The organism is Pseudoalteromonas sp. AWM4_233, assembly GCF_056158285.1.
The window spans coordinates 747,982-978,667 of record NZ_JBSWSZ010000001.1; the positions used below are offsets into that span (position 1 = coordinate 747,982).

Here is a 230,686-nt window from a genome sequence, read left to right on the forward strand (position 1 = left end):
AGTTTCACCAACGTAGTTACGGAAGTCTTCTTCACGACCAGTTGAGTTTTGGTTGTCATCAATTAGGTACGTTGCAGTTAGCTTAAGAGATAAGCTACCGTTGAATACGTCTGTACGGTAAGCTGACTCGAAGTCCATACCTTTCTTAGTGATTTGTGCAGCATTGATTGGACGAGTGTAGAAGTGAGTGATATTGCCCGTCTTCTCGTCACGCTCAAAGTTACCACAGAATGGGTTATCTAAAGAAGATGACTCATAACATAGTGCAACACTGTTACGACCGAAGTATTCAATTGCGCCATCAACTTCAAATGACCAGTAGTCCACTGTGAAGTCTAAACCATCTACGAATGAAGGCGTGTAAATTACACCTATTGTGTAGTCGTTTGATACTTCATTCTCAAGGTTTTGGTTACCTTGAATGTAACCAGGCAGGCTACCGCCACCGATCCACTCATCAGTTGGCATCCAACCAGAAGCTAGGCCATCTGCTTGACAATTCTTGATAACATTGTCTTTGTACTTGCTACCTGAACTTGCAATTGAGTCAGCACGACATACGTCCGCACGACCTGAGCTAAACGTTTTTGAGTTCGGTGTGAATAAATCACCTAGGTTTGGCGCACGTACTGATTTAGAACGGTTTAAACGAACACGTAGATCGTCTGTAACACCCCAGTTAAGCGCTAGTTTCCACGCGTTATCAGAACCAGTTACAGAGTAATCCATGTAACGGAACGCAGTTTCTAGTGTTAGATCTGTCGCTAGGAAAGCATCTTCAAGAAGTGGGATTGAGATTTCAGCTGATAGTTCGTCAACTTCAATTTCACCGTCCATAGGAAGGCTAGAGTTACCAAAGATTAAGCCTTTTTCCATGTTTTCAGATGGAGCCGTTGTTGCTGATTCACGACGGTGTTCTGCTGTGAATGCTGCAGCTACATAACCTGCCGGTAGTTCATATAAAGAACCATCAACAGTTAATGCAAATACAACTTGGTCGTGCTTAGCAAAACGAGTTGCCGTCGTTGCGATGTAATCTTGCTGAGCTGCTGTTGCAGATGTAGCGCCCATTGGGTTGAAAGGTGTACAACCTTCAATTGCACCAACCACATTGCCTTCGGCATCGCGATCAGCACATACGATTTGACCGTTATACTCTACAGCGTCAATCGCGTTTGCAAGGTTTTGTGTTAATACTTCACCTGTCCAAAGCGTATCTTGTTCGATACGTCCATATTGAACGTATGTGCTGTAACCCCAGTCATCAGTTAAGTAACCTTCAGCGCCAAAAGATGTACGGAATACTTCACGCTCTTGGTTGTACATACGGTCACCCCAAAGGTGCTCGTTTGCTTGACGAAGCGTTACAGAAGTAAGCTCATTGTCGTCCATTAGTTTCGCCATATCATCTTTGATGAATGCGTTGTCGCGACGAATCGTGTGACGGAAGAAAGCAGGTGAGCTTTCAGTTGTTGCATCTGTGTTTGAGTAAGTGAAGTCAAACGTTAATGCATGCTCGTCATCTAGCTGGTAAGTACCGTAAGCTGATGCAATTACACGCTCAAGCGGAGTTTGGAAGTAAGACTTATAACCATCGCTAAAGATACCATCACCCATGTTGTTTGCATCAGTGAAGTAACGGTTTGCATCACGGCCAACACCCGGATTTGGGATCATACCTAGGCCGTTGTCGAATGCACGGATGTTACCGTTCTCATCAAACGTGTAATGGTGGTTTAAGTAACCATCTGTAGAGAAGGCATTTTTAGTGAAGAAATCACCACCTTCAGAGTAATACGCAAGCGCAGTTGGCTGACCAAGAATAACGCGACCAGGAACATTGTCGTCACCGCTTGCATTTGCTGGGTTGCCGTATGAGTTTACTGGGTTTGCGAAGAAATCACGGCTAAGCTTTGTGTAGCTTTCGTTTTCTGTGTAGTTTACAGATGCGATGAAAGATAACTTATCAGCTTCCATACCACCAGTGATTGAGAAGTAGTTTGACTCACCACCGCTTTGCTCTGGACGAACTGTTGAAACGTCAACTTCGATACCGTCCATAGACTTTTTAGTAATGATGTTTACAACACCTGCAACAGCATCTGCACCATAAACAGCAGCAGCACCACCTGTTGCGATTTCAATACGCTCAATCATTGACGTAGGGATGTTGTTTAAGTCAACTGCAGTGTCACCTACAGAGCCTGGTACGAAACGACGACCATTAACAAGCACTAAAGTACGCTCTGAACCTAAACCACGAAGGTCAGTTGTATTCAGGCCTGAAGCATAAATGTAGTTAGTCGTTGTTTCAGGAGAAAGGCCAACTGTCGCTTGAGGCATTTCTTCAAGTAGGTCGTTTACGTTAGTAATACCTTGGTTTTCTAGTTCAACACCACCGATCACAGTAACCGGAGTTGGAGACGTTAGGTTAAAACGCTTAATTTTAGAACCAGTAACCTGAATGCGCTCTACTTTTTGCGCTTCAGTATCTGTATTTGCTACCGCAACAGTACCTGCTGCAGTACCTGCTAGTACAGCAGCCTGAATGCTTGCTGTTAATAGGTTTAACTTCTTCAACATATAACCTTTCTCTATTTGTTTTGAATCTCACATGCGTTGCATGTGCCATAGGTCAGGTACTGTTTTTAGCATAAGTAATTGTTACTTAATTCCTTGACTTGTTTGTGTTAAATGTTCTCTTTTTGTGAATTGTGTTTTTATTTTGGGTTTTAATTGTTTTTATTCTTCAATTACAGTGGGTTGAAGTTGTTTTTTTTGTAATCTTAAATTTACAGGGTGGTCTTGTTTAAGTGGTTGTTAATGTTTGTTTTAACTCTTTGTTAGTGTGTGCAAACTTTCGTTAAAGCTATTGCTTTTTTAGTGTTCTAAAATGTAACTTTGTTGTTCTTGTTAATGTTAATTGGACTGTTTTAATAATGAGCGCTTAAGAATGAAAATAAAAAATGGCGGGAACTTTAGAGGAGTTGAATAATAAAACACCTCTAAATGTATGTAAAAAGAGCGAGCTGTTAACTGAGTGTTTTTTCTATTGCAGCAATTCGAGCTGTTTGTAATCCAAGTTTAATCGCTGCACCTTGATATCCTAATGCGATGACCTGTTGTGCAGTAACCGCTTGAGATGCCATGGCACAATTTTGTAGCGTTTGTGTAATATACTGCTGACACTGTGTATATTTTAGTATCTCTAGTAACAAGTTAAAGCGTTCAGGGCGACGCCAAAGATCTATGAGGTTAAAGAACTCTAAAATATTTTCAGGGCTAAAGTTTTTTTCATTTAAAAAGTTATTTAATAACTTAAAGTCTCTCAAGCTGTTTGCATAGATACTGGGGAGCTTTAACGTTTGTTCTATATGTTTAAGGTCATCTGGTGTGCAAGCTTCTAGACATAAACAAAAGTGACAAACTTGCAGTGTGTCAGGTTCAATTGCTACTTCTTGTGTGGTCACACATTGATTAGCTCTTGTTATTTTTTGGGTTTCTAATTTGGACCAGCTAGGTAAAATAGGAAGGACATCAGCTAAAGCATTAATGTCATTTATTACCTCTAAGAATAAATGAAGAGTGTTGGTTTTTAGACATTTTTCTATCTCTAACCAGATCCGTTCTTTGGTTAATGTTTTAAGCTCACCACTGGCAACCATATCTTTCATAAGCAAAAGCGTTTCAGGCGCAATGGTAAAGCCTAAATGATGGTAGCGCGCAGCAAATCGCGCAACGCGTAAAATGCGGAGTGGGTCTTCACTAAAGGCTGGGCCAATATGCCTAAGTGAGCGGCTTTTTATATCTGCTTGGCCCTGGTATGGGTCAATCAGCTGTCCATTTTCATCTTGTGCAATGGCGTTGATAGTTAAATCACGGCGATACAAGTCTTCTTCTAACGTGACTGTCGGGTCGAAGTCACATATAAAGCCGGTATAACCTTGTCCGTTTTTACGTTCTTTACGAGCGAGGGCGTATTCGTCTTTACTTTTCGGATGTAAAAAAACAGGGAAGTCTTTCCCAACTTGTTTGTAGCCTAAAGACTGCATTTCATCAGGGGTGCTACCGACGACGACATAATCATGTTCTACAACTGGGTAATTTAAAAGCGCGTCACGAACAGCGCCTCCAACTAAATAAACTTTCATGTGTATTCCAATGTTTCAACGGGTGCACTTGGTTTCAAGGTTTTATCTTGCGCACTTTTTTGCCATTATAGGGCCTATCATAACAATAAAGAGTTTTATCGTGTATTTAAGCTATTTTGGGTTGAAAGAGAAGCCGTTCTCAATTGCGCCTAATCCTGAGTATTTATATATGAGTGAGCGCCACAAAGAGGCGCTGTTACACTTAAATTATGGATTGGGGGACACAGGTGGGTTTGTATTACTGACGGGTGAAGTTGGAACTGGTAAAACCACTATTACGCGTTCAATGCTGAAATCATTGCCTGAGAATACCGAAGTAGCTTTTGTATTAAACCCTGCGCTTTCTGAACTAGAACTACTAGCAAGTATCTGTGATGAGTTAACAATATCGTATGATCCAGAAACCGCGACTCTTAAAAGCTTAACTGACGCCTTAAAAACGCGATTTACAGAGAATTATAAAGCGGGCGGTCACACTTTACTTGTGATTGATGAAGCACAGCATTTATCACCGAGTGTGCTTGAGCAACTGCGTTTATTGACCAACCTTGAAACAGACGATAAAAAGTTGGTGCAAATAGCGCTGATTGGTCAACCAGAATTGCAAACCCTACTACAGCGTAATGAGCTTAGGCAATTAGCTCAGCGTATTACTTCTCGATATCATTTATTGGCACTGACAGAATCTCAAGTGTTTGCGTATATTCAGCATCGCCTGCAAACCGCGGGCTGTGATACTGCTTTATTTAGCCATGAAGCTGTATCGCATATTTATAAACGTACTCAGGGGATACCGCGTTTAATCAATCTGCTGGCAGACAGATGTTTGCTTGGTGCTTTTTCTGCGCAGAAAAGAGTCATAGATAAAGCGGTTGTTGAACAGGCTGCAAAAGAAGCCCTACCTATGGTCAGCGTAAATAGTGAACCAGCTTCTGAAAGTAAGCTGAAGAAGTTTGCGCCTGTCTTGTCTCTTATTGTAGCAAGCTATATTGTTGGTTTTGCTGCTGCTTATATTTTTTAAGAAGTTCAATTATGTCTATTATTGATGCCGCATTTAAACAATCACAAACCGCAAACAATACTGAGCAAGCGCACTTAGCTTATCAACAAACAAAACAATTGGCTTTTTATAGAAAGCTATCGATTGGTCTTGCGGGTGTTGGTTTGAGTGTCACTTTTGCATTGGCTGGTTTTTACAGCGGCCAATACCTTCAGAGTCAATCTCAATCAATTGCCACCTTACAAAACCAGCAAGAGCAAGTTGAAGAGGTAACTGAAACATTAGCGCAGCAAGACAATGTATCGCGCTTGCAGCCAACTCAGGCTAAACCGACTTCAGAAACTTCTAATAATCAAGGGGCTGTACAATCCGGTGAGCAATATCAATGGATGTCAGTGCAAGTTGGGGTAAACGAGCAAGGGGTACCTATTTTTAAACAGCAATTGGTACCGCTGTCGGCTGTTGCTCAGGTCAATACTGTGCCAGCCGAGTCTTCTGTTGTCAGCAATACCGCTTTACCAGAACAACCTGAAGAAGACTTAAGCCAATATCGTGTATTAGGGAAGCCACTGGATGATACGCAGTTGAATAGCCAAGTAGGTACTTCTTTACAAACGACACCATCGCAAGAAGATCTAAGCCAGTATCGCGTATTAGGAAAGCCACTAGAGTCCGAGCCTGAGATACAAACAGAGTTGTTAAATAACTATGACTCTCAGAGCAATACAGAGAATCAAATACCAAAAAACGCAGTTGAAGAAGCAACTGATGAGGCTGCGGAAAGGTTAAAAGCTGCGTTTGAGCTTGCGGTTGCAGAAACTGCAGATAAAGATTTTACTGAAGCAGAGCCAGCTGAGACTTCGGCAGAAAAAGAGCGCTTATCTATTGAATTTCTACCTGCAAAAACACAGGCTGCAATAGGAAAGTTGACGTATCAAGCTCATATTTATGCCACCTCAGAGCACAAACGTTGGATAAAAATCAATGGCGTTGAACTGTACGAGGGTGACAAAATTAATGGTATGAGGTTACTGGAAATTGCGCCAGAGGCGAGTATTTTTAGATTCCAAGGGTATGATTTTGCAGTGAAAGCCATGCAAGATTGGCAGCCTTATTAATAACCCTTGATCGTAATTTAGATATAAATTAAAGCCTAAATCACTTATGTTGTTTAGGCTTTTTTATGTCAGCGCCTATTAAGGCATGCGGAGGCGAATTTAATGAAAGCACCTTATGGTAAAACTGAGTGCTTGAAAAACTTAATCAGATCTAAACCAAACTCTTCAGGTTTTATTGCCGCTTCTAATTCATCCGTACAGCGTTTTTCTGCCAAATCTATGTCTTCGACAGCGATGTGATACATTGATTTTGCACTGTAAAATACTTTAACAATAGGCTTTAAGGGCTGCTCTGGATTTGAGCTTGCAACCATGCCTATTCTTTGAGATTTCAACTTTACCAAAGAGCCAACAGGGTACACCCCAATACAGTTGATGAATTCATTAAGGAGCTTTTCGTCAAAGTGGTGTGGACTGCTTTCTCTGAGCATTTTAAAAGCTTGAATGGGTGTAAGCGCTTTTTTATAGACCCGTTCAGCCGTTAATGCATCAAATACATCAACAATAGAGGCCATTCTGACATAATCTGATATTTCACCATTACTTAAGCCTTGCGGGTAACCTGAACCGTCAAGTCTTTCATGGTGGAACCCTGCTACTTCACAACTTATTTTAGATAAGCCTGCTTCAGTGACAATCTCATAACTGAATTGGGCATGTTGTTTCATTTGCTCGAATTCGCTGTCACTGAGTTTACCTGGCTTGTTGAGGACCGCATCATCGACTTTTATTTTACCGATATCATGGAGTAAAGCGCCGGTAGCTAGCTGTTCGATAATCTCTCTATCTAAACGTAAATGTTTAGCAAAAATAGTGATGAGTGTGGCAACATTTATAGAGTGTTCGAGTAGATAAGCGTCTTTTTGTTTGATCATGGCAATGCAAGATAGGGCATCTTGATTGCGAAAAATTGAATCTATAAAGCTCGTTGCTACCTCTTTAAAAGCGTCGACATCAATGGGGTTACCCGCTTTTAAATCTGCAAAGGCTTTGGCTTGAAGTGACTTGGCTTCTTCAACAAGTTTCATGGCCTGATTTATTTCGGCGCTAATGGCAGTAGATTTATGCCAAGGGTCTTTTTCTTGCTCAGACGCATTTTGAATATCAGAGTCAGGCGCAGTAATACCATGTTTGTTATTGCTCAAGTCGAGCATTTTATCAGGGTCAACTTCAACTCTTAAAATACCCGCAGAAGCGAGTTTGTCGATACTCGTTTGTGTCTTAACCCAGCCTTGTGTCTTGACTTGCACACTGCCAGTTTGTTCTAACACGCTTACAACAAACATGCCGGGTTGTAACTCTTCGATGCTTATGCTCTTCACAGTACTTTCTTTTTTAGTGCCAGTCATTTAAGCCTAGCAAAAGATACCTAAAAAAACAGTTGAGGGAGATCATGAAAATTAAAAAAGCCTGTACTTAATTAAAAGTACAGGCTTTTTAAAGTCAAAGAGTAAAATAGATTATTCGTCGTCTTCAACTAATGTCATTAGTGACGTGTTACCACCAGATGCCGTAGTGTCGATACTAATGGTCTTTTCTGTTACTAGACGGTTAAGCAGCGTGTCGTAGTACTCAGCACTGATCACAGGCAAGATAGCGCCCTTACGTGCAGCTAGTTGCGTACTGAAATAGCCTTTACGTGCACAACCGCTACCAACTACTGCCGCAGCAAGGTGATCATGAGCCAATACCGCAGGAAGTTGATTAAGCTTAGCAACCTGCATAACGCCTTCAGCTACGCCGCAGCTGATTAACTTATCTCTGAAAGCTAATGCTTCTTCGTGGAATAAATCAGAAACCACAGTGATCACTGTATTACCAGCAGCTAGAGAAGTAATGATAGACATTACCCAGAAGTTGAATGAGGTGTCTTTATCAGCAAAACATACAACACAGCCACGCGGCTCGTAACGAATCGTATTTGACTCACCTGTAGGACCAGGCAACTGTACAACCTTGCTTAAGCGCTTTTCAACACGAATGATCTGCTCACGAGCATCAGCTAAGGTGTGCGCTAGGTCATCAGCAAGTTGATCCATAATCTCAACATTAGCAAGTTTCGCTAATAACTGACGTACCACAGATACGCGGTTATTTAGCGGCATTGCACGCCATGCTTTTTCATCACGCATTGAGTTTTGCATTAGCTGGCTAACTTGCTCTTGCGCACCTTGGAATGCCTGAAGCGCTTCAGTATCAACTGCAACGTTAGTAGATTGACGGTTATCTGGTGTCTTATTCTCTTTTACTAGGCGAGATAAGTAGTTAGGGCCACCTGCTTTAGGGCCAGTACCAGAAAGACCACGACCACCGAACGGCTGAACACCAACAACGGCACCGATCATGTTACGGTTGATGTAAATGTTACCTGCGCGTGATTGCTTAGCTAGGTAGTTTGCACGCTCTTCAATACGCGAGTGAATACCCATAGTTAAGCCAAAGCCTGTGCTATTTACTTGGTCGATTACTTTATCGATTTCAGTGCCTTTGAAGCGGATCACGTGTACACATGGGCCGAATACTTCTTTCTTCAGAACAGATAGGTCTTTGATCTCATATAAACGAGGCGCAAAGAAGAAATGACCTGTGTCACCCATATCAGGTAATGGACATTCAAAATGCAGTGTTGCATTGCCTTTTAAGTACTCTACGTGCTCAGTAAGAGCGCTATGGGCTTTTTGGTCGATTACCGGGCCAACATCCGTTGAAAGGTAAGCAGGATCACCAACGTGTAGCTCTTTCATTGCACCTTTGATCATGCTGATCACTTTGTCTGCAATTTCTTCTTGTACAAAAAGAACACGAAGAGCAGAACAGCGTTGACCTGCTGACTGGAAGCCAGAAGAGATCACATCGTCAACAACTTGCTCAGGCAGCGCTGTTGAATCAACGATCATACAGTTTTGACCACCGGTTTCAGCAATCAGAGGTACTTGGTCGCCACCTCGCTCAGCAAGGGTTTGTGAAATGCGTGTACCCGTTTCAGTAGAACCTGTGAACATAACGGCTTGAATACGCTCGTCAGGTACAATCACCTGACCAACTTTGCTACCGCGTGCGATAACAGGCTGAACTACGTTTTCAGGTAAACCAACTTGCTTCATTAGGTCAATAGTGCGAAGTGCAACCAGTGATGTCTGCTCAGCAGGCTTTGCAATAACTGTGTTACCTGTCACGATTGCCGCTGCAACTTGGCCTAAGAAAATCGCCAGTGGGAAGTTCCAAGGGCTGATACATAAAATCACACCACGTGGAGAGAAACGCTCATCTAGCGCAAGTTCTTCAGCTTTTGCTGCGTAGTAACGACAGAAATCAACCGCTTCACGTACTTCATCGATTCCATCTTGGGCAACTTTACCTGCTTCTTTAATACATAGAGCGATTAGTTCATCAGTATGTTCTTCAAGAATATCACCTGTACGACGAAGAATGTCAGCGCGCTCGTTGATTGGCACTTTTGACCAAGCTTCGAATGCTTGTTCTGCGTTCGTCACTAGCTGCTTCATTTCAGCTTCGTCTTGGTGACGAATTGAACCAAGTACTTCATCGTGGTTTGCTGGGTTAATTACCGCTTCATGACCTTCAGGTACATCGTTGTGCGTAATTAAGTTTTTCTCTACCCAAGCATTCAAATTGTCACGCATTGGCGTGATGTGATTAATATTGGTTAAGTCTAAACCTTTAGAGTTATTACGCTCAGCACCGAACATGTCGATAGGCATGGTGATTTGCGTATTACGCTTGTTGCGTAAGCGCTGAATCTTTTCTACAGGATCTTCTAATAGGCTTTCAACCGGCTTACTCTCATCAACAATCGCGTTAACGAATGAAGAGTTTGCGCCGTTTTCTAATAGGCGACGAACTAGGTAAGCTAGTAGGTCTTCGTGCTGTCCAACTGGCGCGTATACACGACACTGAACTTTGTCTTCAGTTACAACTTGGTTGTATAGCGAATCACCCATGCCATGTAGACACTGGAATTCGAAGTTGTTGTATTCGCCGTTTGCTAGCTCAAGAATTGTCGCAGCAGAGTAGGCGTTGTGCGTTGCGAACTGAGGGAAGATCACATCACGTGCGTTCATTAGTTTAATCGCACAGGCTTTGTAAGATACGTCAGTGCTTGCTTTTCGTGTGAATACAGGGAAGCCTTCAAGGCCATCAGCTTGAGTTAGTTTTACTTCAGTATCCCAGTAAGCGCCTTTAACAAGACGAACCATCATCTTACGACCTACGCGACGACATAGGGCTTCTAACCAGTCAACAACCCAGATAGCGCGTTTTTGGTATGCTTGCATTGCAAGACCGAAACCGTTCCAGTCACCTAACGCTTCATCAGAGAATACCGCTTCGATGATGTCTAAAGAAATATCTAAACGGTCTGCTTCTTCTGCATCCACAGTGAAGTTGATGTCATATTGTTTCGCTGCAAGTGCAAGTTCTTTTAGTTTAGGAACTAGCTCTTCCATTACGCGCTCACGGTGTGTGAATTCATAACGAGGGTGAATTGCAGAAAGCTTTACAGAAATACCAGGGCTCTTGATTGGACCACGGCCATTTGCTGCTTTACCAATGACATGAATTGCTGTCATATAGCTGTTGAAGTAACGCTCTGCGTCGGCCATGGTGCGCGCACCTTCACCTAGCATGTCGTAAGAATAGGCATAACCTTGTGCTTCTTTTTCTTTTGCACGTTCAAGAGCGGCTTCAATGGTGGTGCCCATTACGAACTGCTGACCCATAATCTTCATTGCATATTGCACAGATTTGCGGATAGCTGGCTCGCCAATGCGACCCATAGTACGTTTTAGTAGACCAAACTGTTCTTCTTTTGATTTGTCTGCATAGTCAACCATCTTGCCAGTTAGCAATAAGCCCCAGCTTGATGCATTAACAAATAGAGAGTCACTGTTACCTAAGTGAGAGCTCCAGTCACCTTGACTTAGCTTGTCACGAATTAGTTCGTCTTGTGTTTCTTTGTCTGGCACACGAAGCAAAGCTTCAGCTAAACACATTAACACCACGCCTTCTTCAGAAGATAAAGAATATTCTTCTAATAGCGCATCAACACCGCCTTTACCTTTTTGGTCTTGACGAATGTTTAATACCATTTGACGCGCGCGCTCCCAAGCACGGCTTCGAGCAGAAACACCAACTTCTGCTAAAGGCAAAATCTGATCGATGACTTGTTCTTCGTCGATGCGATAAAAGTCTCTGATCTTTTGACGGATCGGACACTGGGTCGTTAAGTCGCCTTTAAATAGCATAATGTGAACCCTCTAAAATTATTAGGTGATAGAATTTTTGTGCATTGTATACAAATCGCAGCAGAATATGCTGGTTTAATTTGGCGATTTACGGTAATTTACGGCTCAAATTCTAAATAATTCAGCATAAAATTCTGTATGACAACTTCAATCAAAACACGTGTGCTTGATCGCATTGATTTAGCTATTTTAGACGCTTTACACAAAAACGGCAGAATTTCGAATGTAAATCTCGCTAAGGCAGTAAACTTAAGCCCTAGCCCGTGTTTAGATAGGGTAAAAAAGCTTGAAAGTGAAGGGTATATAGAAGGGTATAGTGCCCGATTAAACCCTGAAAAATTAGGGCAGCATTTGGTGGCCCACGTAGAAATACGTCTAAAAAGTTCTACTGAATCGGTTTTTGAAACCTTCAAACAGCATATTATTCGGATCCCTCATGTAGTGAGCTGTGACATGGTTGCCGGTGGCTTTGATTATTTAGTGAAAATTCGAGTACCTGATATGACGGTTTATCGTGAAGTGCTAGGGCAAATTGTAGAGATTCCAGGCGTTGGTACAAATCATACTTATATGGTGATTGAGCATGTAAAACCAGATTTAGGGGTAGGCGTGCTGTAAGGGAAGGAGTGTCTTTACTAGGTTTAATTTATTAAAAGCTTGTAATACATTCATGTACTTATAAGCTTTTACTCGTTTACTCGTTTACTCGTTTACTCGTTTACTCGTTTACTCGTTTACTCGTTTACTCGTTTACTCGTTTACTCGTTTACTCGTTTACTCGTTTACTCGTTTACTCGTTTACTCGTTTACTCGTTTACTCGTTTACTCGCTTACTCGACAAATAAAAAAGCCGTGCATAGCACGGCTTTAAGTTCAGTTTACTTTATAAATTAAGAACCACCAGTACCAGTTACTGGTACTGTGTTAACTTCACACTCTACAGGCAGGTTAACAACTTGTTCTGTTGTGCTTGCAGCAAACTCAGCTGAGTCTACTAGAGCATTTGTATTTGGATCTAATGCTCTAACAGTATAGTTACCAGCAGCAACATTTGTGAATGTTGTTGTACCGTCATTGTTAGTATAACGACGGCCTTGGTAAACGTTATCTGAATTGTATAGGTATACAAACGTAGATGTTGGAACTGGTGCAGGAGCTACGTCAAAGTCATCTGTATTGCTACATACAAACTGTGTCTTAACAGGTTGATCTACTGGCGGCTCTGGTGCATCAATAGTTAGTACTACAGTTTTACCATTCAATTCACATAGGTCATCAAGTTTAAGACGAGAAGCTTGCTCATCAACAGGGTTGTCAGTGAAAACTTTATCAGTAGAGTTATCTGTGTTTAATACACCGTCAACAATGTTCGCTTTGTTTTGAAGAAGCTGCATGAATACAGAGAATGCAGGCGGGTAGTAAATGCGAGATTCATTGAAGAATGTGCTCTCATAACCACGTTTTAGTTTACGGTAACCACCAGACTGTGATTCAACTAGAAGGTCAAACGCAGAAACGTTGTCAGTTGTGCCGTCAGCATAAACGATGTCAAAGCGTACGTTGTTTGAAGTGCCGCAGTTACCATTGTTAGCTTGACGCCAGTTGAAGAAATCAAGGTTCCAGTAAGATAAGTGAGTTACATTTACAACTACGTCGAATACATCAGCGTTGCTTTCATTTACTTGTGCAACACCATAGCTCTCGAATGACCACTCAGCTACGTCAGCATCATAGCTCCATACTGGAACAATATCACCAGCCTTAATTGTACGAGACTCGATTGCTGTTCCATCAGGAGAAATACATGCACCTTTACGGAAGTAAGCGCCATCAGTTTGCTTCGCTGAATCAGTAGCAAAACCTTCAACATCTTTTTGCTTCAATAAAGCAGCAATTTGTTCGTCAGTTAGGTCATCAGCTAAAACTGGTGTATAGCTCATAGGACAGGTGTTTGCAGTTTTAACATCTACCTGCATTTTCACTTCGATGCTGTTTTTGATAGGGTTACCATCTTCATCAACTTCACCAGAGTCACCAAATTCTTTAACTTTGTTGCCTTCTTCGTCAGTAAGCTCGATAGCAACAAAACCAGCTGTTGTGAATGAACCGTTTTGTGCTGTTTCTTCAGCATTATCAGTATCAGCAGCAGGTACTGAAACAGCTAGGTCTAAACCACCAGGGAAGAAGTCAAGAGAAGAAGAGTCACGAGTTTGCTCTTCAGCAGTAGCATCATCAGCGTTAGCTGCAGCAGTTGTACTTGCTTCGTTGTTGAAGTAAGCAACAGCTAGTTTAGGCTTGCTTGTTAATGGAACTAACTCACCAGCTTCGTTTTTAGTAAGCATTTTAGAGCCGCTAGGGATAGTGATTGTTGCACCACCTTTGTCATCTTCTTCAGTAGCGTCTTCTTTCGTTACTTCTTGAGTTAAAGTAATTGGCTCATCACTAGTTAGCGTACCGTCTTCAGCCATGGTAACAGTATCACCAAGCTCAACTTCTTCCGCTGCAATTGCAACACCTTCAACTTCAGCACGAGGTGTTAAGATTACAGTTGATGCTGCTTCAGTAATTTCACTAGAAAGTGTAACCACAGTACTGTTGTTGAAGTAACCGTCTGCACTGAAGTTTACAGTGATGTTAGTACCTTCTTCAGTAACTTCACTAATTGACGCAGTAAACAAACCAAGTCCATTATTTAAGGTTAATTCAGAAGATGTAAGAGCTTCACCTTTAGGTGATACAACGTTATCACCATTTTTTGTAATGCGAACAGTTACAGGAGCCTCTGCTGTACCAAGGTTTTCACCTGCAACGTTTTTAACCGCGATAGTAAAAAAGCCTGCTTGCTTTTCAGTAGCTGTACCATCTGGGATCTCACCAACATCAACAGTATCAGGAACTTCTGGTACTGGTGGTTTAATATCAATGTTGTTGTCATTGTCACTGAAACAGCCTGCTAGGCCTAGAGTAACACCCATTGCAAGGGCAAGTTTGGTTAAATTAAACTTTTTGTTTCCCATGATTTTTACCTTTTCCTTTAATTTCAAGTAAACTGAGAGTGCACTAATTATGTTGCAGATATAAGATCACCTTGCCCCGCAATGCAAATTAGTAACTAGAGAATAATAGCTCATTATTTATTCGTCAAGCTGCTGAATGATACTTTATTAAAAGTTCATATACAAATTTAGACGCTTAATTTTTTTATTAAAATCAGTCCCTTTTTTTAGGGCTAGCATAAAGCAGTATAACAATTAATTTACGAAGTAAATTTGACGTTTTTAACAGTTTTTCAGCAAGCAAAACTGTCGACAAAGTCGTCTAAGGCATCAATGTCTACAGGCTTTAATCCATCAGGGGTTCTGATTATCAGACCTTTATCGACTAATTCGGTTACAACACGGCGATAAGCGCGCTCTGTGGTAGCGAATCGTTCTGCTTCAGCGTTTACTGTGCTGTAAGCTCTTAAAAGGGTTGGGTTGCTGTTTTCTGCACGCATTAAGCAGTCTTTAGCAATGTTGTAGCTAAGCGGAAGTAACAGCTTATCTAAGTTCACTTTTTGGTTTTCAATGAACTTTGCCGCGATGGTTTGTGCGGTGTATAAGCTGAGCTCTGGTTGGTCGAGTAATAGTTGTCGCCAATGTTTAAGCTCAATAAGGTTGTATTGTACTTCATTTAAGCAGGTAACCGTGTATGTACAAGGGTGATTGTTGAGCGCTTCAATTTCGCCAATTAAGGTATTATTACAGTCAAGCTGACCGAGTAATAATCGTCTACCATTACCTACATCGTAACTAAAAGACACTGTGCCGCTTCTGACCAGAATTAATTTGCTTAATGGTTCATCTTGGTGAATCAGTACATCTTTCTTTGTGTGTACAAAAGTATTACCCGCAAATTGCAGTAATTGTTCAACGAGATTGGCAGAAAAGTGGTATTGGAACATCTAAAAGGCTCTTAGGACAATTGTCCTAGTTAATCACATGTTGCGAAGATAGCATGACTTATGCCTTATGCTAAGTGGTTATTGAGTTTTTACCTTAATTTTTGCAGCCGAGGCATTTCAATAAAATTTTGATGTGGCACTTTTTGATTAAGAATGAAATTTGTTGGAGTGAACGATGAGTTGGGAATATTTAGGGTATTTGGCGTCGGTTTTTTTAGTTTTATCTTTAATGATGACTAACGTAACTAAATTACGTTGGTTAAATTTAACTGGGTGTATTTGCTTCACCATTTATGGCGTGATGATCCAAGCCTGGCCTGTGGCATTTACGAATGCTTTATTAGCGATAGTGAATATTTATCACTTAATTAAGTTAGTAAAAGAGCGCAAGCAATAAACCCTATTACAAAGCTGAGAGGCCTTAGTATCAATAAAGTATGCTAAGGCCATTAGTAAGATTATAAAAATACAGCGCTAATTACTTTTCTCAAAACGCTTTTCACCTGCTATCCAAGTCTGCTCTACGCCAATCTTGAATATTTCATTTTCAGGCACTTTAAAATAATCTCTGTCGATTAAAATAAAGTCTGCCCATTTGCCTTTTTCTAAACTACCTAGCTTATATTCTTGAAATGCAGCATATGCAGCATCCAGTGTGAACGAAGTTAATGCTTGCTCTCGTGAGAGTTTTTCAACATTGCGCCAGCCATTTTCAGGTGTTTGTTGCTTCGACATCCGCGTTACAGCGGAATAAAGTCCGTCGAACGGGTTTGCAAGTTCAACAGGGAAGTCAGAACCTGAGGCAACTTTACTACCTTGCTTGAGGAAAGTTTGCCACGCGTAAGCACCTTGTAATTGCTCGGAGCTTAGGCGCTTTTCTGCCATATGCATATCAGAGGTGGCATGCACAGGCTGCATAGATGGAATAATATCGAGTTGCTTAAAGCGAGGAATATCATCAGGGTGTACAATTTGTGCATGCTCAATACGGTTACGTAGCAACTTACCGCCGACAGTCTTAAACTGGCTTTCATAGCTGTCTAAAACAATGCGGTTTGCTCTGTCACCAATGGCATGGGTGTGCGCGCTATAACCATGTTTAAAGGTTTTGCTCATTAAGGCTTCGAGTGCAGGTTTATTTTCAAGCATAAGGCCTTTGTGGTTTTTTCTGTCTCTATAATCTTTGATGAGTGCGGCACCGCGGCTTCCAAGTGCGCCATCGGCATAAATTTTTACGCTGCGAATACTTAAAAAATCATTTTGTTTTTTGATGACTCCGGCATCTAGCATGTCATCAAGTTTTGGGCTGCTTGCCGACAACATGGCATAAATACGAAATGGTAGTTTGTTTTGCTCTGCTAAATCTTGATACAAGCGCCAAGTATCGTAGTCAATGCCTGCGTCGTGTGCTGAGGTAATACCTAAACTAACTAGATGCTTTGATGCGGCAAATAAGGCGCGTTGCTTTTGTTCAATCGATTGTTTTGGAATATGTTTTAAAACTAAGCTTTCTGCTTTATCGATGAAGATACCTGAAGGCTTACCTGCAACTTGAATTATTTCACCGCCATCAGGTGATTGCGTTGCTTGGGAAATCCCAGCTAGTTGCATGGCTTTACTATTGACCCAAATAGCGTGGCCGTCAACGCGAGTGAGCACAACCGGTCTGTCGCTAACATACTTATCCAAATCGGCAGCTGTTGGAAAGGTTTTGTTATCCCACAAGGTTTGATCCCAGCCTCGGCCAACTAACCACTTATCTGGATTGCTTTTAGCATAGGTTTGCAGCTTTTTTCCTGCAGCTTCTGCAGAAGGAATACCCCTTAAATCGAGCCTTTGAAGATTGTTACCCAGACCTATTATGTGTCCATGAGCGTCAATCAATCCTGGCAGTAAGGTTTTACCTTCTCCATCAATAGCCTTAGCTTGAGGAAATTGTTTGATTGTATCTTTGTCACCATATTTAACGACTTTACCGTCTTTAAATACGAGGGTAGAAAAGCGTTCAATTTTACCATCAAGTGTCGGTGTGTAGCCGTTAACGTTATGAATTAAGGTTGTGTGTGCTGTGCTGACAGCACTAAAGCACATACCTATGATGAGCGTGAGAGGTTTTATCATTATCTTCTTCTTATATGTTGATTTTAGTTTTTGAGTAATAGCGAAGAATATTTAATTCCATCGTGTTCGTTATATCAAGCGTATTAAAGTCTTACGTCATTATTGCGGTGAGCGGTTTCTCTTGTCACTATAATTATATATACATAGTTTTTAAGGAACGTAATGCATCTATTTATGGTTTATTTGGGTGGCCGAATAGCGGGCTGTCATATTGAAATGCACGATATACGCTTTGTGATAGGTGAAAATATAGAAGCGTGTTTTGATAAGTTAAAAGCACAGTGGGTGGGTGATAAAAGCAAAGTGCATATGGACAGCTATGTGACAGTAAAATATGTCGATGGCCATGAAATCACCCTCAGTGAAACGCCGTCATTACAAAGAGAAAAGTTATTCTTTGTGAATATGGGCGCGTATCGAGCAGATAGTTTAGCCGAGCAACATGAGTTTATGCTGTGTGTGGCTGTAAGTCCTGAAGAGGCAAAACAAAAAGCGAAATCTAAACTATTACAGGGCATGTCGCACCGACATAAAGATGACTTGTACGATGTTGATGATTGCTTTGCTGTTGACTTATTCGATACGGGTTACAACATTCATCTTACCCCAAGCGAGAAAACCCAACAGCTCTCACCTGATTGGTTTGGTTATCACGTTTTATAAATAATCTCGTAGAGCAAGCAATTCCAAGTTAGTCGTCTTGCTCTTTTTCTTCTGCTTTAAAAGCCATTCTGATGGCTATGATCACAACCGCAAACATCACAAATGGCAGTGCCGCTAAACTATATTCAATGACATGGCTATCTTGATAGTTGGGTTGCAAAATAAAATGACCGCCAACACAAAGCAAAATGCTGATAAAAAGCAGTGGTAGCATCATTAGTTCTTTTTTCTTTGAATGTTTCTTCATATCTACTCTTTTCACTTGAATTCAATCGCTTTGCACTGTTTGGCTATTGTGCAAGTACTTAAAAAAGTCGCTTTGATCTTAAACATAAAGGTTAAATAAAAAGCGGTAATTACCAGCAGTTTTTAATACCAATACTCAATAATACTTAATCATTTTGAGGGACTAAAACTGACGTTAGCTTCGTTGTAAATTTCTTATTTAGAACAACTAAATAGCGATGTTTTCGCCTCGCTTCCGACAAGTTTTCCTCGCCTCAAAATAGAACACTTAATTAAGAGGATTGGTATAAGCTATGCGCATATTAGCATTGACTGTGAAATGAATAAATTTAACTTGTGCAAAAAACTGGCTCTGATATAACCAAAGAGGTATTCATTGGGGGAGTTATGAACAAAAAATTGGTTGTGGTAAAGCTGGGAACAAGTGTGTTGACAGCAGGCAAGTTACATTTAAATAAACCAAGAATGGTTGATATTGTGCGACAGTGTATTGAGCTAAGAGAAAACGGCTATAAAGTGGTTATAGTATCGAGCGGTGCTGTTGCCGCTGGGCGCAGCCAACTTCCCACACCCATAGGCAGCTCAGTCAGTGAAAAGCAAATGCTCGCTGCAATTGGTCAAGGTCAACTTATTAATCAGTGGCAGTCGCTGTTTGCTCTATATGATGTGCCCGTTGCACAAATGCTATTAACGCGTGCCGATGTTGAACACAGAGAACGATACCTGACCGCGAAAGATACCTTAACGCAGATTTTAAAGCATGCTGTCGTTCCTATTTTTAATGAGAACGATGCAGTGGCAACGGCAGAAATAAAAGTTGGAGATAACGATAATTTATCAGCGTTGGTGGCCATATTAGCCAACGCCGACAAGCTTATTTTACTCACCGACCAAGTTGGGTTATTTACCGCAGATCCACGCTCTAACCCAGATGCCGAGTTGATCACACAAATCAGTGAAATTGACGATAACGTAAAATCTTTAGCGGGAGACTCTGGTACCTCACTCGGTACTGGCGGTATGGCGACAAAATTACAAGCCGCGCAAATTGCGCAGCGTGCCGGCATTGAGACCATAATTGCAAAAGGCTCAGAGGCGAATATCTTAGTCGATGTGTTAAATGGCGAAGCGCCCAGCACGCGAGTATTAAAGTTTGATGCACCACTTGAAGGTCGCAAAAAATGGCTACTCAGTGGTCCAAAGTCCACAGGTACGATTATTTGTGATTTAGGGGCGGTAGAGGCATTAACGTGCCAAGGGGCAAGTTTATTAGCCAAGGGAATTACCTCAATAAAAGGTGATTTTACTCGAGGTGATTTAGTCTCTTTAAGCGATGACCATGGCAACGTGTTTGCAAAAGGGTTATGTGCGTTCGATAACCAAGAGCTTGAGAAGATTAAAGGGCTGCACAGTCAAGATATTGCAGAGCAATTGGGTTTTGCACTGTCTAATGTTGTGATCCACAGAGATGATCTAGTGATTTTATAAATTTTTTGGGTGTTTCTAGCTAGGCAATCTACACTCTAAAAAAGCACCCAAATTCAATATTTCATGCAAACATCAAACTGTGGCTACGGATTAGTAAAACAACTGGTCTCTCAAAAAAAAGAATCGGACTTAAAGCTTTGCTTTAGTCTGATCTTACAAGAGCTGCTTAGTGATAGATTTGATGCTTATTTTTTTAGTAAAAAGTGTTGTCACGTTAAGGCGCAGATTGAATTTCAGTTTACCGTCCATGCGTCAGGTGTGATCCGTCAGGAAGAGTGCAATACACTATTAAATTTATTTAAGAGTGCGCTGCAAGATTTACCCGAACATATCAAGTTATTAAAGCAGCCTTCAAGAACTTTCTTCTTCGCGAAAACTGACATTCAACCTTTGGGTGGGTTGATTGTCACCAATAAAGTCAATAACCTCGGTAGTGTTATTCTCTCTGATAAAGAGGAAGGGTTGATACTCCATTTATTGGATGTGTACTTTTTGCAACTGAAGTTGCTTCATAATAGTGCGATAGATCCATTATCTCAATTACTTAATAGGCAGAGCTTTGAACAACAACTTACTGATATTATGCACAGTGAGAACTGTATGCAAACCAAGAAAACTGACCCTGAGAATAGTTGGTTTTTAGCCATGTTAGATATTGACCACTTTAAAAAGGTCAATGACACCTATGGGCATGTAATTGGAGATGAAGTGATTGTGTTGGTATCGCAATTACTCAAATCGCATTTTCGGTTTGATGATCTACTTTTCCGTTATGGCGGCGAAGAGTTTGCAATTTTATTTTCAACAGAACATGCTGAGTTAGCATGGAAAGTTCTAGATAGAGCAAGAGAGCTAGTGGCAAATACTCGCTTTCCACAAGTGAGCCATGTCTCTATGAGTGTTGGTTTTATTCAGGTAGGGGATGATTTTCAGTTATCTGAATTAGTGAATAAGGCCGACAAAGCACTTTATTATTCAAAAGAAAATGGTCGAAACCAAGTAACTAACTATCAACAGCTCAACTTGGAACCACAAGTGATCACTGACTGCGATATTGAATTGTTTTAATTTGTGATACACTCCGCGGGATTTTTAAGCGTTGGAGTTATTATGAAATTTGTTCGTTGGTTTTTAGGCCGTATCATTCTTCTTTTAAACTTTGTTTTCACGCCTAGAAGTAAAAAACGTGAAACACAGGCGCAGCAACAGCTTGATGCAAAAACACAGAACTTTAAGCTTTATCAATTTGAAGCATGTCCATTTTGCGTAAAAGTACGCCGTGCTATCAAACGCGAAGGTTTAAAAGTCGAAACTCGCGATGCAAAAAATAATGAAAATTATCGTCAAGAGCTTGCTGAGCAGGGCGGTAAAGTTAAAGTGCCATGTTTGCGTATAGAAGAGCAAGGAAAGGTGACTTGGATGTATGAATCAAGTGACATAGTTGCGTTTTTGCAAGGCTTAGATAAAGCCGCTTAAAAAACTCAAAATACTAGGTAATTTTTTGTCGAATAATGGCGGGTGTGCTAGCATACCCGCCATTATTTTATTGTCTGATCAATTAAGAGAAATCACATGACTATCCGTACTCGTGTAGCTCCATCACCAACAGGTGATCCGCACTTAGGCACAGCTTATATTGCCCTTTTCAATTACTGTTTTGCTAAGCAACAAGGCGGTGAGTTTGTTCTTCGTATTGAAGATACAGACCAAGTGCGTAGCACGCCTGAATCAGAGCAAGCGATCATGGATAGCCTGCGTTGGTTAGGCCTTAACTGGGAGCATGGTCCTGATGTGGGCGGTGAGTTCGGTCCATACCGCCAGTCAGAGCGCAGCGATTTATACAAGCAATTTGCGCAGCTGCTAGTTGATGAAGGTAAAGCGTTTTATTGTTTCGCAACAGCCGAAGAGCTAGATGAAATGCGTGAACAACAAATGGCTGAAGGTCTTCGTCCTAAGTACGACGGTCGTGGTCTGTTGTTAAGCGAAGACGAAATCAAAGCAAACCTTGAAGCGGGTAAACCTTACGTTATTCGTATGAAAATCCCAACTGAAGGTAGCTTCAAATTTAATGATTACCTACGTGGTGAGATTGAGATCCCGTGGGAAAACGTAGACATGCAAGTGCTTTTAAAAGCAGATGGTTTCCCAACGTATTTCTTAGCAAACGTTGTTGATGATCATCACATGCAGATCAGTCATATCTTCCGTGGTGAAGAGTGGATCAACTCAGCACCTAAGCTATTAAAGCTATATGAAGATTTTGGTTGGGAAGCGCCTGTACTTGGTCACCTACCACTGCTTCGTAACCCAGATAAATCTAAGCTGTCTAAGCGTAAGAACCCGACGTCGATTAACTACTACAAAGAAATGGGCTTCTTACCAGAAGCACTGCTTAATTATTTAGGTCGTATGGGCTGGTCAATGCCTGATGAACGTGAAAAGTTCACCCTTGCTGAAATGATCGAAAACTTCGACATGAAGCGTGTATCGCTTGGTGGTCCAATTTTCGATATCGACAAACTAAACTGGTTAAACGGTCTTTGGATCCGCGAAAACCTATCTGACGAAGAGCTTATTCAGCGCTTTGTTGATTGGAAGTTCAACGGTGAGACGTTATCTCGCATCTTACCTCAAGCTAAAACGCGTATTAACAAGCTGTCAGACTTAGTTGACCTAGCAGGTCACTTTGTGGGTGGTATTCCTGAATATGACCCTGCGCTATTAACCGCGGGCAAAGCGGAAGAGGACGTTGTACGTCAGGCACTTCAATTCTTTATTTGGGAACTAGAAACGCTTCGTAGCTGGACAAAAGATGAGATCTTCGCGATTGCAAAAGCAGTAGCAACGCATCACGAATTAAAAATCAAAGATTTCTTAGAGCCAATCTTTGTTGCCATCACAGGCAAAACGTCTTCAACGTCGGTTGTAGATGCAATGGAAATCTTAGGGTCAGACTTATCTCGCGCACGTTTACGTGTGGCACTAGAGCACATTGGTGTGTCTAAGAAGCAAGCTAAAAAATTAGAAAAAGCATATCGCGACTACCCAAAAGCTTAAACTAAAACTTTGATTCATATCGACTTAAAGGCCACTTTATTTCAAAGTGGCTTTTTTATTGGTGCATTTTTGCCAATTTCACAACAGATACGACCTCTCTAACAATTTATTCTGCTACTATAGCCCGTCCTTAAAGTTGTGGAACTAGATGTATGTTAACGCCTTACTACCAACAAGATGCTGAGTTTGTCACGATCACACGTGAGCAGGGTAGCCAATTCGCTAAAAAAGTAGCAGATGACTTTAACCCATTGCATGATGCTGATGCGAAGAAGTTTTGTGTGCCAGGTGATTTATTATTTTCACTGGTATTATCGCGCTATGGTGTAAGTGAAAACATGTACTTCAAATTTGAAGGCATGGTTGACGAAACTTCACAACTTCAGTTTCCTGAAGCGGCAGATGAGTTTGCTGTAACATCAAACGATAAGGTAATGTTATCGGTGAAGCGAGATGGCGAAATAAGCCAATGCCCAACTTTAATTGAGAGCTTAACAAAGAATTACGTGGCTTTCTCAGGCACAACTTTCCCGCATATGATAGTGCCAGTAATGGGTGAAAAAGAGGTGATGATCAACCCTGCACGCCCTATGGTTATTTACGAATCAATGGCTATTCACTTTGATGATATCAATGTAAAGTCGGTGGAACTAGAAACAGATACACCTGAGTTCGAATACGAAGGTAAACGCGGCAAAATCATTCTTAAATTTAACTTCATCAGTGAAGGTAAAAAAGTCGGTCGTGGTGAAAAGCATATGCTAGTGTCTGGTATTAAAGCCTATGACCAACAGGCAATCGACGACTTGATTGCTTATTACAATGAGCGCAAAGCAACTCTTTAAGATTATAATAAACAATATCACCATAAAGCGCGCCTCAGGCGCGTTTTTGTTATACTGCACACAGTTTATTTATTCGCAGTGATACTTATGTCTTTCTCCTCCTTTTCTTTGGCACCGGCCATTCATTCTGCTCTTGAAACACTCGGGTTCGAAGCCCCAACTGATATTCAATCGCAGACTATACCACTTGCACTTACTGGCAAAGACATCATCGCGACTGCGCAGACTGGTACAGGAAAAACGGCGGCATTTATGTTACCGATCCTGAATAACCTATTAAGTGATGAAACAAAACAGGGACAAGTTAGGGTGCTAGTGCTTGCACCAACGCGCGAGCTTGCGCAACAAGTCGCTGAGAATACCCAGCAATATGCAGCCAATACTGATTTAAAAGTGGTGTGTCTGTATGGTGGTGCAAATATTGGCCCTCAAGAGAAACGATTGAAGGCAGGCGTTGATATTGTTGTTGCAACGCCTGGGCGTTTACTCGACCATTTAATTAAAGGCACTTTGTCACTCAGCCAACTTGAACATTTGGTTTTTGATGAAGCCGATAGAATGCTAGATATGGGCTTTATTGGTGAGATAAAACGCATTATGCGTCATGTGCCAGACTCACGACAAACCATGCTCTTTTCTGCAACCTTAGATGAAAGTGTTGAGAAGCTGGCTAGCCGTTGGTTATCCGATCCTAAGCGTGTTGGCATAGAGCAACAAAACACCACTGTTGAGGCGATTGAACAAACCTTTTATGCAATAGACGAAGAGAAGAAAGCTGCTGTCATTGCTTATTTAATTGGTAAGAATAACTGGCAGCAAGTACTAGTATTTACACGCACTAAAGCGCAGGCTGATAGCCTTGTGAAAGAGCTTATCAAAGATGGTTTGCCGAGCAGTGCAATTCATGGCGATAAATCACAAGGCGCTCGAGATAAAGGGTTAACTCAGTTTAAAGAAGGCAAGGTACGTGTGCTTGTTGCCACTGACGTTGCGGCGCGTGGTATCGACATCAGCACATTAGATTACGTGATTAATGCACAGCTACCTTATGTGGCAGAAGATTATATTCACCGAATTGGTCGCACCGGTCGAGCAGGGCGCTCGGGTAAGGCTATTAGCTTAGTCAGCCAAGATGAACAGTGGCTACTTGAAGAACTTGAAGTGTTATTAGATGAGCGATTGACACCACAATGGCTAAGTGGTTTTGAACCTGACTTGACCCGAGAGGTCAAAGATAACCGTAAGAATACGAATAAAGCACGCAAAGACAGAGATAAAAAACGAGTGCTGGGTCAGCGTCAACGTAGAAGAAGGTAGCCTAGTGTGCTAGCTAAGTAAAACAGGAGTTTTTATGAATGTACTGATTATAATTGGCAGTTTAGTTATCAGCTTATTGATTTTGATCCCACTGTTAGAGCGTTATCAGGAGAGTTTGGGGCTACACAAGATGCAAAAATATAGTAAGTATATTTTACCTTTAGTGATGGTGTCTTTGGTGATCAAATTGCTTTATATGCTTTGGCATGGTAATTAACCTGAGCTTTGGATAATAAATCTATCTCCAGCGGCTACTTTCAGCGCTCACAGCGTTGAATTTACTTACAATAGGCCAGCTATTGATGCGTAAATTCGCCTTGTTATCGCTAAAAGTCTCCGGCTGCAGACTTGAAAAAGTACTTATCATTTCAATATCAATACTTTAGTAAATCTCTTAACCAAAGCTCAGGTTAATTAACCTAAATTTTGCTCAGTTAAAGCTAATCACAATAAAACAGCCACAAAAAAGCCCGCAGTTTAAAACTAGCGGGCTTTTTTATATCTGACGGCTTACTCTGATCGTTGCTTGATGAAGTCTTGCATGAACATCATCGCATCGGTGTAGTAATCGTCTAATCTATCTCTGAAACTAATTAGCTCATCAATGTTTAATTCGCGGTCTTTACATGCCTGCTCGAATTGAATCGCGATTTCAGCCACTTGCATAGCCCCCACGGTCTTTGAAATTGATTTGAGCTGGTGGCAGTCTGAGATGATCTTGTCTTGTTCGCGCGTCATGACATTGGCAAAAATATCACGGATCAACTCACTACTTTGTTCAAGGTACATTCTGAAGAAGCGTAGTTTTTTTGCTTCATCATGATTGACGTATTTATCAAACATATCAATATCAACCACAGAGAGCGTTGAGATATCGACTTGCGGCTCTTCAATACTTTCTTCAGTAAGTAAATCATCTTCGGTAGTAGCCTCAACCACAGTCTCAACTTCGCTAGATTCTGGCTCTATAGCTTTTACTTCATTAGGTGTATCAACTTCTATCGTATCTTCAACTAGCACTTTAATTCCAGGCACCGCAGGCTCTTGAGTGCTTGCAGGGTTAAGTGCATCTTGCGAAGTCCCTTCCGGCGCCAAACCAAAGCTTGGTGTTGGAATAGTATTATCTGGAGCCTGAGCTGCAGGAGTTGCTTCCCAAGTAGACTCTAAAGAAATAGCACTTAGAGAGCCGGTTAAAGCGCTTGCCTGAGAAGGAATTGCAGAACCAACCTGTTCAGTTTCTTCAGTTTCTTCAGTTTCTTCAGTTTCTTCAGTTTCTTCAGTTAAAGTATCTGTTATCGCAGTTTCTGTTTTATCTTCAGAAGAGGCTGAAGCAGTTTCATCAATATCATTGAGGTTTTGCCAATCAATATTGTCTTGGTTGTCTACTTCAATATTATCGATATTGATCTCATGCTCAAACTCATCAACTTGTGCGTTGCTGGCATCATCTTTCCACTCTAAATCACTGTCACTCTCAGCAAATTGGCTCAGGTCTAAAGTCTCTTCAGAAGGAGAGTGTGAAGAAGGTGTAGATGATGTTTCTTCTTGCCATGCTAGATCATCAACTTCATGAGACTGAATAGATAAATCGAGATCATAATTATCTTCATGAGCGTTTGAAGATTTTGTCTCTTCAGTCTCAGGCTCTTGCCATGCTAAATGAGCGTTGTCTGTTTCGGTTAAAGCATCAATATCTATAGTATGAACATCATCTTCTATCGTGTTTTGTGGTTGTTGAGGCGTTTCTCCAGTCCAATTTAGGTCTGAGTCAAAATCTGTGTTTTCATCAGATACTTCTGTCTTTGGCTCATCAAGGTGTGTGTCTGATATGTCTTCAAATTGCTCACTCTCATCCTGCTTTTGTTGAGTCTGAGAAATAGGATGCGTGTCCGATATTTCTTCATTGTCAACAGGTAGAGTAGGCTGCTCTTTTGTACTTTCTTGCGAAGCTGACATTTGAATATGTTTTTCAGGCTGCCATTTTGCAAGTGTCGCTTCTAGTACATTTAATTCAATCGGTTTGGTAATGTAGTCATTCATACCCGTTGCAATACAACGCTCTTTCTCACCTTTCAAAGCGTTGGCAGTTACCGCAATAATATATGGTTGAGCTTTAATATCATGGCTCTTTTCTGCTTCATCACGAATGGCTTTAACCATGTCATAACCTGACATCTTCGGCATATGTAAATCGGTAAGAATGATCGGATAGTGGTTTTTCTTCCACATTGCTAACCCTTCTTCCCCATTTTCAGCGACTTCAACGCCATAGCCAAGTAAGTGAAGTTGGTCAGTCAATACTTGTTGGTTTAACACATTATCTTCAGCTAATAGTACAAGCTTATTCTCAGCGCGAGCTTTATCGACATTTAAGAAGTTATTAAAAGAGGTCGCTTTCTTTAATTGCTTCGGCTTATGTAAACCAGCAGCAACCATTACAGATGTCATAAAGCTGCTCTTACATAATGGTGCTGCATTCAAGTAGAAAATATTGGCATGATTTAGTGCAGACTCGTCCATGGTGCTTAATACAATAACTTGCTGCTTATTTTGCTCTAGAGAATAAAGCAGAGAGCGTAACTGGTCATTCACTGGTGCCATGCCGTCTAAGCCATCAAGCACCCAAATTAAATTTGGTGTGTGCTGGAATTCTTCAGCTTCATCAATTGAGTCAATGGCGTAAGTATTCGCGCCCATAAACGAAAGGTAACGACACAAAATTGCTTTACGAGCGGGGTTATCAGTGAGTACAACAACAGGTTTTTGCGCTAGCACGGCTTTATTAGCATATTCAACTTTGCCGTCGGTACTAAATGGTAATTCGACCACGAATTCACTGCCCATCCCCAAATCACTGGTGACATTAATTGAGCCCAGCATGAGCTCAATTAGGCTTTTACAAATGGAAAGGCCTAATCCGGTACCACCATATTCACGGGTGATCGAGTTTTCAGCTTGAATAAACGGATTAAAAATCTCACGCAACTGCAGTTGCGTCATGCCCTTACCGTTATCTGTCACAGAGAACCTTAACGTGTAATGCTCAGAGGTATTTTGTGCAACTTCTACTGCGACTTTTACAAAACCTTGTCGGTTTTCGTCTGTGGTTGTGAACTTTATGGCATTACTACACAGGTTATATAAAACCTGACGAACACGAATATTGTCGCCAATTAGGTTTTTAGGAATATCTGGGGCGATTGCCAGTTGTAAGTCGAGTTTACGTTTTTTAGCCACAGAAGATAAAACGCGTGCCACTTCTTCAATGGTATCGGTAACAGAAAAAGCGGTGTTATCTATTTGTAGCTTACCGGCTTCAATTTTTGAGAAGTCCAGAATATCGTCCAAAATACCCAGCAAAGAGAAAGCTGAATCACGAATGATGGTACTGAGGCGGTGTTGCGCGCCATCTAAATCTGTTTGGCGTAACAAATCAATTGTACCAATAACACCATTCATCGGTGTTCTGATCTCATGACTCATAGTCGCTAAGAAGGTCGTTTTGGCTTCGTTAGCTCGTTCGGCGTTCATAGTCGCCTTTTCAAGTGCCAGTGTTCTAGCTTGTACTTCTGTTTCTAAGCTAGTTTGAAGCTGCTTGAGCTCTTTTTCAGAAGTTTGATTATTGTCTATCGAAGTCTGCACTTGTTGTAGTACATCATTAATAGATTGAGCTACTTCGTCAAAACCAAATCCTAAGTTGCTATCAATGAATCTTTTATAATCTTGCTCTTCTGATACTTTTTTAAGCTCTGATTTCAGCTTTTGCTTGTCAGTCGCAAGTTGTTGAGCGAGGCGGCGCTGTGCAAAAAGTGCAAAACCGAACGCTAGTAATAAGGCCAGTGCAAATAAACCATATGCGATATTGCTTGTGTTGCTGCTGGTTTTTACTTTGTGCTGGATAACCAATTCGCCAACATACTGCCCATCAAGCTTTAAAGGTTGATGAACAGTTAGCGTGTTGCCAACTTTAAATTGCTTCACTTGTGAAATTGGTGCAATTGCAGTTTCGTTACTTTGGAAGATGAGAGCGGGCTCTGCCATACCCGTCATACTATATAAATAATATTGGGTATTAGGATCAGCCTCTGAAATACCAGCCAGTAACTTCTTAACCTGACTGAACCCTTGTTTCATCATAGTATTTGCAAGTGGTTCAGAAAGCTGTTGTGCTTGATTGGCAAAATCAATTTGTGGTGCTTGTTGTGATTTAGGAAGAAAGTACGCGGCTGCAGCACAAATAGCGCCAACAGTTAATATACTAGTTAGCACCAGAGGTAAAAAGCCTGATAGTTTTATATTCTCAGAGTTTGGCATTGATAAGGTCCGATTTAACTGCTCTAGAATTTGATTATTATTGGTTTATTAAGTACCCAATCGTAACATTGTCTTGTTATTAAAGCTCGCCGTTTTTAAGCATTTTCCATTCACTCTTTAAGCATGGTTATCTCTTTTTAGTGACGTACTTTTGAGCAATTAAGGCACTGTTTGTACAAACTTTGCTATTGGTGGTTGAAAACTAAGCAAGCAAATATTGCTTTTAAAAAAAGGGTTGACTTGAAGGGGCAAAACTCGTTTAATACGCCGCACGCCCAGACGGTTACCAAGTTTAATCGTTTAGGTGATGTGTTTGCCCAGATAGCTCAGTCGGTAGAGCAGAGGATTGAAAATCCTCGTGTCGGTGGTTCGATTCCGCCTCTGGGCACCACTTATTTTCGGTGTTGCCGACTTAGCTCAGTTGGTAGAGCAACTGACTTGTAATCAGTAGGTCATCCGTTCGACTCGGATAGTCGGCACCATTTCTTATGCTAGGAATTAAAACTAAGCAAATTGCCCAGATAGCTCAGTCGGTAGAGCAGAGGATTGAAAATCCTCGTGTCGGTGGTTCGATTCCGCCTCTGGGCACCACTTATTTTCTGTGTTGCCGACTTAGCTCAGTTGGTAGAGCAACTGACTTGTAATCAGTAGGTCATCCGTTCGACTCGGATAGTCGGCACCATTTCTTATGCTAGGAATTAAAACTAAGCAAATTGCCCAGATAGCTCAGTCGGTAGAGCAGAGGATTGAAAATCCTCGTGTCGGTGGTTCGATTCCGCCTCTGGGCACCACTTATTTTCGGTGTTGCCGACTTAGCTCAGTTGGTAGAGCAACTGACTTGTAATCAGTAGGTCATCCGTTCGACTCGGATAGTCGGCACCATTTTCTCGCTAAGAAGTAAAACTAGCAAATATTTAGCCCAGATAGCTCAGTCGGTAGAGCAGAGGATTGAAAATCCTCGTGTCGGTGGTTCGATTCCGCCTCTGGGCACCACTTATTTTCGGTGTTGCCGACTTAGCTCAGTTGGTAGAGCAACTGACTTGTAATCAGTAGGTCATCCGTTCGACTCGGATAGTCGGCACCATTTTCTCGCTAAGAAGTAAAACTAGCAAATATTTAGCCCAGATAGCTCAGTCGGTAGAGCAGAGGATTGAAAATCCTCGTGTCGGTGGTTCGATTCCGCCTCTGGGCACCATCATTGAAAAGCCTCGCAGTAGCGAGGCTTTTTCATTTCTAGCAAAATAAACCTCAGTCAACTCAAAACCATAGAAAGATGTTTTCTTTTTAGGCACTTGCAATGTGGCGCTGATCTGAATCAAATGGCATTCTTATTAAAATAAAATTTCTATTTTTTTGCTTGTGAAATCCAATTTTGCCCTCAATACTGTAGTTGAGGTAAACAAAAAAAGGATACCCTATGAAAATAAATCTTTCTGGTCATCACGTAGATGTAACCGACGCAGTAAAACAGCATGTCCAAGAAAAGTTTGCCAAAATCGCAACGCATTTTCCTTCATTGATAGCCTTAGACATCATCATTAGCAAAGAGCACAACCAGTTTTATACTGAAATTAGCACTAACTATGAAGGCGCACGCGTAGCGGTAAAAGGAGAAGGTGAAGTTATGTATCCGGCAATTGCAAATGCCGCGAAAAAACTAGATGCAGCCCTAAAGCATAGAAAAGGTCAATTAAAAGCAGATAGGCATGAAAAACCAGTGAGTACCACACCACCTATCGCCCACGAAATTATTCAAGAGATGAATTTAAGCCAATAAGTTTATTGCAAGTACTACGAAACAAGCCCGATTTATCGGGCTTGTTTCGTTTATAAGTAAAATCAGTTTTTTGTATTTGATTAATATTGTTAGTTACGAATATCGACTGGTGTTTTGGCGGCTTAACTTCGGCTATATTGTGAAAAAAATAATGGTCTTTATTTAGTGCTTGATTATCAAACTTTATTAGAAAATACATGCCTGTATGTTGAGCCATTCTCTCACCAGGGGGAAGTCGCGACCTATATTCCTGCGCTTGCCGAGCAAAAGAAAGGTCAGTTTGCAATTGCGTTGCAAACCACTGATGGAAAAGTATATTCGGCAGGAGGTGTCAGTAATAAATTTACTGTGCAATCAGTGTCAAAGGCGCTCACTTTAACTATGGCATTACAGCGTTATGGGGATGAGTTGTGGCAGCGTGTTGGTAAAGAACCATCTGGAACTGCTTTTAACTCACTAACTCAGCTTGAGTTCGAACAAGGTAAACCAAGAAACCCTTTTATTAATGCTGGCGCTATTGTCACTGCCGACGCACTTTATTCTCGTTTGAGCGCACCTATTCATGCTGTACTAGAGAAGTTTAGAGCTCAGTCAGGTAACAGTAATGTTGTGATCAATCGTACTGTGGCTAACTCTGAATATCAGCATAGGTATCGCAATGCCGCTATGGCTTATTTAATGAAGTCTTTCGGGAACTTTGATAATGACGTCGAAAAAGTGCTTTGGAGTTACTTTAATTACTGTGCCATTGAAGTGAATGTGATTGAGCTTGCTAAGACGTTTTCTTATTTAAGCAATAAAGGACTTTGCTTACAAAGTGGCGAGCAAGTGTTATCGGCAAAGCAAACGAAACAACTCAATTCTTTATTATTTACCAGTGGTCTTTATGACGCAGCCGGCGACTTTGCTTATCGTGTTGGTATGCCGGGGAAATCAGGCGTGTCAGGCACTATTATTGCCGTGTTACCGGGGCAGTTTACAGCTGCTGTATGGTCTCCAGGTTTAGACAGTTATGGTAATTCGGTCGCGGGAATAGCTGCATTAGAATATCTTGCTGAACATATAAACCATTAAAACTTACTTAATCATAAATACAATAAAGCCGACTGATTAGTCGGCTTTATAAGTTTAATTTGTTTTAGTACAAATCAGCTTATTGTTCCCAATACGCTTGTTCTAATGAATCTTCACGTTCTGGTAATCCTCTTGATAAACGAGGAGAGTGCTGTACTAAAACTTCATAGCTTGCACGATTTGCATACTTACTGATCTGAGCTAATGATGAGTAAGTAATGGCAGTGTGCTCGTGCTTTGCTGAATTTGGCACATTCATTTTATGGTATTCGTTGGCTGATAAGTCATGCAATACCGCAGCTAACGCACAATCGCCCGCACCATTGGTATTTTTAATTGAATCAGGACCCCCCATATAAGGCGCTGTATGTGCGTAAACTTTAATCGGGTTAACACATGCATCTTTGCGCATAGATCGCGAAAATTCATATTGGTTGAATTCAGCGATTGCACCAGGCAGTAGCGGGTATTCTGTTTCACGTTTGAATTCATCATCAACGTAACCTGCCATAACGAGGCCTTTCGGACCAGCAGTACAAATAACAAGGTCAACCCAATCGAGCGCTTTGTCAGCAGCCAATAGCGGATCGCTGAAGCCTGTGATTGCTTCACCTTCTTCTTCGTTCATCGCTAAGATGTCGACATGCTTTTCAACAAACTCAGCCCACCATTTAGGGTCTTGTTCGATTAAAAATTTGGTGCCGAGTGATAAAACAACCGGAACGTTGGCTTCATTGGCGTATTTAACCGCTTGAATTGTTGCCTGTGTCATCGTCTCATCACCAGATGTGCGCATTAGGTAGGCACTAATCACCAGTGCTGAAGCATTTGCAATAAGTTGCTCTGGAATTGACTCTGGCTTTAAGTGATTCATTAAGCCTGGGCTGATAGCAAAAGTACGCTCACCTGTGTCGTCAATTAATGTGAAGCAGCGACCAATAGGGCCGTCAACTGGTTGCAAATAATCCAGATCGACTCGGCTAGAGGTATTGCATAAAAACTTGTATGCGTAGCTACCAATTTTTATGTTTTCACTCATTACACCAAGCAATACTGAGCGATCGTCGGCTAACACCGAGTAATTGTGCATGGTATTACCTATGGTGCCACCTGCAAATTCATAATCGATCATATTTTCGCGTTTAAGACGGTCATATAACGCGTTCGTCACCTCACTTTCGATGACTTGTGACATACCTCGTTGCAGGCCAAATTCATCAAGAAATGCTTGATCAACTTTGGCTTCGATATCGACAACTATTTGGTCTATGCCGCAAATGTAACTGCGTTTTAACCTATCTTCACTACTGATTTGATCTAGTAGTGGGTCTTTATCTTCCACAGGAAAATAATGTTTATGCCTGCGGCGTCCCGGAAATTTCATGTGTTACCCGTGTGTGTTGTAGCTCAAGAAATAAAAAAAGCGGCGAATTATAGCCTAAATGCGGGAGCTTGAGCCATGCCAAATCGACAAATATTGCAATTAAATGTGGTATATTTGCGCTTAAACTTCCTAAATAGTAGCAGTAACAGACACTAATGACAGAAATCGAGCAAGATCAATACTGGATGCAAAAGGCACTAGAGTATGCAGATAAAGCTGAGCAACAGAATGAAATTCCTGTTGGGGCCGTGTTAGTGAAAGATGGTGAGCTTGTAGGCGCGGGTTGGAATCAGTCTATTTGTAACCATGATCCATCAGCCCATGCTGAGATGATGGCAGTGCGAGAAGCCGGTAAGAAAATCGAGAATTATCGCCTGATTGATTGCACTTTATATGTCACCCTGGAGCCTTGTCCTATGTGCGCTGGTTTGCTTGTTCATAGTCGTATTAAGCGCTTAGTGTATGGTGCAGCTGATGCAAAAACAGGTTCTGCGGGGTCCATAATGAATATCGTTAGAGAGCCTAAGTTAAACCATCAGTTAGAGGTGACTTCGGGTGTGATGGCTGATCAGTGTGCAGAAAAATTATCGGCGTTTTTTCGTCGCCGCAGAAAAGAAATTAAAGAAGCGAAAAGGTTGGCAAAACAAGCAGCTCAAGAAGGCTGAGCTGCTGATTCATTTTTTTCTGCCATTTCATCCATTTGCATGATGGCGAACGCTTTTCTTCGATTTAGCACCTTCTTGTGCGAACTTTTAGTCAAAACACGTCTACGATTTGGTGACGTATGAGAAGTGTTTCGTTTAAATTGGTGAGTACGACGTCTGTTAAGCATCGACACCTCCTAATTGTGAGAGATTAAACCATACCAATATCTTTGGTACATATATCAAACAACATAACTCATTACTTAAGAAAATTGATTGATACTACGATTGGCAGAATTACAGGGAATGATTGCAAATATGTGACAACGCGACCGAAAGCGTCACTTTTGTCCGTTTTCTGAATTGAGCGCACCGTTTTCGTCTAACCAAACCAGCGCATCATAATATCGGCGGATGTTATCAACGTATTGAACTGCCACATCCCCACGTGCATATCCATATCGTGTTTTTCGATAGTAGCGCTTTTTAACCAACAGTGGTAGTCGTTTTTTCACATCGGCCCAGCGGCTTGGATCGCCACCTTGTTGCTCTGTAATTTTACGTGCGTCATTCACATGTCCCCAGCCCACATTGTAAGCCGCCATCGCAAACCAAACGTTGTCAGGGTGTTGTACGGACTTGGGAACACGTTTGATCAGTTTACTTAAGTAAATAGCTCCCCCTCTAATATTTTGCTCGGGTTTAAGACGGTTTTTTACACCGACTTGTTTTGCCGTTGGTTGCGTGAGCATCATGATGCCACGTACCCCTGTGGGTGATTTTGCACGCGGTTTCCACATGGACTCCTGATAGCTCAATGCGGCTAGTAATCGCCAGTCTAATTTGTTTTGCTCAGAGTATTTTTCAAACCATGCTTGGTACTTGGGGAGTACTTCTTTCGTGGCCTCTACAAAGGCGAGGGTGTTTACATAGTTAAATGTTTCTACATGGCCAAAGTACTTTTCTTCAAGCTCTGCTAGCTTTCCGTTTTGACTTACTTTGTCAAAAAAAGGCATCAGTAATGCGTAAAGTGAATCATCGGAGTCTTTACGCATTATCCAACTGATAGAGTCTTGCTGTGTGACCGAAAAAGCAATACTGACTTCTGGGTGGTAGCGGCGGAAAAGGGCAAGAGAGTGCGAGTCAGCAATCGTGTAACTAATTTTTTCGTCAATGATGTTTTGTAGTAGCTCTTCTTCATCCACATCATCTACAACGTGTATTTCAATATTGGGATATGTTTTTTTCGCTTCTTGTAAGCTAATTAAGTGATTTGAGCCTGCTAACACAGTAATAGGGGCATCGACTTCTTCAAAGTTTCTTGGTCGTCTAGGCCCCTGTTTATAAACTAGCTTTTGGCTAATGGCTCGGTAACTTGGCCCAAAGCGATAATGCTCGCCACGTTGTGGGTGGTAACTGAGTCCGGCGGCAATCAAATCTAAATCACCATTGTCTAAGCGTTGAAAAAGTTCAGGTAGGCTGTAAAACGGCACGATGTTGAGTTTGACGTTAAGAGAGTCTGCAAACGCTTGTGTTAACTCATATTCAAACCCTTGCTCGCCTTGCTGCGCTTGATAAAAATTAGCTGGCCCCGCCAGAGTACCCACTTTTAATTCGCGCTTTTGCTGCATGTGCTCAAGCTGTGTCATAGGCGGTTTATCACATCCGACTAAAACCCACATAAAAATGATGAGTGTGAGCAATGGTTTTAATTGCATAAAGACAAAGCGAGAAGTTATTAATAAAACTAAACTATCAAAGTTATGAGTAGATGCAAAATGAGAAATCTAACACCATGAAGTAAAAGTGTTTTTTTACTCGAATAAAGAACCTAATACGATTTTTGGCAGTTTTATAATTTTACAGTTAAAACTAGCCATGAATTCGACTATAATAGCGGCCCTAAATATCGTTCAATCCTTAACCCCCGGATGAAATTACCTATGTTGATTTTACGTGGTGCGCCAGCACTTTCTGATTTCAAAGTACAAAAAATCCTTAAAACTTGCGCTGATGCGAATTTACCAGTAACTGGTATTTACGCTGAGTTTATGCACTTTGCAGATGTCACTGCAGAGCTAAGCGACTCTGAATTAGACAAGCTAAACAAACTGCTTAAGTACGGCCCAACTATTGCCGAACACGAGCCTCAAGGTGCACTTATTCTAGTGACACCGCGTATTGGTACCATTTCTCCGTGGGCATCAAAAGCAACTGATATCGCTAACAACTGTGGCCTAGACAAGGTTCACCGTGTTGAGCGTGGTATCGCTTACTATGTTGAGGGTGAGTTAAGCGCAGAGCAACTAAATGACGTTGCTAAGCTAGTACATGATCGCATGACAGAGTCTGTTCACAATAGCCTAGAAGATGCAGGTCAGTTATTCCGCGTTGAAGAGCCGCGCCCAATGTCATCAGTAGACATTCTAGGTGGTGGCCGCGAAGCGCTTGCAACAGCAAACGTTGAGCAAGGTTTCGCACTAGCGGATGACGAAATTGACTACCTAGTAGAAAACTTCACTAAACTAGGTCGTAATCCGAACGACATCGAGCTATTCATGTTCGCACAGGCGAACTCTGAGCACTGTCGTCACAAAATTTTCAACGCCGATTGGACAATCGACGGTGAAGAGCAGCCTAAGTCGCTGTTCAAAATGATCAAAAACACATTTGAAACGCATCCTGACAACGTACTGTCTGCTTATAAAGATAACGCAGCGGTAATGAAGGGTTCTAAAGCGGGTCGTTTCTTCCCAAATAAAGAAGGCGAATACAGCTACAATCAAGAAAACATTGAAATCTTGATGAAGGTTGAAACCCACAACCACCCAACAGCGATTGCGCCATTCTCAGGTGCATCAACAGGTTCAGGTGGTGAAATTCGTGACGAAGGTGCAACAGGCCGTGGTTCTAAGCCAAAAGCAGGTCTAGTTGGTTTTACTGTATCTAACCTTCGTATTCCAGGTTTTGAGCAGCCGTGGGAAACAAACTTCGGCAAGCCAGGTCGTATCGTTGATGCACTAGACATCATGATCGATGGCCCACTAGGTGGCGCGGCGTTCAACAACGAATTTGGTCGTCCTAACCTACTTGGTTATTTCCGTACTTACGAAGAAAAAGTTAACAGCCATAACGGTGAAGAGGTACGTGGTTACCACAAGCCAATCATGCTTGCTGGTGGTCTAGGTAACATCCGTACTGAGCATGTTCAAAAAGGTGAAATTCCAGTAGGTGCTAAGCTAGTAGCACTAGGTGGCCCTGCGATGAACATTGGTCTTGGCGGTGGTGCTGCATCATCAATGGCATCTGGTCAGTCAAACGAAGACTTAGACTTTGCATCTGTACAGCGTGAAAATCCAGAGATGGAGCGTCGTTGTCAGGAAGTTATCGATAAGTGTTGGCAGCTAGGTGACGAAAACCCAATCGCATTTATCCACGATGTGGGCGCGGGTGGTCTTTCAAACGCATTCCCTGAGCTAGTAGACGACGGTGGCCGTGGTGGTAAATTCCAACTACGCAATATCCCGAACGATGAGCCGGGTATGGCACCTCACGAAATTTGGTGTAACGAATCACAAGAGCGTTACGTACTTGCAGTAGCGGCAGAAGACTTCGCACGTTTTGAAGAGATCTGTAGGCGTGAGCGCGCACAATACGCAGTAATTGGTGAAGCGACAGAAGAGCGTCACCTAACCGTTGCAGATAGCCACTTTGATAACAACCCAGTAGATCTTCCACTTGAAGTACTACTAGGTAAAGCACCTAAGATGCACCGTGACGTTGAGTCAAAAAAGGTATCTGGTGAAGCACTTAAAACAGATAGCATCAACGTAGAAGAAGCGGCTAAGCGTTTACTTCGTCTACCGACTATTGCTGAGAAAACATTCCTTATCACCATTGGTGACCGTACGGTAACAGGTTTAGTTGCACGTGACCAAATGGTTGGCCCATGGCAGGTACCAGTAGCAAACTGTGCTGTAACAGCAGCTGCGTTTGACACTTACCACGGTGAAGCCATGTCAATGGGTGAGCGTACACCTGCGGCACTTCTAAACTACGGAGCATCTGCCCGTTTAGCAGTCGCAGAAGCGTTAACGAACATTGCTGGCGCAAACATTGGTGGCCTTGAGAACATTAAGCTATCTGCAAACTGGATGGCAGCAGCAGGTCACCCAGGTGAAGACGCAGGTCTTTACGAAGCGGTAAAAGCTGTTGGTGAAGAGTTATGTCCAGCACTTGGTCTTACTATCCCAGTTGGTAAAGACTCAATGTCGATGAAGACAACATGGCAAGACGATGGTGAAGACAAAGCGGTTACAGCACCACTTTCTCTAGTAATCACTGCATTTGGCCGTGTAGAAGACATTCGTAAAACAGTAACACCTCAGCTTCGCACTGATAAAGGTGACTCAAGCCTTATCTTAGTTGATTTAGGTGCAGGTCAAAACCGACTGGGTGCATCAAGCCTTGCACAGGTTTACAAGCAGCTTGGTGACAAGACGCCAGACGTTGATAGCCCAGAGCTATTAAAAGGTTTCTACAACGCGATGCAAGCACTTGTGGCTGACGAGAAGCTACTTGCTTACCATGACCGTTCAGACGGTGGTTTATTCACAACTGTCGCTGAAATGGCATTCGCAGGTCGCACAGGTGTCACTGTAAACCTTGATAGCCTAACAGGCTCTGACATCGAAGCACTTTATAACGAAGAGCTAGGTGCGGTAATTCAGGTTCGCAACGACGACCTTGCAGCAGTTGAAGCTGTGTTAGCTGATAATGGTCTTGCAGCAATCAGCCACACTATCGGTGCGCTAAACACGGAAGACAAAGTTATCTTCAACCGTGGCGGCGAAGCAGTTCTTGCAAATACACGTACTGAGCTACGTACTATTTGGGCTGAAACAACTTACAAGATGCAAGCACTTCGTGATAACCCTGAGTGTGCTAAGCAAGAGTTTGATGCGAAATTTGACGAAAAAGATCCAGGTCTTAACGTAAAACTAAGCTTTGACCTAAACGAAGACGTAGCAGCACCTTATATCGCAACTGGCGCTAAGCCTAAGATGGCTATCTTACGTGAGCAAGGTGTTAACTCACACGTTGAAATGGCAGCGGCATTTAACCGTGCAGGTTTTGCAGCAGTAGACGTACACATGAGTGACATCCTTGAAGGTCGCCTAACGCTAGAAGAGTTCAAAGGCCTTGTAGCATGTGGTGGTTTCTCTTACGGTGACGTACTAGGTGCTGGTGAAGGTTGGGCGAAGTCAATTCTATTCAATGACATGGCACGCGATCAGTTCCAAACATTCTTTGAGCGTCAAGACACGTTCAGCTTAGGTGTGTGTAACGGCTGTCAGATGCTATCAACTCTGAAAGAGCTTATCCCAGGTACTGAGCACTGGCCACGTTTTGTAACTAACAAGTCAGAGCGTTTTGAAGCACGTTTCAGCCTTGTAGAAGTACAAGAAAGCCCGTCAGTATTCTTCCAAGGCATGGCTGGTTCTCGTATGCCAATCGCAGTATCTCACGGTGAAGGTCATGCTGAGTTTGCAAATGACGCAGCAGTGAAAGCAGCACTTGAATCTGGCACTGTAGCAGTTCAGTACGTTGATAACTTTGGTAAGCCAACGACGCAATACCCGAACAACCCGAACGGTTCACCGGAAGGTATCACAGGTATTACATCAACAGACGGCCGCGCAACAGTTATGATGCCACACCCAGAGCGTGTATTCCGTGCAGTAGCTAACTCTTGGCACCCAGATGAGTGGAAAGAAGATAGCCCGTGGATGCGCATGTTCCGTAACGCACGTAAAAACGTGGGGTAAAACACGACCGAAACGAAGTTTCGCAGCGTGTTTTACGCGAGTCATGGATGACGAGCTGGGCCGCAGCTTCAGGACGAATTAGTCTGCACAGCCTCAATTTGATTTAATTGAAAGGTCACTTCGGTGGCCTTTTTTGTATCTGTAAGTTGAGACCGACAAAAATATCGGGAATATTTTTGAACAGCGAAGCTGGCCCGAAGGGTGAAAGGCAGGATGCCTGAAGTTATCGAAGTTTCGCAGCGTGTTTTGCGTAAGTCTACGATGACGATTACTGCGTAACGCACCGGGTCGCAGCTTCAGGACGAATTAGTCTGCACTGCCTCAATTTGATTTAATTGAAAGGTCACTTCGGTGGCCTTTTTTTGTTGCCTAAAAATGAATGAAATAATATAAGCGAGAAATTTTTTATAACGCCTACATCTGATTACATTTTTGCTGATACAAACATCACAAAAGTAGGTAAAATAGCGGCGTTTAATTCTTATTAGTTAGGGTGCTATGTTTAAAAAGGGATTGCTTTGGGTAAGTGTATTTTTATTCACAGCCCTAATTTGTCTTTATGGATTTAGAAATACATTGGTTGCCAAAATAGCTTCGCCTTATTTGGTTGATGCCAATGTAGAGCTCAGTTGTATAGATTGGTCGCTCACCGGATTGCGCTCTATCAGGGTTGAAAGGGTGTGCATTGAACATTCTGCTGCGTCTATTGAATTAATAAAAGCAGACATTAACCCGTCAAATATTGTTTTAGCAGAGTTGAATATTGCGCTAAAGCCAGCAAAAGAGACAAGCGCTGGAACACCTCAATTTAAACCTCTTAATCTTGTATTACCTGACGAGCGTCCACTGCTAAATGTCAAAAAAATTAGTCTGTCAGGCACTCCATTGATAGAGCCTGTATCAATGAGCCTTAATGAACCAAGCCTCAATCGCTTTAAAATTAATGGTGATCTCATTGGCCAAGTTAACATATCTAAAAATAAGCTAACGCTAAACCAAGTTTCATTAGCAAGTAACGCAATACAAGCCTTTAAGCCTGAGCAAGTCAAGCTCTTAGAAGGTTCGATGAATGCAGCATTTGACGGTCAACAGTTGAAATTTGATGGTGATATTGAAGTGCTGGCTGAGCATCATTTACCTGAGTGCGCGGTGTCAGCAAATTCATTCGGTAATATTAGCGGTGAAGTCGATTTGTTAAATCGAGCGGCAGTTGCTGATTTGAGCCAGCTTACCAACACGGTAAAGGCCTTAGCATGCATTGAGGTATTGCAAACACACTTGCCACAGGGTGTTCAAGCTGCTGACTTAATGGCCGAGCAGGTTACTTTGCAATTACCTAGCGTGTTATCTTTACGTAATAATGTCTTGTCGACAGATCAAGTCATACTTTCAAATGGTGCGCTAACCCAGATTCAATTAGATAATGTAGATGCTGAATTGCTTACCCAGGATTTTAAGTCTCAGTTTAGTTTAAAGCATCAAACAGCATTAATTGGCACATTACAGCTAGATGGGCCTATTGGTATCAGTGGTGAAGCGTTTCAAAGCCAAATATCTGTTAGTTTAATTCAACCTAACACGCCTGCATTTTTTATCGATAACTCACCTATAGAACAAGCGAATATCAAGTTTGATTCAAAGCTTGATGTGAAAGGTAGGCTTGGCGGCGACATATCATTTAAAACAAGTAACCAGCTTGAGCTTCTAAAAATAGAATTTATCGACGGGCAAGGACAAGCACTTAAACTGCCCAAGTTAACACTTAATCTTGATGTAGAGGGTGACCTTTCAGAGCATATAAATGCGATAGCGGATGGGGAGCTGTCACTTTTATCGTTCAGTCATCCTTTGGTTCAGGGGCGAGATCTTAAAGCAAGGTGGCAGTCAAAGCTCATCGATGACGCGATTCAATTTGACGCTGACTGGCAGTTAAAAGGCATTAAGCAAGCAGATAACCAAGTTCAAGGCATAGAACAAAGTTTGAACTTAAAAGGCAGTATACAAGATTTTATGAATACCAGTGTGCTTGCGGTGACAACACACCTTGATGCGATTGTAACTCCTGAACTGCTCGTAGAAGATATGAATATCACTTCTCAAGCTAATTTTAGTGAAGGTATACGCTTTGAGCATGATATTGATGTGTTCGACATGAACCTATCGTTACGCCATGAATTAGTAAATAAAGCGCAGCCTTTTCAGCTTGTCATGATTGAGCAAGACCTTATCGGTTTACAGCCAGTTTTGGAGCAAATAGCGCCTAAATTAAAAATAGAAAAAGGTAGTACTAGTGTTGTGGCAAGTGGGGATTTGGTGTCACAGAATGTTGAGTTTGATGTGCAATTTAACGCGTCAGCCTTGTTTGATACGCATTATATAAGTAATGCATCAGGCAAAATCACCGGGCAGGTCAATTCAGGTGTGATTAATATTCCAAAAACTACAGTGACAATTGACGAGTTTCGTTCAGGTGCTGTGCTAACAAACATTACCGCAGACCTTCAGGCTCAAGATAATCAGGCGTGGTTGAGTGCTATTACGGCAGAGGCGTTTGATGGCTTACTTACAGCGAATAAGGTTCGACTCACACAAGCGCCACAACGCTTTGAAGCAAAAGCTGAAAACTTAGACTTGGCAATTTTAGCTAAAGCGGGTCGCGAAGCGGGCATAACGCTTACTGGGCGAGTGTCGGGTGAGTTGCCTATTGAAGTGCGCGATGGCAAAGTGAGTATCACAGAAGGTAAGCTCTACAATTTAGGAGCGGGCTTGTTGAGTGTGTCAGAAAATGCATCAGTAAATGCACTCAAGGCTCAACAGCCGCAATTGAAGACGGTGATTGGTTTACTGGATAATTTAGATATAGATACGCTGCATAGTGATGTGGCATTAACAGAAGACGGCTGGTTAACATTGGGTGTGAATATTAAAGGCGAAAACAAAAGCCAAGCACAGCCTGTGAATTTTAATTACACGCATCATGAAAACATTTACACCTTATTTAAGGCGTTACGATTAAATGATGAAATTAGTCAACAAGTAGAGAAAGCTTTAACTCAATAGGGGAACACCATGAAGTGGATAGCGGCTTTATTCAGTGCCTTAGTGCTTATGGGATGTACGCACAAGGTACAAGTAGAAACCAAAGAACCAATCACCATTAATTTGAATGTAAAAGTAGATCATGAGATCCGAGTAAAAGTAGATAAAGAGCTAGATGACCTATTTAGCGATGACAGTGAGTTATTCTAAGGAGAACGTTATGAAAAAGAGTGTATTTTTATTGCCAATTTTAGCTTTGAGCTTTGCCTTTTCAGCTTTCGCATTAGATTTAACTGCGGCTAAATCTCAAGGGCTGGTAGGTGAAACTGCATCAGGTTATTTAGCTACAGTTAAAAACAGTGCTGATGCAAAAAGCCTAGTTGATTCAATCAATGCAAAGCGTAAAGCAAAGTATGAACAGTTAGCGAAAAAACACGGTATTACCTTAGCGCAGGTCGAACAACAAGCTGGCAAAAAAGCATTGCAAAAAACAGCCAAAGGCCACTTTGTAAAAGTAAATGGCAAGTGGGTTAAGAAGTAATAGTCTGAAAGCTAGAAGCTAGAAGCTAGAAGCTAGAAGCTAGAAGCTAGAAGCTAAAAGCACAGTGAGCAAATAAAATACTCGCCCTGTGCTTTTTTATTGCTTAAATTTTATTTATTCAAACTATTTTCAAAACCGCCGCGACTAACCTTTCAAACACTGATTAACAATGACATCAACAGGAAAGGTGACTGCCATGAAAATTCAAGCCCTCATATCCGTATTAAGCAGCGCAGCTTTAACAGCATGTGTTGCTGCCAATGCTGCACCTGAGAAACAAGCAGACTCAGATTACCGCATCCAAGTATTTAAAGACTGTGAAAAAGTAAAAGATATGCCTATGTCTGAATCACAGATTTCTGCCTATAAGGCACTGCAAAACATCGAAGATACAATGACAGGGCTTGAAAAGCCCGTACGCGATATGGATGAAGAGCTAGAAGTGTATCAAGAGCAGTTAGAAAAGCTAGCTGATGCTGTCACTTATGAAGATGACAATGTGCTAAAAATCGATAAGCAGAAGTTACGAGAGCAAAAGCAGCTAGCACGTAAAATAGAGCAAATAGTGAGACATCATGAAGCCGATATTCGTGCAATCGAAAAAGAAGCGAGAAGAATTGAAGCGGCGTCAATGCGTTTTGAGCGAGCAATAAAACCCAGTCTCGAAGGCTTAGAACACGATCAAGTACAAATTATTAATCGCAAGACAGCAAAGCCTTATAGATGTTACCAACATGGTTAAATAAAAGTTATTTGTACAATAAGAAAAGGCCTTAAACATTAAATTAAGGCCTTTTACAGTTAGAGTAGGGAGTCTAGCTGCTAGTTTTAAAGTTTATGTTTTCAAACCATTGTTTATTAATTTCTAGGATTAATTGTCAGCGGTGTTAAGGTGATTCTTGCGTTATTGCTGGCGCCCATATGATTGCTGTAGGTTTGACCCTCAAATAGTGTGTAGAACACATCTAGGTAATCATCATCATTACTAAACCAGTGACTTGGCATGGCTTTAATTAACTGGTTAGTTAATTGCGGAATAATTGCATAGCCTTGTACATTCGGGTCTGGTATTGCGCGCATCACCTGAGTAACAATATCTAAAAATGTCGTCGCCAAGTCTTGATAGTTAGTATTGTCATCTTGCTCCATCAACAAGACATCGGCAGCCTGCCATCGGTAGCGCTCCCAATGGATCAGAATTTGGTTTGGCGTATAGTCAGTGCCATCATGATCTAGGTATGGCATATCGACGATGTCTAAGATTGGCTCATTACGAGATGGACTTACGCCAGTCACCACCGCATAGACTTCTGCTTTACCAGAGATCCAAGGCTCTTCATCATCATTCAAGCGAATTCTATCGAGCTTTGATGTAGAGATAGATGACGCTTGCATTGTTTGCTGTGCCATAAATTCCGCTGCAGGCTGATTGCGTGCTTGCTCAAAAATAGACTGCATAACAGCAAGGCCTTCTTTTTTAACTTGCTGACCGTCTAATTCTAAGATCAGAACAGGTTGAGAGGGCATAGTATGCGCATCTAGCAGATGTACATTGCCCTCAGCGTCAAATGCTTCAATGTATATCCAATCTTTGTCATCGCCTTTAGGTGCAAATGCAATAAGGGGTTGTTGGCCGTCTTGCCATTGCTCAAGCATCTTTTCAGAGGCAAGTCTAAGTTGGTAAAGGTTAGTGCTTTCTTGTTCCAAGCCTTTTAGAGAACGCGTACGAGCGTTGGCGCTTTGCATCAACTGCTGATTATTTTGGGTTAAATGCAGTTTGCTTAACTTAGCAGTGTGGTTTTTATTAAGCATGTTTAACCAATGCTTATTTTGTGATTTTAAGTCTCTCGCGACATTGCTCGCCAGTACGCGCTTGATGTCAGTGACCTGCATTGCGCTGTGGTTGAACTGGTCAATTATGTCGAGCTCAGGGTGTGGAGAGAGCGCATTTGTGGTTTTAATTAGGTCTGCTGAAAAGCTGGAAAAGCTTGCTAATAATGAGCCCATTAAGGCTGTTTTAATTAAGTGATTCATAAGATTTCCTTGAAATAATCCGTGTCTATGTTGTTCACAACACCCATCGAGGTGTAACGATAAAATAGAGTAACAACTTTACATCGTCAATTTATTTATAACATTTATTTTACATTGTGCTGTTTTAGGAATAAGGGGTTAGATGGAGTTCTTAATAAGAGTAGGGTTTTTATGTCGATTTCTGAGTTAGGAAAATAAATTTTAAATGTAACAAAATTGTTGTATTTTTATTTTGGGTTTTTTAAGGATAATCAATATGACAACACCAAAGACACTTCTGTTACACAGTGTAAGCCTCATTGTGACTTATGCGTTAAGTTCGACCAACCTTATGGCGAATGACTTTGCCGCTTTAGATGAAGCATTGCCCGCTTCGTACGTTATCAATGGTACAGAACCTATCTTCGATTTTGATGGTGATGGTTGCTTGCCGAGCGCAGGTATAAGCCGTGCAGGGCAGCAAAATGCCGGGTTGAAAACATCAGGCAGTTTAGGCGGAAACTGTCGAGACACTTGGTTTCTTAATACCTCTAATACCGTACACCGTTATGCGTGCAAAGATACCCCAAGTGGGCAGTATTGCGCACATTTCTATGCACTTTATTTTAAAAAAGATCAGGTATTTTCATACTTTGGCGGAGGGCATCGTCATGATTGGGAATATGCAGCTGTATGGACCAAAGACGGATTAGTGACGCACGGCAGTTATAGTGCGCATGGAGACTTGTTTACTAAGCCTTTATCTGAGCTACCTATGGAAAATGGCCATTTAAAAGTTGTTTATCACAAAGATGGTATTCTGACTCATGCGCTTCGATTTGCCAAAAGCAATGAAGTTGCTGAAACAGCATACAATCGCTTTGTAACTCCCCCAATTATTAGTTGGTACGAAATGCAGGGGGATGGGATTGATAATCAGGGACTTCGAGATAAGCTGAATCAGTATGACTATGGTTCAGCAACTTTGCCTGTAAAAGACAGCCGTTTTTTATATAACTTAAACCGTTTTAAACCTGAAGGTTACCCTATATTTACAGAACAAGATGCGCAGAATTCTAAATAAAAATTCTTCAGAGTTACAAAGAGGGAAGCCACTGGCTTCCCTTACTACTTAGTAATTAGGCAAGCAGATCTTATCTATTGCAGAATAACAGTTATTCCCAGTTGGGCAACCCAAGAATGCTGCTGTATCACAACCTACAGAGTAACAAGCACCTTGTGTTGCAGTACCACCTGCAACTTGAGGGGTTTGGTTGTGCGCGATTGTTTTTGCATCTTTACTTAGCTGTTTTATGGTTTTCTTTTGTAGCTTAATTTTCATCTTAGTCTCCTTGTATTAATCAAGCTTCTTTACTATGTCACTTGAGTATAAAAATGTAAATAAAGAGTTGCTTTTTGGTTTTTTACTCTCCTAATGTGTGTGAAGAATATGCATTATTGAGCGTGAATATTTGCTTTGAGTTGCTACCTTTCACTGTTGTGGTGATGGTTAACTTTTCATTTTGAGTTAAGTTATTTAACAGTGATGTATGTAAAGAAACGCCATTCTTAAAAGAGGTCAAGAACTTACCAATCACAACAATTTGCTCAATTTGATTGTTATTCACACTATGACTTCGCTGAGGGGCTAACATCACACCGCTTAAAAACGTTTTTTGGTTATTACCCTTTATATATACTGAGTCTGTAATGTATTGAATCATTGCTTTTTGCTGAGACTTAATTTCTTTAAAGGTAAGTGCTTTGTCACCGTTCTTATCAAAGTGAGTGAAAGCTGATACAGGCAAAGACAAAACTAAATACCCTCCAGATGGCTCGAAATTTAACGTGCCTTTGTTAGGTGCCATCAAATGAGCTTGCGTGTTATTACTAAAAGCGCCCAGTAAAATTCCAATGAGTGCAAAGCACAATCTGAGTTTCATAGTCATATTTAGCCTCTTTTATAGTTCGCCTTTTACGCAGCGCTGAAAATACGGGTAGGTATCTGTGGCGTAGTAATGATAAATGCCTTCAGGGAATTCAGGCGTTACACCAAAGCGGCCATTACATTCGTCTAGGTCTCCTGAGCCTGCTACATATTGCCAATCTTCGGCAAAGGTGCCTAAAGGGTATACTTCAACAGGAGGGCGACTGGCGCTGATATTCTCAATCAACTGAAAGCTGCCTGTGATTACTTTTATTGGCGAATTAGCATTGCCAGCTTCGCTAAAGCCATATCGTGCGTATATAGGAAAGCCGTCAGCCGCCCAGCCAATTAAAGTCATGGTTGTGTTATTACCACCTCTTAGCGTTATAAATCCTTCAGGCATCCCATGGTAATGATAGGCACCACCAGGTTGCACATGGGCGTTATTGTCGTCAGTGCCGAAGTTGAAACTGGTTTGTCCCAGCGCTTCGATATGCCAACTCCCCTCATTGCCAATTAGACTACAGTTATTACCAGAATCATCACAGGTGCCAGCAGTATTGGCGTCAATTTTTACGCCATTTAAAACATAGCCAGTTGCACCGCGAGGGCCACCTAAAGTACTTGCTGTTGTGCTTTCACTGGGGGTCAGAGTGTAAGCGATTGAGACGTTTTGCTCACTGATTTCATTGGGGTTATTGGCATTGGGGAATTGCCCCGTAGCGTGGTCTGGTAGACCATTGGCAGTTAGTGTTCGATTACTGCCATCACATGACCACTGCGCGTTGCTGGTGGCTTGGACAGAAGCTGAATCATTGTATTCATTGTAATAATAATCACATAGCACCCCGTCAGTAGAACCATTTATAGACGCAGTACCATTGTCTGTTTCGTTATTGGAAGAAGTGCTGTTGTCAGAGTCTGTAGAGCTATTAGAATCACTACTCGTGTCGTCACTAGCTGATGAGGTGTCAGCTATGATTTCATTATTGCTGTCAGAACTACCGCAACCAAATAGTGTAAAAGTGGTTGCTAATAGAAGGAGATACTTAGGTGTTATGAGATTGGTCAGTTTCATCATAATCACTCCTATAGGTAAAGCTTCAATTAGATTATGAATCAACTGTAGGTATCAATTGTGCAGCAAATGTGCACAAAGTGTCAGTCTTTTGCAAAGCCATAGACTGACACAAAAATTTATATGCTAACCGAGTTTATCTTTTAACTGTGCATATTGATAATACCCCCATTGCCCAAATCGTCTGAGACTAGGAAATGGTAAATAAGGTAAGGGTGTTCGATACAAAGGCAAGTTTGGCACTGTGACTCCCGCGATTTGTTGCGCTAGTCGGTATGCGGCCTGTGCACTAAAAGAGACGCCTGCACCGCAATACCCAAGCGTATAGCCAATATTGCCTTGCACAGTGACATGAGGCATATCATCAAGGGCAGCTGCAATATAGCCATGCCAATAATAGTCGTGATTGATGTTGCTTAGAGTCGGGAAGCAATCAGCCAGGCCTTTCTTTAGATTATTTAAATAGGTTGGCTTATTTTGATCTTTGGCAAAAATTGCACCACGGCCGCCAAATAACAAGCGATTATCGGGCAATAAACGGTAATAGTATTTTAAGGTGCGCGTATCCATCGTCACTTGGTGGGTTTTTAGCCCTGAGCTTTGAAGTTGGTCTTGAGTAAGTGGTTTTGTCACCATTATGCTACTGAGAATAGGCAGATAGCGGTTATTAATAACTGGCGAAGTTACCTTACTGTTATAGGCGTTCCCGGAGATCACCAACTTTTTGGCTTGGATATTAAAGCCATTGGCTTTAAGGGTAATATCGCTACCTGTGTCATTAATATCGCTTGCCAGTGTATGCTCATATATTTTAACGCCAGCCTCCATGGCCATTTTTTTATAACCCAGTACAAGCCTAAGCGGGTGAATACCAAAGCCATCGGGTAAACGCATCGCACCATAGGCTTGTTTGTTGTGCATATAGTTAGCTTCTAATTCATCAGTAGACAAAAATTCAGCATCACTCGAAAGGTGTTTTTGTAAGAATTCAGCTTGTGCTTTAAGACCTGCAAAGGCCTGCTGGTTATGCGCTATTTTTAGATAGCCTTTTGGTTGCGGGTCACACTCGATCTGTTGGCTTTGAATGAGATCTTCAACCCGTTGTACCGCTTCTGTAAATTCGCCATAAATGCCTTGGCAAACATCCATGCCCCATTGATTTGCCATTTGCGGATAACTTAAACGGCCCGAGCCTTTTAGTACAAAACCTGCATTTCGAGCACTGGCACCAAAACCGACTTGATTCGCTTCAAGCACTATACACTCTTGTTGATGCTCAGTTGCTAAGTAATAGGCGGTGAGTAAACCGCTAAAACCGCCACCAATGATAACGACATCGCAATTTGTGTCAGACGCGATAGCTGGCAGTAATTCTGGCAATGCTTGGGTACGGGCCCAATAACTTGGGGCGAAGGCTTGGTTTTGGCAGTGTTGTGCGCTGATAGGATCGTAATATTTACTCATGATTTATTGTTGTTTGAAGAATAAAAGCACTGAGCAGTGTATTACTTGAAAGGAGAGAAGTAAAAGGCCACGAATGTGGCCTTTATTAGATGCTTAGTCTAGTGCTGCACCTAAATCTATATATACGTAATTACTGAATTTATCTTTTGCAATGTGATTACCTTGAAGCCTTTCCTCCAATAAAGCATCAACACTTTTCTTATCTGTAGGGTTGCCAGCATAGCCTGATAAAAAGATATCAAGCTGCTCAAGAGTCGCGTTGCCTGCAGGTTCAGGGAATACAGAGCCAAATGATAAGTCTGGTACTTTACCACTGATATAGCCGCTAATATTCATATCAAATCGTGTCTCTGCTGCATCATCAACTAAGAAGCTGAAATCAATTTCAACATTTGTTAGGCGATCATCAACAGAGCTAAAGTCGTAGCTCAAGTCGCTGGCACTAGCAAAGGCTATAATATCGGCGCTAAGATCTGGTGATATGACAGGTAGCTCAGTAAGATCAAATGTGCCATCATTATTTACTCTACTACGAGCTTGACTTGCCATACGAACGCTCACTTCACCTACAGAACTTCGCTCGTTAAAGTATTGTCTGTAAAAGTTATGCTCTGTTAGTGTAGGGAAAATAAACGTAGGAGTGAGTTGGTCAACAGTTCTAAATTGGTAGAATCTAAAACTCTCAATTGTTTCAAAATATCCAGACGTTGTTATAGTTTCAGTACCAGCACTGACTTGGTGGTCAACTGCAATGCCTTGATGGGTAAAGTCAGCATCAGTGAGCTTGATTGTTTTTGTATTAGTTGGAACAGCGGTTATTGTTGCTTTTGCTTCATTTAGGTCATTTGCAACAACAGAAAAGTAGATGTTTTCATCTCCACATACACTAACCGTGTCAGTAACAGGAAAATAATAGCCACCATAGAGAGAGTAGCCAGATTGTGTATATGAAAGCTCACTGGTGTCTAAAGTGTAGTCTTCACAGCTGCAATCAGATTTATATCGGGTGAAATAGAACGCTCCTAAATCACTTCTGTTTTCGATATCTAAAACGGTGCGAATTTTCTTATACTCACCATCATCCAACTCAACTTCATCACCTAATACTGAAACGTGTTTAGTGTCTTTTGGTACTTCACCTGAAAAAACACCTTCAGCATTGGTTTTAGCTGTGCCTACAGGTTTACCTGCTTCGTTATGAAAAACGATGTCGGTTGCATATGGCGTTTCTGTTTGGCAAGAGTATGTGTAGGCCTCTAATGATATTTTTTGAAGTGGTTCAGTAACACCACCACTACCTGTGCCTTGAGATGGTTTATCATCACCAGATGAACCGCCACCACACGCCGTTAAAGTAAGTGCTAATGCTGCTGCAAGAGGAGTGAGTAGATATTTTTTCATTATTTGTCTTTTATTTTGTTTTTATTGAATAAATTATCTCACTTTCGAATGTTGGGTGAAAGAACGTAGATAATTTGGAATGTGATGAAATGTAAACAAAGAATGAAAAGGCAAGGTGTTATGGAGGCTGATGTGGATTAGAAAAATAAGGTGCAGAGTATAGACCTAGGCATACTGCACCTTATTGGATCGACACTTAAAAGTGTTACTTGGATCAAAAGAGGTTAACCAAGCTTAAGCAGGTAACTGCGTTTGCTTATTTGGTTGCGACCGTATCTAACCAAGCATGAAAGTCAGCGTCCATGCTGGTACCCCAATTTTTTACGATTTTTTGATAGCGCGGGTAATCGCCGCGACGCACATGAAATAGCATCTCTTCAACTTTATCGCGTTGTTTTTCCATCATGTAACGCACAGCTAAATAACCCCAGCGATAGATGCGGTTGGTATTCCAGTTTGCGCTGTTGTTATAAAACAATTCGCTCAGTTGATAGGTCTTTTCGCCGGCCAATGCTAGTGCTCGCGGGTTATTGTTCATGTGTGCAACATATTCACCTAGCCCTTCGCCCCACCAAATCAAATAAGGTGGCTCAGCAGCGGGTTCTGGACAGTATTCCGGACCATAATGGTTATCATGAGGCGGCGCGCAGTAATCACCATAAGTATTAAAACGACCATCTAAATAGTGCACGAACTCATGGTTTAAGTTCCATACGGTGCCTTTTTTCAAGTACGCCACGTACTCGGCGCTGTTGTCTGCTAAATGCGGTAATCCTTCGAGGTACATGCCGCCATTGTTAGAGGGGACGTCAAAATGATCGGTGACATACTTTACATAGTCTTCACGGCTGGCGTAAATATTGGCGCGCAATACATCATTGTTGTCATGAAGCAGGGGCTTACCACGCGTATTGAATAGAGTGTGAAAACGCTTTTCTGTTTCTAGCAGTAATTTACAAGAATCTTCGATATTTTGCTGCGACATGGCTTGGAAGCGTAAAACCAAGTTGTCGGCGCAGTAATGCTGATTTGCAAGCACTTGGTTGATTTTCGCTTCATTGCGTTTCCAAGCTGGAATATAGACTTCACCTTCTTTAACGACATTGCCATATGCCAGCTTTACTTTACTGTAATCTTCGACAGCGGCTGGTTGCTCTGTAGTTTGACAGCCTGCAAGCACGGCAAGCGATAGGACCGCGGTTATTATTTTTGCTTTCATTGCTTCAAGTATCCAAATGCTTAATGTGAATTTTGTATACATTATACTTATTTTAATTTTGAATACAGCAAAGAAAGTCGATTATTTAGTTTTTTATACCAATTCTCTTAATTAAGTGATCTATTTTGAGGCGAGGAAAACTTGTCGATAGCAAGGTAAAAATTTTGCTATTTAGTTGTTCTAAATAAGAAATATTTAACGAAGCAAGCGGCAGTTTTAGTCCCTAAAAATGATTAAGTATTAGTGAGGATTGGTATTACATATTTTGAAGCACAAAAAAGCCAACCTAAAAGGTTGGCTTGAGTTTCATAATGCAAGTATGACAACGTGTTATGAATTTTTTGAAACTACCTGAACCTTAAATTTTTTCGAGAAAGCTCAGAAATAGACTTACACCCCATTAGGCGCATATCTCGAATGAGCTCTTCTTGCATAAGTCCGAGTGCGCGTTCGACACCAGGTTGACCAGCAGCGGCAAGCGGGTATAAATACATACGACCAATGCCCACGGCTTTTGCACCCAGTGAAAGCGCTTTTAAAACATGAGTACCGCGTTGAATACCGCTGTCGAAAAGTACATCAATTTTATCGCCGACGGCATCGACGATTTCAGCTAATTGATCGAATGAGCTGCGAGCGCCATCGAGTTGGCGACCGCCATGGTTGGAGATCACAATCCCCGTGCAGCCAATATCAACTGCGCGTTTGGCATCTTCAACGGTCATAATGCCTTTCAGGCAAAACTGGCCATCCCAAAACTTCACCATTTCAGCTACGTCGTCCCAGTTCATGGTTGGGTCGAGCATATTTGTGAAGTAGTCACCAATAGAGCTGGTGCTGCTACCCATTTTTATGTGGGCATCAAGTTGCGGCAGACTGAATTTTTCGTGGAATACGTAGTTCAACCCCCACATTGGTTTAATGGCGAACTGGATCAAGCCTGCCAGTGTTAAACGAAACGGAATTGAAAACCCTGTGCGCAAATCGCGTTCACGGTTGCCACCTGTGATTGAATCAACAGTTAGCATCATCACTTCGACTCCTGCCGCTTTGGCACGCTCCATCATGGCGCGGTTTAGCCCTCGGTCTTTGTGAAAATAGAATTGATAAACTTGAGGCGTCGAGGTTTGCTGGGCAATCTCTTCTAAACTGACGGTGCCAAGTGAAGACACGCCAAACATGGTACCGTATTTTTCAGCGGCTCCCGCAGTTGCGCGCTCACCTTGATGATGAAACAGTCTTTGTAGCGCGGTGGGTGAGCAATACACTGGCATCTCGAGCTTTTGGCCCATGACAGTGACAGATAAATCAATATCTTCGACCCCAGTTAGTACGCTTGGTAGTAAATCACAGCCTTCGAACGCCTCAGTATTGCGACGATAAGTAGTCTCGTCGTCAGCGCCACCATCGATGTAATTAAAGATTGGTCCGGGCAAGCGTTGCTTTGCCAGTTTTCTAAAGTCTTGAAAGTTGTAGCATTGATTAAGGCGCATAACAGGTGTCCTAAGTGTTATCAGAAGTATGAGCACTGCTGTGTTTTGCGAAGTGTATGGCTGAAAACCGCCAAGCGTTAATAGCAATAATAGAAAAGCATTTTTGCCAAATTGGCAACCTAACCATGTTAAATGGTTTAACAAACAGCTGAACAGAACTCATGACGCTAACTTAATCTTCGATAAAGACTCGGTTTAATGTTAATGATTTGCTCAACCAACTCATCAGGAGATTTCTCTATTTTGTTCTTTTTGGAAAAAGTCTTTGGCTTTATGTCCATTTATCGAAAGGTTAGCTGCCCGTAAATTTTCTCCCGACAACAAACATATAACAATAAACCTAAACTGAGGAGTGCGTGGTGAAACATTTATCAAGTAAAGTCGTTTTAGGGTTAGGTGCATGTGCACTGAGCCTAACATCACAAGCGCAAGCTGTAGAAATACTGAACGTTAAACAGGGTGAAAAACAAACTAAGGTGTCAATTGGCGGTTACGGTAAGGTCGATATTCGTCATGTCTCTGGTGATGTGGCTTATCAAGATTATTGGTTAGCAAACTTTCCTGGAGGTGCTGCACAAGATACCTCGCATACGGCATTTAATGTTAAAGAGTCTCGAGTGAATTTAACTGTGCAGCATGGCGACATTAGAGGCTTTGTTGAGATGGATTTCTATGGTGGCGGTGGTAACGAAGTAGTAAGTAATTCATCAAACCCACGCTTAAGGCATTTATATATTCAGTATAAAAACTGGATGGCAGGTCAAAACTGGACCACCTTTATGCCATTGCATGCACTGCCAGAATCACTTGATTTCGGTGGCCCACATGCCGGTGAGGTTTTTATTCGTCAAACTCAACTGAGATACACCCATGGAGCTTGGCAGTTTGCCATTGAAAACCCAGAGACCAATGGTGACGGAGATGTCGGCAGTAGTGTCAGTGGTGTGGGCGTGACGGGTGCTCAGGCAGATAAAGATGAATCGCTACCAGATTTTATTGCCCGTTATAACCATAAAGCGGATTGGGGCATGGTATCTGTGGCTGGCCTGTTACGCCAAGTTGATCAAGGCGGTTTAGATAAAACGGCGACTGCATTTAATATCGCGGCCAAAATTAACACTGTTGGCAAAGATGATCTACGTTTTCAGGTAACCAGTGGAGACGCTGGGCGCTATGTTGCAGCGGGCATTACCCCTGACATAGTCACCGCAGAGGGTAAGCAAGCAGCCGAAGTCGAAAGTACGGTGGCCTATGCGATTGCATATAGGCACTTTTGGACGCCAAAGTTACGTTCATCGGTGTTTTACGGCAGTGCCTCAACAGATGTGCTTGAGCGCAAACGCAGTCATTTTGGCGTGAACTTGATCACCAGCTACAACGAATACTTAGATTTAGGAGTTGAGCTAGGTAACTTTAGTGTTGACGACGAAGGCATGCAGAGTATTGACTCAAATTACTTACAATTCAGTGCCAAGCTAAAGTTCTAACTAAAGGTTTTAATTAAAAGTTCTAAGCGTAATTTATAAGCGCGCTTTTTAAGCAAAAAGTTCTATAAGTTAGTTTAAAGTAAAAAGAGTATCTTCATTTAATAAAGATACTCTTTTTTTGCTAAATACGCGTCACGCAGATGCTCTACGAGCAGGTTAAGCTTTTTGTCTGGCTGGCGCGATTTTGGATAGACCGCATACACGCCAAGCTCTTTTGCCGTGTAATCGGCTAGCAAAGAAACCAACCTGCCTGACATTAAATCATCATGAACCAGTGCACGAGGTAAATAAGCAATACCAAAATTAGTTGCGGCAGCATCGCGAATGGCCGCAAGACTATTGGTATAAAAGCGACCTTGTACTTGCACGTTTGCCTCTACACCTTCTTGTTGGAAGAGCCAGTTGTCAGGGCCAACGCCTTCATATTTGTAAATCAAACATTCATGATCTAGTAGGTCATTGGGTTTATGAGGAATACCATGCTGATTTAAGTAGCTTGGGCTGGCACATACAATCCACTGTGAATCAATAAGTCTTCTTGCCACCAAAGAAGAGTCTTCAAGAAAAGCGGTTCTGATTGCTAAATCAAAGCCTTCATCAAGAATATTGACCAATCGATTGCTGACATGAAGTTCAACCTCAACATCAGGGTAGAGTTGGCAAAACTCAGCAATGGCTTTACTCAGTAATAGATTGGCAGAGACAGATGGCACAGTCACGCGAATTTTACCGCGTACAGCATCACCATAGCCTGTCACTGTATCTTGTGCATCTTGCAATGCTTGTTTGGCTAAGCGCGCTTTACCGTAGAGGGCTTGTCCTGCATCAGTTAAGCTGAGTTTGCGCGTTGTACGATACAATAATTGTACATTTAAGGCTTTTTCTAAACGGCTGATCCGTTTGCTTACCACAGAATTGGTCATCTCAAGTTTTTCAGCGAGTTTAGAAAACGAGCCTTCATCAACGACTTGAACAAACAAGAAAATATCATCAGATTTAACCATAAATACACCTAACAGCCTCTTTCAACAATGTTGATTATGTCAAAAAAGGAAAAAAACATTCTCTTTAATGAATATATATTAATAGTTAACAGAGTTGTACATTTCTATAAATTTTGTTTACTCGATGCTTAATTAACCTGAGCTTTGGTTAAGTACAAATAATTATATAAATCACAAATAAGCACGTTGTGGGTAAGTAAAACAATAAAAACTAGACAACAAGAGAAAGTAATATGAACGAATTAACACTAGGTGCATTGGCTTTATTGCCAATTGCATTAGCAGCTCTGCTGCTGGTGGGCCTGAGTTGGCCTGCGAAAAAAGCCATGCCTGTGGTGCTAGCAACGACTGCCGCACTGGCGCTCTTTGTATGGGATATGTCAACTAATCGCGTGTTAGCGTCAATTCTACAAGGCTTAGGGATCACCTTCTCTATCTTGTGGATAGTTTTTGGCGCAATTTTTTTATTGAATATGCTAAAGCATACGGGGGCCATTGGCGTCATCCGTGAAGGTTTTATGCACGTCTCGCCCGATAGACGTGTTCAAGCAATTGTGATTGCATGGTGCTTCGGCACGTTTATAGAAGGCGCCTCTGGCTTTGGTACGCCAGCGGCAATTGCCGCGCCATTATTGGTTGCAATCGGCTTTCCAGCTTTAGCAGCGGTGTTAATGGGCATGATGATCCAAAGTACGCCGGTCTCTTTTGGTGCTGTGGGCACACCTATTATCATCGGTGTAAATAAAGGGTTAGATACCACAGCAATTTCTGAACAGCTTGCGACTCAAGGCTGGACGTGGGAGCAATATCTGCAGCTCATTACCACCAATGTTTCAATTATTCATGCCATTGTGGGCACTGTGATGCCACTATTTATGGTGATGATGCTGACACGTTTTTTTGGACAAAACAAAAGCTGGAAAGAAGGTCTTGAGGTGTTACCGTTTGCTATTTTTGCAGGTTTTGCCTTCACCGTTCCTTATGCATTAACTGGTGTTTTTCTCGGTCCTGAATTTCCATCGCTCCTTGGCGGTTTAGTGAGTATTGCCATTGTTGTTACCGCCGCGAAAAAAGGGCTTTTAGTGCCGAAAACACAATGGGATTTTGCGAATAAAGAGACTTGGCCTAAACAGTGGTTAGGCAACCTAGAGATTAAAGCTGAAAACATCAGCGGTAGTCGTTCAATGTCTATCGTCGTGGCTTGGGTGCCTTACTTAATCGTTGCGGCTTTATTAGTTTGTTCTCGTGTATTTACAGAATTTAAAGGGCTTTTAACTGGTTTGAGTATCAGCTTCAGTAATATTCTCGGTGAAACTGGGGTAAGCGCTTCTTTTGCCCCTTTATATTTGCCAGGTGGATTAATGGTGATTGCTGCTTTGGTGGCGCTCATTTTACAAGGTCAGTCGGGTCAAAAAGGTCAAATCGTGCGAAATGCATTTGGTGAATCGACTAAAACCGTGATCAGTGCTGGCTTTGTTTTAATGTTTACTGTGCCCATGGTTCGCCTATTTATTAATTCAGGTGTGAACCTATCCGATTTACCTAGTATGCCAATGGCCAGTGCCCAGATGTTTGCCACTTGGTTTGGTGAGGCTTTTCCCCTTGTAAGCCCAACCATTGGTGCACTAGGTGCCTTTATTGCTGGCTCTAATACCGTATCAAATATGATGTTTAGCCAATTTCAGTTTGAAGCGGCAATGAGTTTAGGGTTATCGCCAGCATTAATTATCGCAGCGCAAGCAGTGGGGGCTGCGGCAGGTAACATGATTGCCATTCATAATGTGGTCGCGGCAAGTGCAACAGTTGGCTTATTGGGTCAAGAAGGGGCCACACTCAGACGCACAATCGTGCCAACCTTATATTATGTTTTGGCGTCAGGCGCCTTAGTGATGACTGCCTTATATGTTTTGAATATTGCAGGACCGTTAAGTCATTAAAATGGAGAAGAATATGAACAACCAGCAGCTATTGGCCGCTTTGAGCAAAGTGTTAGGCAGCGAGAATATACAAACTCAAGCAAATAAAACCGAGCACTATAGAACGGGCTGGCGCTCGGGTGGCGGTAGTGCGCTGGCTGTTCTATTTCCGCAAAATTTATTAGCATTTTGGCATGCGCTAGAACTCTGTGTCGAAGCTGACTGCATAATGATAATGCAAGCGGCGAATACCGGTTTAACCGAAGGGTCAACGCCTTCGAGTGACGGCTATGATAGAGACATCGTGATCTTTAACACTTTGGCAATGGATGACTTAGTGGTGCTAGAGCAGGGTAAACAAGTGTTGAGCTTTCCCGGCACTACGTTACATAAGTTAGAAAAAACCTTGAAGCCTTTGGCAAGAGCGCCACACTCGGTGATTGGCTCTTCCTGTTTAGGGGCATCGATTGTTGGCGGGGTGGCAAACAACTCAGGTGGCGCATTGGTAAAGCGTGGGCCAGCTTATACTGAGTTGTCACTCTTTGCCCGTGTAGATGAAAAAGGCCAATTGCATTTAGTGAATCACTTAGGCATTGAATTGGGTGAAACGCCAGAAGAGATCTTAAAGAACCTGATGTCGGGTAACTTCGCTCACAACAACCTGGTTACCGATAAATCAGCCAGTGCGACCGATTATGAAGGCTTATTACGCGATGTAGACGCTGATACGCCGAGCCGATTTAATGCCGATACCTCAAAACTTTATGAGGCCAGTGGTTGTGCAGGAAAAATAGCTGTATTTGCAGTGCGCCTAGATACCTTTGAAGTACCGAATCAGGAACAGACATTCTATATTGGTACTAATGACCCTAAAACTTTAAGCGATTTACGACGTCACATATTATCTGAATTTCAAAATTTGCCAGAAGTGGGAGAATACCTGCACTGCGAAATCTTCGATATTGCAGAAAAGTATGGCAAAGATACTTTTTTAAGCATTCAGCACTTAGGCACCGATAGATTACCTAAGTTGTTTGCCTTAAAAGGGCGGTTAGATGCGACTTTTAAAAAGTGGCGCTTTATGCCAAGCAATTTCACCGACAAGGTGATGCAGTTGACAAGCTACTTATTCCCACAGCATTTACCCAAGCGCATGCTCGAATTTAGAGACAATTATGAGCATCACTTAATCTTAAAAATGAGTGATGGTGGTATTGCCGAAGCCAAACAATTTCTAAAGTCATACTTTACTCAAAACCCGCAAGCGGGCGGGTATTTTGAATGTACGCCCGATGAAGCCAGTAAGGCATATTTACAACGTTTTGCAGCGGCAGGTGCTGCTATTCGCTATCAAGCATTACATGAAGATAAAGTTGGAGACATTTTAGCGCTCGATATTGCCCTACGTAGAAATGACTTTGATTGGGTTGAGCAGTTGCCAGAAGACATTGCTAGTCAGGTCGATAAGCGCCTTTATTATGGGCATTTCTTCTGCCATGTATTTCATCAAGACTATGTGCTGAAAAAAGGTGCGGATGCTAAGAAAGTGAAAGCGCAAATGTTGGCACTACTTGATTCTCGAGGTGCTAAGTACCCGGCTGAGCACAATGTCGGTCATCTTTATGAAGCCGAAGAAGATGTAAAAGCTTTTTATCGAACGCTCGACCCGACCAACCGCTTTAACCCAGGGGTGGGTAAGATGGAAAAGCATAAACGAAATTGTTCATGTTGCTGAACCTTTGAAACACATTATAGGCATATAAGTTTTACAAGTTTTCCTCAATACAATACCAATTCTATTAATGAGTCCCTCAAAATGATTAAGTATTAATAAGGATTGGTATCAAGGCAGTCTATCGCACTAGGCTGCCTTTTTTCTTGCTTGGCATTATCTGATAGTGGGTTGTCACTTTTCGCTAGTGTGTGGCGCGTTATGATTGCCTAAACTAACCCTATCAACAAAGCACATAGATTTGGTAGGAGAAATAAAATGGCAAATATGCATAACACGGCACTAATTACAGGGGCTTCTAGTGGTATTGGATTGGAGCTAGCAAAGCTTCACGCTGAAAAAGGCGGTGATCTTGTTTTAGTGGCACGATCGGCTGATAAACTTGAACAACTGGCCGAACAATTACGCAATGAACATAAAGTGCAGGTTACAGTCTTACCAACGGATTTGTCTGAGCAAAATGCGGCAGAGCATGTTTTCAACCAAACTCAGCAGTTAGGCATTGAGGTTGATATACTGATTAATAATGCTGGTTTTGGCGGTCATGGTAAATTTGCAGAACGTGCATTGCATGCTGATCAAGCAATGATGCAAGTGAATATGAATGCATTGGTAGAACTTACTCACTATTTCACTCAAGGTATGATCCGCCGAAAGCAAGGTAAAATCTTGAATGTGTCGTCTACAGCTTCATTTATTCCAGGTCCGTTGCAAGCGATATATTATGCAACTAAAGCATTCGTGACATCTTTCTCACAGGCGATTTCGCAAGAGTTAGCTGAGCATAACATTACAGTGACAGCACTTTGCCCTGGACCTGTGGCGACTGAATTTGCATCGACAGGTGATTTAAATGGTGTTGAAGTATTTAATAACGCAAGATCGGCACGTTCAGTTGCTGAATGTGGCTATAATGCGATGCATCGCGGCGACTTACTGGCTTTTAATGAGGCTGGATTGAAGTTTTTATTAAATTGGGTGATCCCGTTTTTACCTCGAAAATTGGTATTAAAGTTATCTCGTCAATCCATGGAAAAAACAGCATAAAGAGGCTTGTATGAAGCGGGCAAAGCAATTTACTATTTCTCCTACTTGGCAAGTTTTATTCAAAGACATGCAGCTCGAACCGAGCATGGTGTTGGCTTTGGCTAAATTGCCCGCGGATCTATTTACCCGCCCAAATGCAACCTTGTCCGTTGAAGGGTATTTTAGTCTATGGCACGGTATTGAGCTGGCGGTAGGAGAGAGAAGTCTGCCGTTATTACTGGCTGAACATTTATCGGTTGAAGCTTTTGATGCGCCTCTTTTTGCAGCGGTTTGCAGCCCTAATCTGAATACTGCTCTAAAGCGTTTACAGCAGTACAAGCCTCTCATTGGCCCAATGATGATGGATATTAAAGAGACAGCAAAATGGACTGAATTGACGGTAAGTTGTTATGGCTATCCAAGTTCATTACCTAAAAGCGTCGGTTTATTAGAATTGGTATTTTTTACTCAACTTGCACGCTTGACAACTCGCCACTTCATAGAGCCTTTGTTTGTTCAATTGCCTGAGTTACCTGAGAACTTAGCTGAATACCAAGCTTACTTTGGGTGTCAGTTAACTCATGGCCCATCAGTGCAAATACATTTTAGTCATGAGGATACAAATAGACCCTTTTTAACTGCTAATGCGCCGATGTGGGCATTTTTTGCTGATGAGCTGCAACAAAAATTAAATGAGTTAGATGCGACAGCGACTATGGCTGAACGAGTCACCGCAGTATTGTTAGAGGCATTACCAGCAGGGCACAGTGCAATTGAATATGTTGCTGAAAAGCTAGCCATGAGCAAACGCACACTGCAACGTAAATTAAGCGCTGAGAAAAGTAATTTTAATGACCTTTTACAATCAATTCGAGCAGAGTTGGCGAGCCATTACCTACACGAATCTAAATTATCTTTAGGCGAAATAGCTTTTTTATTGGGGTATCAAGAGACTAACTCATTTATCAGAGCGTTTACCCAGTGGTTTGGTCAACCACCGGGTAGTTATAGGCAAGGTTAAACTCTAATTTAGAACTATTGAGTACCTTTAACAAGTGGAATGCCATTTGTGCCAACAGGAATATAAACGGTTGAATGATTTGGTGATTCAGCCATTTTTAACTGTGCGTTTATAGCTTCTAATTGTAGGTAATTAGGCGTTAAAGTTGCGTTAATTATTTTTTGTGCTTCAGCAATACCTTTTGCTTCTTCAATTCTAATTTCAGCATCTTTTTGCGCTATTGCTTTTTGGGTTTCTTTCTCGGCCAATAACTGTTGTGCTGCTAACTTTTTCTCAACGGCATTGGCAACAATCTCAGGGTAATTAATATTGCCAATAACTACTTGTTTCACGTCAAATGGGGTGTTATCCAAATATGCTTTTAATTTAGATGTCACTCGTTGCGCTATTTGTTCGCGTTTAGCCTTAAGCTCTCTGCTGTCGTATTGTTGCACAGCATCGCGTACAAAAGTTCTGAAAGTTTCTTTGACATACCTTTCATACCAATTGTCACTTCCAAAACTTTCTACAACATCTTTAACTGCGCCTGATTTTATTGAAATAACAACATGAAAGTCGAAGCTAATATTAAGGTCATCATTTGTCAAAATATTAAAGCGTTCAGTGTATGTATTTGGCCTCATATCGACATTCAGTACTTTATTTCTCAGCAAAGAAAAGCCGTAGTTACTGGGTCCAATCAAGCTGCCTTGATATCCGCCAGAACCAAAAAATCTTGGTTGCTCGTATACATAACCTTCATGGCCCGCGGGTGTACTTGGATTTGTACACGAGGTTGCGGCAAACAATAGAAAAACTCCTAAAGCTATAATAGAGCCAATGGTACTACCTACTTTTGACTTTTTTTGCATCATGCGTGTGTTTCCTTTTTTTAAACTAGGTAGATATGTTAAATAATTGATTCTATTAAAACAAATCTATTCTTTATACATTTGTATTACAAGTTCGTCGTCATTCTAAAAGTTTATATTTGATATAACTATCTTTTGAGGTTTCATTGAGTTCCATGAAGCCGGCAAAGGTGCCGCGCATCGTCATTTCTGCATTTATAGGTAGTACTTGCCCCGACACTTCGGTAAAGGTTAAAACCATCTTAAATTTTTCTATGTTTGTCATGGCCATAGGGCTGAACTCAGCTAAATTCGTGATGGTAATTTGCTTAAGTAATTGATTTTTTGGCGAGACGACTAATGTGCCTTTTAGCTTACCAATGGCGTCATCACCGAGTTTTGGGATATTGACATCAAAACTTGCCGTGAGTGCCTCGTTTGCTGAATCGAGTAATTGTAATGAATCTAAAGTAATGAGCTGCTCAAGTTTAATGCTGAAGGTTTCCTTGTCTTTATTTCGTTGTTTTATAAAAACGCGTTTTTGTTTGTCGGTCGCAGGCTTTTTATCTTTCGTGAGCAGTTGCCACTTTTGACCTTCGGGAAGTGCACCATTAAATGCAGCTGTATAGTCTGTGATTTCTCCTTCTTCGTTCTCAAAGCTGTGTAGCTCAAACGCCCACTTTTTTTTGTCGACGTCTTTAATTCTCTGGATCGCATTCTGAACGACAGACTTTAAGTGTGACGCTTCAAATTGTGCTGCATTGGTTTGATTGCTTAAAAATAACAACCAAATAAGTAGTAAAAGTTGAAAGATAGTTCGCATGGTTTTGCTCCTTAATTTTACTTGATGGTCGCAGGTCAGGTGTGAAATCAATGTGAAAGCAAAATAAGACTAAACTTAATGGCAGTGTAAGACGTAAAAATAAGTGATGAATGCAATAAGGTCGGCATATGAAGAATAATTTAGAGTCAAAGCATATTTTGCGTGTATATGAGCATATTCAACAACATGGTGAGCCATACGAACAAGGCAAGCATTTAGAGGGGATCACGGCATTCTCTGATATTGATGGTTACACCATATACTTGCAGGGTAACGGGGTGTTGCTCCGTTTTGGGTTTCATAACAAATACGACCTTGAATACGAGCACAGTAAATTAAAAGAAGAATTTTTGAAAAAGCTAGATGTGATTGCTAAGCAGTTTCAGTAAAACTAAAAAAGGAACATTAAATTGATGAAACATTTTTTACTCATATTTGTATTAGTTCTATTAACTGGGTGTGCAGCCCAATACCCAAACCAAGATGTCACAGGAAAAGCTTTTCCTAGTGTTTCAGGTGGAAACCTAGAAAAGGAGCGTATTAACCTACCTGATTTTGTTAAAGGTGAAGTTGCGCTATTTTTAGTTGGTTATAAGCAAGACAGTCAGTTCGACATTGACCGCTGGTTGATTGGTCTGGATATGAAAGATGCTGATATTAAAGCGTATGAGTTACCAACCATTGCTGGCATGTTCCCGAGAATGTTTAGCACACAAATCGATGAGGGCATGCGTCGTGGAATTCCTAAAGAGCTATGGGGTGGGGTGATCACCATTTATGAAGACGGTGAAAAAATCCAAGCGTTTACAGGTAATGAAAACCCGAATAACGCCAGAGTGATGCTACTCGATAAAAACGGCAAAATTATCTACTTCTATGACAGAGGGTTTTCTGTTTCGGCATTGAATGAAGTGCTAGCACTGGCTAAAGGACAGTAAAAAGAAGTGAAAAAATAGCAGCCTGAACTTTACTAAATGTTCAGGCTGATTATAGATATGATTAATGTAATTTCATCTTAGGGCGCACAATGCGCAGTAACTTTTCTGATAACCACAAAGCCGTGGTTTTAATTGGGCCGTGAATGGCGTTTTGATGCATACGATAAAGCGATAAATACATCACTCTCGCTAGATTACCTTCGATAAACATGGTGTTGTTTGTCAGGTTACCCATTAAGCTTCCTACTGCACTGAAGCGAGAAAGGTTCACCAGTGAACCGTGATCTTTATAAACAAAAGGTTTTGGCGCTTTGCCTGTGAATTTGGCTAAAATATTGTGCGCGACATTACTTGCCATCTGGTGTGCAGCTTGAGCGCGAGGTGGTACGAAAGTGCCATCTTCTTGCTCACAGGCACAAGCATCACCCAATACATGGATATGTGAAGTGCCTTTCGCTTGTAAATATTCGTCTACTTTAATTTGATTGCTGCGAGTGAATTCAAAGCAATCGAGGTTTTTAATAAAGTCAGCCACTTTTACGCCCGCCACCCAAAGCATTAAATCAGCTTGGATCAAGGTATTGTCATCGGTGATAAAGCCCTCAGAAGTTGCTTTACTCACTTTAGTGCCTTCTAAGATATTTACACCTAAATGACGCAACTCGTCTCGCGCAGAGTTACTTATTCTGCTGGGTAGGGCGGGTAGTATAGTTGGCCCGGCTTCGATTAAATGAATGGTGAGCTTGGTGCTGGTAAACGCACTCATACCATAGTGCTTTAGAAGTTGAGCGACATGAACAAGTTCGGCGCTGAGTTCAACACCGGTTGCCCCACCACCAACAATGGCGATTGAAAGACAGTTTTGTTCTTCAGGTAATTGGCTAGCAGCTTGGTGTACACGTGTAAAGCAGTTAAGGAGCGCATGTTGAAAGCGCTCGGCTTGCTGGTGAGAGTCTAAGAAATAGCAATGTTTACTAACACCAGGCGTATTAAAGTCATTACTGACACTACCAATGGCGATGATTAACTCATCATAATGAACGGTGCGTTGTGGCAAGATCAATTCACCGTCTGAATCGTATTGCTCTTTTAGGTATATCGCTTGTTTTTCTGCGTCTAAGTTAATGAATTCACCGAGAATAAACTGAAATCCATGCCTAGCTGCATGAGCAGAGTAAACGACACCGTCTAGGCTAGTGTCGAGCGAGCCTGTCGCCACTTCATGTAGGAGCGGCTTCCAAATATGGGTACGGTTTTTATCGATTAAAGTAATATTTGCGCGACGAGACTTCCCAAGTTTGTTCCCTAATTTACTTGCCAGTTCTAGGCCGCCAGCGCCGCCGCCGATGATGACAATATTGGGATGCGTGTTAATCATAGTTGTGCCCTTTAAAAAGTTATAAAGAGCTGAGCACAATCCTTTGTAAATATCAGATTTACTTACATGGTGTTCAGGTCGTTATAACCTTGCACAACTTGAGGTTATTGTACGCCTAACTGGCTGCTAGCAATATGGAAAAAGTATTTCTAAATGTTTCAAATTGGGTATGAAAAAGGCTGCAAAAGCAGCCCTTTAATTTTGTAAATTATTAAGCCAAATTTGGCAAGTAACGCTCATCGGGTAAATAGGTTTGCTCTAAAGCCGTAGATGAAGCACTACCCTCAGTTAGAGAGAAAAACTCGACCGTTTGGTTCATCATTTGCGCTTGCTCAGCCATAGCTTCACCAGCGGCGGCCGCTTCTTCAACCAATGCTGCATTTTGCTGGGTCATCTGATCCATCTGAGTAATCGCAGTATTAATCTGCATAATGCTTTCTGATTGATGCCTTGCTGATTGGGCAATCTCTGCCATCATGACGCGTACCTTGCTGGTGGCTTCAACGATTTCACTTAAGGTATCGCCAGAGCGGTTTACTAGGTCGGTGCCTTCTTCCACTTTAGATTGACTGTCTCTGATCAGGTCTTTGATTTCTTTTGCTGCATTTGATGAGCGCTGGGCTAGGTTACGTACTTCACCGGCAACCACAGCAAATCCTCGACCTTGTTCACCTGCACGGGCAGCCTCTACTGCCGCATTCAAGGCAAGTAAGTTAGTTTGGAATGCAATATCATCAATTACACTGATAATCTCAGTGATCTGTTTGCTCGACTGATTGATTTCGCGCATTGCGCTTACAGCCAATTTCACGACCTCACCGCCATGACTGGCTTTATCTTCAGCCGTCATTGAAAGGGCATTCGCATCTTCGGCTTTTTCAGAGCTTTGACGGACAATCTCGGTAACTTCATCCATACTTGCTGAGGTTTCCTCTAGGCTACTGGCTTGCTCTTCAGTACGCTGGCTTAAATCTGCATTACCTTGAGCGATTTCATTCGCTCCTTGTGAAATACTGCCAGAGGCATGGGTGATGTTTTCAATGACTTCGGTCAGTTTATCAGCTGTGCTATTGGTATCTTGTTTTAGTTGACCAAAAGAGCCCTCGTAATCGTTGGTAATTCGTTTACTCAAATCGCCCTGAGCCAATGCACTCAGCACTTTTGTGACGTCATCGAGTGCAATTTCCACGGTAGACACTAGATCATTTAAACCTGTACTGAGTTTTTCAAAGAAGCCTGTTTTACCTTGTAATGATAGCTTCTGACTTAAGTCACCTTGTGCGGCAGATTGCACCAAGTTGTCTATTTCTTTTTCAATATTTACTTCTGCGGTTCTGTCGGTCCACTCGAGTACAGTACCAATACGTTCGTTATTTACGAAAATAGGGTTAGAAGTCACAGAGAAGACGCGTTCACCAATGTATTCAGTACTGTTGTGAGCATGAGACAAGTTATTAAACAAAACACGTTGTTGTTCAGGTTCTAAATAGAATTGATCAACAGGGAAGCCAATTAGGTTGCTGGCATCGAACTGGCCTATGTGGGCTTGAATATCGCGCTCAGCACTTTCTATGGTGCTTTTAAGCGCTTGGTTTGCATAAATGATATTAAGGTTTTTGTCTGCAATCATGACATTGCCCGAGACGCTATCAAGGGCATATCTCACTCTGGCATTTTCGGCAGCGATACGTGTCTTTTCACGTTCTTGAGCTAACCAGTCTGTTCTATCTTGCCACTCTAATACAGTACCAACACGTTCACCCTCTACACTGACCGGGCTCACGATTACAGTGAAGGTTCTACCAGAAATCACAAACTCAGTTTCAATGCTTGCTGTTTGAGTTTTGAATTCTTCTACTTTATTGCTGAAATGCTCAAAAAATGCATCAACTTGATTACCAATAATGGCTTCTTGATTAAAGTGTGGAATGGCTTGTTTAATATCTTGGCTGGCAACTGTAAACATGTGATGAATGGCGTTATTCATGTAAATTACATTTAGGTCTTTATCTGCAATCATCACCTGACCAGAAGAGCCATCTAAAGCATATTTTACCCGTGCGTTTTCAGAGGCTATACGTGCTTTCTCTTGTGCTGCGGCAAGCTCTTCGGTTCTATCTTGCCACTCGAATACCGTACCAACGCGTTGCGCTTCAACAATGACTGGGCTTGCAACTAATTTAAAAGTTCTGCCTGCAATAACAAATTGCTCTTCAAGGCTGGTGGTTAGGCTGTCAATCTGTGCGAGGTGTTGCTCAAAGTAAGGCATTAAACCATTGATTTGCGCATTTAAAATATGATGAGCACTAAAGTTAGGCAACTCAGCCTGTAGCTGTGTTTCAACCCCTTCAAACATGTGTTGAATTGAACGATTTAGATAAATGACTTGATGATCAGTATTGGTGATCATGACATTAGAATTGGCGTTATCTAATGCACTTTTAATACGGGCATTAACCCTTGCCACGCGACGCTCTTGCTCTTCTTTTTCACGGATGAGTTTTAAGCTTTCTCGCATTTCTAACATAGATTTGAAGACGCCTTGCGGTGCTCGTTCATCATATTCTTGGTCTAAGTTACCTTCAGATATGGCGGTTGCAATATTGTCTAGCTCACTTGGATCTTTACCAAGTTGTTTCATCACCATTCTAAGTAAGAAAAATATAATAGCTGCACTAATTACAAGCGCTGTCATAAACATAATAAAAATTTGTGATACGGCCTGTTCGTTAGCAGATTTTAATTGAGGGCCAAGAATATCTTGGTCTGATTTAACCGACGTGCTTAAATCTCTGACTAAAGCAGCAAAACGCGGACCTATGACATCTAATACATTGGTTACTTTGTCATTTCTATCAACAATAAGGTTTTGAACTTGATTAAAGGCGTTTGTGTAATCAAGGAACATGCTATTGATGTTGTTTAGCCTAGCTTGATTTTCTGTACTCAAACTAAAAGTGCTCATATTAATGAGTTGGTCTTCGAAGCTAGAGAACTCTTGATTGACTCGTTCAGACGCTGATAGTTGATTACTTTCTAGGTATTTAACAACATATAAGCGGCCAAGCAATAAGTTGCGCATTGCTTCACCTGCAACATAAGCCAATTGCGTATTATTTGATTGGGCGGCACTTTGCATGACTTGCGTTAGCTCACGTTCCATTCTAGGACCAATAACATCTAATTGGTTTAACACCAACTCATTGCGCTCAACCCGATACGCTTTAATAACTTCGAACGTCGCATTGTATTGCTCAATTTCTTGAATGAGTTTAGTCACCATCTGTGCTCGTTCGGGCTTATTAATTTCTTGTTTGGCGTCGAGAATGAGCTTATCAACTTGCTCAAAGTACTGGTTGTATTCGCGAAGGTCTTTCTCACTACCTGTGAGAAGAAAGTCTTTTACATTCATGCGCACCATTAACATGTTCGATTGTAAGGTGCTCGCAAGGTTAGAGTCTCTTGCTAGCTCTCGATAGCTTTTGAATCCTTCATCTGCTGATGTCAATGCCAAATACGCGGTCAATCCGATTGCCGCAAGAATACACAATATTAAAGTAAAGGCAGAAATGAGTTTTGCTTTGAGTGTGCTGAAAATGCCAAAAGAGGGGGTTGCTGTGTCCATGCTTAGCTTCCTAAAATGTACCAATAAAAGATGCAATACTAAGTGATAGCCTAGTATTTATACAAAATCAAAGTGTAAAACTTTCTTTATATAACCAAAATACATAGATTGTTCCGGTTTTGGAAATGAACTATTTCAATAATGTGGCGATTATATTTAATATTTCTTAAACCTGTCCTGCTTTAATTTTTAAATTCCTTCCTGTTAACAGTATCTAAATCAAAAATATTTATTATTTTTTAAAAATGTAACTGTCCCCTTTATTGCAATATATGTCTTGTTTTGTAAGCTTTTTAAGCGTTTTATTTGGTGGTTTTTTTAAGTGGCTAAATTTATAAATTTATAAGGTGTTGATTTAATTTGTTTTGTTTGTTTTTTGTTGTGATTTATTTGTGTGCATTTTCTGCAATAATAATATTTTAATTAAGTGTTTGCTTGTTTTTTGTGGTCTTGACTGTGCATATTTATATGCATATTTTTATGCTTGTTAACAGGTTTGTATCGCTTCTGTTAATCCTTCTCTTCCTCAGGGGTGGGTGTATGCGTTTTATAAAAACTATAAGTTAAGATGGATGAAATAATGCAAAATAATAAAGTAGCTAAAGCAGTAAAATATGCGATCGCTTGCTCAGTGATCTCTACAGGACTGTCTACCGGTGTTGCTATCGCAAATGAAGACACTGAAGGTAAAGATGTTGAAAGAATTGAAGTAACAGGCTCTCGTATTCAACGAGCTGAGTTTGAATCGGCAAGTCCAGTTGCAAGTTTCGATGCAGAGGATATTGCTAAATCAGGTGTGACAAGTGTTGATGAATTCTTAAAGTTCATTCCTGCGACATCTGGTTTCCAACTTGGTGCGACAACTAACAATGGTAACGATGGTGCAAAGAAAATTGACCTTCGTGGTATGGGCTTTAACCGTACTCTTATTCTTATCAATGGTAAGCGTTCAATCGGCGACGTAAACTCTGACGGCGCAGTAGATTTAAACCAAGTGCCTATGTCAATGGTTAAGCGTATTGACGTTTTAAAAGATGGCGCTTCAACTATCTATGGTACTGATGCTATTGCAGGTGTTGTAAATATTATTCTGCAAGATGATTTCGAAGGTTTACGCGTTTCGGGCAGTGCTGGTGCAGGTACATCTGAATGGGATGCAAAGCAAAAAACCTTCTCTGTCTTAATGGGTACAGCCAGTGATAAAGGCTCAATCACTGTTGCATTAGAATACAACTCTCAAGAAGAATTAAAACAAGAAGCGCGTGATTGGGCACATGATGCGCTTTACCCTGAAGCTATTCGAGATGATGCAGGAAATGTGACCGGCTTTAAAGCAGTAGCAAGTGGTAGTTCGAACTCAAGAACAATTCGCTTAACCGGTGACCAAAGAGCTGCAATCGTAGCAGCAGGAGGTCCAGATGCGGCAAGCTGGATTGTTGATGCTGGTACAGGTGAGATCAGGCCATTTAAAGCTTCAACAGATGTCTATAACTATGCACCGGTCAATGCGTTAATCACCCCAAATGACCGTTTTCAAATTGCCTTAAATGGTAAATACGAAGTGGCTGATGGCACCAATGCGTATGTTGACGCATTTTATACGCAACGTGAATCTCTGCAACGTCTAGCGCCTGATGCTTCATTTGGTCGTGGACAATTACAGTATGTGTGGGATAACCCGAATAACCCATTTGGTGCTGCAGATCGTAACCCTTGGGGTGTAGACTTCTCAGCATCTGACTTAACTGAAGCGCAAACAGATCCTATGAAAGGTATTCATATTAACCGCCGTTTTACAGAGTCTGGTGGTCGTATCTTTACCCAAAAAGCGCATACCTACAGAATTTTAGCGGGTCTTGAAGGTGAGATCGGTGATGGTATGTTCTACGATGTGTCTTTCACTCATGGTTATAATGAGCAACTTGATAATACCAAAAACTATCACCGTTTTGATCGTTGGCAGAATATAACTAATGCAGCATCATGTACTGGAACTTGTGCTGATGCTGGTGTTTTAGACCCGTTTGCTGATTTTGGTGCTATCACGCCTGAGCAAATGGCATACCTAAGTGCGAATTCACTGAAAGATTTCAGCTATGGTGAGCTTCGTCACATCATCGCGACTTTATCTGGTGAAATTGAAACAGATTTTGGTGGTGGTTTTATAGGCTGGGCTGCAGGCTTTGAAAACCGCAAAGAAAAAGGCGAATCAATTCCAGATGAATTCTCATCAGAAGGTTTAACAACCAGTGGTGCGAGTGATCCTCAACTAGGTAGTTTTACAGCTGACGAAATTTATCTTGAGACTTTCATCCCTGTTGCTGATTCACTATCGATTGAAGCAGCAATCCGTTATTCTGACTATGAGAATAATAAAGGCGCAACTTTCGATTCAACAAACTTTAAGGTGTCAGTTGATTGGCGTCCACTAGATTCACTTAAAGTACGTGGTGGTATTTCAACAGGCTTTAGAGCACCAAATATTTCTGAGATGAACCAAAATCAGTCTACTGGTTTCCCAACAGTTGACTTTATTTGTGAGTTTGAAGATATCCGTAATGATATCACCGATCAACAAAGAACTAATTGTAAAGCAGATGCTGATACAGGTGAGCTAGGTTTTGCATGGCAACCAGCTTATACAACAGAAGCACCAGAGAAAAGCCTGATCCCTGAAGAATCTGTTACCACAAACATAGGCTTTGTATACACAGTGCCAATGGACGATAACTTAGTATTCAGTGTTGATTATTGGAGAATCAGTATTGAAGACTTAATTGGCTCTACGCCATATCAGTTACTGTTCAATAGTTGTATGGATTCAAAAGATTACTCAGCGTCTTCATGTTCGGCTTTCCCTAAAGATGATAACGGTAGAGCGATGCCAATCGCATCTTTTGGTCTTCCTAATGATGCAACGTTTGCATTCGGTAACGTTGGTGAGCTAGACACGTCTGGTATCGACTTTGAATTAGACTACTCGACAGAAGCTGACTTAGGTTTCACTGATCGCATTGGTGTACGTGTAAGTGGTACGTATAACATCGAGCGTGTTGAAACATGGGTAGAGTTAGGCCTTGAGCGTGACATGGTAGGTAATGCTTACCCGTTCGAAATCTACCCAGAGCTTAAGTTCACAACCTCGTTCATCTTTGGTGGTGATAACTGGGATGCGAACTATGACCTTCGCTATATCAGTGAAACGACTGATGCTTTACGTCCAGGTTCGATTACTGATGATAATATCGCAGATGCGGTACTTTATCACGACGTAAGCGCAAGCTATAGCATGGATAATGCTCGCTTTAGTGTGGGTATTAGTAACTTGTTAGATAAAGATGCACCGCGTTATCACAGTGGCTTTAACGCAAATACGGCACCAGGTACATACGACACAATCGGTCGTCGTCTATTTGCAAGCTTCAAGCTTGATTTCTAATCAGACCTAGTCTGACTAGAGCATCAAATGGGCTTCCCTGGCCCACTTTATTTTAGCGCCCAATTTGGGCGCTTTTTTGTGTTAACAAACTTACCTTTACTCACTCTTATTTTGTTATATATTACTGATGTAAATATTAAAATATAAACACCAAGACCACTAGCTTATGAAACCTAAACTCTTATTGTATCCAAATATTCAGGTTGAAAATGTATTTGCAAAAGAAACGGAAGTCTTAGGTCAATTGCAAAGAGGGGAGTTAAATGAAGCTTTGATTTTGTGGCAACCAGATAAGCCAACATTGGTTTTGCCGTCAGGTAATAAATGGCAAAGCTCAGAGGGGCTGCATCTACAGCTTATGCAAATGGGGTGGCAGCTGTTTAGTCGCAAAACAGGTGGCGCACCTGTACCACAAGTACCTGGAGTGATTAATGTTTCTCATATGTATGTGTGGGATGAGCAAACACCTTATTCGATACCAAGAGCCTATCAAGATTTTTGTGACAAACTATCTCGATTTTTTGCCCTATATAACGTGAAAGTAGATGTGCATGCCACTGAGTTTTCTTATTGTGATGGAGACTACAATCTTAATACCGCAGGCAAAAAAGTGGTGGGAACAGCGCAGCGAGTGGTACTTAAAAATGGTGGTGGTAAGGTGGTACTTGCTCAGGCTTGTATCTTAATCGATACGGACATTAGCACCATCATAAACCCAGTAAACACCTGCTACGAATACCATCAACAAGCTGAACGTATACGTTCAGAGGTTCATACCTGTTTAGTTCAACATACGAAGCAACAAGACTCTGTTGAAGGTTACTTTCAAAGTTTAATAAAGGCCTTTTCATAGCTATTATCATTTTTTGGTAATTCACTCAAATTGCTGACGAAATGGGATGTCATTGAAGTGCATATAAATACATATGCCTCTACCTTCAATACTTTGTAATTCAATATGGCCACATAGGCGCTGGGTGACTAAGTTATACACTATGCTTAGGCCTAGGCCAGTTCCGCCTTCACCTCGTTTTGTCGTCACGAAGGGTTCAAACACCTTTTCAAGTAGCTCTTCTTTTATACCTGCACCGTCATCGCTAAACCTGAAGTGGATAGCGCCGCTAACAAATTTGCACGAAATTTCAATGTTGAGCTTTTTATGTGCAACTTGACCATGGCGTAGGCTGTTTACGATAAAAATAGTAAATATTTGCCCAAAAGCCCCAAGATAGCTTTTTATGATCATCCCTTTTGGAATATCGAGAGAGATACATGCATCATGTTTATCAATTTCGTGTCTTAAGCTGATGACAAGATTGTCTAAAAACTCATGTATATCAAACTCGACGAGCTCATCATATTCTTGATGTGAGGCAACTTGCTTAAAACTGCTTATGAGCTCTGCAGAGCGAGTTAAATTGCTTTCTATTAAATTAAGCGAGTCATCAAATTCTTGTAGCAAAACTTGTAGATTTGCTTTAGATATCTTGCCTTGTTTGAAGTCATCTTTAAGCTTGCTTACCTTCTCCCTAAGGAAAGATTCACTGGTTATTGCTACGCCTAATGGTGTGTTTAATTCGTGTGCAAAACCTTTTACAAGACCGCCTAAGCTGGCCATTTTTGCGTCTTCGATAAGCCTATTTTGGGCTAGTGAGAGTCTCTCGATAAGTGTTTCAATATGGCTTAATAATATGCCTAGATCATCGCTAAATTGAGATAGCTCGTCATTACCACCAAGTTCTAATCGCTCACTAAAATCATCACTGTTAGACAGTTTTCTGATAAATGTGGTGACAGCAATCAGTGAAAAAGTCACTCTGCGGTTAATCACAAATGAAACGGAAAGACTGATAATGGTGGTTGCTAAAATAAGTAAAAAAATCTTTCTAAGGTAATTTTGCGACGTTGCAGCTTGTTGCTCATTGAGGTGCTGGTATAGCGTATCAAAACGTTCCCCCAGCTCTACTGACAGAGCGTTATTTTTACCTTTTAATCCTTGCGAAGCGTGCTGCCCCTGGGTTTCTAAATGATAAATATATTGATTAAAACCTTGAATATATTCATTGAGCCTTAAATTTAAATCAGCGCTTTTTTCGGGGTAACGGGTATTAATTAACTGCTGTGTCTGTGCAATCAGTTGAGTGTGTAGTTTGAGATATTTAGGGTCCCAACGAAGTAGATAATCTTTTTCTCTGCGTCTCAGTTCTAAAATTAGAATTTCAAACTCGGCATTTTCTAACTTTCCAGTAATGGCCTGTAGCTCATGGACAGCATGACGAAAAAAACCTCTTAATCCTCTGTCTTCATTGAACCCTAAACGCCTTTGAAGTTTGATTTGTTCAAGTAAGTTTTTTTCAAACTCACCAACCCCCACCTGAATTTGGTTAAGTAGTAGTAGGGCAGTGCTGTCATCTTCAATGTGCTGTTTGAGTGACATTGTGGCTAATGCATAATCGTTTTTATGTTTTTTTAAGTCGCTTTCAATGTCTTTCGAGCGATACAGGCTAAATGCGGGTTGTAGGTAAAGAAAGCGGGTGAATGCATTTTTATATTGGAGAAGGTGTTGATCTATTTGTTTATTAAGCTGTGACTGTTGATACAAAAAAAGCCCACCAACGAGGGTCACAATTAGACTGATGATAATACTAGCTTGGGAAATGATAAATCCGGTCTTTAACTTCATAGTACCCTTAAAGAGATTTCCACAGTATTTAATGGCAGTTAGATATGCTTTAAGTGTAGAACATGGCAGTAAATGTGTGAAAAACTCAACAGTGTACGACGCACTTTTATTATTCGACTAAGATTTCGAAGCGAGTTTATGAAAAGCCTATATTAGTTTCATAACATCGTAGAAGCTATAAAAAATCTAAAGTGATTGTATTTAAAGGTTAAATAACGAGAGAAAATTTTTTAGAAAAATAATAAGACTAAAAACAGTTTGCTCACTATTGTTTGCTCAACAACAAAACAGGTGTAAACGGAGCACACAATGGTTAAAAAGATCCTTTCAATAGTCGTTGCTTTGAGTTGTACTCAAGCATTCGCAAAACCCCAGTCAGTGACATATTTCGAACCCCCTACAGCCAGTATTCCTGCGGGTAGCTTTATGGCAAAAGACCATGACGGGGAAGATCGATATAAAGTGTCTATGCAGCCATTTCAAATGGCAAAGTATGAGCTCACGGTGGCAGAGTTTAGAAAATTCATTGAAGATACAGGTTATAAAGCACCAACAAATTGTATGCACGAAATTGGCCCAGGATGGTTTGGTGCGGGTGAACGAGATGGCTCGTGGGATAACAATTTTTTTAATCTTTCTGAATATCATCCAGTGGTATGTATTGGGACAAAGGGCGCGGAAGAGTATGCCAAATGGCTTTCTGATAAAACGGGTAAGCAGTATCGACTTATGTCAGAAGCGCAGTGGTTATATGTGATGCGTACCGGGGGGTATGACGAGTATATTTCTGAAAATGGTAAAAAGCGTCATCAAGTATGTGAAATAGCTAACTTAGCTGATCAACACGCAAATGCGATGACAGGCAAAGTGTATCAAGCCCCATATTCATCTGCTTATACCATTGAGGATTGTAACGACAAAGAAATACTTTCTTCTACCGTAGGCTTATATAAAGCGGATAAATATGGTGTGCATGACCTGCTTGGTAACATTCAAGAGGTGGTTGCTGATTGTTATGTTGATGGTAAACAACGATTCCCTCAAGGGGGAGGACCTGTTACCCAAGCTAACTGTACTTCACGTATTGCTAAAGGCAGTAGTTGGCATTGGGAGGTACCAGATCTAGACCGAAGAGGTGAAATGGCTGATGATTTTATCGCGGCAATAGAAGGTTTTCGTTTGGTACTTGATACAAACGGTAAAGCCTTACCTGCTCAGACCGGTAGTGATCAATTTGTGACCGGGTTAGCGAAAGCACAAAAGCAAGCCAAAATAGTGCATGCGCAAATAGCGGATTATCCAAGTAAAGTATCTAAGCTTTCTTTGAAAGACAAAGGCCGAGAAGTGGCTTTATCCTGGCAACATCAACAAGATATTACTGGTACAACTTATAAAGTGACTCGCTTAGATTTAGTCTCAAATAAAGAACAAGTGATTGCAGAAGGCGTCTCAGGACTAAAATATGTCGATACTAAGCCAAGCAAGAATAAAGCTCGTTATAAAGTGACGCCTCAGATTGGAGAGCGAGAGGGACTCGCTTCAAATACAGCGGATTCAAATGCCGTTTATACACATACCTTACCAGCTCGTATTCAAGCGGAAGCATTCAGTCAAGGTGCTGAAGTGAACGTTCGAAACTCTTCTCAAGAGCCAAAACACGATTTGGTGTTTGCGAATATGCGTAATACCAGCGCTGATTACCAAGTAAAGGTAACCAAAGCGGGTAAGTACACACTAGAACCAAGAGTATTTCACAGTGGCGACAAACAGACATTTTCAGTGTTATTAAATGGCAAGTTGTTGAAAGACATCACCACAACAGGTGAAAACGGTTGGCAAACGGCCAGAGCAGTGCCTGTGACTTTACCTAAAGGGACGCATATACTCACAATTCAACCTGTTGGCGAGCGAACACGTCTTTCAATTAATTGGTTAGATGTGAAAAAACTCTAGTTGAGAACACCTTATATTGAATTCGGCCCTGATTGTCGTACACTGAGCGGGGCCGTGTTTTCGACACTGACAAAATAAAAATACCAATCCGCAATAACACTTAATCATTTTGAGGGATTAAACCTGATGATAGCGGTGTTAAAGGTTTCTCATTTAGAATAACTAAATAAGAAATCTTTTCCTTGCTACCAACAAAGTTTCTTTGCCTCAAAATAGACCACTTAGTTAAGCGGGTTGCTATAAAAGCAAAGGTTGCGTGCAGTATGATCCAGTTTCTAGATTTTGAGTTTGATGAGAGTCAGTCTGTCTTATATAAAGCTGGAGAGGTTATTCCGCTCAATAGTACTCAATCTAATTTACTGGCCTTGTTTATTTCTAACCCTCAAAAAATATTCAGTAAAGAAGATATCCTCACAGCAATCTGGCATTCAAAGGTGGTGTCTGAACAAGTTGTTTTCCAGAATATCAGCCAATTGCGCGCAATTTTAGGCGAAGATGCAATCAAAACCTTTCCAAAAAAAGGCTATCAATGGCAGCTAGAGTTAATTGTAATTGATGCCTCATCAGAGAAACGGCAAACGCCTAATCATTCTCAAAGAGCAAATACCAGTCAGCAAGTAGAGCAAAAATTAGAAGAGAAAAAGTCACCCCTTGAAGGTATTGTCGAGCCAACAAGCTTAAAGAAAACATTCGACAGGCGTATTGTTATGGCCTGTTTGATGGTTGTTTTTCTGATTTCGGGTATAGCTTACTATCATGAAGAGCATGGCACTTTTCGCAGTAAACTCGGCCTACAAGTACAAGAACAAAATGCTAAAAGTGGGGCTCAAGCCGTTCACATTTACTTGCAGTTTATTCCTTTCACAGCCGATAGCCCGAGACACTTTGAAGATGAATTAGCAAGCCTACATGCTCAACTTGATTTTGCGCTTGAGAACAAAGCGCTAGATACCAGAGATTTCATAAACTCACCATTTATGCAGTATCAAAAATTAAGCGTTAATAACGCACTGGTATTTACGGGGATCTTAAAAAATAATGGCGACTCAGCCACGCGTAAGCAGGCACCTTATTTACTTGAGTTACTAGTACAAGGTCCTGAGCGTAGTTGGAGCAGTTACTTGTATGGTCGGTCTATGTCTGATCTTGCGACGCAGACCAATACACTTTTAAGTAAGATAGCCAAGAGTGATTACTTTATTTTGAAAAGTGAGTCATTACTTTCGGCTGAGCTCTCTTTAATGAATGATTCCATGGAGGAGTCATTGCATGCTTTACCATTGTTAGCACATCAACTTATTCAAGCGGATAAATTTGATTCTGCTAGCGGCTATATCGAACTCTTATTGGCCGAGAGTGAGTTAAAACATCCGCTTTATTATGCCTATGGTAAGTGGCTAAAGGGGCAGCTTTATCAAGGTAAGCGAGACCCAATTAGCGCACAAACATTCTATGAACAAGCTGAGCTATTACTCTCTGATGCGCATATTTATGACTTGCAGGCAGAAGTAAATAAATCGATGGCTGAACTTGCGCATTCAATTGCGCACACTAAAGAAGATTATGATGCGATACACCGTTATTTATACAAGGCTGCAAGCTTGGCAAGGCTGGGCAAAAAGCCGGTCGCTGAAATTCGCGCTTATACCTTGCTTTCTATCAAGGCCAGTAAATTTGGTATGAAAAAAGAACGCATGGATTATCTTATTCAAGCGAAAACCTTACTGGCTGAATACCAGTTAGATGGCTCTCATTATATGCTGCCTATGTATCACTTTGCTTTATTTGCCCAAACCGAGGAAGAACGCATTAAGTTTTACCATGAGGTGTTAGATAAGCCAGTGACACCGGAAAACTATTGGGTGTTTTTCTCTTCTGCAGATCAGTTATCAAAGCTATATTTAAAATTAGACAAACCTGAAGCAGCGCTTGAAGTGGTAGAAAAAATAACAGAGCCTGCGCGTTCTGCGTTATTACATGCGCAATATTATCGCGCACTGGATGATATCGATAATGCCATCACTTATGCTAAACGTTCATTCAATATTGGCCGTGGTCAGCATTTGAATTGGCTTAGCTTAAACAGTGCCTTATTACTGCTAGAGCTAAAGCAAAGCCAAGGCGAGAGTCATGAGTTAGCCGAATACCGAGAATTTATCGCCAATCACGCTTCATATTGGTGGTTAAATTGGCGAAAAGAGCGATTAGCTAAAGTAGGCATTGATGCCGAAGCACAAATGGCGGGTTTGTAGGTAAACAACCAGGAAAGTAATGTCATTAACCTCTAGGTATTTTTATCATAAAACAGGCGCCGCCCAACTGCTTAGCGGTTTCTATGGTGATTTGGCCACCTAGCCAACTGACAATTCGCTCGACCAATGCCAAGCCTACACCGTAGCCGCTAGTATCGTCATTAGCTTGTTTGACTAATCTTACAAAGGGTTTAAATACCTTTTCTTTGTCAGCATCAGGAATACCTTCGCCGTCATCGCTCACTGTGATGGTTGTGAAGTTCTTGTCTTGGGTGCTTTGAATTTCAATGTGTTGTCGAGCATGTTTTAAGGCATTATTGAGCAGGTTGCTCATTAACAAATTGAGATAGTGCTTATCTCCTTGGATAAAACATGGGCTTTGCTCCATGATTAATTGGCAGCGCGGATCATAAGCTTTTTCAAGTTGTTGCTTTAATACTAAATTTAAATCAACTTCAGTTTTAGCTGTGTTATCAAGCGTGTTTTGCAACCTGGCAAAGTGCAGTAGGGCATGAATAAGTGCTTCCATATCATCTAGATTTTGATTAATACGGGTTTCGAAGTTTGCTTTTTGCTCTGGGTTATCAGTTTCACAAAGTGTATCTAAGCCCATTCTCACACGCGCTAGGGGAGTTCTAAGTTCATGAGATAATCCGCCAGATAGCAATTTAATGTCTTGCATTAAACTGCCTAGTTTTTCGGCCATTTGATTAAATGCCATTTCAATATCTTTCAAATACCATAAAGAGCCGACCTTGAGTCGTTGACCTAACTGACCATTACCAATGGCGATGGCTGCAGTGCGTAACTTATATAAACGAAGTAAAAATGGTGCCAAAAATAGTAAGATTAAAACCAGCAGAGTGGAGTAAAAAATCAGTGTGAATAGCCAAGCTGTTTGTAGATCTTCAAGTTCAATATTGGTTTGAGTTACCAGCAATACTTGCTCTTTTGTGAGAATTGAATAGGCCGTTAAGCCTTCGTTTGATTCTAAAAATACCGCACCATCGCCTTGTATTTTTTCGAGTAAGCTGCTGGGCAGCGGGTAGTCTTTTAGCGATTGTAGCTTGTAACTAAACCCTTCATTTTTAGAGTTAAGTTCAAGCCACTGCTTGAACGCGTGTGCTTTCATCCCTGAATCGAATGCAGAGCGAATAAGCTTTACTTGCGCAAGTAAGCTTTGTTGCTCTTGGCTAAATTGATGTGCTTTATACTGTGTTTGATTTTGTTCAAGTAAGGTATTAAATACCTGACCCAGCATGATGTTACCTGCAAGCACCACCATGATCAGTGCAATTGCAAAGCGCCACATTATTGCCACACCTCAGCGGCAAGAAGGTAACCTTTGCCCCAAATCGTTTTTACTTTGTACGGTTCGCTGGCATCGTCAAAGAGTTTTCTTCTAAGTCTTGAAATGCGTAAATCGATAGTGCGGTCGAAACCATCGTATTCAAAGCCTCGAAGCTGTTGGCTAAGCGATTCTCGGCTGACGACTTGACCTGCTTGCTGGGCTAGAATCCACAACACATCAAATTCATTACTTGAGAGTTTAAGTGCTGTGCCATTGAGTGTGACTGCGCGAGTGGGCTTGCAGATCACTAAATTGCCTAAGGTAACGGTGTCTTGTTCAACAGGAGGTGTCGTTTTGGGTGTTGTTCGACGTAACAAAGATTTAATGCGGGTTTCGAGAAGTCGCCCTCGAACTGGCTTAGTGAGGTAGTCATCAGCCCCCATTTCAAGCCCTAAAATTTCATCAATTTCTTCATCGCGTGCGGTGAGCATTATAATGGGCACATCTGATTTTAATCGCAGTAATTTACACACTTCTAAGCCATCCATTGAGGGCAGCATACCATCTAAAATAATCAAATCAGGGGTTTTGACTGAGAGCGCTTGGTATGCGGTCAGGCCATCGTGATAGACCTCAACCGCATAATGTTTAGCGTTCAAATAGTCGCTGATCCACTCAGCCAGTTCTTTATCATCTTCAACAAGTGCGATTGAAATCATAAGATTAAAACATGCGCCAACGCATGGCCTTACTGTTATTCTTTTTATGAACCCAAGCATAGCGGATTGTTTGTGTGTGCAATACTTGTTTGTTCACGGTTTGTAGAGTGAGCACTAAATCGTTTCGCATGGTGATTTGCTTTTTTAACTCACCTTGCTTTTTGTTGTGCCAACATTGCAGTTTGTTTGCATTAGCAAACAAGCAGGTACTTTTTTCAGTACTGGTTCGCCATGCGACTTCTAGGTCTAGATAACAGGTCTCACCTTGTTTTAGTGTGGTGCATTGCTTTGGTGAGACTGTTAAAGCCTCATGTTGAACGCCATTATTTTGCTCAGCTAAAGTCACTTTTGAACAAATTATTGCTGATAGTAGTAGAGAAGTGCGAAGTATCAAGTTCATCATCTTCTCCTAAAATACGTAATGTAAAGACACGCTAATTCGACTGCCTTTATCACTGCGCCCTTCATTGAATTTCAGAATATTTTGTGAATAAGGACTATCGACAATGCTATCAGCGTAATCGGTGTAACTTAAAAAACCTTCGACTAGCCAATTTTCGGAAATGGGTTTTTTTACTCCCATTTTATATATAAAGTTGAAGCCTCCATCAGCATTAAAGGTTGGATGATATTTGGCTGACTCTGGAACACCATAATAATAATCAAGTATTTCGTCATTACGGTACTGTAGCCCTACAGAGCTGAAAAAGTGCCAGTTTTGAACATTCCAACTTTTAGCAAGCCAAGCTGCCGCGTAATGCCCCCCGCTGAAATCACTTTTATTAGTATTAATGCCATAAATGAACATAGCATCTAGCCCAGCAATGGTACCCATGGCTCTTAAACCTATGTATGGGGTACTGTTTTTGTTAAAGCTGTCTTCACGATAATTGTAATTGAGCTCGCCATGGGCTGTAGAGAAGATGCTATCAAACTCCCAGTCGCCAACATTAGCGAGGTTATAACCTACAGCAAAGTTGCTCTCGAATTTATCTGAAAAGCCCGGTAACTCAAGGAAAAGGCCATTTTCGAAATAGTAGGCACCTCGCAGACTAAGTCTGCTTTCAAAACCTTCTGATTTATAAAGTCCTTGTTGGTGTTCTAATACAAGGCCAGTTGAAAAGTAACCGCCGGGATCGCGCTTATTACTAAAAGCATCACTCAAATTGGTTGTGCTTGTTTGAACGTTTGCATAGCTAAAAGCACTACATACAACTAAGGGTATGATAAATAACGTTTTCATTGCAATTTCTTATGTTTGTTAATTTGCATTCATGTTAAATCGTGGGAGCGGGATAATCCGTATCAGTTTATCCCAAAATGTATCAACTTGTATCAAAAATACGAACGGCAAGCGAAGGAGGGGATTTTTAATAGCCGTTGATACACTTTGCTACAAATCACTTCATGTCGTTACAGCTCGAAGGTTTTTGTTTGCTTAGTCTAACTGCAATCTTAATTTAGACAGGATAAAACAATGAAAACTAAATCGTATTTTTTTAACTTCACCTGTGTCTCTGCGGCGCTTCTATTAACCGCATGTGGCTCAAGTAATAAAGCCGCTGAAAGTAATGTTCAACCAATAAAACCAGCAGAGCAAAGGTTTGATTATCAAGCTTTGCTCGATAAGGCTGTTGAAGGTGAGATACCTGGAGTCGTACTGTATATTGACTCGCCAACGCTTAAATTTCATGGTGCTGCCGGTGTTGCTGATATTAATGAGCAAACGCCTATGCAACTTGATGCACGGATCCCAAATGGCAGTGCAGGTAAGAAATTGACCGCATTATTGGCGTCCATGTTAGTTAACGACCAATTGTTAGATTTAGACAAACCTATTACCACTTACTTACCGACGGATATCACTTCACGCGTCGCTAATGCAGAAGCAATCACGACTAGGCAAATGCTGCAACATACCGCGGGGTTATTTGATTATTTAAATGAATCTGATGGTGCATTTTATGATGCCGTGCTGAAAGATCCTGACGCATTAAAAACCGATGCATTTGCTATGAGTTTTGTTTATGGCCAAGAGGCGAACTTTAAAGCCGGTAGTGATTGGGCTTATTCTAATACTGGTTATATTTTAACAGGGCTTATCTTTGATGAGTTATTGGCAGAGCACCACTCCAAAGCAATGCGACAGCAAATTTTCGAACCATTTGGTCTTAATAGCATGAGTTATGGTGGGGTTGAGAAAGAGTATGCAAACATCAACTCAGGATACTTTTTAAATGATGGTGAGCTAATAGATACCAAACCTTATTACGAAAATATTGGTGTTGCTGATGCACCAGTTGTTGGCACTGCAAAAGATATGGCAGATCTACTGAGCATAATTGTGAGCGGTGAGCATCTAAATTCGGCATCTTATGATTTGATGCTGGCGGAAAGCAGTTTCATAAATACTCATTTAGATGGTTTGCAGTACAGTTATGGCCTATTTAAAGAAATAATTAATGGTAAAGAAGTTATCCACCATCATGGTTCAGAATTGGGATATGCAACATACAACTTTCATATTAAAGAGACTGACACTACGGCTGCTTTCATCGTTAATTGTAACGGTTACACTCGTTGTGATAACGCTCACAATAAGCTTTATGAGCAAATATTGGTTGAACTAATAAATTAAATGACTAAAAAATGGGTGAACCACTTTAATGATTCACCCATTGACTCGCTAATAAAAGCTTCCTTGTCTGCACTCTCAAGGGAAAGTCAACAAGAAGGGAGATGAGAAACCCAACTGTTAATACGTCTACGTCAAAAAATAGTTCAATCTAAGTTGTCTAAATCATCGAACAGGTAATCTAAGCCATGTTGGGATTCAATTTGTGCCAGTTCATGGGCACTATCTAGATCTCGTTGCTTCTTTCTTAACCTGCTGAGAATTTCGTCTTTGTCATGGTTGCCTAGTTGTTTTAAGGCTGAGATATCAAATTCATCATCATGCATCGCAATCACCTCTATGAGTAACATCACTTTTCAATGAAGCATACTTAGCCATAAGGACTTGTATAAAATGACCTGGTTAAACTTTTAGGCCTTTCAGTAATTATTGAACGTTGTTTGTTCGAGTTTGGTTCAGTTTTAAGCAAGCACTATTTACAGAGAATTAAAGTTGATCTGATCATGCTTAGAAACGTATTTATGCCTTTATCTAGGAGGGTGACAATGTTTGGTTTGTTTAAAAGAAATCCGAAAAAGAAAATGCGCAAAGAGTATGACGCGTTATTAGAGAAGGCGATGCATGCCCAGCGTAATGGTGACATCAGAACCTATTCTATGTTAACCGCCGAGGCTGAAAGCTTATGGGCTGAAATAGAAAAGCTACCAGATTAAAATAAAAAGAACTTAGCTATAAATCTACTTTTAAGGTCAAATCTTGTTTCTATTTTGCCAGCAGGCAATTAGCTGTAATCTAGCTGCTGGCTATTGTAAATAAACGAGTTCAGCTAATTCTTTAATTATTGACTGATTCGAGTGAATTACTGTTTTGAATGTATTCATGCACTTGATTAACAGTTGCTAACCAAAAGCCATTCTTAGGATCTTTTAAATATTTAAGCAACTTTTCAAGAGCTTGTTCATCAACAGTGTATAGGCCTTTTTTACCAACTTCGTGGCCGGCTAATACAATCCAAGCGTTTTCAAACTTTGCCAGTTCTAAGTACATCTTTATTTCTGCAAATGTTTTTCCATCCATACTAAATGCGCGAATTTGCGCAGGATCATAATAAAGAGGGTCATTCGCTGTTTCATCGTTCCATGTTCTGCCATAAGCAAATGTTTCGGCGATGAGTGGCACGTAACTTTTCACATCTTTACCGCGCCCGACAAAGGTTTGGCCACAAGGGTAAGCGAAGCCTTTAGGCGCAACACCAGTATGTTTTTTTATGTATTGTTGTGCGTTAGCAATGTCTTCTTTTAGAAAGCCTAAATCAACTTGTTCAAGACCCTTATCTTGTTGTCTAAGCCAACGAAAATTACCTGTGCATAAATGGTTTGAAGTGTGATTCGCGATTTCGTGGCCTTTCTGTGCGGCGGCTTTCCAAAGCGACTCTTTGCCTTGCATATGGTAAGGCATTAAGTAAAAAGTTGCTTTAACATCATGTTTATTAAGAATAGGTATACCTACATCGACTTGTGATTTTCTGGCGTCGTCAAAGCTGAGGCTTATCGCATGCTTTGCATTATTTGGATAAAAAGCAAAGCTTAGAGAAGAAGTTAGTGTACAAAAAAGTAGAGTCATACAGCTCAAATATTTCATGTAAAACAGATCCTTTTATTAAATGAATAAATAACTTATAGGTACGAGTTCTTTGGAGCAAGAAAAAAGCGTTTAGGTAACTTGAATAATTTTTAACTAGCGAGCACAGAAAATGCTTATTTTGTTGCTAAAAGTAAAATAATCTTTTCTATACTTAACAGATCAAGTAAGTAATTGGTGAAAAGAGGTAAATATAAAAGTGAGTATTCTCAGTCATGACTTCTTTTCAATAGAGCAGAAAAAAGTTGCTATATTAAGCAGCGTTGCTTGGTACTGTTTGTATTTGCACGTTGGCCTCTTGCTATTCTTTGCTTATATCGATGCGTATTGGCTGTCAGGTTTAAATGTTTTAAGTGTCATTTGTTGGGCTATTTCTCTAAATTGCTTTTCTAAAGGTTTGCTTGCTTGTGCGCTTCAGCTTATTTGCTTAGAAGTCCTAGTACACTCTGTTGCAGTGTGTCTAACATTTGGCATAGAGTTAGGCTTTCATTATTACTTGTGGGCAATTGCTTGCATTTTATTAGTTGAACAGTCTATTCCTTTATTTCGATCCGTTTCATTTGCTATCACTATGATGTTGGTGTTTGGTATTTTAGTGACGATTGATTTCCCAAATTTGAGTGAATTTCCTTACCCCCATTTATTACCTTATATTCATTTTTCTAATGTCATGATAAGTGGTCTACCCATGATTTATGCCCTGGCATCTTTAAGAGAAATGAGCATTCAGTCACGGGAAGAGTTGACTTTAATGGCAAGCAAGGATGCTTTAACAGGATTGCATAATCGACGCTTTGCACAAAAGCATTTAAGTTGTCCAAACTGGTTTGAAAGCTATGGCAATGACACTGTATTTGTTGTTATGGCAGATATTGATCATTTCAAACGTATTAATGACAGGTTTGGCCATGAAAGAGGTGACGATGTTTTACGTATCGTCTCAGGCATATTTATTGATTGTTTTGAACAGCCGAATTTGGCGATCCGTTGGGGGGAGAAGAATTTTTATTAATTGTGCATGAAAATGATAAGCATACAGTTCAACGCTTTATAGATTTGATCACCGCACTTTTGCAGCAACATAAAGTCAGCCGTGAACAGTTAAAGGTGACACTTAGCTTTGGTGTAGCAAAATGGCAACAGGATATGAATTTTGAAACCGCAGTGTCTCGGGCAGATCAAGCCCTTTATGAAAGCAAACGCTTAGGTAGAGATAGAGTCACTTATTTCGATTGAACAATTACTCAAACATTTTCTAACACTTCACAACATCTCTCTCACAGAACCTGGATGTAATCGTTGTCATACTTAAACTCAGTCGGATAAGGAACGGGGTAAACTTGACATGAACGCACGCACACAATTAATTTTTATTTCTTCACTCACTATGGCTGTTTTATCTGGCTGTACGGCTACAGAGTCATCACGAGTCATTCAACCGGTAACAGTGAATCAGCCTTTAGAGCAATATCAGGGCGAAAAAGTAAAGGTGTCACTTGGTGATATTCAAAATAGCTCAACCTACCACAATGGTATTTTTTCATCAGGTGAAGATCGATTAGGAACGCAAGCAAAAACCATTCTTAAAACCCACTTACAGCAATCACAAAGATTCAGTGTTTTAGATAGAAGTAACTTATCGGCTTTAAGCCAAGAAGCGCAGTTTGCTGATGCAAAACAAAATATTCAAGGAGCACGCTATGTGCTAACAGGTGGCGTTACCGAGTTTGGCAGAAGGCAAGAAGGGGACCGTCAGTTATTTGGTATTTTGGGTAAAGGAAAGTCACAAATAGCTTATGCAAAAGTGAGCTTAAATGTTGTTGATGTAAAGACTTCTGAAGTTGTTTATTCAGTGCAAGGAGCGGGTGAATATAGCTTGTCTAACCGTGAGGTAATTGGATTTGGCAGTACCGCCAGTTATGACGCGACACTCAATGGTAAGGTGTTAGATTTAGCGGTGCGTGAAGCCGTTAATCAGTTAATTGAGAACATCAATCAACTTTAAACTGGAAGCATGGATATGAAGAAGCGCTTTTTATTTGCTCTACTGAATTGCTTTGTCATATTAGTGGGCTGTGAGTCGACTCAGCCCCTTTATTACCACGGTAATTATAATCAAGCTTTGTATAACCATTTCAAAGGTAACGCTAAACCTTTAGCAGAACAAATTGCAGAGTTTGAATACTTAATCCAGCAGTCAAAAACACAGTCTAAACAAGTCGCACCAGGCATTTATGCACATTTAGGCTATTTATACCTTCAACTGGGGAATGACAAAAAAGGCCTACACTACTGGCAATTAGAAAAGCGATATTTTCCAGAGTCACAAGCATACATTAACTTTTTGGAAAAGAAGGTAAAAGGTGCTAAGCAATGAGATACTTAAACACATTGATACTATTAGTCATGGTGTTTTGTGCACAGGGTTGTGTAACAAACAAAGCAATCCATGATTACAACGCATTTAAACAAAGTGACCCTAAGTCAATTTTAGTTGTACCACCAATAAATCATTCATATGAGTTAGATGCAGCCGCAGCAATCAAAGCAAATGTAACACGACCTTTGGCAGAAGCGGGTTATTATGTTTTTCCCATGGCTTTAGTTTCAGATACATTTACGCAAAATGGCTACACCATTGCAGAAGAGATTCATCAATTAGAACCTAGCCAATTGTATGAAGTGTTTGCTGCTGATACTGCTCTTTATATTGAAATTCAGCAATATGGTACTGCTTACTCTGTGTTAGCTAGCGATACTGTTGTGAGTTTATCGGCTAGATTAGTTGATCTGAAAACAGGGGAATTGCTATGGCAAGGCCGTGCTCAAGCCGCATCTAGTGAACAGCGAAATGAAGATGATAATGGGCTGGCAGAAATGCTGTTTTCAGCGGTTGTCAATCAAGTTCTAGATAGTGCCTTTGATGTGGGTTTTGATATGTCAAAAAAGGCAACAAATAGACTTTTATCTATCAATAAACATGATGGGATATTACCTGGACCAAAGTCGCTTAAATATCATAAAAAATCAAGTGTTCAATAAATATATGAAGTTAAGGTCATTTCCAAAAGTGGATAACAAATTATTTGAATTCAGCATCAATTTTGGTGAACTCGCAAGTACAGGTGGTTGATACATCTATTAAAAAGGGGGTGATCAGTGTTGTGTATTAAGGTACTAAAGTGGTCGCAGTCATTGAGCATTTATATCATCAGCAAGTGGCTGAGTTGAGCAAAAGTGTTGAGCTTGTGTTACTCACAAATCAAGATACCGATTTCCTTTTGATTTATAAGTCGTCATAGCAAACTTTGTGGTTTTTAAAGCTGAATTACTACTGGAACTAAATTGAAGTTTTCTAATGATTAAGGTTACCAATCAAATGGTAACCTTAATCTACTAATGGATTAGCAGATTTTCGTCATACCACAATAGCGGCAAGAATAAGCATCGTCACAAGTAAAGTCACTCAAACATGCTACATAACTCGCACCACCTACTTGAGGTGTAACTTCAGCAGGTAAAGTAGCTTTATCTTTTGTTAATGATTTTACTTTTTTCTTATTTAATTTTAGTTTCATTACTATTTCCTTATTAATTAAGCCGTTAGGCAAAAATACATTATCGATTAAACAATAGGCTGTCAATAATGGTGCTCATTCTAACTATTAATTCTTTTTAATTTCCGACTAAATTCAGAAGCTTTATGTGCAGTTATATTTTCCTTATAAACAAAATACCCAAGCGAAGCTGCGCTTAACACCGCGCCTAAAGCGCCAGTGATAATACTCAATTCTCGCAAAAATACATTCCAATCAACTTGGGCAATCACTAGGCTTTGATACACCATCACGCCGACTGTGCCTAAATATCCGAATGAGTCAGCGAGGTAAGTTAAAAAACCAACGTTAGCAGGGCGATTAAATGTTGCAATCAAGCGCTCGAATAGCGTGGTCGAGAAAGGCACGTAGGCGAGGTAGAGGCCAATGCCATTTAACACCATCCAATAAATAGGACTCAACATTCCCTGTTGATAGGCGAGCGAGCTTAATAAGGTGATTGTGAATCCGGCAAAAATGAGTAAATGATTAATTACCATTGCAAGGTGGTTGTCTTTAATCAGTTTGAGTAGAGCCACAATGACGAGCACCACCAGTGCAATCGGTAATTCGGTAAGTGTAAAAAGAGCTGGGGCGCCATCAAGGCCAGTTGCTAGCCAGACATCGGCGGCGAAACTATCGCGTAAATCTCTCAGCACGGTGAGCAGAACATATCCTATGATCAATAACGTGAGGCCAAAACCAAGTAACTGGAGTAACTCTTTACGGCTTTCTTTGGTCATGGGCACACGGGCGCAGCGCTGGGCGGTATCAGCTTGATTAGGAGGAGGGAGTTGATCAAGCATCCACACAGACAATGCCAACAGAGGTAAAAAAAGACTGGCAGTAACAAATGGCATCCATAACTCAGTTACACCGTAGCCCATCATTAAATAGCTGCCTACGGTTTTTACCAACCCTGAGGCAACAATAAAGCTTGTGCATAGCCCTGCTGCTAATATTTCCGTGACTCTTCGCCCTTCTAAATAACTAAATACGATACCCCATACCATGCCAAGCGGTAGGCCATTTAATAGCATAAAAGCTGCGTTGTAAGGCTGTGGGGTAAGCGCAAAACCGAGCAGAGCAAGCCAAGCGATAACCACTAAAGTGATGATGGCTTTGGCTCTACCGTGACTTTGTAATTCAGAGATGACTTTAATGCCAATGAATTTAGAGAGCGCATAACCAAAAATTTGTGCCGTTAAATAAAGCGTTTTAAGTGATAGGCCTAACAGTGAGGTGTCGGCATATAAACCAACAGCGACAGGTTTGCGAAAACCATACATAAACGCATAGGTGCTACAGGCTGCAATAATGGCGTAGATGCAAAACAACAGGGTATTACTGCTGAGTTTATGTTTTATCTTGCCGCTAAGCTCACAGAGCATATGACACACCTTCTAAAAATGCGCCAGTTTGGTACGAACCAAACTAGCTAGAGTAGATGCTCAGTGTAGGGGCTTTATATTGCAGTAGTTTTACAATCTTTTTGTCGCGTTGAACAAATCGAGTGTGCTAACTCAGGATAATTAAAATTGAAGTTTGGCTTTGTTTTCAATCATTAAAGCATCATGGCGCCAAAATTCTCGGTCGAACTCAAAGGCCGTGCCTTGTTGATCTCTAACGATACGAGTGACTTTTAAGCCCAGAGCACCGTCGTAGGTGTCTAAGTGCTGTGCAATAGGATTGAACAAGCAACAAGACTCCACCGAGATATCGTAAAGCACCTTGTGATGTTGGTAGGTGTTTTTAAGTAACATGCTGATAGACAGTGATAAATCATGCTTGTCTATGTTAGGTAAATGCTTGTTACTAAAGTTTAGGTCTTCGACAACCACAGCGCGACCATCCACAGAGCGCACACGTAAAATGCTGGTTAGACTGGCTCTGCCATCGAGTTCAAGCGCTGTGGCTATCTCTTTACAGGGCTTTTGTTTTCTCTGCTCAAGTAGTACGGTACTTGGCTGAAATCCTTGCGCCGTGGTGTATTGTAAGAATGAGGCATGCTGCATGGGATCGTATTTTAATTTTCTAGGGCAGACATACCAACCACTGCGGTTTTTACGGTAAATAAGTCCCATATTTTCTAATTGCCCGAGCGCCTGTCTAAGTGTTGAGCGGGCAATATCAAACGTCGCACAGAGCTCTCTTTCTGAAGGCAAACTGCCTGTTAATTGCTGCTCTATAATTTGTTTGGTTAGTGCTTCACGCACTTGGGCGTAGGCAAAACTTTGGGTACTCATTTAAGGTTTTAATTCGCAAATTCACTTGGTTTATTTATTGGTATCACATCAGTCAAAGCTGAACAAGCGCTCACCTAAAAATAGATTTTTTGGTCCGTACCAATTTTTTAAATAATACATATTTCTGTCAAGTCTCTGTAATAATTCACCGATAGTATTTTCGCCGTTCGTTACTTTGGTATGTACCAATTACTTTCGGGAATCATAATGAAAACTTTATACTCTACTGGCATCACTAAACCATCTTTACTGGCGCTTGCCATTGCAAGCGCGTTATCTGCACCTGTTTACGCAGAAGATGACAAAGCAAAGAAAAACCAAGAAATTGAAGAAATCACAGTTGTTGGCAAAAGCGTGTCATACGCTAACAACGCAACGTCAGACGAAATGTTTAAACAACAATCGGCAATGACCAGTGCGATGGCGATGATTGATAATCTACCGGGTGTATTAATCAACGAAGGTGATACATTTGGCTCAGATGATTGGTCAACAACTGTATCAATTCGTGGCTTCCAATTAAGTTTAGATGAGCAGCAAGTAGGTATTACCATTGACGGTATTGCCAATGGTAATTCAAACTACGGCGGTGGTGCTAAGGCAAACCGCTATATTGATACTGAAAATTTAATGGCTGTAGAAGTTTCTCAAGGTACTGCTGACGTAGCATCTCGTTCAAATGAAGCGCTAGGCGGTACGCTTAACTTCACTACAATTGACCCAGGCACAGAAAAGGCGGTCATTGCGAGCTTGTCATTAGGCAACTTTGATGCGCAAAAATATTACATGCGCCTTGAAACCGGCGAAGTATTAGATGACACATATGGCTGGTTCAGTTACTCAAACTCAAGTAACAGTGACTGGATCACAGGTACAGCTGAAAACAAGCGTGACCACTTTGCCGCTAAGTTTGTAAAAGGTATGGACAGCAATCTAGAAATTACCGCTTATCTTTCTTACGATGATGTTCACGAAGATAACTATCAGCGTGTTTCACTAGAAAGTTTCAAACAAAACCCAGAATCAGATGGCTTATTAGGTGAATGGACGGGTATCCCTTACATTGACCAAGTGTATCGTCAAGGTTGGTCAACGCTACGTGAAAACCTATTTGGTTATATCGAAGTGGATACCATGATCGGTGAAGTTGAAGTAACGGCAAATGCTTACTTCCATAAAAACGAAGGTCGAGGTGACTGGGTACCACCTTATCTTGTTGATGTTACTAATGATGGCTCAAAAGGTCACAGTGAACTGGTTTCGGGCAATACGGCACAAGGTGGCAGCTCGCTAGGTAAAATCTACTTTGTTGATGCAGATGGCAAGTCACTGACGCCTATTGCAGGCTGTGAAAGCTCAATCGGCTTCCCTTACGGTGGTGCAGATGCTGAATACGATCCTAACTGTTATGAAGATGGCGCACGTCCTGTGGGTTCTTACCGTAACACGCACTATCAAAAAGATAGATTCGGTATTAACGCAGATCTGACTTGGGAAAAGCAAATTGGTAATAACACCAATGTGGTTCGTGCTGGTATTTGGTATGAAGACTATGAGCGCTCAGAATATCGTGATTGGCACAAAATCATTGACTCTAAGAGCAGCTATGAGTTTGACCATACACCCTATTGGATCCAGTACGACCGTACTTACCCTGTAGAAACCACCATGCTTTATCTTGAAGATTCATTCGAGATGGAAAGTGTTACAGTACGTGCAGGTCTTAAAAAGTATCTTGTTGATTTAGATAGTAAAGACACTTACACAGGCACCACGAAAGCGGTGAACTCAGATTCAGATGTTTTATTGTCAGCAGGTGCCGTATGGTACACCCCAGTAGATGGCCTAGAAGTATTCGCAGGCTATGCTGAAAACTTCGCTGCGATTAAAGACCAAGTGTTAGAGGCAGATGCATCAGCACTTGATAACGTAGAAGCAGAAACTGCTGAAAACATGGACTTTGGTGTGCGTTACGACAATCAAGACTTCAACGCCAGCATTACCCTATACAGCATCGACTTCCAAAACCGCTTAACTTTCATTGCGCCGGGCTCTGACTCTGGCAATGACTACTTGGTTGGCACGAACGGTAGCTACATCAATACCGGTGGTATCGAGTCATCTGGTGTTGAAGCTTCATTAACGTACTACCCAAGCCAAGAGCTATCTGTGTATATGTCTTACACCAGCAACAGCTCAGAATATACGGATGGTACTGTGGGTATTGCAGCAGGCAATACTGTATTTGGCTCAGTAGAAGACATGGCGGTGTTATCGCTTGATTGGCAATCAGAAGTATACTCTGCGGGTATTTCGACAAAATGGCTAGGTGAGCGCTGGATGGATTCAGCCAATACTCAGCGTATCGATGCATACGCGGTGAGTGACTTATATGTAGGCGTTGATTTAGAAAACTTCGACAGTGCCCTAAAAGGCGCATCAATTCGCTTTACGGTCAATAACCTATTCGACAAGAGCTACATGGGCGGCGTAGCCGGTGGTTGGGGCGGCTGGATCGGCGCACCTCGCACAGCAGCGCTGAACTTCCAAACACGCTTTTAATCTCCAAATTGAGTAGTACAGGACGTGCTACTCAGTTTTTTGAAAGAACCTGAACTTTGGGTGAATTAGTTAACAACACAGAGCCTTATTTCATTTTGAATGCGATAAAGGCTCTTTTTGCTTCAAACCATGCGAGTAGACAATGAACAAACTGATTTTAGCTGCGGCAACCCTATGTTCATCAGTGACCTATGCGGCCAGTAATGTGGTGGTCGTCACGATTGATGGGCTACGTTGGCAAGAAGTGTTTTCGGGCGCGGATAGTAAGTTGATTGAACATAAAGACTTTGTCAAAGATCCAGCGCAATTAAAGCAGGCCTATTGGGATGATAATGCGCAAACTCGCCGCGAAAAACTGATGCCGTTTTTATGGCAAACCATCGCCAAACAAGGCGTGGTTGTGGGTAACCGAGAATTGGGTTCTAAAATGTCGGTTACCAATGATTGGTACTTTTCATATCCGGGGTATAACGAAATACTAACAGGTCAGGCTGATCCAGAAATTGACAGCAATGCCCTTGAGAGCAATAAAAATGTGACCTTTTTAGAGTGGCTTAACAACAAGCCTGAATACGGTCAAAAACTTGCGGCGTTTGGCAGTTGGAATGCGTTTCCGTATATTTTCAATGAGCAGCGCAGTGGCTTATATGTCAACGCTACATTTGATAGTTACCATATTCAGCCACAATCAGCCGAGATGACACTATTAAACGAACTTCAGGCGCAAACGCCAAGCCCTTGGCAAAATGTCAGAACAGATAGCTTCACTTATCGCTTCGCTAAGGACTATTTAACCCATATTCAGCCAAAAGCCATGGTAATTTCGCTGGGAGAAACCGATGATTTTGCCCATGAAGGCCATTATGACAGGTATTTGCATGCCACTAAACGCACCGATGCCTATCTTGAGGATTTATGGCACACCATTCAGTCGACACCGGGCTATAGAAACAACACCACGTTATTGATAGTGACAGATCATGGTCGTGGCTATAACGCCGATGATTGGCAACATCATGCCTCTAAAAAAGCGGTATCGGGCTATATGAAGAAGCTCAATCATTTTCAGCAAGGTATTATAGGTGCTGATGAAATTTGGATGGCAGCGATAGGGCCTGACATCAAACCACTTGGCGAATTAAAAGTGCATAAAGAATTCAAACAAGATCAAATTGCGGCAACGGCATTGACCATCTTGGGAGAAAACCCACAACAGTTTAATCCGCACGCGGGTATGGCAATTAAAGAGATCATCAAGTTATGAATTTAAAACAGACACTAGCAACTGCCTTAGTCGCATTGAGCGGTTTTTCGGCCAATGTGATGGCCAATTCACAGGTCGATAAAATTTTATTTGGCTCCTGCAGTCACCAAGATAAAGATATTCCAATCTTCAATGCCATCAACAAAGAGCAAGCAGACTTATTCGTGTTTTTAGGCGACAACGTTTACGGTGACACTGAGAACATGACGGTGCTTAAATCAAAGTACCATAAGTTAGGCATTAAACCGGGCTTTGCTCAGCTACGCGCAAATACGCCTGTGATAGCCATGTGGGATGACCATGATTACGGAGAAAACGATGCGGGCAAAGAGTACCCGTTTAAAGAAGCATCTCGAAAAATTATGCTAGATTTTTGGCAAGAGCCGAAAGACAGCCCGCGCCGCACCCGAGACTCAGGTATTTATACGTCGTATATGTATGGTGAAGAATCACAGCGAGTACAGGTGATCATGCCTGACTTACGTTGGAATCGTCCTGCGCTCAGTTCAATTGGCGAATTTCGTTATTGGTTAAATAGCTTCTTTAACAATGTCGGGCCATATCGTCCTGTTGATGACGCTACTTCTATGTTGGGCGAAGCACAGTGGCAATGGCTAGAGCAAGAGCTATTAAAGCCTGCGAAAGTGAAAGTGATTGCCTCAAGCCTTCAACTTATTCCTGACTTTACTGGTTGGGAAAGTTGGGCGAACTTTCCTGCAGACAGACAACGACTATTCGATTTTATTGAAAAGCATAAAATTGGTGGGGTGATCATGATAAGTGGCGACACTCATTGGGGTGAGCTGTCAAAGTACCAAGCTAAACAAAACTATCCTTTGTGGGAAGTAACCAGCTCGGGACTTACACAAAAATGGAAAGATGTGAGCCCCAATAAACACAGAGTGGGCGAGTCAACGTCGGATGTGAATTATGGTTTTATTGAAATAGATTGGCAGCAAGCAGATCCAAATATTGAGTTTGGGTTAAAAGACATTAACGGCGATGTGACCCACAAGCAAAGCATGCCACTGTCAGCGTTACAGTTTAAATAACACCAAGGAAAACGGTGATATGTTAGTTAGAAAACCAGTTTGGGCGTTGAGCTGTGCCCTTATACTTATCTCAAGTTTATCGGCATGTTCGTTACTTAAAACCTCAGAAAATATAGCTAAGCCAGATACAAATAACTCGCCAAAAATTAAAAATATTATCTTAATGATTGGCGACGGTATGGGACCGCAACAAGTGGGTTTGTTAGAAGAATATGCAACTCGCGCACCGAACTCTATTTACCGAGGTGATAATAGCGCCATTGCTAAGCTGGCAAATCTGGGCGTCACAGGGCTGTCACTGCATGGGCCAGCAGATAAACTGGTGGTGGACTCAGCTTGCTCAGCAACCCAGTTATCAACTGGCGTTGCTGCGGGCAGTGAAATGATAGGCCTGAATCGTGCGGGTCATAAAGTGCCGACGATTTTAGAAAAAGCCAAAGGGCTGGGGAAATCGACGGGGCTGGTATCTGATACCCGTTTAACCCATGCAACGCCTGCAGCATTCGCGGCGCACCTTATTCATCGTTCAATGGAAAATGAGATTGCTGAGCAGATGATCCAATCTGGGGTGGTTGATGTCATGTTATCGGGCGGTTTGCGTCATTTTGTGCCAAAAACTTATGCCTTGCCTGAATACCCCAAGGGCTTTGAAGCAAATTTAAAAGCCAGTGCACTTTCGCTGAAATCAAAGCGTCGAGATGATAAAAACTTATTGGTTAAAGCAAGCAGTAAAGGCTATGAACTTGCGTTTAATAAATCGCAATTACAGCAAGCGCACAGCACAAAGCTGCTGGGACTGTTTGCCAATAGTGCGATGGCCAATGGCATTGATATCTCACATGGACGCTTAAGCAATCAGCCTAGTTTGAGTGATATGACGCAAACCGCCATCAATACCTTGTCGAAAAACGACAAAGGGTTTTTCTTAATGGTCGAAGGAGGTCAGATTGATTGGGCAGGGCATAACAATGATGCAGGCACGTTATTGCACGAAATGATCAAATTCGATAATGCCGTCAATGCTGTATTGGAGTGGGCAAAAGGTCGAGACGACACAATAGTGATAGTAACCGCAGATCACGAAACGGGTGGCTTTGGTTTTAGTTATAGCGGTGCAGACTTACCAAAAGCTGAGCAGTTAAATAATCATAAAAAGGATGTTTATAAGCCAAACTTTAATTTCGGCGAGTTGAGTATTTTAGATAAGTTATATGCTCAGCAAAAAAGCTACTCCGATATTTGGTATGAAGCCAAAGGCAACGCGTTTAAACCCACACCAGAAAAGCTCGTAAAAACAGTCAATAAGTATAGCGAGTTTGCGATCAACCTTGATGATGCAAAGCAAATTTTAGCTGAGCAAAAGAACGCATTTTACCAGCGGGGTCATAAGTCTCTAGGCTTAAAAACAGCCAGTAAAATAAATGACTTCTCGCCGTTTTATGTGTATTTAACTGAGCGCCCGCTCAACTTAATTGGCAGGGCATTGTCGAGTAAACAAAATATCGTCTGGTCAACGGGCACACACACGCATACGCCAGTAGGTGTGTTTGCTCTAGGGCCTGAAGCTTTGACTAAGCAGTTTAATGGTTTGCATACGCATGTTGAGCTTGGCAAAAAAATGCAGCGTCTTTTAACGCATTAGTAGGCTAAGAACTTAAATTTGAATGAAAAAGCGCACTTTTAAACAAAGCGAGATTATTTAGGGTGCTAAATTATTTCGCTTCTTATCTTCTAAATGCATCTATCTACTCAAGTTTTTACTAAACAAAATTGCATAATTAGTTTCGAAAATATGAGTTTCATTATTTAGTTTAAATCTATAGTAATTAGATTATTTTTGACTAAAAGAAAAAAATCACTCTATGTTACAATTTCTTGTAGTTAAAGTAGGTAAAAAGAATACAAGTATTGTTGAGTGAATTAAAAGCAAACTTGCGCCGCAGGGCTAAGTTTGATGTTGTTGTTATTGCTGTTATTTTATTGCTTGGTTTTATTGTTTCTCAGCAGTTTGATTTTTTGGAATGGATTTACCAATCTTCAAGGCAATACGAGCACTATGAATTAGATGAGTTAGTGCCGACGCTTCTTTTCGGCGTACTTGCGTTTGCTTATTTCAGCTATCGCCGTTGGCATGATGTTAAGCTCTTAAGTAAATACTTAGAGGAACAGTCTTTGACTGAGCCAGTTACAGATATCGCTAACCGTCGAGCCCTTTTTGCTTTGTTAGAGCAGATAGCACAAGAGGAAAAACCACAACATGGCTTTATTTTAATATCAGTATTTGGGCTTGACGAGATCCGCAACAAGTTGGGCTTTATTACTGTAGAGCATATCGTAATTGAATTACTGTACCTATTGAATCAAGAACTTGAAGATGATCAGTTGATTATTGCTTGGCATACAGGTCAATTCATTGTGCATGCGCCAAATTATAACCAAGCTAAAGCCCATTTATTGGCTGAGCGTTTGGCGCAAGCTAACAAGGCTGCGACACAAGCGATTTTAAGGAAGCTCCATATTCAATCGGCAAGCACCATTGTAAATCGTAAAACCAGTGAAGCTGAGCTGCTAGAGCGTTTAGAAGATAACTTGCTTGATTAGTTGGTCTGGTTAAATAGCTTAGCTAGTGAGTTTGACTAGCTGAAAGCTTACAACAAGAATAGAAAGCCCTAAATAGGGCTTTCTCTGTATTTATAACTTAACTGATTCACCTTCATTCAACACATGCAGCGGAATGTTTGAACTCATCTTCTTATACATGTGCATTAAACGAAATAGTGCCGAGTGCGATGTTTTATCACCCATTTGCCATGAAGAATTACCATAACCCCATGGGATCATCACTTTACAATTTAAGTCGGCAGCTGCGATAAGTGCATCTTCTGGTGTGGTGTGCACTTTTCGATACCATTTAGGGTGCTCTTCACTATGATAAGAGGCAATAGGAATTAAACACACATCCATATTCCCATATTTATTAGCAATGTCTTTGAAGTGAGGTGAATAGCCTGTGTCACCGGCAAAAAATAACTTCTTACCTTGGTGCTCTAATACCCAACCGCCCCAGAGCGTGGCGTCGTTATCTTCATGAATAAAAGGCACCATAATTCGGCTGCTGAAGTGATTAGCCGGAACAAAGTGAATATTCACTTCACCCACTTGCTTACTCGAATACCAAGCCATCTCTGTGATTTTATAGCCGTCATTCGGAAAGTGATCAGCAAACCCAAGCGGCGTTAAAAATTCACTATTTTGACCTATGAGTGAAAGGTCGTCCTTTTTGAAATGATCATAGTGAATATGCGAGTACATGATGGCGTCAGTTTCAGCTAGCTGACTTTGCGTGAGTGTTGCATTGGGTGTACGACTAATATCAGAAACTAGGCTAAACGCCCAATTGACGGGCCAATCAAAGTCTTCAGAAACCGGATCGAATAAAAACTGCTGACCATTTGATGTGTTAATTTTGAAGCTAGCATGACCGAGCCACTGTACTGAGAAGCCAGCATTAATAGCTATTGTGGGATTGCTGCCAGTGAAAGCGCAATTTTGCATCTCAGCACTACATTCAATTACTGGGCTCGGCGGGTAACAATCTTTATCACAGGTGACGGGGTAATCTTTAAAATCATCGTAAATATTTTTAAAGCGATCGGTATAGCCTTCTGTGGTCTTGTTTTTGACTACCGCGTTTTCGGGAATAAGTGTTTCGACCTGATTACTAACAGAGCAGCCTGCTAATGTCGCTAAAGAGAAAAGTAATGCTAACTTCTTCATTAGATTTCCTTGTTATAATTTTTGGCCTGATTTTAACAGGTTTAACGAAACACTCTATTATTTGACTGTGTTTAAATGTAAGCAAACATAACGGGATAGGGGGAGTCTGTGTGTTTGATATGTAAATGCAATCTGAATGCTTACTTAGGTCGTACTGAAAGTTATATTTAATAAAGTGCGAATTGTTATGTGTTTTAAACCTGTGTTGTTTGGAGTAATTTTAATGGCGTCGTCTTCAGTTTTGGCAGAAACTAAACTGACTCTACTTGATTGGTTTGTGGTTAATGACACCGTCATGGGTGGCCTTTCTGAAAGTCGTTTAGTTGTTGGTGCACAATCTGTAGAATTTAAAGGCGATGTGTCTTTGCGCAATAATGGCGGTTTTGCTTCTGTTCGTACGCCATTTAATTTAGAAAATAAAAACGCGGAACAGTTAAGTGTTGTTGTAAAAGGTGATGGAAAGCAGTACCAGCTTAGGCTAAGAGTTGACCAATATCTTGACGGCCCAGCCTTTGTTTATAAATTTCAAACCTCAGTAAATAAAACACAAACGCTTGTTGTCACAGAGGATGACTTTACGCTCATGTACCGTGGCCGTACTTTTTACGCGGACTATCAACTCAATTTTGATGATGTCAGATCTCTTGGCTTTATGATCAGTGAAAAGCAAGCGGGTAAGTTTTCCCTTGAGGTGCAGGCAATCACACCACTAGGAAAAATTTAGAGTAACGGTCTGGAAGCACTTTACTTTCGATAGAGTTGATAAATGTTCGGTTCCAAAGTCGTATAAATTACCATTGGTTAAATAGATAACAATGAGGCTGTCGGTCATGTTTTCTCTGAAAATTATGCTCCTTGCAAATTAGCCTTACGATTTTACTTTGTTTGATGTGAACAAAAAGAGCCGCATGACGAGAGGCTCTTTTGTGCTATTGGCTAAAACTTAAATAGCTCAAAACTTAGAAGCGAACAACTGCCTTACCGGTTTGCGTAATAATTACATCTGAACTTTGGCTATTGCTTAAAATAAGGTTACAGCGACCATAACTTGGTTTAGCTGTAATATTTGTCGGTAGTGTTATGCGAGGCTCAAGATAAGCATCGCATCTAAGTTGGGCCTGACCTTCACCTTTTAATGTCACTTCACTACGAGAAACGCCAACGCTCTTCGGCGTGTTTTTATCTAGCTTTACACTTTGTGTAATCGACGGGGTTTGTTGGTAAAGCCCAGCAATATCGGCCATCGCTTTTTGCTGTGCTTGCTCTGAAATATTCACGCCTGGTACATGATTAAGTGCTAATAAAGCGCGTTTTGCGTTTAAAAAATCTTGTTGATAAAGATACAGTTGCATCAGATTTTGAATACAAGGTACGGCAAATTCTTTTGGTAAATGCTCACGTAAGAAGTAAGCGCGCTGCAGCTGCTTCTCATAGTTATGCCAATCTTGTAGTGCATAAAAATATTGAGATTTCAGCCAAGCAAAAAGCGCTTGTTCATTGAGATTTTTAGTGTGACTTTGCAGTTCTCCAAAGTGTTTGTATGCTTTCTCTAGTTGCTGAGCTTTAATCAGTTTATCAATGACATCATAATCGCTAACAAACCCTTTAGAAGCACGATTATTGTTTGAGTTTTTAGTAGGTGCCGTTGAGTAAGTATAAGAGAAAAAGCGTGCCGCATCATGGGCTTTGCCTTGGTAAGTAGCTGCTTCGAACTCTAGATTGCTTAAGTAGTTCTTGGCCTTTTCAGTCGTCGGCTTTACTTCAGAATCGAATAAAACGGTCACTTCACCTAAAGAACCGTCGGCTTTAACAATATAATTAACGAGCGTATAGCCTTCGTGGCGACTCAGCATAGAATCTGATTTGAATTGCGCGTTATTGTTTTCGATGACTTTGATTGGTGTGCTTGGTTGAGCTGATACTCTAATTGCAGAGCATAAGAAAGCAGTAACAGCGCAAAGTTTGAGTGTTTTCACAAATGGATCCCTATGTGTTTTGAACGCGAGAAAAGCGCTATACCGAAAATAATAACAATATATTGGTAAATCTCTTAACCAAAGCTCAGGTTAAATTATAGTTTTGCCATCTCCTGTAAAACATTTTTCACAAAAGGTGATTTTGCTTTGCCATAGTCATCTTGCACAGTCAGCCCATCAGCAATAACCCGCTGTTTTGTCGCTTCGTACTGGGCACGCGCATCTGGGTTGTTGAGCATATGCGTTTTAAAGTTAACTTGCTTTAAATGCTCTTCGCTGCCTAATTCAATGACATGTGCATGAATTTGAAAGGTTTCATTTTCAAAAATAACCGCAATATCTTTACGAGGGCGATTCTCAGGAAATGGTTTATTACTGTGTTGGTCGCTAAAACCACTACATTTTAAATGCTCGACCGCTTCAGTTAACTTACCTGCTTTATACAATATTGAAATATCAATAATGCCTTTGCCTGCAACTTTAAAAGAGCTTGACCCAAAGTGAAGAAACTCGAAATCAGGATGAGCTAATTCTGCGATCACCGCTTGTGCAACGTCTAAAAATATTTCTCGCCAAGGATTAAAACTTGCTGGTACAAGTTGGTAAGGAATGAATACGACATTTGACATAGTGTATAAGCTCTCTTCTCAAAAACGCATTGTACATCATAAGGCTACTTAAGGTTTAGAGGTGACTCGCAAGTTTTTTGTGTAGTTAATTGTAAGTGTAAACAGACTATCTTCTTGTTTGCTCAGGCAGCACCAATCCATTTTGTGACAGATCTGCTGGATTAAACTCATACCAAGGCCATGGCCGAGATGTGTTGAGTGTGAGTTAATTACATTCGAAAACTGCATGCCTTGGTCATTCACCTCAACATATAAAACTTGCTCTCCTAATTCATTGGTTTGGCTATGTTGGAGCGCATTTTTCAAGATTTGTGTGAATAGCAGCTTCAATAAATACTTATGAGACATCACTTTTGGTGAGGTTGCCGTCTTTAATGAAAGTGTTAAATCTGAGAAAGCTGAATTATTTGCTAACTCTTTGAATTCATCTACCACATTTAATCTTTCTAATTCTTCGTTATGTATTTGTTGTAAGGCCAAAATTGCTCGGCTTGTTTCAAGTAAGGTGGTATTTGCTTTTACCAGTTGATCTAATACAGGCAATGCATCAAGTGGAATATCATCTAATTGGTTTATTCTAGATAGAGCATGATTAATTTGAGTGATAGGGGTATTCACTTCATGACTTAAAAAAGCGCTGACTAGGCGTTGTTGTATCTGCGCCTCTTTTTCCGCTTGACGAGATTGGGTGAGAGTATTAGCGAAGGTTTGAAACTCCATAAATTTGAGCTGCTCTTGTGCTCTTTTAAAGTATGGGTCGATAAACTTATGCAGTGTGTCTATTTGTGTTTTTAAAGTTCTATGGGTAGAAAAAATGGCGATAAGTAACATTGCTATCAGTAAGCTAATGCCCACATTTAACCACGAAAAAAACGCTGAAGTCTCATCTTCGAAATAGTGCAAAACGTAAATAGGAGAGGCATCTGTAGTACGTATGAATGATAGAACATAAATATGTTCATTCTCAATATTAAAGTAATGACTTTGATTATGTGGTAATAATTGCGCGTCTATTTTCTCAATGACCCAACCAGGCAGGTCATTTTTGTGTCGCGTGATGAGTTTAAAGTCATCAGAAATAGGTAATTCAAGTTGCTGGTTGTCGGCCAGCTCAGCGTCATAGAAAAGGTAGTGCTCAGTTGTGTCATCTTGCGCAAATTCGTAGCTACTTTTCAGTATTAGGCCCCAAGTTAAAACAACTAAAATTCCGAACAAGCTAAAGCGTGTCAGTAGATACTTTTTTATTGAAATGCTTGCGCTCATATCACTTTTTCTTATTCAATTACTAGTATCTGATGCGTTTGGCTCATCTATTTTAAGAACTAGCCCTTGCTTTTTAAGCGTATGTAAAAGCTGACATTCATTCGATTTAGAAAGGTTACTTCTGAGTCGAGTGATTAAAGACTTATACATATTATTATTAACATCTTGCTCTGGCCATATTTGCGTCATAATGTCCGTTTTATCGATAGGGTTAGGGCTGTGCTTTGATAATAGCGCTAATAATTGCCATTGCTGTGGAGAAAGTAAAATAACTCGCCCACCACGTTTAGCTACTCTGCTATCAAAGTTCACTTCTAAGGTGTCTAACTTAAAGTGATTGTTTAAATTTGGTTGTTTATTGACGAGAACTTTTAATCGGGCTGTTAATTCCTCAAGTGCGAATGGCTTTGTAATATAATCGAGTGCGCCAAGCTGAAAAGCCTCTAATTTATCTTGTAACTCATGACGTGCTGTTAAGAACAAAATAGGAGCGCTCTGCTGCCCTTGCCAATGTTTTGCTAATTCGAGCCCGCTACCATCAGGTAAGTTAATATCTAAAATGATGGCATCATACTTTTGTTCTTGGCTTATCCCCATTGCTTGCCAAATAGAACGCGCGTAATCAATTTCGATGCCTTCGTTTTGTAAGAAGTCTATTGTTTGACTCGCTAAAACCGCGTCATCTTCTACCAATAAAACAATCATCGCTTCTATACTGTTACCTTGTGGTTACCTCAACCTTGATAGTGTGATGACATCAAATAGGAGTCAAGTAATGAGAGTGATGAATATGGTGTTTTCAAGTGTTGTTTTAGGCCTTGCCTGTACATTAGCAGGTTGCGGTGAGAGCCAGACCGGTCAAACGAGCTTAACGGTGACAGACAAAGTTACAGTTGATAAAGCAAATAAGGCAACTCGTGTTTTTTTCAATGGCGACATTTATACAGTGAATAAGCAACAAGTGTGGGCAGAAGCCGTTGCAATCAAAGATAATAAAATTATTTTTGTCGGTAGCGATGAGCAAGTCGAGGAGTATATTAATGCACAAACTCAAGTTGTCGATCTGAAAGGCAAAATGATGATGCCAGGGTTCCATGATGTTCATATTCATCCTATGGAATCTGGCTCAGACGCGACGCAATTCACAATTCCTGCCTATGGTACTGAAAATGAGTATATCGATGCTGTATATGATGCCGCGAATAACAACCCATCAGCACAATGGCTAATAGGTTATGGTCATGAGATAGCGACTCTACTAGAGATGCAAAATACGCCGCTTGAGGTATTAAACGATGCAGTCAGTGACAGACCTGTTGTTATTATGGAACAGACTTCTCACTCAATGTGGGTGAACAGTAAGGCACTAGAACTTGCTGGGATCAGAAGTGATTCGGTAGACCCAGTTGGTGGTGTCATCGGTCGAGATAAGTCAGGCCGTTTAAATGGTATTTTGTACGACAATGCCGGGGAGTTGGTGATGGAAATCGCCATGCGTTCATTGCAAGGCAGTGCCGATAAAGATTATCAAGGTCTCGTTGAACATACTATGCCCATGTTGAATGAGGTAGGGATCACGTCTATCAGCGATGCACGTACTTACTGGCAGCGAGGACAATTAGACACATGGCAACGCATTGCTGAAGATGACAAATTGACACTGCGCGTTGCTTTAGGTCTTTGGGCTTACCCGCATATGAATGATGAAGTACAGTTAGAGGCGCTAAAAAAACGTTATCAAAATAAAGCGGATAGCCTGCTTAAAGTGAACCAAGTTAAGTTTTATATGGATGGCATCTTGGTGAATACCACCGCCGCGATGCATGATCCTTATCATGTGAATATATTGGGTTTGTATGGTAATAAAGGGCTTAACTATTTTACTCAAAGCCGAATTGAAAAGTATTTAAAAGCGTTAGAGCCTGTTGGCTTTGATTTTAATATTCATGCTATTGGTGATAGAGGGATCACGGAGGCATTAAATGCCATTGAAAAGGCGTCTTCAAAACAAAATCGTCATCGCCTGACACACATTGAAGTCATGGACCCGCATGATTATAAACGGTTTGCAGAAATAGGTGTGATAGCAGATGCGCAAGTTGCGGGCGATTTTACGCATCCAAATCATTGGCTCGAAATGATCCCATTTCTGGGAGAGGAACGTGCTTACGACCTAGTGCCAATTAAGTCCCTAGTCGAATCAAATGCGATTTTGACTTTGAGTAGTGATTGGAATGTGAGTACTTACAATCCATTTGTGGGAATTGGCAATGCAGTATCTCGGGCACCTCAGAATATTACTCTAGAGCAAGCAATTGCTGCCTATACCATAAATAGTGCTTATGCCATGCGTCAAGAGCAGTTAGTTGGATCTATTGAGAACGGCAAATTGGCAGATTTAATCGTACTTGATGGTAACTTATTTGATATGACAGCAGCACAAATCAAGCAAACTCAGGTGGTCATAACCTTGCTTGATGGTGAGATTGTTTATCAGCGTTAACACAAAGCCCAAGGTTTTTAATTGCAAAACTATCTAAGCCGCAGCAGGTGTGCAGCCGCTTAGGCAGTCGATGCTTTATATCTTGTTACTGAGCGCGTTAATAAGTGATGACGGGTCGTCTATACCTAGGTAAATCTTAGATTTTTTATCAATTTGGTTGATTAGTTTAATCTCGATATTCGGCACGCCAGAGAAATTATACCTGTTAACTTCATTGCTTCTTGGCACAAATTCATTATGCGGCGATACGGTTTCAATATTATCCAGCGAGATATAAAGCGGATTATAGATACCGTATCTAACGATTAAGTGAGTTTGAGTGAGTGAAATTGGGCGGCGTGACATAGCACGATACTCACCAATAAACAGTACCAATCCAAAAACTGATAATAACGAGATAACATTGGCAGCTAAGGGTGACCAAGCAAAATGCAGAACCAGGTGTGCAATCGGGATCTCAAACGCCATCAAAAAGATAAACCCTAGTGCATTGCCTTTCGCATCATCTTTATTGGCATACCAAAAGTGTTGTTCGCCAATATAGTTTTCACTCTTTATTTTATTAGCGAATAAGCAAAACACCCACATCCGCATATCAAATTGCATTAAGTTAAATACAGTGCCGGATTTTAACCAGCGTTTTAAAGGCATTATCAAACTCTCATCGGGATCAGCGTGAGTATTTAAATCCGCTTTAATTGCAGCTATTACTGATGCAACCACAACAACTTCAATAAAGAGTACTAGAGCTAATACTAGATAACGCGCTTGCTCTAAATAGTGCCAAATTAACTTTTGCTGAGCAGGTATGAAGTAAGCACCGAAGAGAATGAGTAATGCGCAATAGGCTATTGCTTTAATTGTTGCTTGTTTTTTATCTGTTAAGAAAACATAGCAAATCAAAGGAAGAGTAATGAATGCATCAATGAGTAACGGCCATTCAGGCTTGTAGGTACCATATTCATTTATAAAAGAGGGCGAACTATAAAACCAACTATAAGCCGCAATTAGGCACAGGAGAAATAAAAAAGGTAAACGGTTAACAGATGTGTTACGCACTGATACTTCCTTTTAGGTTAAATTGATAGCCTAATATGGGGACTAATCTTATCGCCTTCTTAAGTTCGGCTCAATAAAGTTTATACAGTGAAGCGCTCTAATAATGCGATAAGGTCCTCTTTGATCAGAGGCTTACTAATATATTCGTCCATGCCCGCATCAAAACACTTTTCTTTGTCGCCGTTCATGGCGTTAGCTGTCATAGCGATGATTGGAATATATTGATTATGCTCACCCGCTTCGCGTTTTCTAATTCTTCGCGTTGCCTCGTAGCCATCCATTACTGGCATTAAGCAGTCCATTAAGACTAACTCATAGTAGTTATCTTCATGCTCTTTTAATTTAGTTAGCGCTTCTAGACCATTATTCGCAAAATCGAGTTGTTCAACGGCACCGTTTAACATTTGTGTGACGACGATTTGATTAATCGGCATATCTTCCACGACGAGAACATGCTTAAACAGGGTTGTTTGATCTTTAGTTTGAGTAGTCGCATTTTGAGTGACATGGCTATCCTCGGTTTGCTCTAGCTTATGCACGATATCGAGTAGAGAGCAGGGGGTTTTACAGTATTTTACTTGTTGCACATCAGCTTGTTTAAAGTGCCCTTCAATCGAGGTATTAAAAGGCAATAAGGTGACGGTATTAGCGATGTGTGAAGACACAAACTGGTCTATATGTTGGCTATCCTCTGTTGACCAATTTAGTACATAAAAGTGTGAAGATAATTGCTCTTCATTGTGCTTTTTAATATCTTCTTCAAGCAGTTTAATGTTTTTATGTTTATGCATGGCGATATCAAACTTAGTTAGAGTTCGCTCACACGCATTTAAGAAGCTTGAATTAATGTCCACAAAGTGGAAATGTTTTGCAGTGAAATCATGGAATATAGAATGCTGTAATTGCTGATTTTCAGAAAGTTTACTTGATAATGGTAAGGTGACGATAAAAGTACTGCCTAACCCTAGTTCACTTTTTACGACTATTTCACCTCCTAATAATTCGCACAGCTTACTGACTATACTAAGCCCTAGACCCGTCCCCCCAAACTGTCGTGTCGTGGATGTATCAGCCTGTGAAAAATGCTCGAAAATTAAGGCACATTTCTCTTCGGGAATGCCTATCCCTGTATCTGATACTTGGAGTTTTATTTCGGGGGCGTGATGATCTTTCGAGTATACATACTGAGCTTTGACAATAATTTCACCAGACTCTGTAAATTTGACAGCATTCCCGATTAAATTAGTGAGTATTTGCTTTATTCTGACAGAATCAGAAGAGATGATAGGCAGAGTGAGCTCATCAATATCTAAAATAAGTGCGATATTCTTTTCATGAGTTTGCTTGGCAAACGAAGTTGCAGTCTCTTTGATTAATTTCACGACATCAAATTCATTGATGTCTATTTCCAATTTACCAGATTCAATTTTTGAAAAGTCTAAGATATCGTTAATAATGCGCATTAACGAGAGCGCACTACGACTGGCGATATCAACTTGTTCGTTTTGTTCTTTATCTAAAGGGGTGCTTTTTAAAGAATCTAACATACCAAGTACGCCGTTCATGGGCGTTCTTATTTCATGACTCATGGTCGCTAAAAAATCAGCTTTGGCTTTTGATGCGTTCTCGGCTTGTTCTTTGGCTTCTTCAAGTGCCCAGTTATTAAACTCCATATCTGAGGCGTATTTAGCTAATTGCTCTTCTGAGTTTTTGAGCTCAGTGACATCTTCAATACAGGCAAATACCCCCTCAACGTCTCCGTTAAGTGCAAAATCAGGAGTGTAGGTGGTGATCAGATACTTTCTAACGCCGCCTATTGTGACATCAATTTCAAATGCAGTTTCATTACCTTTTAAAGCATTAAATAGATGATCTTGAATTCTGTCATAAATATCAACGGGTAGAACAGATTTGACGGTGTTTCCTACGATTTCGTGTTCATTCAACTTAAATAGCTGGCAGTAGAGTTTATTTGCAAAACGGTATTTCTCTTCATTATCTACATAAGTTAGAAGTACAGGGACATGCTGCGTGATCCCATCAATATAGTGCCGAGTTTTTTCTAATTGCTCAGCTCTTTCTTGCGATTGCTTAATGGCTTTATTATAAGAAGTTGCAACTCTCGCAATGACATCTCCACCTTGCTGTTTGATGATACCTTTAGGGATTGGTAGACCTTTTCGAATGGTAGCACCAATTTTAGTGAGGGGGCTGGTTACAAAGTAATTGAGTAGCCAAAATGACAGGCCAACCATAATAGAAATAATGATTAAAAAGTTATACGTGAAGCTGCCTAATTGTTGGTTCAGCTTTTCTTCATGTTGAGTGGAATCTATATGTATCCAAAAGTAATAAGCGCGTAATCTCCTTATTTCGGGGTCAACGAGGTATAACCAAGACAATGCATACCAGTTTTCATCATGGTGATAAATCACCCTAACTTTGTCACTTAACTGTGACTTATAATGCAATAACTCGTCGAGTTCTTTTTTTCCTAGTGTTTCTGAGTCAAGTAAGCTTCTTTTTTGAATAAAAAGCCTTTTAGATGCCACAATATCAAGAGACTCAGGGGCAATGATCATAATATCTTGAATGGCGCTATTGCTCGATAACGCAGCAAGCACGCGCTGTAAATTTTCTCTAGAGGCGTCGACTTCTGCAGAGATACTCATGCTCGTGATCACGTTATCCACCAAAGAATCAATAAAGCGCTCGTGTTGTAATCGATATTCGTCAGCAATAAAGCGTGTGAAAAGCAAAAAGGAGCTTATACCAAGCAAAAGCAAAGGAATGGTCGATTTAAGATAAAGCGAGTTTTTAATCATTTACTTTGTTCTAGTGTCTTATGAAACATGCTTGGCACAAAATCACATGGCTTATCGATTGATTTAATGCGCCATAAAGTCTCGCAGACTTGCTCTGTGACACTTTTAAGAAAGTCATGAGAAATTAACTCTGCTTGTGTATTACCTGTTTGCATCTCAAGGTTGTTGAAAGCATCAGAGAAATCAGCAATCTCTAAGCCTTCTAATTTAGCCATTTTTGTCATAGCTTCATCTGGATGAGTTTGAATAAATTCATAAGACAACTGCCAAACTTGCCAGAGCTTTTCTAATGTTTCTGGGTGCTGTTTTAGGTAACTTTGTGAGATGCTGACAATATCAACCACTTCTTTTGGGATCTTGGCACTGTCAAAAATGACATGGTAATCAGGATTCTTTAATAACTCTGTTGAAATGGGGGGGTAGGTAACAAACGCGGAAATATCTCCTTTGTTCATTTCCTTGATACCAGACATCTGTTCAACATTTTTAATTGTGACGTCATCTAAACTTAGGTTATGTTTTTGTAGCCCCCTTTGTAGCACGTAAATACCGAGTGAAGAGACCTCAGTACCAACAGTTTTTCCTTTTAAATCTGTAATGCCAGTAATTGATTTGTGAGCAATAATTGCATCTCCACCTAACGAGTAATCAGTAATTAACGCAATGGTAAGCGGCCTTACTGCAAAAGATTGAATCTGAATGGCTTCAATTAAGGTGCTGGTGAGGCCATCTACCTTGTTATTCAAATAAACTCTTTGCGTATCGGCTAAAGAGGCAACTCTAACAAGCTCAATATTAAGCCCTGCTTGTTCAAAAAAACCTTTTTCTTTTGCTAGATGAAGTACTTCATAACCCGGCCAAGGGTTGATGGCGATACGTAACGTTTGTGGTGGGTCGTTTTTGCAAGATATGAGAAAGAAAATAAAAGCGAAGAGGATTGTCTTTTTTGAGATTAGCCACATAACTTTGGGTCGGATAGCGCAATAGTATTCCTAAGTATTGACCAATTTCTGGCTCTGGCAAGGTGAACGGATTGACTTTTAGTTTGGAGCGGAGAATTTTAATCGCTCAAGCCGTTAATAATAACGACTTGTTTCGCCTGAAAATCTTCGTTCAAATTGTGAAAATTGTTCAATTAAAAAAGATTTAATAGCCATGATTTTGGCGGCTTCTTTTAAATCATAGTGATAAAGCAGCCATAAACTCCAAATGGATGGAGGCGAGGTGATATTGAGTCTTCTCAAATTCCTGTATTTAGGTTGGTCAGCTAAACCACAGGGTAATTTTGCAATACCTAGCCCTTGGTCTGTTGCGCTAATTAAAGCGGCTAAATTATCAAATCGAGCGACGATTTGGTTTTTTTTAAAGTGGCTTTGATACCAATCTTTATGAAACTCCAACTGCCATAGTAATAGGTTATCGACTTCTTTTGACTGCTCTAAGTAGCTTTCGCTGGCATAGATGCCACAATTAGATGCAAACAGTTTTTTGCCAACTAAATCAGCTTGGGTTGGCTCAGGTGTAAACCTGAGCGCGATATCGGCTTCTCTGGCATTGAGGTCTTTTTGACTGGTGCCCATCATTAAATTGAGTTGAATATGTGGAAAGCACTGATAAAACTCATCAAGTAGCGGGAGTAAATAATCATGCGCCAGTTCAGGGGTCAAGGCGATGTTTACCTCTCCTTGTAAGCTTTGGTTTTGACCATCGAGTCGTCGCTCAATATGACCTTGCAAGCTTTTCAAACTTTCAATGTCAGGCAGCACTTCTCTGCCAATTTTAGTTAACTGGTAACCTTTTGGGACACGCTCAAATAAGGAGACATTGAAACGGGTTTCAAATGCTCGAATTCGCCTGGCAACCGTTGTGTGTGTCACATTGAGCTGCTTAGCCGCAGCTGACAAACTGCCGAGAGTAGCCAGTGCAAGAATATATTGATAATCGTCATCTAAGTTCATTTGTGCATTTTTGCACAAAAGATATGCAGGAAGTAGTAATTTTTTTCCTTAAAAAAAGTCGTAAATTAATCCTAAATAAACCTAAAGCTAAACGACTTATTAAAAGGATGAATTATGTATACCCTTTATCATTGCCCAATTACGTGCTCTACAGCCGTATTAATTACTTTAGAGATTATTGGTGTGGAGCACAATGTTGAGATCATCGATCTATTTCAGAATGAACAATTTAGTGAACAGTTTTTAGCAGTGAACCCACTCGGTAAAGTGCCGGTGTTAAAAACCGATGAGCACATTTTGACGCAAGGTGAAGCGATATTAATCCATTTATCGCAAAAACATCCTGAGGCCAATTTGATCCCAGACTTAGCAACGACTGAGGGCGCTGATGCGCTAAAATGGTTAAACTTTGTGGCGTCAACGGTGCATGGGCATTTTTCACGAGTGTTTCAGCCAGAACGTATTGCCAATGAGCATGAGGTGGTTAAAGCCAATGCCGAAGAGGAATTAGTAAAACTATTCGGATTGATTGAGCAGCAGCTTCAGCAACAGCTATTTTTAGCGGGCTGCTTACCAACATTGGCTGACTATTACCTCGCGGTGATTTTAGGGTGGGATAGAATGTTGAGCTTCGATTTAGTTGAGCGCTTTCCTGAATTAAAAGATTACAAACAACGCTTACAGCAAGCGAAGACCAATTCACCGACATTATTATCACTCTAGCCCTTTTATAGCCAAGCCATCTGTTATATTAAGATGGTTTGGCGTCACATTGGCGCGTCAAAACCTTTCCTTCGAAAAAAATTTCCTACAAGCTGTAATAAATACCACCTGCTATCTACTAACTAGAAAAATACAAAATGGAACGAGGTGAATGGGAAGCGATTTTTATCAGCAATCAATACTGCCTTTTGCGGGGATCATTATCAAAATTTGCCGGGCATACACCCATAGCCAAGAAGATTTTGAAGATTACTACCAAGAGGTGTGCTTGCAAATTTGGCGAAGTAGAGGCAATTTTAATGCTGAGTCTAAATGGTCAACATGGATTTATAAGGTGGCTTTAAATGTTTGTTTGACCCATTTAAAACAGCGTAAAAAAGGCGAGCAGCAGTTTGTGTCTGATGCTTTACCTGATGAAGTACATGACGACGCCAAGGCATTTGGTTCTGATGATATTAACCTACTTTATAACGCCATTAAGCATTTGTCAGAGATAGATAGAGCAGTGATCCTGCTTTATTTAGAAGAGAAATCTTACGCTGAAATTGGCGAAATTATTGGTGCTAACACAAACAGTATTGGCGTACGCATTACGCGTATTAAAGAAAGATTAAACAAGTTTATAAAAGCGCAGGAGTGAACACATGAGTAAGTCTATTGAAGCAATGTGGAAACAAGGTTTTGTGAGTGAGGGTGAGCTATCAGCACCAAAAGTGAACGACTTATATAATAGGAAGTCGCAAAATATCGTAGATAAACTGCAAAATATGTTTGCAGTTAATATTAAAGCCATTGTGATTGGTGCTTTAGTCATGCTGGTGGTGATGAGTTTAATTGGAGCACCTTGGTTAGGCTTGTATATCTGTGTATTGCTAGCACCGCTTGTGCTGATAGCGAGAAAAGAGCTCACTAAATCGCATAACTTATCGAAAGGGCAGAGCAGTTTAGAGTATTTAGAGAGCTTTGATACTTGGCTTAAAAACTCAATGGATACATATTCGAAGTACTACCGATTTTTTTATCCGCTGTTTTATATCGGTATGGTAACACAAGGGCTAGTGAGTAATGCGGGTGGTAAAGTGATGGCTTTGCTTTTGAAGCATTATCCGACAGAGTATGTATTGTTAGATATTCCAGGTTATGTTTGGGCGGTTATCACAGTGCTGTTTTTGTTGGTCGTGCGATATTCAGAAGCTTTGTATCGTTTAGACTTAGACATCATTTACGGTAGACAATTTAAAAAGCTGGAAGAATTAATCACAGATATGCGCGCTTTAAAAGCACAGCAGTAATATGCTCGGCACCTTAAATATTATAAACGAATTTCGCAGCCAGTTGGCTGCGCTTTTCTGTTATAGGGAATGAGAAACTAAGATCCTGTCAACTAACTCTAGTGCGGTGGTGAAGTTACTGAGATCATTACGAACATCGCCATCTTTGCCTGAGTGGTGACCATGACCGATAAGCTGCATTTGCTGTAGTGTACTTGGCTGGTCAAAATCGACGATGGCTTGATAAATAAGCGAGGGTTGCGCAGTATAGCCGTCGCCTGAATATACAGGATCGTCAGGGAATCGGTCACTGCTGTAGTACGTGTTGTAATCGAATGAATGGTTTATCTCAAATCGAATACGGTATTGACCTGTCAGTGAGGTCGGCAGTTGAATTGAGTAAATGAAATTATCTGTCATGGTTGCACCACTAAAGCCGTCGACAACCAGTTTATTATCGGTTGGCAGGTAGAAGCCATTACTGGCTTGCACACCAAGTTGATGTAAAAACACAGGCAGCGATTCAGGGCGCATGCGAGTATCTTTTGATTTTGCATCTTCACCACCGGTTAAGGCCTCTCTACCAATTGCATTTTCGCCGATCAGTAAATGTTCATTGAATACTTGATCAGGATTTACTTTAGAGACTTTATTGGTGAAATTATTAGTGGCGATTTTCTCTGTGACATAGAGCGGCTGAACAAATTCACCGTCTAAGGTTTCTAACCAAAATGCATATTGTGGCCACATAAAGTAAGGGCCTTTTTTCAACTCTAAGGTAATCGTTTGTCCGCTGGCTTCTGCTGGGGTAATTACACGTTCGACATATTTTAGTTCTTTATCTTGGTCAGCTTTATCTGCGGCTTTTAGGGTTTGGCCCCAAGTGTAAACTTGTATTGCAGGTGGCAGAGCGAAAAATGGTGACGCCAACAAATAACCTACCAATAAAACGGCCAGTGGCATGGCAAAACTGACTTTGCCCATATGTTTCTTTAGCGGATTCAAATAAGCAAAGAGGGGTTTTGAATTTTTAAATAAGTGCCATACGACGACTAAAATCATGGCCGCGCCGATTAAAGTATGAATAAGCGCAATGACAGCATCATGTTGCTGACTGTATAACAATACAGAGGTAACCAACATAACAATGAAGGCTAAAAACAATAGGGTGCCGATAAATACTCGGGCATTAAAAAATGACATAGTGACTCCTTTTGAATTACCCCCTTATCGCTTAAGGGGGGTAATAAAAGCCACTAAAGCTTTCTAAAATTATCTAAGGTTATTGATTCTATTGTTAATAATTTAAAGTGTTTAAATATTTGAGCTGCTTTGTTAGCGCTCGACTTGTAGCTATTTGCTTGGCTGTATTTAATGCTGTATTAAACTCATCGCGATTGTTTTGTTTCTTGGCAAGTAAAGCCAGGCTAGCCCAAACACTGCTTTCGCCAACTGGGCAGCGTAAAACTTGATGATGTTTTTTTGCTTCAAGATAATACGTTTTAGCTAATTCGTATTGACCTTTATGCTGGGCAATACGCGCCAACAGATCCTTCGAGTAGGCCATAAATAGCCAATCATTATTGCTCAGAGCTACTTGCAAAGCTTGCTCAACCCTTTGCTTAGCTAGCTCGTCATCTCCCTCAATAATGGCGTGAATGGCACTAAGATAATGCAAGCGGCTTAATTCATTTTTGTCATTGAGTTTTTGAGCGAGTGGAATAGCCAACATAAGGTGTTTTTTTACTGCAGGGTAATCTTTTAACTCAAAGAGTGTATTGATTAAGAGCCGTTGCGCAGTCAGATTCTCAGGATCATGTGCGATAATACTCTCAAGCAAAGGTTTTGCTGCTAGGTGGTTGTCTTCAAGCTTTAGGTCAATGGCAACCCCCAACATCTCATGATTAAAATCGGCATGATAGTTGTTGGCTTGTAGGGAGCTTTCTTCACCTAATTGTTCTGCCACTTTATCGCTAAATTCATCGATCACTGCTTGAATGTTACGACCAAATAGCACGCCTTTTTGTTGAGTATTTTTATAATGCAGAGCATAACTCAGTTGATAATCATGAGGCGAGCCGGACAGTTTTGACGAGACAACTAACTCAGCACCCGAGACGGTAAATATCTGTCTGATATGCTCAGGTTGAACATTATTCAAAGGCGCACCTGCTCGCTCTAACACTTCCAGCACATAATCGGTCTGTAATACACCATGTGCTTCATTATTGGGTAAGCGTTGTATGACTTGGTCCATCAATCCTAAGCGAACCCAGCTATGGTCGTTTCCTTCAATTTGATTTTGCGTCGGCAAAATGACAACAGAGCCTGCCACTGTATTTTGTTTTGGCTGCTCATGATGTTTCAGGGAAAAGTAATACAGGACAAAGACAAAAGCGATTACTAAGCTGCAAACAATCACTGTAATAGTGTGTCGGTTGGTTTTATGTTTTGGTTCAGAGGTTGAAAGCGTAGAGACATTAGGTAACCACACATATCCTTGCTTGGGTATGGTTTTAATAACTTCTTCGTTGGTAAATATCTGTCTTAGTTCATTAATAGATTGAAAAACAACTTGCTCGGCGACAACAGAGTCAGCCCACACAGCTTCAAGAATATGCTGTTTACTGACTGGCCTTCCGGCATTTTCTAGAAGCAACAACAATAATTGGCAAGTCTTCGGACGAATAGCAATTACATCGCCGCCTATGCTTCGCAGAGTTAAAGCGTGAGGATTAATATAATAATCTAAAGTTTGATACTGCAATGTATTGTCCGGTTTGACGTTTTTAGCAAAGATACAGTAAAAGAGTCGTTAAGTTAATCAAGCATCCCGTTGAGGTAGGTACAACTCTGGGTTAATATTTTCTGCTTAATTAAATTAACGACAACAATGATTAGGGATGATTATGCTCAAGCATGCTTTATTTCTTACCTTGATAATAACGCTCTTTGGAGCTTCAGCCTCCGCGCAAACCTCACTTAAAAGTACATTACCAATAGAAGCGCATGCCAGTTTAGCGAATGCTTCTCAGATGAACTTATCGCCAAATGGAAACAAAGTGGCTTTTGTACAAAATGGTAAAGGAACGTTATTTCTAGTGGTTTTTGACTTAACAACGGGCAAAAAGCGCTTTATTACGAAAACTGACAACCTGTCAGTTACTCTGAATTGGTTTGATTGGCTCAATAATGATGTTTTATTGATGGGAATTTCCTCTACAGCGTCTGAAAGAGGAATACGATACAAAGTGTCAAGATTACTAAAGTTTGACTTAAGAACTGATGATGAGGCAAAAAATGTTATTCGCATGGGCCGTAAATCGCATAACTCGCAGTTCCAAGATAATGTCATCAGTATGTTATCTAACGATCCGGAGCATGTTTTATTATCTATTGATTTAGACACTCCAAATAAGCCAAGTGTATATAAATTAAATGTACTTACTGGAAAACGTAAACGTCTTGAAAGACCAAAAAAGCACATTGACGGTTGGATTGCTGATAGGCAAGGTAAAGTGCGTATTATGCGTCAAATTGACGATACGCTTGTTACCTATAGTTTGAAAGATTTAAAGACTAACAAATGGAAAAAGTTATTTGAGTATGAGGTATTTTCTGCCAATAAAGTTACTTTGTTAGGATTTGATAAAAACCCGAATATCTTATATTTCAAAGCCATTCATAAAGATAAAGACGCACTATTTAAAATGGATGTGACAGATCCAGAGCAAACACGTGAACTGGTTTATCATGACGAAAACTATGACGTTGATGGCTCGTTGGTTTATTCAGAAGTAACGAATGAAGTAGTTGGCTTTTCGCATTCAGGTTTTGATGATTTAATTAAGTACTGGGACGAAGATCTTGATAAGCTTCAGCGCTCTATCAATAAGGCCATTCCAGACTCAACTAATGTGATAATAGATACAGATGTGACTGGGCAAGTTTATATTCTATACACCACTTCAAGTGATCACCCTGGTGCGTATTTATTAGGTGACCGAAATAAAAGCTCACTAGAATATATCATTTCAAAGTACCCTTTAATTGAAGGAGAACTTTATAATGGCAAGAATAATGTTGAATATATCGCACGGGATAAAACAAAAATTGAAGGCTATTTAACGTTTCCTGCAGACTATCAGAAAGGCAAAGCTTACCCTGCCATTATATTGCCCCATGGAGGGCCAATGGCAAGAGACTATGCGGGCTTTGACTATTGGTCAGAATTTTTCTCACACCATGGTTACTTAGTTTTTCAGCCAAACTTTAGAGGCTCATCGGGTTATGGTTTTAGCTTTGAAAGTGCTGCAATCGGTGGTTGGGGTGAAGCAATGCAAGATGACCTGCAAGATGCTGCGAGCTGGTTAGTAGCGCAAGGCTATACAAAGAAAGATAAAATGTGTATTGCTGGTGGTAGTTATGGCGGTTATGCATCATTAATGGCTTTGGTAAAACATCCGGATACCTTTCAGTGTGCAGCAAGTTTTGCTGGGGTCGCAGATTTAAATTTTATCTATTATCAAGCTCGGAACTTCACGAATAAAGACATCGTTCGTAAGCAGATAGGCACTGACAGAGACCAATTAGAGCAGGTTTCTCCAATTAATTTTGCTGAAAAGTTTACCAAACCCGTTTTATTGATTCATGGTTCGAAGGATAGTGTTGTTTCTGTAAGACACAGTCGTGAGATGGCAGAAGAACTTGAAGATGCAAATAAAGATGTGAAATATATTGAGCTTGAAGATGGAAGTCACTACTTAGTTCATCAACCATACCGAGTAAAAACTTTACAAGAAATGTTAGTTTTCTTTAATAAACACCTAATGTAACCCTAAATATCTCGAAGAAAAACCAGTATTGCTTTGGGTCTGATACTGGTTTTTTTGATTTTTTAAAGCTGTAGTAAAATCGAAGTTTGTGCTTTCTTTGGCATTTTCTCGACTACTAGCATAAACGAATTATCAATCATGCGCTCTATTTCGCCTTGTGGAATAGAGCTATCGAGTATAATTGTGTTCCAAAGTCGTTTATTCATGTGATAGCCGGGGATCACGGCATCGAAAATATCCCTCAAAATATGTGCTTCATCGGGATCACACTTAAGATTCATCCACCAATGTGGGGTTTTATCAGTGCCTTTGCCCATTTTTCCCAGCGCCAAAGTCGCGAACATTTTTCCTTTCACTTTATAAACATCGACTCCCTCACCAAAAGGTTGGCTAACGGTCGTTTCGGGCTTAGAGATTAAATATTCATGTGCTTGAAGGTGATCCATCGTCTAGTGTTTACCCTTTAATAGTATTAAATCAAAACTCAGTTCGTTTAGACATTAATTTGACATAACTGGTTGTAGGTTAATAGATAATAATAAGGGTCTTATCGCAAAATTGCTGAGTATTGGATAAGAATCAATTACATTACTGCTAATAATTATCATTTGAGGTTTGCTATGCGTTTTGTGCAGTTGTCGGTGCTTTGGTTTGTAACCATAGTGGCAGTCGGTTTTTATAGCGACTCAGTAAAAGCTGAGTCTATTGAAGTAGATGTGGTTTATCCTGAGCGGGCAGTTGATGCTGGGTTAACATTAACGGGATCGATCAGTGCAGTACATAATGCACAATTAGCGAGTCAGCAATCGGGTGTTGTGGCTAATATTCTAGTTGAAGCGGGTGATGTGGTCACACAAGGTCAGCTGTTACTTTCTTTAGACGATACCTTAGTGCAGTTGCAATTTGAACAAGCCAGTTCAGAGCTGAATATAGCTCAGGTGGCATTGCAAGAAGCGCAGCGTTTACATCAAGAATTAACAGCACTGTCAAAGCGTCAATTAGTCGCACAAACTTTATTGGCAGAGCGCAAAGCAAATATTACTAAAGCTGATGCAGAATTAAAAAATGCGAAGGCGAAGCTCGCACTTCAGCAAGAGCTTTTAAATCGTCACCATATTAAAGCGCCATTTGCAGGCGTGGTGACAGATCGTATGGTTGATGTAGGGGAGTGGATAGGTACTCAAAACCATGTATTTAATCTCATCTCAAGTGATAAGTTGCGTGTAGAGCTCGCTGTTCCTCAGAAGTATTATTCTCATTTATCACAAGCGATCCCGATTTATGCAAAGATCCAAAGTCAAAACAAAGCAGAAGGTATCATAAATAGTCAGGTTGAGCGCGTAGTTGCATCAGTCGATACTGTAAATCGGACATTCAAGGTATTTGTGTCATTACCAAAGCATAATACTTTTGTGGTGGGCAGCTCAGCACAAGTGACCATTCAATTACCAGCCATTGAAAATACGCAGGTGTGGTTACCTAAATCTGCGTTAAAGCGTCACCCTGATGGTGGCTATAGCATTTTTGCAGTGAATAACAATACAGCAGAGCGCGTATTTGTTGAGGTTACGCAGCAGCAAGCAGAGCGAGTAGCAGTCAAAGGGGCATCAGTCTCGCAGCAATACATCAAATCAGGCGTTGAGTTACTGCAAAACGGTGTAAAAGTATCTGTGAAAAACAGTTCAGGTAACGCGTTATGATTGAAGGAGCTGTCAAACGCGGCGTACTTGTCACCGTGATCGTATTAATCAGTTGTATTTTAGGCTTGGTTGGCGCGTTAAATATACCCGTGCAGATGATCCCTGATTTAGAAGTACGCACTATCACTGTGCAAACAGGGTGGGCGGGCGCAACGCCTCAAGATGTTGAAAAAGAAATATTAATTGAACAAGAGCGTTATTTAAGAAGTCTACCAAACTTAAAACGCATGGTGTCTTATGCGCGAATGGGTAGTGCTGAAATTGAACTAGAATTTCCGTTTGGCGTTGATGCCAATGATGCGCTTATTCGGGTAAATAATGCTTTAAGTCAGGTGCCCAGTTACCCCGAAAATGTCGATCAGCCAAGATTATTTTCGAGTTCTTTCTCGGGCAATGCGTTTATGTACTTTGTACTTAAACCATTGCCAGGGAACCCGCTCAATCTGGATGTCGATTTATTAAGAGATTTTGCAGAAGACTTTATTCGGCCGCGAATGGAAAGCGTGTCAGGTGTATCTGAAGTGAGAGTGGGCGGTGGTGCGCAAAGACAAATTCAAATTAAGGTTGATGCAGAGCAACTTGCGCATCGTGGAATTAGTCTTAGTGAATTACGAAATGCGATTAGAAATCGTAATCGAGATGCCTCAGCAGGTGACATTGAAAGTGGCACTAGCCGATACTTATTGCGTGTTGTCGGGCGTTTTGAGCAGTTGACCGAACTTGAAAACTTGATAATTCGCAGTGAGAACAACGCCAATATTTACCTCAAAGATGTGGCAACAGTGACTTTAGATCACTTTGAAACTCGCAGTCTGTCTTACAATGTGGGTGAGCGTACATTGAGTCTGTCGGTACGCCGAGAAAGTGGTTCCAATGTTTTGGCGATTAAAGACGACATGTTGCCGATTGTTGAAGAATTAAATCAGCAGTTACTTAAACAAAACGGTTTGAGCCTGACGCTCATGAGTGATGACGTGCAGTATGTCCGAAGCTCCCTTGAAAACGTATGGTTTAACCTTATTCTCGGTGGCTTGCTGGCAACTTTAGTCATGTATTTCTTCTTACGTTCAGGACGCGCTACCTTAATTGGTGTGTTGGGTATTCCGATTTGTACCATTGCCGCGTTTTTAGCCTTAATGAGTTTTGGTCGCACCATTAATGTGATTTCTTTAGCGGGGGTGGCCTTTGCGATTGGCATGACGGTTGATAACACCATCGTAGTGCTTGAATCGATATTTCAAGCCAAAAAACAAGGTAAAGGAAAGCGCCAAGCCGCCATTAGCGGTGTGAAAGAAGTTTGGCCAGCTGTACTGGCTTCTACTGCGACAACCGTACTGGTATTTGCGCCAATCTTATTTGTGCAACAAGAAGCTGGGCAGCTGTATTCAGATATTGCCATTGCGATTTGTGGCGCAATTATCGCCTCTATGCTAGTGGCCATTTTTGTGGTTCCTGTTGCATTGGCGCGTTTAGATAAGCAAGAAATCGCCGGTGAAACTGTTAAACAAAGCAAGGCTTACGGTCAAGTTTGGCTGAAATGTGCGAGATTCTTTACTCAATCAAAACAGCGATCACGAATTGCCTCAGTGTCCTTTATTGTGGTCATTTTAGGTGCTGCTTATACCTTGATGCCAGCAGCCGAATACCTTCCTGAAGGGGAAGAGCCAAAAGCCTTTTCTATGATGATTGCCCCGCCTAATTACAACTTATCTGAAATGGAACGCATTGGCAGTGAACTAAGAACCTATTTTGCTGATTATGTAAAAGCAGATGGTGCCGCTTTCGCCAATGGTGAGACTGATATGCCACCGCTTGCTTACTATTCGATGTCGGTATCAATTGGTCGTATTTGGTTTTTAAGTGCGCCAGTCGATCCTGCTCATATCAATGAGATGATGGATGCCATCACCACTAAGTTTAGAAGTTATGAAGGTATGCGAGCGTTTTCGGCGCGCGGTTCGATAATTTCTAGTAATGATGGTGGTACTCGTGCCGTCGCGGTTGACATTGCAGGTAATGACATTGAAGACTTGTATCGCGCAGCAGAAGCTGTCTATGAGCAAGCAAATCAAGTGTTTGATAACCCACAGATCAATTCTAACCCAGGCTCGTTAACCCTTGATCAACCTTTAATAGAAATACAGCCTCGTTGGCATCGTTTGGCGGAACTTGGGATCAGTAGCCGAGATTTCGGTTATGCCGTAGCAGCCATGAGTGATGGGGCGTTTGTGGATGAGTTTATTTTAAACGACGACAAAGTGGATATCTTTTTATTCAGCGGCGCAGGTGCTAAACAAACTCTAGAGCAACTTGAAAGTATGCCAATTGTGACGCCACAAGATGAAGTCTTGCCATTGAATGCTCTGGCTGATTTGGTTGAGAGCAAAAACAGTAATTCAGTAAGGCGTGTAGATGGCAATCGAACGGTGACGGTTTACATTATTCCGCCTAGAGATGTGGCATTAGAAGTAGCAGAAGAGAAGGTGCGCACCGAGCTACTGCCAACACTTTGGCAGCAGGGCAAAATTGCGCAAGGCATTAAAGTGAGTATTAGCGGTGCAGCCGATCAGCTCGAAGCAACCAAAGCATCTTTATCGGGCAACTTTATGATCGCATTGGTGCTGAGCTATTTACTCTTAGTGGCTATTTTCACCCATTGGCGTTATCCGCTATTCATTTTAGCGACTGTGCCGCTAGGTATGGCGGGTGGTTTACTGGGTCTTGTGATGGTGAATGGCTTAAACTCAGGGCTTGCGAGTTTAGGTATGCAAACCTTCCATCAACCGTTTGATATGATCACCATGTTAGGCTTTTTAATCTTGCTTGGCACCGTGGTGAACAACCCGATTTTAATTGTCGACCAAACCCGTCGTTTTATTGTCGATAATGGCCTACCTGTGGTTGATGCGGTAAGAAAAGCAGTCGAAAAGCGCATTAAGCCCATCTTAATGTCTACGGCGACCACTATCTTTGGCTTAGCGCCTTTGGTGTTGATCCCGGGTGAAGGTACTGAGCTATATCGTGGTGTGGGTATCATTGTATTAAGCGGTATTTTGGTGTCGACCTTACTCAGCATTAGTTTTTTACCAGCATTTTTAGTCGCTATACTTGATAACAAGAGTAAAGACAAACAAGAAAGTTAATAGACATATATAGAAAAGTTAGAAAACGCCCGGGTTTTTAAGATTCGGGCGTTTTTTGTTTCTATATCTTTGACAAATCTTTACAACTTAGCTGTGCCATTTTTGGCGCTAAGCGATATGATGGTACTAGGTATATCTAATTTGTAAGGGAAAACATGCGAATTCAATCTATTGATGTTTTACGGGGCATTGCCATATTAGGCATATTGCTTATGAATATTTACTTTCATGGCATTATGAGTATGGGCTATGTGCCTTTTGACATCACACCTCAAAGCGATATTTGGGTCGATACCTTCAATGCTATTTTTGCTGATGGACGCTTTAGAACGCTGTTCTGTATCTTATTTGGTGCTGGTTTAGCCATTCAAATGAAAAGCTGCGAAAAGAAAGGGTTTAATTATCAAGACTTCTTAAAATCTCGCCTTAATTGGTTGATTATTTTCGGTATCATTCACGGCGTATTTATTTTTGGTGGTGACATTTTATTTCTGTATGCAGTGTGTGCATTGTTTATCATTAAAAAGCTCACATTACCTACCCGTGAGCTGTTTCGTAAAGCTAAGAAGTGGTTGATTATCGGGACCGTTATAAATGTACTATTTAGTATATTGGCCTCTTTAGCCGCAGGTTTAGGTTTAGAGCCTGAGATGGTGCGTGGTTCTGAGGCGTTCTTGGAAGAATATAACAGCTGGATGGGTAATTATGGTTATCAAGTGACAATACAAGCCATATTTGCAGCATTCTTAGTGATTAGCTCTCCATTATGGGTGTTTTGGCAAGTCGCTGGTTTAATGCTTTTGGGAGTTTATTTCTATCGCAGCGGCTTTTTCAAACGAGGTTTAACAGCAAGCCAATTTAAAACCATTGCATTGGTTGCAGCTGTTTTAACTGGTTTAGATATTTTTATGCGTTTGAGCTACTTTAGTGTAGGCAGTGAAATGAGCTCTTTGATGGCAAGCATCTCAGCTATTTTTATGTCAACTCTTTATATTCATGGTGTGATCTACTTACTTAAAAACAACCACCGTTGGATAGCTGTCTTCAAAGCGCCAGGGCGTATGGCGTTTACGCTTTACATTATGCAATCGGTCGTTTTAGCAATTCTACTTCGTTGGGTTTTCCCTGAGGTTCACTTAACTGCGTCGATGACCGATTATTTAGCAATGGCTGTGGGAATGATACTTTTCCAGCTTGCTTTTGCTAATTGGTATCTTCGTCAATTTAAGCAAGGCCCGCTTGAAGCCTTGTGGCGAAAAGTCTATTTGGCAAGCTTCGCAAAGAAGCAGGCTAAACGAGCGGAGGCATTAGTATAGTAAGGTAGAGCGTATTAGAGCAGGCTATCAGTTTCGTTAAAAGTAACACTGGCCTGCTCATTTTTTATTCTTTGTATACGCTTCAAATCATCTCTATTGCAATTTTTTCAAAAAAGATCTTATTTAAAAATAGATAGATATCATATGTTCCTTTTTTAGCCTGTTTTATTTATTTCAAATGTATATATTATACAATTTTTAACAGGTTATTATCCTTTGTCATTATGCTGTCATTTAATTCTGCTACTTCGATGAGTCGAAAGCTCGTTATTGCTATTTTTATCACTATATTTGCGATCTTTTTGCTTGTTACGATTGCGCTTGCTAATTATTTAGCTGAACAAAGAAGTGCACAGGTGCAGTCTCAAATTAATACGCAAATGCAGGCCAGTGCTGAGCAAATAGAGCAATTCTTTGAAAACAAAATCACCGCACTGCACACTTTATTTCGCGCGCCCAGTAATCTTGCTGCAATCAAAGCAAGGCAAATGCAAGGAGAGCTAGACAGTAATGTAGTTCATTTAAACGCGGCATTGACAGCGCAGTCTTCGGCAGACAAAGAGGTGTTATCGATTTTCTTTGGCTCTACATTCACTGGCGAATATATGTTTGAAAAAGGCATATACACTAAAGACGGTTATTCGGTATTTGGTCGCCCTTGGTGGGAAGATATAAAGCGTACTCAAAACACCGTGATCTCAGAAGTATTATTACATCCTGAATTTAAACAGAATTATGCGGCAATCAATTTTCCTGTATTGCATCAGGGGGAGTTTTTAGGCGTCGGCGGGGCGGATATTTTACTGCCGAGCATTAGTCAATTTATTGATAAGCTTAACTTTCAAGGTGAAGGGGTTGCGCTATTAGCCGATGCTGAAGGGCGCTTGATCCATTTCTCTGGGGAGCATAACTTTAAACTGAGTCAATCTATAGCGGAATTTGACAACAGCACACTTAATTCTGGCTTTAGAAATCTTTTCAATACCCGTTTAGATACTTTGCAGACGCTTATTTATAACGATACAGCTTATTATGCCGCGACTTTAAAAGTACAAAGTGACGCGTTTGAATTAGGTTGGCACCTGGCATTATTGGTACCAAAGCAAGTGGTGAATGAACCTGTTAATCAAGCGGTTTATCAGTTAATTGCTCTGTCAGTTTTACTGATGGTGATATTAAGTGTGTTAGTTGGCGTGATCACCAAAAAACTGTGTCAGCCTTTGACTTTAGTACAACTTGCTTTAGAGCAAATAGCGGCAGGCAACGGTGACTTAACCAAGCGTATTGAAGTGAAAGGGCAAGATGAAACGGCTCGAGTCGGTTTGGCGGTGAATCAAATCATTGCACATTTACAAGAGATGGTGCAGCAAATTGTGGTCTCGACTCAAGAGTTAGATGCGGCTATTAACTATGTTGATGGCTTAACGCAAGAGTCAGACAAAATGAATCGTACTATGTTGCAGAGCATGCAAACTACAGCCAGCGCAGTGAGTGAACTCGCTACATCAGCACAAAGTATTCAGTCGCAAGCTAATAATGCCCAGCAGGCAGTTAGTGCTGCCAATGAAATGGCTGCACAAGGGCAGTTGATGATCAAAGGTAATCAACAAGAGCTGGCTGTTGTTGCTGAACAATTCTCGCAAGCCAATAGTGTGATGAGTCAATTGAGAGACGAGTCAGATAATATCAGTGAAGTGCTAAACGTGATTAAATCGGTGGCAGAGCAAACTAATTTACTGGCATTAAACGCTGCTATTGAGGCCGCTAGGGCGGGCGAAAATGGTCGTGGTTTTGCCGTGGTTGCTGATGAGGTAAGACAATTGGCTGCGCGCAGTGAGTCATCGACCAATCAAATTCAAGCTATTATTGAACAATTGCAAACTAGCTCAGAAACCGCATCGACTATGATGCAGCATGCTACCGAGCAGTTGCAGGCTTTTGAGTCACACTCAGATAAATTGAACGCTGCTTTTGCTGATATATCCCAGCAAGTGGGTTTATGTGTTAGCGCTAATGGTGAGATCACTGAACAGGTGAGTGCTCAGGCGCAAACCAGTGTAGAGCTCGATCAGGTGTTACATTCATTAGAGCAAACCGTAGAGCAACAAATTAAGGGCAGTACTGAAATAGCGAGCTGTCAAACTCAGCTCGCAAATTCGAGTAAAGGTCTATACACCCTTGTAGGCAGTTTTAAAGTGCAGTAACTACTTGCACCAAGCCACTCATTTTATGATCTAAAGTGAGTGGCTGTAGATGTTAGTCACGTATTTCTCCATTGCAATGTCTGGATTGGCTAATTCACTGAAACCGAATTGCTGATACAGACTATGAGCGTCTTTGGTGGCTAACGTAAAACGTCTTAACCCTTGTAACTCAGGGTGTGTCATCACAGTATCAATCAGCTTCTTACCTAACCCTTGGCCGCGATAGGGCTCAAGTACAAACACATCTAATAAATTGGCAAAGGTAGCGTGATCAGTGACTACACGGCAAAAAGCCAATAAATGTTTGCCATCGACTAGCGCAAAACACATAGAATGATCGATCGCCTTTTTTAGTCGCGTTTCGTCTATGCCTTTACTCCAATAGCTACGCTCTGACAAAAAACTAAAGACTTCTTTAAATTGTAATGGGGTCAATTGGTGAACTAATTGCATCATCGCCTCCTATGCAATAAAGATTAGGGGTAAACAGCTAAGTAATAAAACCGCCATGATCAGGTTAAATCGCTTTAGACTCTGAGGTGATTGTAAGTACTTGCTAATGTACTTACCTGTCGTCACCCAAAATAATGCACAGCAGATCCCGACAATATTAAAAATGATTAAGCCCATAATGGCTGAGTGCCAATACAAGTCGCCAGGTAAGGTCAGTGCACTACATACTGAGATGATCATGGTGAGTGATTTAGGATTAACGATTTGAAATAGTGCCGCTTGTTTAATACTCATCGGCTCGGCAAGCAGCGAATCATGTTTTTTAAGCGTGCTGGTGCGGGCTATTTTTATCGCAAGATAAACGATATACAGTGATGCAACTACTTGCAAAGTAGCATGAAGTACCGGCAAGGCTAAGAACAAGCTCCCTAGACCAAATAGCATAATGATATGGATTGCGGTCATGCCGACGCGAATGCCAATGACATGATTAAGTGAGCGCTTAACACCAAAGTTAGCGCCAGAATAAGTCAGTAAGATATTGTTAGGCCCAGGCGTAAAAGCTGCGGCGAAACAAAATAAAATAAGGGCAGGTATTAAAGTAAGCAGTTCGGCATTCATAGTAAAACACTCCTGAAATTGTATTGATACAATTAATTGTTTTGTATTTGCCTTATTAATTGTCATAATGCATAAAAAGCAGCAATGATTTTATTGTTATGAATACAATTTGGCAGCCAGATCTAAATAGGTTTAATACATTTTCACAAACTCACCCCAAGTACCGCGCTTTGGCAGAGTTAATCGAGCAGGCGATTGCTGAAGAAGCACTGGTCTTTGGTGAGAAATTACCGCCACAACGACAACTCGCTGATTTACTATCGATCACCCATGGTACGGTGACACGAGCCTATGCTTTGTTAGAGCAAAGAGCGGTGGTGACTGCTCGTCTTGGCGCGGGCACTTTTGTTGCGGTCAAAGAGCAGGTCAGTGAGTTTGCCTCTGAAACAGATTTTGCTTCGAGCATGCAACCCATGATGGGACAGCAGCAAGTGCTGGCTAAAGCCATGCAATCTCTGGCCAATGAGCCTGTAGAGTTAGAACAGCTAATGACTTATAAACTCAACGGTTTGCCACATCACCAACGCTTTTTTAAAAGTTGGTTACAGCAAAAAGGACTTGAATGTGAGCAACATGAGGTGATTTTTTGCCAAGGGGCGCAGCAGGGTATTTACGCAAGTTTAGCGTCGGTGTGTCAGCCCAACGAATATGTGGTGCATGAAAACCTTTGTTATCCCGGCTTTTATCACGCCTGTGACGCACTTAATTTAAATACCTTGGGTATTGCTGTAAAAGAGGATGGCTTAGATTTAGAAACACTCGAGCAAGCGTGTAAAACTCACTCGGTGAAAGCCATTTACATTACCCCAAACTGCCAAAACCCCACCAATGTGCGCTATAGCGATGAGAAGTTACAGCAACTGTTAGCACTGAGTCGTCGCTACAACTTTTTTATTTTAGAAGATGATGTGAATTACTGCTTGCCAGGTAATTGGCGTTTACCACTTTGGCAGCAAGCACCTGATAGAGTGTTTTATATTGCGAGTTTTTCTAAGTATTTTGCAGGCGGCTTGCGAGCCGGCTATGTGCTCGCGCCGGTACTGTGGCAGCAAACCTTATTAAAACAAATTCACAGCCAGTGTTGGGCGGTGTCTATGATGAACTTCGAGCTTTTGATGCGCTCGCTAAAAAGCAAAGAGTTTGCTTATAACCAAGATAAACTGGCTGATGAAATTCGCTATCGTATCGCTGCGCTCAAAGCCATTTTCGAGAAACATCATATGACGGCGGTATTTGCTGGGCTCAATGTATTTATTCCATTGGCAAGTGAATTGAATATGCATGCTTTGGCGGGGCAATTAAAAGCCAACAAAGTCGAAGTGCGTACATTAGACGTGTTTGAAAACCCTAAACAGCCATCAGATAATACTTTAAATGGTTTACGCTTTACCCTTGGTGGGCCAAGTAGTCGTGCTGAATTCGATTTGGGCGTCAAACGTGTTGATGAGGTGTTTGAACAGCTGAAACGTCCGTCAAATATTGTAATTTAAGAGAATTTAGAAACGATAAATGAGCAAAAACAAAGATTTTTGCTCATTTGAATGATTAACAGGTTAAGTGTTTTTAACCGCAGCAACCACTGAGACTTCAACAAGTAACTCAGGACGTGCCATTGCAGCTTCAACACATGCGCGAGCAGGAGCATGGCCTTCAGGTACCCATGCATCCCACACTTCATTCATTTCGGCGAAATATTGCATGTCTTTAATGTATACCGTAGCACTTAACATATGTTCGCGATCAGAACCCGCTTCTAGAAGTAAGGCATCAACCTTGTCTAGCATGGTTTGCGTTTGCTCTTTAATGCCTTGCGTGGCATCTGCACAGACTTGGCCGCAAAGATAAACAGTATTGTTATGAACCACAATACGGCTCATTCGTTGTTTTGTGTGCTTGCGCTCAATTGTCATGACGATTCTCTTTTAACGATTATTTTGATGCTGTAAGTGTACAAACTATTGCATTAAAAAGCAGTCTATACGGCCAAAAAACTTTAGTTAATCTGAGTTCAGGTTAAATTTTTCAACTGCTGTACGAAGACTAATAAGCTAACTCCTTCAATCACATCAAACTTCATAAATGCCATGAGCGAATGTATAAACACTAGGTTACGCATGTACGGCTGTTGTTTTTCTAGTAAAGACTTTGCAACGGCAAGGGCTTGCTCAGCGCCTTGCTGATGATAAGTATTCATTATGGTGACGGCGTGTTCTTCTGCGGTGATCTCACGTGCTTTTGGCGTGTATCCTAACTGCTTAATCGTAGCTTCTGCCATGGTCCATACAGACCAGGGGTTTTGCCCAGTAATTAAGTTGCCATCGACTTCAACATTATCAAGGTACATGGCTCCTTCACTGAATTTTGCGCCTTGCTCGGTCAGTGTGTCTTGTAGCAATTGCCCAAAGACTTCTGGCGCATTTGGAATGAGCAATAGCTCTTCATCGTTGGTAAAAGCGGTGATGGCTTTATTGGCAACGATATAGTCGCCTTTGGCGTTCTTAGCACCGATCAGGGCTGCAGGTCCATGACAAACTGCGGCAATGGCCTTGTTATTATTGTAAAAATGCTCAACAAGACGAGTGATATCAGGGTTATCAACAAAGTCGAACATGGTGCCTTTACCACCGACAAAATACACTGCTTGATATTCATCTGGGTTTACTTCACTTAGCTTAAAGGTTTGTTCAAGCTTTTTGCTTGCCGCTGCATCGTTTAAAAACGCATAGTCGTATTGGTTCATATCGTCGCCATCAAGCACTTGTGGTGGCTTGCCACCTCGTGGGCTGGCGATATCGACACTAAAGCCATTGGCTTCAAACACATAGTATGCACGCGATAACTCAGTCAATTCATATCCAACGGCTTTACCTGTATTACCTAGTTCACTATGACTGGTAACCACCGCTAATATTTTGCCTCTGTGTTCAGGCACATTTTCTGTAATGTAGGGGAGATCTGCCCTTTGAGTATTTTTGAAATCATGCTTAAAAGCGTCTCTGTCTATTAGGTTGTACGCCCAGTAACCGGCTGCTACAAGAACTAAAACCACAGCCAATAAACTTAAAAGTATTTTCTTAACCATATCAATTGCTCCTTTAATGAGATGTAATGAGCTTAAAGGCTTAGGTGTGAAAACGATGTGAAAGTGAATTTCACATTACCTTCACGGTGTGACATGGCATACTCGAAGTATCGCATTAGGTTAAAAAGAATAAGAATGGATTGGGTATGACATCTGCATTATCAATTTTAGTGGTCGAAGATGAAACTGATATTGCTGCCAACATAGGGGATTACTTGATGGCACAAGGTCATGAAGTTGATTTTGCTTATAGTGGCACGCAAGGGCTTGAATTGGCACTTAATAGCTATTTTGATGTCATCGTATTAGATGTCATGTTACCCGGTATCGATGGCTTGCAGGTTTGTCAGCAGTTAAGGACACAAAGTACCCGTCATATTCCCATTATAATGCTGACAGCACGCGATACGCTAGATGATAAGCTCAGTGGTTTTAAACAAGGTGCTGACGATTATCTGACAAAACCCTTCGCACTGGCAGAGCTCTTGGTGCGCATTGAAGCGTTATCAATACGCCATCGGGTTGCGACAGATCATGTCCTCGAAATTGGCGAGCTGAAAATTAACCGCCAGACTCAAGCCGTTGAACGAGCGCAAAGTGTCATCCCCTTATCGAACTTACATTATCAAATCTTGCTGGCCATTGCAGAGTCTCACCCTAAACCTTTAAGTCGTAGCGACTTGATGACTAAGGTATGGGGGGCAGAGCCGCCAGAGTCAGACGCGCTTCGCTCGCATATTTATCAAATTCGTAAGCAACTCGATAAGCCGTTTACTTATGATATGTTGGCGACTTTGCACGGTGTTGGCTTCGCTTTTAAAGTAGAAAATTGTTGAAGGTAGAAAGTTAATGTTTCGCACCATAAAGAGCCGTTTTGTTGCCTATTTTGGGTTGTTTACCCTGATCAACTCAGGCCTGTTTGTTGGTATGAGTTTTATTTTTATGTTCACGGTAGAAGATGAATTTATCCACCGCGAAGTTATGGAAGAGCGGCACCGGTTAGAGCAAAGCTACGAGGCAACAGGCCAGTACAGTTCACCCAGCAAAAGTTATTTTAGGGTTTATAACAACCAAGAAATATTGCCTGAAAAGATCCAGCGCTCTCTTGAACAGTACCCAAAAGACAAAGAGATCTTTGGCGATAATGGCCTGCACTATCATATTGAGCGATTAAAGTTTAATGATGCTTTATTGGTATCAGAAGTGAGTAAGTTATTGGTTGTGAGAGGCTTTACGCAGCCAGCGCTTATTGTATTAGGTATTATGGCGGCAATCATGCTGTTGTTGAGTGCATTATTGGCATACTTCTTCTCAAAACGTGCTTTAAAACCACTAACCGAGCTTAGCGAGTTACTGAATTCATGTGACCCAGAGCACCTTCCAAAAGGTTTTGCTGCACCATTTGCAAATAACGAACTCGGTGCGTTTGCTATCAGCTTAGAGCAGGCTCTTAATGAAGTGTCTGAGTTTGTAGAGCGAGAGCTTCAGTTTACCCGAGATGCCAGTCATGAGCTGAGAACCCCGATCACCAGTATTTTAGGTGCTTGCGAGCTGTTGCAGGCAGACAAGCAACTAACAACCCAACAGCGGGGCGTATTTATGCGTATTCACCATGCAGCCGAGAATATGCAAAAGACAGTAGAGAGCCTATTACTGGTTGCACGGGGCGAAACACAGCTCACTAAACAGCCGGTACTTATTGAGCCGTTCATTGAGCAAAGTATTTTAAACTACGCTGAGCAAATCAGCGCAAAGCAACTCGAAATTGAGTGTGAGATAGAATCAGGCTCAGTGTTAAATGCAGATTCACAAAGCTTGCAGATCATCATCGAAAATCTGGTGCAAAATGCAGTGCGTTATACCGAGCAAGGCGGGATAAAAATTCGTGCTCGAAACGGTGTGTTTGAAATAAAAGACACTGGTTGTGGCTTTGATTTTCAACACGCTAAGCAACAAGGTGTAAAAGCGAAGAACAGCAGCGGCTTTGGCATTGGTTTGTCTTTGGTTGAGCGCTTATGTGGGGTGAATGGCTTGAGCTTAGCTGTTGACTCTTCTGCTAAGGGCAGTTGTATTATTTTAAAAAGTAGATAGTACCATTAAAAAAGCCGCGATTTACGCGGCTTAAATATCAGAATCAAAAAGCTAATTAGTCGATGTAAAGTTTCTTCTCAACTGTTTTGTATTCTCTTTCACCATTTGCGTCGATGAAATACTCGATCTCTACAGTTACGCTATTTTCGTTGGCAGGAGTATTATCTTCCATAGATGAGATGTAATTATAATTCGAATCATACATCTCTAAACAAGTACTTGAGTAGGTGCCATTTTTCTGAGCGCTAGAACGGATTGGATATGAACCTGAAACACTCTCATTGTCTGCTAGTTGATAAAAATTTTGTGCCGAATGGCTGTTAAACCAAGAATTGTTAATCTTTGTTTCAACGCCATTTACAACCGCTTTCTTAGGAGTCACGTCGTAGAACCTAACGCCGAACTTAGATGGAACTAAGATACATACTTGACCGCGAACATCGCTGTTGCTACCAGCAGCTACATTTGCAGTATTTTTACTTATAATTAACTCACCCTCTTTACGGTAGTTTAAGTTATCAGCAACAAACGCATTGTCACTGAATGCTTCGGTGTTTTCGATAGTTACCGTATTAGAGTAGTTAATCTCTTCTAACTCATCAGTCTTCTTGTTAACGATTTTTTCTATATTGAAGCGATAGCTATACCCTTCTTCTAATTTTGCATTTGGCTTTAAAGTTAATGCTGTGTCATTGAAGCTCAGAATGCTGCTTGACTCAACTTCAACATTCTTATATTCAAAGTAAGTTGTACCTGGCTCGATTGAATCATCCTTAGATGCATTTCCAGGAGTAGCGATTAGTGCATTTTCTTTTTCTACTGTGACTACCGTTTCTTCATTGATAGCAATAGGGGCATTAAAGAAGTAAGTGAATGCTTGCTCTTGATTTAGCTCTTCAGTTCTCGTTACAACTTGAAGAGAAAGATTCTGTTCTGTATTTTCCTCAAGTACAACGACAACGCTAAGTACATTGTTTTCAACAGCAATGTTATGGTCACGCCAGCTGTTTAAAGCGCCTTCAACTTGATAAGATTCTGTTTGCTCATTGTAGTTACGAACAGTTAGACTTCTTGACTTATACTGAGTGTCATTGATTTTGAACTCTGGTATATAAACTCTTAGTGAACCAAGATAGTTAGCATCAACAGAGTGAGTTTTTAATGTGTCATCATAGGTAAAGTCAGATGAACCAAAATCATTGTTCGTTGCAAAGACATGCTCAGGCTTTATCGCTTCACCATTTGCATTGATAAAATTAAGCACTAGCTCAAACTCTTCAGCCTTTTGCTTATCTAAATAAAACAATTGGTTATTTTCTAACTGATTGCTGTACCTAGCATCAAAAGAAGTTACGTCATTCGTGCCATCGTTATCTAGATCACGGTCTTGCTGTAAAAATAGGGTAATGCCTTTAGGCACCACTAGCTCATACATACCTGTTTCAGAATTGAGAGTTGCCTTTGATAAGTTGTCTCCAGCAACTTGTTTAAGGGCATTTAAAGCGTTGCTATCTGCATCTAGATCAGCTTCTAGGTGCAGATCTGTGAAAGGTAAGTTGGTTTTTTCATCTAAAACAGTGAACTCAATAGTCTTTGGCAGACCTACTTCAAAAGCGACTAGATTTTGGACAAATTTATCTGTTTTATATGGTGTTCTGAAGAAAAAATGACGCTTAACAATCGCATTTGACGCACTGCTTACCTTTGCAATAAAGTCAGTGTTTGCTGGAAGTTCAGATACTTCAAACGAACCGTCTGCAGCTATAGAAACAGCATCGTGCCATTGGCCGTTGTGGTAAAAAGTAACAGATAAATCACTAGGAAGTGTATCTCCTTCAGTTGCAAGCTCTACTGAGCCTACTAGTGTGATAGCAGTTTTCCATGCTTCAGCTTGTTGTTTTGTGTAGTCTAGCTGATTTTGTAAGATTTGATTTTGCTGCTCTAGCTGCTGTACTAGTGCATCATTATTGTTGTTATTGTTATCTTCAACTTCAAGACAACCAGACAGTGCGAAACATGCTGCGATACCTAACGCAACTTTAGAATAATTAAACATTGTTATTTTCCTTTTATTAACAATAGCCTCTGTATTTAGAGGGCGGCTATTTAAGCACTTTTTTGAAATAAAAACAGGAGTGTATTTACAATTATTTACTTTTTTTATTGGCAATAAATGAAATTTTGGCTACCAAATTAACTTTGGCTTAATTGATGAATTTGACTTAGGGCTGGTTATAAAGGGTTGGTTTATTTTTTTAGGCTAGTTCTTTTGGGTTTATTTATTGTAATGATGTGTAAATGAGAAAGAAATTTAATGGTTTTTTCTTATCAGTTTTATACATTGCTTAGTCTAGACTAATACTGTTGTGTTAGCTGATACGCTAAATTTATGATTGTTTTGTTGCTACTTTTTCTCTTATTTTCTTCTATTACTGCAAATGCTTCAGAGCACTTTAGTGATCACGAGTCTTATTGCCTACAAAAAGGTGAGCAAGCTTGTTTAGATTTGCTAAAAAAGCAGAGTGACGCTGTGCCTCTTTATTCTAAAGCCTGGTTTAAGCTTATCTCTTATAAGCTCGATTACTACTACGATAAACGAGAGTTTAAAAAATTAGAACAAACAATTACTCCGCTGTTTTCAATAGAAAGTATGCCAGATGTTTTTGAACTACAGCTTAATTATTACTACTCAAAAACATTGGCTTATTTTGGAGAGAGAGAACAAGCAAAACACTATGCGCAATTAGCTATTTCTAAATTAGAAAAAATCTATCATATTTTTGAAGATCCTATGCGTATGGTTGAAATTGCTAATTTAGAGTATTTATTTGGTGATAAGCAAAAGGCCTATCAGTTGCTATTATTAGCTGAAAATAAGTTTGGCAAGCGAGGTGACCCTGTATTTCACCTCGAATTACATACTAATAAAGGTCATATCTTTTTTATCTGGAAAAACTACGAGCGTGCCGCTAAATTTTATAAGTTGGCACTAGATTGGATTAAAGACACTGAACATGATGCTAAAAAAGTAGTGGCTTACTCTAACCTAGCAAGAACTTATCAATTAATGAGTAAACATGAGTTGGCGCTTGAGCATTTTAAACGTATTGAAGAATTACTATTAAAGCAAAATAACCCGAGGTTATTAGCGCTTACTCTAATTCGTACTGCAGAAGTTTATGAACAACTTAATGAGCTAGATAAATTGACGCAGCTTATACAAAGAATCAACTTTGGTGATCTTTCTCACGGTTATCATGAAACTTATGAGAGACTCGCTAAGTTAACAGCTTCGAATTCAAAACCTTCAAAGGTAACCTCTTCACAGCTCAATTAATCGATAACCAGTTTATTCAATCTTTAACGATAAAAACCTCTTACTATAACCAAGCCTTACTATTGGAGTGGTTATGAATTTACAAACGAATGTGTTAATTATCGGTGCAGGTCATATGGGCTTAGCACTTGGAGGCCGTTTAAAGGCCTTAAATGTTGATTATTTAATCCTTGATAAACATGAGCACGTTGGCGACCAATGGAGGAAACGTTATCAGGGCTTAACCCTATTTACCCCGAATAAGTTAAATCGGCTCCCTGGTTTTTATATCCCTCATTCTCAAGGAGATTATTTAACTAAAGACGAGTTTGCTGATTATTTATCTGAGTTTGCCTTGCATCATCAGCTGGCAGTTAAAACAAATTGTCATGTTTTAAAGGTAACTCATGATGGAATAAATGAGTTTTCTGTTTTTACCGCGCATGGGGTGATTAAAGCGAAGCAAATTGTTTTAGCCACCGGCGCATTTAATATGCCTGTGAAACTATTCAACGGAGATACTCAGTTTTTGCAGCTAGATTTAGAGCAATTACAGAGAATGAACTTCAAAAATCAGAAAATCTTAGTTGTGGGGGATGGTGCTTCAGGTCGACAAGTTGCGAAAATGCTTAGTGACAAAAATAAGGTTTACTTAGCACAAGGCAAAAAGCGGCATCTATTTCCTGAGCATACTCTAGGAATTAAAACATTTTCATTGCTGAAATGGTTTGGTCTTTTAAGGCTTCCTAAAAACTGCAAAATCGCTCAGTTTTTAAAAAGTAGAGACCCTTTCCCTGATACGAATATTAATAACAAAGCACTCATAGCTTTGGGAGTCGATTTAAAGTCTAGAGTTGTTTCAGTTGGTGATGAGTGTATTACTTTTGATAATGGAGAAAAGATTGCGCCAGACATTTTGATTAGCGCGATTGGCTATAAAGATGACTTTAGCTTTATTCAAATTCCTCAGTTACATAAGGACAATAATGAGTTTGATGTAAGTACAGCTGAAACGATGGGAGTTTTTCAAATAGGGCGGCCTTGGCAACATAATCGCGCCAGTGGTTTGATCTGTGGTGCTGAATTTGAAGTTGAAAATGTATTAAAAAAACTAAATCGATCCTAAAGCTATTTAGCTTTCTCTTTCTCGCCTAGTTCTCTTCAAGTTTTCCTTGCCTCAAAATAAAAAGTTTATTTATGAGCGTTGGTTTAAGAAATAAATAAACCCGCAACATGTGCGGGTTTATTTATATCTTTGCTATTAAGCAGTGAAGCTTACTGGGCGACGCTCTTTGCGTTCACCACGCTCTCCATCACGACGAGGCTTACGGTCGCCACCACGGTTATCACGGAAGCTACGCTTACCTTCACCACGGTTACCACGATCGTTACGCTCACCACGGAAGCCACGCTCTTGACCACCACCGGCTTGATCAGCTGGATGTGTGCTCTTAGTCATATTCATAGGACGCTTACAGATAAATACGTTCTTGAAATGACCTAATACGTCAGCTGGCATATCTTTCGGAAGCTGAACCGTGCTGTGCTCGTTGAATAAACGAATATCACCGATGAACTTGCTTGAGATATCAGCTTCATTCGCAATTGCACCAACGATGTTCTTAACTTGTACACCGTGATCACGACCAACATCGATACGATATGTATCCATTGGTGTTTGGCTGCTGTTGCGATTGCCACGGTCACCACGTTCACGACCACGACGCTCACCACCACGTTCATTACGCTGACCATCACGGCCACGGCGATCATCACGTTCACGACGTTCACGCTTAATTTCTTCAACTTTTAACGGTGAAGATTCTTGTGCAAGCGCTAGTAACGCACCCGCTAAGTCTTCAGGGCTTAGTTCAAGCTTTTGAGCAAGATCTACAGCAACTTCATTAAAGAAAGTAATGTCTTTGTGCTCTAGTGCATTAGTAAGCTTAGCTTGTAATGCTGCGATACGTTTTTGCTCAACTGTTTTCGCATCAGGTAATTCAACTTCTGCAATCTCAGACTTAGTGTGACGCATGATGTTACGTAGTAAGTAACGCTCATTGCCTTTCACGAATAGGATTGCTTTACCAGTACGACCAGCACGGCCAGTACGACCAATACGGTGAACGTATGCTTCGCTGTCTTGCGGGATATCGTAGTTGATAACTAAACTTAAACGCTCAACGTCAAGACCTCGTGCCGCAACGTCAGTTGCGATTACGATGTCCACTAAGCCGCTTTTTAAACGGTCAACTGTACGTTCACGTGCCTGTTGGTTCATGTCACCATTTAATGGTGCAGCAGAGAAACCTTCACGCTCAAGTAGTTCTGCAAGTTGAACAGTATCGTTACGTGTACGTACGAATACGATTGCGCCATCGTAATCTTCAGCTTCTAGGAAGCGAACGATTGCTTTGTTCTTATGAACATTAGAGCGCCAGAAAACTTGTTCAACTGTTGATACAGTTGAGTTACGTGCTGCGATTCGAACTTGCTCAGCGTTGTCTAAGTACTTAGTACAAATAGACTGAATTTGCTTAGGCATAGTTGCTGAGAACAAACAAGTTTGCTTGTCTTCAGGTGTTTTTTCCATGATGTTTTCAACATCTTCAATGAAGCCCATGCGAAGCATTTCGTCAGCTTCATCAAGAACAAGTGCATTAAGCTGCGATAAATCAATTGTTTTACGGTTGATGTGGTCGATAAGACGACCCGGTGTCGCAACAATGATTTGTGCACCGCGGCGTAAAGCACTAAGCTGGATGCCGTAGCTTTGACCACCATAAAGCGCTAGTACTTCAACGCCTTTAGTGTATTTAGCATATTGTTCAAATGCTTCTGCTACCTGAATAGCAAGTTCGCGTGTTGGTGTTAACACCAAAATTTGTGGCTGCTTCGTAGCCGGGTCAATATTGTTTAATAGTGGTAATGCAAATGCTGCTGTTTTACCTGTACCCGTCTGCGCTAGTCCCAGTACGTCCTTTCTTTCTAGCAATAACGGTATACATTGAGCTTGGATCTCAGATGGTGTCTTATATCCTTGCTCTTCGACTGCTTTTAAAATTGCAGGTGAAAGATCTAAAGATTCAAACGTGACTGGTTCTGACATTAATGCGCCTCAACGAATTTAAAGAGGCGCGCATTGTATAGGAAAAGCCCAGCAATTGCTTGTATAAATTAGAACTAATTTATATGTGACTGATGTTGTACGAAATTTAATCAGTGTGTTTTGTGCAAATTTACAGCAAAGTAACAAATTCAAGGCTTTTAGGGCTTTTTACTTTTCTGCAAACATGTATTGCTTAATTACTGTACAAACCTAAATTTTCTTTTGCATAGGCTTCAAAATCGGTAAATCCACCAATGTGAGATTGATCTAAGAAAATCTGTGGCACAGTCGGGCAAGGTTTGCCTGCTGACTTTTCTAAATCTGCTTTGCTCACACCTTCTTTAATGATGTCTACGTAGCGATAGTTAAAATCGTCACGCTCTGTTTTTAAACGCTCAGCAAGTTCTTTTGCACGAACACAGAAAGGACACCCTTCACGACCAAAAATAACTGTAAACATATTGAATTCCTCGTTGATGATTTTGTTTAACTGCAACTAAGTTTAGAGGAATTTATAAGAAGTAAAAGTTGATTAATTGAATCGGATTCATCAATAAAAGTGATTACTCCTAAACAGAGGGTTTATTAAGAGTTAGGTTCTATAAACGGTCTTGATGAGGTGGAAGCCAAACTTCGTTTTCACAGGACCATGTACTTCAAACAGAGGCTTTTTAAACACGACATCGTCAAACGCCTTAACCATATCACCTTTGTTAAATTCACCCAGGTCACCGCTACGCTTTTTAGAAGGGCAAGTAGAGTACTGCTTGGCAAGCTTATTAAAATCTCCGCCTTTGGCTAATTTAGCTTTTATGGCTAAACATTCTTTCTCGGTTTTGACTAGAATATGATACGCGCAGGCTTTTGGCATGATAAAGGTTCTCTGATGTCGTTTTGTTTGCGCGGATCATGCAGGGCTTGCCAAGATATGGCAAGCCCTAGGAGGGCCGAAAACTAATTTAAAAGTGATATTAGAAAGTCACGCTAAACCCAATAGATGGGCGCATTTCAAAGTCATCAGTTTCTTCTTCTATATATAAGTCATTTACTGACTTCACTTTTTTGTAATCAAGGTCGATGCTGCTGACATTATCTTGGCCGTATGCGTTCATTAGTTCCAGAATAAGCTTACCATCTAGGCCAAATACGCGTGTTTTACGTTCAAAACGTATGTCGAGCCTATGATACAGATCGTGACGCTCTGAGAATGGTTCGCCATAGACAGGTAAAAAGCGATTATCGAAGTCTGGATTTTCTCTAACCCCAACAATCGGTGTATAAGCTTGACCGCTGCGTGCCGTAAAATTAAAGCCGCCTTGCCAGAGTTCATTGATTTCGTAGTTAAATACTGCATTGAACACAAATGGGGTATCGGCATAGTAGTCACGCGTGACATTATTTCTTAAGTCCGTACGCTCACTTTTGGCATAACTAAATGCTAACCATCCATACCAGTTATCGGTTTTGTTTTTATTGATCAGAAAGTCTACCCCATAGGCTCGACCCTCAACATCATTGGCATATAGATTTTGCGCATCAGGTGCGTTATCCGCAATGGCAAGTGGTAAGTCGTCCATGGTTTTGTAATAGGCTTCTACTGACCAAGACCATTCATTTTCAAGTTCTTGCGCGAAACCTAGCGTAGTGTGATTTGCTGATTGTGATTTCAAATTCGGGTTGCCGACTTCAGGCAAAATATAATCAATGTCTTGCTGACGATTATATTGTCCAAACTTGGCTGTGACGGTACTTGAATCAGTTAAGTAATAGTTTAAAGCAAGGCGAGGTTGCACAAAGTTTTCATCAGTGAGCTTGTTATGTTGGAATTGCACGCCGGCTTCCGTTTGTAGCTTGTCGTTGATTTGCCAAATATGGGTGACACCTACAAAACCACTATCAGCGCCAGCAGTTTGCTTACCTGAAATACGCTCCCCTTTTTTCAGGTCGCAATCAGGGTCAAGCTCAGTACATAGGTATTGGAATGAGTCATATTTATAAGTGGTTTCGTTGTCGTAAAAGCCAACATCTGTCACGAGTCTGTGTTGGTTATTTAAACGGTAATTCAACTGCGCTTTTAGGGTGGTTTGCTTTTCTGACTCTTCTTCAAAGTAGCCATTCGTTAAAGTTGCACGTTTGCCATATTCAAGTCGACCAGAATGGTCTAAAACCCCTAATCCGACTCTAAAGTGATAATTTTTGTTGTAGTGATCCCATAAGATATTTTGGCTGGTGAACTCACGGATAAATCGTGCATCGCCCTGAAATTCAGGTGTCTTTTGTGCAAGTTCAGCACGTTCATTAAAGCCTGCTGCGGCAGAGTCTTGCGCGCCAGTGAAATTAAAAGTTAGGGTATTATTGGCATTGATATCCCAAAGCCATTTACCTTGATAATCATGGTCATCGGGCGCATCATTGATTGTTACCCCCGTTAATTCGCCGTCATCATCTTCAAGTTCTTCTCCTTCTGAGAAAAATAGCGGCAAAGTGCTTTTTCGAGCTGAAAAATAAAATGCGGTATTCTCTGTGGCTTGACCTTCAACAAATACACCGGCGTTAAACATTGAAAAATCTAAGGTAGTGGTAATAGGCTGATACTTAGGGTTACGTAATGTCACATCGAACACTGCGCCTGTGGCATTACTATACCCTGCACCATAACCGGCTGAATAAAGTTGGAAATCTTGAATAATATGACGGTTGAAAATAGAGCTACCAAAGTCATGGAATATGTAGCCTGCAGGCATAAAGTCCACTTCGAAAATATTATCACTGGGTGATGAGCCACGTACAGCAGGCTCGCTCATTGAGCCGCCAGCAGCAACCACGCCTGGGAGTGCATAAACGGCTCTTAACGGATCGCCAAGGGCACCGGGCATTTCAATCAACTTTTCAGTGTCTTCGGTTATTTCACTGGTGATACTACTGCGTTTATAAAGTACTTCAATGTGCTCCATTTCTTTGTTCTGTGGCTTTTGCTCATCAGCATGAACAGACAGTGAAATGGCTAAAAATAGCGGTGAAAACTTAAATAGGGTTGTTGAAAATGCGCCGAGCTTGTTCATTTGGGATCCTTGTTGCAAGCTGAGTTTGGATGAATTGGCGACTAGTTTAAGGAGATAAGTTGTAAGTGTGTTGCGGGTTTAGGTAATAAAGTGTAGTGGTACTTCTACACTTTATTACAAAAGTTACTTATAAAGGCATTAAGGTAAGGAAACTTATAAGCGGGCTCTTAAACCAAGTTCTGTCGAATACCCAACGGAACGCTCAGTTATTTTAAGATTCTCATCAATCACATAATAAGTGGGGTAGGCTTTGACTTTAAAATTGGCAGCAATTTGATGATTTCCCATAAGTACTGGCATGCTGAGGTCTAAATCTTGTGTGAAGGTTTCAACTGCTTCTTTTGAGTCATAATCTAGGGCAATGGCAACGGCATTGAGTTTTTGTTGTTCATGGAGCTTATCTAAATTTGGCATGCTGAACTTACAAATACTGCACCAAGGCGCAAAGAAATACACAACGGTTTGCTGTCCTGCGAGTTCACTTAAACTAATTTGTTTGTGCTCATTTTCGAGTGTGGGTAATGAGAAGTAAGGCGCGGGTTGCTCGCCATTATCAGCTAACATACCGAGTTCTTGGTAGGCAGTGACTGCAATAAATATTACGGCAAAAACGGCTAATTGAAGTACTTTTTTGATCATCTTTGAAACGTATTGGGTCCTTTATATTTTAATAGACCCGACGTTAACACCGAAAATTACAGATAGAAACTAAAAACATGTTTCTATCTGTTTCAATGGCTAAGATCCCGCATATTTCATTTTTACAGAAGACTACTCACCTAAATAACGTTTGGCCTTTTGGGGTTTTATTTTCTTTAAATCAACCAACACGAGCCCGTCAATACAATTACTAAAGTCGGGATCGACGCTAAAACACAGGAAATTTACGCCGCCGTCTTCGCACAATTCTGTATATTGCTTAAATAACGTCGGTACTTGGGCGTTCATATTGGCAAGGATATGCTTAAGCTCGCTGAAATCTTCTTTGATATTATTACCTAAAAATAGCTTTTTATAATTTTCTTGCTGAGCGCTATCTAAGCGATATTTGTGTTTGGCAATAGCATGTTCAGGTAAATGACCAAAATAGTGCTGGTAGTGATACACCAACATGGCTTTGGCTTCTTCAGGCAAGGCGTTCGATAGGCTCACCGCGCCAAATAAATAACGGTGTTCAGGGTAACGTTTTACAAATGCACCTATGCCATACCAAAGGTAATCTAGGCTTTTTCGCCCCCAGTATTTAGGTTGCACAAAGCTGCGGCCAAGCTCTAATCCATGCTCAAAGTATGGCTGCATTTTATCGCCGTAATCGACTAAGGTGTCGGTGTATAAACCTTCACGACCTTGTTGTTCAAGTACCTTTTTAGCACTGGCAAGCCGATAGGCACCTACTAGCTCAAGTTGATTTGGGTCCCATAAAATAAGATGGGTGTAATGCATATCATATTTATCTATGTCTCGGCGTTTACCAGTGCCTTCACCGACTGCTCTAAATGCATGTTCACGTAATCGGCCCAACTCTCTGAAAATGACCGAGCTACCCGTGTAATGGTAAAGATAAATCTGCATACCATCTTGCGTTTCGCCAATACGCTCACAGGCTTCAAGAGCGCTTTTTAAGGCTTTTTTACACTCAGGAGGCGCAACAGGCGTTTGTGTTATGAGCGGCAATGTTTTTTTAGAACCAACGCGATATAGCTGTTTGCGGATAAGTGCAACCATCTCTTTGTCTTTGACATTATTATGTAGATAAGACTCTGGTGGTATGCATGCACCGATTTCGAACTCTAAAAATTTTTGTCTTTGCTTAAACATTTCTTTTACCAATAGCAGGCTGGCTAGAGGCTTGTAGATCATTGATGTGCCATAAAATAAAGGGCTATTTTTGGCTTTGATGTTAATTGGCAAAATAGGGCAGTTAGCGCGTTTCGCCATTCTTAAAAAGCCACTATTCCACTTACAATCTTTGACGCCTGTGGGGCTTAATCGAGAAACTTCGCCAGCAGGAAAGATCAATAAAGCGCCACCTTGTTTTAGATGTTTGTGAATATTACTGAGCTCTTGCTTACGGCTTGTGCCAGATAAATTATCAACTGGGAGCAATAATGAATGCATAGGAGTCAGCGACATCAGCATTCGATTCGCAACTACTTTTAAGTCGCCTCGTACCTTGCTAATAAGTTTTACTAGAGCGAGTGCGTCTAAAGAGCCGATAGGATGGTTTGCAACTATCACAACTGAGCCTTCGCTGGGTAAATGCTCAAGTTGCTTGGTGGTATAACGGGCATCAAATTCAAGTTCGTCTAGAACTTGCTCAACAAACTCTAATCCTTGCAGGTGCGGGTAGGTATCTGCAAATGCCACAAACTCTTGCTCATGAAGTAAATAGCCCAAGCCTTTTTTTACCAGTCCTTTTACTTTTGGGGACTTTTCTAGTTGGGGTAAATTTGCTTCGATAACCTTATCGACACTGATCATAGTAAATCTCAACTCTAAGTGTTTTTTGTAGATTAAAAACACTGTGTGACAAGGCTGTTGCAAATTTACGGTGCTTTTATGACAGCCGACATTGTTTTATGGTTTTAATGAAACCCTCGCTTGAGTCTTAATTGCATGACCAATATGATTATCAACAAGTTGCTTTATTAGGAATAACAAATGTCAGTTTTAGTCTGTGTCACAGGTCGTAATAACGACAAACTTCTTGCTGAACTCAGCGCACAGTTACCCAATGTTAAAATATATGAGTGGCCGCACTGCGAAAACTTAACAGAAATCGAATTCGTATTGGCTTGGAAAGCACCTGAAACGCTTTGGGCACAACTCCCTAATTTACAAGTGGTACAGAGTTATGGTGCGGGGGTTGATGCAATTGACTTAAGTCTTATTCCTGAACACGTTCAAGTCACTCGGATTGTAGATACACAACTGGCAGAAGACATGGCTGAGTATGTCTTAGCGCATACTTTGGCGCATAAGCTTCGTATTAAAGAGTACCTAATAAAACAGCAACAAGATCAATGGAAGCCAAAACGAGCACATGCGACTCAGCATGTAGGCATTTTAGGTATGGGAGAGCTAGGGGTAAGTGTTGCAAACAAGCTGGTTAACAATAACTTTAAAGTCAGTGGTTGGTCTCGCTCTGAAAAGCAATTAGCGCATATTACACACTTCCATGGTGACACTCAGCTATCTGATTTTCTTAAAGAGCTTGATGTATTGGTATGTTTACTGCCTTTAACGCCACAGACAGAAGAGATTTTAAACTTAGGTGTGTTCAAACAGTTACCAGATCATTGTTTGCTAATTAATGTTGCTAGAGGCAAACATTTAAATGAAGCAGATTTATTAACAGCGTTTGATCAAGGCGAACTCTCATCAGCAGTATTGGATGTATTTACCGAAGAGCCCTTACCTAAATCGCATGCATTTTGGTCGCACCCCAAAATAACAATCACACCACATTGTGCGGCTTTGACTCAGCTCAAAACGGTTTGTGAACAAATTGCAGATAATGTCAAAGCACAGCAAGCAAACACACAATTAAGTAACTTGGTGTGCAAACAAAAAGGGTATTAAAGGTAGGAAATAAGTATTGGAAAGTGCTAAGCAGATTTATTCTCTCATTCCTTTCACTTACTGTATAAAAAAACACCTTGTGTGATTTTTATACTTTCAGTAGTTTAGATAAAAAAATAATAATAAACAGGGTAATACAATGCGTGACAGCCAAGGTGGAGTAAAATTTTCTTTCGTTTTTATCTCAGTTATTCTTTTGGCAATTTCTGCATGGTTTACTCAAGCGAAAGCGACAGAGCTACCAGAGTATGGTAACTGTGTCGCTCATGAAGAGATCAACGCTTAGCGTGTTGTTCTCGGTTTTCTAGCTTTTTCTCATCACTTTTGGTTAGCAGCACATAGGTGGAGCCAGAGCCACCGTGACACTTTAACGCACTGTGAAACGCTAAAACGATCGGCATTTCTTGTAACCACTTATTAGTATAGCTTTTTAAAATGGCAGGGTGCGGTTTGCTGTTTAAACCAATGCCATGTCTTATCAGCAAGACACGAATGCTTCTTTGCTGACAATCGGTAACAAAATCAAAGAGTGTTTTTCTGGCTTCACGAAATGTTTTGCCATGTAAGTCTAATGTGGCGTCGATTTGATATTTGCCTAAGCGTAGATTTTTAAACACACCATGTTGCACACCACTTTTCTTAAAGCTTAATAAATCATGTGGATCAAGTAAGTCTACATACTCGGTGGAGAGGTAATTTGCATCGAACTCTAATTCTTGTTCAGCGGCTTTGCGCTTTTCAAGTTGACTCAGGGTCGGGGCGTTTTTTTTCTTTTGTAGTTCTATTTGATTGTTCTTGGCAAGCGGAGTGACATCACCCATTGAAGCCATAAACAATTCTTCATCTGTCATCGCCATACGTCACCTCAGCTGTAGCATTGAAGATATGGCGATGATTTTAGCCTAGCCTTAAGGAATTGGCTACCAAGACAATTTAAAGGATAGGTTAATAATATGTTAGTCGGTATGACTTAATTTAAGTTGTCCGAATGTATACACTTTAAATAGATAAAATGTATTAATCATAATTAGACTTAAATTAGACACCACACTGGTACTCATCAGATCAAAACTAAACGATAAAAATAATAAGCTACAAGCGGCCAATGCGGCAACGCGTAAAGTAGTTAAGTGGTTGATAAAAAAGGCTCCAGCACCTAAAAGTAGAAGCACTATGTTTAGCAACAAGTCGAGCTCGTTTGGCATAGTCTGTTTGGGTTCCTGTGGTTGGTTAAAGGAGCGCCATTATGGTGTTAGTTTGACCATGCTTCAAACGAGTATTTTTGTAATTTTCAGATTAGTTTTTTTAATTCGAAATAAGCACCTTTAAGGCACTAAAGAAACCTTCTTTTTTGATTATTTGATACTTCTGACAGGTATCAGGATCGAGCTTATTCATACATAAATAGAGAGTATTCTTATCTAGTGCTGGCCTTGGGTGAAGCGATGAATCAAAGATGACTGGATCAAGACCTGGCAATGCAGACCAATAGACACTGGTGGCAACGACCCCTAGTTTTTCATAGGTAATCAATTGCGGTTTAGGAAAAACAATAATTAATAAGGCAATAATGCCAAGTGTAATCCAACGTTTGATACCTTTTTGTTTTTGGGGGTTATTGAGTTGAGTTTGGGCTAATTGTGCTTGTGCCATCGCGGCTCTTTGTTGTTGTGGAGAAAGACGTTTTTTCTTTTGACTACTTTGCCGTTTTTTTTGTTGTGGATTTACTTGTCCTAGTAAAGATTGTTTTTTTGATTGATTAGACATTCGTTTTGTAGCCTTTTATTTGCATGTCTCTATAATGATTCTATGATTTAATCATAGCCTAAATTTATTCGGCAGCATATGGAAAGGATGATTATGGATCAACAGATCTCAATACTTATAGTGGACGACGTGGGTACAGTTCGTAGTTTCTTACATCAAACATTGATGCACTTGGGCATAGACCATGTGAGAGAAGCCTCTACTGCGACACAATGTATTACCGCATGCGAAGAACAACATTTCGATATTGTATTTTTGGATATCGAATTACCCGACGGTGACGGCAAAGAGCTGATCGCTGAGATTAATAAAATTAACGAAAATATTAATGTTGTGATGGTATCTGCTCATTCAACAGTTGATAACGTTAAAGATGCGATTGAAAGAGGGGCAAAAGGGTTTGTAGTTAAACCGTTTTCACCGAAGAAAATTGCAGCGATGCTGAAAAAGTTTTATCCAGAATTGGAGCTTTATTAAGAAAAGCTTCTCTTCTTCCTTTCTTAAAGGCAAAAAAAAACCGACTTAACAGTCGGTTTTTTCATTCAAAAACAAATTATAGTGCTTTAATTTTAGCAGCTAAACGGCTCTTATGACGAGCAGCTTTGTTTTTGTGGATAAGACCTTTAGTTGCGTAACGGTCTAAAACTGGAGTTACAGCAGCGAAAGCTACAGTTGCAGCTTCTTTGTCGCCAGCTTCAATAGCAGCTACAGTTTTCTTGAATAGAGTACGCATCATAGAACGACGACTTGCGTTGTGCTTACGACGCTTTTCGCTAGTAATAGCGCGTTTTTTTGCAGACTTGATGTTAGCCAAGGTTTGCTCCTAACAATCTTAAAATAAGCTTAATTTAAAGGCCGAGGAATATGCCTGTTTTATTCTCAAAAGTCAATAAAAAATGACCACCCAGCCTTTTCCATTTGGGTCATATTGGCCTGAATGTACTAAAACCATGGTTTTAAGTTGCATAGCGCTAGTTGCAACAGGCTCAGAATCAACAAAACCATAACACCTCATAGTTTTGTGATTGTTGCGGGCGATTGTATCAAATCTATATCTCGACACCTAGTATTAAACGAAAGATATTTACAAATAGTCTTAGGTTAGCGTTCAAGGACAGTATAAGTCTGTGGCATAATCTGCCAGTTATATGTTGTTGGGAGTAAATTTGTGGCAAAAGGGTTATTTAAATCAGGCATGATAGTCAGTGCCATGACGATGATTTCACGCGTGATGGGACTAGTCAGGGATGCTGTTGTTGCAAATTTACTTGGTGCGGGGCTTGCTGCAGATGTGTTTTTATTTGCTAACCGCATTCCAAACTTTTTAAGACGACTATTTGCAGAAGGTGCATTTGCTCAAGCATTTGTGCCAGTGCTATCCGAGATAAAAGAAAAGCATGGTGATGACAAAGTCAGATTGTTTGTTGCTCAAGCTGCAGGTACTTTGGGAACCATTTTACTGATAGTTACCATACTCGGTGTGATTGGCTCACCCGTCATTGCGGCGTTATTTGGTACAGGCTGGTTTATTGACTGGTGGCAAGGAGGCGAAAATGCAGGAAAGTTTGAATTAGCGAGTGGTTTATTAAAATTTACTTTTCCATATTTGTTCTTTGTTAGCTTGGTTGCACTGAGCGGCGCTGTCCTAAATGTTTATAACCGCTTTGCCGCAGCGGCTTTTACGCCTGTTTTATTAAACATCTCCATTATTAGTTGTGCGATTTTATTACATGATGCCTTTGATGTGAGTGCCTATGCGCTGGCTATTGGGGTATTTGTTGGTGGCGTAGCACAGCTCTTATTTCAAATACCTTTTCTTTTGCGTATCGGTATGGTGAATAAGCCGGTGTTTGCTTGGCGCTCTCCTGAAGTGACGAAAGTTCGCAAGTTAATGTTACCCGCCATGTTTGGGGTGTCGATTTCACAAATAAACTTATTGTTAGATACCATCATTGCTTCACTGTTAGTAACGGGCTCAATAGCTTGGCTTTATTATTCAGACAGGTTGATTGAGTTCCCATTAGGCTTGTTTGGTATCGGTATTGCGACTGTTATTTTACCCGCACTGTCAAAGTTGCATGCCACAGAAAAGTCCGAAGATTTTCAGACCACATTAGATTGGGGCGTACGTTTTGTTTTGTTTTTAGGTTTTCCGGCTATGGCGGGGTTGATGGTAATTAGCCCACTTATTATCTCAGTTTTATTTGATCACGGTGCTTTCTCCGAAAGTGAAGTCGATCACGTCAAAGCAGTAAGCATGGGCGTTGCCGCCTATTCGGTTGGCTTAGTCAGTTTTATGTTGATTAAGGTATTAGCACCAGGGTTTTATGCCCGCCAAGATACTAAAACGCCGGTCAAGATCGGTATTGTCACGCTTGTTTTGAACATGGTGTTTAATATCATACTCGCCCCATTCATTGGCTATTTGGGGTTAGCTTTAGCAACTTCTTTATCAGCAAGTTGTAATGCGTTTTTACTTTATAGAAAGCTAAACCAGCAAGGTGTATATCAGTTCTCTTCTTTTAGCCTATGGTTTGCATTGAAATGTATTGTGAGCGCAATACTGATGGCTGTGTTGGTTTATTTTATTGCCCAACAATACACTTGGCAAAGCTGGAGCTTGATTGAGCAAGTCACATTACTTTGCGCTTTACTAGCTGTGGCTATAGTTAGTTACTTTGGCGCCCTTTTTGTGTTTGGGGTACGATTGAAGACCATAAAAGAAGCCTCGGCTTAATACTTAACCTAAGGCAGAGCATTAGCCTTAGGTTAAGGGTATCTGATTATTCGCATTTTCAAGCAACTTGGGTATAATCTGGCACTTTGAATAAATTGGTGGTGAAGGCTTTTATTTCATGCAATTAATTAGAGGCATCCATAATATTAGAGCAGAACACGCTGGGTGTGTGCTGACGATAGGTAATTTTGATGGTGTGCATCTAGGTCATGTTGCTGTTTTAAAAGGCTTAATGCAAGATGCTGAACAGTATGGGTTACCCAGCACTGTGATGTTGTTTGAGCCGCAACCGCAAGAGTTTTTTGCTAAAGACAAGGCGCCTGCACGGTTAACACGATTAAGAGATAAACTTGCTCTACTAGATAAACTCGGCATTGATAGAGTGATTTGTGTCAAGTTTGATAAAGAGTTTGCAGCAATAGATGCTGAACAGTTTGTTCGAAACGTGTTAATAAAAAAGCTAGGCGTGAAAGCACTCACAGTGGGTGATGACTTTAAGTTTGGCAAAAACCGCCAAGGCGATTTTAATATGCTGAGCGCAATTGGCGCTGAATTAAATATGCATGTCAAAAGTACAGCCAGCTTACGCCGTGATGATTGCCGTGTAAGTAGTACTTTAATCAGAGCGGCACTTGCGCAAGGTGATTTAGATTCGGCGCACCAGATGCTAGGTCATACCTATGCGATTTCAGGTCGTGTGATCCACGGCTGGAAAAAAGGCCGAGAGCTTGGCTTTAGAACCGCGAATATTGCACTAAAACGCCAAGTGATCCCTGTACAGGGGGTGTTTGCTGTTAAAGTCTATTTAGACAACCGCGTATTAAACGGGGTGGCAAATATTGGCACAAAGCCAACGTTAAATGGCACGAAAGCACTATTAGAAGTGCATATATTTGATTTTGATGAAAATGTTTATGGACGTTTTCTAAAAGTGGAGCTGGTTAAAAAGCTCCGAGATGAAAAAAAATTCGAGACATTGGCCCAGTTGACTGAGCAAATAGCAAGTGATGTGGCTGACGCACAACAATGTTTTACTATTAAGTAGCCGATACGGAAACTAGGATAAATGAGCGACTACAAACATACTTTGAACCTACCGGAAACTGAGTTTCCAATGCGCGGTAATCTTGCGCAACGCGAACCAAAAATGCTGAAAGCTTGGTACGAAGCTGACCTTTACGGCCAAATTCGTAACGCGAAAAAAGGTAAGAAGCCATTTATTTTGCATGATGGTCCTCCATACGCAAATGGCGATATTCACTTAGGTCACTCAGTTAATAAGATTTTAAAAGACATTATTATTAAGTCTAAAACGCTTTCTGATTTTGATGCCCCTTATGTACCTGGTTGGGACTGTCATGGTCTACCTATCGAGCTACAAGTAGAGAAAAAAGTAGGCAAACCTGGCCATAAAGTATCTGCAGCAGAGTTCAGAGAGAAATGTCGTGCATATGCTAAAAAGCAAGTCGAAGGTCAAAAAGCTGACTTCAAACGCTTAGGTGTATTTGGTGACTGGGACAAGCCTTACCTAACAATGAACTTCGACTTTGAAGCAAACGCAATCCGTGTTTTAGGTCGTATCATTAAAAACGGTCACTTACACAAAGGCGCTAAGCCGGTTCACTGGTGTACAGACTGTGGTTCAGCACTAGCTGAAGCGGAAGTTGAATACCAAGACAAGCAATCACCGGCGATTGATGTACGTTTTGACTTTGTTGACCAAGAAGCGGTTGTTGCAGCATTTGGCTTAACAGAAGGTCATGAAGGTAATGGTACGGTAGGTACAGTTATTTGGACTACAACGCCTTGGACATTGCCTGCTAACCGCGCGGTTGCTGTTCACGAAAACCTAGAGTATGCCCTAGTTCAAGTTGAAGACGAAGGTAAAGTACAGCGCCTAATCCTTGGCTCTGAGCTTGTTAAAGATTGTATGGACCGTTTCGGTTTCAATCATTTCCATGTATTAGGTTATGCAAAAGGTGTAGCGTTAGATAATTTACGTGTTGCGCACCCATTCTATGACTTTGACGTACCAGTCATTTTAGGTGAGCACGTAACAACTGACTCTGGTACGGGGATTGTTCACACCGCACCAGGTCACGGTCAAGAAGACTTCGTGGCAGGTCAAGCATATGGCCTAGAAGTGGCAAACCCAGTTGGCGCAAACGGTGTTTACCTGCCTGATACTGAGTTATTTGCAGGTCAGCACGTATTTAAAGCCAATGCGAGCGTGATTGAGGTGCTAACCGAAAAAGGCGCGTTAATGCATCACCATGCACTTCAACATAGCTACCCACATTGCTGGCGTCATAAGACACCTATTATCTTCCGAGCGACACCGCAATGGTTCGTCAGCATGGATCAAGCAGACCTACGTAAAGATTCACTAAGTGAAATTGAAAAAACGCAGTGGTTACCTGAGTGGGGTGAGAGCCGTATTGCAAACATGGTAGAAGGTCGCCCAGATTGGTGTATTTCGCGTCAGCGTACATGGGGTGTGCCAATTTCTTTATTCGTTGATAAAGACACAGGTGCATTACACCCAAATACTGAGAGCCTAATCGAAGACGTTGCAAAGCTCGTTGAAGAAAAAGGCATTCAAGCTTGGTATGACTTAGACGCAGCTGATTTAATCGGTGCTGATGCCGAGCAGTATGTAAAAGTACAAGATACGCTAGACGTATGGTTCGATTCAGGTGTAACACACGCTTGTGTGGTTGATGCTCGTGAAGAGTTAACAGGTCCTGCAGATTTATACCTAGAAGGTTCTGACCAACACCGTGGTTGGTTTATGTCTTCTATGATGACTTCGGTGGCGATTAACGGTCATGCTCCATATAAGCAAGTACTAACTCATGGTTTCACTGTAGATGAAAACGGCCGCAAGATGTCAAAGTCTTTAGGTAACGTTATTTCTCCACAGAATGTTATGAATAAGCTAGGAGCTGACATTTTACGTCTATGGGTTGCATCAACGGATTACACGGCAGAAATGACAGTATCGGATGAAATCTTTAAGCGTTCAGCTGATCGTTACCGCCGTATTCGTAACACTAGCCGTTACCTACTTGCAAACTTAAGCGGTTTCAACCCAGCAACTGACTTAGTTGCTGTTGAAGATATGGTTGAGCTAGATCGCTGGATTGTGGCACGTGCCGCTGAGTTACAAAAAGAAATCATCAGTGCTTACGACAACTATCAGATGTTAGTTGTAACGCAAAAGCTAATGAACTTCTGTACAGGTGAGCTAGGTTCATTCTACCTAGACGTAATCAAAGACCGTCAATACACAGCTAAATCTGACAGTCATGCTCGTCGTTCTTGTCAATCTGCTCTCTACCACATTGCAGAAGCAATGACGCGTTGGATGGCGCCAATCATGAGCTTCACAGCTCAAGAAATCTGGGATGTATTACCAGGTGAGCGCGGTGACTTTGTATTCACTGATGTTTGGTACGACGGCTTAGCAAATGTGACTGAAGGCCAACTTGACAATACATACTGGCAGCAAGTGCTTGAAGTACGTGATGCAGTTAACAAGGTATTAGAAGCTGCGCGTAAAGATGAAGTTATTGGCGCAACCCTTCAAGCTGAAGTAACGCTTTACACAGGTGGTGACTTAGCTGAAACGCTTAATAAGATCGGTGACGAGTTACGCTTCGTACTATTGACGTCAAAAGCAAATGTTGAAGTAGTCAGTGCGAAACCTGAAGGCGCAGAGTCTTCAGACATTGATGGCTTATTCATTAAAGTCGCTTCAACGGATGCGAAGAAATGTGACCGCTGCTGGCACTACTGTGAAGATGTTGGTACACACGAAGGCCATGAAGAGATCTGTGGTCGTTGTGTGAGCAACGTTGATGGTGACGGCGAACAGCGTCAGTTTGCGTAGGAGCAACGAGTGACCGAAGTTAAACAAAAATCGGGTTTAATTTGGTTAGTACTGAGTCTACTGCTTTTTGCAGTAGACTACATAACCAAAGCTGTAGTCGTGGCAAATATGAAACTCTATGAATCGATAGAGATTTTGCCAATTTTTAACTTCACTTACATGCACAACTATGGCGCAGCATTTAGTTTTTTGAGTGATGCAGGTGGTTGGCAACGCTGGTTTTTCAGCAGCATTGCAGTGGTGATCAGTGTATTACTGACTTATTGGCTGAAAAAGCTGCCTGCGAAAAACTGGGTATTATGTGGCGCTTACTCAATGGTCATTGGTGGTGCGATTGGCAACCTCGTTGACCGTTTAGTGCATGGTTATGTTGTAGATTTTCTACATTTTTATTATCAAGATTGGCACTATCCAGCATTCAATGTAGCTGATATCGCAATTGTTTGTGGTGCGGGTCTACTTCTTTTAGATGCCTTCACAGGTGAAGGTGCAGATGGTTCTCAGGAGAAAAAAGCATGAGCGAACACGTCATTGGCGAAAAATCAGAAGTTCTTTTTCATTTTTCGATCAAGCTAGAAGACGGATCGGCAGCTGATTCAACAAAAGTACATAACAAACCTGCAAAGTTATTCATGGGTGATGGTAGCCTGACTGAAAACTTTGAAAAATGCCTTTTAGGCTTAAAAGCGGGTGAGAGTAAATCTTTTGATTTAGAACCTGAAGATGCATTTGGTCAGCCAAACCCAGACAACATCTATTATGTTGAGCGCAGTAAGTTTGGTCCTGATGCGCCAGCTGAAGTGGGCAGTATTATTGCTTTCACTCAGCCAGATGGCACCGAGCTACCAGGCCTTGTACGTGAAGTGGCAGGTGACTCTGTGACAATTGATTTCAACCATCCTTTAGCAGGTCAAAAGGTGACGTTTGAAGTTGATATTCTAGAGGTAACTGGCTAATGGATATTTTGTTAGCTAACCCTCGAGGCTTTTGTGCGGGTGTTGATCGCGCTATCTCAATTGTGGAGCGTGCATTAGATATTTTTAACCCGCCTATTTATGTGCGTCATGAAGTCGTACATAATAAGTATGTGGTCAATGGCTTAAAAGATCGCGGTGCTGTTTTTGTTGAAGAGCTACACCAAGTACCTGATGACAGCATTGTTATTTTCAGTGCGCACGGTGTATCACAGGCTGTAAGAGCTGAAGCAAAACGTCGTGAGTTAAAAGTATTTGATGCTACCTGTCCATTGGTAACGAAAGTGCATATGGAAGTAACACGTGCAAGCCGCCGTGGTACTGAATGTGTTTTGATTGGTCACCAAGGTCACCCTGAAGTGGAAGGCACTATGGGGCAATACGACAACCCAGAAGGTGGTATTTACTTAGTAGAAACGCCTGAGGATGTTGCAGCCCTTGAAGTGAAAGATCCAAGCAACTTATTCTACTGCAGTCAAACAACTTTATCAGTTGACGACACTGCTGATGTGATTGATGCATTACGTGCTAAATTCCCTGAAATTGATGGCCCACGCAAAGACGACATTTGTTATGCAACACAAAACCGTCAAGATGCTGTGCGTGATCTTGCTGATAAAGCCGATGTGCTATTGGTAGTGGGAGCTAAAAACAGCTCAAACTCGAATCGTTTACGTGAGCTTGCTGAGAAGATGGGCACAACTGCTTACTTAATTGATGATGCAAGCTGTGTTGATGCTAGCTGGTTTGAACACATCAACTCAGTCGGTGTTACTGCGGGTGCATCAGCCCCTGAAGTGCTTGTTCAACAAGTTATCACACGCTTGAAAGAGTTAGGTGGTAAAACTGTGGTCGAAAACCCAGGTATCGAAGAAAGCATTGTATTTGCGGTGCCTGCCGAGTTGAGATAACTTTATGGCAGCAAGGTTTAAATCGCCTGATTTAACATCTGCATTGCTGCCTATTATGGTGACTGAGCGTGGTGTACTTGCCATGCTCGTTACCTCACAATTACTAGCAACCCTGTTAGCGTTTGCCCCGATGAGCGTTGGCTCAGCATGGGAGCGTCTAGGTTTAATTAGTCTATTTATTCACCTTGTCAGCACGACAAGTTTGGCTGTTGTCTACGGCTTAAAAACGCAGCTATCAAAACTCAGTTCCTATTCAGAAATCCTTATAGTTTTAGCTATTTTTCAAGCAAACACCTTAATTCTAAGTTTATTATCACAGCATTATATTGCAGGCCAAATTGACTGGACTATTGCGACTCAGCACTGTGTACTGGGGTTAGGTATGCAGTTATTTTTCATTTATTTAATGAGCATTTATGCTGAACGAGTAGAGACAATTAAAACGCTCTCAAAGGCGGAGCTAGACGCATTACATGCTCGGATAAGGCCACATTTTTTAAATAACAGCCTGAATACCATTGCTGAGTTAACTCATGTTGATACTCAAGCTGCGGAGCAAGCGACGTTAAATCTTGCGCGTTTATCGCAAGCCGCCATGCGTACTCAACAGTTAACCACCTTAGAAGATGAGATAAACTTATCAAAGCAATATTTGGCGATAGAGGCATGGCGTTTTAGTGATAAGTTTGAAGTTGTTTGGCAGGTTGATTCTTGCAACTTAGGGAGCCAAGTTCCGGTTTTATCGCTTCAGCCTTTGCTCGAAAATGCAGTGAATTATGGCATCGAGCCGAGTGGCAAAAAAAGCCAAATTGATGTCTTAATTATTGATGCTGATGAACAAATTGCGATCAAGATAACTAATCCAATCATTCATCATGACAATAATAGTCATTCAGGGCAGGGGATCGCCTTGTCGAATATCAAAGCTCGTATTGAGCTTCACTTTGGTAATAGTGCAAGTTTGCAAACAACAATTGAACAAGATAAGTTCGTGGCAGAATTGCGTATTCCCATTGGAGCTAAAGTATGAAATACATCATTGCTGATGACGAACCTTTGGCAAGAGCGAGAATTATTCGTTTACTATCAGCTTGGCCACATTATGAGTGTGTTGCACAAGTAAGTTCTGGCGATGCGGTTGAGCCAGCCATAAGTGAACACTCTGTACAATTATTGTTTCTTGATATCAATATGCCTGGGCTTGATGGTATTAAAGCGGCTGAAATACTCAATCAGAAATATCATGACTTAAAAATAATCTTTATCACCGGCCACAGTGAATTTGCTTTGCAGGCTTTTAATGTGTTTGCAGCAGGCTTTTTGGTTAAGCCCGTAAGTCAATCGGATTTGTTTTCACTTTTAGCACGCTTATTTAAACCTCGCATTCAGTATCAAGTGGGGAATCAAACCCGTTGGGTCGATGTTGATGATGTGATAGTGGCTAAAGCGGAAGATAAGTTAACGCAGATCTACTTCCAAGGTGGTGATGCGACAATTGATTTAAGCCTTAAAAAGTTACTCAGCTTATACCCTGGACATTTTGTACAGATACATCGTAATGCCTTAGTTAAACTGAAATCAATAAAGCAGCTTGAGCACACAAGTAACGGTGCTTTAATTAGCCTAAAAAATTATCCTGAGAAACTATCTGTAAGCCGCCGCGCTTATTCTGCAATAAAAAATTATTTATAGACCGTTTGTCAGAAATAAAAACCGCTTATCCTTTCAAAAATTGCTTCTAGTAATCAACTCTAAAATAATGCACTAATCATAAAATCGTTTTTGACTGTGTATGCCATTCATCAATCGAACACAATCAGGGTTCACCCTTCTTGAAGTGCTAATCGCATTTATGGTGTTGAGCTTTGGGTTATTAGGCGCTGTAGCTTTACAGGCGCAAGCCAAAAAAGCCAGTTTTGACTCTATGCAACGTGCAGCTGCAATTTCGTTGGGTGAAGATATTATGCAGCGTATAAGGTCAAATGATACTGCAGATATTGTGTCTTTATACAAACAAACGTTTAGTAGTGACACAGATTTAAGCCCTCGAGATGATTGTTATACAGATGTATGTAGCGCACAGAATATTGCCAGAACTGATCTTGAAAACTGGAAGGCAGCGATTAGAGCAAGAGAAAATACAGGGTCTTTGGACGAAGCGACGGTCTGTATCAATATTACACCAGTAGCGAATACTGCAGGTATGGGCTTTGATGTGAGCGTCATTGTTTCGTGGCGAGGTAGGCAAGACTTTAAGGCGTCCGATGCAACCAAGGCAATACAGTGCGGCAATGTCGATGACAGGCGTCGTTTAGTAAAACTAGATAGTTACTTATTAATCAGAGGATAAAATGAAGCAGAAAGGTTTCACTATTTTAGAATTTCTGATTTCTATGTTTATTGGCTTCTTAATTTTAGGTGGTGTCATTGCGACTTATGTGAGCATGAAAGCAACCACTCGAGATACGATGGCAATTGGTGAGTTGCAAGAAACAGGTCGCCTAACTTTATCTATTTTAAGAAGAGATATAGAGCAGATAGGGTTTTGGGGCACATTTTATGAGGCTGAATTCTCAGTAGATAACACGGTAAGTGAATCAAACCCTGATCCTGATTGTTTTGGCGGGTTAAATAACGGCAGTTTTCCTGATACCACCCCGACAAATTTTAGGCCTATATTCGCAGAAGTGTCTGATGGCAACGAAATGCTAGGCTGTATTGACGACTCGAAGGAAGACACAAATGTTATTCAGTTAAAGTTTCTTGAAGGGCGTCAGATGACACCTGAGACTATCACAAATACGAATCGATATTATTTCATTGCTGAGCAAGAAAAAGCACAATTTATAACCGGGGATGCTGCTAAAAACCCATTACCTACAGTAAACGCGACGTTATGGCCTTATAGCCATCATGTTTACTATATCAATGAGCAAACCTTAAAAATTAATAATAGAGATATAGTTGTGCCTGTTCTAATGCGTAAAAGATTAACTAAAAATGGTGGCTTAGTGACTGAGCCTATCATGGAAGGCATTGAAGATATGCGTATGGTGTTTGGTATAGACAGTGACTCAGATAATAAAGTGGATACCTACCGCAGTACTCAGGACATGACCACAGAGCTCTGGGAAAACACCAACGGTATTTTAACGGTTCAAGTGTTTTTACTCGTCAGGTCCTTAGAGGCTGATGCCGATTTAGAGTTAAAAAGTCAGACTTATACGCTCGGACTAGATGATGATAAACGAGTTCATACTTTTACCGATAAATATAGGCGAACCGTTTTTACAACGACAATTCGTTTGAATAATGTGGGGTCTACAGCATGGCGAATGTAAAAAAGCAGAAAGGTGTTGTTCTAATCACAGCCATGATCATGATAGTCGCGGTCACAGCAGTCGCTGTAAGTTTAATGAGTAGCAGTAGTATAGATTTAAAAATTACCAATGCAGCACAAGAGCGTGCAGAGGCTGAAACCGAACTTATTGGTGAGATCCATAAACTCATAGTTGCAGAAGGAACCAGCGCCAACAATCGATTTACACTCAAGCGCCAACAAATGCCTGATGATGGTATGGATATGAGTTCGTCCTCAACCCCTTCACATATGACGAATACACTTAAAAATTTGAATAATGGCGAAATGGAATTGCATTGCCCAAGGCAGTTCGCTTATACAGATGGCTTAACCTGCAACTTAACGGAAATGGAGTCAACCATCACTTACGGTTCTAAGAATAAGCATACAATTACTGTGGTCATAGGGATTGGTCAAGAAATCATTAGTCACAATGAGGGCAGCTAAGATGAAACATAACGTATTTTTTTGCCTTATAGCTTTGATCATTGCCTTTACTACAAAAGCTGAAGATATAGAGCTTTTCGTTAAACATAATATCGATATTCAAGAAAAGCCTAGGGTAATGATTGTATTTGACACCTCGGGCAGTATGGCATTCTCTAGTACAACTGGATACAGCTGTGGTTATGACTACTACAGAGGAAAATATATATTATGCTCAGACAATCGTTTGGGGGTTGCAAAAAATACCATCACTGAGCTTATAAATGATAATACAAATGTCGATTTTGGCTTAATGCGTTTTAACAGTGATAATCAGGGTGGTTATGTATTGTCAGGTATAGGCGCGAGCAGTTCTGAGATAAAAAATAAAATAAATACATTAGAGGCCAATGGCGGTACGCCTTTAAGTGAAACGCTTTGGGAAGCCTACCTTTATTTGACCGGTGGGAGCGTTCGCTATGCAGACGGTCAATCATCTGGTAGAGATACGAGTATCGAATCGGGTGGTAAGTATATTTCTCCGTTTGTGCCCAAAGCCGGGGAACAGCGTTGTAATAGCGCGGTAAATGTGATCTTGATGACTGATGGCGATCCATCTGCAGATGGTAATGCCAATAATAGTATCTACTGGAAGCATAAAGGTATTTATAATGAAACTGTACCAGTTGTAAGAAGCAATTACATGCCAGCTATTGCTGCTGTTATGCATGGCCGCGGTGGTAGTGATCCTGTCGAAATAGATTTATATCCAAGTTCTTCAGATTTAAAAGACACAGCATATGTCTATACGGTTGGCTTTGGACAAGGAATGAGTGATGCTGGAGAAGATATCTTGAAAAAAACCGCTGAACTAGGCGGTGGTAAATACTATCAAGCGGATACTGCGGAAAAATTAAAAGAAGACTTTAATAAAATCATCAGTGATATCAATCAACGGAATTCGAGTTTTGTGTCTCCTTCGGTATCAATGAATAGCTCAGATCAAACTCAAAGTGGTAACTCCCTGTACTACACCATGTTCTTACCTGAAAAACATACTCGATGGAGAGGGAATCTAAAAAAGCTTCAAGTCAAAGACGGTGAAATCATCGATATGTCAAATAAGCCTGCGCTCGATGCACAAGATGGCATTATCAGTAAAGATGCGACAACCTTTTGGTCTGCACCTGGTTCAAAAGATGGAAATAATATCGAGCAAGGTGGTGTGAATTATCAATTATCTAAGCAAACCTCTCGTAAACTATTTTCGGATTTTGGGAAAGGTACTCTGATAGATTTCAAATGGACTAAAGCGAAAAATAAAGTTGGTGCAAAGCAATTAAGAAAACTATTTAACGCAAATGATAACACTGAAGCTAAGCAAATTATGAATTGGGCTTCAGGTAAAGATGTATTAAATGAAAACAGCGACTCAAATATAAGAAAAGACATCTTTGGTGATCCTCTTCACTCAAAACCGGTTACCATGGATTATGGCAATAATGATATCCGTGTCTTTGTTGGCACTAACTCCGGTGTTTTGCATGCCTTCAAAGATAATGGCAACACTGTAAATGAAAGTTGGGCGTTTTTACCTGGTCAGTTGCTTGATATTCATAAGCCTCTAATGAATAAGAAGGATGGAACTAAGCTTTATGGTGTTGATGGTCCAATAACGGTATTCCATAAAGATATTAACCGAGACAGCATTGTTAATGGTTCAGATAAAGTATGGCTGTTTTTTGGACTCAGAAGAGGTGGAACCGCGTACTACGCCTTAGATATAACGAGTCCCAATACACCTAAAATGTTATGGGGTGCTCCTATAACACCAGGAAAAACAGGCTTTGAAGAGTTAGGTCAGTCATGGTCAAAGCCTTTCGTGACATACATTCGTTCACAAAAAGAAAAGCCTGTGGTGATTTTTGCTGCAGGTTACGATACCAATAAAGACAATATTTCTAAAACGAAAGATAGCAAGGGACGAGGTTTATTTATTGTTGACGCTGAGAGTGGCAATTTAGTTTGGTCATTGACACCAGGTGGTCCGAGTATTAATACCGAACAAGCGAGTAAATTTGAAGGACTCCATAGTATTGCAGCAGATGTTTCACTCATGGACTCGGATTACGATGGATTTACAGATAGGATCTATGCAGCAGATACAGGTGGTAACATTTGGCGGGTTGATATGCCAAGAGATAAACCAAATGACACTGAAAACCCTTGGACCCACTTTAAATTTGCAGAGTTAGCAGGTTCGAAAGACAGAGATGATAGACGTTTCTTTTATCAACCATTAGTTGCTCGTACTTTCTTTAGTAAAGTCACCAAGACGATAACCAACAATGGCTCGTATACAACACGAAGAGAAGTCCCCTATGAAGCGATTATTATAGGCAGTGGTAATAGGGCTAGTCCACTTGAGAAAATAGTGAATAACCAGCTCTATGTGATACGTGATGAAAACACGGTAACACGCTCATACCAAGGTGATGAGATACCAGATACGATTTACCATAGCCAGCTTATGCAAGTAAAAGATGAACCTTTCTACCAAGCAACATCTAAACAAGCTTTTTACGAAAAAGAAGCGGAGCTAGGTGCGCTTAAAGGATGGAAATATCAACTTAGGTCTGGAGAAAAATCGTTAGCAAAAGCAACTGTCGTGGGCGGTATTGCTTACTTTACTTCGTTCACACCACACTTAGATACTACGATAGACCAATGTTCGGTAGGCAGTGGCGGTGGTTCTTTATATGCTTTACATTTACATTATGGTGCGCGCGTGTTCCAGAAGATCAGGTATGACACTGAGAGAGAAGTCCCCAGTACACCAGTGATCCTTTACCATAAAGAATCAGAAACAGAAGGGGGGTACAAACGCAGCACAGGCCGTTTAAATATAGAATTAAAGAGCACCGATTCTATTGGAGGTAAAGGCCCTGATGGCAGTAAACCGAGCGAACCATTCTTAAGTGCAAAAGTAGCGGGTCCCTTACCAACACTCAATAGCGCAGGGCAGCCAACATTTTTGAGTAATGAAGTACATGGTATTACGACAAAACAAATGTATATTTACAAACGAGAGGATCATGATGAAAAGTAATCATATAAAGGGTTTTACCTTGCTCGAAATGCTGATTGTTGTAGCGATAGCGGGCATCCTAGCCTCTGTCGCTTATCCTCAGTATACAGAATACGTCAAGAGAGCCGCGCGCTCAGATGCAATGGTATTACTATTAGATGCTGCCAATAAACAAGAGCAATATTATGCTGATAACAGAAGCTATGCAGATGATTTGAGCTTAATAAATGTCCCTTCGACGAGTGAAAATGGTTATTTTACCATTACAGTTGAGGTGCCAGACACAGGCACATCATTCAAAATCACGGCAACAGCAGCTTCTGGTGCAGTGGCAGGTGATACTGCTTGTTCTTCGTTTACCATTACAGATACAGGAATTAAAGGCTCTACAGGTACTAGTGATACGGATGATTGCTGGGAGCGCTAAATGCGCTCCTTACACTTTCTAGTATCCCTCATTCTTGCTCTACCCGCATTATTAATACTCATTTCAAGTCCAGTAGGTTTTCCTTTGAGGTTAAATGCACAATAGACAAAAGTACCATTTGCTAACCCTTTTAGGCTACCATCGGGCTTAAATGTAATGGCATGTCGTGGATATGATAATTCATCTTGGATATTAATACGGTCAATGACGTAGAGTACTTCTTCATCGGCATCAAGTACATGGTTTCTATTGGTATCGACAAAGCTGGTTAATGATTCGTGCCAGAGGTCTTTATGGCACTTATTATGAACTAAGCCACAAAAACTAATGTATTTATCGTGGGTTATAGCATAGCCTCGCGACAGAAAGATTTGCCGCTTTATCTGTTTAAGCGCCACTTCAGGTCTATTTTTGTGTAAAACGCTATTGAAGGAAGGCATAGCCAAAAAAGTAAGAATAACGATTAAAGATAGGGTGACGAGTAACTCAATCAGAGTTAAACCTCGAACGCGATTAAATGAGTTTTTAGCTGCCATCCTTGCAACCTTAATAAGATTAAATTGAGATTATAAATTTAGAATAAAGTATTGGTTTGTCAATGTTGTTTTATGAACAGCCAGTGCTGCTATCACCGTTATACAGTGCAGTCCCACCAACTGTGAGTGTCAGCGCTTTGGCATGTTCAGTTTGATTTAAAGGACAATAGATAAATTGACCAGCGTTTGTATTCACAACACGACCACTACTATCAAACCTTAAACGCGTATCTGGTGCTTTTAGATTGTCATTTGCTATAAGCTTATCCATAACGCGAAGTAAATCATCACTCGCTACTTCGTATGTGCCATTATTATTTTTATCAATAAATGAAATGATCTGGTTATTCTTCCAGTCATTGATGCATGTGAGATTTTCGTTTGCAGCGAGTTTTGTGGCATCGACAGGGCACAAGATCACGATTTCATCACTGGTTGTAGCTTTTGCTCGAGCAAATGTGATGTGTCTTTTCAACTCAAGCATAAAAGACTCTGCACGTGTTTTTTCATTTAGATCCGTATTACCGGCAAAAGACAAGGTCACTAAAATAGCTAATATCGCAATAGTGATGAGTAGTTCTAATAACGTGAAGCCACGATGTTTCATATTGACGCCTAGAAAAGAGCAATTATTCAATTGTAGCATATTTCATTATGAAGCTTTTTCTCAATAGTTTGCAACGAGTTTGTTTGCTATGAATAGTGGGATTGTCTAAAATCGACTCACTCGCTAAGGAAATAAAACACCATGAAAAAAATAGAAGCAATAATTAAACCTTTTAAACTCGATGATGTTCGTGAAGCTTTGTCTGAAATAGGCATTACAGGTATGACAGTCTGTGAAGTGAAGGGCTTTGGTCGTCAAAAAGGCCATACAGAGCTATACCGTGGTGCGGAATATATGGTCGATTTTTTGCCTAAAGTGAAACTAGATATTGTTTTAGCTGACGAAGATGTTGATAGAGCGATCGAAGTTATTCTTAAAACAGCGCAGACAGGTAAAATAGGTGACGGTAAAATCTTCGTGACTGAAGTCGAGCGTGTTGTGCGTATTCGAACAGGTGAAGAAGACGAAGAAGCTATTTAATGAGATTAAACAAAAACGGCGCTCAAAGAGCGCCTTTTTTGTTTATTAACGCAAATTAATTTATTTGTCGCTGTTGCTCGTTTAATAAACGCGTCTGCTGTGCATGTTTGCTCAACTCATCAAGTCCAAGCTTGGCATAGCTTTTCTCCATTATCTCAAGTGCTGTGATTAAATAGCTGCTTTGGGAAAAGTGTTCCACAACATATTTACCACGGTTAGCTGCGGCTAGATATGCCTCACGCTCAAAATAATATTCAGCTACTTTAATTTCGTAACGAGCCATTTTATTTAAAAGCCATACTAAGCGTTTTTTTGCTTCAGGTACATATGGGCTTTCAGGATAGCTATCTACTAAAGTTGAAAGATCTTGGAAAGCAACACGGGTGCGACTTGCATCACGGTCAGCTCTATCTATGCCGAAGTATTCTTGAAAGGCATTTTTATCGGCCTGAATATTAACTAAGCCACGCATAAAATACATGTAGTCTAAGTTTTTATGATTTGGGTTTAGACGAATAAAGCGGTCGATTGTTGCAAGTGCCTGATCAGTGTTTCCTGTTTTGTAATAGGCAAAAACGAGATCCATTTGTACTTGCTGTGCATGAGGACCAAATGGATAACGAGAATTTAACGCACCCAGTAACTCAATAGAACGTGCATATAAACCAGAGTCTAAGGTTGATTTAGCATCTTCATAGAGTGCTTGTGCTGATTTATTCGGCACACGTTCGATATCTTCTTGCTCTGGTGCAGAAGAGCATGCCGCAAGACCTAGAAAAGAAGTGCTGACTAGGATGGCAAAGGCGCGTTTCCCTAATTTAGTTATCATTTTATTTTACTACCTTTGGTGTCTTCGGCTAGGCCAAGATGGCAAAACCGAGTAAACTATGCATTTATGCGATTCTAACCCAGTCGAGCTAAGCTTGCACTGGTAATTTAGGTAAACTAACAGATGTCTGAGCAAATTTCTCTTCAAGCCGAAGTGCCAACTGAATTAGGCGGTAAACGTCTAGACCAAATTTTGGCGCAAATGTTCCCTGATTTTTCACGTTCAAGAATAAAAACTTGGATTTTAGATGAAAAAGTCACCGTCGATGGTGAGGTCTTATCGACACCAAGAGAAAAGCTGCTAGGTGGGGAGTTAATTTCCATCGAGACGCAAATCGAAGCGCCACGTGAATATGAAGCACAAGACATCGACCTAAACATCGTTTATGAAGATGATGACATCCTTGTTATTAACAAGCCTATGGGGCTAGTGGTACACCCTGGTGCTGGTAATCCAGATGGCACAGTATTAAATGCTTTATTACATCATCACCCGGATATCATTAATGTGCCACGAGCGGGTATTGTGCATCGTCTAGATAAAGACACGACAGGTTTAATGGTTGTTGCAAAAACCATCCAGGCTCAAACACATCTTGTTAAAGCCCTACAAAAACGTGATAACTTTACCCGTGAATATGAAGCGATTTGTAATGGTACAATGACAGCTGGAGGCATGGTTGAAAAACCAATTGGTCGTCATGCAACAAAACGCACGCATATGGCTATTCATGAAATGGGCAAACCTGCGGTAACGCATTACCGCGTTGCAGAAAAGTTCAGAGCGCACACACGTTTACGCTTAAGACTAGAAACAGGTCGTACTCACCAAATTCGTGTACACATGGCTTATTTAACGCATCCGCTAGTTGGTGATCAATTATATGGCGGCCGTCCTCGCCCTCCTCGCAATGCAACTCCAGAATTGTTCGCGCAGCTAAGAGACTTTAAACGTCAGGCGCTGCATGCAATTAAGTTAAGTATTGCGCACCCAATTACGGGAGAGCAAATGACTTGGGAAGCGCCTGTACCTGAAGATATGCAAATTCTAACCCAGGCGTTACGTGATGATACGAAAGCTAACCCCGATTTAGTCTATTAGAATATGCAGTTAGTTGATTGGCCATTACACCAAGTTGTCGGTGGTATTCAAACTACACGTTTAGGAGGTTGTTCTAGACCTCCTTATTCGAGTTTTAACCTTGGGTTTCATGTTGGTGATGACGAAGATACTGTGTTGGCTAATCATCGAGTCTTAAGTGAGTTCTTACCAAATCCACCATTTTGGTTAGATCAGGTCCATAGTGCCAATGTTGTAGATGTAACAAACTCTGTTACAGAGCAGAAGGTATCTGATAGGCCAAAAGCCGATGCGCTTTACACAAAACTAAAAGCGCAACCTTTGGCAATTATGAGCGCTGATTGTTTGCCAATTCTGTTAGCGAGTAACAATGGTAAAGAAGTGGCTGCTGTTCATGGTGGCTGGCGGCCTCTTGCTGGCAATATTATTGAGAAAACTATTGAAAAGTTTACCGCACCGAATCAACAAATATCGGCTTGGTTAGGCCCAGCAATTGGGCCTACTGCATTTGAAGTGGGTTCAGATGTTGTGAATGCTTTTACGTGCATGAATTCATCACATATTGATGACTTTACAGAGCGACAAAATAAAAAGTTTTTAGCTGATATTTTTTCTATTGCCAAACGGCAGTTGTCTTCGCTTGGCATAACACAAATATACAGTCATTATGAATGCACCTTTTCTATGCCAACAAAGTATTTCTCCTATCGCAGAGATGCAATCACGGGTCGATTAGCGACCTTGATTTGGCGCAAATAAATCAAATTAAAACTTTAAAATAGCCTTGAACAATACCTGTTGAATACCCATAAAGTAACTAGATTATTTTTATAAAGGTTTAGACGTCATGCGTTTAGATAGATTCACAAGTAAATTCCAATCTGCACTTTCCGATGCGCAATCACTGGCATTAGGCCGAGACCATCAATTTATTATGCCTGTGCATTTGATGTATGCACTACTTCAGCAAAATGGTTCAAGTGTTAGAGCTTTACTAGCGCAAGCAGGGATCAGTGCTGACGAACTAAATAATAAACTGACTAAATCAATCGATAAAATATTTAAGGTTTCAGGTATCGGTGGAGACGTTCAACTTCACAATGAACTTATTTCTCTTATTAATTTGTGTGATAAATATGCACAAAAGCGCAAAGACGAATATATATCGAGTGAGTTATTTGTATTTGCTGCGTGTGAAGATAAAGGCGAATTAGGTCAAATTTTAAGAGAGTTACAATTAACTCAAAAGAAAGTAGAACAAGCTATAAAAGCAATTCGAGGCGGTCAAAAAGTCGATAACCCAAATGCTGAAGACACACGTCAATCTCTTGAAAAATTCACTATTGATCTGACTGAGCGTGCAGAGCAGGGCAAACTAGATCCTGTAATTGGCCGTGATGAAGAAATCAGACGCACAATACAAGTACTACAGAGACGTACTAAGAATAATCCAGTTCTAATCGGTGAGCCAGGCGTTGGTAAAACAGCCATTGCTGAAGGTTTAGCACAACGTATCATTAATGGAGAAGTTCCTGAGGGTCTTAAAAATAAGCGTGTGCTTTCTCTTGATTTGGGTGCTCTGGTAGCTGGTGCAAAATATCGTGGTGAATTTGAGGAGCGCCTAAAGTCAGTTTTAAATGAACTGGCAAAAGAAGAAGGACAAGTGATCTTATTCATTGATGAAATCCACACTATGGTAGGTGCGGGTAAAACTGACGGTGCAATGGATGCAGGCAATATGTTGAAACCTGCACTTGCCCGAGGTGAGCTACATTGTGTGGGCGCCACAACTCTAGATGAATATCGTCAATATATTGAAAAGGATGCTGCGCTAGAAAGACGTTTTCAAAAAGTATTTGTGAGTGAGCCAAGTGTCTCTGACACAATTGCTATTTTACGTGGTTTAAAAGAGCGTTATGAGCTTCATCACTCTGTTGACATCACAGATCCTGCAATTGTTGCTGCAGCGAACCTTTCCCATCGTTATATTTCAGATAGACAACTTCCTGATAAGGCCATTGACTTAATTGATGAAGCAGGCAGCTCTATTCGTTTGCAAATAGATTCTAAACCTGAGCAACTAGATAGGTTAGAGCGTAAGATCATTCAACTAAAGTTAGAAGACAATGCACTGGCGAAAGAAAAAGACGAAGCAAGTCAAAAGCGTCGTACTGAAATGCAGAGTCTAATTTCAGAATTAGAGAGTGAATACAAAGAACTTGATGAAGTGTGGAATGCCGAAAAAGCATCTTTACAGGGCACGCAAGTAATAAAAGGTGAGCTAGAGCAAGCGAGATTAGATCTTGAAGTTGCACGTCGAGCAAGCGACTTGCAAAGAATGTCAGAGCTTCAGTATGGACGAATTCCTGAACTAGAAAGAAAACTAGATCTTGCATCTCAAGCTGAAATGCAAGAAATGAGCTTGTTAAAAAATCAGGTCGGTGAAGACGAAATTGCAGAAATATTATCACGCTGGACTGGGATACCTGTGGCTAAGATGCTACAAGGTGAGCGCGAAAAACTCCTACAAATGGAAGATGAACTACATAATAAAGTAATAGGGCAAGACGAAGCGGTAAATGCGGTATCAAATGCTATACGTCGTTCAAGAGCTGGTCTTGCAGATCCAAATCGTCCGATTGGTTCATTCCTATTCTTAGGCCCGACAGGTGTAGGTAAGACTGAGTTAACAAAAGCACTTGCTAATTTTATGTTTGACACTGAAGAAGCCATGGTTCGAATTGATATGTCCGAATTTATGGAAAAGCACTCAGTCGCAAGACTAGTTGGCGCGCCTCCTGGCTATGTAGGTTATGAAGAAGGTGGCTATTTAACTGAAGCGGTTAGACGTCGCCCATATTCTGTGGTTTTATTGGATGAGGTAGAAAAAGCACACCCTGATGTGTTCAATATATTACTTCAAGTGTTAGATGATGGCCGTTTAACAGATGGTCAAGGTCGTACTGTTGATTTTAAAAACACAGTGATCATTATGACTTCAAATTTAGGCTCTGACATTATCCAAGAACAAGCTGGTCAAAATGATTACACATCATTAAAAGAAAAGGTAATGGGCGTTCTTGCAACTCAGTTTAGACCTGAGTTTATAAACCGCATCGATGAAACCGTCGTGTTCCACCCTTTAATAGATGAACATATTAAAGAGATCGCGAATATACAGTTAGATAAATTAACAGCCAGATTATTTGAAAAAGGCTACCAGTTTGAATTGTTACCTGAAGCGTTAGGTAAAATAGCAGCACATGGGTTTGACCCTGTGTTTGGTGCAAGACCACTAAAGCGTGCAATTCAGCAATATGTTGAAAACCCATTAGCTCAAAAACTATTAGCAGGCGAATTTATCCCAGGTGATAAAATTAGAGTAACGGTAGATAACGACGTTATTACATTTATAAAGTAATAAGCTGACTAATCATTGGGCATTCATTTTATATGTGTGCCCAAATTAATTTCTTTTTCTTCCTTGCATTATCTTTCTTCTCGACAATACTTAAATTCCCCCGAATGATTAGGGGGGGTTATATGACTTAAATATTGTAGATTTACTTCATTTTGATTTCTTTTTGTACAGAAAATATCGAAAAACAGGCGTTTCGTTTAAAATACGCGCGAACAGTCAGTTTTTTGCATTTTTCTTTAAAAAAGGGCTTGCGTAATTTTCTGCTCTCCCTATAATGCGACCCCACTGACACGGGGCGAGACGCTGAAAAGCAAATCAAAACGATGTCGAGTCAAATAAAACTTAACTTTAAAACTTTTTAAAATTAAGTGTTGACATAAAAAGTGAAGTCGTTATTATGGCGCTCCACTTCGCAGCAAGGCTGCGGTAGCTAACCAGCGTTAGTTACAACGTTCTTTAAAAATATGAAGCAATCATCTGTGTGGGCACTCGTACAGATTGAGTTCTAACAGCTCTTGATTCAGGAGCAAAAAAATTTAGAGTCTCAATTTCTTATGAGTGACTATATAGTCAATTTATACAGAATTCATTGAGCACGAATCTTCGGATTCAAAAAACTTTTAATTGAAGAGTTTGATCATGGCTCAGATTGAACGCTGGCGGCAGGCCTAACACATGCAAGTCGAGCGGTAGCATTTCTAGCTTGCTAGAAGATGACGAGCGGCGGACGGGTGAGTAATGCTTGGGAATATGCCTTAGGGTGGGGGACAACAGTTGGAAACGACTGCTAATACCGCATAACGTCTACGGACCAAAGGGGGCTTCGGCTCTCGCCCTTAGATTAGCCCAAGTGGGATTAGCTAGTTGGTGAGGTAATGGCTCACCAAGGCGACGATCCCTAGCTGGTTTGAGAGGATGATCAGCCACACTGGAACTGAGACACGGTCCAGACTCCTACGGGAGGCAGCAGTGGGGAATATTGCACAATGGGCGCAAGCCTGATGCAGCCATGCCGCGTGTGTGAAGAAGGCCTTAGGGTTGTAAAGCACTTTCAGTAAGGAGGAAAGGTTAGTAGTTAATACCTGCTAGCTGTGACGTTACTTACAGAAGAAGCACCGGCTAACTCCGTGCCAGCAGCCGCGGTAATACGGAGGGTGCGAGCGTTAATCGGAATTACTGGGCGTAAAGCGTACGCAGGCGGTTTGTTAAGCGAGATGTGAAAGCCCCGGGCTCAACCTGGGAACTGCATTTCGAACTGGCAAACTAGAGTATGATAGAGGGTGGTAGAATTTCAGGTGTAGCGGTGAAATGCGTAGAGATCTGAAGGAATACCGATGGCGAAGGCAGCCACCTGGGTCAATACTGACGCTCATGTACGAAAGCGTGGGGAGCAAACGGGATTAGATACCCCGGTAGTCCACGCCGTAAACGATGTCTACTAGGAGCTGGGGTCTTCGGACAACTTTTCCAAAGCTAACGCATTAAGTAGACCGCCTGGGGAGTACGGCCGCAAGGTTAAAACTCAAATGAATTGACGGGGGCCCGCACAAGCGGTGGAGCATGTGGTTTAATTCGATGCAACGCGAAGAACCTTACCTACACTTGACATACAGAGAACTTACCAGAGATGGTTTGGTGCCTTCGGGAACTCTGATACAGGTGCTGCATGGCTGTCGTCAGCTCGTGTTGTGAGATGTTGGGTTAAGTCCCGCAACGAGCGCAACCCCTATCCTTAGTTGCCAGCGATTCGGTCGGGAACTCTAAGGAGACTGCCGGTGATAAACCGGAGGAAGGTGGGGACGACGTCAAGTCATCATGGCCCTTACGTGTAGGGCTACACACGTGCTACAATGGCGCATACAGAGTGCTGCAAGCTCGCGAGAGTTAGCGAATCACTTAAAGTGCGTCGTAGTCCGGATTGGAGTCTGCAACTCGACTCCATGAAGTCGGAATCGCTAGTAATCGCGGATCAGAATGCCGCGGTGAATACGTTCCCGGGCCTTGTACACACCGCCCGTCACACCATGGGAGTGGGTTGCTCCAGAAGTAGGTAGCTTAACCTTAGGGAGGGCGCTTACCACGGAGTGATTCATGACTGGGGTGAAGTCGTAACAAGGTAGCCCTAGGGGAACCTGGGGCTGGATCACCTCCTTAACGATTTAGAACAGATTTGTTCGTAGTGTCCACACAGATGATTGTTAGTTAGCTTTATAGCTAATTAATATTGCTCTTTAAAAATTTGGAAAAGCTGATAATTAATTCTTTTAGAAGAAATTCTAGAAAGAGTTTTCAAAAGTAAAACAATGCCGATAAACATTCATTTGTTTATTAGCGTCTACTTTAGTATTCAATATTAACTTCTGGCGAAGTTAAAACTGTCTTTGACGATACAAACCATTTTGGGTTGTATGGTTAAGTGACTAAGCGTACACGGTGGATGCCTTGGCAGTTGGAGGCGATGAAGGACGTACTAACTTGCGATAAGCCTAGTCAAGCCAGTAAGAGGCGCTTGAGACTAGGATTTCCGAATGGGGAAACCCACCTGTTTACAGGTATCGTTAACTGAATACATAGGTTAACGAGGCGAACGCGGAGAACTGAAACATCTAAGTACCCGTAGGAAAAGAAATCAACCGAGATTCCGAAAGTAGCGGCGAGCGAAATCGGACTAGCCCTTAAGCTTTAGTGTAGTTAGTGGAACATTCTGGAAAGTTTGACGATACAGGGTGACAGTCCCGTACACAAAAACTTATCTAAAGTGAAATCGAGTAGGTCGGAGCACGTGAAACTTTGACTGAATATAGGTGGACCATCATCTAAGGCTAAATACTCCCAACTGACCGATAGTGAACCAGTACCGTGAGGGAAAGGCGAAAAGAACCCCTGTGAGGGGAGTGAAATAGAACCTGAAACCGTGTACGTACAAGCAGTAGGAGCCCTTCGAGGGTGACTGCGTACCTTTTGTATAATGGGTCAGCGACTTATATTTTGTAGCGAGGTTAACCGTTTAGGGTAGCCGTAGCGAAAGCGAGTCTTAACTGGGCGTTGAGTTGCAAGGTATAGACCCGAAACCCGGTGATCTAGCCATGGGCAGGTTGAAGGTTGAGTAACATCAACTGGAGGACCGAACCCACTAACGTTGAAAAGTTAGGGGATGACCTGTGGCTTGGAGTGAAAGGCTAATCAAACCGGGAGATAGCTGGTTCTCCCCGAAATCTATTTAGGTAGAGCCTCGGACGAATACTTACGGGGGTAGAGCACTGTTAAGGCTAGGGGGTCATCCCGACTTACCAACCCTTTGCAAACTCCGAATACCGTAAAGTAATATCCGGGAGACACACGGTGGGTGCTAACGTCCATCGTGGAGAGGGAAACAACCCAGACCGTCAGCTAAGGTCCCAAAGTGTATGTTAAGTGGGAAACGATGTGGGAAGGCTAAAACAGCTAGGAGGTTGGCTTAGAAGCAGCCATCCTTTAAAGAAAGCGTAATAGCTCACTAGTCGAGTCGGCCTGCGCGGAAGATGTAACGGGGCTAAACATACCACCGAAGCTACGGCTGCATACTTTGTATGCGGGGTAGGGGAGCGTTCTGTAAGCGGCTGAAGCTCAATTGTAAAGTTGGGTGGACGTATCAGAAGTGCGAATGCTGACATGAGTAACGATAATGCGGGTGAAAAACCCGCACGCCGGAAGACCAAGGGTTCCTATCCCATGTTAATCAGGGTAGGGTAAGTCGACCCCTAAGGCGAGGCTGAAGAGCGTAGTCGATGGGAAACGGGTTAATATTCCCGTACTTGGAATAATTGCGATGGGGGGACGGAGCAGGCTAATCAAGCATGGCGTTGGTTGTCCATGTGAAAGGCTGTAGGCTGGTGACTTAGGAAAATCCGGGTCGCCAAGGCTGAGAGTCGAGACGAGCTACCACGGTAGTGAAGTTGATGATGCCCTACTTCCAGGAAAAGCCTCTAAGCTTCAGATTATTTCGAATCGTACCCCAAACCGACACAGGTGGTCAGGTAGAGAATACTAAGGCGCTTGAGAGAACTCGGGTGAAGGAACTAGGCAAAATTGTACCGTAACTTCGGGAGAAGGTACGCTCCTATCTGTGATGAGATTTACTCTCTAAGCGGACGGGAGCCGCAGTGACCAGGTGGCTGGGACTGTTTATTAAAAACACAGCACTGTGCAAAATCGTAAGATGACGTATACGGTGTGACACCTGCCCGGTGCCGGAAGGTTAATTGATGGGGTTAGCTTAGGCGAAGCTCTTGATCGAAGCCCCGGTAAACGGCGGCCGTAACTATAACGGTCCTAAGGTAGCGAAATTCCTTGTCGGGTAAGTTCCGACCTGCACGAATGGTGTAACCATGGCCACGCTGTCTCCACCCGAGACTCAGTGAAATTGAAATCGCAGTGAAGATGCTGTGTACCCGCGGCTAGACGGAAAGACCCCGTGAACCTTTACTACAGCTTGGCACTGAACATTGAGCCTACATGTGTAGGATAGGTGGGAGGCTTTGAAGTGGCGTCGCCAGATGTCATGGAGCCATCCTTGAAATACCACCCTTGTATGTTTGATGTTCTAACATAGGTCCCTTATCGGGATTGTGGACAGTGCCTGGTGGGTAGTTTGACTGGGGCGGTCTCCTCCCAAAGAGTAACGGAGGAGCACGAAGGTTGGCTAAGTACGGTCGGACATCGTACGGTTAGTGTAATGGTAGAAGCCAGCTTAACTGCGAGACAGACACGTCGAGCAGGTACGAAAGTAGGTCATAGTGATCCGGTGGTTCTGAATGGAAGGGCCATCGCTCAACGGATAAAAGGTACTCCGGGGATAACAGGCTGATACCGCCCAAGAGTTCATATCGACGGCGGTGTTTGGCACCTCGATGTCGGCTCATCACATCCTGGGGCTGAAGTCGGTCCCAAGGGTATGGCTGTTCGCCATTTAAAGTGGTACGCGAGCTGGGTTTAGAACGTCGTGAGACAGTTCGGTCCCTATCTGCCGTGGGCGTTTGAGAATTGAGAGGGGCTGCTCCTAGTACGAGAGGACCGGAGTGGACGAACCGCTGGTGTTCGGGTTGTGATGCCAATTGCATTGCCCGGTAGCTACGTTCGGAATCGATAACCGCTGAAAGCATCTAAGCGGGAAGCGAGCCTCGAGATGAGTTCTCACTTTAACTTTAAGTTAACTGAAGGGCCGTTGGAGACTACAACGTTGATAGGCTGGGTGTGGAAGTGTAGTGATACATTAAGCTAACCAGTACTAATTACCCGTGAGGCTTAACCATACAACGCCAAAGTGGTTTTAGTGCAGAAGCTAATATGAACTAGAGTAGAAGTTTTAGAAATTATCAGATTTTTCCAGATTTTAACCAAATTTGCTTGGTGACCATAGCGTTTTGGAACCACCTGATTCCATGCCGAACTCAGAAGTGAAACGAAACAGCGTCGATGATAGTGTGGGTTTCCCATGTGAAAGTAGAACATTGCCAAGCACCTATTTAGAGAAAGCCCGATTCGAAAGAGTCGGGCTTTTTTGCTTTAAGTCCCTCTGCAATATATAAAATGGTTCACTTCACCTTGCGCAAAAGAAGCGCTCTCACTGCGTTCGCAGTCGCTAATTTTGCACGATAGCGTCGATGATAGTGTGGGCGCGGCCAGCCTGGCTTCCCATGTGAAAGTAGAACATCGCCAGCAAAGGTTGCCCCAGGCAATTAAAGAAACCCGTTGCAGAAATGCAGCGGGTTTTTTGCGTTTAGGTGCTAAATCGTCCTGCACGGTGATGAGGCAAAGCTCGGTGATAAAAAGACGAATTAGCGCAAGGTGAAGTGAGCAACCTTCACCGTACTTAATCTAGGCGCCCTCAACTCCAGCTAAACTGGTTTATCTCACCTTGCGCGAAAAGAATGTAAGCGCTACGCGCTTGTCATAAACCTTTCGCACTATCCTTGCGCAAAAGAAGCGCTCTCACTGCGTTCGCAGTCGCTAGCCTTTTACACTTCTCTAGCGCAAGGCAAATGTACTCGCCTTGCACGCTGTCATTAACTTTGCACTTTACTTGAAAGTAATGCCTAGTCACCAACTTGACACTTAATCCTAAAAAAGCTCTGCTTCTTGATGAGATAGATTACCTCGTAGGTCTTCAACCATTTTTGTTAGGTCTCTATTTGCATTTGCCACAGTTCGGGATACATTGTCGCTTTGGGCCAATTTCTTATAATTGTCAGAAATAACTTGGAGTTGAATTAATGTTTCATGAAGCGTTTCTGATATTTTTGTTTGCTCACTGGCAGAGTCTGTAACTTGCTGGTTTAGACTTTTCATTTGTTCCATTTCTTGGAGAATCTCCTTCAATGCTATTTGTGCATCTTGGCTCTTCTCTGCGTTATCAGCTGTTATTTTAATTTCATGCTGCATTGCAGCTACAGCTTGTTTGGATGTAGTCTGAAGTTCATCTATAACGGAGGTAATACTCATAGTTGATTGATGGGTTTTAGACGCGAGGCTTCGAACCTCATCTGCCACAACAGCAAAGCCTCTGCCTGCTTCTCCAGCTCTTGCAGCTTCGATTGCGGCATTGAGTGCGAGTAAGTTGGTTTGTTCTGCTATAGAGCCAATCATATCGAGTACACCGCTAACACTTGCCGCTTTGGATTCTAGAGACTCTATGACAATCGACGTATTTTCTACCTCTCTAACAAGCTCCTTCATGCTATTAGCAGACAGCTCCATAGTATCTCCACAGTTACTCGCTTTTTGTGTGACTAGGGTAGTTGATTGCAAAGCTTGTTGAGTAAGTCCTTGCAACCTCGTTGCAATTTCAGATAATCCATTAATGGTACTTTCCATAGTTTGAGAGCATGCGACTTGTTCTTCAGAACCTCTGCTTATTTCATTGCTAACGTGATCTATTGCTTCAAATGCATCTTCAACTTCTCCTTTTACAACAGCTATGTTTGAGACAGCTTCAACAATATGATTCTTTATTTCCGTTATGGCTTGACTGAGTTGACCCACTTCATCATTGAAGGGGTAATCCATGTGCAAATCATATTTCCCATTAGAGATCTCAACTGTTTTATCTATCAAATCTCGTAGAGGTAAGATAATTGCTTTGTGTATAAAAAGTAGGATACCGAGTATTGCAACTATAGCTATGAAGAATGACATTATCGGATAGACAGTCATAACAGTAGATTGCTGTTGCTCTAGGTTGCTCTGAACTTCAGTAAAGTGCTTAGTTACTGCGCTTCTTTTTTCTATAAGTCCTCGAGCGAAATCTCTGTCAATGCCTCTTACCATTGTATCGCTTTGTTTATAGTTTTTATTTAGAACAAAGCTTCTTTGAGCTTTCTCATAAGCTTTTAGCATAGATTGATGCTGATTAATAAACCGAGTTGTCCAATCTCCTTCTTCAAAAGTTTGCAGTTGCTTTAAATCTTTCTGCACACTTTTATGAAGAGAAAGGAATTCTTGCCAATACTTTTCTTCATTTCTGAGTAGCAGGTTTTTCCATGCTTGAACTTGGCTTTTGAAAGAAGACTCTGCGTTGGTAATTAGAATAATGCGTTGCTGATCTTTGTTTACTAAGGATTGGTAATCCCAAATCAAAAACTCAAGTTTTAAGATACTGAATGTACTTGCAGCTAAGATTAAAGAAATACCTAAAATTATAGGGACCGCAACCTTACTTTTTATATTCATACCACTCACCACTTGATTTGGGTTCTGAAAGTGTGAGTGACAATCTTTATTTTGTCTAATTAGTATTCAAGTTGCTTACTTTTAGCTTGTTGTAAGTCCTGAGGCTCATAACTATTAAAGTTGCAGCGATTAAGCCACTTGCTATATGGTGTATAACAAGGTGACTGGCTAAAAAAGCAGGAATATCACTGAGGTCGTCAATAAATATCATTTTCCCTATAAAAGCAATGTAAACGCTGATGTGTCCGCAAAGCGCTATTTTAAACTTTTTACTGAACCTATTTACCAATAACTCTGAAAGTTTTTTGTGCATAACTTTTAAAAGTAGCAAGCCAACAAAAGCAGAAATAATGGTTAACATACCCAAGCCAAGAATTGATAGTTTGATAAGAACAGCTGTGATGATGTAGACGATAATTGTCATGGTTCCTCCGAATAAAGGGCTCATGATATGAAAAATTGCAGATATGTCTATCAGATGTATATGTTGATTAAAGCAGTTATTATCTTCATTAATGTATCGTTACATAAAACTGTATGATGAGACCAATGTACCGATAACATTTAAGTATTTTAATCAGTATAATTTCGCCCTCTTCAATGTTTTATTCCCAAGGAAAATTTATGCCCGTGCAGGGGTCGTATCTATTTGTGATCTTAGTTTGGTCAACAACACCGCTTGGTATTGTCTGGAGCGCCGAGACGATGCCACCAACACTAAGTGTTTTTCTACGTATGTTGATTGCATTGGTGCTTGCCATTGTCACTGTGTTTGCTCTAAAAATACATGTGCCGTGGTCGAGAAAGTCCTGCCTGTTATATTTCTATTCTGCTGCAGGCATTGTAGTGGGTATGCTTTTCAGCTATTTGGCAGCTCAGACTGTGCCTTCCGGTGTGATTTCTCTAGTGTTTGGCCTTGCGCCAATAATCTCGGGTCTTTTTGCGCAAAAAATATTATCAGAACATGCTTTTACACCCGTTAAACTAATCGCCTTATTGTTCTCTATACTCGGCTTGTTTTTAGTGTGTAAAACGCAAATTCAGCAATTGAATGTACCAGTAGAAGGGATTATCTATGTGCTCATGGCAGTAACAAGTTTTAGTTTAAGTGGCGTAATGATCAAAACAGTACCAATCGCAATCCACCCAATGGCAACAACGCTAGGGGCATTGGCATTTGTAACGCCTGTTTTTGCAATAATTTGGTTAGCAGCAGGTGGTGAGATTAATTATGAACAATGGCAAATGAAGTCAATTTTAGCTACGGGTTACTTAGCACTTTTTGGCTCATTGTTAGGATTCTTAGCCTATTTTCATGTACTGCAAAAGTTACCGGCAAGTACAGTTGCCTTGACGACTTTGATCACCCCTGTTTTTGCGGTAAGTCTGGGCGCGTTTCTGAATGATGAGGTTTTAACGTCATCGCTTTTAATTGGCGGTACTATGATTTTGCTAAGCTTATTTCTTTACCAGTTTGGTGATAAGTACATCAAACGAAATAAGCTAGAAGCGGTTGAAAAGGCCTAAATCTTTAAAAGTGTACACACGGTTTCAACACGTGTTTGAAAACAGCTAGCGATGAGTAATACGCGTTGATGCGCATTGTCTAGCTGTTCATTTACTTTTTCTTTAACTAAAAACTGACATATCGCATGTAATACACCCGGTTCGCTTTGCTGAGACGTTTTTGACTGTATTTCAATAAGAGTTAAAAGAGCAGAAAATTCATGGTCTGGCAATTTGGCTAAGTTATGATTAAATGCAAGATAACAATCGATAGGGCGCATGCTTTGATGATTTTTATGCCCGAGAGCGAGAGCAAGTGATTCATTTCTTTCAAATAACATAAGAGACCTTAAAAAGTTAAACGGCCATTGTGTTTGCTGAGCATTAGAGCAAAGCGCATGAATAACCGTGTTGCCTTGTCTGTTGGCTTGCTTATAGCCCTCAATTTCAGTGAGTGCATTCGAGAAAAATGCCAGTCGCTCTAATGTATTAATACCAGTGATCAGTCCTTCAGGTAGTGCTTCTTTTGTTGTGATTAGCTGCTTGCAAAGGTCTTGAAAGAATATATAGGTCTCTTGGTTCTTCGTTGCCTGCTCGAAGCAGAACTTTAATACAAGCACGCAATCAGAGTCGCTAAGTTGGCTATAGAACTCAGGCAGTTTATCTACTTGTTGTGATTTTATATAAGAAATGAATCTCTGAAGTGTTTGGTTTTGCACTGTATTCGGGATCTTTTTTAAATTTAGTTTATAGTAGCAAATTCGAGGCTTAGGGAAAGAATAAACTGCGCCTGTTACTTCCACATTATTTACACATTCATGGCAGAACATGATCTTGAGTCAATTTTTTGAAGTTAAAATGAAGACGCTTAGATTACCTATTCGCATAAAAATATTAATTATGCTGCTGTTAGCTAATTCGACATTGGTATTGGCCATATTTTTGGCTAATCAGATAGCATTTGATAAAAGCTTTTCTGACTATGTTCAAAGTCAAACTAAAGCGCGTCTTGAGCCAGTTATTGAAGCTTTTCACCAAACAATGGAAACGCAACAAAATGTTGATTGGCTAGATAGAAGGTCGCCACACTGGAAAAACTTAATGCGAACTTACCATCAAGTCAGTGCCGCCAATGAGGCCTTACCTAAAAAACGTCCAAAGCCTAGCAAGGATATACGCCCACCTCATCGGGGAGAGCGAAGAGGCAGGGGACCCTCAGATAAGCTATTTTTCAAAGCGCCAGATGGTACATTATTGGTAGGAAGGCCATCTATGGTTAAGGACGCACTTTGGTTACCTGTTTATTGGCCAGATAAAAAAGAGCAAAAGTTAGGATATATAGGTGTTGAAAATGGTTCGATGGTAACGGGAAAGTTTGAAAAATTATTTGCGAAGCAGCAGCGTCAACACTTTGTTGTCATTGCTATTATTGCTTTTGTCGTGACTTTTTTACTGTCTATACCCTTTAGTAAATATTTAGTTAGGCCAATACTTGCATTAAGGCAAAGAACAAAAAACCTCACCAGTGGGGACTATTCGTTATCAAAACAAATCATTCGCAGAGATGAATTAGGTCAGCTTGAAAGTGACATGAATTTGCTGGCAAAAACATTGGCTGAAAATTTGACTGCTCGGCAACGTTGGATAGCTGATATTTCTCATGAATTAAGAACCCCGATTGCGGTTATTAAAGCTGAAATCGAGGGCATGATTGACGGTGTCATAGAAGCTGATGAAGCGCAGCTTGATTCATTGCATGAAGAGATCATGCGACTTACCAAATTAGTAAACGATCTTCACCAGCTTTCGATGTCAGATAGGGGGTCGTTGTCCTATGAAAAGTCACAAATGGTGTTGCCTGAACTCATAGAACGCAGTCTTGAAAAAAGAAAAAGTGAACTTAGTCACTTTGATTTGCAGTTTGATTTCAGCCCCAGATGCTTCTTGTTCTGTGATGCACATCGTATGGGACAGTTATTCGATAACTTATTGCAAAACACGTTACGCTATACTGATGCATCGCCAGAAAATAAGGGAATGTTAGATATTAAGGTGAGCAGAATTGGGCAAGGGGTCCAAGTTATATGGCAAGATAGCAGCCCAGGAGTAGGGTCTGAACAGCTGTCACACCTCTTTGAACGACTCTACAGAACAGACTCAGCCAGAAACCGTAAAACAGGTGGTTCAGGGCTTGGTTTGGCGATATGCCAGAATATTATTATGGCGCATAATGGCGAAGTTCACGCAGAGCAAAGTAAGCTTGGTGGATTAAAATTGACGATAGAATTCAAATATAAGGAAAATTAAATGGTGACTGCAGATTCGGTCCTTATTGTTGAAGATGAAGAAAAGCTGGCTGCGATTTTAGCAAAATACTTATCAGCTTCAGGCTTTGAATGTCAAGTCGTTACTGATGGTGGCGAAGTAATGACAGCATTTGAGCGCTATAAGCCTTGTATGGTGCTTTTAGACATCATGTTACCTAACGTTGACGGTATAACTTTGTGTAAGCAGATCAGGGCTCAAAGCCAGATCCCCATCATTATGACGACAGCTAAGGTTGAAGAAATTGATAGGTTGATTGGTCTTGAAGTTGGTGCGGATGATTATGTCTGCAAGCCATATAGCCCAAGAGAAGTTGTAGCTAGGGTAAAAGCGATCATGCGTAGAGTAAATTATATTGCAGAGCAAAACCAAGAAGCTCTTCATGGCTTAAAAGTTGATGAGCAAACATTTATGGTAAGGTTCAACAATGAAAGTATTTCACTCACACATGTTGAGTTTCTGCTGCTTAAAGCTATGTATGTTCACCCAGGGCGTATTTTCAGTCGTGATAAACTGATGGATCATATTTATTCAGACGACCGGATAGTCAGCGATAGAACGGTTGATAGCCATATCAAGAAACTTCGTAAAAAATTACAGAGCATTGCACCTGAAGCCAATTTTATTCATTCGATTTATGGTGCCGGCTATAAGTTCGAACCTATCTAAAAAAGCACCCTTGGGTGCTTTTTTCAATTCATCTTTCTTATGAAGTGCGTTTCACATCGACTTTTAACTTTAACTTTTGCCCTGGCTGCAGATACTTTTGTCCAGATAAGTTATTCCACTCGACAATTTCTTTTACCGTTAAGTTAAATTTAGAAGCAATACGGGCTAAAGAATCACCACGCCTAACCTTGTAAGTAATGGTTCGGGTAGTAGAAACTAATCCGGTAGGTTTGCTCTCTGCTTTTGTTTGATAAATTGTGAGCTTTTGCCCGAGCTTTAATACGCTGTTGGTTTTTAGCTTATTCCAGTTAGCAAGCTGCTTTACTGTAACATCATACTCTCGGCTGATATCCCACAGTGTGTCACCAGATTTCACCGTATGTGTTTTTTTAGCGCTCGTAGACTTATTCGCGGCAACTCTGACCGACTTTGGTAAGTGCTCACTATTGATTTTTCCATCGCTTAGAGGAACAAGCAGTTTTTGGTTGACACGGATAATATGGGTATCAAGCTTATTTAGAGATTGAATGGTTTTACTGCTCGTCGAAAACTTTTTAGCAATCACAGATAGAGTGTCACCGCGTTTCACCGTGTAGTATTGCCAACGCAACCTGTCTTTCACTGGTGTTTGTGCGAGTTTGTTTTTAAATGCATCCGCTTTATCACTGGGGATCAGTAATTGATGTGGACCATCAGGTGCGGTTGCCCACCGGTTAAACCCTGGGTTTAAACGGTATAATTCAGTGAGGCTTAAATCAGCCATGTCAGCGGCAAGGGCTAAATCAATTTGTGAGCCGACATCGACAATCTCAACTACCTGAGCATTAATAATTGGCTTCCAAGTGACATTGAACTCTTCTTGTCGTTTTAATAAATCTGATAAAGCCAATAACTTAGGCACGTAAGCCGTCGTTTCTCTTGGTAAATCAAGCGACCAAAAATCCGTAGGTAAATGTTTTTTACGGTTCTTTCTGATGGCTTTTAAAACGCGCCCTTCACCTGAGTTGTATGCTGCAATGGCATTCAGCCAATCACCTTCTAAAGTTTTATGCAGATAACTCAAATAGTCTAAAGCTGCACGCGTTGACTGCACTATGTCTCGGCGACCGTCATACCACCAATTCTGATGTAAGTTAAAACGCTCTCCCGTTTGAGGCATAAACTGCCAGATACCCGACGCACTTCTATGTGAGTAGCCGAATGGGTCGAACGCACTTTCAACGATGGGGAGTAAAGCGATCTCGATCGGGATTTGGCGTTTTTCTACTTCTTCAACAATAAAGTATAAATACGGCTCTGCACGCTTTGATATACGGTCTAAATATTTTTGATGGCGTTGATAATAGTTTCTCTCAGCTACAACAGGGCGGTTTTGAGGCACAGGAATTGAGAGTTGGTAACGAATACGTTCCCAAACATCATCGAATACGGGAGCCGGCTCGTCTGCTTCTACCGGCTCTGTGATTGAATTAGCAAGCGCTTCGCTAATATCTAAAGGGCTTGCTAGGTTCTCATTAGCAGCTGTATTGATGACCTCTAATTGATCTTTTGGTGTGTCAGTTAGGGTTTGACAACCCGTTAACAACGAGAGCGTTAAAACTATACTTGCAGACTTTTTCATAGTGATTCATATTCGAGCAAAAACCGCTCAATTCTACAGATTCTCTTGCGTTATTTAAAGTAATCACATGGTAACTTGGTTAAAATTCATCTTTCCAAGCCCTTAAAGCTGCAAATTTTTGCCAGTTTTCATTTGTATCTTGAATTAAATGCTTAGGTACATGTACAAGGCTACTTTCTTCAGAGGCTCTTAAAAAGGGGTTTACAGCCCGCTCAAGACCAAAATGTGTCGGTAAACTTGGCTGATTATCATCTCGAAGCTTTTGTACTTTTTCGATATACGCTAATAAGTCTGCATTGTTAGGTTCAACAGCTAAAGCAAATTTAAGGTTGGCTTGGGTGTATTCATGGGTACAGTATATAAGCGTATCATCGTCACATTCGGCAAACTTTGCTAAAGAATGCCACATCATCTCAGCATCACCTTCAAATAAGCGCCCGCACCCAGCGCTAAATAAAGTATCACCGGTAAAGCAAAAAGCATCATTCATATAGCAAATGTGATCTAAGGTATGTCCTGGCGTTGAGATGATTTTAAACTTTGTATCGGCAATGGTTATTTCATCACTGTCATTTAATTTGTGTGAGATACCTTCAAAAGGAGAGTGAACAGGGCCATAAACAGGAATGTTTTTGAACGCCTTAAGTAAAGCCTCAACGCCATTGGTATGATCCCAGTGATGGTGGGTGATTAGAATACCAGCCAGCGTTGTGTGAGTTTGTTTTAAATAATCAAATACAGGGTCAGCTTGCCCTGGGTCAACAACCCAAACTTTATTTTCTTTTCTCAATGCCCAGATATAGTTATCAGAAAAAGCTTTAATTGGATCAACTTGCACCATAAGTATTTGCTCTATAAAGTGTAGATGGGTTTAGTATAACGAGCATCAATAATGAAACCAGCATTAAGTTTTCGGTCTGGACCAAAACCATTAACTTGGTCTGACTTTCCACATGGCGATTATATAAAAGTCGGCTTAGAGCGAAGAATGAAAGCTTGGTTACCTAGGATGTTTGGATATCACTTACTTAAACTAGGCTCATTAAGTGGCCAACTTGATACATCAAAATGTGTGATCCCTCATCAAGTGAATGTATCTCCTCATCAATGTAAAAAAACCAGTGTGGTTGCTGAAATTGATGAACTCCCTTTTTCGGAGCACAGTGTTGATGTATGTGTGCTGGCCCACAGTTTAGAATATGAAAGTGATCCTCATCACATTCTGCGTGAAGCACATCGTACTTTAATTCCTGGTGGCTACTTGGTTATTTCAGGGTTTAACCCGTTCAGTTTATGTGGATTGGCGAATTTATTGCCGTTTAGTTCTCAAAAGCTGCCGTGGTCAGGGCGTTTTTTTACCCCTGCACGAGTAAAAGATTGGTTAGATTTATTGGGGTTCGAAATAATTAGTGATGAGCGCTTTGTCTATGCATCGTTGGCTCGTGGCAGCCGTTTATCTCGTTTTGCGCCTTGGCGGCGTTTTTGTCGTCATTATTTAAAACCCATGGGCAGCTGTTATATGCTGGTGGCACGAAAGCGGGTCGCACCTTTAACACCAATTAAACCTAAGTGGCACGCAAGGCCCAAATGGGCACCTGCGGTTAAAAATGCGGGGCTTAGACAAACTCGAAACAAGTCGAACTAACAACAAATTTAAGCTGCTTGATATCCTTTATCTTCAAGCAGTTTTGAACTACCCGCAGCTTCTCTGGCCAAGTCATCTACGATTTCATTATATTTATTGCCACTGTGACCTTTTACCCAACGCCACTCTATGTCATGTCTTTGACAGGCCTCATCGAGGCGCTTCCATAAATCAACGTTTTTAACTGGCTTCTTTGCGGAAGTGAGCCAGTTACGCTTTTTCCAACCTGCAACCCAAGACTCGATACCTTGTTTAACATATTGGCTGTCGGTATGTAGCACGACTGTACAAGATCGTTTAAGAGTTTCGAGTGCAACAATGGCAGCGAGCATCTCCATTCTATTATTAGTAGTGAGTTTATAGCCTTGAGAAAGCGTTTTTTCATGGCCTTGATAATGAAGATAAATGCCATACCCACCAGGTCCGGGATTGCCTAAACATGAACCATCGGTATAAATCTCTACGCTTTTTTGCACGAATTAGCCTGTTTTTATGTAGAATAAAGTGATTAGTTGCTAACAATAGCAAAGTTAACAGGCAGACGATATGTTAAAGAGACAAATAGTCCTGGATACTGAAACCACAGGTATCGATCCGAAAGCAGGGCATAGGATCATTGAAATTGGGTGTGTTGAACTCATTAATCGCCGTTTAACAGGAAATAACTTTCATGTGTACATCAACCCTCAGCGTGATATTGAAGATGAGGCAATCGATGTCCACGGTATTACCAATGAATTTCTCAGAGATAAGCCGCTTTATCATCAAGTAGCACAAGAGTTCTTCGAATATATCAAGGGCGCAGAGCTCATTATTCATAACGCGCCGTTCGACGTTGGCTTTATGGATAATGAATTTGCGCTGTTACAGCAAGGTTATCCTAACACTCATGACTATTGCGAAGTGCTTGATACGCTTGTTATGGCGAGAAATCTGCACCCAGGTCAGAAGAATAGCTTAGATGCATTGTGCCGACGTTATGACATCGATAATTCAAAACGTACCCTGCACGGCGCATTACTGGATTCCGAGATTTTAGCTGATGTTTATTTAGCGATGACGGGTGGTCAAGTAAAAATGAACTTGGCGAATAATACCGAAGACACATCGCAAACTGATAACACCAGTATTAGACGTTTGGCTGATAACCGTCCGGCACTTAAAGTTGTTAAAGCTTCTGCCGATGAAGTAATAGAGCATGAAGAAAGGCTGAAAGTCGTTAATAAAAATGGCGAGACTCTTTGGCAACAAAATTAAGGTAAATTTTATATGAAGCGATTATTGTTAGTGCTGCTCTTATTGTTTGTTCATGAATGTATTGCACTCACAACAACCCCGTCGATTACGTTGTTGAAGAATAATCGCAAAGTAAATGAAGTGCCGCTATTAGATAACCGCTTCCGTATTGATCATAAAGTCGAAAAAATTACACTGCTTTTCTTTCGAAAGCCAGGCTCCCCAGCGGTTATCTTAGTTAAGCCTGATGGCAGTAAATATTACGCGCATCATGCTATGAAAGATGAAATGCTAGAGTGGTACGATGAAGCAAGCTATGACCTTATTACCATAGAAAACCCAACGCCAGGTCCTTGGCAGGTAATAGGTAGAGTGCAACCCGATAGCCGAATTATGGTGTTAGGTGACATTGAGCTGGCGGTAGAGCCATTACCTAAGCTGATGTTTAGGGGAGAAACTCTCAAAGTGACAGGTCAAGTAACGAACGATGATAAGCCTATCGATGTCGGCTATTTTCGAGATGTGGTCAGCCTAATCGTCGAGTTCGTGAGTACTAACAATGATCAATATGACAATTTTGGGGCTGGCACACAAAGTGTGACCGAATTCAAAGATGATGGTCGCGAATTTGATGAAAGACCGATGGACGGTATTTTTACCGGAGAATTTAAACTTGTTTTTCCTGCCGGTGAGTGGCAACCAGAGTTCTATATTGAAACGCCCATTCTGAAACGAAGGGTGGTACAAGCGCCTATCGTTATTGCAGAGCCCCCCTTTGAGTTTGATTTGACGCTCGCCAGTAATGCTACAGCCAGTCATGAACTGTTGATTAAGTTAGATCAAAATATCATTAAACCTGAAACAGTTATTTTTCAAGGCAAGATCTTTTATCCAAATGGGGAAGAGCAAATTTTTACGATTAACCCAGAAGCACGTCTTTACCGCAAATTAGAAGTGAGTAATTACGATTGGGGTCGCTATCAAATCGAGTTTTCTGTTTTCGGTGAAAATATCAATGGTCGGGAGTTTATGGCCAAGTTACCTATGTATAACTTTGAGATTGAAAGGCCAATTGAGAAGGTGCCTGAGTTACAAGCGCCCAAAATAAACCCTTTACTTGCTAAATTGCCTCCCCCAGAGCCTGAACCATCATTGAGTACCGGCGCTTTAATAGGCATTATCGCAGTTGGAAATATTTTTGTGATGTTAATTGGTTGGTTGGTGATCAGAATCTTTGTTCAGAAGAAGCCAATTAAGCTGAAAATTAAATTACCGTCATTCAAGAAAAAGCAGTCGACAACAGAACAGGGTGGCGACAAAGATAACGCAAATGATACGAATGGTTCAAAAAATAACAAATCAGGTGATATTTTGAACCTTTCTATGGATGGAGACTAAAAAAGACAGTTTTTTTAAAAAAAACAGTTGACTCTAAACAGGTCGATTCGTATTATTCACGCCGCTGTCAGGGAGCAACCTGACAACAAGAATGAAGCGGAGTGGTAGTTCAGTTGGTTAGAATACCGGCCTGTCACGCCGGGGGTCGCGGGTTCGAGTCCCGTCCACTCCGCCAATTATTCTAAAATTTGTAAGTCGCGCTGGAGTGGTAGTTCAGTTGGTTAGAATACCGGCCTGTCACGCCGGGGGTCGCGGGTTCGAGTCCCGTCCACTCCGCCAATCTTACAAAATGCCTTTAGGCACCCTTTCCTAAGTGTGGAGTGGTAGTTCAGTTGGTTAGAATACCGGCCTGTCACGCCGGGGGTCGCGGGTTCGAGTCCCGTCCACTCCGCCAATTAGGGAAAGATTAAAACTCAGTGGAGTGGTAGTTCAGTTGGTTAGAATACCGGCCTGTCACGCCGGGGGTCGCGGGTTCGAGTCCCGTCCACTCCGCCAACGTTTTAATCGAAATTATTTGCTCGTGGAGTGGTAGTTCAGTTGGTTAGAATACCGGCCTGTCACGCCGGGGGTCGCGGGTTCGAGTCCCGTCCACTCCGCCAATGCAAATGAAAAATAAGATATCTCTGCGGAGTGGTAGTTCAGTTGGTTAGAATACCGGCCTGTCACGCCGGGGGTCGCGGGTTCGAGTCCCGTCCACTCCGCCATTAGATATCTAAGAGTCACACCAGAACTGGCTCTATAAATACCCACCACTGCGGAGTGGTAGTTCAGTTGGTTAGAATACCGGCCTGTCACGCCGGGGGTCGCGGGTTCGAGTCCCGTCCACTCCGCCACTCATTTTGATTATTCATATCACTACTACCCTAAACTTCTATATTTAATCGCAGCAAAATAACTTCCTTGTTATCTTTAGCTTAATTTAATTTGCTTAATAGAGTATTATCAACAGCTTGAACTAGTCATCAGAAATGCGACAGTATCGCTTCTGAGTCACCAATATAGTTTCCAGAGATAAATGCTTGCGGCACTGTTTCTTGGCCTGAAATCGCTTTCAAACTTGTTAGGCTAGCGTCACGGCCTAATACAATCTCTTCGAATTGGATGCCTTTACTGATCAGGTGTGCTTTAGCTTTCTCACAATAGCCACATCCAGGTTTGGTAAACAAGCTCACAGGCTGAGGCTTTTCACACTCTGGGTTGATGTAATCAAGCATGGTATCGGCATCCGAAACTTCGAAAGGATCTCCAGGTACATCAGGCTCAATGAACATTTTTTCAATAACACCATCTTTAACCAGCATAGAGTAACGCCAGCTTCGTTTACCAAAGCCTAAGTCAGCCTTATCGACAAGCATGCCCATCCCGTCCGTGAACTCTCCATTACCATCAGGGAGTAGGGTGATGTTGTCAGCTTCTTGATCTTTCGCCCAGGCGTTCATAACAAAGGTATCGTTGACTGATAAACAAATTATGTCATCAACGCTATTTTGTTTGAATGCATTTGCCAGCTCGTTATAACGTGGTAAGTGTGTCGATGAACAGGTTGGAGTAAAAGCGCCTGGTAAGGAGAATACTACGACTGTCTTGCCTTTAAAAAGTTGCTCTGTTGTGACGGTATGCCAATCATTACCAATTCTCACAGGAAATGATACAGAGGGTACAGTTTGTCCTTCACGATTTTCTAGCATATTAATTTCCTCATAGTTGAATGCCCTTATTATCTATAATGCACATTTAGATTAAAGTAAGTAAAACAAATAAGGGCAATCTAAAAACTAGATTACCCTTATCTTATTGCTTGAATTGTGGGTATATGAAGTTATTTTAACGTGAATGATTCAGGCTCTTTAACAACCACCTTAATGACGTCATTAAGCTGAATATTACTCAAAGGCCTGTCACTTAAGTTTCTAGCGATGGCACTTTGCGCATTCACTTGCTCTACTACAACTTGTTCAATGGTTTGAATATGATGTGAAAACTGCATACCATTTGCCGCAGTCAAATTGCTTCTGTGAAGGATTGAAAGTACTTGCCCCGCTTCAAGCCCATGGCTTTGTCCTAAGTTAATCACCACTCTATCAGAGTCGATCATTAATATTTTACCTGTTGTCTTAAGACAACTTACAGCGGTGTTCAAATCTTGACTCACCTTATTGTAAATAGTTTGAATCTTTTGACCATAATCGGTTCGCCAAAACTCCTCACTATTTACATTCACAATCTGAGTTTTTTTATGTGGCCAAATACCCTGAGTGCTGTAATGCTGAGACCAGACTTGATCATTTGTTTGTGAATCAAATAGCGCAAAATCAATTTTAAAGTTGCGCATAAAGGCTTCACTTTCCCAAAATGCGTAATCGTTGTTCATTTTTCTGCCTTGAGAAATATCTGTTATTTGACTCAGCAACACATACTGACTGTTACTACTGCGACTTAACGTGTCAATTAAGTTGGCGTTATATTCAAACTGTTGTGCAAAGAATGCCCTGACATCTAGTTTTCGATCAATATATGGGATCATTTTTACGCCTAAATTTCGTTCGTTTAAAGTATTAAATAAACGCTGTGAACTGGCTTTGGGTATGTCAAAAATTTGACCTAGCCTAGCTTGATCTGGGTGTGTCAATTGGCTTTGTGTGACAGTAATCTGTTTATTAAATTTTGACTCAAGACACTGTGCTTGCTGAGGAATAATATCTAGATGTAGCGTGACAGAGTATTGTTCGCCTTGTTGTTGTTCATTTATTAAGTTCACATGTTGTATCTGACCATGGGTTTTGATCTTTAATTCATCTTGCTCGAGAACACCATCGGCAACTGTTTGAACGCTAGACACCGTAGCCCCAGAGAATATCAAAGCTTGGGTGATCGCATCTTTGACAGCCATTTGTCTTGCTGAAGACGTATCACCATCAACTATGCCGCCATAACCGACTACCTCAAACCATTCCGCTTTTACATGAGCGCAGAATACAAGTAGTACAATTATCAGAATATGTTTCATCATCTCTATTCCAAACTGATTTGCTTAAAAGATCAAAAGCAATAGACGTACCAGCTTTGTTGGCGTGAAAAATGCATTGAATTAGCAGACTTTAATTTGGTGTGTTTATTATGAAAGCGAAAAACGTTTTTTATTCATCATTGGTAACATGTTCTATTCTAATTACTGGCTGTAGTTCAGTATTTGATAAACATATAGAGTATACCTACGAAGAGCCGGATTACTATCCTGTTTTACGAGCTGTAGGGTATGCGCCTTTAAGCAATCAGCCAGGTGAATCGGATGCGCAAAAGATGCTGATGGCAATTAAAGTGTCTAAATTAGAAGCATATAGAGAACTAGCTGAGCAAGTACACGGTCAAAAGCTCACATCAACGATGACTGTAAAAGGGGCAATTGCGCAAACAGATGGGTTATCGAGTAAAGTCGGCGGTTTAATTAAAGGTGCTAAAATAGTGAAAACTTACTCTGTCGGTGATACATACGCGACAGAATTAGAGCTAGATATGAAAAAAGTACATGAATTATACATTAGTGCTATAAAACCAAGAAAAGTAAAGCGAGTGATTTACTACTAATAAAGTAAGTGGTATTTCACTTTTTAAGAATTAGGCTTTGAGGTTTTTAACTAACTCAGAGTTCGCGCTGACGACCCCACCATCTTGTCCGTATGTGATGGAGGTAGGCGCACCGATAATTATGTCTTTTAATTCTCGTACCGCAAGCTGAGCTTGATGGGCGGCTTGGGCGTTAACATCATTTTGTTTCTTACACTTTAAAAGCAAAGAGTTAACTGCGTTGGTTAAAGGTGTAATTTGTTCGATTTGAAAAATATCTTTGTTAAAGCCTGAAATTTCTTTATCTAGTTTTTGAATGGAATTGAGAAGAGTAAGTTTTTCACGAGCGATGTCTTTAAGGCCATCGCCCTTTTTGCTGGCAAGACATTCTAGCTCAGCATCTAAGAGCTGGGTCAAAGCGTTTAGATGCTGTATCTGATTTTCTAACTTGTGATGACAAAGATTAATTTGATCATCCATACACATCAAACTCGAATGCGGCAATATTCTTTGCAAGCTTTTCAGCATCGACTTGATACTTACCTTCGCTTATCGCTTTTTTAAGCTCTTCAACCTTTTTACTGTCAAAAGCTGGTTGCTGCTGTGCTTTTTCTTGCAAGCTCTTAAGTTGTTGTGCTTGCGGCGTTAAACTTACAGAATCAGTTGCAGCCTTCTGGGGAGCTTTAGCTACAACAGCTGCTTGATTAGCATCCGATTTTTGTAATTCAGCTTTTTGTTGCTTAATATTATTAAGCGTGCTGTTGGACTGAGGTTGCCCTTTTACATTATTAACCATGATAATTGACCCTAAAATTACTCATGCCTTACTATCGGCCTATTAGTGTATAACTTTAGCAAAAAAATTAAATATTAACCTCTACAGATTCTACATCTTTTACTCTTGCTGAGATAGTTTTTCCAGACTTTTGATTTTTAACTCTTATTTGCTCACCAATGTTCCCATCTTGGAGTGCAACGCCAGTAGTTTTTATCGTCAAAGTGCGAGTTTTAGCATAAATAGTGACGTTGTCGCCTTTGCAAACCATGCAGATATGATGGAGTCCAATGGCGGTACCTGCTCTAATTACTCTTTTACTTCTACTACCAAGTAGATATCGTTCAGTATCTAAATTACTGGCCCTGACAAAATGTTTAGGTTTAAATTCAATGCTGATAGATTCTCTGGTAATTAGCTCTCCTTTGTTAATGGCCTGAGTCGTAACGATCACAGGATGAAGTTCTTCAATTCTTACATGCACAAATTGAGTCCAGCCAGATATGTCTCCACATTTTACTTTTACAGTAACTTGTCGGTTAAAAGGCGGTATGGCATTGGTTGAGTATGATAAAGGGCTCTCACACGCACGTTTAGACAACCGAGCATCTAATGGTAATGCTTTAATGTTTGTTTTGATATCAGGGTTTAGCTCAATTTGTTGAGTAATAAACCTTTCAGCCCCCATTTCTAAGTTGGTGTTCGTATAAATTTGTGCTTGGCTCATGTAGCTGGCTAGAAAACAAGCCATTGCACAAAAAATCTCATATGATTTGGTTTTTTTTAACAAACTCATGATGTTTCGACTATGCTTATCTTGATAAACAAGGTATAAATATTTTGCGTGAAATACCATATTCCTTCAAGGTACTTCTATGATTAGTATCCTTTAAAGCGTATGATATTGCCAAGATGACCGTTATGTAGGAGATTGAAATGGCAGGTGTTTTAGACTCTGTAAACCAGCGTACTCAGTTGGTTGGGCAAAACCGCCTAGAGTTGCTACTTTTTCGACTGAGAGGTCGTCAAAGATTTGGCATCAATGTATTTAAAGTTAGAGAAGTGCTTCAGTGTCCGCCCCTCACCAGTATGCCGAAATCAAATTCTTACATTCGCGGCGTTGCCCATATTCGTGGTCAAACTATTTCAGTTATCGACATGTCTTTAGCTGTGGGTGGTCCACCCATCGAAAACATTAAAGACTGTTTTATTATCATTGCTGAATACAACCGTTCAGTGCAGGGCTTTTTGGTCGGTGCGGTTGAAAGAATCGTTAACATGAACTGGGAAAAAATTATGCCGCCACCAGATGGTGCGGGTAGGTACTCCTATTTAACGGCAGTTACAGAAATTGAAAACGAACTAGTCGAGATACTAGACGTAGAAAAGATTCTCAACGAAATATGCCCTGTTAATACTGAAGTCAGCGAAGAAATAGTGTCTGATGGTGAAATGCAAAAAGACCTTGGTGAGCGAATTGTATTTATCGCAGATGACTCTGCAGTTGCAAGAAATCAAGTCAAGCGTGCTTTGGAGCCATTAGGTGTTCAAACAGAATTAGCAAAAAATGGTAAAGAAGCTTTAATTAGGCTAAAAGAGATTGCAGAAGTTGATTGTCAAAATGACATAACTGAGCGTGTAGGCCTGCTTATTTCAGATGTAGAAATGCCTGAAATGGATGGCTATACGTTAACTGCTGAAATTAAAGCAGATCCAAAATTAGCCCCTTTGCATGTAATCTTACACACTTCACTAAGTGGGGTGTTTAATCAGGCTATGATTGAAAAAGTTGGCGCTGATGATTTTATTGCAAAGTTTAACCCTGATGAATTAGCAACAGCGGTTAAAAAATGGGTCCATTGTGATTAGATAACGGCGGTAGTATCTTGGAAAATAAAAACCTTCAACAAGGCGAATATGACCAGTTTAGAACCTTCTTAGAGCAGCAGTGCGGGATTGTTCTTGGAGATAACAAACTTTATTTGGTAAAAAGCCGTTTAGCTCCGTTGATGGCTCGCTTTGGGGTAGACTCTCTTTCTGCGCTTGTCGCTAAAACATTGAGCCCTCATGAACGTCAGCTAAGGGCTGCAGTTGTTGATGCCATGACCACAAACGAAACTCTCTGGTTTAGAGATACTTATCCTTTTGAGTTGTTAAAAAGTAAAATTTACCCAGAATTGAAAGACACCCGTAGGGGCTTAAAAATCTGGTCAGCGGCAAGCTCTTCAGGGCAGGAGCCATACTCTATTGCGATGTCGACACAGGAGTATCAATCTCAAAACCCTGGTGCACTGAAAATGGGTGTGCAAATTGTCGGGACTGACATATCAAATACCATGCTTGATATGTGTAAAAACGCAGAGTATGACTCATTGGCTTTGGCACGAGGGTTGTCAGTTGAACGTCGTCAAAAGTTTTTTCAAGACAGTGGCAACGGCATGGCGCGAGTTGTTGATCCAATAAAGAGAATGGTTAATTTTAGGCACCTTAACTTGCTCGATTCCTACTCTTTGATGGGGAAATTTGATGTTATCTTTTGCAGAAATGTACTGATTTACTTTTCGCCAGAAGTCAAAGCTAAGATTATTTCACAGTTCGCTCAGGCTCTGAACCCTAGAGGGTATTTGTTTTTAGGGGCATCCGAGTCGATGGCAGGGCTAAGTGATGAATTCGAAATGATCCGATGTAATCCAGGGATTATTTACCGTAAGAAAACATAATAAATACTAAGCGGCAACCTACTTGCCGCTTTTTTTATATCTTAGTCATTTCTCCTCAAACCTTTCTACCTATACATTACTCTTCTAACCTATTGAAATAAAGTGGTTTTATATTGGCCCGCTTATTGCTTCTACTTCGTGGAGTCAAATTTTTGGAGTCGTGTCATGGCAATTAGTTTTGATAAAGCACTTGGGGTTCATCAGCATACTATGTTGATACGTTCACAACGTGCAGAGATGTTAGCAAGTAATATTGCGAACGCAGACACACCAGGATACAAAGCAAAAGATATCGACTTTGCACAGGCATTCAAAGCGGCAAAGTCGTCTCAGCAACGTGGCAACATGATGCAAAGAACAGACAGTAAACATCTACATGGTGGCAGCCAGTTAAATAGTAGTGTTGAGCTATTTCGTAATCCAAATCAAGCAGATACAGGTGATGGTAACTCAGTTGATATACAAGTGGAACGAAACTTGTATGTACAAAACGCATTAGAGTATCAGGCAAGTTTGCAATTTTTAACTGGCAAGTTTAAAGGGCTAAAGAAAGCCCTAGGTAGTCAAGGAGCATAACCATGAGCTTATATAATGTTTTCGATATAGCAGGCTCAGGAATGAGTGCTCAAAATATTCGATTGAATACCACTGCGAGTAATATTTCAAATGCCAATAGCATCAGTTCTAGCCAAGATAAAGTTTATCGAGCGCGACACCCTGTATTTGCAGCTGAACTGACCAAAGCGTCTGAGGCACATGATCCAAGCCAGCTAAATGCATCGGTAGGAGTGAAAGTGCTAGGCATAGTAGAGAGTGATAAGCCATTACAGGTTGAGTACAACCCTAATCACCCTAGTGCTGACAAAGACGGGTACATCTATAAGCCAAATGTGAATGTAGTAGAAGAAATGGCAAACATGATCTCTGCTTCACGTTCGTACCAAACCAATGTCCAAGTTGCTGACGCAGCCAAGCAAATGCTCAGCAAAACTTTATTACTTGGTCAGCGCTAGTGGGAGTATAGCCGATGAGTAACGATATTAATGCCGCATCTTCATATATGGATTCGTTACGTTGGTCTGAGCAAAATAAAACAACGCAGAGCGATAAGAAAAACGATGCATTGACGCAAGAAGACTTCTTTTCGCTACTTACTCAGCAACTGTCTTATCAAGACCCGAGTAAACCTGCTGATAATGACCAAATGATTTCGCAGATGACGAACTTTACGATGGCCGAAGGTATTTCTGGTTTAAATGAAAAATTCGACTTGTTGTCAGCTTCAATGACCTCAAACTCGGCATTACAGGCATCTACGTTAGTCGGTAAAAAAGCGCTATTAGAATCGGATTCAATAGACTTTGGTGATGACCAATTAGCAAAAGGCTCAATTATAGCCCAAAGTCCTGTAGAGAAATTAACGGTCAGTATATTTGATGACAAAGGTCAACTAGTTCGTCAGATAGATATGGGAGCTCAAAAAGCTGGTGCGATCCGCTTTGAGTGGGATGGTAAAAACGGTGACGGAGAAACCATGCCAGCAGGTAATTACAAAATTAAGGCTGAGGGTAGCTTAAATGGCGAATATACAAGTTTACCCATGGCCACTTTTAAAAACATTGACAGTGTTAACGTAAACGGTGCTAACGGCATCATTGTTAATACGAGCTCTGGCGCAGTGAAATTATCAGACGTCGCAGAGATAGCATAGAATTTAAGTACTTAAGTAAATTTAAGTGAAAGAGGTGAAAACATGAGTTTCAATATTGCATTAACAGGATTAGCTGCGGCACAAAAAGACTTAGATGTCACAGCAAACAACATTGCTAACGTTAACACGACAGGTTTCAAAGAGTCTCGTGCAGAATTTGCAGATGTATATGCATCTTCAGTATTTAGTTCAGGCAAAACTAAAAACGGTGATGGTGCTCAAACGACTATGGTTGCTCAGCAGTTTCACCAAGGCTCGCTTAAATTTACCCAAAATTCGTTAGATTTAGCGATTACGGGTGAAGGCTACTTTGCAATGAGTGAAGATATTGCTTCACAAGATTATACCTATACGCGTGCAGGTGCGTTTAAGCTTAATAAAGATAACTTCGTAACCGATGCCGCAGGTAATTACTTACAAGGCTTTCCGGTTGACCCTGGTACGGGTAATACAACATCACTGAGCCTGAGTACTGCTTCTCCAATTCAAATTCCTGACGCATCTGGTTCGCCTCGTCACACGTCAAACATTTATAGTTCAATGAATTTAGATTCACGTGCTGGTGCACCATCAACTACAACGTTCGATCCAGGCGATAGTACAAGTTATAACTCATCAACATCAACGACCATTTATGATTCGTTAGGTGAGCCACATGTTGTACAGTTTTTCTTTGTGAAACAAGATCCAGCTGTTGCTAATAACTCTTGGCAAGTATTCGCAACAATGGATGAGATCCCCATTGATATCAATGGTAATGAAACTGCAACTGGTGCACATACACCAATTGATACCTTGCAATTCACTGCTGCAGGTCTGCCAGATGTAACTGCACCAGAAACAACTTTTCCTGATATCAATATTTTATCGACAGGTACTACTGGTCTGTCGCAACGATTAACGAATGGTGCACAGTTTCCAAATAACATCACAGTAAATTGGAGTGATGAAGGTAATACCGCAAATAAATTACCTACACAGTATGCAAGCCGTTTTGAGGTTAAAGCGTTAGAGCAAGATGGTGCAACAGTTGGTCGTTTAGCAGGTATTGATATTGGTGCTGACGGTAAAGTTGTTGCGTCTTATTCAAATGGTGATACTGCTTTCCTTGGCCAAGTTGCCATGGTTCGTTTCTCAAACTCACAAGGTTTATCTCAGGTAGGTGGTACAGCTTGGAAGAAAAGTTTAACCTCAGGTGAGCCAATCGCAGGTGAACCTGGTTCAGGTACATTGGGTACAATTAACTCTTCTGCTTTAGAGCAATCGAACGTTAACCTTACAAACGAGCTCGTAGATTTGATTAGTGCTCAACGTAACTTCCAGGCTAACTCTCGTGCCTTAGAAGTTAACTCGACGCTACAACAGAACATTCTACAGATCCGATAATCACTTAAACCCTCTTTCATCAAGGCCGCAACAGCGGCCTTTTTTTCTTTTTTAAACGTCAAAATTAGGTTGGCACTTTTATTGCTTTAATAGGTTTAAGATTAATTTTTAGGCCAATGTAATGGATAAAATGCTGTATATCGCAATGTCGGGCGCCAAACAAAGTTTGCGCGGTGTGGCATTAAAAGCGAATAACCTAGCCAATGCCAATACCACAGGCTTTAAAGCTGACTTTGCTCAAGCGCGTTCAATGCAAGCGTTTGGAGAAGGTTTACCAACACGGGTGTTTGCGATGCAAGAGCGCCCAGGCACCAATATGACTATGGGTGCAGTTGTTGAAACAGGCAGAGACCTAGACATAGCGGTAGACCAAAAATCTTGGATCAGTGTGCTTGATGCTTCTGGTGAAGAAGCATATACCAAAGTTGGTACATTAAATATTAAGACAGATGGCGCATTAGTAACAAGCCATGGCCGTCAAGTAATTGGCGAAGGTGGTCCAATAATTTTACCTGTACCGGTTGATAAAGTGGTGTTTAGTGACGATGGCTCAATTCAAGTTCGTCCTCAAGGTGCACCAGCTAACTTTTTAGAAGTAGTTGATAGGCTGAAAATTATCGAGGCTGATAATAGTAAACTGCAAAAAGGCAATGATGGCTTGTTCCGCCCCAAAGAAGAGGCATTAGAAGATGGCTTTTGTGGTTTTTGTGACATATCTCCAACAGCTCGAGTCATGAGTGGCATGTTAGAGATGTCTAATGTCAATCCTGTACATGAAATGACAGACATGATTAACCATCAACGTCAATTCGAAATGCAAATGAAGTTAATGAAAAAAGCAGAAGAGATGGATGAAAAGCATGTCACTCTTCTTCGTATAGTATGATGAGTGAGGTATAAGTTATGAACCCAGCATTATGGATCAGTAAAACAGGCCTAGACGCCCAGCAAACTGACATTTCGGTTATCTCGAATAACCTCGCCAACGCCAGTACCGTTGGTTACAAAAAGAGCCGCGCGATTTTTGAAGATCTGCTTTATCAAAATATCAATCAGCCAGGTGGTCGTTCTTCACAAGATACTGAACTGCCGTCAGGTTTGATGTTAGGTGCAGGCGCAAAAGTAGTTGCTAACCAAAAGAACTTTTCTCAAGGTAATATGCAAAGCACTGAAAATTCACTGGACTGGATGATTCAGGGTCCTGGCTTCTTCGAAATTCAAATGCCAGATGGCACAGTGGCTTATTCTCGAAATGGCCAATTCACAACAGATGAGAACGGTAGAATAGTGACTTCGGGCGCAGGTTTTCCTGTTCAACCAGAAATGAACGTACCTGATGATGCGAAATCTATTAGTATTTCGCAAGATGGAGAAGTGTCAGTAACGATTGCAGGACAAGCAGAAAATGTCGTCATTGGTCAGTTAGTGATTAGTGACTTTATTAATCCATCTGGTTTAGAGCCAATCGGACAAAACCTTTACACAGAAACAGCAGTCAGTGGTGCGCCTGTTCAGGGCAACCCAAGTGTTGATGGTTTAGGCTCTATTGTGCAAGGTGCACTGGAAACATCAAACGTTAACGTAACAGAAGAGTTGGTGAACCTTATTGAAACTCAGCGTGTTTATGAAATGAACTCAAAAGTTATCTCAAAAGTAGATGAGATGCTGAGTTACATTAATCAGCAACTATAACTCTGGAGACTACTATGCGTATTGTAAGTTTTATTATTTTAGGCTCATTGTTTCTAACTGGGTGTGTGTCTACACAAAACAAAAACGTCGTAAAAGACGATCCTTACTATGCGCCTATTTATCCAGAGCAACAAGCTGAGCAAATTGTCGCAACTGGCTCTCTTTTTAACCCAAATTTATCAAACGATTTATATGGTGATAAAAAGGCACTCCGTGTTGGCGATATTTTGACAGTTGTACTTAGAGAAACAACGTCTGCAACAAAAGCCGCTAATACAACAACAGGGAAGTCAACTGCAGCATCGTTAGATCCAGTAGTAGGGCTTGGTGGAGCAAACGTAAATATTGGCACTCAAAGTCTTCAGTTCGGAATGAACTCCAGTAACTCTTTTTCAGGCGACAGCCAAGCAAACCAATCAAATAGTCTATTTGGTAATATTTCGGTGAACGTGATGCGCGTACTGCCGAATGGCAATTTGGTTGTTCGTGGTGAAAAGTGGTTAACACTTAATACGGGTGAAGAGTTTATGCGAATAGAGGGCATTATCCGTGCTGCGGATGTTAAGTCAGATAATACGGTAGAGTCGAACCGAATTGCTAATGCGCGAATTCAATATTCAGGTAAAGGTGACGGCCAAGAAGCGCAAAGTGCGGGTTGGTTAGCTAAGTTTTTCTTAAGTACCTTAATGCCATTCTAAGGAACCATGATGAAAATGTTCAAAATAATGACTGCGGTTTTGCTTTTAATTATGAGCCAAGTAGCACAAGCAGAACGGATCAAAGATGTCAGCATGGTCGAAGGTGTTCGTTCCAACCAGTTAGTGGGTTACGGCCTAGTAGTGGGTTTACCTGGTACAGGTGAACAATCTCGTTTTACAGAGCAAAGCTTTAAGGCCATGCTGAGTGGTTTTGGTATCACATTACCAGCTAACTTAAAGCCAAAAATTAAAAATGTGGCGGCAGTGGCCGTGCATGCAGAGTTGCCTCCATTTGTAAAACCCGGTCAGAATATTGATATTACAGTATCTTCAATAGGCAGCGCGGGTAGCTTAAGAGGAGGGACTTTACTGCAAACATTCCTAAAAGGTGTTGATGGTAATGTGTATGCCATTGCACAAGGCAGTTTAATCGTGGGTGGTTTAGGCGCTGAAGGGTTAGACGGAAGTAGAGTTGTTATTAATACTCCTACAGTTGGCCGAGTTCCAAATGGTGCGACGGTTGAACGAGCCGTTGCAAGCCCTTTTACACAAGGTGATTTTATTACTTTTAATCTTAACCGTCCTGATTTTACAACAGCTAAACGTTTGGCTGACACCATTAATGATTTGGTCGGTCCTAATAGTGCAAAGCCAATGGATGCTGCGTCTGTTCGTGTAATTGCGCCTCGTGACCCTTCACAGCGCGTTTCTTATTTATCGACACTTGAGAATTTAGAGTTTAAACCGGCAGACACCTCAGCCAAAATTATTGTTAATTCGCGTACAGGCACGATTGTAATTGGTAAAAATGTCAAATTACAACCAGCTGCGATTACCCATGGTGGCCTCACAGTGACGATTTCTGAAGATCAAATGGTGTCTCAGCCACAACCTTTAGCAAATGGCGAAACGGTTGTTACTCGTCAAAGCATCGTCGATGTGAATCAAGACGACTCAAGAGCCTTTGTATTTAATCCGGGTGTAAGCCTTGATGACTTGGTCAGAGCGATTAATGAAGTAGGCGCTGCGCCAGGGGATTTAATGGCGATCCTTGAAGCGTTAAAAGAGGCTGGTGCTATTAATGGTCAATTAGTCGTCATTTAGTGTTTTATTTATAATCAAATAGTTAGCCTCGCAATTGCGGGGTTTTTTTTGGCTCGATTATTGCTTTGTTAGTGTATGACTAATTTAGTGTAATTGATGAGTATGAATACCAATCCGTTAGAAAAACAAAACTTCTTTGATTTAGGTGACCTAAATGCACTTAGACAAGATGCGTTGAAAAGCGGTGGCGATCAACAAGCATCGAATGAAGCACTAAAAAAAGCAGCAGAGCAGTTTGAATCTATTTTTACGCAAATGCTGATGAAAAGTATGCGTAAAGCCAATGAAGCGATGGAAGATAAAAACAGCCCATTTAATTCAAGTGGTGTGAAGTTCTTTCAAGAGATGCATGATCAACAGCTTTCTTTAGAGTTATCAAAAAAAGGTAGTCTTGGTTTAGCTGATCTTATTGTTAAACAGCTTTCACCTAATGTTGATGGATATAAACCGTCATCCGTACTTCGTAATGATGCACAGTTACCGATGCAAAAGACAACAACTGAGCAGCTCCCAGAGTTTATTCGTCGTCAACCTGAAGTAACGCCAGAGGTTGCTAAAGCAGAAAAAGCAGATGAACAAACTCGCTTTGACTCTCCAGAATCATTTATCAGTGAAATGTGGGAACACGCAAAAACAGCAGCACAGAAAATTGGTTTGAACCCAGCAGTCATGATTGCGCAAGCAGCGCTCGAAACAGGCTGGGGTAAGCATGTTATTGCAAAGCAAGATGGTAGCAGTAGCCTTAACTTATTCAACATCAAAGCGGATAGATCTTGGCAGGGTGAACATGCCAAAAAAATGACATTAGAGTTTGAGAAAGGTTTGCCTGTGAAAAAACAAGCCAATTTTAGAGCTTATGAATCAATTAAAGACAGCATTAATGATTATGTCGATTTTCTTCAAAGTAATCCACGTTACAGCCAGGCATTGAATAACACAGATAAACCTGAGCAGTACCTAGATGAACTTCAGCAGGCCGGCTATGCCACAGATCCAAACTATGCAGAAAAAATAAAGAATGTCTTACAGCGAGGAGAATTTAAACAGATGTTAACGTCGCTAGTACGTCAAGGAGTTAACTAAGATGTCTTTCAATTTAATGAATATTGGTAGTGCGGGGATCAGAGCGAATTCTGAATTACTTCAAACGACCAGTAAGAACATCTCTAACTTAAATACTAAGGGCTATATTCGCGAAAGAACCGAACATAGCACTATGGTGGGTAACCAAGTTGGCCGTGGCGAAACTGTTCGTTTAATTAATGAGTTTGCTCAAAAGCAATTGAATCGTGATATTTCCAATAAAACTTATTACGAACAATTTGTGACTGAGTCATCTCGCGTAGATACTTTGTTTGGTGAAGAGTCTAATAGTTTAAATAACAGCATTAACTCTTTATTCAATAACCTGCAAGAAGCAATGAATTTACCTTCTTCAACGGTCACTCGTTCACTGTTCTTAACGGATGCCCAAAACTTAGTCGATCAGATGGACCGCCTTTCGGGGATTGTTTTTGATCAGAACAATATTGTGAATGAACAGCTCAGTATTATGGCTGATGAAGCCAATAACCTAATCCAAAAGATCAGTGATTTAAATGACAAAGTGGTTGCCGTTGAGCAGCAATCTGGGATCACCAGCGGTAACTCAGTGGTTAATGAACGTGATGAAGCCATCAAAGATTTAGCGGAGCTGGTGGATATTGAGACATTAGATGGCCCGAACGGTGAAAAATTAGTTTTCCTAGGGTCAGGTCAATCATTAGTTATGGAAAATGGCACTTTTAATACGTTTGATATGGATGGCGACCCAGATCCAAATATAAAAGAACTAAAATTAGATTCTCCAGATGGAAAAGCCATTGAATTAGATGTGAATATTAGTACGCTTCGAGGAAAAATGGGTGGTCTTCTGGCGTTCAGAGATGAAATATTACATCCAGCCCAGAATCAACTAGGTCAAATAGGCTTAGCGTTAGCTGATGCCTTTAATGAACAAAACAAAAAAGGTATGGACTTAGACGGTAATATTGGCGGTGACATTTTTTCGATTCCTACTGTAGGCGGCTATGCCTATGCCGATAACACGGGTACTGCTTCAGTTAATGCGACAGTTGAAGCTGGTAAAGGTTCTGAAATCCCAGCTACTGACTTTAGAGTAACTTTTACGAGCGCAACAACGGTAGAAATAGCTGCTGTAGACAGCAAAGGTAACGTGATCGGTACGCCATCAACTGCTAATGTAACAGCAGGGGTCATTGATTCAAGTACTATCACAAGTGGCGAGTCTTTTGGTTTAGAAATGAATGTGTCTGGTACAGCAAATACAGGTGATAGCTTCTTAATTAAATTGAACTCTACAGCCGCTTCAACAATGGAGCTTGCTACAGAAAGACCTGAAAGTTTGGCATTGGCTTCACCTATTAGAACAACAACTGAAGCAAATAATACTAGCAATGCCACAATCTCAGTCGGTTCAGTAACTAACACAGGCACTGGCAGTAACTTTACAGCTTCGCCTCCAAGTTTGACCCAAGGTGATATCACTTTGACCAAAACAGGTAATGCCAATGAATACCAAATTCAAGATGGCAACGGTACAACTACATTTACGATTACACCGCCTGCTGAGAATATTTTAGCGCAAGCTGGCGCGCCTTATGACAGCTATGGTTTTGATTTTAACATCGATGGTACAGCGGCAACTGGTGATGTTTTTACCATTGAATTCAATACTGGCGGTTTTGACGATAACCGAAATGGGCTTGAGCTATCGATGCTTCCATCTGAAGAGCTCGTCCGACAGAATGTAGTGACAACGGCGACCGCTGATAACTTAAAAACTTTTAATGAAGCATATGCTGGGTTAGTGACAGAAATTGGTGTAATTGCGAACCAAGCGAAAACCAATGGAGCCGCTTTTGAGGCACTGGCAGAACAATCAGAAGCCTGGTTTGAGTCAATGTCCGGCGTTAATTTAGATGAAGAAGCTGCAAATTTATTACGTTTTCAACAAGCTTATTCTGCATCAGCGCAAATAATCACAACAGCTCGAACTGTGTTCGATACTTTATTAAGTGCAACGAGGTAATAAATTATGCGTTTATCTCATAATATGATTTTTAAAAATAACCTCAGTTCTATATTGAACAATCAGCAAGAGGTTAACAAAGCTCAAGAGCAGGTGACAACTCAAAAGCGCGTGTTAAGTGCTTCAGATGACCCCTCTGCTATGGCGCGTGCGTTACTTTATGGCGACAAAATTCAGACTAATGAGCAGTACACCAAAAATTTGACGATGTTAAAAAGTCGGCTAGATACCCAAGAAGGGGTATTAGAGAACATTAAGGACTCCTTAACACGTGCGCATGTGCTAACTGTTCAAGCGGGTAATGGTGCATTAACCAAACCGGATAGAGCTGCACTCTCTGAAGAGTTAAGTGCAATAAAAACCGCAGTGCTTGATTTAATGAATGCAAAGAGTGAAGACGGCCGTTATATTTTTTCTGGATACCAAGATAATACAAAAACTTTTTCTTATGATAGTGCTAATGGTCGTTATGCATACAATGGTGACCAAGGGCAGCATAAGATAAAAGTGGCAGAAGGTGTCGAGATAAAATCGAGTGATAATGGCTTTGATGTCTTTGAAAGTGTAGAGCAAAGATTAAATGTTGTATCAAATACAGGAGTTGTTTCGGGTGGTGTCACCAGTGCCAGTTTATATGTAACTGAGCAAGGTACTTTTGATGAATTTCATAAAGACAATTTTAATGCAGATCCAACAGCTCCAGCTGGCAGTAATACATTTAGCCTCACATTGACGACAGGCACACCTAATACATACCAATTACAACAAGGGGCGACAGTTTTGGAGACTGGTAGTTATGACACTATGCCAGTTTTGATTAAAGGAATTGAGTTTGAATTCTCAGGGGGGGGGGGCAGATAGACTTTGATTTAGAAGAGCCCAAAAAAGATAATGTGTTGAATACAATTGATGATTTAGTTTCCGCTTTAGAAAATGAATCTATAAGTGATAAGGATTACAGGCAAGTACTGGCGGATTCAATGCAAGGTATCGAAAGTGCAAAAAATCTTGTCTCTCAAACGCAGTCTGGTCTAGGAGGTAGATTAAATACTGCAACTAGGATAACAGAAGCAAATAATGATCTAGATACAAACAATAAGTTAGCAAAAGCAGAGCTAATTGAGTTGGACATGGCAGAGGCCATCACCGAGTTAACAAAACATGAGACAGCTTTACAGGCGTCACAGGCAACTTTCGGCCGATTATCTAATTTATCGTTGCTAGATTATATTCGTTAATTATTATCATAAGAAAAAGGCTGCCATTTATTTGGCAGCCTTTTTTCGTTTAGGCTTTCAAAAAAGCAAAATAGAACAGTTTGAGTTTGATTAAAAACAAGAAAATGTAATATCTATTACAAAAATAACTTTATGTATTTATAGTATAAATATGTATGTAATTTAATTTAAATTTAAGTAAAAACAAGGGGTTAAATATTTTTTTTAAAAAATACTAAAGGAATTTTTTTGCCGCCCGATAACTTAAGTAACCAAGCCGGAGAGTAGAATTTAAACCGAAGGCTTAAAGTTAATAGTTTGAGAGTAAACAACAAGTTTACATCGGGAGAATTATCATGGCACTTTATGTAAATACTAACGTAAGTTCATTGAACGCACAAAGACAATTAAATAACTCTGGTAACTCGCTAGATGTATCATTCAAGCGTCTATCATCAGGTTTCAGAATTAACAGTGCAGCTGACGATGCTGCTGGTCTACAAATCTCAGACCGTTTGACTTCACAAATCAACGGTTTAAACCAAGGTAACCGAAATGCTAACGATGGTATTTCACTTGCCCAAACAGCTGAAGGTGCAATGGATGAAGTAACATCTATGTTCCAGCGAGTTCGTACTTTGGCACAGCAAGCAGCTAACGGTTCAAATACTGACGAAGACCGTTTAGCTATTCAAGAAGAAATCCGCTCACTTTCTGCTGAAGTTAACCGTGTAGCTGCAGACACTACATTTGGTGGTCAAAATTTACTTGATGGTTCTTATTCAGCCAACTTCCAAGTAGGTGCAGACGCTGACCAAACAATTGGCTTCAGTATGCAAAATGTTGGTGGCACAGCTAACTCTTTATCAGCTAATGGTGGTTTCACACTGTCGGGTATTGCTGGTGTAGCAAGTGGTGTAACAGGTGAATCATTAAGTGCTACAGTGGGTAGTATTAGTACAACTGTAGGTGCATCAGCTGATGATACAGATTTTGCAGGCGTATTCACTGCATCTGGTATATCTGTATCTTCACAAGCAAATGCGCAAGCGGTAATGGCTGGTATGGATAACCTAATTGCAGTTGTTGATAAGAAGCGTGCTGAACTAGGTGCTGTACAAAACCGTTTCCAATCAACGATTCGTAACCAATCGAATGTCGCTGAAAACTTATCGGCTGCGAAATCTCGCATAAAAGATACTGACTTTGCTCAAGAAACTGCGAGTCTAACTAAAATGCAGATTTTACAACAGGCTTCACAAACAATTCTTAGTCAGGCTAACCAGCGTCCACAGGCTGCATTAAGTCTTCTAGGGTAGCAGTAAAGGAAAGGGTGTCTAGACCTGATGGGGTATTAGCCTAGACACCAAATTGGATAACAAAGCGGAGGAGCTTAAATCCAATATGTTCATAGTTCAATGAACACTAAAGTTATTAGCATATACTATGCCAAGTTTTAGCTAATAAATTGACAACTCTCTCAAACTGATGAGGAGGGCTTTATTTAAGCCCTCCTTTTTTTTGGCATTAATTTTGGCCTGTCTTTTGCAGTAGTCTTGTTAGAACAATTAATCAGGACAAAAAAGGCAGTTTTTTGCCCCTTCGTTACCAACGAAAAAAGCTGCCAGTTTGTATCTAAGACAACATCAGAATCAAGTGATTTTGATAGGTTAAGAGAGAGAATTAGCTATGGCTTTATTTGTAAACACCAATGTAAGTTCAATAAACGCTCAGCGTCAGTTGCAAAAATCAGGTGTCGAGTTAGACACTTCATTCAAGCGCCTTTCTTCAGGTATGCGCATCAATAGTGCTGCGGATGATGCAGCAGGTCTACAAATCACAGACCGTCTTCAGTCGCAAATACTGGGTCTTAATCAAGGTAACCGAAATGCAAATGATGGAATTTCGTTAGCTCAAACAGCCGAAGGGGCAATGGATGAAATTACCTCTATGTTTCAGCGTATTCGAACTTTGTCTCAGCAAGCTGCAAACGGCTCAAACACTGACGAGGATAGATTGGCTATTCAAGAAGAGATTCGTCAACTATCTGCTGAAGTAAATCGTGTTGCGACAGATACTACCTTTGGTGGGCAAAACCTATTAGATGGAAGTTATGCTGCTAATTTCCAGGTTGGTGCTGACGCTGTTCAGACTATCGGATTTAGTATGCAAACCGTTGGTGTGAGTACGAATGGTAACAACTCACTTACAGCTAGTGGCGGCTTTACGATGTCAGGTGTTGCCAGTGTTGCAAGTGCTGTATCGGGAAATCAATTAAGTGACACTGTGGGCTCAATTAGTACTACTGTTGGCGCTTCTGCTGATAATACCGATTTTGCTGGCGTTTTTACTGCTTCAGGGATTTCGGTTTCTTCTCAAGCCAATGCGCAGGCGGTGATGGCGGGTATGGACTCTTTAATTGCTGTTGTTGATAAAAAACGAGCAGAATTGGGTGCGGTTCAGAACCGTTTCCAATCTACCATTCGAAATCAAGCGAACATTGCTGAGAACTTATCTGCAGCAAAATCTCGAATTAAAGATGCTGATTTTGCTCTAGAAACAGCAATGCTTACAAAAAATCAAATTCTACAACAAGCTAGTCAAACAATCTTAGGTCAAGCAAATCAAAGACCTCAAGCAGCTTTGAGTTTGTTGCAAGGTTAATAAAAAAATTACAAATTTAGCTAAAGCTTTCGCTTAAGAAGACGATAAAGGATTTAGAGAACTATCAATCTAGGACTCTAACTCGGTTCACAGCAGGGTAGGGGTATCCCGCTGTTTGCCTGTTCGTTAATGAAGCGGAGGCTATTATGGCTTTATATGTAAATACAAATGTGAGTTCTTTGAACGCACAAAGGCAATTAACTAATTCAGCAAACTCGCTGGATACTTCTTTCAAGCGGTTATCATCAGGTGTTCGTATTAATAGTGCAAAAGATGATGCGGCAGGTATGCAGATATCGAATCGATTAACAGGTCAGATAAATGGCTTAAATCAAGGTATTCGAAATGCAAATGATGGTATTTCACTAGCTCAAACAGCTGAAGGTGCTCTTGATGAAACAACACAAATGTTTCAACGTATCAGGACTCTTGCTCAGCAAGCATCAAATGGTTCAAACACCGATGAAGATAGACTCGCGCTACAGGAAGAGATTCGTTCGCTTTCCGAAGAAGTAAACCGTGTCGCAGAGGATACTACATTTGGTGGTCAGAACTTACTTGATGGTTCTTATAATGCTAACTTCCAAGTTGGCGCAGACGCTGACCAAACAATTGCATTTAGTCTACAAAATGTTGGTGGCACAGCCAATACAATTTCTGCAAATGGTGGATTTACGTTATCAGGTATTGCAGGCGTCGCCAGTGCTGTAACAGGTGAGACATTAAGTGCTACAGTGGGCAGTATTAGTACAACTGTAGGTGCAGCAGCTGATAATACAGATTTTGCAGGTGTGTTCACCGCATCAGGTATATCAGTGTCATCTCAGGCGAATGCTCAAGCGGTAATGGCTGGTATGGATAACTTGATTGCTGTTGTTGATAAAAAGCGAGCAGAATTAGGTGCGGTACAAAACCGTTTTCAATCAACAATACGGAATCAGTCAAATGTTGCAGAAAATCTCTCAGCAGCTCAATCTCGAATTAGGGATACAGATTTTGCTCAGGAAACAGCTAACTTGACTAAAATGCAGATTCTTCAGCAAGCGAGTAGTTCGATCTTAAGTCAGGCAAACCAACGTCCTCAAGTAGCGTTGTCTCTACTTGGCTAAAAGTTGGGTAAAATCGCCAAGCTTGTGACTTTTTCCGAGCTTGGCGTATACTTTAAATACTAAATTGAGGTGATGTATGAACGATATTCAAATTTCTCCCTCACAAAATCTCGAAGCAGAAGGCGCTAGAGTAAAAAGCAATCTTCCTGAGCCTGAAAAACTTGGTGCTGGTAGTCAGGAAATAGCTAAAGCAGATTCTAATCTTTCATTAAATAATGGAAATGAAAAGAGTAACTTTGAGTTTATTCATGAAGTAAAAGAGAACTTAAAGAAAATAAATGACTTTATTCCCGTGTCGTCAACTGGAGTAAGCTTTGAATTCAATGAAACGGATAGTAATCCGGTAATCAAAGTAATTGATAAAAGCAATGATGAAGTTATTAGAGAAATTCCATCTGAGGAGTTTCGTGAAATGGCTAAAGCTTTAGACGAGTTTGCCGAAAAAGTATCTAGTACAGGTGTGTTGTTTAATAAAACAGCATGAAAATAGTTGGAGGTAGTATATGCCATTAATAACGTCAGCAGGTGTAGGTTCTGGCCTTGATCTTGAAAGTATCATCAGTGCTTCAGTCGCAGCAGAGAACACGCCAAAGATGCAATCTTTCGTGGCTAAAGAAGAGGCTCTACAAGTTGAGCTGTCAGCAATTGGTGAAATTAAATCAGCTATCTCTAAACTAGAAGACACAGTAGAGAAACTTGCAGATTCAGAGAGTTTCGGCAAAAGAATCGCAAATATAACTCAGCCTGATGGTGGTGACATAATCAGTGTGACTCCGACTTCAGATATTTCAACTGGTTCTTTTGATATTGCGGTCAAACAATTGGCGCAGGGTAGTCGAGCGGTGACTGCTGACGGCGCTTTTGCTGATGCTGATGCAGTTGTAAGTGCTTCAGGAGGTACTCTCTCTTTCTCTGCTGGCACGGATAATTCGTTTGACCTTACTGTGACAGCTGGAATGACGTTATCAGAGTTACGTGATGCAATTAACGCTTCAGATTCTAATTTTGGTGTTACAGCTAATATTGTTAACACAGGTGATTCCAGTGTTGGCTCAAAATTGGTACTTACATCTAATGTTACAGGTAGTGGTAATGACTTAGTTATTACCAGTGATACTGCCGAGCTTGATGCGATTGAGACTTATGATGCAGATACTAATACAAGTGGCGGTATGACGATAGCTGCAGAAGATGTTGCTCAAGATGCGATCATTACTGTTGATGGTTTACAGGTAACTAATGACACCAACACTTTCAAAGATGCCGTGCAAGATATGACAATTAAAGCACTTGCACTGAGTAGTGGTAATGATACTGATGGATATGATACAGCCGAGCTTAACGTAGAGTATGACCGAGAGTCAGTTACTGCATTAGTTGACGAGTTTATCGCGAACTATAATAACTTAGTCGGAAATATAGGTTTCCAGACTAGAATCGGTAAACCGCTTAATGGTGACTCTTCAATGAGAACGTTAAGTGACCAATTAATATCTACTTTATCAACCCAGTTAACAGATGCTGGCCCATTTGAATCTATTTTTGATATTGGATTAGGTGTAGATAAAGAGGGGTATTTAGAAAAATCGTCATTAGTACGCAGTCTTAATGAAGCAATGGATGAAAATTTTGATGATATTGGCACAGCTTTTGCAGGTGATAATGGTGTGGCAAAGCAACTCGAGAGCCTTTTAGAAAATTACGTTGACTCGAGTGGCATTATTAAACAACGTGAAACCAGCTTAAATGGTCAGCTTGACGATCTTGAAGATGATGTTATTAATCATGAGTATAGAATGGCTTCTTTGGAAGAACGTTTAAGAAAGCAATACTCTGGTTTGGATGTACTGATTGCTCAAATGCAACAAACCCAGTCTTATTTGGGGGCTCAGTTATCGAATTTACCTGGTTTTACTAAAGCTAGTTCGTAAGGTTGAATTATGTACAATGCAAAAGTTAAGAATTATCAAAAAGAAGCACTGAAAACTAGAGTTGCAGGTGCTGATAGATATGAAATTATCCAGATGTTGATGGCTGGCGCTATTGATAAAATGGTTTTTGCGAAAGTTGCAATTGAAAAAAAGCACTTTGAAGCAAAATCAGAGCATCTTTCTAAGTCTTCTGCAATCCTTGAAGCTTTAAGAGGGTGTTTAGATTTTGAGGTTGGTGGAGAGGTAACTGAAAATCTTTATGCTTTATACTCTTATATGATAGATCGCTTGTTGGATGCAAACCTACAAAATGACCCGGATATTGTTGATGAGGTTATGAATCTTTTGAAAGAGATTAAGTCTGCTTGGGATGCTATTCCTGTAAGTGTCCGCCAAGAAACTCTAAGTCAAAGCCATGACAGCGTCAATGCAGGATAATCTAGTCAAGATAACTCATGATTTAAGTCTTCTCGACAGCCTATGTAATAAAGGCGAATTAGAAGAGGCGACAGAGCTTTTTTTGAAAATAGACTCTGATATCAGAAGAATAGCCAACTCAATCGACGAAGGTGTTGATGAGGAGCTCAGGCAAGCGTTATTCGACGTTTACAATCAGTTTTCGGTCACGTTGCAGCATTTAAACGCCTTAAAAAAGGGCACTGGAGATAAGCTTCGTGAGTATATAAGCAGTAAGAAAAAGCTAAAAGCGTATAACAATATTTAGGAAGTAACTCATGGCTGATGGCTTATTCAAAGAGCAATTAGACGGTTTAGACAAAAAGCTGTCAGAGACAGTTAAACTTAAAGAATTAGAAAATTTGTTTGCACAAGGTGCAAATATTAGGTTTGAGAAAAACCTTCAGTCTTTCGAAAAATATTACCCTGATATTGCTGAAGCGATAAAAAACTTTAAAACAGATAGTTTAGCTTTACATGTTTGTGAAGATGGTGATGCAAATATTATAGAGCAAGGTTCAGGTGTTGCTTTATATAGTGATCACCCAAGGAAACAGTCCCATGAGCAGGTTGATAATAACTTAAGAACTCCAACATTTTGTACTGTTAAGTATGGGCAGTTGTTTTCTCCTGAAGACGGCGATAAACGTATTCACTCAAGGTATATGTCTCTTCTTAATAAGCAAATTAATGATGTGAAAGAGTTAAACCCGGGAAATACTCTTGAATTAAGCTCACTGCCAAGTACTTTTCCAACGTCTATGATTTTTGGAATTGGTTTGGGATATCATTTAGAAAAGCTATTTGATGAAGTGACATTTAACTATTCTTTTATTGTAGAGCCAAACTTTGAACTCTTTTTTGCAAGCTTATTTTGTATTGAGTGGAATAAGATTATAGCGAAAATAGATGAGTCTAATGGCTGTTTATTTCTCTACCTAGGGACTAGTTATAGTGAATTTTTCGACGACCTTAATAGAACCGTTGAAGATATTGGTGCATTTTCGGTTGCGAAAACATTTTGTTACCAACACTATCCAAACATCAATATCAATAAAATGATTGATGACTTTTTTAAAAACTATTTTAGGCTTTTAAATGGTTTTGGTTTTTATGATGATGCCGTGGTAAGCCTGAGCCATACTTTGTCCCATATGGCTAAAAAATCCCCGTTTTGGACAGGTGGAGTTTTACAGGATAAAAGTAAAGCGGGTTGTCCTGCATTTATTGTAGGTAATGGTCCATCATTAGATGACAGTATCGAGTTTTTGAAAAACAATCAAGATAAGGCAATAATAATAGCTGCAGGCACAGCGTTAAATTCGCTTCTAAAGGTTGGGATTAAACCAGATTTTCATGTGTTAATTGAAAGGCCCAGAAGAACTCATGATATTTTATTGGACTCCACCGATAAGAGCACTTTGAAAAAAATTAACTTGTTGACAACAAATGTACTATACCCTGAGACGACTTCTTTATATGAGTGGGCTGGTTTAGCACTGAAAGGAAATGAGGCTGGTACTGATTACTATGTCCTCTCAAGGTTATTATATGGAATGAAATTTCAAAATATAATTCCGTTTTCTAATCCACTTGTTGCTAATACTGCAACCTCGTTCGCGGCATCATTAGGCTTTGATGAAGTTTATTTGTTTGGAGTAGATAATGGTGTGCCTGATAGTGGTAAACATCATTCCAAACACAGCATTTATGAGTCCGGAAAGTATAAAGTCATAGAAGGTTATAGGCATCGTATAAAAGGGAATTTAGGTGGTGAATTAAACTCAAATGATTTGTATTTGGTTTCAAAGTACCAGTTAGAGTCTCTAGCTCAAGTATCACCTAATGTCAGCTTCTATAATGTAGGAGACGGAGCTGAATTAAATGGTTATTATGCTTTAGAGGAAGATAAAGTATTACTCAATAAAGACCCAGTAAATAAAAAGCACATAATAGATAAAGTCAAACAATGCTTCTCTGATGTTATCCCTGATGATAAAGGAGAAGTAGTTTTAGATATGCCTCAATTTGATACGATTTCTGAGCATATACTTTCAATTACTAAAGAGCATTTCAATACACGAGAGGAGTGTTTGGAATTGCTGAACAGGCAAGCTAGGTATCTTTATTCATTGAAAAAAACTCGATTTAGTCATTTCTATTTTATCTTTAAAGGCTCATTGTTATATTTCCATTGCCCTCTTATAACAAGCCTATATTATTACCAAGATCCATCAAAGAGTTTAGAGTTAATGATTGAGCTTATGTCTTTATGGAACGATTATCTAAAAGAAATAATCGAGGACTTTAAGAAAAACTACAATAGAAATTGTGATTGGGAGTTTGTTTGAGCGTATCACTATTATTAAAGGTGAAAAGAACCACTTGGTAATATTATTTAGCTAAGCATTACAAAAACCCAAGTAGGCAACTAGTGCGGACTTGGGTTTCTTCAATTTTACTATATCTTTATTTCCCTTTTTTAGTAAGGAAAAACGTATTTTCTTTGTACAGAGAAGCAAATGCTGTATACATGTCACTTGTTGTTATAAGCCCAATTGAACCTCTTCCAACAGAAGCTCTTTTGTACAGATTATGTTGTGTAGTATAGTTATTAAATATTTCGAAACTGGCTTCACTCCCCTTAATATCAAGGTCTCGAACATATAAAGTTGACTCGGACTTTATATAGTCAGAATTTACTCGCTTTTTACCATGGAAAGTTTTTTCATAGCGATAAGGAACATTAAATAGTTTCTCAATATAATGAAGTAACGTGCTACCTGCATCGAAGTTTATATTTAAAACCTTACTTTCCAGTTTTATTAGTCTTGCGAAAGCACTATCTTCTGAGTAGGCATTTTCTGGTAAGTCTTTTGTTAATGTATCTTTTTGTTTGCCTATAGCTGCAATCGACACTGAGGGGTCGTTGCTTCTTCGTGATTGAGCCAGTTCCCTAACGTATTCAGACAGAGCTCCACAGTTAGAGCGGGTAGAGTGCAAGTCAAAGTCCTCGTTATTGCCAAACGAATAAGTAAAAGTCGGCACCACAAATGTACCCTCAGGGCCTAAAACTTCCATGATAGTTTCTACTATTAAGTTCATGATTTCATTTTTAGTAGAAGCTTCTTTAGGGATACCAAGAAACCCTATATTACTGTGACAAAAGAGTATGTCACCATTACTTACACCCAAAGCTAATAAAGCTCTTTTTAATTCTTGCTTTGTGTAGTGATACTTCATGAGTTATCTGCTTTGATCTCTAGAATTATCTCAGCTAAACCATTAATGGAAGAAAACCTTCTATCTTCAAAATGAATTTCTTGGAAAGAGATAGAGAATTTTTCTTCACAAAACTCGATTAATAAAATCATGTCAAACGAGTCGAGGTACCCGCTGTCAAAAAAATTAACATAATGTTCAACTCTGTCTATATTCTTGTTTTGGGTGATCCAGTTTGCTATTTGATGTTGTACTTCCAAAGTTAGCACTCCTCGATAGCAAAGCAGCGAGCAGGAGCACCATCACCATCTTTAAGCTTTAAAGGCGCGACGATAAGGGTAAATTCATTAGTATTAATTGAGCTGAGGTTAACAAGGTACTCTACGATTACTACACCTGCGCCTAGTAAAATCTTGTGATTTGGAGCATCTTTCTCAGCCCCTCGGCCATTTAAAGGGTTGTCAGGTTGAGGTGTATCAAGGGCGATTAGTTTGCAACCATTATCGACTAGCCACTGGCAAGCTGACTCAGAGAAAAAAGCATGATCTGTATAATATTCATTTGTATTTAACTGCAAATCCCAGTCAAACCTGCAAACAAGTCTTTCTGGGCATTGATTATCTAACGCTTGTGTTAATTCGCTCTCAGTAATCTCATGTTTATTAGGTAGGTGAGTAAAATTTAAAAGGGTCGCTTTACCATTTAATTGCTCGAGAGAGATTTGTTCAACTGTAGAACCCCCCTTGATAAAATGTCTTGGTGCATCGATATGAGTACCAGTATGAGTACCTAGTACTATTTTTCTTGTCTCTCTATTTTCAATACCATGTCGACCTAGTTGAGTTGATTCATAAAAAGGGTGCCAATGGGCTGCAAAAGTCTGCATTCCTTCTTCTAAAAGCATCGATAAATCTATAATTTTCATCTTTTTATCTCTATTAATTCTACAGGTATACCTGATGGGCTCTTTAAAAAAATAATGTTCAATAATTTGTTGTTTACAGATAACTCAAAAGCTTTAGTCATAATTTTATCAATAAATAAAGGGCTATCTGTATAGTAGTTCAACTTTTTGACTAGGAAAGCTAGGGACGTTGCACCTAAAGAATCTAGCTGTAGTTCTGAATCATTCAACTCAGACTCTCGAATTTTTAAAGTTACAGACCAAGCTTTGCTCAACCTTGTTAAGGTTAATTCATTATTGTTTTGTTTAAACCCAAGTTCTTTCCAAAAATTTATCTCATCAAAAAGTAAACTACTGGGTAGGCTGATATTTATGTGTTTGTCTTCCAAGCTTAGTCTTTCGGCTAGATCTTTGTTATCACTAAAGTGATTTATCAGCTCAATAGAGTTTAACTGCGCGTGTTTAAGATAGTATATATCATGAGTAGGACTGTGAGTTTTAAGTAAGGTTTTTTTGTGCGCAGAGTTACTTATATTTAAGGCTGAAAAATCTAATTCATAACCTAGTTGTAAGTATTCCATTAAATTATAACGAGGGTTATTAGAGTTTATAGTTAAATGTGAAAAGCCAATTATCATACCAATAACTTCTCCAGCTCACTTTTAATTACTTTGCCAGTGATAGTTCGGGGAAAGCTATTCGTTAATATAAACTTTTCTGGCACCATTTCTTTTGGAATTTCCTTCTCAAGAATATTTTTCAAGTTATCTAGACAAAAACCTTTCTCAGCAATAACAAATATAATCGGCACTTCCCCCCAAAATTCATGCTTAGACTTAATTACGGCACATTCGATTACCTTATCTTGTCTCATAACGGCTTCTTCAATAAGTCTTGGACTTATATTAACCCCACCTTTGATAATAATATCTTTCCGTCTTCCCGTAATATTGAGTTTACCTAAATTAGAAGAACCCAGATCACCTGTCGTCTTGCTAGAAAAGTGAGCATTTAAATATCCAAGAGCTTCCCAGGGAACATTTGCGAGTATCTCTTTGTCATGGGAAAATTCAACAGCAACGCCTGGTAGTAAAGAACCTACATTTTGGCCCTGACATTCATTAATGGTTTGGCTACTAATGAATAGTTGCTCGCTTGTCCCATAGCTTTCCAGAATATATGTTTTGCATTTTTTGAGGAAAGCATTTTTTGCCGCTTCTGGAAGTGGTGCTGTTCCAATAAAAATAGTTGGTTGTTTCTTTTCTAAGGCATCTAGAGAACTTTGTTCTCTTAAAAGTTTAGTTGCAAGAATAAGCATAGATGGGCTTAACCATAGACAATTTGCTTTCGTATTGATTAAGACATTAAATAGGTCAGTTGCATTTTTTGCTGAAAATGCATCTGTGAGAGTAACACTCCCTCCAGCAACTAAAGGGCATAAGAAAGTATTTAAAATACCAGCCATATAATGGTGAGGCATTGCACTTAGCATATTAATATTCCCATCTAGGTTATGATGGGAAATAAATGCCTTGCTACAGCTTATGAGGTTGTCTAGAGAGTGACAAACAGCCTTTGGTTGGCCAGTCGTACCTGAAGTAAAAGTTATTAGTGCTGTTGAAGTCAGAAAATTGTTATTTTTCGCAGAGTACTTAGTTTTGATAATCTTTTTGTCAGTAATAACGAGTGTAGGCTGAATAATGTTCAACAGTTTTTCATTATAATTGTGATTTAAGTCAGCTTGAATAGGGCAAGCAATTATTTCAAGTTCAAAACAAGCGAGCAGGTTATAATAAAAATCTAAAGGAGAGCTAAGTTGAATAGCTACAACGCTACCTTTATTTAAATGGTATGATTTTAGGTTGTTAGCATATTCAGTGACTTTATTATTGAGCGCATTATATGAAATGGAGCGCCCATTATTATATACTGCAATTCTATCGGACTGTTTTAAGTGCTTTAGTATCATAATACAGCTTGCTCATTGATATGGTAGTTCTTATAAACAGGCTTCCAAGGTTTTCCTGTTTTGCTGTTGGCTAATTTTTTTGCATGCTTTTCAACCATTTCTGAGCTTGCATTTATAAGATCTTCTGAGCATACAGAGACTATGAGTAATCTTGGGTCGACATTATATTCATTTGCAGCTTCATAAATTAGGGGCATGTAACTAGAGTGAAACAACGACATACCAGATATTGTGTCAATTGAGGTTATTCCTTGTTTTTCGATGAGCGGCTTAATTAAGTCTTCGCCAATGTCCATTACCTTAAGTGGATCAATATTTCCTTCTAGTCCCATTCGTGCTAAGCACCCAAGGAATTGCTCTGTTGGAGTATTACCTGCACTTCTACCAAAGCCTTGCAATGAGGTATCTATTATTGTTGCTCCAGCTTCAATTGCAGCCAGAGCATTACCAACCCCTAATCCAAGGTTGTTATGACCATGAAAACCTACCTTAGCCTGACTATTCTCAGAAATAATAGCTTGAATGTACCCTTGTACCTCCTTTGGTAGCATTCCCCCTGCAGAATCAACAACATAAACAGCTTCAGCCCCCATATCAAACGCCACCTTAGCTGATTTGGATAATAACTCTGGTCGTACTGCGTATGATTTCATGAAGTTTATGTAAGGTGTTATCCCATATTGTAAAGCTTTATCTAAAAAAGGCTGACATTTTGAAAGGCCTTCAATAGTACAACCTATTCTTACAAAGTCCATATCGTAATTTTTAGCGAGGTTTAAATGATTAAGCTCTGCAATGCCAGGAATTGCGAACATGCCCCATTTTCCTGCTTGTATAGCTCCAGACGCTGCTTGCATATAGACCTCATCACTTTCTGCAGCAATGCCTATTTTTTTCTCTGTTGCGCCTAAGCCAACACCATGGCCAACTTCTATGAGTTCAAATCCTGAACTATCCAAAGCACTACAAATTGTTTGCGTATTTTTCTTAGAGAATTGAAAGTCAATTTCGTAGCTTCCATCTCTTAAAGTACACTCAAGTATTGTTGGTTTTTGCATTTGGGGTGCCTAAATATTTTAATGTCACATTGTAACCCTAGCATACTTTGTACCACTGTAAGCCTAAACTAAAACAGTTTTAAGCAATCAATTAAAATGAGATTGTATGCGTAATTGTTAAGGGGCAATTTTGCGTTGAAATATAAGGCATTATAGTGCTAGTTTAAAGTTGTTTTTTTATAGGGATGAGATGATGTCATATAATAAAGAAAACGCGTGGAACAAGATTTACGCTTCAAATTCTAAAATAGCTTACCCGCCAGAGGCATTAATTCGAATAATGCTAGGTACCTTTCCTGAATTAGGCTTTTTTGATAAAAACTATAAAGATAAGAAAATATTAGACGTTGGTTATGGAGATGGACGAAATTTTCCATTATTTGATCGTTTAGGCTTGATATGCCACGGTGTCGAAATTACAGAAGAGATTGTTAGTAATACGCTTAATCAACCAGCTTTGGAAAACTTAAATTTAAATTTAGCTGTCGGCACGTGTGAAAATTTACCGTACGACAATGAAGTGTTCGACTATCTTGTAACTTGGAACAGTAGCTATTACATGAAGCCTGCGAACTATAGCTATTTACGACATGTTACTGAGCTAATGAGGGTAGTTAAAAGTGGTGGTTATTTTATCGCATCAGTTCCTTCGCCTTCATCCTTCATATATGACTCATGTAAGTCACTCGAAGATGGTTATGTAGAAATTAAAAATGATTATTTTAATGTGAGAAATGGCCAAGTAATGAAACAATTTGAAGATAAAAGTGACTTTACTAGATATTTTGAGCAATTTTGTTCTGAAGTTTCTTGTGCTGAAATAAAGATGGATTGGTTTGGGCTTGCTTATGACTGGTATGTATTTGTAGGAAAGAAGCGTTAAATTTTTGAGCTCTAGTTTAATTGAAAGCTAGAGCTCTGAGGCTGAAAGCTATTTATTTTTAGTTAATAAGCCAGATTGCTGTAAGGAGTTTATTAGTGGTATTAATTTTAAAGCATTTTCATTAATTTTATCTGCAATATCTATTAAGTCCCTAGAGCCATCGGCATAAGCTAAAAGATTAGTCATTCTTCTAACATCTGAATAGTCTTGCTGCATATCACTTGTGTTTGGGTATAGGCCTCTTTTACCAAGCTGTGGCTCACACTGTGTAGTGACTTTATACACCCAATTATACTCGAGAATTTCGATTGCAGATAATAATGCACGATAAGAGCCTGCCAAGCCATTTGGAGAGATGAGAGATAAGTTGTCTAAAGATGTATGATACTCTGGGAATGTACCATATTTTGACCGCATAATAGAGCATACAGGAAGGTCTACACCTGGTGAGCAAAACTGCCTTTCATCACTGCCTCTTTCTAAGAAGCTATAATGGGTATACTTTTCTGTATGATGTTTTAAAGTATGTATAGCAACTTTGTCTGCAAGGCTATTCTCTTGTCTGGAATTTAGGTATGAGTAATCACGCTCATCACCAACACAGGTGACAATAAATCCAGCATTTAAATTTTGTTTTAAATGCTCAAGATGCTTTGATATATAGGCTATAGAGCCAATTGTCTCAGGTAAGAAAAGAATTCGATAAGTGTATTCTCGTTCTTTCATTTTTTTTATTGCTTCGGCTAATGCAATAGTTACAACAGGGCCAGATAGTTCGTTGTTAGCCATAGATGGGTGGCATATATAAGTTGACAATAAAACTTCTTTTGAACTTTTACCTGGAAAAACAATTTCGCCATAATTTAACTCCCCATCAAACAACTTAGACTTGATGACGACCTTGTAATTACCTTCTCGTAACTTAGTTCTTTGATTATGGGTCAAGCAAAAACCCCAATTTTCTTTATAATAAGAAGTGACATAAGGTATTGCGTCAGGCATTGAGGGGATACTAAATAAATGCTTTTGAAGTGCATCCAGTGACAGTATCTTTTCTTGGGGGGTTGAATACCCCATTAAGTGTAAATTACACTCTTTGAAGTGGCATATTTTTTCGCCGCTAGGTGTAATAATGTAAGCGTCTTCGATAAACCACTCTTTCGGAACTGTCCAATCAAATGCTCGAGTGCCAGATGCAATACTGCCAATATTTAGTTCGGGGATAATATCTTTTAAATACGATAATGTTTGTCTTACACCTGGACCAGATAAGCTCCGATTTATGGGAAATAGCTCCTTAGCCCGTGCATACATTAATTGACCTGTGGCGTCTAGATTCATTTTTAATTCCCTTTTTTGTCAGTTGCATCTATTAAACTAAACGAGAGCGCTGTGCCACGCTCAATTGCTTGGCAAGCTGAACTACCAATTACATTCTTTATATATTTTGGTGCAAGTCCAAATCCAGGACGAATGATTTTTACGTCTTCCTCAGAAATTACTTGTCCTGGTGCAATATCTTTTACTGCGTAAATAGAGCGTCTGAACTTTTTATTAGGTGACTCTTCATTTGTGGTCGAGACATCACCAGAACCTAGTGATGCCCAGGTTTGATTGCAGGAGTTAATCAACTCATTTAACTCACTAGGTTCAATTGAAAAAGAGCTATCAGGCCCACCTAGATTGCGATCTAAAATAAAGTGCTTTTCAATAACTCTTGCTCCTAATGCTATGCTTGTATTTGCAGCAGCTGAGCCGATTGAATGATCAGATAACCCAGTCAGAAGATTGAAATGATTTTGCAAAGTTAGGATAGACTTTAAATTCATTTTTTCAATAGGGGTGGGGTAAGCGCTTATGCAATGAAGTATTATTATCTTATGATTATCTTGCTTTTTGATTGTTTCTACAGCTTCTTCTACTTCATCTAAAGTTGCTAAACCCGTCGAAATAATAATTGGTTTACCGGTTTGGGCAATTCGCTTAATGAGCGGAATATCAGTAATCTCGAATGAAGCGACTTTGTATGCAGGACAATCAAGAGATTCAAGTAAATCGACAGCAGTATTATCAAACGGGGTACTAAATAAGGTAATCCCTATTTCTTTAGCATAATTAAAAAGTGCTTTATGCCAATTAAAAGGAGTATGTGCCTTTTCGTATAATCCATATAAATTTTCACCATCCCATAAACCGCCTTCAATTAAAAAATCGTTTTTGTCACAATCAATAGTCATTGTGTCAGGTGTATATGACTGGATTTTGACGGCACTTGCACCTGCTTGTTTGGCAGCAAGTATAGTATCAAGAGCAGTTTGTAGAGAGCCGTTATGATTAGCTGAAACTTCAGCAATGATATAGGGCTCACTTGAGTCACTAATAATTTTATTATCAATAATCACTTCATTCTTCATTAATAAGCTCTTTTTTGTTCTTCAATACGAATAAATCAGCTTCAACTTTTGTAAATCCAGCCTTGGTAAAGAGGTTTTGTGAGGCTTTATTTGCAGTTGATACTGTCGCGTAAACTGTTTTAAGCAAAAATTGTTCCGGAATTGACTTTATTGCGTTTAATGCAATGTTTTGATTCTGGAATTTCTCATCGACTAAAATTGAGATCTCGTACCCATCTAAATACTCATCAAGCCTTAACATACCGACAGAGAGCTTGTCTAAATGTGTTGAACTGCGAATAATATATATGTGCTTTGCATTCGATTTGAGGGCTGCTTTCATCCATTCTTGATGTTCTGACCACGAGATAGGGTTCGGGTTTCTTGAAAACTGCCTAATGACGGGGTTTGATTGCCATTTAAAGACAGTTTTAATATCCTGAGTTGTGGCTTTTTTTAAAAATATGTTTGCAACCCCAACTTTTCTAATTAGATTAGCGACGCCCTTACCATCGCATATTTGTAAGGCTTTTTTTGACATTCCTTCTAGCAGAGAGGGGGTTTGCGAAAGCATCATAAACGCACTTTCAAAAGCCGAAAAAGTCATGTCCTTAACGTGACCAAGATATAAGTGAGCACCATACTCATCGAGTTGGCGAGCAATTTCATTTTGGTTATCTGCTAAAGTCACTGTCAAAGAGGGTAACCCTAGCGCGCACCTTTCCCAACTTGATGTGCCGCAGGCACCAATTGCAAGATCTGCCTCGTAGTATACAACTCCAACATTCATACAATCTTCTTTTAAAGTTATGTAAGGCAGCTTTTTTATGCTTTCTTTTAAGCTGTTCAGCTCATTAGCTTGAGAGCTTAATAGTATTGTGACTGAAAAAGATAAATTATAAGACTCTCTCAGTGTGGCTAAAAATTCTACAAGTATATTTGTGCTGCCAGCGTGGTTCATTGCACCTAACGCGAGCACTATCTTGCGGGGGCTTTCTATAGAACGCTTTGAAGGTCGTTTTGAATTTCGTATCGTGTAAAATTCTTGCCGCAAAAGGGCATAGGGTGAACCGAGTAAAAAAGTTGTTTTTTGGGATACGAAATCATAGTAAGCGGCTTCGGTGCGATTAAAAGTCTGATCTAATAAGAAGTCTATGTCGCCATGTTTTCTGTTTGCTAAGTCATCAATTACAAGCAACTTTTTACATTTCTCTCGAATGCTTGACTCCCACTCATCGGCAAGTGAATAATGGTCTACACATAATAAATCAACTTTAGCCTCAAGCTGGCTTTTTAAGTATATAGCGTCTTCAGATTGAGTTTGTAAAACAGGGAGAGGGATGTATTTAATTCCCGAGTCTTGTAACCTATCTTTATACTTTTTTGGCAGTAAAGAACACGCAAATACGATAGACAAGTTACTTGTTTTATGAGTTGCTTGCATGCCTTTGGCAATAGCAAAACACCTTTCAAAGTGTCCGGCACCGATTTGTTTATTGGCATCTAATCTAAATAAAATCTTCATTTCATCATGAACTTTGAGTTAAGTATTAACGCTTTGTTCTAGCTCGAGCGAGTACTTGAGGCCTTCATTTCTTTCATACTTAGCATTTAAAAGTTTGAGCTTCGGGTTTGCATCTAGAAACTCAATTGCTTGCAGGTAATCAAAGTCAGCATCCTTGTTATAAAGAGCTTCAAATACGGCGGTGATGACACTTAAATCTTCTTGTTCATCAACTGTGAGTCTATAAGCAGAGGAATCAATCTCATTTTCTAGTAAGCCGAGCTTGAATTGTTCACTGTGGGTTCTGACGAATAAAGTTACATGCTCTTTATCAGATGGCTTGAGCTGTTGAAACTCAATTGATTGTAATACATCAGCTTTAATTATTTCTGTATCTAGGCCATGAGGGAAAGAAGGAGTGTCACAATTATTTGTATAATCGTTCTTATTATTTAAGTGAAGTTGAATGACTTGATCAATTATTCGGTGATCGATTAATGGGCAGTCTGCTGTTATCCGCACAACATGTTCACAAGGGTGTTTTTTAAGGGCAGAAGTAAATCTATTCAGCACATTATTTAAACTTCCACGAAATAGCGCAACATTTTCTTTGCGGCAGAAATCTGCTATTTCATTGTCAGTTTCCTCCTCGCTTGTGAGAATGACTATATTATCAATGTGCTGACATCTACGAAGCCTTTCTAGTAATAAGCTCAACATAGGTCGATTTAAAATAGGCTTTAAAACCTTACCAGGTAATCTTCTGGAGTTCATTCTTGCTTGGACAAATGCATTTATTGTCATTGTATTAAGTGCCTTAAAGCTGCGGCTTTTAATAAGTTCTTTAAATACTATCGGTTGTATTAAGCACTTTCTTTAATGAGCTAATAACCTTATTTTGTTGCTCTTCGGTCATCTGGGGGTAAAGCGGCAGCGTGATAGCTTGTTCATAATACTGTTCAGCATAATCGCAATACGTTTCAGAAAACCCTAATTTTTTATAAAAAGGTTGTTTATAAATAGGTATATAGTGTACATGCGCAAAAATACCTTCTTTACGCAATAGCTCTACAATATGCTTCTTGGGCACGCAACAAGATTTATCTATAAGAATAATAAACAAGTGATAGGAAGATAAAACGGCATCAGATACTTCTAAAGGGGTAACGGGTAGATCTATCAGCTTATCTATATATTTCTTAGCTTGAAGATTTCGCTTCAAGACAAAATCATCAAGTTTGCTGAGTTGAGTGATCCCGATGGCGGCATGTAAATCACTCATTCTGTAATTAAAACCTAGCATTTGCTGTTGATAATACCAAGGTCCATGACTCGATTCAGTGAACTCTTTAACATCACTGGTGACGCCATGACTTCTAAGTTTTTTCATTACATTAGCAAGGGCATTGTTATTAGTTAAAGCTATGCCCCCTTCCGCAGAAGTAATTATCTTGACCGGATGAAAACTAAAAATACAAATATCAGAGTATTGGCAACTGCCTATCTTATTATTCTGATATTCAGCGCCAATAGCATGAGAAGCATCTTCAATAATTTTAATATCGTATTTATTTGCGAGTTTTGAGATGGTTTCCATATCGCAGGGCTGGCCCGAGAAGTGAACAGGAATAATAACTTTAGGTAGACAATTATTAATATTAGCTATCTTTAGTTTTTGCTCTAAAGCCGAAGTACATAAATTTCCATTTCTTGGATTAATATCGACGAAATCAATTTGTGCACCACAATAAAGAGCGCAGTTTGATGAAGCAACAAATGAATTGGGCGAAGTCCACACAATATCACCTTCACCTACTCCAAGAGCTAAACAGGCTATGTGTAATGCCGAAGTAGCACTATTTACTGCTACAGCATATTTGGCGTTACAATATTCAGCTACTTTTCCTTCAAACTGCGGCACTCTAGGACCTTGTGTTAAGTAATCTGAATTTAGTACTTCAACTACAGCGTTAATATCATCTTGATCTATATGTTGTTTGCCATAGGGGATCATTGAATCGCCTTACGATTAAACTCTTTTATTTCTTCAAGTGTTAAATACTCAGGGTTGTCTAAAGAGTTATATTCATAGCCTGGCGCAACTTTTGTTCCTTTTTCATCTAGAGCATTTGTATCGAAGGCATTTGTTCGGCTACTGAATTTAATCCCTGGTGCAATGACAAAGTGGTCGTCAAATTCAAAGGTATCAAAACTAAGATCCGATGGGCACATTACTTCATGTAGTTTTTCTCCTGGACGAATACCTATGATTTTTTGTGGTATATTTGGTGCCATCGCAGTCGCTAAATCGGCAATTTTGATAGATGGGATCTTTGGAACGAATATTTCTCCACCTAGCATACGTTCAAAGTTTTTAAGGACAAAGTCAACGCCCTGCTGAAGGCTAATCCAAAAACGCGTCATCTCATCATGTGTGATTGGAATATGATCTTTTCCCTCGTCAATAAATTTTTGAAACACAGGAACAACAGAACCTCTAGAGCAAACGACATTCCCGTATCTAACAACAGAAAAAGTAGTTTTATGCCCACCAGCTATATTGTTGGCTGCGACAAAAAGCTTATCTGAGGCGAGTTTAGTTGCGCCATATAAATTGATTGGGTTTGCGGCTTTGTCAGTAGAAAGCGCAATAACTTTATGTACGTTGGCATCTAGTGCTGCTTCAATGACATTTTCAGCACCATTGATATTGGTTTTAATACATTCCATCGGATTGTACTCTGCTGCAGGGACTTGTTTTAAAGCCGCTGCATGAATGACATAATCAACACCACGCATAGCCCTTTTTAGGCGGTCTTTGTCTCTAACGTCACCAATAAAATAGCGCATACAAGGCGAATTGTACTCTTGTTGCATTTCAAACTGTTTTAGCTCATCTCTAGAGAAAATAATAATTTTCTTAGGGTTATAGCGCTCAAGCAGAGTTTTAACGTACTTTTTGCCAAATGAGCCTGTTCCGCCCGTAATTAAAATGGTTTTGTTATCGAACATATCTATCCACCGAAAGGTGCAAATTTTACTTTACACCTATAGAATAAGGTATTAGGTGAAAACTTAAAAAGTTCGCCTAAAAAAAGCTATTACTCAATACTTTATATTACCTTTCATCAAATTGCAGCTTTTGCGCAATAGCAATTGGCTAATTTAGTATAGAAAGGTGACTTTTCAACCGATTCTGCATAATATTTATTGCGCGATAACACCTAAGATGGGGAGGAGTTATGCAAATCAATTCACCGAGTGCAGGTTTTTTTAACAAAACCGAGCAAACAGCCAATAAGCTTAATCAACAGTTGGCAACAGGCAAAAAAGTCAATTCAGCTGCTGACGATGCCGCTGCATTACAAATCATTAATCGGCTTACCTCACAGCAAGAAGGTTATAGCCAATCAGTAAGAAATGCTTACGATGGTATTTCCCTTTCTCAAACTGCTGATTCAGCACTATCTGGGGTAGGTGATGCTGTCTCGCGTATTAGAGAGTTATCTATTCAAGCGGGTAGTGGAGCACTCACTGATTCAGATAGACAAGCGCTTCAAGATGAAGTGAGTCAACTTCAGACTCAAATAACAGAAACCTTTGAAAATACGACATTTGGTGGTAAAGCCATTTTCAATGGTGAAGACACGAGTTTTCAAGTGGGGCCAGATGCAAATACTACGCAAAGTGTTAATGCGTCGGATGGCAGTTTTGCTAGTGCTATTCTAAGTGTAGATATCTCTACTCAAGCTGGGGCTCAAGCTGCTATTACTGCTGCGGATGATGTATCAGAAAGTCTTAATAGTCAGCGAGCTGAATTTGGTGCATTTGAGAATACCTTAAGTAGTACGATTCGTAGCCTAGGTACACAGCAATCAAATATAGCGCAAAGCCAAAGCCGTATTCAAGATACGGATTTTGCGCAGGCAGCATCGCAACAAATTGCCAATGATATTTTATCTCAAGCATCGA

The 230,686-nt window shown here is 40.7% G+C and carries 192 protein-coding genes, 16 tRNA genes, 3 rRNA genes and 5 pseudogenes (2 of these 216 running past the window's edge); 128 read left to right on the forward strand and 88 right to left on the reverse strand.

Annotated features, from left to right (window positions below):
* Together ACXAC4_RS03255 and ACXAC4_RS03260 are read right to left on the reverse strand one after the other, a co-directional pair.
* On the reverse strand, positions 1–2,583 hold the 5' portion of the coding sequence (locus ACXAC4_RS03255) for a TonB-dependent receptor plug domain-containing protein (RefSeq protein WP_475159002.1). The gene continues 321 nt to the left of window position 1, outside the view; 2,583 of the gene's 2,904 nt are visible here — the first part of the coding sequence; its start codon is at positions 2,581–2,583; its stop codon lies off the left edge, out of view.
* A gap of 449 nt (positions 2,584–3,032) precedes the next feature.
* The gene (locus ACXAC4_RS03260) at positions 3,033–4,151 is read right to left on the reverse strand and encodes a tRNA nucleotidyltransferase/poly(A) polymerase-related protein (protein ID WP_475159004.1); all 1,119 of its coding nucleotides are present in this window, start codon (positions 4,149–4,151) and stop codon (positions 3,033–3,035) included.
* 100 nt (positions 4,152–4,251) lie between these two features.
* On the opposite strand from ACXAC4_RS03260, the gene ACXAC4_RS03265 reads away from it, so the two are divergent.
* Positions 4,252–5,172, forward strand: coding sequence for an ExeA family protein (locus ACXAC4_RS03265; RefSeq protein WP_475159005.1), 921 nt, complete (start codon positions 4,252–4,254; stop codon positions 5,170–5,172).
* An 11-nt stretch (positions 5,173–5,183) separates the two neighbouring features.
* Positions 5,184–6,269 (forward strand): general secretion pathway protein GspB, encoded by a 1,086-nt coding sequence (locus ACXAC4_RS03270; RefSeq protein WP_475159006.1) that lies wholly within the window; start codon positions 5,184–5,186, stop codon positions 6,267–6,269.
* A gap of 113 nt (positions 6,270–6,382) precedes the next feature.
* Here the strand turns inward: ACXAC4_RS03270 and ACXAC4_RS03275 are convergent, their stop codons facing one another.
* Positions 6,383–7,591, reverse strand: coding sequence for an HD-GYP domain-containing protein (locus tag ACXAC4_RS03275; RefSeq protein WP_475159008.1), 1,209 nt, complete (start codon positions 7,589–7,591; stop codon positions 6,383–6,385).
* Positions 7,592–7,729: 138 nt separating this feature from the next.
* The gene (putA, locus tag ACXAC4_RS03280) at positions 7,730–11,533 is read right to left on the reverse strand and encodes a bifunctional proline dehydrogenase/L-glutamate gamma-semialdehyde dehydrogenase PutA (RefSeq protein ID WP_475159009.1); all 3,804 of its coding nucleotides are present in this window, start codon (positions 11,531–11,533) and stop codon (positions 7,730–7,732) included.
* Positions 11,534–11,671: 138 nt separating this feature from the next.
* On the opposite strand from putA, the gene ACXAC4_RS03285 reads away from it, so the two are divergent.
* A complete protein-coding gene (locus tag ACXAC4_RS03285; RefSeq protein WP_058029014.1) occupies positions 11,672–12,151 on the forward strand; it encodes a winged helix-turn-helix transcriptional regulator in 480 nt (159 codons plus the stop codon).
* Between the two features lie 272 nt (positions 12,152–12,423).
* On the opposite strand, the gene ACXAC4_RS03290 is transcribed toward ACXAC4_RS03285, so the two are convergent.
* Positions 12,424–14,550 carry a hypothetical protein gene (locus ACXAC4_RS03290; RefSeq protein ID WP_475159011.1) on the reverse strand — a complete coding sequence of 709 codons (2,127 nt, stop codon included), beginning with the start codon at positions 14,548–14,550 and terminating at the stop codon, positions 12,424–12,426.
* A gap of 272 nt (positions 14,551–14,822) precedes the next feature.
* Positions 14,823–15,476: a Crp/Fnr family transcriptional regulator gene (locus ACXAC4_RS03295; protein WP_349287422.1), complete on the reverse strand. Its 654-nt coding sequence runs from the start codon at positions 15,474–15,476 to the stop codon at positions 14,823–14,825.
* 175 nt (positions 15,477–15,651) lie between these two features.
* Between ACXAC4_RS03295 and ACXAC4_RS03300 the strand changes: the two genes are divergently transcribed.
* Complete coding sequence (locus ACXAC4_RS03300) at positions 15,652–15,873, forward strand: YgjV family protein (RefSeq protein ID WP_058029017.1); 222 nt, start codon at positions 15,652–15,654, stop codon at positions 15,871–15,873.
* Positions 15,874–15,950: 77 nt separating this feature from the next.
* Here the strand turns inward: ACXAC4_RS03300 and ACXAC4_RS03305 are convergent, their stop codons facing one another.
* Positions 15,951–17,597: an amidohydrolase gene (locus ACXAC4_RS03305; RefSeq protein WP_475159014.1), complete on the reverse strand. Its 1,647-nt coding sequence runs from the start codon at positions 17,595–17,597 to the stop codon at positions 15,951–15,953.
* A 162-nt stretch (positions 17,598–17,759) separates the two neighbouring features.
* On the opposite strand from ACXAC4_RS03305, the gene ACXAC4_RS03310 reads away from it, so the two are divergent.
* A complete protein-coding gene (locus ACXAC4_RS03310) occupies positions 17,760–18,260 on the forward strand; it encodes a DUF1543 domain-containing protein (RefSeq protein ID WP_475159016.1) in 501 nt (166 codons plus the stop codon).
* A gap of 28 nt (positions 18,261–18,288) precedes the next feature.
* Here ACXAC4_RS03310 and ACXAC4_RS03315 read toward each other — a convergent pair whose 3' ends face one another.
* A complete protein-coding gene (locus ACXAC4_RS03315; RefSeq protein WP_349287426.1) occupies positions 18,289–18,507 on the reverse strand; it encodes a hypothetical protein in 219 nt (72 codons plus the stop codon).
* Positions 18,508–18,893: 386 nt separating this feature from the next.
* On the opposite strand from ACXAC4_RS03315, the gene proB reads away from it, so the two are divergent.
* From proB to ACXAC4_RS03350, 7 genes are all read left to right on the forward strand, one after another.
* Positions 18,894–19,994, forward strand: coding sequence for a glutamate 5-kinase (gene proB / locus ACXAC4_RS03320; protein ID WP_475159017.1), 1,101 nt, complete (start codon positions 18,894–18,896; stop codon positions 19,992–19,994).
* 63 nt (positions 19,995–20,057) lie between these two features.
* Positions 20,058–21,062, forward strand: coding sequence for a GGDEF domain-containing protein (locus ACXAC4_RS03325; RefSeq protein ID WP_475159019.1), 1,005 nt, complete (start codon positions 20,058–20,060; stop codon positions 21,060–21,062).
* A 42-nt stretch (positions 21,063–21,104) separates the two neighbouring features.
* Positions 21,105–21,470, forward strand: coding sequence for a glutaredoxin family protein (locus tag ACXAC4_RS03330; protein WP_475159021.1), 366 nt, complete (start codon positions 21,105–21,107; stop codon positions 21,468–21,470).
* 96 nt (positions 21,471–21,566) lie between these two features.
* Complete coding sequence (gltX, locus tag ACXAC4_RS03335) at positions 21,567–23,051, forward strand: glutamate--tRNA ligase (RefSeq protein ID WP_475159025.1); 1,485 nt, start codon at positions 21,567–21,569, stop codon at positions 23,049–23,051.
* Positions 23,052–23,203: 152 nt separating this feature from the next.
* Positions 23,204–23,896 (forward strand): DUF3581 family protein, encoded by a 693-nt coding sequence (locus ACXAC4_RS03340; RefSeq protein ID WP_475159026.1) that lies wholly within the window; start codon positions 23,204–23,206, stop codon positions 23,894–23,896.
* Positions 23,897–23,983: 87 nt separating this feature from the next.
* Positions 23,984–25,213 (forward strand): DEAD/DEAH box helicase, encoded by a 1,230-nt coding sequence (locus tag ACXAC4_RS03345; RefSeq protein ID WP_475159028.1) that lies wholly within the window; start codon positions 23,984–23,986, stop codon positions 25,211–25,213.
* A gap of 34 nt (positions 25,214–25,247) precedes the next feature.
* Positions 25,248–25,430 carry a hypothetical protein gene (locus ACXAC4_RS03350; protein ID WP_475159029.1) on the forward strand — a complete coding sequence of 61 codons (183 nt, stop codon included), beginning with the start codon at positions 25,248–25,250 and terminating at the stop codon, positions 25,428–25,430.
* 293 nt (positions 25,431–25,723) lie between these two features.
* Here the strand turns inward: ACXAC4_RS03350 and ACXAC4_RS03355 are convergent, their stop codons facing one another.
* Together ACXAC4_RS03355 and ACXAC4_RS03360 are read right to left on the reverse strand one after the other, a co-directional pair.
* Positions 25,724–26,056 carry an Hpt domain-containing protein gene (locus ACXAC4_RS03355; RefSeq protein ID WP_436409841.1) on the reverse strand — a complete coding sequence of 111 codons (333 nt, stop codon included), beginning with the start codon at positions 26,054–26,056 and terminating at the stop codon, positions 25,724–25,726.
* 1,047 nt (positions 26,057–27,103) lie between these two features.
* A pseudogene (locus ACXAC4_RS03360) lies at positions 27,104–29,527 on the reverse strand (ATP-binding protein); the annotation flags it as partial.
* Between the two features lie 315 nt (positions 29,528–29,842).
* Here ACXAC4_RS03360 and ACXAC4_RS03365 point away from each other — a divergent pair.
* The 11 genes from ACXAC4_RS03365 to glsB all read left to right on the forward strand — a co-directional run bounded on the left by ACXAC4_RS03365 (position 29,843) and on the right by glsB (position 32,378).
* Positions 29,843–29,918, forward strand: a tRNA-Phe gene (locus tag ACXAC4_RS03365).
* Positions 29,919–29,933: 15 nt separating this feature from the next.
* Positions 29,934–30,009, forward strand: a tRNA-Thr gene (locus tag ACXAC4_RS03370).
* 33 nt (positions 30,010–30,042) lie between these two features.
* Positions 30,043–30,118: transfer RNA gene (locus ACXAC4_RS03375), tRNA-Phe, on the forward strand.
* 15 nt (positions 30,119–30,133) lie between these two features.
* Positions 30,134–30,209, forward strand: a tRNA-Thr gene (locus ACXAC4_RS03380).
* 33 nt (positions 30,210–30,242) lie between these two features.
* Positions 30,243–30,318: transfer RNA gene (locus tag ACXAC4_RS03385), tRNA-Phe, on the forward strand.
* A 15-nt stretch (positions 30,319–30,333) separates the two neighbouring features.
* Positions 30,334–30,409: transfer RNA gene (locus ACXAC4_RS03390), tRNA-Thr, on the forward strand.
* 35 nt (positions 30,410–30,444) lie between these two features.
* Positions 30,445–30,520: transfer RNA gene (locus ACXAC4_RS03395), tRNA-Phe, on the forward strand.
* 15 nt (positions 30,521–30,535) lie between these two features.
* Positions 30,536–30,611: transfer RNA gene (locus ACXAC4_RS03400), tRNA-Thr, on the forward strand.
* 35 nt (positions 30,612–30,646) lie between these two features.
* Positions 30,647–30,722, forward strand: a tRNA-Phe gene (locus ACXAC4_RS03405).
* Between the two features lie 222 nt (positions 30,723–30,944).
* A complete protein-coding gene (hpf, locus tag ACXAC4_RS03410) occupies positions 30,945–31,304 on the forward strand; it encodes a ribosome hibernation-promoting factor, HPF/YfiA family (RefSeq protein WP_058029027.1) in 360 nt (119 codons plus the stop codon).
* 165 nt (positions 31,305–31,469) lie between these two features.
* Entirely contained in the window at positions 31,470–32,378 is a 909-nt protein-coding gene (glsB, locus tag ACXAC4_RS03415; RefSeq protein ID WP_475159031.1) for a glutaminase B, read from the forward strand.
* A gap of 79 nt (positions 32,379–32,457) precedes the next feature.
* Here glsB and ACXAC4_RS03420 read toward each other — a convergent pair whose 3' ends face one another.
* Positions 32,458–33,762, reverse strand: a complete 1,305-nt coding sequence (locus ACXAC4_RS03420; RefSeq protein WP_475159034.1) for an inosine/guanosine kinase — start codon at positions 33,760–33,762, stop codon at positions 32,458–32,460.
* A gap of 155 nt (positions 33,763–33,917) precedes the next feature.
* On the opposite strand from ACXAC4_RS03420, the gene tadA reads away from it, so the two are divergent.
* The gene (tadA, locus tag ACXAC4_RS03425) at positions 33,918–34,427 is read left to right on the forward strand and encodes a tRNA adenosine(34) deaminase TadA (protein ID WP_138483573.1); all 510 of its coding nucleotides are present in this window, start codon (positions 33,918–33,920) and stop codon (positions 34,425–34,427) included.
* A 320-nt stretch (positions 34,428–34,747) separates the two neighbouring features.
* Here tadA and mltF read toward each other — a convergent pair whose 3' ends face one another.
* Positions 34,748–36,124, reverse strand: a complete 1,377-nt coding sequence (mltF, locus tag ACXAC4_RS03430; RefSeq protein ID WP_475159036.1) for a membrane-bound lytic murein transglycosylase MltF — start codon at positions 36,122–36,124, stop codon at positions 34,748–34,750.
* 225 nt (positions 36,125–36,349) lie between these two features.
* Between mltF and purL the strand changes: the two genes are divergently transcribed.
* The 5 genes from purL (at position 36,350) to ACXAC4_RS03455 (ending at position 44,556) form a co-directional block, all read left to right on the forward strand.
* Positions 36,350–40,234 (forward strand): phosphoribosylformylglycinamidine synthase, encoded by a 3,885-nt coding sequence (gene purL, locus ACXAC4_RS03435; RefSeq protein ID WP_475159037.1) that lies wholly within the window; start codon positions 36,350–36,352, stop codon positions 40,232–40,234.
* A 498-nt stretch (positions 40,235–40,732) separates the two neighbouring features.
* Positions 40,733–43,294, forward strand: coding sequence for an intermembrane phospholipid transport YdbH family protein (locus tag ACXAC4_RS03440; RefSeq protein ID WP_475159038.1), 2,562 nt, complete (start codon positions 40,733–40,735; stop codon positions 43,292–43,294).
* Positions 43,295–43,303: 9 nt separating this feature from the next.
* On the forward strand, positions 43,304–43,483 hold the full coding sequence (locus ACXAC4_RS03445) for a YnbE family lipoprotein (RefSeq protein ID WP_058029035.1): 180 nt from the start codon (positions 43,304–43,306) through the stop codon (positions 43,481–43,483).
* A 10-nt stretch (positions 43,484–43,493) separates the two neighbouring features.
* Positions 43,494–43,814 (forward strand): YdbL family probable chaperone protein, encoded by a 321-nt coding sequence (locus ACXAC4_RS03450; RefSeq protein WP_058029036.1) that lies wholly within the window; start codon positions 43,494–43,496, stop codon positions 43,812–43,814.
* 196 nt (positions 43,815–44,010) lie between these two features.
* Positions 44,011–44,556, forward strand: coding sequence for a hypothetical protein (locus tag ACXAC4_RS03455; RefSeq protein WP_475159040.1), 546 nt, complete (start codon positions 44,011–44,013; stop codon positions 44,554–44,556).
* Between the two features lie 116 nt (positions 44,557–44,672).
* Here ACXAC4_RS03455 and ACXAC4_RS03460 read toward each other — a convergent pair whose 3' ends face one another.
* Entirely contained in the window at positions 44,673–45,848 is a 1,176-nt protein-coding gene (locus ACXAC4_RS03460) for a DUF3103 family protein (protein WP_475159042.1), read from the reverse strand.
* Positions 45,849–46,104: 256 nt separating this feature from the next.
* Here ACXAC4_RS03460 and ACXAC4_RS03465 point away from each other — a divergent pair, with 256 nt between their 5' ends.
* A complete protein-coding gene (locus ACXAC4_RS03465; RefSeq protein ID WP_475159043.1) occupies positions 46,105–46,911 on the forward strand; it encodes an NPP1 family protein in 807 nt (268 codons plus the stop codon).
* A 48-nt stretch (positions 46,912–46,959) separates the two neighbouring features.
* On the opposite strand, the gene ACXAC4_RS03470 is transcribed toward ACXAC4_RS03465, so the two are convergent.
* From ACXAC4_RS03470 to ACXAC4_RS03500, 7 genes are all read right to left on the reverse strand, one after another.
* Positions 46,960–47,169, reverse strand: a complete 210-nt coding sequence (locus ACXAC4_RS03470; RefSeq protein ID WP_349287444.1) for a hypothetical protein — start codon at positions 47,167–47,169, stop codon at positions 46,960–46,962.
* An 82-nt stretch (positions 47,170–47,251) separates the two neighbouring features.
* On the reverse strand, positions 47,252–47,776 hold the full coding sequence (locus ACXAC4_RS03475) for a hypothetical protein (RefSeq protein ID WP_475159044.1): 525 nt from the start codon (positions 47,774–47,776) through the stop codon (positions 47,252–47,254).
* Positions 47,777–47,788: 12 nt separating this feature from the next.
* Positions 47,789–48,835 (reverse strand): YHYH protein, encoded by a 1,047-nt coding sequence (locus tag ACXAC4_RS03480; RefSeq protein ID WP_475159045.1) that lies wholly within the window; start codon positions 48,833–48,835, stop codon positions 47,789–47,791.
* 123 nt (positions 48,836–48,958) lie between these two features.
* Positions 48,959–50,296 carry an NAD(P)/FAD-dependent oxidoreductase gene (locus ACXAC4_RS03485; RefSeq protein ID WP_475159047.1) on the reverse strand — a complete coding sequence of 446 codons (1,338 nt, stop codon included), beginning with the start codon at positions 50,294–50,296 and terminating at the stop codon, positions 48,959–48,961.
* Positions 50,297–50,389: 93 nt separating this feature from the next.
* Entirely contained in the window at positions 50,390–51,697 is a 1,308-nt protein-coding gene (locus ACXAC4_RS03490; RefSeq protein WP_475159048.1) for a hypothetical protein, read from the reverse strand.
* A 256-nt stretch (positions 51,698–51,953) separates the two neighbouring features.
* On the reverse strand, positions 51,954–52,916 hold the full coding sequence (locus ACXAC4_RS03495) for a collagenase (protein ID WP_475159050.1): 963 nt from the start codon (positions 52,914–52,916) through the stop codon (positions 51,954–51,956).
* 347 nt (positions 52,917–53,263) lie between these two features.
* Entirely contained in the window at positions 53,264–54,409 is a 1,146-nt protein-coding gene (locus tag ACXAC4_RS03500) for an alpha-hydroxy acid oxidase (RefSeq protein ID WP_475159052.1), read from the reverse strand.
* A gap of 359 nt (positions 54,410–54,768) precedes the next feature.
* Here ACXAC4_RS03500 and ACXAC4_RS03505 point away from each other — a divergent pair, with 359 nt between their 5' ends.
* Complete coding sequence (locus ACXAC4_RS03505) at positions 54,769–55,896, forward strand: DcaP family trimeric outer membrane transporter (protein WP_475159056.1); 1,128 nt, start codon at positions 54,769–54,771, stop codon at positions 55,894–55,896.
* A gap of 98 nt (positions 55,897–55,994) precedes the next feature.
* Here ACXAC4_RS03505 and ACXAC4_RS03510 read toward each other — a convergent pair whose 3' ends face one another.
* Positions 55,995–56,900 (reverse strand): LysR family transcriptional regulator, encoded by a 906-nt coding sequence (locus ACXAC4_RS03510; protein WP_475159058.1) that lies wholly within the window; start codon positions 56,898–56,900, stop codon positions 55,995–55,997.
* 233 nt (positions 56,901–57,133) lie between these two features.
* On the opposite strand from ACXAC4_RS03510, the gene ACXAC4_RS03515 reads away from it, so the two are divergent.
* From ACXAC4_RS03515 to ACXAC4_RS03530, 4 genes are all read left to right on the forward strand, one after another.
* Positions 57,134–58,837: an L-lactate permease gene (locus tag ACXAC4_RS03515; protein WP_475159061.1), complete on the forward strand. Its 1,704-nt coding sequence runs from the start codon at positions 57,134–57,136 to the stop codon at positions 58,835–58,837.
* Between the two features lie 13 nt (positions 58,838–58,850).
* Entirely contained in the window at positions 58,851–60,551 is a 1,701-nt protein-coding gene (gene dld / locus ACXAC4_RS03520; protein WP_475159063.1) for a D-lactate dehydrogenase, read from the forward strand.
* Between the two features lie 255 nt (positions 60,552–60,806).
* Positions 60,807–61,595, forward strand: a complete 789-nt coding sequence (locus ACXAC4_RS03525; RefSeq protein WP_475159065.1) for an SDR family NAD(P)-dependent oxidoreductase — start codon at positions 60,807–60,809, stop codon at positions 61,593–61,595.
* Positions 61,596–61,605: 10 nt separating this feature from the next.
* A complete protein-coding gene (locus tag ACXAC4_RS03530) occupies positions 61,606–62,595 on the forward strand; it encodes an AraC family transcriptional regulator (protein WP_475159068.1) in 990 nt (329 codons plus the stop codon).
* A 14-nt stretch (positions 62,596–62,609) separates the two neighbouring features.
* On the opposite strand, the gene ACXAC4_RS03535 is transcribed toward ACXAC4_RS03530, so the two are convergent.
* Both ACXAC4_RS03535 and ACXAC4_RS03540 read right to left on the reverse strand, forming a co-directional pair.
* The gene (locus ACXAC4_RS03535; RefSeq protein WP_475159070.1) at positions 62,610–63,449 is read right to left on the reverse strand and encodes an SPFH domain-containing protein; all 840 of its coding nucleotides are present in this window, start codon (positions 63,447–63,449) and stop codon (positions 62,610–62,612) included.
* Between the two features lie 97 nt (positions 63,450–63,546).
* Positions 63,547–64,248, reverse strand: a complete 702-nt coding sequence (locus ACXAC4_RS03540) for a hypothetical protein (protein WP_475159071.1) — start codon at positions 64,246–64,248, stop codon at positions 63,547–63,549.
* A gap of 128 nt (positions 64,249–64,376) precedes the next feature.
* Here ACXAC4_RS03540 and ACXAC4_RS03545 point away from each other — a divergent pair, with 128 nt between their 5' ends.
* Positions 64,377–64,637 carry a DUF3081 domain-containing protein gene (locus ACXAC4_RS03545; protein WP_058029052.1) on the forward strand — a complete coding sequence of 87 codons (261 nt, stop codon included), beginning with the start codon at positions 64,377–64,379 and terminating at the stop codon, positions 64,635–64,637.
* Between the two features lie 21 nt (positions 64,638–64,658).
* A complete protein-coding gene (locus ACXAC4_RS03550) occupies positions 64,659–65,186 on the forward strand; it encodes a hypothetical protein (protein WP_475159073.1) in 528 nt (175 codons plus the stop codon).
* 61 nt (positions 65,187–65,247) lie between these two features.
* Here ACXAC4_RS03550 and ACXAC4_RS03555 read toward each other — a convergent pair whose 3' ends face one another.
* Positions 65,248–66,564, reverse strand: a complete 1,317-nt coding sequence (locus ACXAC4_RS03555; RefSeq protein ID WP_475159076.1) for an NAD(P)/FAD-dependent oxidoreductase — start codon at positions 66,562–66,564, stop codon at positions 65,248–65,250.
* Between the two features lie 211 nt (positions 66,565–66,775).
* Positions 66,776–70,189: a methyl-accepting chemotaxis protein gene (locus tag ACXAC4_RS03560; RefSeq protein WP_475159077.1), complete on the reverse strand. Its 3,414-nt coding sequence runs from the start codon at positions 70,187–70,189 to the stop codon at positions 66,776–66,778.
* 580 nt (positions 70,190–70,769) lie between these two features.
* Here ACXAC4_RS03560 and ACXAC4_RS03565 point away from each other — a divergent pair.
* The gene (locus tag ACXAC4_RS03565; RefSeq protein WP_475159078.1) at positions 70,770–73,628 is read left to right on the forward strand and encodes a TonB-dependent receptor plug domain-containing protein; all 2,859 of its coding nucleotides are present in this window, start codon (positions 70,770–70,772) and stop codon (positions 73,626–73,628) included.
* 166 nt (positions 73,629–73,794) lie between these two features.
* Positions 73,795–74,481, forward strand: coding sequence for a lipoate--protein ligase family protein (locus ACXAC4_RS03570; protein ID WP_475159081.1), 687 nt, complete (start codon positions 73,795–73,797; stop codon positions 74,479–74,481).
* Between the two features lie 21 nt (positions 74,482–74,502).
* Here the strand turns inward: ACXAC4_RS03570 and ACXAC4_RS03575 are convergent, their stop codons facing one another.
* Positions 74,503–76,311: a sensor histidine kinase gene (locus ACXAC4_RS03575; protein ID WP_475159082.1), complete on the reverse strand. Its 1,809-nt coding sequence runs from the start codon at positions 76,309–76,311 to the stop codon at positions 74,503–74,505.
* 309 nt (positions 76,312–76,620) lie between these two features.
* On the opposite strand from ACXAC4_RS03575, the gene ACXAC4_RS03580 reads away from it, so the two are divergent.
* The gene (locus ACXAC4_RS03580) at positions 76,621–78,264 is read left to right on the forward strand and encodes an SUMF1/EgtB/PvdO family nonheme iron enzyme (protein ID WP_475159085.1); all 1,644 of its coding nucleotides are present in this window, start codon (positions 76,621–76,623) and stop codon (positions 78,262–78,264) included.
* A 263-nt stretch (positions 78,265–78,527) separates the two neighbouring features.
* Positions 78,528–80,516, forward strand: a complete 1,989-nt coding sequence (locus ACXAC4_RS03585; protein WP_475159090.1) for a winged helix-turn-helix domain-containing protein — start codon at positions 78,528–78,530, stop codon at positions 80,514–80,516.
* A 25-nt stretch (positions 80,517–80,541) separates the two neighbouring features.
* On the opposite strand, the gene ACXAC4_RS03590 is transcribed toward ACXAC4_RS03585, so the two are convergent.
* The 4 genes from ACXAC4_RS03590 to ACXAC4_RS03605 are packed head-to-tail and all read right to left on the reverse strand — an operon-like array spanning position 80,542 to position 83,769.
* Positions 80,542–81,828, reverse strand: coding sequence for an ATP-binding protein (locus tag ACXAC4_RS03590; RefSeq protein ID WP_475159093.1), 1,287 nt, complete (start codon positions 81,826–81,828; stop codon positions 80,542–80,544).
* Positions 81,828–82,526 carry a response regulator gene (locus ACXAC4_RS03595; protein WP_475159094.1) on the reverse strand — a complete coding sequence of 233 codons (699 nt, stop codon included), beginning with the start codon at positions 82,524–82,526 and terminating at the stop codon, positions 81,828–81,830. The genes ACXAC4_RS03590 and ACXAC4_RS03595 overlap by 1 nt, the downstream gene beginning before the upstream one ends.
* Positions 82,527–82,530: 4 nt before the next feature.
* A complete protein-coding gene (locus ACXAC4_RS03600; RefSeq protein WP_475159095.1) occupies positions 82,531–82,929 on the reverse strand; it encodes a DUF3019 domain-containing protein in 399 nt (132 codons plus the stop codon).
* A gap of 6 nt (positions 82,930–82,935) precedes the next feature.
* Positions 82,936–83,769 carry a MipA/OmpV family protein gene (locus tag ACXAC4_RS03605; protein ID WP_475159098.1) on the reverse strand — a complete coding sequence of 278 codons (834 nt, stop codon included), beginning with the start codon at positions 83,767–83,769 and terminating at the stop codon, positions 82,936–82,938.
* Positions 83,770–84,003: 234 nt separating this feature from the next.
* Here ACXAC4_RS03605 and ACXAC4_RS03610 point away from each other — a divergent pair, with 234 nt between their 5' ends.
* Positions 84,004–85,164: a serine hydrolase domain-containing protein gene (locus ACXAC4_RS03610; RefSeq protein ID WP_475159100.1), complete on the forward strand. Its 1,161-nt coding sequence runs from the start codon at positions 84,004–84,006 to the stop codon at positions 85,162–85,164.
* 143 nt (positions 85,165–85,307) lie between these two features.
* On the opposite strand, the gene ACXAC4_RS03615 is transcribed toward ACXAC4_RS03610, so the two are convergent.
* Positions 85,308–85,511 carry a hypothetical protein gene (locus ACXAC4_RS03615; RefSeq protein ID WP_138483640.1) on the reverse strand — a complete coding sequence of 68 codons (204 nt, stop codon included), beginning with the start codon at positions 85,509–85,511 and terminating at the stop codon, positions 85,308–85,310.
* Positions 85,512–85,706: 195 nt separating this feature from the next.
* On the opposite strand from ACXAC4_RS03615, the gene ACXAC4_RS03620 reads away from it, so the two are divergent.
* Positions 85,707–85,874, forward strand: coding sequence for a DUF6435 family protein (locus tag ACXAC4_RS03620; RefSeq protein ID WP_138483643.1), 168 nt, complete (start codon positions 85,707–85,709; stop codon positions 85,872–85,874).
* A 121-nt stretch (positions 85,875–85,995) separates the two neighbouring features.
* On the opposite strand, the gene ACXAC4_RS03625 is transcribed toward ACXAC4_RS03620, so the two are convergent.
* Positions 85,996–86,802, reverse strand: a complete 807-nt coding sequence (locus ACXAC4_RS03625) for a polysaccharide deacetylase family protein (protein WP_475159102.1) — start codon at positions 86,800–86,802, stop codon at positions 85,996–85,998.
* 751 nt (positions 86,803–87,553) lie between these two features.
* Here ACXAC4_RS03625 and ACXAC4_RS03630 point away from each other — a divergent pair.
* The 4 genes and pseudogenes from ACXAC4_RS03630 to ACXAC4_RS03645 all read left to right on the forward strand — a co-directional run bounded on the left by ACXAC4_RS03630 (position 87,554) and on the right by ACXAC4_RS03645 (position 89,844).
* Positions 87,554–88,038: pseudogene (locus ACXAC4_RS03630) on the forward strand (GGDEF domain-containing protein).
* Between the two features lie 109 nt (positions 88,039–88,147).
* Complete coding sequence (locus ACXAC4_RS03635; protein WP_475159103.1) at positions 88,148–88,807, forward strand: CsgG/HfaB family protein; 660 nt, start codon at positions 88,148–88,150, stop codon at positions 88,805–88,807.
* A gap of 15 nt (positions 88,808–88,822) precedes the next feature.
* Positions 88,823–89,179, forward strand: a complete 357-nt coding sequence (locus ACXAC4_RS03640) for a DUF4810 domain-containing protein (RefSeq protein WP_475159105.1) — start codon at positions 88,823–88,825, stop codon at positions 89,177–89,179.
* A complete protein-coding gene (locus ACXAC4_RS03645; protein ID WP_475159107.1) occupies positions 89,176–89,844 on the forward strand; it encodes a DUF799 domain-containing protein in 669 nt (222 codons plus the stop codon). The genes ACXAC4_RS03640 and ACXAC4_RS03645 overlap by 4 nt, the downstream gene beginning before the upstream one ends.
* A 362-nt stretch (positions 89,845–90,206) precedes the next feature.
* Here ACXAC4_RS03645 and ACXAC4_RS03650 read toward each other — a convergent pair whose 3' ends face one another.
* The 3 genes from ACXAC4_RS03650 to ACXAC4_RS03660 form a co-directional block, all read right to left on the reverse strand.
* On the reverse strand, positions 90,207–90,380 hold the full coding sequence (locus ACXAC4_RS03650) for a hypothetical protein (RefSeq protein WP_475159109.1): 174 nt from the start codon (positions 90,378–90,380) through the stop codon (positions 90,207–90,209).
* Positions 90,381–90,460: 80 nt separating this feature from the next.
* A complete protein-coding gene (locus tag ACXAC4_RS03655) occupies positions 90,461–91,789 on the reverse strand; it encodes a DUF5690 family protein (RefSeq protein ID WP_475159112.1) in 1,329 nt (442 codons plus the stop codon).
* 141 nt (positions 91,790–91,930) lie between these two features.
* Complete coding sequence (locus ACXAC4_RS03660; RefSeq protein ID WP_475159114.1) at positions 91,931–92,644, reverse strand: UTRA domain-containing protein; 714 nt, start codon at positions 92,642–92,644, stop codon at positions 91,931–91,933.
* A gap of 207 nt (positions 92,645–92,851) precedes the next feature.
* Between ACXAC4_RS03660 and ACXAC4_RS03665 the strand changes: the two genes are divergently transcribed.
* From ACXAC4_RS03665 to ACXAC4_RS03685, 5 genes are all read left to right on the forward strand, one after another.
* Entirely contained in the window at positions 92,852–95,206 is a 2,355-nt protein-coding gene (locus ACXAC4_RS03665) for a TonB-dependent receptor domain-containing protein (RefSeq protein WP_475159116.1), read from the forward strand.
* 142 nt (positions 95,207–95,348) lie between these two features.
* Positions 95,349–96,470, forward strand: coding sequence for a phosphoglyceromutase (locus tag ACXAC4_RS03670; protein ID WP_475159117.1), 1,122 nt, complete (start codon positions 95,349–95,351; stop codon positions 96,468–96,470).
* The gene (locus tag ACXAC4_RS03675) at positions 96,467–97,522 is read left to right on the forward strand and encodes an alkaline phosphatase D family protein (protein ID WP_475159119.1); all 1,056 of its coding nucleotides are present in this window, start codon (positions 96,467–96,469) and stop codon (positions 97,520–97,522) included. Before ACXAC4_RS03670 ends, ACXAC4_RS03675 begins: the two co-directional genes overlap by 4 nt.
* Before the next feature lie 19 nt (positions 97,523–97,541).
* Entirely contained in the window at positions 97,542–99,164 is a 1,623-nt protein-coding gene (locus ACXAC4_RS03680; RefSeq protein WP_475159121.1) for an alkaline phosphatase, read from the forward strand.
* Between the two features lie 266 nt (positions 99,165–99,430).
* The gene (locus tag ACXAC4_RS03685) at positions 99,431–100,123 is read left to right on the forward strand and encodes a diguanylate cyclase domain-containing protein (RefSeq protein ID WP_475159122.1); all 693 of its coding nucleotides are present in this window, start codon (positions 99,431–99,433) and stop codon (positions 100,121–100,123) included.
* 90 nt (positions 100,124–100,213) lie between these two features.
* Here ACXAC4_RS03685 and ACXAC4_RS03690 read toward each other — a convergent pair whose 3' ends face one another.
* Entirely contained in the window at positions 100,214–101,299 is a 1,086-nt protein-coding gene (locus tag ACXAC4_RS03690; protein ID WP_475159123.1) for an MBL fold metallo-hydrolase, read from the reverse strand.
* A 223-nt stretch (positions 101,300–101,522) separates the two neighbouring features.
* Between ACXAC4_RS03690 and ACXAC4_RS03695 the strand changes: the two genes are divergently transcribed.
* Entirely contained in the window at positions 101,523–102,023 is a 501-nt protein-coding gene (locus ACXAC4_RS03695; RefSeq protein ID WP_475159125.1) for a CIA30 family protein, read from the forward strand.
* Positions 102,024–102,258: 235 nt separating this feature from the next.
* Here the strand turns inward: ACXAC4_RS03695 and ACXAC4_RS03700 are convergent, their stop codons facing one another.
* The 4 genes from ACXAC4_RS03700 to ACXAC4_RS03715 all read right to left on the reverse strand — a co-directional run bounded on the left by ACXAC4_RS03700 (position 102,259) and on the right by ACXAC4_RS03715 (position 105,872).
* Positions 102,259–103,275, reverse strand: coding sequence for a hypothetical protein (locus ACXAC4_RS03700; RefSeq protein ID WP_475159126.1), 1,017 nt, complete (start codon positions 103,273–103,275; stop codon positions 102,259–102,261).
* A 95-nt stretch (positions 103,276–103,370) separates the two neighbouring features.
* Positions 103,371–103,904: a GrpB family protein gene (locus tag ACXAC4_RS03705; RefSeq protein WP_475159128.1), complete on the reverse strand. Its 534-nt coding sequence runs from the start codon at positions 103,902–103,904 to the stop codon at positions 103,371–103,373.
* A gap of 48 nt (positions 103,905–103,952) precedes the next feature.
* Entirely contained in the window at positions 103,953–105,167 is a 1,215-nt protein-coding gene (locus ACXAC4_RS03710) for a histidine kinase (RefSeq protein WP_475159129.1), read from the reverse strand.
* A gap of 15 nt (positions 105,168–105,182) precedes the next feature.
* The gene (locus ACXAC4_RS03715; protein WP_475159131.1) at positions 105,183–105,872 is read right to left on the reverse strand and encodes a response regulator transcription factor; all 690 of its coding nucleotides are present in this window, start codon (positions 105,870–105,872) and stop codon (positions 105,183–105,185) included.
* 70 nt (positions 105,873–105,942) lie between these two features.
* Here ACXAC4_RS03715 and ACXAC4_RS03720 point away from each other — a divergent pair, with 70 nt between their 5' ends.
* On the forward strand, positions 105,943–107,670 hold the full coding sequence (locus tag ACXAC4_RS03720; RefSeq protein WP_475159132.1) for an amidohydrolase: 1,728 nt from the start codon (positions 105,943–105,945) through the stop codon (positions 107,668–107,670).
* 75 nt (positions 107,671–107,745) lie between these two features.
* On the opposite strand, the gene ACXAC4_RS03725 is transcribed toward ACXAC4_RS03720, so the two are convergent.
* The 4 genes from ACXAC4_RS03725 to ACXAC4_RS03740 all read right to left on the reverse strand — a co-directional run bounded on the left by ACXAC4_RS03725 (position 107,746) and on the right by ACXAC4_RS03740 (position 113,512).
* Positions 107,746–108,729 carry a hypothetical protein gene (locus ACXAC4_RS03725; protein ID WP_475159134.1) on the reverse strand — a complete coding sequence of 328 codons (984 nt, stop codon included), beginning with the start codon at positions 108,727–108,729 and terminating at the stop codon, positions 107,746–107,748.
* An 80-nt stretch (positions 108,730–108,809) separates the two neighbouring features.
* A complete protein-coding gene (locus tag ACXAC4_RS03730) occupies positions 108,810–111,554 on the reverse strand; it encodes a hybrid sensor histidine kinase/response regulator (RefSeq protein WP_475159135.1) in 2,745 nt (914 codons plus the stop codon).
* The gene (locus tag ACXAC4_RS03735; RefSeq protein ID WP_475159137.1) at positions 111,551–112,516 is read right to left on the reverse strand and encodes an ABC transporter substrate-binding protein; all 966 of its coding nucleotides are present in this window, start codon (positions 112,514–112,516) and stop codon (positions 111,551–111,553) included. The genes ACXAC4_RS03730 and ACXAC4_RS03735 overlap by 4 nt, the downstream gene beginning before the upstream one ends.
* Before the next feature lie 114 nt (positions 112,517–112,630).
* A complete protein-coding gene (locus ACXAC4_RS03740) occupies positions 112,631–113,512 on the reverse strand; it encodes a LysR family transcriptional regulator (RefSeq protein WP_475159139.1) in 882 nt (293 codons plus the stop codon).
* A gap of 114 nt (positions 113,513–113,626) precedes the next feature.
* On the opposite strand from ACXAC4_RS03740, the gene ACXAC4_RS03745 reads away from it, so the two are divergent.
* The 3 genes from ACXAC4_RS03745 to ACXAC4_RS03755 all read left to right on the forward strand — a co-directional run bounded on the left by ACXAC4_RS03745 (position 113,627) and on the right by ACXAC4_RS03755 (position 115,527).
* Entirely contained in the window at positions 113,627–114,235 is a 609-nt protein-coding gene (locus ACXAC4_RS03745) for a glutathione S-transferase family protein (RefSeq protein ID WP_475159141.1), read from the forward strand.
* 151 nt (positions 114,236–114,386) lie between these two features.
* Positions 114,387–114,875 carry an RNA polymerase sigma factor gene (locus ACXAC4_RS03750; protein ID WP_475159142.1) on the forward strand — a complete coding sequence of 163 codons (489 nt, stop codon included), beginning with the start codon at positions 114,387–114,389 and terminating at the stop codon, positions 114,873–114,875.
* Positions 114,876–114,879: 4 nt separating this feature from the next.
* Positions 114,880–115,527, forward strand: a complete 648-nt coding sequence (locus ACXAC4_RS03755; RefSeq protein ID WP_475159144.1) for a hypothetical protein — start codon at positions 114,880–114,882, stop codon at positions 115,525–115,527.
* Positions 115,528–115,587: 60 nt separating this feature from the next.
* On the opposite strand, the gene ACXAC4_RS03760 is transcribed toward ACXAC4_RS03755, so the two are convergent.
* On the reverse strand, positions 115,588–116,709 hold the full coding sequence (locus ACXAC4_RS03760) for a DUF4405 domain-containing protein (RefSeq protein ID WP_475159145.1): 1,122 nt from the start codon (positions 116,707–116,709) through the stop codon (positions 115,588–115,590).
* A 94-nt stretch (positions 116,710–116,803) separates the two neighbouring features.
* Entirely contained in the window at positions 116,804–118,273 is a 1,470-nt protein-coding gene (locus tag ACXAC4_RS03765) for a winged helix-turn-helix domain-containing protein (protein ID WP_475159146.1), read from the reverse strand.
* Positions 118,274–118,415: 142 nt separating this feature from the next.
* On the opposite strand from ACXAC4_RS03765, the gene ACXAC4_RS03770 reads away from it, so the two are divergent.
* Complete coding sequence (locus ACXAC4_RS03770; protein WP_475159149.1) at positions 118,416–120,341, forward strand: alpha/beta hydrolase family protein; 1,926 nt, start codon at positions 118,416–118,418, stop codon at positions 120,339–120,341.
* 62 nt (positions 120,342–120,403) lie between these two features.
* Here ACXAC4_RS03770 and ACXAC4_RS03775 read toward each other — a convergent pair whose 3' ends face one another.
* Positions 120,404–120,787 carry an MmcQ/YjbR family DNA-binding protein gene (locus tag ACXAC4_RS03775; protein WP_475159150.1) on the reverse strand — a complete coding sequence of 128 codons (384 nt, stop codon included), beginning with the start codon at positions 120,785–120,787 and terminating at the stop codon, positions 120,404–120,406.
* A 174-nt stretch (positions 120,788–120,961) separates the two neighbouring features.
* Between ACXAC4_RS03775 and ACXAC4_RS03780 the strand changes: the two genes are divergently transcribed.
* The 4 genes from ACXAC4_RS03780 to ACXAC4_RS03795 all read left to right on the forward strand — a co-directional run bounded on the left by ACXAC4_RS03780 (position 120,962) and on the right by ACXAC4_RS03795 (position 128,704).
* Complete coding sequence (locus ACXAC4_RS03780; RefSeq protein WP_475159151.1) at positions 120,962–122,041, forward strand: efflux RND transporter periplasmic adaptor subunit; 1,080 nt, start codon at positions 120,962–120,964, stop codon at positions 122,039–122,041.
* Entirely contained in the window at positions 122,038–125,184 is a 3,147-nt protein-coding gene (locus ACXAC4_RS03785; protein ID WP_475159153.1) for an efflux RND transporter permease subunit, read from the forward strand. The genes ACXAC4_RS03780 and ACXAC4_RS03785 overlap by 4 nt, the downstream gene beginning before the upstream one ends.
* Positions 125,185–125,339: 155 nt before the next feature.
* A complete protein-coding gene (locus ACXAC4_RS03790) occupies positions 125,340–126,500 on the forward strand; it encodes a DUF418 domain-containing protein (protein ID WP_475159155.1) in 1,161 nt (386 codons plus the stop codon).
* A gap of 251 nt (positions 126,501–126,751) precedes the next feature.
* A complete protein-coding gene (locus ACXAC4_RS03795) occupies positions 126,752–128,704 on the forward strand; it encodes a methyl-accepting chemotaxis protein (protein WP_475159157.1) in 1,953 nt (650 codons plus the stop codon).
* 30 nt (positions 128,705–128,734) lie between these two features.
* On the opposite strand, the gene ACXAC4_RS03800 is transcribed toward ACXAC4_RS03795, so the two are convergent.
* Both ACXAC4_RS03800 and ACXAC4_RS03805 read right to left on the reverse strand, forming a co-directional pair.
* Positions 128,735–129,160: a GNAT family N-acetyltransferase gene (locus ACXAC4_RS03800; protein WP_475159159.1), complete on the reverse strand. Its 426-nt coding sequence runs from the start codon at positions 129,158–129,160 to the stop codon at positions 128,735–128,737.
* 6 nt (positions 129,161–129,166) lie between these two features.
* A complete protein-coding gene (locus tag ACXAC4_RS03805; protein ID WP_475159161.1) occupies positions 129,167–129,778 on the reverse strand; it encodes a LysE family translocator in 612 nt (203 codons plus the stop codon).
* 98 nt (positions 129,779–129,876) lie between these two features.
* Between ACXAC4_RS03805 and ACXAC4_RS03810 the strand changes: the two genes are divergently transcribed.
* Entirely contained in the window at positions 129,877–131,268 is a 1,392-nt protein-coding gene (locus tag ACXAC4_RS03810; RefSeq protein ID WP_475159163.1) for an aminotransferase-like domain-containing protein, read from the forward strand.
* Positions 131,269–131,331: 63 nt separating this feature from the next.
* Here ACXAC4_RS03810 and ACXAC4_RS03815 read toward each other — a convergent pair whose 3' ends face one another.
* Together ACXAC4_RS03815 and ACXAC4_RS03820 are read right to left on the reverse strand one after the other, a co-directional pair.
* Entirely contained in the window at positions 131,332–131,688 is a 357-nt protein-coding gene (locus tag ACXAC4_RS03815; RefSeq protein WP_138483704.1) for a RidA family protein, read from the reverse strand.
* A 98-nt stretch (positions 131,689–131,786) separates the two neighbouring features.
* On the reverse strand, positions 131,787–132,860 hold the full coding sequence (locus ACXAC4_RS03820) for a type 1 glutamine amidotransferase domain-containing protein (protein WP_475159164.1): 1,074 nt from the start codon (positions 132,858–132,860) through the stop codon (positions 131,787–131,789).
* A gap of 146 nt (positions 132,861–133,006) precedes the next feature.
* Here ACXAC4_RS03820 and ACXAC4_RS03825 point away from each other — a divergent pair, with 146 nt between their 5' ends.
* Both ACXAC4_RS03825 and ACXAC4_RS03830 read left to right on the forward strand, forming a co-directional pair.
* Entirely contained in the window at positions 133,007–133,696 is a 690-nt protein-coding gene (locus ACXAC4_RS03825; RefSeq protein WP_475159165.1) for a response regulator transcription factor, read from the forward strand.
* Positions 133,697–133,709: 13 nt separating this feature from the next.
* Positions 133,710–134,951: a sensor histidine kinase gene (locus ACXAC4_RS03830; RefSeq protein ID WP_475159166.1), complete on the forward strand. Its 1,242-nt coding sequence runs from the start codon at positions 133,710–133,712 to the stop codon at positions 134,949–134,951.
* A gap of 55 nt (positions 134,952–135,006) precedes the next feature.
* Here ACXAC4_RS03830 and ACXAC4_RS03835 read toward each other — a convergent pair whose 3' ends face one another.
* Positions 135,007–137,007 carry a hypothetical protein gene (locus ACXAC4_RS03835; protein WP_475159168.1) on the reverse strand — a complete coding sequence of 667 codons (2,001 nt, stop codon included), beginning with the start codon at positions 137,005–137,007 and terminating at the stop codon, positions 135,007–135,009.
* Between the two features lie 333 nt (positions 137,008–137,340).
* Here ACXAC4_RS03835 and ACXAC4_RS03840 point away from each other — a divergent pair, with 333 nt between their 5' ends.
* Positions 137,341–138,288, forward strand: coding sequence for a tetratricopeptide repeat protein (locus tag ACXAC4_RS03840; protein ID WP_475159169.1), 948 nt, complete (start codon positions 137,341–137,343; stop codon positions 138,286–138,288).
* A 73-nt stretch (positions 138,289–138,361) separates the two neighbouring features.
* Positions 138,362–139,393 carry an NAD(P)-binding domain-containing protein gene (locus ACXAC4_RS03845; protein WP_475159170.1) on the forward strand — a complete coding sequence of 344 codons (1,032 nt, stop codon included), beginning with the start codon at positions 138,362–138,364 and terminating at the stop codon, positions 139,391–139,393.
* 135 nt (positions 139,394–139,528) lie between these two features.
* On the opposite strand, the gene ACXAC4_RS03850 is transcribed toward ACXAC4_RS03845, so the two are convergent.
* From ACXAC4_RS03850 to olsF, 6 genes are all read right to left on the reverse strand, one after another.
* A complete protein-coding gene (locus ACXAC4_RS03850) occupies positions 139,529–141,376 on the reverse strand; it encodes a DEAD/DEAH box helicase (protein WP_475159171.1) in 1,848 nt (615 codons plus the stop codon).
* A 193-nt stretch (positions 141,377–141,569) separates the two neighbouring features.
* Positions 141,570–141,836: a GrxA family glutaredoxin gene (locus ACXAC4_RS03855; protein ID WP_138633340.1), complete on the reverse strand. Its 267-nt coding sequence runs from the start codon at positions 141,834–141,836 to the stop codon at positions 141,570–141,572.
* Between the two features lie 132 nt (positions 141,837–141,968).
* Positions 141,969–142,247 (reverse strand): peptidylprolyl isomerase, encoded by a 279-nt coding sequence (locus ACXAC4_RS03860; protein WP_475159172.1) that lies wholly within the window; start codon positions 142,245–142,247, stop codon positions 141,969–141,971.
* Positions 142,248–142,347: 100 nt separating this feature from the next.
* Positions 142,348–144,438, reverse strand: a complete 2,091-nt coding sequence (locus tag ACXAC4_RS03865) for a TonB-dependent receptor plug domain-containing protein (RefSeq protein ID WP_475159174.1) — start codon at positions 144,436–144,438, stop codon at positions 142,348–142,350.
* Between the two features lie 153 nt (positions 144,439–144,591).
* On the reverse strand, positions 144,592–145,077 hold the full coding sequence (locus ACXAC4_RS03870; RefSeq protein WP_475159175.1) for a TlpA family protein disulfide reductase: 486 nt from the start codon (positions 145,075–145,077) through the stop codon (positions 144,592–144,594).
* Positions 145,078–145,209: 132 nt separating this feature from the next.
* The gene (gene olsF / locus ACXAC4_RS03875) at positions 145,210–146,919 is read right to left on the reverse strand and encodes a bifunctional ornithine lipid synthase OlsF (protein WP_475159176.1); all 1,710 of its coding nucleotides are present in this window, start codon (positions 146,917–146,919) and stop codon (positions 145,210–145,212) included.
* Positions 146,920–147,099: 180 nt separating this feature from the next.
* On the opposite strand from olsF, the gene ACXAC4_RS03880 reads away from it, so the two are divergent.
* Both ACXAC4_RS03880 and ACXAC4_RS03885 read left to right on the forward strand, forming a co-directional pair.
* The gene (locus ACXAC4_RS03880) at positions 147,100–148,020 is read left to right on the forward strand and encodes a 2-hydroxyacid dehydrogenase (protein WP_475159177.1); all 921 of its coding nucleotides are present in this window, start codon (positions 147,100–147,102) and stop codon (positions 148,018–148,020) included.
* A gap of 139 nt (positions 148,021–148,159) precedes the next feature.
* The gene (locus tag ACXAC4_RS03885) at positions 148,160–148,306 is read left to right on the forward strand and encodes a hypothetical protein (protein WP_171041687.1); all 147 of its coding nucleotides are present in this window, start codon (positions 148,160–148,162) and stop codon (positions 148,304–148,306) included.
* Here ACXAC4_RS03885 and smrA read toward each other — a convergent pair.
* The 3 genes from smrA to ACXAC4_RS03900 all read right to left on the reverse strand — a co-directional run bounded on the left by smrA (position 148,296) and on the right by ACXAC4_RS03900 (position 149,787).
* The gene (smrA, locus tag ACXAC4_RS03890; protein WP_421963843.1) at positions 148,296–148,877 is read right to left on the reverse strand and encodes a DNA endonuclease SmrA; all 582 of its coding nucleotides are present in this window, start codon (positions 148,875–148,877) and stop codon (positions 148,296–148,298) included. The genes ACXAC4_RS03885 and smrA overlap by 11 nt on opposite strands.
* A gap of 99 nt (positions 148,878–148,976) precedes the next feature.
* Positions 148,977–149,225 (reverse strand): hypothetical protein, encoded by a 249-nt coding sequence (locus ACXAC4_RS03895; protein WP_058029111.1) that lies wholly within the window; start codon positions 149,223–149,225, stop codon positions 148,977–148,979.
* A 100-nt stretch (positions 149,226–149,325) separates the two neighbouring features.
* Positions 149,326–149,787, reverse strand: a complete 462-nt coding sequence (locus ACXAC4_RS03900; protein ID WP_475159179.1) for a hypothetical protein — start codon at positions 149,785–149,787, stop codon at positions 149,326–149,328.
* Positions 149,788–149,880: 93 nt separating this feature from the next.
* Between ACXAC4_RS03900 and ACXAC4_RS03905 the strand changes: the two genes are divergently transcribed.
* Positions 149,881–150,264, forward strand: coding sequence for a response regulator (locus ACXAC4_RS03905; protein ID WP_058029113.1), 384 nt, complete (start codon positions 149,881–149,883; stop codon positions 150,262–150,264).
* 76 nt (positions 150,265–150,340) lie between these two features.
* Here the strand turns inward: ACXAC4_RS03905 and rpsT are convergent, their stop codons facing one another.
* Positions 150,341–150,601, reverse strand: a complete 261-nt coding sequence (gene rpsT / locus ACXAC4_RS03910) for a 30S ribosomal protein S20 (protein WP_058029114.1) — start codon at positions 150,599–150,601, stop codon at positions 150,341–150,343.
* Positions 150,602–150,955: 354 nt separating this feature from the next.
* On the opposite strand from rpsT, the gene murJ reads away from it, so the two are divergent.
* From murJ to ACXAC4_RS03975, 13 genes are all read left to right on the forward strand, one after another.
* On the forward strand, positions 150,956–152,524 hold the full coding sequence (gene murJ / locus ACXAC4_RS03915) for a murein biosynthesis integral membrane protein MurJ (RefSeq protein WP_475159183.1): 1,569 nt from the start codon (positions 150,956–150,958) through the stop codon (positions 152,522–152,524).
* Between the two features lie 118 nt (positions 152,525–152,642).
* A complete protein-coding gene (ribF, locus tag ACXAC4_RS03920) occupies positions 152,643–153,569 on the forward strand; it encodes a bifunctional riboflavin kinase/FAD synthetase (protein ID WP_475159185.1) in 927 nt (308 codons plus the stop codon).
* Between the two features lie 21 nt (positions 153,570–153,590).
* Positions 153,591–156,416 (forward strand): isoleucine--tRNA ligase, encoded by a 2,826-nt coding sequence (ileS, locus tag ACXAC4_RS03925; RefSeq protein ID WP_475159189.1) that lies wholly within the window; start codon positions 153,591–153,593, stop codon positions 156,414–156,416.
* Positions 156,417–156,425: 9 nt separating this feature from the next.
* Positions 156,426–156,935 carry a signal peptidase II gene (gene lspA / locus ACXAC4_RS03930; protein ID WP_138483740.1) on the forward strand — a complete coding sequence of 170 codons (510 nt, stop codon included), beginning with the start codon at positions 156,426–156,428 and terminating at the stop codon, positions 156,933–156,935.
* Positions 156,932–157,372, forward strand: coding sequence for an FKBP-type peptidyl-prolyl cis-trans isomerase (gene fkpB / locus ACXAC4_RS03935; protein ID WP_138483742.1), 441 nt, complete (start codon positions 156,932–156,934; stop codon positions 157,370–157,372). Before lspA ends, fkpB begins: the two co-directional genes overlap by 4 nt.
* A complete protein-coding gene (gene ispH, locus ACXAC4_RS03940) occupies positions 157,372–158,301 on the forward strand; it encodes a 4-hydroxy-3-methylbut-2-enyl diphosphate reductase (protein WP_475159193.1) in 930 nt (309 codons plus the stop codon). The genes fkpB and ispH overlap by 1 nt, the downstream gene beginning before the upstream one ends.
* Positions 158,302–158,305: 4 nt before the next feature.
* Entirely contained in the window at positions 158,306–159,331 is a 1,026-nt protein-coding gene (locus ACXAC4_RS03945) for a sensor histidine kinase (protein ID WP_475159195.1), read from the forward strand.
* On the forward strand, positions 159,328–159,993 hold the full coding sequence (locus ACXAC4_RS03950) for a LytR/AlgR family response regulator transcription factor (protein WP_475159196.1): 666 nt from the start codon (positions 159,328–159,330) through the stop codon (positions 159,991–159,993). The genes ACXAC4_RS03945 and ACXAC4_RS03950 overlap by 4 nt, the downstream gene beginning before the upstream one ends.
* A gap of 100 nt (positions 159,994–160,093) precedes the next feature.
* Positions 160,094–160,651, forward strand: a complete 558-nt coding sequence (gene pilV, locus ACXAC4_RS03955; RefSeq protein ID WP_390447009.1) for a type IV pilus modification protein PilV — start codon at positions 160,094–160,096, stop codon at positions 160,649–160,651.
* Between the two features lies 1 nt (position 160,652).
* A complete protein-coding gene (locus tag ACXAC4_RS03960) occupies positions 160,653–161,642 on the forward strand; it encodes a PilW family protein (RefSeq protein ID WP_475159198.1) in 990 nt (329 codons plus the stop codon).
* Complete coding sequence (locus tag ACXAC4_RS03965; protein ID WP_349287527.1) at positions 161,630–162,109, forward strand: pilus assembly protein PilX; 480 nt, start codon at positions 161,630–161,632, stop codon at positions 162,107–162,109. Before ACXAC4_RS03960 ends, ACXAC4_RS03965 begins: the two co-directional genes overlap by 13 nt.
* A gap of 1 nt (position 162,110) precedes the next feature.
* On the forward strand, positions 162,111–165,197 hold the full coding sequence (locus tag ACXAC4_RS03970; protein ID WP_475159199.1) for a pilus assembly protein: 3,087 nt from the start codon (positions 162,111–162,113) through the stop codon (positions 165,195–165,197).
* A complete protein-coding gene (locus ACXAC4_RS03975; protein WP_475159202.1) occupies positions 165,184–165,603 on the forward strand; it encodes a type IV pilin protein in 420 nt (139 codons plus the stop codon). Before ACXAC4_RS03970 ends, ACXAC4_RS03975 begins: the two co-directional genes overlap by 14 nt.
* On the opposite strand, the gene ACXAC4_RS03980 is transcribed toward ACXAC4_RS03975, so the two are convergent.
* Both ACXAC4_RS03980 and ACXAC4_RS03985 read right to left on the reverse strand, forming a co-directional pair.
* On the reverse strand, positions 165,600–166,139 hold the full coding sequence (locus ACXAC4_RS03980; protein WP_475159205.1) for a GspH/FimT family pseudopilin: 540 nt from the start codon (positions 166,137–166,139) through the stop codon (positions 165,600–165,602). The two genes, ACXAC4_RS03975 and ACXAC4_RS03980, sit on opposite strands and share 4 nt — an antisense overlap.
* A 70-nt stretch (positions 166,140–166,209) precedes the next feature.
* A complete protein-coding gene (locus ACXAC4_RS03985; RefSeq protein ID WP_475159207.1) occupies positions 166,210–166,746 on the reverse strand; it encodes a GspH/FimT family pseudopilin in 537 nt (178 codons plus the stop codon).
* Between the two features lie 141 nt (positions 166,747–166,887).
* Between ACXAC4_RS03985 and glnB the strand changes: the two genes are divergently transcribed.
* Positions 166,888–167,226, forward strand: a complete 339-nt coding sequence (gene glnB, locus ACXAC4_RS03990; protein ID WP_130256575.1) for a nitrogen regulatory protein P-II — start codon at positions 166,888–166,890, stop codon at positions 167,224–167,226.
* Between the two features lie 55 nt (positions 167,227–167,281).
* Here glnB and ACXAC4_RS03995 read toward each other — a convergent pair whose 3' ends face one another.
* The gene (locus ACXAC4_RS03995; protein ID WP_138483762.1) at positions 167,282–168,055 is read right to left on the reverse strand and encodes an outer membrane protein assembly factor BamD; all 774 of its coding nucleotides are present in this window, start codon (positions 168,053–168,055) and stop codon (positions 167,282–167,284) included.
* 123 nt (positions 168,056–168,178) lie between these two features.
* On the opposite strand from ACXAC4_RS03995, the gene rluD reads away from it, so the two are divergent.
* The 6 genes from rluD to rrf all read left to right on the forward strand — a co-directional run bounded on the left by rluD (position 168,179) and on the right by rrf (position 178,054).
* Positions 168,179–169,156, forward strand: a complete 978-nt coding sequence (rluD, locus tag ACXAC4_RS04000; RefSeq protein ID WP_138483764.1) for a 23S rRNA pseudouridine(1911/1915/1917) synthase RluD — start codon at positions 168,179–168,181, stop codon at positions 169,154–169,156.
* A 3-nt stretch (positions 169,157–169,159) separates the two neighbouring features.
* Positions 169,160–169,894, forward strand: coding sequence for a peptidoglycan editing factor PgeF (pgeF, locus tag ACXAC4_RS04005; protein WP_475159210.1), 735 nt, complete (start codon positions 169,160–169,162; stop codon positions 169,892–169,894).
* A gap of 88 nt (positions 169,895–169,982) precedes the next feature.
* Positions 169,983–172,556, forward strand: coding sequence for an ATP-dependent chaperone ClpB (gene clpB, locus ACXAC4_RS04010; RefSeq protein WP_475159212.1), 2,574 nt, complete (start codon positions 169,983–169,985; stop codon positions 172,554–172,556).
* Positions 172,557–173,177: 621 nt separating this feature from the next.
* Positions 173,178–174,710, forward strand: a 16S ribosomal RNA gene (locus ACXAC4_RS04015).
* Positions 174,711–174,966: 256 nt separating this feature from the next.
* Positions 174,967–177,847: ribosomal RNA gene (locus ACXAC4_RS04020) — 23S ribosomal RNA — on the forward strand.
* A 93-nt stretch (positions 177,848–177,940) separates the two neighbouring features.
* Positions 177,941–178,054 (forward strand): 5S ribosomal RNA (rrf, locus tag ACXAC4_RS04025).
* The 16S, 23S and 5S rRNA genes sit together here, the layout of an rRNA operon.
* 601 nt (positions 178,055–178,655) lie before the next feature.
* On the opposite strand, the gene ACXAC4_RS04030 is transcribed toward rrf, so the two are convergent.
* The gene (locus ACXAC4_RS04030) at positions 178,656–180,263 is read right to left on the reverse strand and encodes a methyl-accepting chemotaxis protein (RefSeq protein ID WP_475159213.1); all 1,608 of its coding nucleotides are present in this window, start codon (positions 180,261–180,263) and stop codon (positions 178,656–178,658) included.
* Between the two features lie 55 nt (positions 180,264–180,318).
* The gene (locus ACXAC4_RS04035) at positions 180,319–180,687 is read right to left on the reverse strand and encodes a hypothetical protein (protein WP_475159215.1); all 369 of its coding nucleotides are present in this window, start codon (positions 180,685–180,687) and stop codon (positions 180,319–180,321) included.
* Between the two features lie 200 nt (positions 180,688–180,887).
* Between ACXAC4_RS04035 and ACXAC4_RS04040 the strand changes: the two genes are divergently transcribed.
* Positions 180,888–181,790 (forward strand): DMT family transporter, encoded by a 903-nt coding sequence (locus ACXAC4_RS04040; protein ID WP_475159216.1) that lies wholly within the window; start codon positions 180,888–180,890, stop codon positions 181,788–181,790.
* On the opposite strand, the gene ACXAC4_RS04045 is transcribed toward ACXAC4_RS04040, so the two are convergent.
* A complete protein-coding gene (locus ACXAC4_RS04045) occupies positions 181,787–182,572 on the reverse strand; it encodes a hypothetical protein (protein ID WP_475159217.1) in 786 nt (261 codons plus the stop codon). The genes ACXAC4_RS04040 and ACXAC4_RS04045 overlap by 4 nt on opposite strands.
* Positions 182,573–182,627: 55 nt before the next feature.
* On the opposite strand from ACXAC4_RS04045, the gene ACXAC4_RS04050 reads away from it, so the two are divergent.
* Positions 182,628–184,076, forward strand: a complete 1,449-nt coding sequence (locus ACXAC4_RS04050) for an ATP-binding protein (protein ID WP_475159219.1) — start codon at positions 182,628–182,630, stop codon at positions 184,074–184,076.
* Positions 184,077–184,763, forward strand: coding sequence for a response regulator (locus tag ACXAC4_RS04055; RefSeq protein WP_475159220.1), 687 nt, complete (start codon positions 184,077–184,079; stop codon positions 184,761–184,763).
* 37 nt (positions 184,764–184,800) lie between these two features.
* Here the strand turns inward: ACXAC4_RS04055 and ACXAC4_RS04060 are convergent, their stop codons facing one another.
* Both ACXAC4_RS04060 and gloB read right to left on the reverse strand, forming a co-directional pair.
* Positions 184,801–186,384 carry a lytic transglycosylase gene (locus ACXAC4_RS04060; protein ID WP_475159222.1) on the reverse strand — a complete coding sequence of 528 codons (1,584 nt, stop codon included), beginning with the start codon at positions 186,382–186,384 and terminating at the stop codon, positions 184,801–184,803.
* A 79-nt stretch (positions 186,385–186,463) separates the two neighbouring features.
* Complete coding sequence (gene gloB / locus ACXAC4_RS04065; protein ID WP_475159223.1) at positions 186,464–187,225, reverse strand: hydroxyacylglutathione hydrolase; 762 nt, start codon at positions 187,223–187,225, stop codon at positions 186,464–186,466.
* 51 nt (positions 187,226–187,276) lie between these two features.
* Here gloB and ACXAC4_RS04070 point away from each other — a divergent pair, with 51 nt between their 5' ends.
* Positions 187,277–188,029 (forward strand): class I SAM-dependent methyltransferase, encoded by a 753-nt coding sequence (locus ACXAC4_RS04070; RefSeq protein WP_475159225.1) that lies wholly within the window; start codon positions 187,277–187,279, stop codon positions 188,027–188,029.
* Positions 188,030–188,037: 8 nt separating this feature from the next.
* Here the strand turns inward: ACXAC4_RS04070 and rnhA are convergent, their stop codons facing one another.
* Complete coding sequence (gene rnhA / locus ACXAC4_RS04075; RefSeq protein WP_475159226.1) at positions 188,038–188,505, reverse strand: ribonuclease HI; 468 nt, start codon at positions 188,503–188,505, stop codon at positions 188,038–188,040.
* Positions 188,506–188,575: 70 nt separating this feature from the next.
* Here rnhA and dnaQ point away from each other — a divergent pair, with 70 nt between their 5' ends.
* The 9 genes from dnaQ (at position 188,576) to ACXAC4_RS04120 (ending at position 191,496) form a co-directional block, all read left to right on the forward strand.
* Positions 188,576–189,286, forward strand: coding sequence for a DNA polymerase III subunit epsilon (gene dnaQ / locus ACXAC4_RS04080; RefSeq protein ID WP_475159227.1), 711 nt, complete (start codon positions 188,576–188,578; stop codon positions 189,284–189,286).
* A 12-nt stretch (positions 189,287–189,298) separates the two neighbouring features.
* Entirely contained in the window at positions 189,299–190,663 is a 1,365-nt protein-coding gene (locus tag ACXAC4_RS04085; RefSeq protein ID WP_475159229.1) for a TIGR03503 family protein, read from the forward strand.
* A 98-nt stretch (positions 190,664–190,761) separates the two neighbouring features.
* Positions 190,762–190,838, forward strand: a tRNA-Asp gene (locus ACXAC4_RS04090).
* Between the two features lie 27 nt (positions 190,839–190,865).
* Positions 190,866–190,942 (forward strand) — tRNA-Asp (locus ACXAC4_RS04095).
* 38 nt (positions 190,943–190,980) lie between these two features.
* Positions 190,981–191,057: transfer RNA gene (locus ACXAC4_RS04100), tRNA-Asp, on the forward strand.
* Positions 191,058–191,081: 24 nt separating this feature from the next.
* Positions 191,082–191,158: transfer RNA gene (locus ACXAC4_RS04105), tRNA-Asp, on the forward strand.
* A 27-nt stretch (positions 191,159–191,185) separates the two neighbouring features.
* Positions 191,186–191,262: transfer RNA gene (locus tag ACXAC4_RS04110), tRNA-Asp, on the forward strand.
* 28 nt (positions 191,263–191,290) lie between these two features.
* Positions 191,291–191,367, forward strand: a tRNA-Asp gene (locus ACXAC4_RS04115).
* 52 nt (positions 191,368–191,419) lie between these two features.
* Positions 191,420–191,496: transfer RNA gene (locus ACXAC4_RS04120), tRNA-Asp, on the forward strand.
* Positions 191,497–191,625: 129 nt separating this feature from the next.
* Here the strand turns inward: ACXAC4_RS04120 and ACXAC4_RS04125 are convergent.
* Both ACXAC4_RS04125 and ACXAC4_RS04130 read right to left on the reverse strand, forming a co-directional pair.
* Positions 191,626–192,351: a glutathione peroxidase gene (locus ACXAC4_RS04125; RefSeq protein ID WP_475159230.1), complete on the reverse strand. Its 726-nt coding sequence runs from the start codon at positions 192,349–192,351 to the stop codon at positions 191,626–191,628.
* Between the two features lie 131 nt (positions 192,352–192,482).
* Entirely contained in the window at positions 192,483–193,673 is a 1,191-nt protein-coding gene (locus ACXAC4_RS04130) for a flagellar assembly protein T N-terminal domain-containing protein (protein ID WP_475159232.1), read from the reverse strand.
* 107 nt (positions 193,674–193,780) lie between these two features.
* On the opposite strand from ACXAC4_RS04130, the gene ACXAC4_RS04135 reads away from it, so the two are divergent.
* Positions 193,781–194,248, forward strand: a complete 468-nt coding sequence (locus ACXAC4_RS04135) for an LPP20 family lipoprotein (protein ID WP_475159233.1) — start codon at positions 193,781–193,783, stop codon at positions 194,246–194,248.
* Positions 194,249–194,278: 30 nt separating this feature from the next.
* Here the strand turns inward: ACXAC4_RS04135 and flgN are convergent, their stop codons facing one another.
* The 3 genes from flgN to flgA form a co-directional block, all read right to left on the reverse strand.
* Positions 194,279–194,707: a flagellar export chaperone FlgN gene (gene flgN / locus ACXAC4_RS04140; protein ID WP_475159234.1), complete on the reverse strand. Its 429-nt coding sequence runs from the start codon at positions 194,705–194,707 to the stop codon at positions 194,279–194,281.
* Positions 194,700–195,023: a flagellar biosynthesis anti-sigma factor FlgM gene (gene flgM, locus ACXAC4_RS04145; protein ID WP_349287126.1), complete on the reverse strand. Its 324-nt coding sequence runs from the start codon at positions 195,021–195,023 to the stop codon at positions 194,700–194,702. The genes flgN and flgM overlap by 8 nt, the downstream gene beginning before the upstream one ends.
* 67 nt (positions 195,024–195,090) lie before the next feature.
* The gene (gene flgA, locus ACXAC4_RS04150; RefSeq protein WP_475159236.1) at positions 195,091–195,798 is read right to left on the reverse strand and encodes a flagellar basal body P-ring formation chaperone FlgA; all 708 of its coding nucleotides are present in this window, start codon (positions 195,796–195,798) and stop codon (positions 195,091–195,093) included.
* A gap of 140 nt (positions 195,799–195,938) precedes the next feature.
* Here flgA and ACXAC4_RS04155 point away from each other — a divergent pair, with 140 nt between their 5' ends.
* The 22 genes and pseudogenes from ACXAC4_RS04155 to ACXAC4_RS04260 all read left to right on the forward strand — a co-directional run bounded on the left by ACXAC4_RS04155 (position 195,939) and on the right by ACXAC4_RS04260 (position 217,132).
* Positions 195,939–196,871: a chemotaxis protein CheV gene (locus ACXAC4_RS04155; RefSeq protein WP_138483454.1), complete on the forward strand. Its 933-nt coding sequence runs from the start codon at positions 195,939–195,941 to the stop codon at positions 196,869–196,871.
* Positions 196,872–196,888: 17 nt separating this feature from the next.
* Positions 196,889–197,722: a CheR family methyltransferase gene (locus ACXAC4_RS04160; protein ID WP_475159239.1), complete on the forward strand. Its 834-nt coding sequence runs from the start codon at positions 196,889–196,891 to the stop codon at positions 197,720–197,722.
* Between the two features lie 165 nt (positions 197,723–197,887).
* Positions 197,888–198,298, forward strand: coding sequence for a flagellar basal body rod protein FlgB (flgB, locus tag ACXAC4_RS04165; protein WP_138483450.1), 411 nt, complete (start codon positions 197,888–197,890; stop codon positions 198,296–198,298).
* A gap of 2 nt (positions 198,299–198,300) precedes the next feature.
* Complete coding sequence (gene flgC / locus ACXAC4_RS04170; RefSeq protein ID WP_058029153.1) at positions 198,301–198,735, forward strand: flagellar basal body rod protein FlgC; 435 nt, start codon at positions 198,301–198,303, stop codon at positions 198,733–198,735.
* A 14-nt stretch (positions 198,736–198,749) separates the two neighbouring features.
* Positions 198,750–199,433, forward strand: a complete 684-nt coding sequence (locus ACXAC4_RS04175; protein ID WP_475159240.1) for a flagellar hook assembly protein FlgD — start codon at positions 198,750–198,752, stop codon at positions 199,431–199,433.
* Between the two features lie 42 nt (positions 199,434–199,475).
* Positions 199,476–200,819, forward strand: a complete 1,344-nt coding sequence (gene flgE / locus ACXAC4_RS04180; protein WP_475159242.1) for a flagellar hook protein FlgE — start codon at positions 199,476–199,478, stop codon at positions 200,817–200,819.
* A gap of 121 nt (positions 200,820–200,940) precedes the next feature.
* Positions 200,941–201,705, forward strand: a complete 765-nt coding sequence (locus ACXAC4_RS04185; RefSeq protein ID WP_475159243.1) for a flagellar basal body rod protein FlgF — start codon at positions 200,941–200,943, stop codon at positions 201,703–201,705.
* A gap of 17 nt (positions 201,706–201,722) precedes the next feature.
* Positions 201,723–202,511 (forward strand): flagellar basal-body rod protein FlgG, encoded by a 789-nt coding sequence (flgG, locus tag ACXAC4_RS04190; RefSeq protein WP_058029157.1) that lies wholly within the window; start codon positions 201,723–201,725, stop codon positions 202,509–202,511.
* A 14-nt stretch (positions 202,512–202,525) separates the two neighbouring features.
* Positions 202,526–203,209 (forward strand): flagellar basal body L-ring protein FlgH, encoded by a 684-nt coding sequence (gene flgH / locus ACXAC4_RS04195; RefSeq protein WP_349287130.1) that lies wholly within the window; start codon positions 202,526–202,528, stop codon positions 203,207–203,209.
* 9 nt (positions 203,210–203,218) lie between these two features.
* Complete coding sequence (locus tag ACXAC4_RS04200) at positions 203,219–204,313, forward strand: flagellar basal body P-ring protein FlgI (protein WP_475164042.1); 1,095 nt, start codon at positions 203,219–203,221, stop codon at positions 204,311–204,313.
* A 102-nt stretch (positions 204,314–204,415) separates the two neighbouring features.
* The gene (gene flgJ, locus ACXAC4_RS04205) at positions 204,416–205,396 is read left to right on the forward strand and encodes a flagellar assembly peptidoglycan hydrolase FlgJ (protein WP_475164044.1); all 981 of its coding nucleotides are present in this window, start codon (positions 204,416–204,418) and stop codon (positions 205,394–205,396) included.
* Between the two features lies 1 nt (position 205,397).
* Complete coding sequence (gene flgK / locus ACXAC4_RS04210; RefSeq protein WP_475159244.1) at positions 205,398–207,404, forward strand: flagellar hook-associated protein FlgK; 2,007 nt, start codon at positions 205,398–205,400, stop codon at positions 207,402–207,404.
* Between the two features lie 6 nt (positions 207,405–207,410).
* Positions 207,411–208,642, forward strand: a pseudogene (gene flgL, locus ACXAC4_RS04215) (flagellar hook-associated protein FlgL).
* 335 nt (positions 208,643–208,977) lie between these two features.
* On the forward strand, positions 208,978–209,940 hold the full coding sequence (locus ACXAC4_RS04220; protein WP_475159246.1) for a flagellin N-terminal helical domain-containing protein: 963 nt from the start codon (positions 208,978–208,980) through the stop codon (positions 209,938–209,940).
* 370 nt (positions 209,941–210,310) lie between these two features.
* A pseudogene (locus ACXAC4_RS04225) lies at positions 210,311–210,893 on the forward strand (flagellin N-terminal helical domain-containing protein); the annotation flags it as partial.
* 113 nt (positions 210,894–211,006) lie between these two features.
* Positions 211,007–211,285: pseudogene (locus ACXAC4_RS04230) on the forward strand (flagellin); the annotation flags it as partial.
* A gap of 146 nt (positions 211,286–211,431) precedes the next feature.
* Positions 211,432–212,394, forward strand: a complete 963-nt coding sequence (locus ACXAC4_RS04235; protein ID WP_475159247.1) for a flagellin N-terminal helical domain-containing protein — start codon at positions 211,432–211,434, stop codon at positions 212,392–212,394.
* Between the two features lie 76 nt (positions 212,395–212,470).
* Positions 212,471–212,878: a flagellar protein FlaG gene (locus tag ACXAC4_RS04240; RefSeq protein ID WP_475159249.1), complete on the forward strand. Its 408-nt coding sequence runs from the start codon at positions 212,471–212,473 to the stop codon at positions 212,876–212,878.
* 19 nt (positions 212,879–212,897) lie between these two features.
* A complete protein-coding gene (gene fliD / locus ACXAC4_RS04245; RefSeq protein WP_475159251.1) occupies positions 212,898–214,325 on the forward strand; it encodes a flagellar filament capping protein FliD in 1,428 nt (475 codons plus the stop codon).
* 9 nt (positions 214,326–214,334) lie between these two features.
* Positions 214,335–214,763, forward strand: coding sequence for a flagellar export chaperone FliS (gene fliS / locus ACXAC4_RS04250; protein WP_475159252.1), 429 nt, complete (start codon positions 214,335–214,337; stop codon positions 214,761–214,763).
* Positions 214,753–215,049, forward strand: coding sequence for a hypothetical protein (locus ACXAC4_RS04255; RefSeq protein ID WP_475159254.1), 297 nt, complete (start codon positions 214,753–214,755; stop codon positions 215,047–215,049). Before fliS ends, ACXAC4_RS04255 begins: the two co-directional genes overlap by 11 nt.
* A 10-nt stretch (positions 215,050–215,059) precedes the next feature.
* Positions 215,060–217,132, forward strand: a complete 2,073-nt coding sequence (locus tag ACXAC4_RS04260) for a motility associated factor glycosyltransferase family protein (protein WP_475159255.1) — start codon at positions 215,060–215,062, stop codon at positions 217,130–217,132.
* 118 nt (positions 217,133–217,250) lie between these two features.
* On the opposite strand, the gene ACXAC4_RS04265 is transcribed toward ACXAC4_RS04260, so the two are convergent.
* From ACXAC4_RS04265 to ACXAC4_RS04290, 6 genes are read right to left on the reverse strand one after another with little or no spacing between them, the layout of a single operon-like run.
* Positions 217,251–218,024, reverse strand: a complete 774-nt coding sequence (locus tag ACXAC4_RS04265; protein ID WP_475159257.1) for an AAC(3) family N-acetyltransferase — start codon at positions 218,022–218,024, stop codon at positions 217,251–217,253.
* Entirely contained in the window at positions 218,021–218,263 is a 243-nt protein-coding gene (locus ACXAC4_RS04270) for an acyl carrier protein (protein ID WP_475159259.1), read from the reverse strand. Before ACXAC4_RS04270 ends, ACXAC4_RS04265 begins: the two co-directional genes overlap by 4 nt.
* A 2-nt stretch (positions 218,264–218,265) precedes the next feature.
* The gene (locus ACXAC4_RS04275; RefSeq protein WP_475159264.1) at positions 218,266–218,928 is read right to left on the reverse strand and encodes a cyclase family protein; all 663 of its coding nucleotides are present in this window, start codon (positions 218,926–218,928) and stop codon (positions 218,266–218,268) included.
* A complete protein-coding gene (locus tag ACXAC4_RS04280; protein WP_475159267.1) occupies positions 218,925–219,545 on the reverse strand; it encodes a hypothetical protein in 621 nt (206 codons plus the stop codon). Before ACXAC4_RS04280 ends, ACXAC4_RS04275 begins: the two co-directional genes overlap by 4 nt.
* Positions 219,542–220,876 (reverse strand): class I adenylate-forming enzyme family protein, encoded by a 1,335-nt coding sequence (locus tag ACXAC4_RS04285; protein ID WP_475159270.1) that lies wholly within the window; start codon positions 220,874–220,876, stop codon positions 219,542–219,544. The genes ACXAC4_RS04280 and ACXAC4_RS04285 overlap by 4 nt, the downstream gene beginning before the upstream one ends.
* On the reverse strand, positions 220,873–221,934 hold the full coding sequence (locus ACXAC4_RS04290) for a beta/alpha barrel domain-containing protein (protein ID WP_475159272.1): 1,062 nt from the start codon (positions 221,932–221,934) through the stop codon (positions 220,873–220,875). The genes ACXAC4_RS04285 and ACXAC4_RS04290 overlap by 4 nt, the downstream gene beginning before the upstream one ends.
* 190 nt (positions 221,935–222,124) lie before the next feature.
* Here ACXAC4_RS04290 and ACXAC4_RS04295 point away from each other — a divergent pair, with 190 nt between their 5' ends.
* Positions 222,125–222,817 carry a class I SAM-dependent methyltransferase gene (locus ACXAC4_RS04295; RefSeq protein WP_475159273.1) on the forward strand — a complete coding sequence of 231 codons (693 nt, stop codon included), beginning with the start codon at positions 222,125–222,127 and terminating at the stop codon, positions 222,815–222,817.
* A 48-nt stretch (positions 222,818–222,865) separates the two neighbouring features.
* On the opposite strand, the gene ACXAC4_RS04300 is transcribed toward ACXAC4_RS04295, so the two are convergent.
* The 6 genes from ACXAC4_RS04300 to pseB are packed head-to-tail and all read right to left on the reverse strand — an operon-like array spanning position 222,866 to position 229,726.
* Positions 222,866–224,158 (reverse strand): DUF4910 domain-containing protein, encoded by a 1,293-nt coding sequence (locus ACXAC4_RS04300; protein ID WP_475159275.1) that lies wholly within the window; start codon positions 224,156–224,158, stop codon positions 222,866–222,868.
* Positions 224,159–224,160: 2 nt separating this feature from the next.
* Positions 224,161–225,231: a pseudaminic acid synthase gene (pseI, locus tag ACXAC4_RS04305; RefSeq protein ID WP_475159278.1), complete on the reverse strand. Its 1,071-nt coding sequence runs from the start codon at positions 225,229–225,231 to the stop codon at positions 224,161–224,163.
* The gene (gene pseG / locus ACXAC4_RS04310; protein WP_475159280.1) at positions 225,221–226,735 is read right to left on the reverse strand and encodes a UDP-2,4-diacetamido-2,4,6-trideoxy-beta-L-altropyranose hydrolase; all 1,515 of its coding nucleotides are present in this window, start codon (positions 226,733–226,735) and stop codon (positions 225,221–225,223) included. The genes pseI and pseG overlap by 11 nt, the downstream gene beginning before the upstream one ends.
* Before the next feature lie 18 nt (positions 226,736–226,753).
* Positions 226,754–227,518 (reverse strand): cytidylyltransferase domain-containing protein, encoded by a 765-nt coding sequence (locus tag ACXAC4_RS04315; RefSeq protein ID WP_475159282.1) that lies wholly within the window; start codon positions 227,516–227,518, stop codon positions 226,754–226,756.
* Positions 227,519–227,558: 40 nt separating this feature from the next.
* Positions 227,559–228,728, reverse strand: a complete 1,170-nt coding sequence (gene pseC, locus ACXAC4_RS04320) for a UDP-4-amino-4,6-dideoxy-N-acetyl-beta-L-altrosamine transaminase (protein ID WP_475159284.1) — start codon at positions 228,726–228,728, stop codon at positions 227,559–227,561.
* Complete coding sequence (pseB, locus tag ACXAC4_RS04325; RefSeq protein ID WP_475159285.1) at positions 228,725–229,726, reverse strand: UDP-N-acetylglucosamine 4,6-dehydratase (inverting); 1,002 nt, start codon at positions 229,724–229,726, stop codon at positions 228,725–228,727. Before pseB ends, pseC begins: the two co-directional genes overlap by 4 nt.
* Positions 229,727–229,956: 230 nt before the next feature.
* Between pseB and ACXAC4_RS04330 the strand changes: the two genes are divergently transcribed.
* Positions 229,957–230,686, forward strand: partial view of a flagellin N-terminal helical domain-containing protein gene (locus ACXAC4_RS04330; protein ID WP_475159287.1) — the 5' portion only. 56 nt of this gene lie beyond the right edge of the window; 730 of the gene's 786 nt are visible here — the first part of the coding sequence; the start codon lies at positions 229,957–229,959; its stop codon lies beyond the right edge, outside the window.

Excerpts from the sequence above, each read along its gene's own strand:
- ACXAC4_RS03260 (WP_475159004.1), bottom strand. The coding sequence starts at position 4,151 with ATGAAAGTTTATTTAGTTGGAGGCGCTGTTCGTGACGCGCTTTTAAAT.
- ACXAC4_RS03270 (WP_475159006.1), top strand. The coding sequence starts at position 5,184 with ATGTCTATTATTGATGCCGCATTTAAACAATCACAAACCGCAAACAAT.
- putA (WP_475159009.1), bottom strand. The coding sequence starts at position 11,533 with ATGCTATTTAAAGGCGACTTAACGACCCAGTGTCCGATCCGTCAAAAG.
- ACXAC4_RS03285 (WP_058029014.1), top strand. The coding sequence starts at position 11,672 with ATGACAACTTCAATCAAAACACGTGTGCTTGATCGCATTGATTTAGCT.
- ACXAC4_RS03290 (WP_475159011.1), bottom strand. The coding sequence starts at position 14,550 with ATGGGAAACAAAAAGTTTAATTTAACCAAACTTGCCCTTGCAATGGGT.
- ACXAC4_RS03295 (WP_349287422.1), bottom strand. The coding sequence starts at position 15,476 with ATGTTCCAATACCACTTTTCTGCCAATCTCGTTGAACAATTACTGCAA.
- ACXAC4_RS03300 (WP_058029017.1), top strand. The coding sequence starts at position 15,652 with ATGAGTTGGGAATATTTAGGGTATTTGGCGTCGGTTTTTTTAGTTTTA.
- ACXAC4_RS03305 (WP_475159014.1), bottom strand. The coding sequence starts at position 17,597 with ATGATAAAACCTCTCACGCTCATCATAGGTATGTGCTTTAGTGCTGTC.
- ACXAC4_RS03310 (WP_475159016.1), top strand. The coding sequence starts at position 17,760 with ATGCATCTATTTATGGTTTATTTGGGTGGCCGAATAGCGGGCTGTCAT.
- ACXAC4_RS03315 (WP_349287426.1), bottom strand. The coding sequence starts at position 18,507 with ATGAAGAAACATTCAAAGAAAAAAGAACTAATGATGCTACCACTGCTT.
- proB (WP_475159017.1), top strand. The coding sequence starts at position 18,894 with ATGAACAAAAAATTGGTTGTGGTAAAGCTGGGAACAAGTGTGTTGACA.
- ACXAC4_RS03325 (WP_475159019.1), top strand. The coding sequence starts at position 20,058 with ATGCAAACATCAAACTGTGGCTACGGATTAGTAAAACAACTGGTCTCT.
- ACXAC4_RS03330 (WP_475159021.1), top strand. The coding sequence starts at position 21,105 with ATGAAATTTGTTCGTTGGTTTTTAGGCCGTATCATTCTTCTTTTAAAC.
- gltX (WP_475159025.1), top strand. The coding sequence starts at position 21,567 with ATGACTATCCGTACTCGTGTAGCTCCATCACCAACAGGTGATCCGCAC.
- ACXAC4_RS03340 (WP_475159026.1), top strand. The coding sequence starts at position 23,204 with ATGTTAACGCCTTACTACCAACAAGATGCTGAGTTTGTCACGATCACA.
- ACXAC4_RS03345 (WP_475159028.1), top strand. The coding sequence starts at position 23,984 with ATGTCTTTCTCCTCCTTTTCTTTGGCACCGGCCATTCATTCTGCTCTT.
- ACXAC4_RS03350 (WP_475159029.1), top strand. The coding sequence starts at position 25,248 with ATGAATGTACTGATTATAATTGGCAGTTTAGTTATCAGCTTATTGATT.
- ACXAC4_RS03355 (WP_436409841.1), bottom strand. The coding sequence starts at position 26,056 with ATGTTTGATAAATACGTCAATCATGATGAAGCAAAAAAACTACGCTTC.
- hpf (WP_058029027.1), top strand. The coding sequence starts at position 30,945 with ATGAAAATAAATCTTTCTGGTCATCACGTAGATGTAACCGACGCAGTA.
- ACXAC4_RS03420 (WP_475159034.1), bottom strand. The coding sequence starts at position 33,762 with ATGAAATTTCCGGGACGCCGCAGGCATAAACATTATTTTCCTGTGGAA.
- tadA (WP_138483573.1), top strand. The coding sequence starts at position 33,918 with ATGACAGAAATCGAGCAAGATCAATACTGGATGCAAAAGGCACTAGAG.
- mltF (WP_475159036.1), bottom strand. The coding sequence starts at position 36,124 with ATGCAATTAAAACCATTGCTCACACTCATCATTTTTATGTGGGTTTTA.
- purL (WP_475159037.1), top strand. The coding sequence starts at position 36,350 with ATGTTGATTTTACGTGGTGCGCCAGCACTTTCTGATTTCAAAGTACAA.
- ACXAC4_RS03440 (WP_475159038.1), top strand. The coding sequence starts at position 40,733 with ATGTTTAAAAAGGGATTGCTTTGGGTAAGTGTATTTTTATTCACAGCC.
- ACXAC4_RS03445 (WP_058029035.1), top strand. The coding sequence starts at position 43,304 with ATGAAGTGGATAGCGGCTTTATTCAGTGCCTTAGTGCTTATGGGATGT.
- ACXAC4_RS03450 (WP_058029036.1), top strand. The coding sequence starts at position 43,494 with ATGAAAAAGAGTGTATTTTTATTGCCAATTTTAGCTTTGAGCTTTGCC.
- ACXAC4_RS03455 (WP_475159040.1), top strand. The coding sequence starts at position 44,011 with ATGAAAATTCAAGCCCTCATATCCGTATTAAGCAGCGCAGCTTTAACA.
- ACXAC4_RS03460 (WP_475159042.1), bottom strand. The coding sequence starts at position 45,848 with ATGAATCACTTAATTAAAACAGCCTTAATGGGCTCATTATTAGCAAGC.
- ACXAC4_RS03465 (WP_475159043.1), top strand. The coding sequence starts at position 46,105 with ATGACAACACCAAAGACACTTCTGTTACACAGTGTAAGCCTCATTGTG.
- ACXAC4_RS03470 (WP_349287444.1), bottom strand. The coding sequence starts at position 47,169 with ATGAAAATTAAGCTACAAAAGAAAACCATAAAACAGCTAAGTAAAGAT.
- ACXAC4_RS03475 (WP_475159044.1), bottom strand. The coding sequence starts at position 47,776 with ATGACTATGAAACTCAGATTGTGCTTTGCACTCATTGGAATTTTACTG.
- ACXAC4_RS03480 (WP_475159045.1), bottom strand. The coding sequence starts at position 48,835 with ATGATGAAACTGACCAATCTCATAACACCTAAGTATCTCCTTCTATTA.
- ACXAC4_RS03485 (WP_475159047.1), bottom strand. The coding sequence starts at position 50,296 with ATGAGTAAATATTACGATCCTATCAGCGCACAACACTGCCAAAACCAA.
- ACXAC4_RS03490 (WP_475159048.1), bottom strand. The coding sequence starts at position 51,697 with ATGAAAAAATATCTACTCACTCCTCTTGCAGCAGCATTAGCACTTACT.
- ACXAC4_RS03495 (WP_475159050.1), bottom strand. The coding sequence starts at position 52,916 with ATGAAAGCAAAAATAATAACCGCGGTCCTATCGCTTGCCGTGCTTGCA.
- ACXAC4_RS03500 (WP_475159052.1), bottom strand. The coding sequence starts at position 54,409 with ATGCGCCTTAATCAATGCTACAACTTTCAAGACTTTAGAAAACTGGCA.
- ACXAC4_RS03510 (WP_475159058.1), bottom strand. The coding sequence starts at position 56,900 with ATGGTTAAATCTGATGATATTTTCTTGTTTGTTCAAGTCGTTGATGAA.
- ACXAC4_RS03515 (WP_475159061.1), top strand. The coding sequence starts at position 57,134 with ATGAACGAATTAACACTAGGTGCATTGGCTTTATTGCCAATTGCATTA.
- dld (WP_475159063.1), top strand. The coding sequence starts at position 58,851 with ATGAACAACCAGCAGCTATTGGCCGCTTTGAGCAAAGTGTTAGGCAGC.
- ACXAC4_RS03525 (WP_475159065.1), top strand. The coding sequence starts at position 60,807 with ATGGCAAATATGCATAACACGGCACTAATTACAGGGGCTTCTAGTGGT.
- ACXAC4_RS03530 (WP_475159068.1), top strand. The coding sequence starts at position 61,606 with ATGAAGCGGGCAAAGCAATTTACTATTTCTCCTACTTGGCAAGTTTTA.
- ACXAC4_RS03535 (WP_475159070.1), bottom strand. The coding sequence starts at position 63,449 with ATGATGCAAAAAAAGTCAAAAGTAGGTAGTACCATTGGCTCTATTATA.
- ACXAC4_RS03540 (WP_475159071.1), bottom strand. The coding sequence starts at position 64,248 with ATGCGAACTATCTTTCAACTTTTACTACTTATTTGGTTGTTATTTTTA.
- ACXAC4_RS03545 (WP_058029052.1), top strand. The coding sequence starts at position 64,377 with ATGAAGAATAATTTAGAGTCAAAGCATATTTTGCGTGTATATGAGCAT.
- ACXAC4_RS03555 (WP_475159076.1), bottom strand. The coding sequence starts at position 66,564 with ATGATTAACACGCATCCCAATATTGTCATCATCGGCGGCGGCGCTGGC.
- ACXAC4_RS03560 (WP_475159077.1), bottom strand. The coding sequence starts at position 70,189 with ATGGACACAGCAACCCCCTCTTTTGGCATTTTCAGCACACTCAAAGCA.
- ACXAC4_RS03565 (WP_475159078.1), top strand. The coding sequence starts at position 70,770 with ATGCAAAATAATAAAGTAGCTAAAGCAGTAAAATATGCGATCGCTTGC.
- ACXAC4_RS03570 (WP_475159081.1), top strand. The coding sequence starts at position 73,795 with ATGAAACCTAAACTCTTATTGTATCCAAATATTCAGGTTGAAAATGTA.
- ACXAC4_RS03575 (WP_475159082.1), bottom strand. The coding sequence starts at position 76,311 with ATGAAGTTAAAGACCGGATTTATCATTTCCCAAGCTAGTATTATCATC.
- ACXAC4_RS03580 (WP_475159085.1), top strand. The coding sequence starts at position 76,621 with ATGGTTAAAAAGATCCTTTCAATAGTCGTTGCTTTGAGTTGTACTCAA.
- ACXAC4_RS03585 (WP_475159090.1), top strand. The coding sequence starts at position 78,528 with ATGATCCAGTTTCTAGATTTTGAGTTTGATGAGAGTCAGTCTGTCTTA.
- ACXAC4_RS03590 (WP_475159093.1), bottom strand. The coding sequence starts at position 81,828 with ATGTGGCGCTTTGCAATTGCACTGATCATGGTGGTGCTTGCAGGTAAC.
- ACXAC4_RS03595 (WP_475159094.1), bottom strand. The coding sequence starts at position 82,526 with ATGATTTCAATCGCACTTGTTGAAGATGATAAAGAACTGGCTGAGTGG.
- ACXAC4_RS03600 (WP_475159095.1), bottom strand. The coding sequence starts at position 82,929 with ATGATGAACTTGATACTTCGCACTTCTCTACTACTATCAGCAATAATT.
- ACXAC4_RS03605 (WP_475159098.1), bottom strand. The coding sequence starts at position 83,769 with ATGAAAACGTTATTTATCATACCCTTAGTTGTATGTAGTGCTTTTAGC.
- ACXAC4_RS03610 (WP_475159100.1), top strand. The coding sequence starts at position 84,004 with ATGAAAACTAAATCGTATTTTTTTAACTTCACCTGTGTCTCTGCGGCG.
- ACXAC4_RS03615 (WP_138483640.1), bottom strand. The coding sequence starts at position 85,511 with ATGTTACTCATAGAGGTGATTGCGATGCATGATGATGAATTTGATATC.
- ACXAC4_RS03620 (WP_138483643.1), top strand. The coding sequence starts at position 85,707 with ATGTTTGGTTTGTTTAAAAGAAATCCGAAAAAGAAAATGCGCAAAGAG.
- ACXAC4_RS03625 (WP_475159102.1), bottom strand. The coding sequence starts at position 86,802 with ATGAAATATTTGAGCTGTATGACTCTACTTTTTTGTACACTAACTTCT.
- ACXAC4_RS03635 (WP_475159103.1), top strand. The coding sequence starts at position 88,148 with ATGAACGCACGCACACAATTAATTTTTATTTCTTCACTCACTATGGCT.
- ACXAC4_RS03640 (WP_475159105.1), top strand. The coding sequence starts at position 88,823 with ATGAAGAAGCGCTTTTTATTTGCTCTACTGAATTGCTTTGTCATATTA.
- ACXAC4_RS03645 (WP_475159107.1), top strand. The coding sequence starts at position 89,176 with ATGAGATACTTAAACACATTGATACTATTAGTCATGGTGTTTTGTGCA.
- ACXAC4_RS03650 (WP_475159109.1), bottom strand. The coding sequence starts at position 90,380 with ATGAAACTAAAATTAAATAAGAAAAAAGTAAAATCATTAACAAAAGAT.
- ACXAC4_RS03655 (WP_475159112.1), bottom strand. The coding sequence starts at position 91,789 with ATGCTCTGTGAGCTTAGCGGCAAGATAAAACATAAACTCAGCAGTAAT.
- ACXAC4_RS03660 (WP_475159114.1), bottom strand. The coding sequence starts at position 92,644 with ATGAGTACCCAAAGTTTTGCCTACGCCCAAGTGCGTGAAGCACTAACC.
- ACXAC4_RS03665 (WP_475159116.1), top strand. The coding sequence starts at position 92,852 with ATGAAAACTTTATACTCTACTGGCATCACTAAACCATCTTTACTGGCG.
- ACXAC4_RS03670 (WP_475159117.1), top strand. The coding sequence starts at position 95,349 with ATGAACAAACTGATTTTAGCTGCGGCAACCCTATGTTCATCAGTGACC.
- ACXAC4_RS03675 (WP_475159119.1), top strand. The coding sequence starts at position 96,467 with ATGAATTTAAAACAGACACTAGCAACTGCCTTAGTCGCATTGAGCGGT.
- ACXAC4_RS03680 (WP_475159121.1), top strand. The coding sequence starts at position 97,542 with ATGTTAGTTAGAAAACCAGTTTGGGCGTTGAGCTGTGCCCTTATACTT.
- ACXAC4_RS03690 (WP_475159123.1), bottom strand. The coding sequence starts at position 101,299 with ATGAAGAAGTTAGCATTACTTTTCTCTTTAGCGACATTAGCAGGCTGC.
- ACXAC4_RS03695 (WP_475159125.1), top strand. The coding sequence starts at position 101,523 with ATGGCGTCGTCTTCAGTTTTGGCAGAAACTAAACTGACTCTACTTGAT.
- ACXAC4_RS03705 (WP_475159128.1), bottom strand. The coding sequence starts at position 103,904 with ATGTCAAATGTCGTATTCATTCCTTACCAACTTGTACCAGCAAGTTTT.
- ACXAC4_RS03710 (WP_475159129.1), bottom strand. The coding sequence starts at position 105,167 with ATGAGCGCAAGCATTTCAATAAAAAAGTATCTACTGACACGCTTTAGC.
- ACXAC4_RS03715 (WP_475159131.1), bottom strand. The coding sequence starts at position 105,872 with ATGATTGTTTTATTGGTAGAAGATGACGCGGTTTTAGCGAGTCAAACA.
- ACXAC4_RS03720 (WP_475159132.1), top strand. The coding sequence starts at position 105,943 with ATGAGAGTGATGAATATGGTGTTTTCAAGTGTTGTTTTAGGCCTTGCC.
- ACXAC4_RS03730 (WP_475159135.1), bottom strand. The coding sequence starts at position 111,554 with ATGATTAAAAACTCGCTTTATCTTAAATCGACCATTCCTTTGCTTTTG.
- ACXAC4_RS03735 (WP_475159137.1), bottom strand. The coding sequence starts at position 112,516 with ATGTGGCTAATCTCAAAAAAGACAATCCTCTTCGCTTTTATTTTCTTT.
- ACXAC4_RS03740 (WP_475159139.1), bottom strand. The coding sequence starts at position 113,512 with ATGAACTTAGATGACGATTATCAATATATTCTTGCACTGGCTACTCTC.
- ACXAC4_RS03745 (WP_475159141.1), top strand. The coding sequence starts at position 113,627 with ATGTATACCCTTTATCATTGCCCAATTACGTGCTCTACAGCCGTATTA.
- ACXAC4_RS03750 (WP_475159142.1), top strand. The coding sequence starts at position 114,387 with ATGGGAAGCGATTTTTATCAGCAATCAATACTGCCTTTTGCGGGGATC.
- ACXAC4_RS03755 (WP_475159144.1), top strand. The coding sequence starts at position 114,880 with ATGAGTAAGTCTATTGAAGCAATGTGGAAACAAGGTTTTGTGAGTGAG.
- ACXAC4_RS03760 (WP_475159145.1), bottom strand. The coding sequence starts at position 116,709 with ATGTCATTTTTTAATGCCCGAGTATTTATCGGCACCCTATTGTTTTTA.
- ACXAC4_RS03770 (WP_475159149.1), top strand. The coding sequence starts at position 118,416 with ATGCTCAAGCATGCTTTATTTCTTACCTTGATAATAACGCTCTTTGGA.
- ACXAC4_RS03775 (WP_475159150.1), bottom strand. The coding sequence starts at position 120,787 with ATGGATCACCTTCAAGCACATGAATATTTAATCTCTAAGCCCGAAACG.
- ACXAC4_RS03780 (WP_475159151.1), top strand. The coding sequence starts at position 120,962 with ATGCGTTTTGTGCAGTTGTCGGTGCTTTGGTTTGTAACCATAGTGGCA.
- ACXAC4_RS03785 (WP_475159153.1), top strand. The coding sequence starts at position 122,038 with ATGATTGAAGGAGCTGTCAAACGCGGCGTACTTGTCACCGTGATCGTA.
- ACXAC4_RS03790 (WP_475159155.1), top strand. The coding sequence starts at position 125,340 with ATGCGAATTCAATCTATTGATGTTTTACGGGGCATTGCCATATTAGGC.
- ACXAC4_RS03795 (WP_475159157.1), top strand. The coding sequence starts at position 126,752 with ATGAGTCGAAAGCTCGTTATTGCTATTTTTATCACTATATTTGCGATC.
- ACXAC4_RS03800 (WP_475159159.1), bottom strand. The coding sequence starts at position 129,160 with ATGATGCAATTAGTTCACCAATTGACCCCATTACAATTTAAAGAAGTC.
- ACXAC4_RS03805 (WP_475159161.1), bottom strand. The coding sequence starts at position 129,778 with ATGAATGCCGAACTGCTTACTTTAATACCTGCCCTTATTTTATTTTGT.
- ACXAC4_RS03810 (WP_475159163.1), top strand. The coding sequence starts at position 129,877 with ATGAATACAATTTGGCAGCCAGATCTAAATAGGTTTAATACATTTTCA.
- ACXAC4_RS03815 (WP_138483704.1), bottom strand. The coding sequence starts at position 131,688 with ATGACAATTGAGCGCAAGCACACAAAACAACGAATGAGCCGTATTGTG.
- ACXAC4_RS03820 (WP_475159164.1), bottom strand. The coding sequence starts at position 132,860 with ATGGTTAAGAAAATACTTTTAAGTTTATTGGCTGTGGTTTTAGTTCTT.
- ACXAC4_RS03825 (WP_475159165.1), top strand. The coding sequence starts at position 133,007 with ATGACATCTGCATTATCAATTTTAGTGGTCGAAGATGAAACTGATATT.
- ACXAC4_RS03830 (WP_475159166.1), top strand. The coding sequence starts at position 133,710 with ATGTTTCGCACCATAAAGAGCCGTTTTGTTGCCTATTTTGGGTTGTTT.
- ACXAC4_RS03835 (WP_475159168.1), bottom strand. The coding sequence starts at position 137,007 with ATGTTTAATTATTCTAAAGTTGCGTTAGGTATCGCAGCATGTTTCGCA.
- ACXAC4_RS03840 (WP_475159169.1), top strand. The coding sequence starts at position 137,341 with ATGATTGTTTTGTTGCTACTTTTTCTCTTATTTTCTTCTATTACTGCA.
- ACXAC4_RS03845 (WP_475159170.1), top strand. The coding sequence starts at position 138,362 with ATGAATTTACAAACGAATGTGTTAATTATCGGTGCAGGTCATATGGGC.
- ACXAC4_RS03850 (WP_475159171.1), bottom strand. The coding sequence starts at position 141,376 with ATGTCAGAACCAGTCACGTTTGAATCTTTAGATCTTTCACCTGCAATT.
- ACXAC4_RS03855 (WP_138633340.1), bottom strand. The coding sequence starts at position 141,836 with ATGTTTACAGTTATTTTTGGTCGTGAAGGGTGTCCTTTCTGTGTTCGT.
- ACXAC4_RS03860 (WP_475159172.1), bottom strand. The coding sequence starts at position 142,247 with ATGCCAAAAGCCTGCGCGTATCATATTCTAGTCAAAACCGAGAAAGAA.
- ACXAC4_RS03865 (WP_475159174.1), bottom strand. The coding sequence starts at position 144,438 with ATGAACAAGCTCGGCGCATTTTCAACAACCCTATTTAAGTTTTCACCG.
- ACXAC4_RS03870 (WP_475159175.1), bottom strand. The coding sequence starts at position 145,077 with ATGATCAAAAAAGTACTTCAATTAGCCGTTTTTGCCGTAATATTTATT.
- olsF (WP_475159176.1), bottom strand. The coding sequence starts at position 146,919 with ATGATCAGTGTCGATAAGGTTATCGAAGCAAATTTACCCCAACTAGAA.
- ACXAC4_RS03880 (WP_475159177.1), top strand. The coding sequence starts at position 147,100 with ATGTCAGTTTTAGTCTGTGTCACAGGTCGTAATAACGACAAACTTCTT.
- ACXAC4_RS03885 (WP_171041687.1), top strand. The coding sequence starts at position 148,160 with ATGCGTGACAGCCAAGGTGGAGTAAAATTTTCTTTCGTTTTTATCTCA.
- smrA (WP_421963843.1), bottom strand. The coding sequence starts at position 148,877 with ATGGCGATGACAGATGAAGAATTGTTTATGGCTTCAATGGGTGATGTC.
- ACXAC4_RS03895 (WP_058029111.1), bottom strand. The coding sequence starts at position 149,225 with ATGCCAAACGAGCTCGACTTGTTGCTAAACATAGTGCTTCTACTTTTA.
- ACXAC4_RS03900 (WP_475159179.1), bottom strand. The coding sequence starts at position 149,787 with ATGTCTAATCAATCAAAAAAACAATCTTTACTAGGACAAGTAAATCCA.
- ACXAC4_RS03905 (WP_058029113.1), top strand. The coding sequence starts at position 149,881 with ATGGATCAACAGATCTCAATACTTATAGTGGACGACGTGGGTACAGTT.
- ribF (WP_475159185.1), top strand. The coding sequence starts at position 152,643 with ATGCAATTAATTAGAGGCATCCATAATATTAGAGCAGAACACGCTGGG.
- ileS (WP_475159189.1), top strand. The coding sequence starts at position 153,591 with ATGAGCGACTACAAACATACTTTGAACCTACCGGAAACTGAGTTTCCA.
- fkpB (WP_138483742.1), top strand. The coding sequence starts at position 156,932 with ATGAGCGAACACGTCATTGGCGAAAAATCAGAAGTTCTTTTTCATTTT.
- ispH (WP_475159193.1), top strand. The coding sequence starts at position 157,372 with ATGGATATTTTGTTAGCTAACCCTCGAGGCTTTTGTGCGGGTGTTGAT.
- ACXAC4_RS03945 (WP_475159195.1), top strand. The coding sequence starts at position 158,306 with ATGGCAGCAAGGTTTAAATCGCCTGATTTAACATCTGCATTGCTGCCT.
- ACXAC4_RS03950 (WP_475159196.1), top strand. The coding sequence starts at position 159,328 with ATGAAATACATCATTGCTGATGACGAACCTTTGGCAAGAGCGAGAATT.
- pilV (WP_390447009.1), top strand. The coding sequence starts at position 160,094 with ATGCCATTCATCAATCGAACACAATCAGGGTTCACCCTTCTTGAAGTG.
- ACXAC4_RS03960 (WP_475159198.1), top strand. The coding sequence starts at position 160,653 with ATGAAGCAGAAAGGTTTCACTATTTTAGAATTTCTGATTTCTATGTTT.
- ACXAC4_RS03965 (WP_349287527.1), top strand. The coding sequence starts at position 161,630 with ATGGCGAATGTAAAAAAGCAGAAAGGTGTTGTTCTAATCACAGCCATG.
- ACXAC4_RS03970 (WP_475159199.1), top strand. The coding sequence starts at position 162,111 with ATGAAACATAACGTATTTTTTTGCCTTATAGCTTTGATCATTGCCTTT.
- ACXAC4_RS03975 (WP_475159202.1), top strand. The coding sequence starts at position 165,184 with ATGATGAAAAGTAATCATATAAAGGGTTTTACCTTGCTCGAAATGCTG.
- ACXAC4_RS03980 (WP_475159205.1), bottom strand. The coding sequence starts at position 166,139 with ATGGCAGCTAAAAACTCATTTAATCGCGTTCGAGGTTTAACTCTGATT.
- ACXAC4_RS03985 (WP_475159207.1), bottom strand. The coding sequence starts at position 166,746 with ATGAAACATCGTGGCTTCACGTTATTAGAACTACTCATCACTATTGCG.
- glnB (WP_130256575.1), top strand. The coding sequence starts at position 166,888 with ATGAAAAAAATAGAAGCAATAATTAAACCTTTTAAACTCGATGATGTT.
- ACXAC4_RS03995 (WP_138483762.1), bottom strand. The coding sequence starts at position 168,055 with ATGATAACTAAATTAGGGAAACGCGCCTTTGCCATCCTAGTCAGCACT.
- rluD (WP_138483764.1), top strand. The coding sequence starts at position 168,179 with ATGTCTGAGCAAATTTCTCTTCAAGCCGAAGTGCCAACTGAATTAGGC.
- pgeF (WP_475159210.1), top strand. The coding sequence starts at position 169,160 with ATGCAGTTAGTTGATTGGCCATTACACCAAGTTGTCGGTGGTATTCAA.
- clpB (WP_475159212.1), top strand. The coding sequence starts at position 169,983 with ATGCGTTTAGATAGATTCACAAGTAAATTCCAATCTGCACTTTCCGAT.
- ACXAC4_RS04030 (WP_475159213.1), bottom strand. The coding sequence starts at position 180,263 with ATGAATATAAAAAGTAAGGTTGCGGTCCCTATAATTTTAGGTATTTCT.
- ACXAC4_RS04035 (WP_475159215.1), bottom strand. The coding sequence starts at position 180,687 with ATGACAATTATCGTCTACATCATCACAGCTGTTCTTATCAAACTATCA.
- ACXAC4_RS04040 (WP_475159216.1), top strand. The coding sequence starts at position 180,888 with ATGCCCGTGCAGGGGTCGTATCTATTTGTGATCTTAGTTTGGTCAACA.
- ACXAC4_RS04050 (WP_475159219.1), top strand. The coding sequence starts at position 182,628 with ATGAAGACGCTTAGATTACCTATTCGCATAAAAATATTAATTATGCTG.
- ACXAC4_RS04055 (WP_475159220.1), top strand. The coding sequence starts at position 184,077 with ATGGTGACTGCAGATTCGGTCCTTATTGTTGAAGATGAAGAAAAGCTG.
- ACXAC4_RS04060 (WP_475159222.1), bottom strand. The coding sequence starts at position 186,384 with ATGAAAAAGTCTGCAAGTATAGTTTTAACGCTCTCGTTGTTAACGGGT.
- gloB (WP_475159223.1), bottom strand. The coding sequence starts at position 187,225 with ATGGTGCAAGTTGATCCAATTAAAGCTTTTTCTGATAACTATATCTGG.
- ACXAC4_RS04070 (WP_475159225.1), top strand. The coding sequence starts at position 187,277 with ATGAAACCAGCATTAAGTTTTCGGTCTGGACCAAAACCATTAACTTGG.
- dnaQ (WP_475159227.1), top strand. The coding sequence starts at position 188,576 with ATGTTAAAGAGACAAATAGTCCTGGATACTGAAACCACAGGTATCGAT.
- ACXAC4_RS04085 (WP_475159229.1), top strand. The coding sequence starts at position 189,299 with ATGAAGCGATTATTGTTAGTGCTGCTCTTATTGTTTGTTCATGAATGT.
- ACXAC4_RS04125 (WP_475159230.1), bottom strand. The coding sequence starts at position 192,351 with ATGCTAGAAAATCGTGAAGGACAAACTGTACCCTCTGTATCATTTCCT.
- ACXAC4_RS04130 (WP_475159232.1), bottom strand. The coding sequence starts at position 193,673 with ATGATGAAACATATTCTGATAATTGTACTACTTGTATTCTGCGCTCAT.
- ACXAC4_RS04135 (WP_475159233.1), top strand. The coding sequence starts at position 193,781 with ATGAAAGCGAAAAACGTTTTTTATTCATCATTGGTAACATGTTCTATT.
- flgN (WP_475159234.1), bottom strand. The coding sequence starts at position 194,707 with ATGGATGATCAAATTAATCTTTGTCATCACAAGTTAGAAAATCAGATA.
- flgM (WP_349287126.1), bottom strand. The coding sequence starts at position 195,023 with ATGGTTAATAATGTAAAAGGGCAACCTCAGTCCAACAGCACGCTTAAT.
- flgA (WP_475159236.1), bottom strand. The coding sequence starts at position 195,798 with ATGAGTTTGTTAAAAAAAACCAAATCATATGAGATTTTTTGTGCAATG.
- ACXAC4_RS04155 (WP_138483454.1), top strand. The coding sequence starts at position 195,939 with ATGGCAGGTGTTTTAGACTCTGTAAACCAGCGTACTCAGTTGGTTGGG.
- flgB (WP_138483450.1), top strand. The coding sequence starts at position 197,888 with ATGGCAATTAGTTTTGATAAAGCACTTGGGGTTCATCAGCATACTATG.
- flgC (WP_058029153.1), top strand. The coding sequence starts at position 198,301 with ATGAGCTTATATAATGTTTTCGATATAGCAGGCTCAGGAATGAGTGCT.
- ACXAC4_RS04175 (WP_475159240.1), top strand. The coding sequence starts at position 198,750 with ATGAGTAACGATATTAATGCCGCATCTTCATATATGGATTCGTTACGT.
- flgE (WP_475159242.1), top strand. The coding sequence starts at position 199,476 with ATGAGTTTCAATATTGCATTAACAGGATTAGCTGCGGCACAAAAAGAC.
- ACXAC4_RS04185 (WP_475159243.1), top strand. The coding sequence starts at position 200,941 with ATGGATAAAATGCTGTATATCGCAATGTCGGGCGCCAAACAAAGTTTG.
- flgG (WP_058029157.1), top strand. The coding sequence starts at position 201,723 with ATGAACCCAGCATTATGGATCAGTAAAACAGGCCTAGACGCCCAGCAA.
- flgH (WP_349287130.1), top strand. The coding sequence starts at position 202,526 with ATGCGTATTGTAAGTTTTATTATTTTAGGCTCATTGTTTCTAACTGGG.
- ACXAC4_RS04200 (WP_475164042.1), top strand. The coding sequence starts at position 203,219 with ATGAAAATGTTCAAAATAATGACTGCGGTTTTGCTTTTAATTATGAGC.
- flgJ (WP_475164044.1), top strand. The coding sequence starts at position 204,416 with ATGAATACCAATCCGTTAGAAAAACAAAACTTCTTTGATTTAGGTGAC.
- flgK (WP_475159244.1), top strand. The coding sequence starts at position 205,398 with ATGTCTTTCAATTTAATGAATATTGGTAGTGCGGGGATCAGAGCGAAT.
- ACXAC4_RS04220 (WP_475159246.1), top strand. The coding sequence starts at position 208,978 with ATGGCACTTTATGTAAATACTAACGTAAGTTCATTGAACGCACAAAGA.
- ACXAC4_RS04235 (WP_475159247.1), top strand. The coding sequence starts at position 211,432 with ATGGCTTTATATGTAAATACAAATGTGAGTTCTTTGAACGCACAAAGG.
- ACXAC4_RS04240 (WP_475159249.1), top strand. The coding sequence starts at position 212,471 with ATGAACGATATTCAAATTTCTCCCTCACAAAATCTCGAAGCAGAAGGC.
- fliD (WP_475159251.1), top strand. The coding sequence starts at position 212,898 with ATGCCATTAATAACGTCAGCAGGTGTAGGTTCTGGCCTTGATCTTGAA.
- fliS (WP_475159252.1), top strand. The coding sequence starts at position 214,335 with ATGTACAATGCAAAAGTTAAGAATTATCAAAAAGAAGCACTGAAAACT.
- ACXAC4_RS04255 (WP_475159254.1), top strand. The coding sequence starts at position 214,753 with ATGCAGGATAATCTAGTCAAGATAACTCATGATTTAAGTCTTCTCGAC.
- ACXAC4_RS04260 (WP_475159255.1), top strand. The coding sequence starts at position 215,060 with ATGGCTGATGGCTTATTCAAAGAGCAATTAGACGGTTTAGACAAAAAG.
- ACXAC4_RS04265 (WP_475159257.1), bottom strand. The coding sequence starts at position 218,024 with ATGAAGTATCACTACACAAAGCAAGAATTAAAAAGAGCTTTATTAGCT.
- ACXAC4_RS04275 (WP_475159264.1), bottom strand. The coding sequence starts at position 218,928 with ATGAAAATTATAGATTTATCGATGCTTTTAGAAGAAGGAATGCAGACT.
- ACXAC4_RS04280 (WP_475159267.1), bottom strand. The coding sequence starts at position 219,545 with ATGATAATTGGCTTTTCACATTTAACTATAAACTCTAATAACCCTCGT.
- ACXAC4_RS04285 (WP_475159270.1), bottom strand. The coding sequence starts at position 220,876 with ATGATACTAAAGCACTTAAAACAGTCCGATAGAATTGCAGTATATAAT.
- ACXAC4_RS04290 (WP_475159272.1), bottom strand. The coding sequence starts at position 221,934 with ATGCAAAAACCAACAATACTTGAGTGTACTTTAAGAGATGGAAGCTAC.
- ACXAC4_RS04295 (WP_475159273.1), top strand. The coding sequence starts at position 222,125 with ATGATGTCATATAATAAAGAAAACGCGTGGAACAAGATTTACGCTTCA.
- ACXAC4_RS04300 (WP_475159275.1), bottom strand. The coding sequence starts at position 224,158 with ATGAATCTAGACGCCACAGGTCAATTAATGTATGCACGGGCTAAGGAG.
- pseI (WP_475159278.1), bottom strand. The coding sequence starts at position 225,231 with ATGAAGAATGAAGTGATTATTGATAATAAAATTATTAGTGACTCAAGT.
- pseG (WP_475159280.1), bottom strand. The coding sequence starts at position 226,735 with ATGAAGATTTTATTTAGATTAGATGCCAATAAACAAATCGGTGCCGGA.
- ACXAC4_RS04315 (WP_475159282.1), bottom strand. The coding sequence starts at position 227,518 with ATGACAATAAATGCATTTGTCCAAGCAAGAATGAACTCCAGAAGATTA.
- pseC (WP_475159284.1), bottom strand. The coding sequence starts at position 228,728 with ATGATCCCCTATGGCAAACAACATATAGATCAAGATGATATTAACGCT.
- pseB (WP_475159285.1), bottom strand. The coding sequence starts at position 229,726 with ATGTTCGATAACAAAACCATTTTAATTACGGGCGGAACAGGCTCATTT.